Origin of the sequence: Methanococcoides methylutens, assembly GCF_000765475.1 — an archaeon.
GTDB lineage: Archaea > Halobacteriota > Methanosarcinia > Methanosarcinales > Methanosarcinaceae > Methanococcoides > Methanococcoides methylutens.
This window is the reverse complement of sequence record NZ_JRHO01000009.1, coordinates 1-230,686: the sequence shown is the minus strand read 5'-3', so window position 1 is coordinate 230,686 and position 230,686 is coordinate 1. Positions and strand designations below refer to the sequence as shown.

Annotated in this window: 232 protein-coding genes, 3 tRNA genes, 4 rRNA genes and 1 pseudogene (1 of these 240 cut by a window edge); 94 read left to right on the top strand and 146 right to left on the bottom strand. The window is 43.8% G+C overall.

Annotation, left to right across the window (positions count from 1 at the left end; translation table 11 throughout):
• Together LI82_RS03575 and LI82_RS12685 are read right to left on the bottom strand one after the other, a co-directional pair.
• Positions 1-493 carry the beginning of a GNAT family N-acetyltransferase gene (locus LI82_RS03575; protein ID WP_048193568.1) on the bottom strand. Its footprint begins 539 nt before the window's first position, so 493 of the gene's 1,032 nt are visible here — the first part of the coding sequence; it begins with the start codon at positions 491-493; its stop codon lies beyond the left edge, outside the window.
• A gap of 4 nt (positions 494-497) precedes the next feature.
• Complete coding sequence (locus LI82_RS12685; RefSeq protein ID WP_081955718.1) at positions 498-2,183, bottom strand: polysaccharide deacetylase family protein; 1,686 nt, start codon at positions 2,181-2,183, stop codon at positions 498-500.
• Between the two features lie 72 nt (positions 2,184-2,255).
• On the opposite strand from LI82_RS12685, the gene LI82_RS03560 reads away from it, so the two are divergent.
• Positions 2,256-2,762, top strand: coding sequence for a metal-dependent hydrolase (locus LI82_RS03560; RefSeq protein ID WP_048193567.1), 507 nt, complete (start codon positions 2,256-2,258; stop codon positions 2,760-2,762).
• Positions 2,763-2,796: 34 nt separating this feature from the next.
• Here the strand turns inward: LI82_RS03560 and LI82_RS03555 are convergent, their stop codons facing one another.
• Positions 2,797-4,338: a glycosyltransferase family 2 protein gene (locus LI82_RS03555; RefSeq protein WP_048193566.1), complete on the bottom strand. Its 1,542-nt coding sequence runs from the start codon at positions 4,336-4,338 to the stop codon at positions 2,797-2,799.
• Positions 4,339-4,708: 370 nt separating this feature from the next.
• Here LI82_RS03555 and LI82_RS03550 point away from each other — a divergent pair, with 370 nt between their 5' ends.
• Together LI82_RS03550 and LI82_RS03545 are read left to right on the top strand one after the other, a co-directional pair.
• The gene (locus LI82_RS03550) at positions 4,709-5,041 is read left to right on the top strand and encodes a hypothetical protein (protein WP_048193565.1); all 333 of its coding nucleotides are present in this window, start codon (positions 4,709-4,711) and stop codon (positions 5,039-5,041) included.
• On the top strand, positions 5,038-5,874 hold the full coding sequence (locus tag LI82_RS03545; RefSeq protein ID WP_048193564.1) for a TIM barrel protein: 837 nt from the start codon (positions 5,038-5,040) through the stop codon (positions 5,872-5,874). Before LI82_RS03550 ends, LI82_RS03545 begins: the two co-directional genes overlap by 4 nt.
• A gap of 62 nt (positions 5,875-5,936) precedes the next feature.
• Here the strand turns inward: LI82_RS03545 and LI82_RS03540 are convergent, their stop codons facing one another.
• Positions 5,937-6,506, bottom strand: a complete 570-nt coding sequence (locus tag LI82_RS03540; protein WP_048193563.1) for a GMP synthase subunit A — start codon at positions 6,504-6,506, stop codon at positions 5,937-5,939.
• 171 nt (positions 6,507-6,677) lie between these two features.
• On the opposite strand from LI82_RS03540, the gene LI82_RS03535 reads away from it, so the two are divergent.
• From LI82_RS03535 to LI82_RS03510, 6 genes are read left to right on the top strand one after another with little or no spacing between them, the layout of a single operon-like run.
• A complete protein-coding gene (locus tag LI82_RS03535) occupies positions 6,678-7,475 on the top strand; it encodes a 2-amino-3,7-dideoxy-D-threo-hept-6-ulosonate synthase (RefSeq protein ID WP_048193562.1) in 798 nt (265 codons plus the stop codon).
• A 22-nt stretch (positions 7,476-7,497) separates the two neighbouring features.
• Positions 7,498-8,640, top strand: coding sequence for a 3-dehydroquinate synthase II (locus LI82_RS03530; protein WP_048193561.1), 1,143 nt, complete (start codon positions 7,498-7,500; stop codon positions 8,638-8,640).
• Between the two features lie 3 nt (positions 8,641-8,643).
• On the top strand, positions 8,644-9,345 hold the full coding sequence (gene aroD, locus LI82_RS03525) for a type I 3-dehydroquinate dehydratase (RefSeq protein WP_048193560.1): 702 nt from the start codon (positions 8,644-8,646) through the stop codon (positions 9,343-9,345).
• Positions 9,342-10,154, top strand: a complete 813-nt coding sequence (locus LI82_RS03520) for a shikimate dehydrogenase (protein ID WP_048193559.1) — start codon at positions 9,342-9,344, stop codon at positions 10,152-10,154. The genes aroD and LI82_RS03520 overlap by 4 nt, the downstream gene beginning before the upstream one ends.
• Entirely contained in the window at positions 10,151-11,476 is a 1,326-nt protein-coding gene (locus tag LI82_RS03515; protein WP_048193558.1) for a prephenate dehydrogenase, read from the top strand. The genes LI82_RS03520 and LI82_RS03515 overlap by 4 nt, the downstream gene beginning before the upstream one ends.
• A 56-nt stretch (positions 11,477-11,532) precedes the next feature.
• Entirely contained in the window at positions 11,533-11,853 is a 321-nt protein-coding gene (locus tag LI82_RS03510) for a hypothetical protein (protein ID WP_236622654.1), read from the top strand.
• A 70-nt stretch (positions 11,854-11,923) separates the two neighbouring features.
• On the opposite strand, the gene tpiA is transcribed toward LI82_RS03510, so the two are convergent.
• Together tpiA and LI82_RS03500 are read right to left on the bottom strand one after the other, a co-directional pair.
• Positions 11,924-12,589 (bottom strand): triose-phosphate isomerase, encoded by a 666-nt coding sequence (tpiA, locus tag LI82_RS03505; RefSeq protein WP_048193557.1) that lies wholly within the window; start codon positions 12,587-12,589, stop codon positions 11,924-11,926.
• A 44-nt stretch (positions 12,590-12,633) separates the two neighbouring features.
• Positions 12,634-13,824 carry a bifunctional 5,6,7,8-tetrahydromethanopterin hydro-lyase/3-hexulose-6-phosphate synthase gene (locus tag LI82_RS03500; RefSeq protein WP_048193556.1) on the bottom strand — a complete coding sequence of 397 codons (1,191 nt, stop codon included), beginning with the start codon at positions 13,822-13,824 and terminating at the stop codon, positions 12,634-12,636.
• Positions 13,825-13,949: 125 nt separating this feature from the next.
• Here LI82_RS03500 and LI82_RS03495 point away from each other — a divergent pair, with 125 nt between their 5' ends.
• The gene (locus tag LI82_RS03495) at positions 13,950-14,750 is read left to right on the top strand and encodes a hypothetical protein (RefSeq protein WP_048193555.1); all 801 of its coding nucleotides are present in this window, start codon (positions 13,950-13,952) and stop codon (positions 14,748-14,750) included.
• Position 14,751: 1 nt separating this feature from the next.
• On the opposite strand, the gene LI82_RS03490 is transcribed toward LI82_RS03495, so the two are convergent.
• From LI82_RS03490 to LI82_RS03465, 6 genes are all read right to left on the bottom strand, one after another.
• On the bottom strand, positions 14,752-15,513 hold the full coding sequence (locus LI82_RS03490) for a tyrosine-protein kinase family protein (protein WP_048193554.1): 762 nt from the start codon (positions 15,511-15,513) through the stop codon (positions 14,752-14,754).
• 193 nt (positions 15,514-15,706) lie between these two features.
• Positions 15,707-16,054: a hypothetical protein gene (locus LI82_RS03485; protein ID WP_048193553.1), complete on the bottom strand. Its 348-nt coding sequence runs from the start codon at positions 16,052-16,054 to the stop codon at positions 15,707-15,709.
• A gap of 149 nt (positions 16,055-16,203) precedes the next feature.
• The gene (locus LI82_RS03480) at positions 16,204-17,850 is read right to left on the bottom strand and encodes a tRNA uridine(34) 5-carboxymethylaminomethyl modification radical SAM/GNAT enzyme Elp3 (protein WP_048193552.1); all 1,647 of its coding nucleotides are present in this window, start codon (positions 17,848-17,850) and stop codon (positions 16,204-16,206) included.
• 14 nt (positions 17,851-17,864) lie between these two features.
• Positions 17,865-18,890 (bottom strand): AAA family ATPase, encoded by a 1,026-nt coding sequence (locus LI82_RS03475; RefSeq protein ID WP_048193551.1) that lies wholly within the window; start codon positions 18,888-18,890, stop codon positions 17,865-17,867.
• A 24-nt stretch (positions 18,891-18,914) separates the two neighbouring features.
• Positions 18,915-20,609, bottom strand: coding sequence for a preprotein translocase subunit SecD (locus LI82_RS03470; protein ID WP_048193550.1), 1,695 nt, complete (start codon positions 20,607-20,609; stop codon positions 18,915-18,917).
• Entirely contained in the window at positions 20,606-21,508 is a 903-nt protein-coding gene (locus tag LI82_RS03465; RefSeq protein ID WP_048193549.1) for a protein translocase subunit SecF, read from the bottom strand. The genes LI82_RS03470 and LI82_RS03465 overlap by 4 nt, the downstream gene beginning before the upstream one ends.
• A 106-nt stretch (positions 21,509-21,614) precedes the next feature.
• Between LI82_RS03465 and LI82_RS03460 the strand changes: the two genes are divergently transcribed.
• On the top strand, positions 21,615-22,070 hold the full coding sequence (locus tag LI82_RS03460) for a deoxycytidylate deaminase (protein ID WP_048193548.1): 456 nt from the start codon (positions 21,615-21,617) through the stop codon (positions 22,068-22,070).
• Here LI82_RS03460 and LI82_RS03455 read toward each other — a convergent pair.
• From LI82_RS03455 to LI82_RS03445, 3 genes are all read right to left on the bottom strand, one after another.
• The gene (locus tag LI82_RS03455; protein WP_048193547.1) at positions 22,055-22,822 is read right to left on the bottom strand and encodes a coenzyme F420-0:L-glutamate ligase; all 768 of its coding nucleotides are present in this window, start codon (positions 22,820-22,822) and stop codon (positions 22,055-22,057) included. The genes LI82_RS03460 and LI82_RS03455 overlap by 16 nt on opposite strands.
• Positions 22,823-22,989: 167 nt before the next feature.
• The gene (locus LI82_RS03450) at positions 22,990-23,451 is read right to left on the bottom strand and encodes an Hsp20/alpha crystallin family protein (protein ID WP_048193546.1); all 462 of its coding nucleotides are present in this window, start codon (positions 23,449-23,451) and stop codon (positions 22,990-22,992) included.
• A gap of 90 nt (positions 23,452-23,541) precedes the next feature.
• Positions 23,542-24,747: a cofactor-independent phosphoglycerate mutase gene (locus LI82_RS03445; RefSeq protein ID WP_048193545.1), complete on the bottom strand. Its 1,206-nt coding sequence runs from the start codon at positions 24,745-24,747 to the stop codon at positions 23,542-23,544.
• 117 nt (positions 24,748-24,864) lie between these two features.
• Between LI82_RS03445 and LI82_RS03440 the strand changes: the two genes are divergently transcribed.
• The 4 genes from LI82_RS03440 to LI82_RS03425 all read left to right on the top strand — a co-directional run bounded on the left by LI82_RS03440 (position 24,865) and on the right by LI82_RS03425 (position 28,910).
• Positions 24,865-26,070, top strand: coding sequence for an S-layer protein domain-containing protein (locus LI82_RS03440; protein ID WP_048193544.1), 1,206 nt, complete (start codon positions 24,865-24,867; stop codon positions 26,068-26,070).
• Positions 26,071-26,211: 141 nt separating this feature from the next.
• Entirely contained in the window at positions 26,212-27,612 is a 1,401-nt protein-coding gene (locus LI82_RS03435; RefSeq protein ID WP_236622653.1) for an aspartate kinase, read from the top strand.
• 16 nt (positions 27,613-27,628) lie between these two features.
• Positions 27,629-28,630, top strand: a complete 1,002-nt coding sequence (purM, locus tag LI82_RS03430) for a phosphoribosylformylglycinamidine cyclo-ligase (protein WP_048193542.1) — start codon at positions 27,629-27,631, stop codon at positions 28,628-28,630.
• Position 28,631: 1 nt separating this feature from the next.
• Positions 28,632-28,910 (top strand): DUF1894 domain-containing protein, encoded by a 279-nt coding sequence (locus LI82_RS03425; protein WP_048193541.1) that lies wholly within the window; start codon positions 28,632-28,634, stop codon positions 28,908-28,910.
• Here the strand turns inward: LI82_RS03425 and LI82_RS03420 are convergent, their stop codons facing one another.
• The 5 genes from LI82_RS03420 to LI82_RS12995 all read right to left on the bottom strand — a co-directional run bounded on the left by LI82_RS03420 (position 28,911) and on the right by LI82_RS12995 (position 33,833).
• Positions 28,911-29,477: a hypothetical protein gene (locus tag LI82_RS03420; RefSeq protein WP_048193540.1), complete on the bottom strand. Its 567-nt coding sequence runs from the start codon at positions 29,475-29,477 to the stop codon at positions 28,911-28,913. It abuts the gene before it with no gap.
• A gap of 166 nt (positions 29,478-29,643) precedes the next feature.
• Positions 29,644-30,972: a type I glutamate--ammonia ligase gene (gene glnA, locus LI82_RS03415; protein ID WP_048193539.1), complete on the bottom strand. Its 1,329-nt coding sequence runs from the start codon at positions 30,970-30,972 to the stop codon at positions 29,644-29,646.
• A gap of 345 nt (positions 30,973-31,317) precedes the next feature.
• Entirely contained in the window at positions 31,318-32,046 is a 729-nt protein-coding gene (locus tag LI82_RS03410; protein WP_048193538.1) for an NAD(P)-binding domain-containing protein, read from the bottom strand.
• Between the two features lie 131 nt (positions 32,047-32,177).
• A complete protein-coding gene (locus LI82_RS03405) occupies positions 32,178-33,428 on the bottom strand; it encodes a Glu/Leu/Phe/Val family dehydrogenase (protein WP_048193537.1) in 1,251 nt (416 codons plus the stop codon).
• Positions 33,429-33,668: 240 nt separating this feature from the next.
• A complete protein-coding gene (locus LI82_RS12995; RefSeq protein WP_160174932.1) occupies positions 33,669-33,833 on the bottom strand; it encodes a hypothetical protein in 165 nt (54 codons plus the stop codon).
• 292 nt (positions 33,834-34,125) lie between these two features.
• On the opposite strand from LI82_RS12995, the gene LI82_RS03400 reads away from it, so the two are divergent.
• Genes LI82_RS03400 through LI82_RS03380 form a run of 5 tightly spaced genes read left to right on the top strand, consistent with a single transcriptional unit; the run spans position 34,126 to position 38,261 of the window.
• Positions 34,126-34,449, top strand: coding sequence for a DUF167 domain-containing protein (locus LI82_RS03400; protein ID WP_048193536.1), 324 nt, complete (start codon positions 34,126-34,128; stop codon positions 34,447-34,449).
• Positions 34,450-34,508: 59 nt separating this feature from the next.
• Entirely contained in the window at positions 34,509-35,132 is a 624-nt protein-coding gene (locus tag LI82_RS03395) for a YIP1 family protein (protein WP_048193535.1), read from the top strand.
• 1 nt (position 35,133) lies between these two features.
• A complete protein-coding gene (locus LI82_RS03390; protein ID WP_236622652.1) occupies positions 35,134-36,414 on the top strand; it encodes a COG1361 S-layer family protein in 1,281 nt (426 codons plus the stop codon).
• A gap of 10 nt (positions 36,415-36,424) precedes the next feature.
• On the top strand, positions 36,425-37,111 hold the full coding sequence (locus tag LI82_RS03385) for an ABC transporter ATP-binding protein (RefSeq protein ID WP_048193837.1): 687 nt from the start codon (positions 36,425-36,427) through the stop codon (positions 37,109-37,111).
• On the top strand, positions 37,098-38,261 hold the full coding sequence (locus tag LI82_RS03380) for an ABC transporter permease (RefSeq protein WP_048193534.1): 1,164 nt from the start codon (positions 37,098-37,100) through the stop codon (positions 38,259-38,261). The genes LI82_RS03385 and LI82_RS03380 overlap by 14 nt, the downstream gene beginning before the upstream one ends.
• Positions 38,262-38,338: 77 nt before the next feature.
• Here LI82_RS03380 and LI82_RS03375 read toward each other — a convergent pair whose 3' ends face one another.
• Both LI82_RS03375 and LI82_RS03370 read right to left on the bottom strand, forming a co-directional pair.
• Complete coding sequence (locus tag LI82_RS03375) at positions 38,339-38,653, bottom strand: LptM family lipoprotein (protein ID WP_048193533.1); 315 nt, start codon at positions 38,651-38,653, stop codon at positions 38,339-38,341.
• Positions 38,650-39,450, bottom strand: a complete 801-nt coding sequence (locus LI82_RS03370) for a hypothetical protein (RefSeq protein ID WP_048193532.1) — start codon at positions 39,448-39,450, stop codon at positions 38,650-38,652. The genes LI82_RS03375 and LI82_RS03370 overlap by 4 nt, the downstream gene beginning before the upstream one ends.
• Before the next feature lie 172 nt (positions 39,451-39,622).
• Between LI82_RS03370 and LI82_RS03365 the strand changes: the two genes are divergently transcribed.
• Positions 39,623-40,180 carry a YdeI/OmpD-associated family protein gene (locus LI82_RS03365; RefSeq protein WP_048193531.1) on the top strand — a complete coding sequence of 186 codons (558 nt, stop codon included), beginning with the start codon at positions 39,623-39,625 and terminating at the stop codon, positions 40,178-40,180.
• 37 nt (positions 40,181-40,217) lie between these two features.
• On the opposite strand, the gene LI82_RS03360 is transcribed toward LI82_RS03365, so the two are convergent.
• Positions 40,218-41,357: a class II fructose-bisphosphate aldolase gene (locus LI82_RS03360; RefSeq protein ID WP_048193530.1), complete on the bottom strand. Its 1,140-nt coding sequence runs from the start codon at positions 41,355-41,357 to the stop codon at positions 40,218-40,220.
• A 166-nt stretch (positions 41,358-41,523) separates the two neighbouring features.
• Here LI82_RS03360 and LI82_RS03355 point away from each other — a divergent pair, with 166 nt between their 5' ends.
• Positions 41,524-41,706, top strand: coding sequence for a hypothetical protein (locus LI82_RS03355; RefSeq protein ID WP_048193529.1), 183 nt, complete (start codon positions 41,524-41,526; stop codon positions 41,704-41,706).
• Positions 41,707-41,771: 65 nt separating this feature from the next.
• Here the strand turns inward: LI82_RS03355 and LI82_RS12990 are convergent, their stop codons facing one another.
• Positions 41,772-41,918: a hypothetical protein gene (locus tag LI82_RS12990; protein ID WP_160174931.1), complete on the bottom strand. Its 147-nt coding sequence runs from the start codon at positions 41,916-41,918 to the stop codon at positions 41,772-41,774.
• A gap of 189 nt (positions 41,919-42,107) precedes the next feature.
• Entirely contained in the window at positions 42,108-44,039 is a 1,932-nt protein-coding gene (locus LI82_RS03350; RefSeq protein ID WP_048193528.1) for a hydantoinase/oxoprolinase N-terminal domain-containing protein, read from the bottom strand.
• A gap of 570 nt (positions 44,040-44,609) precedes the next feature.
• On the opposite strand from LI82_RS03350, the gene LI82_RS03345 reads away from it, so the two are divergent.
• A complete protein-coding gene (locus LI82_RS03345) occupies positions 44,610-44,897 on the top strand; it encodes a hypothetical protein (RefSeq protein WP_048193527.1) in 288 nt (95 codons plus the stop codon).
• A 243-nt stretch (positions 44,898-45,140) separates the two neighbouring features.
• Positions 45,141-45,374, top strand: coding sequence for a hypothetical protein (locus tag LI82_RS03340; protein ID WP_048193526.1), 234 nt, complete (start codon positions 45,141-45,143; stop codon positions 45,372-45,374).
• Between the two features lie 19 nt (positions 45,375-45,393).
• Here the strand turns inward: LI82_RS03340 and LI82_RS03335 are convergent, their stop codons facing one another.
• From LI82_RS03335 to thsA, 7 genes are all read right to left on the bottom strand, one after another.
• Positions 45,394-46,518, bottom strand: coding sequence for an SO_0444 family Cu/Zn efflux transporter (locus tag LI82_RS03335; protein WP_048193525.1), 1,125 nt, complete (start codon positions 46,516-46,518; stop codon positions 45,394-45,396).
• Positions 46,515-46,871, bottom strand: coding sequence for an ArsR/SmtB family transcription factor (locus LI82_RS03330; protein ID WP_048193524.1), 357 nt, complete (start codon positions 46,869-46,871; stop codon positions 46,515-46,517). The genes LI82_RS03335 and LI82_RS03330 overlap by 4 nt, the downstream gene beginning before the upstream one ends.
• 18 nt (positions 46,872-46,889) lie before the next feature.
• On the bottom strand, positions 46,890-47,660 hold the full coding sequence (locus LI82_RS03325) for an energy-coupling factor transporter transmembrane component T family protein (RefSeq protein ID WP_048193523.1): 771 nt from the start codon (positions 47,658-47,660) through the stop codon (positions 46,890-46,892).
• Positions 47,661-48,485, bottom strand: a complete 825-nt coding sequence (locus LI82_RS03320; RefSeq protein WP_048193522.1) for an ATP-binding cassette domain-containing protein — start codon at positions 48,483-48,485, stop codon at positions 47,661-47,663.
• The gene (locus tag LI82_RS03315; RefSeq protein ID WP_048193521.1) at positions 48,470-49,279 is read right to left on the bottom strand and encodes an ATP-binding cassette domain-containing protein; all 810 of its coding nucleotides are present in this window, start codon (positions 49,277-49,279) and stop codon (positions 48,470-48,472) included. The genes LI82_RS03320 and LI82_RS03315 overlap by 16 nt, the downstream gene beginning before the upstream one ends.
• A gap of 48 nt (positions 49,280-49,327) precedes the next feature.
• Complete coding sequence (locus LI82_RS03310) at positions 49,328-49,885, bottom strand: biotin transporter BioY (RefSeq protein WP_048193520.1); 558 nt, start codon at positions 49,883-49,885, stop codon at positions 49,328-49,330.
• Between the two features lie 587 nt (positions 49,886-50,472).
• On the bottom strand, positions 50,473-52,119 hold the full coding sequence (gene thsA, locus LI82_RS03305; protein WP_048193519.1) for a thermosome subunit alpha: 1,647 nt from the start codon (positions 52,117-52,119) through the stop codon (positions 50,473-50,475).
• A 329-nt stretch (positions 52,120-52,448) separates the two neighbouring features.
• On the opposite strand from thsA, the gene LI82_RS03300 reads away from it, so the two are divergent.
• The 3 genes from LI82_RS03300 to LI82_RS03290 all read left to right on the top strand — a co-directional run bounded on the left by LI82_RS03300 (position 52,449) and on the right by LI82_RS03290 (position 54,037).
• On the top strand, positions 52,449-52,982 hold the full coding sequence (locus LI82_RS03300; protein WP_048193518.1) for a hypothetical protein: 534 nt from the start codon (positions 52,449-52,451) through the stop codon (positions 52,980-52,982).
• Positions 52,983-53,121: 139 nt separating this feature from the next.
• A complete protein-coding gene (locus tag LI82_RS03295; RefSeq protein WP_048193517.1) occupies positions 53,122-53,709 on the top strand; it encodes a hypothetical protein in 588 nt (195 codons plus the stop codon).
• 187 nt (positions 53,710-53,896) lie between these two features.
• Positions 53,897-54,037 carry a zinc ribbon-containing protein gene (locus tag LI82_RS03290; protein WP_081955717.1) on the top strand — a complete coding sequence of 47 codons (141 nt, stop codon included), beginning with the start codon at positions 53,897-53,899 and terminating at the stop codon, positions 54,035-54,037.
• Positions 54,038-54,921: 884 nt separating this feature from the next.
• Here the strand turns inward: LI82_RS03290 and LI82_RS03280 are convergent.
• A tRNA-Arg gene (locus tag LI82_RS03280) sits at positions 54,922-54,993 on the bottom strand.
• A 137-nt stretch (positions 54,994-55,130) separates the two neighbouring features.
• On the opposite strand from LI82_RS03280, the gene LI82_RS03275 reads away from it, so the two are divergent.
• On the top strand, positions 55,131-56,318 hold the full coding sequence (locus LI82_RS03275) for a redox-regulated ATPase YchF (RefSeq protein WP_048193514.1): 1,188 nt from the start codon (positions 55,131-55,133) through the stop codon (positions 56,316-56,318).
• 66 nt (positions 56,319-56,384) lie between these two features.
• Positions 56,385-57,044 (top strand): polyprenyl diphosphate synthase, encoded by a 660-nt coding sequence (gene uppS, locus LI82_RS03270; protein ID WP_048193513.1) that lies wholly within the window; start codon positions 56,385-56,387, stop codon positions 57,042-57,044.
• Positions 57,045-57,055: 11 nt separating this feature from the next.
• On the opposite strand, the gene rimI is transcribed toward uppS, so the two are convergent.
• Positions 57,056-57,481, bottom strand: a complete 426-nt coding sequence (gene rimI, locus LI82_RS03265) for a ribosomal protein S18-alanine N-acetyltransferase (RefSeq protein ID WP_048193512.1) — start codon at positions 57,479-57,481, stop codon at positions 57,056-57,058.
• Between the two features lie 90 nt (positions 57,482-57,571).
• On the opposite strand from rimI, the gene LI82_RS03260 reads away from it, so the two are divergent.
• The 3 genes from LI82_RS03260 to LI82_RS03250 all read left to right on the top strand — a co-directional run bounded on the left by LI82_RS03260 (position 57,572) and on the right by LI82_RS03250 (position 60,371).
• A complete protein-coding gene (locus tag LI82_RS03260) occupies positions 57,572-58,165 on the top strand; it encodes a DUF5817 domain-containing protein (RefSeq protein ID WP_048193511.1) in 594 nt (197 codons plus the stop codon).
• Positions 58,166-58,325: 160 nt separating this feature from the next.
• Positions 58,326-59,618: an ATP-binding protein gene (locus LI82_RS03255; protein WP_048193510.1), complete on the top strand. Its 1,293-nt coding sequence runs from the start codon at positions 58,326-58,328 to the stop codon at positions 59,616-59,618.
• Positions 59,619-59,624: 6 nt separating this feature from the next.
• The gene (locus LI82_RS03250) at positions 59,625-60,371 is read left to right on the top strand and encodes an MBL fold metallo-hydrolase (protein ID WP_048193509.1); all 747 of its coding nucleotides are present in this window, start codon (positions 59,625-59,627) and stop codon (positions 60,369-60,371) included.
• Positions 60,372-60,413: 42 nt separating this feature from the next.
• On the opposite strand, the gene LI82_RS03245 is transcribed toward LI82_RS03250, so the two are convergent.
• From LI82_RS03245 to LI82_RS03235, 3 genes are all read right to left on the bottom strand, one after another.
• On the bottom strand, positions 60,414-61,325 hold the full coding sequence (locus LI82_RS03245) for a DUF5803 family protein (RefSeq protein WP_048193508.1): 912 nt from the start codon (positions 61,323-61,325) through the stop codon (positions 60,414-60,416).
• A 109-nt stretch (positions 61,326-61,434) separates the two neighbouring features.
• Positions 61,435-63,351: a sodium:solute symporter family protein gene (locus tag LI82_RS03240; protein ID WP_048193507.1), complete on the bottom strand. Its 1,917-nt coding sequence runs from the start codon at positions 63,349-63,351 to the stop codon at positions 61,435-61,437.
• Between the two features lie 255 nt (positions 63,352-63,606).
• Positions 63,607-64,581 carry a radical SAM protein gene (locus LI82_RS03235; protein WP_048193506.1) on the bottom strand — a complete coding sequence of 325 codons (975 nt, stop codon included), beginning with the start codon at positions 64,579-64,581 and terminating at the stop codon, positions 63,607-63,609.
• A 327-nt stretch (positions 64,582-64,908) separates the two neighbouring features.
• Between LI82_RS03235 and LI82_RS03230 the strand changes: the two genes are divergently transcribed.
• Both LI82_RS03230 and LI82_RS03225 read left to right on the top strand, forming a co-directional pair.
• Positions 64,909-66,516, top strand: a complete 1,608-nt coding sequence (locus tag LI82_RS03230) for a DEAD/DEAH box helicase (protein WP_052402698.1) — start codon at positions 64,909-64,911, stop codon at positions 66,514-66,516.
• Between the two features lie 43 nt (positions 66,517-66,559).
• Positions 66,560-67,582 (top strand): DUF7544 domain-containing protein, encoded by a 1,023-nt coding sequence (locus LI82_RS03225; RefSeq protein ID WP_048193505.1) that lies wholly within the window; start codon positions 66,560-66,562, stop codon positions 67,580-67,582.
• A gap of 192 nt (positions 67,583-67,774) precedes the next feature.
• Here LI82_RS03225 and rpl12p read toward each other — a convergent pair whose 3' ends face one another.
• The 11 genes from rpl12p to LI82_RS03170 all read right to left on the bottom strand — a co-directional run bounded on the left by rpl12p (position 67,775) and on the right by LI82_RS03170 (position 77,008).
• On the bottom strand, positions 67,775-68,080 hold the full coding sequence (gene rpl12p, locus LI82_RS03220; RefSeq protein ID WP_048193504.1) for a 50S ribosomal protein P1: 306 nt from the start codon (positions 68,078-68,080) through the stop codon (positions 67,775-67,777).
• A gap of 46 nt (positions 68,081-68,126) precedes the next feature.
• Positions 68,127-69,152 carry a 50S ribosomal protein L10 gene (locus LI82_RS03215; RefSeq protein ID WP_048193503.1) on the bottom strand — a complete coding sequence of 342 codons (1,026 nt, stop codon included), beginning with the start codon at positions 69,150-69,152 and terminating at the stop codon, positions 68,127-68,129.
• A complete protein-coding gene (locus LI82_RS03210; RefSeq protein WP_048193502.1) occupies positions 69,149-69,790 on the bottom strand; it encodes a 50S ribosomal protein L1 in 642 nt (213 codons plus the stop codon). The genes LI82_RS03215 and LI82_RS03210 overlap by 4 nt, the downstream gene beginning before the upstream one ends.
• A 234-nt stretch (positions 69,791-70,024) precedes the next feature.
• The gene (locus tag LI82_RS03205) at positions 70,025-70,513 is read right to left on the bottom strand and encodes a 50S ribosomal protein L11 (protein ID WP_048193501.1); all 489 of its coding nucleotides are present in this window, start codon (positions 70,511-70,513) and stop codon (positions 70,025-70,027) included.
• 65 nt (positions 70,514-70,578) lie between these two features.
• Positions 70,579-71,037 (bottom strand): transcription elongation factor Spt5, encoded by a 459-nt coding sequence (locus LI82_RS03200; protein ID WP_048193500.1) that lies wholly within the window; start codon positions 71,035-71,037, stop codon positions 70,579-70,581.
• A gap of 4 nt (positions 71,038-71,041) precedes the next feature.
• Entirely contained in the window at positions 71,042-71,239 is a 198-nt protein-coding gene (locus LI82_RS03195; protein ID WP_048193499.1) for a protein translocase SEC61 complex subunit gamma, read from the bottom strand.
• A 200-nt stretch (positions 71,240-71,439) separates the two neighbouring features.
• Entirely contained in the window at positions 71,440-72,543 is a 1,104-nt protein-coding gene (gene ftsZ, locus LI82_RS03190; protein ID WP_048193498.1) for a cell division protein FtsZ, read from the bottom strand.
• 106 nt (positions 72,544-72,649) lie between these two features.
• Entirely contained in the window at positions 72,650-74,086 is a 1,437-nt protein-coding gene (locus tag LI82_RS12680) for a D-aminoacyl-tRNA deacylase (RefSeq protein ID WP_081955716.1), read from the bottom strand.
• 241 nt (positions 74,087-74,327) lie between these two features.
• Positions 74,328-74,693, bottom strand: a complete 366-nt coding sequence (locus LI82_RS03180) for a DsrE family protein (protein ID WP_048193497.1) — start codon at positions 74,691-74,693, stop codon at positions 74,328-74,330.
• Positions 74,694-74,789: 96 nt separating this feature from the next.
• The gene (locus LI82_RS03175) at positions 74,790-75,584 is read right to left on the bottom strand and encodes a class I SAM-dependent methyltransferase (protein WP_048193496.1); all 795 of its coding nucleotides are present in this window, start codon (positions 75,582-75,584) and stop codon (positions 74,790-74,792) included.
• Between the two features lie 59 nt (positions 75,585-75,643).
• Positions 75,644-77,008, bottom strand: coding sequence for an NAD-dependent succinate-semialdehyde dehydrogenase (locus tag LI82_RS03170; protein ID WP_048193834.1), 1,365 nt, complete (start codon positions 77,006-77,008; stop codon positions 75,644-75,646).
• 82 nt (positions 77,009-77,090) lie between these two features.
• Between LI82_RS03170 and LI82_RS03165 the strand changes: the two genes are divergently transcribed.
• Positions 77,091-78,017, top strand: a complete 927-nt coding sequence (locus LI82_RS03165; protein WP_048193495.1) for a ribose 1,5-bisphosphate isomerase — start codon at positions 77,091-77,093, stop codon at positions 78,015-78,017.
• A gap of 99 nt (positions 78,018-78,116) precedes the next feature.
• Here the strand turns inward: LI82_RS03165 and sppA are convergent, their stop codons facing one another.
• A complete protein-coding gene (gene sppA / locus LI82_RS03160; protein ID WP_048193494.1) occupies positions 78,117-79,343 on the bottom strand; it encodes a signal peptide peptidase SppA in 1,227 nt (408 codons plus the stop codon).
• A 130-nt stretch (positions 79,344-79,473) separates the two neighbouring features.
• Here sppA and metG point away from each other — a divergent pair, with 130 nt between their 5' ends.
• Positions 79,474-81,519, top strand: a complete 2,046-nt coding sequence (gene metG / locus LI82_RS03155) for a methionine--tRNA ligase (protein ID WP_048193493.1) — start codon at positions 79,474-79,476, stop codon at positions 81,517-81,519.
• 373 nt (positions 81,520-81,892) lie between these two features.
• Here the strand turns inward: metG and LI82_RS03150 are convergent, their stop codons facing one another.
• The 6 genes from LI82_RS03150 to LI82_RS03125 form a co-directional block, all read right to left on the bottom strand.
• The gene (locus LI82_RS03150; RefSeq protein ID WP_048193833.1) at positions 81,893-82,075 is read right to left on the bottom strand and encodes a hypothetical protein; all 183 of its coding nucleotides are present in this window, start codon (positions 82,073-82,075) and stop codon (positions 81,893-81,895) included.
• 386 nt (positions 82,076-82,461) lie between these two features.
• Positions 82,462-82,980, bottom strand: coding sequence for a class IV adenylate cyclase (gene cyaB / locus LI82_RS03145; protein ID WP_048193492.1), 519 nt, complete (start codon positions 82,978-82,980; stop codon positions 82,462-82,464).
• A 1-nt stretch (position 82,981) separates the two neighbouring features.
• Entirely contained in the window at positions 82,982-83,371 is a 390-nt protein-coding gene (locus LI82_RS03140) for a Zn-ribbon domain-containing OB-fold protein (RefSeq protein ID WP_048193491.1), read from the bottom strand.
• Positions 83,372-83,376: 5 nt separating this feature from the next.
• Complete coding sequence (locus tag LI82_RS03135) at positions 83,377-84,549, bottom strand: thiolase domain-containing protein (RefSeq protein ID WP_048193832.1); 1,173 nt, start codon at positions 84,547-84,549, stop codon at positions 83,377-83,379.
• Positions 84,550-84,560: 11 nt separating this feature from the next.
• Entirely contained in the window at positions 84,561-85,610 is a 1,050-nt protein-coding gene (locus LI82_RS03130) for a hydroxymethylglutaryl-CoA synthase (RefSeq protein WP_048193490.1), read from the bottom strand.
• 59 nt (positions 85,611-85,669) lie between these two features.
• The gene (locus LI82_RS03125) at positions 85,670-86,410 is read right to left on the bottom strand and encodes a helix-turn-helix domain-containing protein (RefSeq protein ID WP_048193489.1); all 741 of its coding nucleotides are present in this window, start codon (positions 86,408-86,410) and stop codon (positions 85,670-85,672) included.
• 122 nt (positions 86,411-86,532) lie between these two features.
• Here LI82_RS03125 and LI82_RS03120 point away from each other — a divergent pair, with 122 nt between their 5' ends.
• The 4 genes from LI82_RS03120 to LI82_RS03105 all read left to right on the top strand — a co-directional run bounded on the left by LI82_RS03120 (position 86,533) and on the right by LI82_RS03105 (position 92,077).
• Positions 86,533-87,354 (top strand): CRISPR-associated protein Cas4, encoded by an 822-nt coding sequence (locus LI82_RS03120; protein WP_048193488.1) that lies wholly within the window; start codon positions 86,533-86,535, stop codon positions 87,352-87,354.
• A 53-nt stretch (positions 87,355-87,407) separates the two neighbouring features.
• Entirely contained in the window at positions 87,408-89,309 is a 1,902-nt protein-coding gene (locus LI82_RS03115; protein WP_048193487.1) for a phosphoadenosine phosphosulfate reductase domain-containing protein, read from the top strand.
• A 76-nt stretch (positions 89,310-89,385) separates the two neighbouring features.
• Positions 89,386-91,002: a bifunctional phosphoribosylaminoimidazolecarboxamide formyltransferase/IMP cyclohydrolase gene (gene purH / locus LI82_RS03110; RefSeq protein WP_048193486.1), complete on the top strand. Its 1,617-nt coding sequence runs from the start codon at positions 89,386-89,388 to the stop codon at positions 91,000-91,002.
• A 283-nt stretch (positions 91,003-91,285) separates the two neighbouring features.
• Positions 91,286-92,077, top strand: coding sequence for a helix-turn-helix transcriptional regulator (locus LI82_RS03105; RefSeq protein WP_330217364.1), 792 nt, complete (start codon positions 91,286-91,288; stop codon positions 92,075-92,077).
• Here LI82_RS03105 and LI82_RS03100 read toward each other — a convergent pair.
• Positions 92,064-92,996 (bottom strand): UbiA family prenyltransferase, encoded by a 933-nt coding sequence (locus tag LI82_RS03100; RefSeq protein ID WP_048193485.1) that lies wholly within the window; start codon positions 92,994-92,996, stop codon positions 92,064-92,066. The two genes, LI82_RS03105 and LI82_RS03100, sit on opposite strands and share 14 nt — an antisense overlap.
• Positions 92,997-93,246: 250 nt before the next feature.
• Here LI82_RS03100 and LI82_RS03095 point away from each other — a divergent pair, with 250 nt between their 5' ends.
• Together LI82_RS03095 and LI82_RS03090 are read left to right on the top strand one after the other, a co-directional pair.
• Positions 93,247-93,780, top strand: coding sequence for a hypothetical protein (locus LI82_RS03095; RefSeq protein ID WP_048193484.1), 534 nt, complete (start codon positions 93,247-93,249; stop codon positions 93,778-93,780).
• Between the two features lie 62 nt (positions 93,781-93,842).
• A complete protein-coding gene (locus tag LI82_RS03090) occupies positions 93,843-95,198 on the top strand; it encodes an MATE family efflux transporter (protein ID WP_048193483.1) in 1,356 nt (451 codons plus the stop codon).
• Positions 95,199-95,258: 60 nt separating this feature from the next.
• Here LI82_RS03090 and LI82_RS03085 read toward each other — a convergent pair whose 3' ends face one another.
• A complete protein-coding gene (locus LI82_RS03085; protein ID WP_048193830.1) occupies positions 95,259-96,110 on the bottom strand; it encodes a class I SAM-dependent methyltransferase in 852 nt (283 codons plus the stop codon).
• Between the two features lie 219 nt (positions 96,111-96,329).
• Positions 96,330-97,322 carry an aspartate-semialdehyde dehydrogenase gene (locus LI82_RS03080; RefSeq protein WP_048193482.1) on the bottom strand — a complete coding sequence of 331 codons (993 nt, stop codon included), beginning with the start codon at positions 97,320-97,322 and terminating at the stop codon, positions 96,330-96,332.
• 257 nt (positions 97,323-97,579) lie between these two features.
• On the opposite strand from LI82_RS03080, the gene gpmI reads away from it, so the two are divergent.
• The gene (gene gpmI / locus LI82_RS03075; protein WP_048193481.1) at positions 97,580-99,130 is read left to right on the top strand and encodes a 2,3-bisphosphoglycerate-independent phosphoglycerate mutase; all 1,551 of its coding nucleotides are present in this window, start codon (positions 97,580-97,582) and stop codon (positions 99,128-99,130) included.
• Positions 99,131-99,192: 62 nt separating this feature from the next.
• On the opposite strand, the gene fen is transcribed toward gpmI, so the two are convergent.
• From fen to LI82_RS03060, 3 genes are all read right to left on the bottom strand, one after another.
• Complete coding sequence (fen, locus tag LI82_RS03070) at positions 99,193-100,209, bottom strand: flap endonuclease-1 (RefSeq protein ID WP_048193480.1); 1,017 nt, start codon at positions 100,207-100,209, stop codon at positions 99,193-99,195.
• 23 nt (positions 100,210-100,232) lie between these two features.
• Positions 100,233-100,547, bottom strand: a complete 315-nt coding sequence (locus tag LI82_RS03065) for a hypothetical protein (RefSeq protein WP_048193479.1) — start codon at positions 100,545-100,547, stop codon at positions 100,233-100,235.
• A 165-nt stretch (positions 100,548-100,712) separates the two neighbouring features.
• The gene (locus tag LI82_RS03060) at positions 100,713-101,039 is read right to left on the bottom strand and encodes a hypothetical protein (RefSeq protein ID WP_310742493.1); all 327 of its coding nucleotides are present in this window, start codon (positions 101,037-101,039) and stop codon (positions 100,713-100,715) included.
• A 130-nt stretch (positions 101,040-101,169) separates the two neighbouring features.
• Between LI82_RS03060 and LI82_RS03055 the strand changes: the two genes are divergently transcribed.
• On the top strand, positions 101,170-102,069 hold the full coding sequence (locus LI82_RS03055) for a presenilin family intramembrane aspartyl protease PSH (RefSeq protein WP_048193478.1): 900 nt from the start codon (positions 101,170-101,172) through the stop codon (positions 102,067-102,069).
• Positions 102,070-102,206: 137 nt separating this feature from the next.
• On the opposite strand, the gene LI82_RS03050 is transcribed toward LI82_RS03055, so the two are convergent.
• From LI82_RS03050 to LI82_RS03005, 10 genes are all read right to left on the bottom strand, one after another.
• The gene (locus LI82_RS03050) at positions 102,207-102,689 is read right to left on the bottom strand and encodes a carboxymuconolactone decarboxylase family protein (RefSeq protein ID WP_048193477.1); all 483 of its coding nucleotides are present in this window, start codon (positions 102,687-102,689) and stop codon (positions 102,207-102,209) included.
• A 26-nt stretch (positions 102,690-102,715) separates the two neighbouring features.
• On the bottom strand, positions 102,716-103,651 hold the full coding sequence (locus tag LI82_RS03045; RefSeq protein ID WP_048193476.1) for a methanogenesis marker 7 protein: 936 nt from the start codon (positions 103,649-103,651) through the stop codon (positions 102,716-102,718).
• Positions 103,635-104,246, bottom strand: a complete 612-nt coding sequence (locus LI82_RS03040; protein ID WP_048193475.1) for a methanogenesis marker 17 protein — start codon at positions 104,244-104,246, stop codon at positions 103,635-103,637. Before LI82_RS03040 ends, LI82_RS03045 begins: the two co-directional genes overlap by 17 nt.
• 5 nt (positions 104,247-104,251) lie before the next feature.
• On the bottom strand, positions 104,252-105,493 hold the full coding sequence (locus LI82_RS03035; protein ID WP_048193474.1) for a methanogenesis marker 15 protein: 1,242 nt from the start codon (positions 105,491-105,493) through the stop codon (positions 104,252-104,254).
• Positions 105,490-105,945, bottom strand: a complete 456-nt coding sequence (locus LI82_RS03030) for a methanogenesis marker 5 protein (RefSeq protein ID WP_048193473.1) — start codon at positions 105,943-105,945, stop codon at positions 105,490-105,492. The genes LI82_RS03035 and LI82_RS03030 overlap by 4 nt, the downstream gene beginning before the upstream one ends.
• 9 nt (positions 105,946-105,954) lie before the next feature.
• Positions 105,955-106,389 (bottom strand): methanogenesis marker 6 protein, encoded by a 435-nt coding sequence (locus LI82_RS03025; protein ID WP_048193828.1) that lies wholly within the window; start codon positions 106,387-106,389, stop codon positions 105,955-105,957.
• The gene (gene mmp3, locus LI82_RS03020) at positions 106,389-107,954 is read right to left on the bottom strand and encodes a methyl-coenzyme M reductase-associated protein Mmp3 (protein WP_048193827.1); all 1,566 of its coding nucleotides are present in this window, start codon (positions 107,952-107,954) and stop codon (positions 106,389-106,391) included. Before mmp3 ends, LI82_RS03025 begins: the two co-directional genes overlap by 1 nt.
• A 29-nt stretch (positions 107,955-107,983) precedes the next feature.
• Complete coding sequence (gene atwA / locus LI82_RS03015; RefSeq protein WP_048193472.1) at positions 107,984-109,600, bottom strand: methyl coenzyme M reductase system, component A2; 1,617 nt, start codon at positions 109,598-109,600, stop codon at positions 107,984-107,986.
• Between the two features lie 263 nt (positions 109,601-109,863).
• On the bottom strand, positions 109,864-110,664 hold the full coding sequence (locus LI82_RS03010; RefSeq protein WP_048193826.1) for an HAD family hydrolase: 801 nt from the start codon (positions 110,662-110,664) through the stop codon (positions 109,864-109,866).
• A gap of 62 nt (positions 110,665-110,726) precedes the next feature.
• Entirely contained in the window at positions 110,727-111,509 is a 783-nt protein-coding gene (locus LI82_RS03005; protein ID WP_048193471.1) for a thermonuclease family protein, read from the bottom strand.
• A 203-nt stretch (positions 111,510-111,712) separates the two neighbouring features.
• On the opposite strand from LI82_RS03005, the gene LI82_RS12375 reads away from it, so the two are divergent.
• From LI82_RS12375 to LI82_RS02940, 13 genes are all read left to right on the top strand, one after another.
• Entirely contained in the window at positions 111,713-112,741 is a 1,029-nt protein-coding gene (locus tag LI82_RS12375) for a response regulator (RefSeq protein WP_052402694.1), read from the top strand.
• Between the two features lie 3 nt (positions 112,742-112,744).
• Positions 112,745-113,137, top strand: a complete 393-nt coding sequence (locus tag LI82_RS12370; RefSeq protein ID WP_052402692.1) for a sensor histidine kinase — start codon at positions 112,745-112,747, stop codon at positions 113,135-113,137.
• A 33-nt stretch (positions 113,138-113,170) separates the two neighbouring features.
• On the top strand, positions 113,171-113,872 hold the full coding sequence (locus LI82_RS02990) for a M57 family metalloprotease (RefSeq protein WP_048193470.1): 702 nt from the start codon (positions 113,171-113,173) through the stop codon (positions 113,870-113,872).
• A gap of 325 nt (positions 113,873-114,197) precedes the next feature.
• Positions 114,198-114,581: a translation initiation factor IF-5A gene (locus LI82_RS02985; protein WP_048193469.1), complete on the top strand. Its 384-nt coding sequence runs from the start codon at positions 114,198-114,200 to the stop codon at positions 114,579-114,581.
• Between the two features lie 20 nt (positions 114,582-114,601).
• Positions 114,602-115,471, top strand: coding sequence for an agmatinase (gene speB, locus LI82_RS02980; protein ID WP_048193468.1), 870 nt, complete (start codon positions 114,602-114,604; stop codon positions 115,469-115,471).
• A 55-nt stretch (positions 115,472-115,526) separates the two neighbouring features.
• Positions 115,527-116,177 carry an HVO_0476 family zinc finger protein gene (locus LI82_RS02975; RefSeq protein ID WP_048193467.1) on the top strand — a complete coding sequence of 217 codons (651 nt, stop codon included), beginning with the start codon at positions 115,527-115,529 and terminating at the stop codon, positions 116,175-116,177.
• Positions 116,147-116,785, top strand: coding sequence for a protein-L-isoaspartate O-methyltransferase (locus LI82_RS02970; protein WP_048193466.1), 639 nt, complete (start codon positions 116,147-116,149; stop codon positions 116,783-116,785). The genes LI82_RS02975 and LI82_RS02970 overlap by 31 nt, the downstream gene beginning before the upstream one ends.
• A 130-nt stretch (positions 116,786-116,915) precedes the next feature.
• Positions 116,916-117,923: a phosphate uptake regulator PhoU gene (locus tag LI82_RS02965; protein ID WP_081955715.1), complete on the top strand. Its 1,008-nt coding sequence runs from the start codon at positions 116,916-116,918 to the stop codon at positions 117,921-117,923.
• Between the two features lie 124 nt (positions 117,924-118,047).
• A complete protein-coding gene (locus LI82_RS02960) occupies positions 118,048-118,683 on the top strand; it encodes an Era-like GTP-binding protein (protein ID WP_048193465.1) in 636 nt (211 codons plus the stop codon).
• Positions 118,684-118,688: 5 nt separating this feature from the next.
• Complete coding sequence (locus LI82_RS02955) at positions 118,689-119,048, top strand: DUF2073 domain-containing protein (protein WP_048193464.1); 360 nt, start codon at positions 118,689-118,691, stop codon at positions 119,046-119,048.
• Positions 119,049-119,063: 15 nt separating this feature from the next.
• Positions 119,064-119,549 (top strand): hypothetical protein, encoded by a 486-nt coding sequence (locus LI82_RS02950; protein ID WP_048193463.1) that lies wholly within the window; start codon positions 119,064-119,066, stop codon positions 119,547-119,549.
• Between the two features lie 45 nt (positions 119,550-119,594).
• Positions 119,595-120,206 (top strand): 6-phospho-3-hexuloisomerase, encoded by a 612-nt coding sequence (gene hxlB / locus LI82_RS02945; RefSeq protein ID WP_048193462.1) that lies wholly within the window; start codon positions 119,595-119,597, stop codon positions 120,204-120,206.
• Between the two features lie 12 nt (positions 120,207-120,218).
• Positions 120,219-121,331 carry a pyridoxal phosphate-dependent aminotransferase gene (locus tag LI82_RS02940; RefSeq protein ID WP_048193461.1) on the top strand — a complete coding sequence of 371 codons (1,113 nt, stop codon included), beginning with the start codon at positions 120,219-120,221 and terminating at the stop codon, positions 121,329-121,331.
• Here LI82_RS02940 and LI82_RS02935 read toward each other — a convergent pair whose 3' ends face one another.
• Positions 121,332-122,324 (bottom strand): NOG1 family protein, encoded by a 993-nt coding sequence (locus LI82_RS02935; RefSeq protein ID WP_201770291.1) that lies wholly within the window; start codon positions 122,322-122,324, stop codon positions 121,332-121,334. It abuts the gene before it with no gap.
• Positions 122,325-122,473: 149 nt separating this feature from the next.
• Here LI82_RS02935 and LI82_RS02930 point away from each other — a divergent pair, with 149 nt between their 5' ends.
• Complete coding sequence (locus LI82_RS02930; RefSeq protein WP_048193459.1) at positions 122,474-123,349, top strand: CBS domain-containing protein; 876 nt, start codon at positions 122,474-122,476, stop codon at positions 123,347-123,349.
• Between the two features lie 7 nt (positions 123,350-123,356).
• Here LI82_RS02930 and hisE read toward each other — a convergent pair whose 3' ends face one another.
• Entirely contained in the window at positions 123,357-123,656 is a 300-nt protein-coding gene (gene hisE, locus LI82_RS02925; RefSeq protein WP_048193458.1) for a phosphoribosyl-ATP diphosphatase, read from the bottom strand.
• 240 nt (positions 123,657-123,896) lie between these two features.
• On the opposite strand from hisE, the gene LI82_RS02920 reads away from it, so the two are divergent.
• Positions 123,897-124,301 (top strand): CBS domain-containing protein, encoded by a 405-nt coding sequence (locus tag LI82_RS02920; RefSeq protein ID WP_048193457.1) that lies wholly within the window; start codon positions 123,897-123,899, stop codon positions 124,299-124,301.
• Between the two features lie 189 nt (positions 124,302-124,490).
• On the opposite strand, the gene LI82_RS02915 is transcribed toward LI82_RS02920, so the two are convergent.
• The 3 genes from LI82_RS02915 to LI82_RS02905 are packed head-to-tail and all read right to left on the bottom strand — an operon-like array spanning position 124,491 to position 128,082.
• Positions 124,491-125,777 (bottom strand): 3-isopropylmalate dehydratase large subunit, encoded by a 1,287-nt coding sequence (locus LI82_RS02915; RefSeq protein ID WP_201770290.1) that lies wholly within the window; start codon positions 125,775-125,777, stop codon positions 124,491-124,493.
• A 54-nt stretch (positions 125,778-125,831) separates the two neighbouring features.
• Positions 125,832-126,602, bottom strand: coding sequence for a YkgJ family cysteine cluster protein (locus LI82_RS02910; protein WP_135607224.1), 771 nt, complete (start codon positions 126,600-126,602; stop codon positions 125,832-125,834).
• Between the two features lie 31 nt (positions 126,603-126,633).
• Positions 126,634-128,082, bottom strand: coding sequence for a DHH family phosphoesterase (locus LI82_RS02905; RefSeq protein WP_048193454.1), 1,449 nt, complete (start codon positions 128,080-128,082; stop codon positions 126,634-126,636).
• 197 nt (positions 128,083-128,279) lie between these two features.
• Between LI82_RS02905 and LI82_RS02900 the strand changes: the two genes are divergently transcribed.
• The 7 genes from LI82_RS02900 to LI82_RS02870 all read left to right on the top strand — a co-directional run bounded on the left by LI82_RS02900 (position 128,280) and on the right by LI82_RS02870 (position 133,435).
• Positions 128,280-129,725 carry a bifunctional ADP-dependent NAD(P)H-hydrate dehydratase/NAD(P)H-hydrate epimerase gene (locus tag LI82_RS02900; protein WP_048193453.1) on the top strand — a complete coding sequence of 482 codons (1,446 nt, stop codon included), beginning with the start codon at positions 128,280-128,282 and terminating at the stop codon, positions 129,723-129,725.
• 13 nt (positions 129,726-129,738) lie between these two features.
• Positions 129,739-129,918, top strand: coding sequence for a hypothetical protein (locus tag LI82_RS02895; RefSeq protein ID WP_048193452.1), 180 nt, complete (start codon positions 129,739-129,741; stop codon positions 129,916-129,918).
• 17 nt (positions 129,919-129,935) lie between these two features.
• The gene (gene moaC, locus LI82_RS02890; RefSeq protein WP_048193451.1) at positions 129,936-130,415 is read left to right on the top strand and encodes a cyclic pyranopterin monophosphate synthase MoaC; all 480 of its coding nucleotides are present in this window, start codon (positions 129,936-129,938) and stop codon (positions 130,413-130,415) included.
• A gap of 87 nt (positions 130,416-130,502) precedes the next feature.
• The gene (locus LI82_RS02885) at positions 130,503-131,351 is read left to right on the top strand and encodes a ribose-phosphate diphosphokinase (protein WP_048193450.1); all 849 of its coding nucleotides are present in this window, start codon (positions 130,503-130,505) and stop codon (positions 131,349-131,351) included.
• Between the two features lie 53 nt (positions 131,352-131,404).
• On the top strand, positions 131,405-131,875 hold the full coding sequence (locus LI82_RS02880) for a hypothetical protein (protein ID WP_135607223.1): 471 nt from the start codon (positions 131,405-131,407) through the stop codon (positions 131,873-131,875).
• Positions 131,876-132,012: 137 nt separating this feature from the next.
• Positions 132,013-132,657 (top strand): endonuclease III domain-containing protein, encoded by a 645-nt coding sequence (locus LI82_RS02875; RefSeq protein WP_048193448.1) that lies wholly within the window; start codon positions 132,013-132,015, stop codon positions 132,655-132,657.
• The gene (locus LI82_RS02870) at positions 132,650-133,435 is read left to right on the top strand and encodes a C15orf41 family protein (RefSeq protein ID WP_048193447.1); all 786 of its coding nucleotides are present in this window, start codon (positions 132,650-132,652) and stop codon (positions 133,433-133,435) included. The genes LI82_RS02875 and LI82_RS02870 overlap by 8 nt, the downstream gene beginning before the upstream one ends.
• A gap of 19 nt (positions 133,436-133,454) precedes the next feature.
• Here LI82_RS02870 and LI82_RS02865 read toward each other — a convergent pair whose 3' ends face one another.
• The 4 genes from LI82_RS02865 to LI82_RS02850 all read right to left on the bottom strand — a co-directional run bounded on the left by LI82_RS02865 (position 133,455) and on the right by LI82_RS02850 (position 137,033).
• Positions 133,455-133,676, bottom strand: a complete 222-nt coding sequence (locus LI82_RS02865) for a hypothetical protein (protein WP_048193446.1) — start codon at positions 133,674-133,676, stop codon at positions 133,455-133,457.
• Positions 133,677-133,752: 76 nt separating this feature from the next.
• The gene (gene feoB, locus LI82_RS02860) at positions 133,753-135,723 is read right to left on the bottom strand and encodes a ferrous iron transport protein B (RefSeq protein ID WP_330217363.1); all 1,971 of its coding nucleotides are present in this window, start codon (positions 135,721-135,723) and stop codon (positions 133,753-133,755) included.
• A complete protein-coding gene (locus tag LI82_RS02855) occupies positions 135,710-136,390 on the bottom strand; it encodes a metal-dependent transcriptional regulator (protein WP_048193445.1) in 681 nt (226 codons plus the stop codon). Before LI82_RS02855 ends, feoB begins: the two co-directional genes overlap by 14 nt.
• A gap of 100 nt (positions 136,391-136,490) precedes the next feature.
• On the bottom strand, positions 136,491-137,033 hold the full coding sequence (locus tag LI82_RS02850) for a pyruvoyl-dependent arginine decarboxylase (RefSeq protein ID WP_048193444.1): 543 nt from the start codon (positions 137,031-137,033) through the stop codon (positions 136,491-136,493).
• A 117-nt stretch (positions 137,034-137,150) separates the two neighbouring features.
• On the opposite strand from LI82_RS02850, the gene LI82_RS02845 reads away from it, so the two are divergent.
• The 4 genes from LI82_RS02845 (at position 137,151) to LI82_RS02830 (ending at position 141,676) form a co-directional block, all read left to right on the top strand.
• Complete coding sequence (locus LI82_RS02845) at positions 137,151-138,128, top strand: deoxyhypusine synthase family protein (protein ID WP_048193443.1); 978 nt, start codon at positions 137,151-137,153, stop codon at positions 138,126-138,128.
• Complete coding sequence (locus tag LI82_RS02840) at positions 138,125-139,177, top strand: decarboxylase (protein ID WP_048193442.1); 1,053 nt, start codon at positions 138,125-138,127, stop codon at positions 139,175-139,177. Before LI82_RS02845 ends, LI82_RS02840 begins: the two co-directional genes overlap by 4 nt.
• Before the next feature lie 236 nt (positions 139,178-139,413).
• Positions 139,414-141,006, top strand: coding sequence for a lysine--tRNA ligase (gene lysS / locus LI82_RS02835; protein ID WP_048193441.1), 1,593 nt, complete (start codon positions 139,414-139,416; stop codon positions 141,004-141,006).
• A gap of 4 nt (positions 141,007-141,010) precedes the next feature.
• The gene (locus tag LI82_RS02830; protein WP_048193440.1) at positions 141,011-141,676 is read left to right on the top strand and encodes a class I SAM-dependent methyltransferase; all 666 of its coding nucleotides are present in this window, start codon (positions 141,011-141,013) and stop codon (positions 141,674-141,676) included.
• Here the strand turns inward: LI82_RS02830 and LI82_RS02825 are convergent.
• The 3 genes from LI82_RS02825 to LI82_RS02815 are packed head-to-tail and all read right to left on the bottom strand — an operon-like array spanning position 141,650 to position 144,806.
• Complete coding sequence (locus tag LI82_RS02825) at positions 141,650-141,895, bottom strand: pro-sigmaK processing inhibitor BofA family protein (RefSeq protein ID WP_048193439.1); 246 nt, start codon at positions 141,893-141,895, stop codon at positions 141,650-141,652. The two genes, LI82_RS02830 and LI82_RS02825, sit on opposite strands and share 27 nt — an antisense overlap.
• Before the next feature lie 44 nt (positions 141,896-141,939).
• Positions 141,940-142,356, bottom strand: coding sequence for a nucleoside 2-deoxyribosyltransferase (locus tag LI82_RS02820; protein WP_048193438.1), 417 nt, complete (start codon positions 142,354-142,356; stop codon positions 141,940-141,942).
• Entirely contained in the window at positions 142,353-144,806 is a 2,454-nt protein-coding gene (locus tag LI82_RS02815) for a DUF3656 domain-containing U32 family peptidase (protein ID WP_081955713.1), read from the bottom strand. The genes LI82_RS02820 and LI82_RS02815 overlap by 4 nt, the downstream gene beginning before the upstream one ends.
• A gap of 264 nt (positions 144,807-145,070) precedes the next feature.
• Here LI82_RS02815 and LI82_RS12365 point away from each other — a divergent pair, with 264 nt between their 5' ends.
• The gene (locus tag LI82_RS12365; RefSeq protein ID WP_052402690.1) at positions 145,071-150,122 is read left to right on the top strand and encodes an S-layer protein domain-containing protein; all 5,052 of its coding nucleotides are present in this window, start codon (positions 145,071-145,073) and stop codon (positions 150,120-150,122) included.
• Positions 150,123-150,233: 111 nt separating this feature from the next.
• Here LI82_RS12365 and LI82_RS02805 read toward each other — a convergent pair whose 3' ends face one another.
• The gene (locus LI82_RS02805) at positions 150,234-150,521 is read right to left on the bottom strand and encodes a MazG nucleotide pyrophosphohydrolase domain-containing protein (RefSeq protein ID WP_048193437.1); all 288 of its coding nucleotides are present in this window, start codon (positions 150,519-150,521) and stop codon (positions 150,234-150,236) included.
• Positions 150,522-150,559: 38 nt separating this feature from the next.
• Positions 150,560-151,381, bottom strand: a complete 822-nt coding sequence (gene hisF, locus LI82_RS02800; protein ID WP_048193436.1) for an imidazole glycerol phosphate synthase subunit HisF — start codon at positions 151,379-151,381, stop codon at positions 150,560-150,562.
• 128 nt (positions 151,382-151,509) lie between these two features.
• On the opposite strand from hisF, the gene LI82_RS02795 reads away from it, so the two are divergent.
• Positions 151,510-153,282 carry a COG1361 family protein gene (locus LI82_RS02795; RefSeq protein ID WP_160174930.1) on the top strand — a complete coding sequence of 591 codons (1,773 nt, stop codon included), beginning with the start codon at positions 151,510-151,512 and terminating at the stop codon, positions 153,280-153,282.
• 96 nt (positions 153,283-153,378) lie between these two features.
• Entirely contained in the window at positions 153,379-153,663 is a 285-nt protein-coding gene (locus LI82_RS02790; RefSeq protein WP_236622651.1) for a hypothetical protein, read from the top strand.
• A gap of 58 nt (positions 153,664-153,721) precedes the next feature.
• Here the strand turns inward: LI82_RS02790 and LI82_RS02785 are convergent, their stop codons facing one another.
• The 21 genes from LI82_RS02785 to LI82_RS02690 form a co-directional block, all read right to left on the bottom strand.
• Positions 153,722-155,488, bottom strand: coding sequence for a ribosome biogenesis/translation initiation ATPase RLI (locus LI82_RS02785; RefSeq protein WP_048193433.1), 1,767 nt, complete (start codon positions 155,486-155,488; stop codon positions 153,722-153,724).
• A gap of 114 nt (positions 155,489-155,602) precedes the next feature.
• The gene (locus LI82_RS02780; RefSeq protein WP_081955712.1) at positions 155,603-155,992 is read right to left on the bottom strand and encodes an EMC6-like membrane protein; all 390 of its coding nucleotides are present in this window, start codon (positions 155,990-155,992) and stop codon (positions 155,603-155,605) included.
• A 110-nt stretch (positions 155,993-156,102) separates the two neighbouring features.
• Entirely contained in the window at positions 156,103-157,098 is a 996-nt protein-coding gene (locus LI82_RS02775) for an MBL fold metallo-hydrolase (protein WP_048193820.1), read from the bottom strand.
• Positions 157,099-157,235: 137 nt separating this feature from the next.
• Entirely contained in the window at positions 157,236-157,505 is a 270-nt protein-coding gene (locus LI82_RS02770) for a thioredoxin family protein (RefSeq protein WP_048193431.1), read from the bottom strand.
• A gap of 151 nt (positions 157,506-157,656) precedes the next feature.
• Positions 157,657-158,433 carry a coenzyme F420-0:L-glutamate ligase gene (cofE, locus tag LI82_RS02765; RefSeq protein WP_236622650.1) on the bottom strand — a complete coding sequence of 259 codons (777 nt, stop codon included), beginning with the start codon at positions 158,431-158,433 and terminating at the stop codon, positions 157,657-157,659.
• Position 158,434: 1 nt separating this feature from the next.
• Positions 158,435-159,682 carry a phosphomethylpyrimidine synthase ThiC gene (gene thiC, locus LI82_RS02760; RefSeq protein ID WP_048193430.1) on the bottom strand — a complete coding sequence of 416 codons (1,248 nt, stop codon included), beginning with the start codon at positions 159,680-159,682 and terminating at the stop codon, positions 158,435-158,437.
• A 32-nt stretch (positions 159,683-159,714) separates the two neighbouring features.
• Positions 159,715-160,596, bottom strand: a complete 882-nt coding sequence (locus LI82_RS02755; RefSeq protein ID WP_048193429.1) for a methylenetetrahydrofolate reductase — start codon at positions 160,594-160,596, stop codon at positions 159,715-159,717.
• A 60-nt stretch (positions 160,597-160,656) separates the two neighbouring features.
• Positions 160,657-160,839, bottom strand: a complete 183-nt coding sequence (locus LI82_RS02750; protein ID WP_048193428.1) for a hypothetical protein — start codon at positions 160,837-160,839, stop codon at positions 160,657-160,659.
• Between the two features lie 21 nt (positions 160,840-160,860).
• Positions 160,861-161,046 carry a hypothetical protein gene (locus tag LI82_RS02745; protein ID WP_048193427.1) on the bottom strand — a complete coding sequence of 62 codons (186 nt, stop codon included), beginning with the start codon at positions 161,044-161,046 and terminating at the stop codon, positions 160,861-160,863.
• Between the two features lie 532 nt (positions 161,047-161,578).
• The gene (locus LI82_RS02735; RefSeq protein ID WP_048193425.1) at positions 161,579-162,142 is read right to left on the bottom strand and encodes a hypothetical protein; all 564 of its coding nucleotides are present in this window, start codon (positions 162,140-162,142) and stop codon (positions 161,579-161,581) included.
• Between the two features lie 169 nt (positions 162,143-162,311).
• A complete protein-coding gene (locus LI82_RS02730) occupies positions 162,312-162,902 on the bottom strand; it encodes a hypothetical protein (RefSeq protein ID WP_052402686.1) in 591 nt (196 codons plus the stop codon).
• A gap of 58 nt (positions 162,903-162,960) precedes the next feature.
• The gene (locus LI82_RS13540; protein WP_269078506.1) at positions 162,961-163,089 is read right to left on the bottom strand and encodes a hypothetical protein; all 129 of its coding nucleotides are present in this window, start codon (positions 163,087-163,089) and stop codon (positions 162,961-162,963) included.
• Between the two features lie 2 nt (positions 163,090-163,091).
• The gene (locus LI82_RS02725; protein ID WP_135607222.1) at positions 163,092-163,934 is read right to left on the bottom strand and encodes a hypothetical protein; all 843 of its coding nucleotides are present in this window, start codon (positions 163,932-163,934) and stop codon (positions 163,092-163,094) included.
• A gap of 327 nt (positions 163,935-164,261) precedes the next feature.
• Entirely contained in the window at positions 164,262-165,101 is an 840-nt protein-coding gene (locus LI82_RS02720; protein WP_048193423.1) for a hypothetical protein, read from the bottom strand.
• Between the two features lie 75 nt (positions 165,102-165,176).
• The gene (locus LI82_RS12865) at positions 165,177-165,368 is read right to left on the bottom strand and encodes a hypothetical protein (protein WP_135607221.1); all 192 of its coding nucleotides are present in this window, start codon (positions 165,366-165,368) and stop codon (positions 165,177-165,179) included.
• Between the two features lie 279 nt (positions 165,369-165,647).
• Positions 165,648-166,631 (bottom strand): ABC transporter ATP-binding protein, encoded by a 984-nt coding sequence (locus LI82_RS02715; RefSeq protein ID WP_048193422.1) that lies wholly within the window; start codon positions 166,629-166,631, stop codon positions 165,648-165,650.
• A gap of 6 nt (positions 166,632-166,637) precedes the next feature.
• Positions 166,638-167,801, bottom strand: a complete 1,164-nt coding sequence (locus LI82_RS02710; protein WP_236622649.1) for a COG1470 family protein — start codon at positions 167,799-167,801, stop codon at positions 166,638-166,640.
• Positions 167,802-167,855: 54 nt separating this feature from the next.
• Positions 167,856-168,725 carry an ABC transporter permease gene (locus LI82_RS02705; RefSeq protein WP_048193420.1) on the bottom strand — a complete coding sequence of 290 codons (870 nt, stop codon included), beginning with the start codon at positions 168,723-168,725 and terminating at the stop codon, positions 167,856-167,858.
• 5 nt (positions 168,726-168,730) lie between these two features.
• A complete protein-coding gene (locus LI82_RS02700; protein ID WP_048193419.1) occupies positions 168,731-169,636 on the bottom strand; it encodes an ABC transporter permease in 906 nt (301 codons plus the stop codon).
• Positions 169,636-171,240, bottom strand: a complete 1,605-nt coding sequence (locus LI82_RS02695; RefSeq protein WP_048193418.1) for a TolB family protein — start codon at positions 171,238-171,240, stop codon at positions 169,636-169,638. The genes LI82_RS02700 and LI82_RS02695 overlap by 1 nt, the downstream gene beginning before the upstream one ends.
• A gap of 115 nt (positions 171,241-171,355) precedes the next feature.
• A complete protein-coding gene (locus LI82_RS02690; protein ID WP_081955737.1) occupies positions 171,356-171,757 on the bottom strand; it encodes a hypothetical protein in 402 nt (133 codons plus the stop codon).
• Between the two features lie 288 nt (positions 171,758-172,045).
• Between LI82_RS02690 and LI82_RS02685 the strand changes: the two genes are divergently transcribed.
• Both LI82_RS02685 and LI82_RS12360 read left to right on the top strand, forming a co-directional pair.
• A complete protein-coding gene (locus LI82_RS02685) occupies positions 172,046-172,468 on the top strand; it encodes a hypothetical protein (protein WP_048193416.1) in 423 nt (140 codons plus the stop codon).
• A 17-nt stretch (positions 172,469-172,485) separates the two neighbouring features.
• Positions 172,486-173,220 (top strand): winged helix-turn-helix transcriptional regulator, encoded by a 735-nt coding sequence (locus LI82_RS12360; protein WP_052402684.1) that lies wholly within the window; start codon positions 172,486-172,488, stop codon positions 173,218-173,220.
• A 181-nt stretch (positions 173,221-173,401) separates the two neighbouring features.
• Here LI82_RS12360 and LI82_RS02675 read toward each other — a convergent pair whose 3' ends face one another.
• From LI82_RS02675 to LI82_RS02640, 8 genes and pseudogenes are all read right to left on the bottom strand, one after another.
• Positions 173,402-174,127, bottom strand: coding sequence for a hypothetical protein (locus LI82_RS02675; RefSeq protein ID WP_052402682.1), 726 nt, complete (start codon positions 174,125-174,127; stop codon positions 173,402-173,404).
• Between the two features lie 129 nt (positions 174,128-174,256).
• Positions 174,257-175,348, bottom strand: a complete 1,092-nt coding sequence (locus tag LI82_RS12355; protein WP_052402680.1) for a S1 family peptidase — start codon at positions 175,346-175,348, stop codon at positions 174,257-174,259.
• Between the two features lie 333 nt (positions 175,349-175,681).
• Positions 175,682-176,296 (bottom strand): annotated as a pseudogene (locus tag LI82_RS02665) (methylenetetrahydrofolate reductase C-terminal domain-containing protein).
• Positions 176,297-176,303: 7 nt separating this feature from the next.
• Positions 176,304-177,536 (bottom strand): dihydropteroate synthase, encoded by a 1,233-nt coding sequence (gene folP / locus LI82_RS02660; RefSeq protein ID WP_048193415.1) that lies wholly within the window; start codon positions 177,534-177,536, stop codon positions 176,304-176,306.
• A 73-nt stretch (positions 177,537-177,609) separates the two neighbouring features.
• Entirely contained in the window at positions 177,610-178,470 is an 861-nt protein-coding gene (locus LI82_RS02655) for a bifunctional methylenetetrahydrofolate dehydrogenase/methenyltetrahydrofolate cyclohydrolase (RefSeq protein WP_048193414.1), read from the bottom strand.
• 24 nt (positions 178,471-178,494) lie between these two features.
• Complete coding sequence (gene glyA, locus LI82_RS02650) at positions 178,495-179,739, bottom strand: serine hydroxymethyltransferase (protein ID WP_048193413.1); 1,245 nt, start codon at positions 179,737-179,739, stop codon at positions 178,495-178,497.
• 46 nt (positions 179,740-179,785) lie between these two features.
• Positions 179,786-180,394, bottom strand: a complete 609-nt coding sequence (purN, locus tag LI82_RS02645) for a phosphoribosylglycinamide formyltransferase (RefSeq protein ID WP_048193412.1) — start codon at positions 180,392-180,394, stop codon at positions 179,786-179,788.
• Positions 180,395-180,514: 120 nt separating this feature from the next.
• The gene (locus LI82_RS02640; RefSeq protein ID WP_048193411.1) at positions 180,515-181,486 is read right to left on the bottom strand and encodes a transcriptional regulator; all 972 of its coding nucleotides are present in this window, start codon (positions 181,484-181,486) and stop codon (positions 180,515-180,517) included.
• A 73-nt stretch (positions 181,487-181,559) separates the two neighbouring features.
• Between LI82_RS02640 and LI82_RS02635 the strand changes: the two genes are divergently transcribed.
• On the top strand, positions 181,560-182,861 hold the full coding sequence (locus LI82_RS02635) for a tRNA(Ile)(2)-agmatinylcytidine synthase (RefSeq protein WP_048193410.1): 1,302 nt from the start codon (positions 181,560-181,562) through the stop codon (positions 182,859-182,861).
• 4 nt (positions 182,862-182,865) lie between these two features.
• On the opposite strand, the gene LI82_RS02630 is transcribed toward LI82_RS02635, so the two are convergent.
• On the bottom strand, positions 182,866-183,663 hold the full coding sequence (locus LI82_RS02630; protein ID WP_269078505.1) for an NAD+ synthase: 798 nt from the start codon (positions 183,661-183,663) through the stop codon (positions 182,866-182,868).
• 130 nt (positions 183,664-183,793) lie between these two features.
• Here LI82_RS02630 and LI82_RS02625 point away from each other — a divergent pair, with 130 nt between their 5' ends.
• The 3 genes from LI82_RS02625 to LI82_RS02615 all read left to right on the top strand — a co-directional run bounded on the left by LI82_RS02625 (position 183,794) and on the right by LI82_RS02615 (position 186,395).
• Positions 183,794-185,158, top strand: coding sequence for an ATPase domain-containing protein (locus LI82_RS02625; RefSeq protein ID WP_048193409.1), 1,365 nt, complete (start codon positions 183,794-183,796; stop codon positions 185,156-185,158).
• A gap of 71 nt (positions 185,159-185,229) precedes the next feature.
• Entirely contained in the window at positions 185,230-185,709 is a 480-nt protein-coding gene (locus LI82_RS02620) for an NOB1 family endonuclease (RefSeq protein ID WP_048193408.1), read from the top strand.
• Positions 185,710-185,783: 74 nt separating this feature from the next.
• Entirely contained in the window at positions 185,784-186,395 is a 612-nt protein-coding gene (locus LI82_RS02615) for an orotate phosphoribosyltransferase-like protein (RefSeq protein ID WP_048193407.1), read from the top strand.
• A gap of 77 nt (positions 186,396-186,472) precedes the next feature.
• On the opposite strand, the gene LI82_RS02610 is transcribed toward LI82_RS02615, so the two are convergent.
• Complete coding sequence (locus tag LI82_RS02610; protein ID WP_048193406.1) at positions 186,473-188,596, bottom strand: DHH family phosphoesterase; 2,124 nt, start codon at positions 188,594-188,596, stop codon at positions 186,473-186,475.
• 113 nt (positions 188,597-188,709) lie between these two features.
• Here LI82_RS02610 and LI82_RS02605 point away from each other — a divergent pair, with 113 nt between their 5' ends.
• Positions 188,710-189,468, top strand: coding sequence for a slipin family protein (locus tag LI82_RS02605; RefSeq protein WP_048193405.1), 759 nt, complete (start codon positions 188,710-188,712; stop codon positions 189,466-189,468).
• Positions 189,469-189,488: 20 nt separating this feature from the next.
• Positions 189,489-190,793: an NfeD family protein gene (locus LI82_RS02600; RefSeq protein WP_052402677.1), complete on the top strand. Its 1,305-nt coding sequence runs from the start codon at positions 189,489-189,491 to the stop codon at positions 190,791-190,793.
• Positions 190,794-190,823: 30 nt separating this feature from the next.
• On the opposite strand, the gene LI82_RS02595 is transcribed toward LI82_RS02600, so the two are convergent.
• Together LI82_RS02595 and hisH are read right to left on the bottom strand one after the other, a co-directional pair.
• Positions 190,824-192,146 carry an AIR synthase-related protein gene (locus tag LI82_RS02595; RefSeq protein WP_048193404.1) on the bottom strand — a complete coding sequence of 441 codons (1,323 nt, stop codon included), beginning with the start codon at positions 192,144-192,146 and terminating at the stop codon, positions 190,824-190,826.
• Positions 192,147-192,163: 17 nt separating this feature from the next.
• Positions 192,164-192,772, bottom strand: a complete 609-nt coding sequence (gene hisH, locus LI82_RS02590; RefSeq protein WP_048193403.1) for an imidazole glycerol phosphate synthase subunit HisH — start codon at positions 192,770-192,772, stop codon at positions 192,164-192,166.
• A gap of 346 nt (positions 192,773-193,118) precedes the next feature.
• Between hisH and LI82_RS02585 the strand changes: the two genes are divergently transcribed.
• Positions 193,119-193,526, top strand: coding sequence for a hypothetical protein (locus LI82_RS02585; RefSeq protein WP_236622648.1), 408 nt, complete (start codon positions 193,119-193,121; stop codon positions 193,524-193,526).
• A gap of 1,014 nt (positions 193,527-194,540) precedes the next feature.
• Here the strand turns inward: LI82_RS02585 and LI82_RS02580 are convergent.
• Positions 194,541-194,921 carry a GIY-YIG nuclease family protein gene (locus LI82_RS02580; protein WP_048193402.1) on the bottom strand — a complete coding sequence of 127 codons (381 nt, stop codon included), beginning with the start codon at positions 194,919-194,921 and terminating at the stop codon, positions 194,541-194,543.
• A 328-nt stretch (positions 194,922-195,249) separates the two neighbouring features.
• Positions 195,250-195,426, bottom strand: a complete 177-nt coding sequence (locus tag LI82_RS13185) for a hypothetical protein (protein WP_167879776.1) — start codon at positions 195,424-195,426, stop codon at positions 195,250-195,252.
• An 88-nt stretch (positions 195,427-195,514) separates the two neighbouring features.
• Between LI82_RS13185 and LI82_RS02575 the strand changes: the two genes are divergently transcribed.
• Positions 195,515-196,516: a BstXI family restriction endonuclease gene (locus LI82_RS02575; protein ID WP_048193401.1), complete on the top strand. Its 1,002-nt coding sequence runs from the start codon at positions 195,515-195,517 to the stop codon at positions 196,514-196,516.
• 39 nt (positions 196,517-196,555) lie between these two features.
• On the opposite strand, the gene LI82_RS02570 is transcribed toward LI82_RS02575, so the two are convergent.
• From LI82_RS02570 to LI82_RS02560, 3 genes are all read right to left on the bottom strand, one after another.
• On the bottom strand, positions 196,556-197,674 hold the full coding sequence (locus LI82_RS02570; RefSeq protein WP_201770289.1) for a site-specific DNA-methyltransferase: 1,119 nt from the start codon (positions 197,672-197,674) through the stop codon (positions 196,556-196,558).
• Between the two features lie 297 nt (positions 197,675-197,971).
• On the bottom strand, positions 197,972-198,604 hold the full coding sequence (locus tag LI82_RS02565; protein WP_048193400.1) for a recombinase family protein: 633 nt from the start codon (positions 198,602-198,604) through the stop codon (positions 197,972-197,974).
• A gap of 181 nt (positions 198,605-198,785) precedes the next feature.
• Positions 198,786-198,968 (bottom strand): hypothetical protein, encoded by a 183-nt coding sequence (locus LI82_RS02560; RefSeq protein WP_048193399.1) that lies wholly within the window; start codon positions 198,966-198,968, stop codon positions 198,786-198,788.
• 344 nt (positions 198,969-199,312) lie between these two features.
• Between LI82_RS02560 and LI82_RS02555 the strand changes: the two genes are divergently transcribed.
• The gene (locus LI82_RS02555; RefSeq protein WP_048193398.1) at positions 199,313-199,996 is read left to right on the top strand and encodes a hypothetical protein; all 684 of its coding nucleotides are present in this window, start codon (positions 199,313-199,315) and stop codon (positions 199,994-199,996) included.
• Between the two features lie 219 nt (positions 199,997-200,215).
• Here LI82_RS02555 and LI82_RS02550 read toward each other — a convergent pair whose 3' ends face one another.
• The 7 genes from LI82_RS02550 to LI82_RS02515 form a co-directional block, all read right to left on the bottom strand.
• The gene (locus tag LI82_RS02550) at positions 200,216-200,644 is read right to left on the bottom strand and encodes a hypothetical protein (RefSeq protein ID WP_048193397.1); all 429 of its coding nucleotides are present in this window, start codon (positions 200,642-200,644) and stop codon (positions 200,216-200,218) included.
• Between the two features lie 356 nt (positions 200,645-201,000).
• Positions 201,001-202,083 (bottom strand): MrcB family domain-containing protein, encoded by a 1,083-nt coding sequence (locus tag LI82_RS02540; RefSeq protein WP_052402675.1) that lies wholly within the window; start codon positions 202,081-202,083, stop codon positions 201,001-201,003.
• Positions 202,084-202,197: 114 nt separating this feature from the next.
• Positions 202,198-202,998 carry a hypothetical protein gene (locus LI82_RS02535; protein WP_135607220.1) on the bottom strand — a complete coding sequence of 267 codons (801 nt, stop codon included), beginning with the start codon at positions 202,996-202,998 and terminating at the stop codon, positions 202,198-202,200.
• An 825-nt stretch (positions 202,999-203,823) separates the two neighbouring features.
• A complete protein-coding gene (locus tag LI82_RS02530; RefSeq protein ID WP_048193394.1) occupies positions 203,824-205,350 on the bottom strand; it encodes a DUF3987 domain-containing protein in 1,527 nt (508 codons plus the stop codon).
• 9 nt (positions 205,351-205,359) lie between these two features.
• Entirely contained in the window at positions 205,360-205,620 is a 261-nt protein-coding gene (locus LI82_RS02525; protein ID WP_048193393.1) for a hypothetical protein, read from the bottom strand.
• 302 nt (positions 205,621-205,922) lie between these two features.
• Positions 205,923-206,147, bottom strand: a complete 225-nt coding sequence (locus LI82_RS02520) for an AbrB/MazE/SpoVT family DNA-binding domain-containing protein (RefSeq protein ID WP_048193392.1) — start codon at positions 206,145-206,147, stop codon at positions 205,923-205,925.
• Between the two features lie 541 nt (positions 206,148-206,688).
• Positions 206,689-207,045 carry a hypothetical protein gene (locus tag LI82_RS02515; RefSeq protein ID WP_048193391.1) on the bottom strand — a complete coding sequence of 119 codons (357 nt, stop codon included), beginning with the start codon at positions 207,043-207,045 and terminating at the stop codon, positions 206,689-206,691.
• A gap of 367 nt (positions 207,046-207,412) precedes the next feature.
• On the opposite strand from LI82_RS02515, the gene LI82_RS02510 reads away from it, so the two are divergent.
• On the top strand, positions 207,413-208,027 hold the full coding sequence (locus LI82_RS02510) for a DUF3800 domain-containing protein (RefSeq protein WP_081955710.1): 615 nt from the start codon (positions 207,413-207,415) through the stop codon (positions 208,025-208,027).
• 302 nt (positions 208,028-208,329) lie between these two features.
• Here LI82_RS02510 and LI82_RS02505 read toward each other — a convergent pair whose 3' ends face one another.
• Positions 208,330-209,607, bottom strand: coding sequence for a tyrosine-type recombinase/integrase (locus LI82_RS02505; protein ID WP_048193389.1), 1,278 nt, complete (start codon positions 209,605-209,607; stop codon positions 208,330-208,332).
• Between the two features lie 75 nt (positions 209,608-209,682).
• Between LI82_RS02505 and LI82_RS02500 the strand changes: the two genes are divergently transcribed.
• Positions 209,683-210,033, top strand: coding sequence for a carboxypeptidase regulatory-like domain-containing protein (locus LI82_RS02500; RefSeq protein WP_201770288.1), 351 nt, complete (start codon positions 209,683-209,685; stop codon positions 210,031-210,033).
• A gap of 24 nt (positions 210,034-210,057) precedes the next feature.
• Positions 210,058-210,504, top strand: coding sequence for a hypothetical protein (locus LI82_RS02495; RefSeq protein ID WP_048193388.1), 447 nt, complete (start codon positions 210,058-210,060; stop codon positions 210,502-210,504).
• Between the two features lie 45 nt (positions 210,505-210,549).
• Here LI82_RS02495 and LI82_RS02490 read toward each other — a convergent pair whose 3' ends face one another.
• The 4 genes from LI82_RS02490 to LI82_RS02475 form a co-directional block, all read right to left on the bottom strand.
• Positions 210,550-211,092: a hypothetical protein gene (locus LI82_RS02490; protein WP_048193387.1), complete on the bottom strand. Its 543-nt coding sequence runs from the start codon at positions 211,090-211,092 to the stop codon at positions 210,550-210,552.
• A gap of 5 nt (positions 211,093-211,097) precedes the next feature.
• Positions 211,098-212,393, bottom strand: a complete 1,296-nt coding sequence (locus tag LI82_RS02485) for a UDP-glucose dehydrogenase family protein (RefSeq protein WP_048193386.1) — start codon at positions 212,391-212,393, stop codon at positions 211,098-211,100.
• A gap of 89 nt (positions 212,394-212,482) precedes the next feature.
• A complete protein-coding gene (cbiQ, locus tag LI82_RS02480; protein WP_048193385.1) occupies positions 212,483-213,295 on the bottom strand; it encodes a cobalt ECF transporter T component CbiQ in 813 nt (270 codons plus the stop codon).
• A gap of 5 nt (positions 213,296-213,300) precedes the next feature.
• Positions 213,301-214,179 carry an energy-coupling factor ABC transporter ATP-binding protein gene (locus tag LI82_RS02475; RefSeq protein ID WP_048193384.1) on the bottom strand — a complete coding sequence of 293 codons (879 nt, stop codon included), beginning with the start codon at positions 214,177-214,179 and terminating at the stop codon, positions 213,301-213,303.
• Between the two features lie 284 nt (positions 214,180-214,463).
• On the opposite strand from LI82_RS02475, the gene cbiM reads away from it, so the two are divergent.
• Entirely contained in the window at positions 214,464-215,120 is a 657-nt protein-coding gene (gene cbiM / locus LI82_RS02470) for a cobalt transporter CbiM (RefSeq protein ID WP_048193383.1), read from the top strand.
• 11 nt (positions 215,121-215,131) lie between these two features.
• Positions 215,132-215,425: a PDGLE domain-containing protein gene (locus tag LI82_RS02465; protein ID WP_048193809.1), complete on the top strand. Its 294-nt coding sequence runs from the start codon at positions 215,132-215,134 to the stop codon at positions 215,423-215,425.
• A 59-nt stretch (positions 215,426-215,484) separates the two neighbouring features.
• Here LI82_RS02465 and LI82_RS02460 read toward each other — a convergent pair whose 3' ends face one another.
• Positions 215,485-217,341, bottom strand: a complete 1,857-nt coding sequence (locus LI82_RS02460; RefSeq protein ID WP_048193382.1) for a PINc/VapC family ATPase — start codon at positions 217,339-217,341, stop codon at positions 215,485-215,487.
• 116 nt (positions 217,342-217,457) lie between these two features.
• Positions 217,458-217,823: a phosphoribosyl-AMP cyclohydrolase gene (gene hisI / locus LI82_RS02455; protein WP_048193381.1), complete on the bottom strand. Its 366-nt coding sequence runs from the start codon at positions 217,821-217,823 to the stop codon at positions 217,458-217,460.
• Between the two features lie 124 nt (positions 217,824-217,947).
• On the opposite strand from hisI, the gene LI82_RS02450 reads away from it, so the two are divergent.
• The 5 genes from LI82_RS02450 to LI82_RS02430 all read left to right on the top strand — a co-directional run bounded on the left by LI82_RS02450 (position 217,948) and on the right by LI82_RS02430 (position 222,327).
• Positions 217,948-218,712 (top strand): RAD55 family ATPase, encoded by a 765-nt coding sequence (locus tag LI82_RS02450; protein WP_048193380.1) that lies wholly within the window; start codon positions 217,948-217,950, stop codon positions 218,710-218,712.
• 49 nt (positions 218,713-218,761) lie between these two features.
• Positions 218,762-219,982 (top strand): hypothetical protein, encoded by a 1,221-nt coding sequence (locus tag LI82_RS02445; protein ID WP_048193379.1) that lies wholly within the window; start codon positions 218,762-218,764, stop codon positions 219,980-219,982.
• Between the two features lie 103 nt (positions 219,983-220,085).
• On the top strand, positions 220,086-220,409 hold the full coding sequence (locus LI82_RS02440; RefSeq protein WP_048193378.1) for a HesB/IscA family protein: 324 nt from the start codon (positions 220,086-220,088) through the stop codon (positions 220,407-220,409).
• A gap of 59 nt (positions 220,410-220,468) precedes the next feature.
• Positions 220,469-220,819 (top strand): nascent polypeptide-associated complex protein, encoded by a 351-nt coding sequence (locus LI82_RS02435; RefSeq protein ID WP_048193377.1) that lies wholly within the window; start codon positions 220,469-220,471, stop codon positions 220,817-220,819.
• Between the two features lie 131 nt (positions 220,820-220,950).
• A complete protein-coding gene (locus tag LI82_RS02430) occupies positions 220,951-222,327 on the top strand; it encodes a sodium-dependent transporter (RefSeq protein ID WP_048193376.1) in 1,377 nt (458 codons plus the stop codon).
• A gap of 13 nt (positions 222,328-222,340) precedes the next feature.
• Here LI82_RS02430 and LI82_RS02425 read toward each other — a convergent pair whose 3' ends face one another.
• From LI82_RS02425 to LI82_RS02385, 9 genes are all read right to left on the bottom strand, one after another.
• The gene (locus tag LI82_RS02425; RefSeq protein WP_048193375.1) at positions 222,341-223,768 is read right to left on the bottom strand and encodes a dihydrolipoyl dehydrogenase; all 1,428 of its coding nucleotides are present in this window, start codon (positions 223,766-223,768) and stop codon (positions 222,341-222,343) included.
• Between the two features lie 65 nt (positions 223,769-223,833).
• A complete protein-coding gene (locus LI82_RS02420; RefSeq protein ID WP_048193374.1) occupies positions 223,834-224,709 on the bottom strand; it encodes a UbiA family prenyltransferase in 876 nt (291 codons plus the stop codon).
• 4 nt (positions 224,710-224,713) lie between these two features.
• The gene (locus LI82_RS02415; protein ID WP_048193373.1) at positions 224,714-225,088 is read right to left on the bottom strand and encodes a hypothetical protein; all 375 of its coding nucleotides are present in this window, start codon (positions 225,086-225,088) and stop codon (positions 224,714-224,716) included.
• 177 nt (positions 225,089-225,265) lie between these two features.
• Positions 225,266-225,387 (bottom strand): 5S ribosomal RNA (rrf, locus tag LI82_RS02410).
• A gap of 48 nt (positions 225,388-225,435) precedes the next feature.
• A tRNA-Cys gene (locus tag LI82_RS02405) sits at positions 225,436-225,507 on the bottom strand.
• A 195-nt stretch (positions 225,508-225,702) separates the two neighbouring features.
• Positions 225,703-225,824: ribosomal RNA gene (rrf, locus tag LI82_RS02400) — 5S ribosomal RNA — on the bottom strand.
• 67 nt (positions 225,825-225,891) lie between these two features.
• Positions 225,892-228,821 (bottom strand): 23S ribosomal RNA (locus tag LI82_RS02395).
• Between the two features lie 143 nt (positions 228,822-228,964).
• Positions 228,965-229,037: transfer RNA gene (locus tag LI82_RS02390), tRNA-Ala, on the bottom strand.
• Positions 229,038-229,149: 112 nt separating this feature from the next.
• A 16S ribosomal RNA gene (locus LI82_RS02385) occupies positions 229,150-230,626 on the bottom strand.
• The 16S, 23S and 5S rRNA genes sit together here with 2 tRNA genes alongside, the layout of an rRNA operon.
• Positions 230,627-230,686: the final 60 nt, after the last annotated feature.

Sequence of the window (230,686 nt, the reverse complement as noted above, 5' to 3'; positions counted from 1 at the left end):
TTAGCCCTTTTCTTATTCTATTTCTGACATTTCTGTTCATATTATTCCAGATGCATTCATGTCCTTTTGAAATGTCTAAAATAAAAGTAGAACAGTTTTTTGAACAACTCATATTTTCATGAGTATTGTTTTCATCCAAGCATCGAAATTCGCAATAATCCACATTCAACTTGTTCCCTAAATCAATTGCTTCATCAATTAATCTTTTCTCAATAATTTCATTATCAGCACAAACTCCGCCATAAGGAGCAAATGCAACAGATACAAAGCGTTTCCCAAAAAATAGATTGTTTGTATAGAACAGTGGAAAAATACCAGCTATTTCCCCCACTTCATTTTCAGCAAATAAATAATATGGTTTATGATTATAGGTATCTTGGATGGCGTTTTTCCATCCAGTTTGATGATAAAAAGTAGTGCTGCCATTTTTCATGACAAAATCATCCCACCTCATTTCATCTTTTAGTTTCAATTGTTTTATCTCAAAATCCATACAATTACCTCACTAAGTCTTTCAGGGGAATTTTATCAATATGTTCTAAATTTTTCAACACGTGGCGAATCCTTTTTTCAACAATATCCCCTTTTACTGCCCAATAGAATGGTCTTCCCCTCCCTACATCTGGGAATTTTTCATTAGAAATATCGATCGGGTGGAAATAAAATATTGTATGTCCTCTATTCAAACTCTGTTTTAGTCCTTTCAGGATGACCTGGCTACCCAAAAACCTTAGCATAGGACCGCCTGATGTTGGAATCTTTGCCCCTATATCATAATAAGACCATGGGAATTCAACGAAAGTTCTGTTTCCACCAGGCTCTAGACTACATGGAGCTGGATGGTAAGGTACAGACGAGACACCCCTCAAAGAAGAATCTGTTTTATTATAAAGGGAATTTACAGAGACTGACGAATCGTACTTGAATCCAATTCTTTCAAGTGAATCAAGCATTTCCCCTGTAACTACGGCATTTGGTGCACGGTATCCAATTACTTTTTTACCAGATACTTTTTCAAGTGTTTGCTTTGCCTCCAATGTTTCATCCTCAAATTCCTTAATGGTCATCAGAGGTTCTTTTGTCTTAGGATTGATCTTGCATGAATGATGAGCTCCATGGCATCCAATCTCATGACCCCTTTCGGAAATTGATTCAATTAAACCAGGGTAATGTTCTGCAACATCTGCAACAACAAAAAATGTGGCGGTTACATTAAATTCATCAAGAAGATCCAGTATTTTTTTTGTTGGTTCACTTAAATAATCGTACCTTTTCCCCCACCTTTCAAAGAAATCATCTACATTTTTGTAAACAGAAAAATCAGATCCGCAAACAGAAGGGATATGATACCAGTCTTCAATGTCTACTGTAATTGATATACTACGATTGTTCCTCTCATCCATGTGAAGATCCGCATCACCAAATCCCATCAAAACTTTTTTCCCAATATTAAATAATATATCCATTGAATAATATAGACTCCATTCAATAACACCTGAAGACCATCTTTCCGGATGTGCAACAATGTAAAAATTATCGAATTTATTCATTTTTATTAATTCAATAAGGTCATCGGTTGTATTGGCGATAAGATGTTCTTTTTTTCCGGGAATATAGTCTCTTATACCACTGCCAAAAAGCCAGGTCCTTCCTGTATCTGTAAAATAATTAAGGTCATCTTCAATCGACAAATATGCTTCACCGAGAATTCCAAAATCCTCAAAATTATAGAATTTCCATAGATCACGATTATCATATCTTGACAAAGGACTTCCATGCATGCAAATGGTTCTAACATCGGCGATATTTCTGAAATCGTCAAGATGGGATTGGAATATTTCAATTCCTTTAGCCGGGTCGCCATTTGCCTCACTTAATGTCTCATAGTGATAACCGATCTCATGACCCATATCCTGTATCTGTTTCATTATCCTAGGCTTGAAAACACTTTTGATCGATCTGAAATAGTATGTTGCCTTGATGCCAAATTCATGCTCGATAAGTGCAGTTTTCAGTGCATTTCCCGGCATCCGGTCAACATCATGACGCATCAGTATAAACCTAGCAGGATGCTTATTACTCATGTATTCTGCCATTGTAATCGTTGGATACGTTGAAACTATTGCCTCACAGAGAAGCCGAAACTTGTTGATCGTAAAATCGCAATCATCGATATTAAGCATCAGAAATTACCCCCACAACAGTCTTTTATTAAAGTAAAGTTTTTTAAATGTATAAATCCTACTAAAATCACAATGTTTATCCTTGGCCATATTGGAATAACTCTCGCCGTATTCTTCCTTGCAAGCCTTGCTATTCCTTCTCTCAAACGTCATCTTAATTACCGCTTCATTGCATTGGGAGCCCTGCTACCGGACCTTATAGACAAGCCCGTAGGCAGGATCTTTTTTGAAGATATTTTTGCAAGTGGAAGGATTTTTGCACACACTCTTGTTTTTGTTATTGTAATCCTGATTGCCGGATATGTTTATTTCAGGCAGCGAGGAGATTCCCGAATCCTGCTTGTGGCCGGAGCCAGTTTCCTGCATCTGCTGGAAGACCGGATGTGGATGACTCCACAGACATTCTTCTGGCCGGTCTTTGGGTGGGAATTTGCTCAGGGAAACTCTTATGGGAGCTTTCTGGAATATTTCATGAACATCGTGAAACATGTTTACAGTCCTGACTTTTCTTTTGGCCTGATTTCTGAAGTTATTGGCCTGTTAATTGTCCTGTTCATTGTGTACAAGCACAGGAACTGAACGAATCAATTTAGCCCTACAGCTGAATTCATTGTCAATAATCGCCATACAACCGGTTCTCGCCTCTCATATCTTTATCTGACTCCTGCATATCGAAAAGCATTGCGAAAAGCAGGAACTGAGTACCTGAAACAAGTATAAAAGCATCAAGTATTGGAAGATTTGAAGATACTGACCACTGCATTAGCCAGGCTATGAGTATTGCCATACCGAGCAGCACACCTACAGGAAGGAGGAACATGGAGAGTATGTAGAACAAGACGAGTGGATGGAAGTTGAGTATCATGTACTTCATCTTCAACCTCCAGAGGAACTTCTTGAACAGCATGAGCGACACCTTGCCGATGTACGGACCGTACTTGATCGTCGACTTCTCTTTTCCGTATCTGGCAGGCATGACCACATCAAGGGTCCGGAAACCAAATGCATTCAACCTTACAAGAATATGGTTACAGTAGCCGTAGTACGTGTAGATCTCATCCAAACCGATCTCTGCCAGTGCTTCCTTTGAGATGGCAGTATAGCCATTCTGAGGATCCATGATATTCCAGTATCCGCTTCCGATCTTTGTGATGAAAGTTAAAATCGAGTTGCCAAACAGGCGCAATCCGCTCATGCCCCCGCGGTACTCCTCACTGAACAGGCGGTTGCCTTTAGTATAATCAGCCCTACCCTCGATAATGGGTATAAGCAGCTTTGGAAGCTGGGCAGGATTCATCTGGTTATCCCCTGCCATTACCGCAACGACATCCACCTCTTCTTTCAGTGCCTGCTTGTAGCCATTGACAATTGCAGCACCCACACCTTTGTTGATCTCGTGGGTTATAACGAATATCCTGGGGTCATTCAATGCCTCAATGACCTTTGCAGTATTATCAGTGCTCGCATCATTTATCACATAGATCCGGTCGACGTAATGGGGAATGCCATCAACAGTAGCTTTTAAAAGCTTCTCCTCATTATACGCAGGAACTACCACACCTATGCGTTTGCTCGCCAGCAGTTCTCTCTTGACCGGATCGATTATCTTGATGGGCACCTCACGCACTTTAAAACCGGACTTGACAGCATCATCTATTAACTCCACCTCAATAGCATCATCACCCTTTGTGAAATTGAAAACATCGAGTGTTTTTGAAGAATACGCACGGAAACCACTGCTCATGAAAAACTTGTTCTTGTCTGTAGCCTTCGCATACTCGAAAGCAGTGTCAAAGCCAATGCCCGATGAAGTGACATAAGCACCATTCACAACATCCGCATCCCCAGAAAGCACAGGATTCAATATTGAAGGGATATCATCAGGATTGTGAAAACCATTCGCATAGATAGTCACAAGCACAGAGGGGTTTAGTTTTTTCGCTTCTTCAAAAGCTGTTGCCAATGCCGCAGACTTGCCAAGATTATCACCGTGCCTGATCACCTGCACACCCATGTTCTTAGCAATATAGGCTGTCGCATCGCTACTCCCGTCATCAACAAGAATGATCTTATCCACATAGAGCTTCGTTCTTTTAATGAGGTGCTTGATGTTAACCTCTTCATTGTATGCAGGAATGGCTGCCACAACATTCATTGGCACACCCCATATTCAATTTTAGTATTAAGTGCAAAGATGCACATAACCCACTACCTCCCAAAGTAAATATTAATAAATGATATTATATAAACGAGTAAGTTAACAGAACTGAACGGTTAGTAAAAATACAAAAATAGACAGCATCAAACTATCAATTATGAATAAACAGATCCTGTTAGAAGTATGCATATGCACATAAGCAGAAATACAAAAAAAGCGGAAGCAAATCTCCAAGTAATAAAGTTCGTATACACAGCAATTAACTTAATATCTTTTTTGTGAACTTTTAGATATTGCATCCATGCATCCACAAATACACGCCCTAAGAAGACATAATTTTATACCACCCCCCACATAATCAAACATCATGGGACGAGAATTTTCAGAAATGGATAAGAAGATCTTCAACAAGCTTGCACCGGAAAACGGCGGGACGCATATGTCCGAAATGGGACACCCATATCCGTTCATACTCCGACCGATATCTCACAAGATCGCAGAGGATGCTGATGACTTCAGGGAGAGGTTGGAGAGGCTGGACCCTGAGGAAGCGGAATACCTTGCAGGGCTTGCAATGGAGGGCAAGGAAGACATCCGATCCCTTGATGAAGATGATGTGGATTCATTCTTTGACATGGTGAGAGAGAAGGTCTCTGAGGAGCGGGAAAAGGAGCTTCGAATCAAACTGGGGATCTTATGAAAGAGCTGCTCTTCGGAACGGCAGGTACCCCGATCAGTACAAAGAAGAGGGGCAGCGTCGAAGGAATTCAGCGCATCCGTGAGCTTGGCTTGGGGTGCATGGAACTGGAATTCGTGCGCGGGGTGCGTATGAAGGAAAGTATGGCAGAAAGGGTAAGGGCAACGGCTGAAGAAGAGAGTGTGGCACTCAGCGTCCACGCACCCTATTATATCAATCTCAACTCCGCGGAGGAGGAGAAGATCGATGCCAGTATCGAGCGCATCTACCAATCAGCCCGCATCGGTGCACTCTGCGGCGCATCATCCATTGTATTCCATCCTGCCTACTACCACAAGCAAGACAGTGAAGTGGTAATGGAAAGGGTCAACGGGCTGCTTGGAAAGTTAGCATCACGGCTTAAGGACGAGGGCATCGACGCTGTGCTTCGCCCGGAGACCACCGGCAAACCGACACAGTTCGGCGATCTGGAGGAAACACTGATGATGGCTTCAGCCATCGAGGGAGTCATGCCCTGTATCGATTTCTCACATCTGCACGCACGAAGCAGTGGAGAGTTCAATACGTTTGAGGAGTTCCGGGACGTGCTCGGGAAGGTGGAGGAATACCTTGGCAGAGAAGGGCTTGAGGACATGCACTGCCACATTTCCGGCATCGCGTACGGGGATAAGGGAGAAAAGAACCACTTGGTACTCCGGGAATCAGATTACAATTATACTGACCTTATGGCAGCATTCCGGGAATTTAATGTGAAGGGGCTTGTGATATGCGAGAGTCCGAATCTGGAGGAGGATGCTTTGCTACTCCAGAATACATTCAGGAATGCTGAAATGTAAAAAAGAATTGAAAGGAAAGAGAGATTTAGCCCCTGCTTTGCGATAAGGCAAGAGTTCAGAATTCAATAGTTCTCACAAACCTCAAAGAAGTTCATGAAAAGCTCTTCGCCTTTATCGGTGTGAGCAACTTCAGGATGCCATTGCACTCCGTAGATCGGCCTTTCAGGGTGGCGCATTGCCTCGATCTCACACACGTCCGAGCGTGCAAGGTGCAGGAACCCTTCAGGAAGGACAGTGACCTCATCAGCATGGGAAGCCCATACGGATGTTCTCGGGCCAAGCCCTTTAAGGATGTCGTCCTCTTCCAGGACTTCTACATCGATCTCCGCATAGCCGCCGTACTCACCTGAACCGGTCTGGCCACCGAAGGTCCTGGCTATAAGCTGGTGTCCCAGGCAGATGCCCAGGATAGGTCTGTCGATACTCTCAACATATTCCTGACAAAGACCGACACGGTCCATTGAAGGACCACCGCTTAAGATGATGCCGTCCGGCTCTTCCTCAAGGATATCTTCCACAGAGGTCGTGTTCGCTACGATCTTCGTCTCCATGTCGAGATCGCGTACGGTTCTGTGAATAAGGTGACAGAACTGGCCATAATTATTGATAACAAGGATCTTTAACTCTCTCATGATGAAAATCACACCGGGTTGAGTCGATATTGCCAGTAATGATGAATCTATATATAAGACTATTCCAGATTTTAAGAAAGGGAGAAAATAACAAGGTTTAAATAGTTGTTTGTGCTACTATGTCACATACTAACACGATTTGACAAATAACGACAATAAGAGAGTGATAAAATGGCTGAAATAGGTAAAAGGATTCGAATTGAAAGGATCATGCACAGGGAAAGCAGAAATATGGTCATCATACCAATGGACCATGGGATCTCTGACGGACCCATTAGGGGAGTAATAGACATTGCAGACTCCATCAACAAGGTCGCTGAAGGCGGTGCAGATGCAGTTCTTATGCAGAAAGGAATGATCTACCACGGCCATCGCGGATACGGTCATGACGTCGGACTTATTGTCCACATGAGCGCATCAACATCCCTCGGACCTGACCCCAACGACAAGGTGCTTGTATGCAAGGTCGAGGAAGCCATGAAAATGGGCGCAGATGCAGTATCCATCCATGTGAACGTCGGTTCAGAAACAGAATCAGACCAGCTCAAGAAGCTCGGATACGTCGCAGAACAGTGTGATAAATGGGGAATCCCACTCCTTTCCATGATGTACCCAAGAGGCAAGAAGGTCACAGACCCACACGATCCGGAAATGGTCGCACACGCTGCCAGGGTCGGCGCAGAACTTGGTGCAGATATTATCAAGACTGTCTACACCGGAGATGTTGACAGCTTCAAGGATGTTGTAAAGGGATGTCCGGTACCTGTTGTGATCGCAGGTGGACCAAAGACAGAGACCGACGAGCAGTTCCTGGAAATGATCAACGGCGCCATGGAATCAGGAGCAAGAGGAGTTGCTATCGGCAGGAATGTATTCCAGCACCCTGACCCTATAAAGATGACACAGGCCATCACACAGATCGTCCACAAAGGCCGCAGTGTCGAGGAAGCACTACAAACACTTAAATGATGACGGCAAATGGCGTATACATATGAAAGACAAAACAATTTGGATCAAAGCCGATAAAGGTGACTGGGAAGATCACAAGGACAGGATAACCACCGGACTGGAATCCGGTGCTAACTACGTTCTGGTAAACGCTGGTGAAGTCGAAAAAGTGAGAGAACTTGGCGACATAAAGGTTGCTGCTTTTGCTAATGACGATAAGTCAGGCGCTGACGTTGTGGTCGTCGGAAAAGGAGGAGAAGGCGATGGTACAAGACCTCTGTCCCCTGACCCCATCGGATCCCTTGACATGAGCACAGCCATCCGCTTAAAGGAAAAAGGCCTCACCGTAGGCGCATATGTAGTCATACAGAACAAGGCATACGAGGAATTTGCAGCACAGATCGGGAAGGAATGCGATTTCCTAATCATCGTCGGTACCGACTGGAAGGTTATTCCTCTTGAGAACCTTATCGCAGGCCTCCAGGACAGCAATGTGCAGATCATTGCCGGTGTCCGGGATGCTGATGAAGCAAAGCTCGCCCTTGAGACCATGGAGCATGGTTCAGAAGGTGTCCTGCTTGACAGTGAAGATCCCAATGCCATCAAGGCCACTGTTACAGTAGCCGAGAGCTCAGGTGTGGAAGCACTGGAACTCGTCGCTGCAAAAGTCACAAAGGTCGAACCTGTTGGAATGGGTGACCGCGTTTGTGTCGATACATGCAACATGATGACACGCGGTGAGGGAATGCTCGTAGGTTCCCAGGCAAGCGGTATGTTCCTTGTCCACTCCGAATCCGAGGAAAGCCCGTACGTGGCATCCAGGCCTTTCAGGGTAAACGCAGGAGCAGTGCATGCATACGTGAAGGTCGGCGACAAGACCAGATACCTCTCAGAACTCAAATCCGGTGATGATGTCACTATCGTTGATGCAAAGGGCAACCAGCGTGCAGGCATCGTCGGCAGGGTCAAGATCGAAAGACGCCCGCTTATGCTTGTTGAAGCAGAGGTAGATGGCAACATAATTAAGAACATACTCCAGAATGCCGAAACCATCAAACTCGTAGACACAAACGGTGAACCTATCTCCATTGCCGAGCTTAAGCCCGGAGATGAAGTAATGGTAAACTACGAGGGAGGAGCACGCCACTTCGGCATGAAGGTTGAAGAGACCATCATCGAGAAATGAGACATGGTCAGCATAGGTAATTTCGATCTGGATAAGAGGGCAGCCATTGTTGCAGCTATCAACGAGGACCCTCTGACACAGGCAAAAGCTGCTGCAGACATGGGTGCTGACATCCTTGAGATACGGCTTGACCTGCTCGGGATAAACACCCCCGAAAATGCAGCAGATATTCTCAAAAAGCTTCGATCTGACACAGAACTTCCATGTATTGCAACCAATCGGTTACAAACTGAAGGAGGAAACTGGGAAGGCTCAGAAGAAGACAGGTTAAACTTGCTTGAAGAGATACTTGTATTAACAGATGCAATTGATGTAGAGCTCAGTGCAGACCAACATCTTCGGGACAAGCTTGTAAAAAAGGCAAAGGAAGAAGGCAAAACTGTCATCATATCCTCCCACGATTTTGAGAGCACACCTGACAAAACAACTATCAGGAATATCCTTGAACGTTCAAAACAGGCAGGAGCCGATATCGCAAAGCTCGCAGTGATGCCAAACAGCATGCAGGACGTCCTTGACCTGCTCGAGGTCACATTAAGTGAGGATAACGTCTGCACCATCGCAATGGGACAGCTTGGAAAGCACACCCGGATCGTAGGACCATTTTATGGTTCCAAACTTACCTATGCGAGCGTATCAAGCGCTGTAGCACCCGGACAGTTGAAAGTACAGGAACTTAAAATAGCACTGGAGATGCTTCAATGAAACAGGTATTCGGAGTTATGGGAGATCCGATAGCCCATTCCCTCTCACCCATAATGCACAATGCAGCCTTCGAAGCTCTTGGAATGGACTGCACATTCCATGCATTCAAAGTAAAGCAGCAGGATCTTGGTGATGCCTTAAAAGGCGCACAGGCCATGGGATTTGGAGGATTGAACCTCACCGTCCCGTTAAAAGAGACTGCCATCGGGATTATTGAGACCGATGACCTGGCTGCAAGGATAGGAGCTGTCAATACCATCGATTTTAAGGACGGAATCAAAGGTTACAACACAGATGGCCTCGGTGCGCAGAAGACACTGGAAGATGCCGGGGTCGACATTCAGGACAAGAACGTACTGATCCTCGGTGCCGGAGGCGCTGCCAGGGCAATAGCCTTCACGTTCACAGAAGCAGGCGCAAAGGTTAACATTGCCAACAGAACCCCCGAAAGGGCAATGACCCTTGCAGCAGAGATCGGAAATGTCAACGGCTTCGGGCTGGACGTACTGGGCAGGTGCCTGGAAGATACAGATATACTCATCAATACAACAACAGTTGGAATGGACCCCTGCATAGGCGACACCATCGTCACCGCTGACCAGATGCATTCCGGCCTCACCGTTTTTGACGTCGTTTACAATCCATTGAAGACAAAATTGCTCAGGGAAGCCGAGGCTGCCGGAGCAAATCCAGTCACAGGCATCATGATGCTGGTCTACCAGGGTGCAGAAGCATTCCGCATATGGACCGGCGTGAAACCTCCCGTAGACATTATGAAAAAGGCTGTAATGGAGGCCCTTAAATTATGAAGATGCTCATAATCGGCGGTACCGGAGGAATGGGGCAGTGGTTTACGAAGTTCTTCCTAAATCACGGTTATGAGGTTATCGTATGGGGAAGCAGTGGCAAGACCGAGATCGCAGAACAGATGGGAGTGGAATTCGCCACCGACCTTGACAGGGAGATCCGGGAAGCTGATATCGTTATCATTACCGTACCAATAGACATCACTACAAGAGTCATCAAAGAGACCGCTCCTAAAATGAAGCCGGGAAGCCTGATAATGGACCTTACATCCATCAAGGCGGAGCCCGTCAATGCAATGAGGAAATACGCTCCTGAAAGCGTGGAGATCCTGGGAACACACCCAATGTTCGGACCTTCCATTCCGACACTACAGGGACAGATAGTCATAATGAGCCCCACAAAAGGACGTTGTGACAAATGGTTCCCAATAGTGCACGACCTCTTCGAACAAAACGGTGCACATATTGAGATCATTGACCCGCAGGAGCATGACCAGTTCGTCTCCGTGGTCCAGGGTCTGACACATTTTGCATACATAACCATCGGGACAACGTTCAAGAGCCTTGATTTCGACGTGAACAAGTCACGCCGGTTCATGAGCCCTGTATATGAGATAATGGTGGATTTCGTTGGCAGGATACTGGGACAAAACCCATACCTGTACGCCCATATCCAGATGAAGAACGACCAGGTGCTCAAAGTTCATGAGGCATTCATCAACGAATGCAATGTACTCTCGAACATCGTCCGACAAGAGGACACCGAAGCCTTCTGCAAAAAGATGACAGAGGCAGCTGCCCATTTCAAGGACACTGCGTCTGCACTGCACAGATCGGACAAACTGATCAATGCAAAGATAGCCGAGTTCGAGGAAATGATAGCCTCCGTCGGAAAAGAAAGAGGACTTTTGCATAACTACTCCGGAGTTACTCATGTTGGCATCATCGAAAAAGTCACACCCCGGACAGTAACGCTATCAAAGGGAGACAGGACCGTATCACTTAGAACAGAGAATATCCGGTTGCTTAACGATGCAGAACTGAAAAAGTGGAAGATCGATAACCTCACACATCATGCCCGGGACATCTCGGTCCTGATACCTGTCGGAGCAGATCCACAGACCATCGAGAAGGTCATCGATTGTGATGAGAGGATAGTTTCTGTCAGCATCATTGACACATACTCAGGCATATCCGATGACAGGCTCAGTGTCACATACCGCATCAACATACTTGGAGACCTGCCTGCTGCAGAGGTGCAGAAAGACATCGAAGAACTCTTTGTCGGCCTTGGTTGCGGAATAAGGGGTCAGAACCCCATCTGATATTTATGCAATGAGAACAAATTTAATATTCCATTTAAACTGATCGCGGTGATCTTTTGAAAAAGACTGAAAATTTGCAAACTGCCAACATGCTTCCCGGAGGTATCGAAAAATACCTTCGATTCTACAAAATGGGACTTCTGATAATCTCCATTTTCGGTATATACCTGGGTATTTCAGGACTTTACCTTATTATTGTGGATAATAATTACATATCAGGCATCTCATTGTTCCTGGCAGCACTCCTGCTATCACCACCACCTATCGGAATATCCAACATGGTTGCACGCAACCTTCACCTGGAACTTACCATGGGAATTAAAGTAGGATTCTCATCACTGTTGTTATTGATCGGATGGTATTTCCTAGAAGGATAAATAATAAATTTAAAAAAAGAGATGCCATAAGGCATCACTTACTTCTTTTTACAATAATTCTATTAAGGTATCAGATCAGGCTTACAAGATCCTCAAGCGCAGCCTTTGGGTCTTTAGCCTTTACGATACCGGATGCCAGGAGAACTCCAACAGAACCGAGTTCCATTGCAGCCTTAAGGTCTTCTCCTTTTGAGATACCTGCACCGCAGAGCACCTTCACATCAGCATCGATACCCTCAACGGCAGTAACTGAACCTCTTACGACCTCAGGATCTGCTTTTGAAACAGGAATACCTGAACCGATAAGTTCCGGTGGTTCCACTGCAACGAAGTCAGGCCCCAGTGCTGCTGCTGCTGCTGTCGTAGCAATGTTATTGGTACACACTATCGTGCGAAGACCAATATCTTTTGCAGCGGTAATGGATGCTTCAATGTCCGCAAGGTTCAGGCGGCGCTCGGAGTGATTGATAAGTGTACCGACTGCACCGGCGTCCCTGACGCATCTTGCAAAAACATGACCTGTGAAACTTCCGGCACCAACACCATCAATATGCTGTGAGTACACCGGCACATCCACCTGTGATGCAACTCTGTAGACATCACAAAGCTGAGGTGCCACTGCGATCTCGATGCCACTTTCCTCGCCTACAGCCCTGCATGCCTCAGCGATCCTGACAGCACCTTCTCCGGTACCTTCAAGATAGGTCTTCAGATTCAATACGATCAATGGTTTCATTCATACCCCACCATAAAAAAGGGAACGTGCGAAGAAACGCACGCTTAGAAATCGGTCATTACTCTGAACTGGTCGATCTCAGGCTTGTTCAGGCCTTCAATGAACTGGTCAGCTGCCTGCTTGATGTCCTTGGAGTTGGTGATAGCCCTTCCAACAACGAGTATGTCAGCCCCTGCGCCAAGTGCAGCGGAGATAGTGTCAACGCGTACACCGCCTGCAACTGCTACAAGGATCTTCTTGTTGCGCTTCTCACCGATTGCCTTGATACCCTCGATACTGCCCCATGCGTGAGCAGTCTCTTCGATATCGATCGCACGGTGAAGTTCGACAACATCAGGAAGCTCGTCAAGCTGTTCAAGTACAGCTACAGGGTCTGGCTGGTTCAGTGTGTCCATGACAGCAGAGATACCGGTCTTGTGTGCTTCTGCGATAGCTTTGTTAAGTGTTGCAATAGGTGCAAGTGCGGAAACCACAATAGCATCTGCGGTTGCATCTGCGACCATACGTGCCTCAAGGTTACCTGTATCAAGTGTCTTAAGGTCAGCAACGATGAATGCGTCAGGTTTGATCTCACGCAGCTTGGTGATTACGTCCACACCATAGCGTTTGATAAGAGGTGTACCTGCTTCCAGGATAAGGTGGTCGCTCTTTGGAAGCTGCTTGACGACATTGCGGATAGCATCGATGTTTGGATTGTCAAGTGCAACCTGCAGGTATGGAGCATCCCAAAGCCTTGATACCTTGAATCCCATAATTGCGTGTGAGGACTTGTCCTTCTCTTCGAGCACAGTGTCGATGGATGGGAAATTGTCCAGTGCGCGCTTAAGAGCAAGTTTTGTAGCACCGTAGTTGTACCTGAAGATACGGTTGTAGTCAACAGCCTGTGGATGGATGAATACGCTTGCGATGATCACAAGGTCTTCAGCCTGGTCTTTCGGGACAATGCCTTCTTCCACTGCATCAGCAATAGCCTTAGCAACAGCTGCCTGAGCAGGACCAAATATCTGTGAGGCCTGGTCCATGTTCTTCACTGTCACTTTTGGAACGATCAGTGTAGATGGCTTTGTGGGTAAGTTCGGGCGGATGACGGAAAGAAGAGGAGTGTGACCTGCTGAAAGCTGGGTCATGCCTGTTGCGAACGCCTGTCCGACAGGTCCCTCCTTGTCCCCGATCATAAGATCGACGTGTGCGAGTTCTGGTGCCTCGCCAATTAGTGCTTCTCCAATAAACATCATAGTTATCAATCCGCTAAATTGCCATGACTATATATATCAGTTCTGATGAGATGAACTGTTGCAAATTCTAAAAAAGGCAGATGTTGCCTTAAAGTATTATATAATAATGAGAACAATAGAATATTGTGATCATTGATATATACAACCAGCTTATCAAAAAAAGGAACCTCACAGCATTGTATGTTCTTTCTGCCATAGTAATAACATACTTTGCAAGCTGGTTTCCCGATTTTGAGAACCTCATCGGCATAGAGGGAGCAAGGATAAGTTCGGTAGTATCTTTTGGTGCATTGAATGGAATGCTACTTGGCCCCTTTTGGGGAGTGATCGCATCCTTTACCGCTATTATGGGCCATACCTTAGTAAGAGGAGGAGGTAGCCCAGACACATTCCACCTACTTACCCCTTTCTTTGTGGCAATGTCCTCGGCGGTGGCCGGTCTTTGTATCACAAAGAGAGAAAAGGCTGCAATGGCAATTTTCGGGGTTCTTATACTGCTTTGGTACATCACACCCCTCGGAAGGACCGTATACTACTACCCGTGGTTCCACGTTATCACCCTTGGAGCCTTCCTCGTATTCAACTACAAATTAAAGGACAGGAAAGAGAACCTGTTCAAATTCATATTCCTGCTTCTTGCAGCACTTATGGCAATCCTGGCAGACCATCTTGCAGGCAGCATAAGTGCAGCAATACTCTTTGACCTGCCACCTCAGATGTTTGTATCGGTCATCACTATCTATCCTATCGAAAGGATGACACTTGCATTGGCAGCAGCTTCGATAATGTATCTGCTGATAATATCACTTCAGAACACGCTCATGGAATCGGACACATTCCATGAAAATATTCAAGATGCAAAAAAGGATGACATCCTGAACTATGTGAATGAAGTGAAGGATATGCTTGAAAAAGACAAAAAATGAGTTAATCACTTATGGAAAAGCACTCTTCGATGTTCTTAACAACTGTGAAAACAGCTTTTGAAAAAAGATTTTCCGGATCTGTGACCACCAATACTTCTGAATCGCCCCTCAGGGCAATATCACAAAGGCAGGGTATTGATGCCAGTAAAGGAACCTCCGAATTGGTCATACCGGATATTGAGATCGGATCCTTTTCATGGCACTTATTCATAATGACACCGTAATCTTTGTCAAGCGGGATATAAATACCATCAATTATCTGCTCCATATATTTCTGGTGAGACCTTTCAGGCCTAGTCACCATTATTACATAATCCGCTGCAGCTATTGCATTAACCGATGTGAAATCCACACCGGGACCTGTATCGATGATAAGCACATCTATTCCGGAAGAGAACAGATCATTCTTTATGCCCATGATGATCTTCAGGGCCTTTGACTGCCATTTACGATCCTTGCCCGAGATCTCACGAACTGCATCGATGTCAGGATTGCAATAGCCCACAGATAACTTGCCAGGTGCTACTGAGTCATCAACGACCTCAACGATCGCATCCATGATGCCACATTTACCATCAAGGACATCGTTCAGCCAGCAGTTAGAATCAGGAAACATATAATTAAAAACACTTGGAGCCTTAAGATCGGCATCAAGGAGACATACGCTCTTCCCTGTGGATGCATATGCAAATGCAAGGTTGATAGAAAAAGAGGTTTTACCTGAACCGCCTTTTGATGAATGTACCGCGATACTTTTTCCCATTTATATCCCCTATGAGCACATATTATTCTTATGAGATATGACGATAAACTTCTATATAATAGTATTTCATAGAAATTTTGCGTTTAAATCAAACATACTTGATTTGTATTGATATGAAATGATTATTGAGCAGTATTGCACATTAATATACATTACATATGAGTGCATAGATCTCCGGACAACATAAGAACAATTATTTGCCCAGACCTTCCCCTATACTAAAGTAAACTTTTCTGCCTGAACGATTTTTAACAACGTGTCCCATCCTCACAAGCTGATTCAGGTAATTGCTCTCTACAGCACGTTCCTTATGGGTTTTCTCTGCAAGGTCTTCAGCGGTTGCCGACCCCAGTTCAAAGAGAGCTGTTGCTGTCGCACGCAGATGATCAGGAAGTGTGAGCAGTGTCATTACATCCAGTACATCAAAGATACCGTCATCCGACTCTTTCACAGATGTACCCTGCATAAGGATACGATCCAGCTTCCCACTGATCTCCTTCAAAAGTTTCACGATCTCTTCGTTGGAATCATCAATGGCCATTTTGACATCACCGAGTAATTATTACAACATTCTTGGCCCTATCAGAATGATAGGCTTATAGTGGAATATACCAAACTATATTATAAATGTATTGAAGAGTTACAGAAATACAATATTTTTGACTTTCTTACAGATCTGCCGGACAAAGATCAAATTTCCTTTGACATATAAACACCATCACGATGATATCCGAACTTGCGATAGTACTCCCTTACACCGATCCCGCTGATAATAGAGATCTTCGAATAGCCTGCCTCCAAAGCCATTTTCTCTGCATTCTCAAGAAGTTCCGCACCATATCCGCGATGCTGCCAGTCAGTCCTGCTCGCATCCCTGCCCACAGGTACCATGGAGCCATAAACATGCAACTCCCTCACAAGGGCAGCATCCTGTAGCTCATCCCTGTGAGGAGAGTTCGGGAAACGCAACCTCAGGAAACCTATCAGGATATCGTTCGTCATATCTTCAAATGAGATGAAATGCTCTTTCCCGCCACAGGAGTCGTAGCTCTCTACTATGAGCTCAATGCTTTCCGGATCTGGTTCATTGCCCTTGAGGACATTGTGACCGACCTCTCTGCATCGGATACACCGGCACCTACCACCCCTCGCTTCCAGCCGCTCCTTTGCAAGCTGACGGATGTTGCTCTTTCTCACGCCTGCAATGATCTGAGGAGAAGGGATATCCCTCTGTATGCGCTGCATCCTCACCCATTTTGGCAGTATGGCCTTGATGTCTGCAAGAAGCTCCGTAGCAGCCTCATCGTCCAAAGCTTCATATTCACCCTTTAGCCACATCTCGTGGAGCTGTGTGCCCTCTGTGACAAGAGTGGGGTATATCTTCAGGTAATCAGGCATGAACCTGCTGTCCGTAAAAAGTTTCTTAAAGCCCCGAAGATCCCTTGCAGAATCCATTCCCGGAAGATGGGGCATCATATGGAAACCGACCTTAAGCGCACTATCCCGGAGGACCCGGTTGGACTCCACAGTCTCCTGCACCGTGTGCCCCCTCCTCATCCTCTCAAGCACAAAATCATATACACTCTGGACACCGATCTCGACCTTTGTGGCACCCAGTGCCAGCATACGGTCTACGTGCCCTAAATCCGTCCAGTCAGGACGAGTCTCAAAAGTAATACCCGTGTTCCTGATAGCTGCAATCTCATTGGCCTTTTGGACAGCCTCTACCGTCACATACGGCTGGGTCTTTCCGATAAGTTGCACATCATCACGCCACTCAGTCCCGGAAAAATCGTTCATCGCCTCAAGGCAACGCTTTGTGAACCATTCCTGATAATCAATAGCCCGGGCTGAAAATGTCCCGCCCATGACGATAAGCTCTGCTTTATCGACCTCATGCCCGATCTGCTTTAGCTGGGACAGACGACCTGAAACGATCCGATAGGGATCATACTCATGCTGCATGGCCCGCATTGTAGCCGGTTCCCTACCCATATAGCTCTGAGGAGAATTGAATGTAGAATTAGGGCCTCCCGGACATGGCACACAAACACCGTGAGGACAGGCACAGGGAGAGGTCATGGCAGCGATCACCGCAACACCTGAGATGGTACGGACCGGTTTGCGGCGAAGGGAATCACGTACCTTTTTTTGTTCCTCTTCAGTCCCCACCATTATCAGGTCCGGGTTCTTTGGAAGGGTGGAGAGCCTGAACTCCTTGCTGACAGCTTTTTTTGCCTCATTTAGTTCCAGATTACCAGATACCTTACCCTCAAGTACCATATCCAGCAACTTTCGGCATGCAGCCCTGAAATTTCCATCCTCTTGAGATGTCATGATAAATACCCGATTCAGTAGAGTTCCGTAACAAGTGATTCCAGATGGATCCTTGCGTTCGCGCTGTCGATGATCATTGCATCTGCATCTGCGATCCTGCGGACCGCTTTTGCGATCTCGTATTCAGCACGGTCCGATTTTACCACCACAGAATGTAACTGCTGCAGGACCTCGTCCCCGGTAAAACCTTCCTCAATGAGAAGAGTGTCGATCAGTTTCCTCGCTTTCACGAACTCATGATCAATAGCTGCAGAATGAAGTTCTGTCACGTTGTCAGAAACCTCGCAGAGAGATTCCTCGTATAGTAACTCACCTGTGATCTCTGCATCTGGCTTGCTCATATTAGCAAACTGAAGTGTCAGCAAAGCCTTTGAGACATTGCCACCTGCATAGTACATAAGGGCATCAAGACCATCCTCAGAAATGGAAATTTCCTCTTGTTCCGTAATTGAAATTATATACGACCTTAGCACCTCATCGGGAACATAAGTAAAGAATAGCTCCAGCCCTCTTGACCGCAGAGGGGATATCAGCTTTGAAGGCTGAGTAGTGGACAGGATGAACCTGCATGTGCGAGTATACTTTTCCATTATACGACGCAAGGCATGCTGTGCACTGGTATCCAGAGACTCAACACTGTCGATGAAGATTATCTTGAAATCCGCATCAATTGAACCCATCCCTGCAAATTCATTGATCACGGTCTTGAAGATGGAAATGACACTGGAGTAGATCTTCTTCGGGTCATCCGTCCCTATGATATGAGTGAAGCGCTTATCACGAACAAGATAGCGCTTTCCCTGATCAAAGAAATCGGAAGCATTGAAGTATGTGAAATTGTTCTCGTAGCTATCCCCGTACAGTTCACGTGCCAGAGCAAAGGCAGTTGAAGACTTGCCAGAGTTTACCGGACCGTGAAACACCAGATGGGGCAGATTGCCTGAACGGACAAGCTGGTCAAGGGCATTGAGGGAATTCTCATTGCCCAGAACATCCTTAAGCATCTCTGGTCGGTATTTAACAGTCCACATGTCCTTCATCATTAACACCTCTTAAGCAACAGATCACTCTGCTTCATCGAGAACTACCTTTATGACCTTACCATATACCGGCCTTGCGATAAGCACACCTATTAGCACACCGATGATGGTGGTAATGGCAAATCCTTTGAGTGCACCAAATCCCATGACGACCAATGGTGACATTGCAATGGTAGTTGTCGCAGCTGCTGCAAAGATTATAGCGAATGCTTTTGTGATCCTTTCAAGATATACTTTTGTGGAAGGGAGTTTGCCTTCGTAGAGCACCTCATCGGTAATGATCACAAGGTGATCGATACCGGTACCTATCGCAGCAATAATACCCGCGATAGCAGGGAGGTCAAGTTGCCAGTTGATCGTTGCTGCGACTCCAAGGATCATGATAAGTTCACAGATGGAGGTTCCCACCATTGGAAGCAGGATCTCTTTCTTGCCATATCTTCTAAACACGACCAGAGCCACTGCAAGAAGTGCAAAAAGCCCGGCAAATAAAGCCTGTTTCTTGAACTGGGCACCCAAAGCCGCATCCACCTGTCCGGAACCCATGAGGACCACGTTCACAGGTAACGCACCTGCACGCAGGTGTATCTGGAGCTCCTCTGCCTCTGACTTGCTTTCCTCATCAGGACCGCTTGAAGCTTCCCAGGAATAGATCGGGACCTCTGTGAGCCTTGTAGCTGCTGAATAACTTAACGGGGCACCATATATCTCATTGTCATCAAGATACATGTAGAGCCAGTGTGAGTTCGGATCGGTGGTCGCACCAGTCTCAATGGCGATCTTCTGCAGGGCAAGGGCACCTTCTTCATTAAGAGTGAAAGGAGTATGCCACTGGCCGTCGTGGAAGGTCACAACACCGACCTTCTCGATCGCATCACCATATAGTACATGGGCAGTCCCATTGTCCTGTGTCTGTACCCGGATCTCGAACTTACCGGGTTTTTCAACGATCTCCTTTGCGGTTGTAAGATCGGTCCCTGCAAAATCAATAAGGATGTAATCCTCACCCACGGTACGTACAGGTATGTCCTTAAGACCAAGTGAGTTCAGCTTGTCACTGAGAATATCACGGGTCAGGTCACGGGTCTCGGTCCTTACACCTTCACGGTATATCGAAGTGCCATCTGCTTCTGTCAGAATGGAACCGCCTACTGCATCCATCAGGACCTGAAGACCCTCCTGTGAGATCTCTTTACGGATCTCGTACTCAACAGAGTCACCAAGAGAGAGAGGAATAACCTCAGCATCAAGTGAATCGGAAAGATACTGGGTGATAAGCATCTGCTTGCTAGTATAAAGAATGATCTCGGAAGTGTTCCCCGAATAACTGACATCGGATTCACCGATACCTGCAAGGTCCATCTGGAGATCTGAAACATATACATCAGTTGTAAATACAACAGTACTGCCAACGGAAGAATAACCACTTCCTGTATGTCCTGTAACACTTTTCACATCAATGGATGAACCGATAACAGGTTCAATAATGGCAGGCACTGTCTGTGAAATATCAGCATCTAACTGGGCCACAGCACCCTGCAATCTGATCTGGAGCCATGAACCGCCTTCAAGGTCAAGTCCGTAATTGAGATCTGTAGTTGCACCCTCATCAGAGGAGTACCATGGATGTATCATGACAACTGAGAACAGTACCGCTGCTATCAGTAACCATACGCGAATATCGCTTTTCAGGCCTTTCTTTACTTCTTCTTCCCTCATGCCCTTCGCCCCCTTGGGTTGCTGCGGTTGACATGCCACCTCAGTATACCTGTGTTAAGCAGCCATGTGTTCATGATATCGGCAACCAGACCGAATATCAGTACAATGGATATATCGGAAAGCAGATTGACCTGGGAAGCTGACGATGTCACAAGGTATGAGAATGTGGATACGATATACATCACCACAAGAGCTGCAAGTGTTGTGGTGGTCATGGTAAGACCGGTATGCATTGCCCTTCCGATGTTCTCATTAACGGTACCTCTTCTCTTCAGCACACGTGTTGTCAGCAGTATATCACTGTCCACCGAGTAACCGATAAGCATCAACAAAGCTGCCACGGTACCAAGAGAAAGTTCAATTCCGACCACGTTCATGAAACCGACAGCTATAGCAATATCAGAGACTGCAGAAAGCACTACTGCGATAGATGGGACAGCGGTCCTGAAGATAAGGAACACGACTATCGCCATTCCGAGGAATGAAAGACCAATTGCTTTCAATGCCTGGGACTGAAGCTCTTTTCCGTATAGTGCACCGATCTGCTTGATCTCAACGTTCGAATACTTTGAAGTTATATCCTTTTCGAGCTCTTTCTGATCTTCACTGTCCATGGGACCAAACTGCAAAATAGCACGGTCTCCTGCTTTACGGGCATCATCCAATGAATAATCGGAATATGCCTGCTCGAGAACATCTGCGGTTTCCTGCGTCTCGAAAGCTATCATGGTACCACCCTCAAACTCAAGTCCGAGCTTTACAGGTGCACCTGTGCTTGAAAATACTACAACCGACACCAAAAGTGCGAGTGCCAGAACTACGAGAGGAATGGTGACAAGCTGTTTGTCATCACGCCCCCTTATGAATGAATCAAGATATTCGGTTAGGATTGATCCCATTTTTTGATGCTCCGTTATCAGAAAAGATATCAAATATCAATATCTGGTTTATGTCCAATTCATACACTACAACTTATATATACTACTTGCTGTTTTCTTTTCATACATGACTGAAAGACCATCAATTGATGAATATTTTCTGGAGATCGCAGAGGTGGTCTCAAAGCGTTCCACCTGTCTGAGAAACAAGGTAGGAGCTGTCATTGTCCGTGATAAAAGGATACTTTCGACCGGTTACAACGGTGCTCCCAGCAACATGGAACACTGCCTTGAGATCGGTTGTATCAGGCAGCAGAACAATATTGCATCCGGCACCAGGCATGAGAAATGCCGGGCAGTGCACGCAGAGCAAAATGCCATCATACAGGCAGCACTTCATGGGGTAGGGATAGGAGGAGCAACTGTATACTGTACACACCAGCCCTGCATACTGTGCGCAAAAATGATAATAAATTCCAACATAAAAAGGGTAGTCTTCAGCACAAAATACCCTGATACCGACACCCCGGAGTTCTTCGCTGCTGCCGGTGTCGAAATGGTGAACCTTCAGTCAGAGGACTGACGAAGGCACCTTAATCCTTTTCTTATTATATCCTCATTATCAGGACGGTACATCTCTTTTACACTCACATCGTCCTTCGTATGATATTCAAAACCACGCACTATCACCACAGGGATCCCCCCTGCAGCCTCGCCCATCAGCAGGTTTGCAGCCCCTGCGAGCTCATCCGCAACCGCTTCCTCAGTGATCTCAAGCTCTTTTCCAAAGAGGTCCTTCTCCCCCTGCCAGTTCCTGATAGGATGCATGTGATAGACACCAACTGCAACACCGGTCTGCCCTATCTTAAAAGCCCTTCCGTTGGTATCTGTAATTATCACGCTCACATCCCTGCCACAAAGATCGGCTATTCTCTTGCCTATACCCTTCGCAGAAGCATCTGGATCGTGTGGAAGTTCCAGAAGATAATCCGTATCCACATTGGAATCATCAATACCGGCATTGATACTCACATGCCCATTGAGGTTCTCCACAAGTAACAAAGGGAATTCAATTATCACATCAGAGCTTCTGTCGAGAACCAGCTGCACAAGAACAGGATCCTTGCCTAGTCTCTTTGCAATATTTATTGCACGCTGGGATGGCACCACATCACTTTTCTGCACCATTGCCCCTTCGGCCTTTGCTACAATAGTAGAAGCGATCACCACAGAATCATGGTCCTCAAGTTCCGCACGTTCACATATCATAGCCGCAAGGTCATCTCCCTTTTTGATAAGCGGCAAACCATCTATGGCAAACAGTTCCATCCTCAATATGATACCTCAGAAGGTGAAATGGCATCAAAAATAAATAATACTATCCATATAGACAGACTCGCGGCGATGATGAGAGTTACCCCGACCGAGCAAAATATGACGAAAAACTCTGACTGATGCCGCAAACAAACCAATGTTCGGGATTAAAAAAGAAGAATGATCGATCACTCGATCATGATCTTCGGCTTTTCTTCGATCTTTGCCTTTGGAAGTGTGATCGTCAGCACACCATTCTCAAGTTTTGCCTTCGCATCTTCATCAGTAACGTTCGATGGAAGGACAGCAGATCTTGAGAACCGACTATAGGTACGTTCCCTCTGAGTGTAACCTTCTTCCTCAGATTCACTTTCCTTTTTGCACTCTGCGCTGATCTCAATAATGTTGTCTCTCACACTCACATCGATGTCTTTCTTGTCAACACCTGGCAGATCAGTAGTAACGATGACATTGTCACCTTCTTCCCTGATATCCATCAGAGGAGCAATTGATCTTCCCTCAGGCCAACCTCCGAAAGGAGAAACCTCCCTGAATAACTGGTTGAGATGTTCCTGTGTCTGCCTTATCTCTTCAAATGGATCCCAGCGGGATAATCCAGAGGGACCCCTACGTGTTAAACCAAATTTCATTCATTTCCACTCCTAAAAATTTAAGCAACAGAATATATGACAAATACGCATAAAAAGGTAACGGATATAAAAAAATAATAAGCAGGAAGCTTATGCCTGCTTTGCCTTATCGATAAGCATCTGAACAATATCGCACCCTCGAACAATGCCAAGAGAACCTTCTTTCATGGAATCCTCATCAAATGTTTCCACACTGTCGGCCTCGTTCTCCAGAGTTGAATAAATGAGGAACGGGACAGGATCGGATGTATGGGTCCTGAGGACGAGAGGTGTCGGATGGTCCGGAAGTACGACTATCATGTAATCATCATCACCCTCTTTTGCAGCACGCAGAACGGTGCCTACGACCTTCTCATCGAAATCCTCGATCGCCTGTATCTTGGCACCCAGATCTCCCATGTGGCCTGCTTCATCAGGAGCTTCAACATGCACCACAACAATATCCCTATCCTTCAGGGATTCCATGGCATATTCCGCCTTACCAACATAATTGGTGTCAAGATACCCGGTTGCACCCGGAACATCGATAATGTCAAGACCGGCATATATGCCAAGACCCTTTATCAGGTCCACAGCCGAGATAACGGAACCTGTGAGACCGTAGAGCTCATCAAATGTCCGGAAGGAGGGTGCATAACCCTGACCCCAGAACCAGATGGCATTTGCAGGATTCTTGCCTTCCTTTCTTCTCTTTTCATTGACAGGATGATTCTCAAGTATTGATATCGACTCTTCGATCAGCCTGCACAGGACATCACTGCCATCTCCTTTTGGCATATGGACCATCCGTTCCCCGCCTATCACATCATGAGGTGGAGTACAGTCTGCCTTAGCACCAAGATCATTGGACGCAACAAGCAAATGCCTGTAACTTATACCCGGATAGAACCTCAGCTCATCGGTCCCAAGCTCACCATCAATGGTTTCCATAAGCTCCCGGGCTTCTTCGCTTGTTATGTGGCCTGCACTGTGATCTGCAATATGATCATCATTTATTGTGATAAGGTTGCACCTGAACGCAACATCGTTCTTCTCCAGTGGAATACCCATACTGGCAGCCTCAAGCGGAGCACGACCTGAATAATAGACATCAGGATCATAACCCATAACTGACATATTCGCAACATCACTTCCCGGAGGCAAGCCTTCAGGAACATTGATAGCAAGTCCGGCAAGACCATTTTTGGTCATGTAGTCCATGTTAGGAGTACTGGAACTCTGAAGAACCGTCTTACCGCCCAGCTCATCCATGGAAAAATCTGCCATTCCGTCGCCGATGAGAATAATATATTTCAATGATACACCTCTTTTTGTAATAAACACGAACCTTCAAATGAAGGTATCGACAAAACTATAAAGACAATATGCTCATTTCAACAATGTTTAAATGTGCTTCGTGAATGGTGAGGTTTAATGAAATATATATATTTTGTACTTCTAGCAATATTTGTCATGCTCTTTGCAGCAACACCGGCAGCATCCCTTGATCCGAGCGAACCGATAATACATTATTCAGATAGTGTGGCGGAACGAGACACAAAACTATCATTGGCCCAGGGATATACCCTTGAGATAGTTGATATAAATGAGGACAACGGGGATGTCTGGGTAGAAATACGCCACAATGGAAAAATTGTCGAAGATGGAGAAGGATCTGGAAAGGAAAACGATCCTTTTGAATACATACTGACCATTGAAGCAGAGGATAATGACGATGAGGATGAAGAATACCTTATCTTCCGGGTCACTCCAAAAGAACTCGTCACCAGTGGAACGGATACAGCTACAAAAATAAGAATAGAGCAATTCAGGGACCCTACAAGGGACATAAAGGATTTCCTGATATATGACCAATCGGATTCAGTGAACATAGGCGAGGAGATGGACCTGGAAGAAGGCTACACACTCTCAGCATCAGACCTTGATGTGGATGAAGAGACCATTACAGTAACACTGAAAAAGAACGATCATGTGGTAAAAGAAGTAAAGGAAATGGAACCAGGGGATATTTTCAGCTACTACAAGAACGTAGACGGAGAAATCCGTACGATCTTCATTGCAAATGTTTATGACTTTTTTGAAAGCAGTGAATCACACATACTATTCCTGAAAGAGATCTCACAAAGGGAAGATGTGGAAGTTGAGAGTAATGTTGAGATCAGCATCCAGGGATTATCAGGAAACGTTGTCAGAGAGGGTGAAAAAGCTATCATTTCCTACGAACTTGGAAATGATGCAGCCAAAGTAACGATATCTCTTGATGAGGACAGCATAGACGTCCGCAATGATGTGGATGCAGGAACCTACCAGACAATCACCGAAGAGCTGGATAAGGGAACTCATGAAGTGATGATTGAAACCGTTTCAACGGATGGCAGCATCTCTTCAAAAGAAACCTCATTCACAGTTGACGGAGAGAGTTCGACCGAGGATAATGTGTCCGAAGAGGAAATCTCCGTACCGGACCAGGTTGATGATATCATCCAGAATACCGAGAATACCAGCAGCGAATTTTCCGACTCAGTTGAAGACGTAACAAAGTCCACTGCATTCACATATATTGTAGTCGCCTTCCTTCTTGCACTTACCGCATTCTTCTTCAAGAGAGAGTTTAGCTGATCAACTCTTTCTTTTCATTTTCACAGAGAGAAAATAGATACATTGGTTCATCGTTCATAATCTTTATATTACACTGCCGTGTTTATAGCCACATTCCAAATCAAGCCTAATACAGAACGTGATCAGACTATGAGATATGTAATGAAATTTGGCGGTACATCCATTGCTGATGGGAAGAAGATACGTCATGTTGCACAGCTTTTGATCAGTTACAGAGATGCCGGAGATCAGGTAGTTGCCATAACTTCTGCCCTCGGAGGCGTTACTGACGGACTGCTCACCAACGCAGCTGAAGCATCACAAAAAGGGAAGGTAGCCCAGATAAAGGAGTTCATGACGGAACTTGCCAAAAAGCACTATGATGCTATTGGTCATGCAATTGATGATGAGAGGATCGCTGATGATGTTATCGAAACCATCGACAGCCGTATAGATGAACTTGAAAAAGCACTTATCGGAATCTGTTATCTCGGTGAGCTGACACCACGTTCCATTGATTACATCTCATCATACGGAGAACGTCTGGCAGTGCCGATCATAAGTGGAGCAATACGCTCACTTGGAACGGACTCAATGCCATTTACCGGCGGAGAAGCAGGCATTGTCACAACAAGTGATTACGGAAATGCCCAGCCACTTGAGAAAAGCTATGAGCAGGTGGAGAACAATATATCGACCCGGGTGGAAACCTCTATCCCCGTGATAACCGGTTTCATTGCAGAAGATAAGAAAGGCATCATCACAACCCTTGGACGCGGTGGTTCTGACTTTACGGCATCCATTGTAGGTGCTGCCATTCAGGCAGATGAGATCTGGCTCTGGAAAGAAGTACACGGCATTATGACAACTGACCCGAAGATAGTTCCCGAAGCATCATCTATTCCCCAGATATCTTACATCGAAGCAATGGAAATGTCATATTTCGGCGCCAAGGTACTTCATCCACGTGCTATAGAGCCTGCAATAAAACATGGCATACCGGTTCGTGTTAAGAATACCTTTGATATAAAATATCCAGGAACACTTGTCGTTGCAGACCAGACCCGAAAGGAAGATGTGGTAAAAGCAGTAACACTGATCAGGAATGTGGCTGCCGTCAACATATCAGGAGCCGGGATGGTAGGAGCTATCGGTACAGCAGCAAGGATCTTTTCCGCACTTGCAAAGGCCGGTGTCAATATAATTATGATCAGCCAGAGCTCATCCGAAGCCAACATGTCCCTTGTTGTTGATGATGCCCACCTCAAGAGTGCTGTAAAAGCATTGAAATCCGAGTTCAACAAAGATATTGTCAGGGAAGTGGCCTACGACAAAGATGTCTGTGTGGTCGCTGTGGTGGGTGCCGGAATGGACGGTATACCAGGCGTCGCAGGAAAAGTATTCGGAGCCCTTGGAAAGGGCAAGATCAACGTAATAATGATTAGCCAGGGTTCATCCCAGCACAACATCTCCTTCGCCATCAGTGAAAAGGATGCAGAGGAGGCAGTAAGAGTACTGCATAAGGAATTCGACCTCGGATCAAAGAAAACATCCGGACAATAAAAGGAGGCCTTCAAAGTTGAGTGATAAACATCTTACATACGCAGATTCCGGAGTGGATATCGAGAAAGAGGAATCCACTATCAAAGCACTGACAAGTGGAATGACATACAGACGCGAGGGCCTTGGCGCTCCGCTCACTGATATTGGCCACTATGCAGGACTCATCGAGTTCGGAGAGTATGCATTGGCAATGGCAACTGACGGCGTCGGTTCAAAGGTGCTCATTGCAAATGAAATGAAGCGCTGGAACACAGTTGGTATCGACTGTATCGCCATGAACGTAAACGACCTTCTGGCCATCGGTGCAGAACCGATCAGTTTTGTGGATTACCTTGCACTTGAAGAGCATACTGATGAATTCGCACGCCAGATCGGTGAAGGACTTACCCGGGGTGCAGAAATATCAAAGATGACCATCGTCGGCGGGGAAACAGCAACCCTTCCGGAAATCATAAATGGCTTCGACCTTGCAGGAACCTGCCTTGGAATGGTAAAGAAGAATGAGATCATAACCGGTGAAAAAGTGCAGCTTGGCGATGTCCTTGTAGGAATTCCAAGTAGCGGTGTTCACAGTAATGGCTACACCCTTGTAAGGAATATAGTCGACCAGTCAAAACACTCATATCACGACAACTTCCCGTACAACTCTGAGACCACCATTGGTGACGAACTACTGATACCAACCCGCATTTACATGGAAGTACTCGATGTAATAAAAGAATGTGACGTCCACGGACTTGCACATATTACCGGAAGCGGACTACTGAAGCTCAAAAGAGTTACCGATCTTGGATTTGATTTTACAGATCCTATCGAGCCAAATGACATCTTCAAGTTCCTTCAAGAAGAAGGAAATGTGGACGATCTTGAGATGTACCGTACTTTCAATATGGGAATGGGATTTTTGATAGTTCTTCCGGAAGCTGACGCTAAAAAGGCTGCAGAAATGACAGGAGGAAAGATTGTCGGAAAGATCGTCGAAAGCGGAATTCGTGTTGGTGACCTCGAGATAGTATAACATGGCATGCATCAACGACATACCCTATGAAATACTCCTGAAAGGAGCAACACCGCAGCAATGTGAGGACTTTGTCAAAAAGGAATGTGATGAGGTCTATCACGTTAAAGGTGGTTACAAGATACGAGGAGTGCTTCTCCGCGGCGGAGATTCCATTCCCATAGGAATCAAAGGAAATGATCTAATATTCCAGTTCATAAAACCCTGCAGCGGTCTTTTCATCCTGAGAATTCCGGATGCACAGGACGAGATCGAAAAGATACGCAATAAAATGAAATGATCAGATCTTTGATCGTCTTGCATTCTCCATAACGCAACCAAGAAAACCCGGGGAAGGGAACTCATGAACTGACGTGGCAATTATCATTCCACCCCCAACTTTTTTTACTACCATTACAGCCTGATCATCGTCATTTCTTAAGATGATATCACCGTCTGTTTCAGAGAAGTAACCGTCACACTCCACCATCTGACCAGGGTTCTCGACTATCCACTGTGCCTCATGCTCACCCACCCTGTGAAGATGTGTTTCCCCGTGTTTTTCTATGTACGTAAGCTGCATCGGTAACCAGCTGTGATCATATTTTGTGACAAGTGCTCCAAAGACAACAAGTGAACCACCGGCACTTACGAACTTCTCAAATGCCTTGCTGTTCCTTTCAATTCCCGGAAGTATCTTTGTATATGCTGAATTGGCAAACCCTGTTGGGACGATGACACATTTACATGCAGGAAGAAAAGGAGTGCCTATAGACGTAGAAAGAACACGCTGGCATTTCAGGCCATTTTCTTCAAACAGTTTTTCAAAAAGCAACGGATTATCCCAGATCAGCATCACATCTGTCATGAGAGGAACTAAACATTAAAGGCTCTTAAATTTTCCTGCCCGCAGGAGTGTAATAGATATCAATTACCCATTATACTGCAATAGAGATCCAGATCATAAATTGAAAAAGCGATAGCAAAAGAAATGAACACATAAAAAAGAAGAGAAAATGAGAGTTTAAGTACTCTCATATAGTGTTAAGATACCTTTCGACCTCCCAGTCGTGTACCTGAATACGATATGCATCCCAGTCAGCCCTTGCAAGCCTTAAGACGTTCTCGTGGACGTGCTCACCAAGAGCCTCACGCAGCAGATCGTCCTCAGCAAGGTAGTTTGCAGCGTCCTTGATGGTTGGTGGGAGCGTCTCTATGCCAAGATCCTGAAGACCCTTGTCGGAAAGTTCGAAGATGTTCTCTTCCCTGTTCTCTCCCGGATCGATCTTGTTCCTGATACCGTCCAGGCCTGCTGCGAGGATAGCAGCGAAGGTTATGTATGGGTTACATGATGGGTCAGGACTCCTGAGCTCCACACGAGTACCCTTGCCTCTTGCAGCCGGGATACGGATGAGAGAGCTTCTGTTGGCGCCTGACCATGCAATGTATACCGGTGCCTCGTAACCAGGTACGAGACGTTTGTAAGAGTTTACAAGTGGATTGGAAATAGCTGTAATAGCCTTTACGTGTTTAAGCAGACCGCCAATAAAGTAGCGTGCTTCGTCGCTGATCTGCATGTCACCCTCAGGATCGTAGAACGCATTTTCCCCGTTCTTTGAAAGGGAAATGTTCACGTGCATACCGGAACCGTTCTCACCAAAGATAGGCTTTGGCATGAAGGTTGCATGTAATCCATTGAGCTTTGCAATAGTACGGGTAACATACTTGAAGGTCATTACATCATCAGCAGTGGAAAGTGCACCGCCATACTTGAAATCGATCTCATGCTGACCGAAAGCGACCTCGTGGTGAGATGCCTCGATATCAAATCCAAGATCCAGGAGCGTCAGTACGATATCACGGCGTACATCCTCTGCAAGATCAGCAGGTGCAAACTCAAAGTACCTGCCGAAATCATGAGGTATTGTGGTTGCTTTGCCATTCTCCTTCTCGAAGAGGAAGAACTCAAGCTCAGGACCTACGTTAAGTGTAAAGCCCATATCCTCAGCTTCTTTCATAACTTTCTTGAGGACATATCTGGGATCTCCTGCAAAGGGAGTTCCATCAGGCAGATAGACATCACACACCATCCTTGCAACAACGCCCTTAGACTGGTTCCATGGAAGTATTGCAAATGAGGAGACATCGGGTTTCAGGACCATATCCGATTCATTGATACGGACAAAGCCTTCAACAGAAGAGCCGTCAAAGGAGATTCCCGAACCAAGAGCTTTTTCTACCTGTGTCACCGGGATCTCAACGTCTTTCACGACACCCTGAATGTCCGTGAACTGCAACCTGATAAACTTAACATTGTTTGCCTCAATGGCCTTGAGTACATCTTCTTTGGTATTAATATTCATTGAATCGCCCACATCAATGGATTGATTTGTGCCTAATTGCTTTAAAGATAATATGATATTATTGTTTAAAACCTACCTTTCATATATCATGTTTTTGGTAAAAATGGATATTTCTTTGATATAAAAATGGATAGATCCTTTGAAAATTAGTCTGTAAAAGGATAAGGTAAATGAAGGGAACTGGAGATCCCTGTTTGAGGGGATATTTCTTGAAATCCAATTATTTTGACGGACGGAATCTTTCAGTTTCCCTTATCAGAAGCCAATCTATAATTGACAGGAGTAGGATATATAGTCACTGGTAAAAACCATCAACTTTTACACCTAACCCCTGTTATGACCTATTTAAACAAAGCGAATGCCCACATCATGCATCTTGTTGCGTATGGCAATGTTTATCACCAGAGGTGTCAGTGACTCCACCATACCTGAGGTCTCAATAGGACCAATATCAAGAGGACGCATATTTGGGATCTCTCTTACAAGATCGAAGACTATTTTCTTGGAGTGCATGCAGTTTCCACAGACCGCGATATCATAATCAAGTTCAAGGTCAAGATCTGCAAGCTTCTTTGCAGGAACATTATGGAAAGCTGATACCAGCTCAATGCTTTGTGGCAAGAGACGTACCATTTCCTCGGCGGCACTGCCTGCAGCAGGAGTTGTATAACAGAAATAATCAGCATTGTATTCTGAATCCTTAGCATTAATGGTCACAGGACTATTGCTATGATCATCCTGCCGGATGTAACAGCGGTCCTTCTCCATAGGAACCACCACAGAAACTACGATCTGATCTTTCAGGACAGGAGTTATCAACTCAATGACAGATGGCACCTGCTCATAGCGTATTGCAAAGAGAATAATATCTGCACCCTCTGCTGCGGACTTATTGTCCGTTCCCTCGACAGTTGCATCAATACCCCTATCACGCAGGACCTGAGTATATTCAGCTGCAACGTCCATGGCTTTTTCTGCACTTCTGGAGCCTATTACCACATCATGTTTCGGACCCCAGCGTAAAGCAAATCCTTTACCAATATTACCAGTTCCACCAAGTATTGCGATCTTCATAACAATCCCATTAATCTTCCAAGTTAGTTATATCTGTTTTGACGAGTAGAAAAGCAATACGGGCAAAAAGAGAGGGGAAAAAACCCATCTCTTCAAGACCCAAAAGGTATTTTTGAATTCTTAAGCAATGCTTAGTACAACCATCCACGGTCTGACATTGCTTCAACAACACGGTTGATAGCGACAACGTATGCAGCGGTTCTCATCTCGATGTTGTATTCCTTGGATGCCTCGAGGACTGCGTGGTATGCGTTTGTCATCTTAGCATCGAGACGGTTGTGGACACGCTCTTCACTCCAGCGGTACATGTAGAAGTTCTGGACCATTTCGAAGTAGGACACAGTAACTCCGCCACCGTTACAGAGGAAGTCAGGGATCATGTGTATACCTTTCTTGAAGAGGATCTCATCTGCTTCAGGTGTTGTTGGACCGTTTGCAAGTTCTGCGATGATCTTTGCCTTGATCTTGTCTGCGTTCTCGTGTGTGATGACGTGCTCAAGAGCTGCTGGGACAAGTACATCGACATCAAGCTCAAGGAGGTCTTCGTTGGAGATTGGTTCTGTTCCTGCGAGGCCGACAACTGAACCGGTTTCCATCTTGTGGTCCTGTGCTGCCTGTGCGCTGAGACCATTCATGTTCACGACGCCGCCCCTGCTGTCACTGACAGCAACGACCTTACATCCGAAGAGCTCTTCACAGAGAGTGCCTGCGAAGTAACCTGCGTTACCATATCCCTGGATTGCTACTGTTGCGTCCTTGAGTTCGAGACCGATCTCTTTTGCTGCTTCACGGACTGCGTAGAGACCACCACGAGCTGTTGCGTCGCCACGACCGAGTGAACCACCAATGCTGAGTGGCTTACCGGTGATGACACCAGCCTGGTTCTTACCGGAGAACTTGGAGAACTCGTCCATCATCCATGCCATCATCTGTGGGTTGGTGTAGACATCCGGTGCAGGTACATCCTTGTCAGGACCTACGATCATTGAGATGCTTGAAATGAATTTCCTTGAAAGGCGCTCGAGTTCACCAGCGGACATTCCCTTAGGGTTGCAGATAACTCCACCCTTACCTCCACCGAGAGGGATGTCCATTACTGCACATTTCCAGGTCATCCATGCTGCAAGTGCCTTGACTGTGTCAACGGTCTCTTCTGGGTGGAAGCGGATACCACCTTTGGTTGGACCCTTTGCATCGTTGTACTGTACCCTGAATCCCTGGAAGACCTTGATGCTTCCGTCGTCCATGCGGACAGGAAGGGATACGTGCATTTCCCTCATTGGGTTTCTGAGGATCTCGTGGATACCTTCATCAAGCTCAAGTATATCTGCGCATTTCTTTAACTGCTTTCTTGCATTTTCAAATGGGTTCTGTTCTGCCATGTGATTTACCTCGCATTTAATTTTAGATAATAATTCTATTTTTTAAAAAAGCCATGGAAATTATATAGCCTTTTTTGTTAACACTTTATTGTGATCATCTCATTGGTAGTTATAAAGATGTTATCACCAGTGTGATGACTAGGCTAGCTATTACCGATATGAAGTATATAATTATTTTGGTACTGAATTACCTTCCAATTAATTAAGATAAGAGATGAAAACGAGAAGAAGAGAGATATATTATAAGAAATCCCTCTTTAAAATTGCCACCAACTCTTTCGAATTCGGCATTTTTTCTTTGACATTTCCGAAAACTATTTCAAGATCATAAGTCAGACGCATAAATCCTACTGACAGATCAATAGCATCCACCAATGCACAACTGACCCCCGGAACAAGATCCATACTGAGTTATTGCCACCACAATACGTCATCTTTATATTACACTACCATATAGTACTCCATGGCGCATTGTAAGGTCCTTGCACGAGAATATGGCAGAGCCTTTCTGTGAATGTACAGACAACCTCAATGCGGCACATACGATAATGCAACATACGCCTGACACGAGGGAAACCGGAAGGGACAGCGGGGATCCCAATAGGATGATCTTTCGGAGTTAGTGGGCCGGGCTACAGCATTATCGACATCTTCTCGATCATACCATATCCCATATAATTCAATAAAGGTCACAGACATGTCTTTTGAAAATTCACTAAAGGATAAAGGGGATAGTATTACCATTGATCTGGAAGTGACACCAGGCGCAAAAAAGTCCTGTTTTCCCGGTGGCTACAACCAATGGCGGGAGCGCATCGAAATAAAACTTACAGCCGCTGCCCAGAAAGGTAAGGCCAACAATGAGCTTATAGAGACCCTCGCAGACTTCTTTAACATAAACACTTCAAGCATCAGTATAAGGTCAGGTGCAAGAAGCACAAAAAAGACAATTGAGATAACCGACCTTGATTATAGTAAAGCAGCAGGGTTGCTCAGAGAGTGTTTCGAGAATATAAGTTGAAACTTGTCGAAATAACGAAGCCACCAATAATATATACAATGGTTCGTATATAAAAAAGAATGACGCTTACTCAAGTTCTTACAAATCCAAACGGCTTTTTTGCAGAAAAGATGAAGACCGAAGTGGAAATGAAAACCCCGCTTATGATCGTACTTCTCATTGCAGTCCTCGGCGCGATAAACGCCGTAATAATGACGCAAAAGATCATGGAAATATTGCCACCTGAAGCAGCAGCATTTGCAAGCATAGGGGCAATTGCAGGAGGAATCGGTGCATTTATAGGGGCGATCATTATGTGGGTCATTTATTCAGGAGTATTCTATGCGATCTCATCCATCCTGGGCGGAGAAGGAACGTTCAAGCGAGTACTCGAAGTTGTTGCCTACGGATTCATCCCATCCATTGCAAACAGTATCATAGGGACCATAGTAATGGCAACATCATTCTCAGTAGAGAACTTTGACATGCAGAACCCGGAACTTATGGAACAGGCAATGCTCAATGACCCCACCATGAAAATGTCAATGATAGTCGGGATCCTTTTCACATTATGGAGTGCTAACATCTGGATATTCGGACTTGTTCATGCAAGACACATGACCGTGAAGAACGCAGCTATATCCGTACTGGTGCCTGTAGGACTCTATGTATTATACACTGCAAGTAAATTCATAGGTGCATAAAGTGACACTAAAGGCCATTATAAGCATAACACTGGTGCTGCTTCTGGCATTTACTGCCCCTGCAGCAGCCGATACTGACATACGCCCAACCGTGGTCGTAGACTATTCCATGGAACCTGCGGTCCTGATGCCGGGAGATACCGGAACCATCACCATATCCATAGAAAATATGGCAAATGGAGAGATCTATGTACAGGAAGATGAGAAGACCTTTGACATGAACGCCTACATTGCCAGTATAGCACTTGGCGGTAACGACGATATCGAGATCCTCAATAAAGAGCATACGGATATCGGCCTTCTGGGACCCCGGGACACCATCAAGCTGGCATTCAACATACGTGCAAAGGAAACAGCAGAGAATGGCGTCCACTTCCTTACCATGGAACTTGTGGGTGGCAGTGACATGAACGATCTCAACTACAACATCCCAGTCAAGATCGATGGCAGGAACTTAAGGCTTATAATGGCAACAATGCCAACAACAGTGATGAACGAGATATCAACAATAGAACTGGATATCATCAACACAAGGCCAAATGATGTGAACAATGTCATAATCAAAGCCGAAGGAGAAAATGTTTCTTTTAATCCTGCAGAGGTCTTCGTGGGGACCATACCTGCAAGCGATAAGACCACAGTTGACATCACCCTCAACACCATGGCATCTTCAAGCGGAACGAAGAACATCTCGTTCACAGCCTCATTTTTCAATGGCGATAACTACCATGTTTCCGGAAATGAAGATACAGAAATAAACGTAGTAAGCCAGCCATCATTGATCTTCACCGGTATCGAAGTGACAAAGATTGGGAACAAGTATTCACTTATTGGAGATATCAATAATTTCGGTACGACCGATGCAAAGAACGTACTGGTGTCTATTGCCGAATCAGAAAATATCACACCTATGCAGCCTTATGCGAACTACTTCGTCGGCACACTGGAAGCAGATGATTTTAGCAGTTTCGAACTGTCTGCACGCATCCTGACCTCTGACGTCAAAGAAATACCCATCCTTATCGAATTCCGTGACACAGACAACGTATATTCATCTGTGACAGGCTATATTGATCTTGAAAGTGCTTCAGCCCCAGAAGGCGGGGAACAGGAAACCCCCCTATGGATGTGGGGAGTCATTGGAATCATAACCATTGCAGTTGCCGGAGTCATCGTCTATACCTGGAAGAAACGCGAGGTAGCAGAAGAGGAAGAAACGGACGATGAGGACGAAGACGGATTCGATGAAGACGAAGATGATGATGATGAAATCGAAGAATGATGGGGAACCTATGTCCGATCCGATAGTCCAGTTACAAAATGTCAGGAAGATCTATACCCTGGGAACAAGTGAGATACATGCACTCAACGGGGTCAACATATCCATTGAAAAAGGAGATTTTGTCACAATAATGGGATCATCCGGTTCAGGAAAATCCACACTTCTTAACATGGTAGGCTGTCTTGACACACCCACATCAGGTAAAGTCAAGATCAATGGAACGAATATAACCAAACTTGATGATGACAGGCTTACAGCCATCCGCAGGGACAATATAGGCTTCATTTTCCAGCAGTTCAACCTGATCCCAACCCTGACTGCGATCGAGAATGTTGAGATTCCCATGATATTCAGCAGGATCACACCAACCCTGCGAAAAAAGCGGGCCATGCATGCACTGGAACAGGCACAGCTCGATCCGGAATATGCATCCCATCGCCCGAACGAGCTATCTGGAGGACAGCAACAGAGAGTTGCCATTGCCCGTGCCCTTGCAAATGAGCCACCGATACTTCTTGCTGATGAGCCTACCGGAAACCTTGACTCTAAGACAGGGAAGAGTATAATGGAGTTGCTGGTCCGGCTAAATGAAGAAGGCACTACCTTGATCGTTGTCACCCACGACCATAAACTTACTGAATACTCCAATAAGACCATCGTACTAATGGACGGAGAGGTTTCCGATGATATCTATTGAAGATATACAGAGCAACATGTACCTGCAACTTGCAAAGAGAAATCTCAAGCGGCAGACCTTCCGGACAGTACTTGCAGCCATAGGCATAATCATTGGCGTCATTGCCATCTCATCCATGGGGATACTCGGGAACAGCCTGAAAATGTCGGTCACCGATTCATTCGGTGACATTGGAGACAAACTTCTCATATACCCTGCACCTGGAGAGGACGGAGTCACCGAAAAGCAGATCAGCCAAATGAAAAAGGTGCACGGCATAGATGCCATAATCCCTGCCTATTCAACAGGAGACCGGGTTGAATATAAGAACAGCTATACCTTTGGGTCCATCTATAGCATCGAACAAGAGGATCTGGAAAAACTGGTAGAAGTGGAAGACGGACAGTTCTTCAAATCCGGTTCTACGGATTGTGTAATAGGTGCCTCCATTGCCGAGACCCTTGACCTGAAGACCGGAGGCAAGATAGAGATAGGAGATTCAAGGCTCAGGGTAGTAGGTATCCTGAAAGAACGCGGGATGGGATTCGACATCAATGCCGATACAGGAGTATTCACATCGATCCAGATGTATGAAAAGATGTACCCTGAAGAGAGGGATGAATATGATTTTGTCGTCGTCCGGGCAGAAGAACTTGACCAGGTTGATGACATAAAAGAAGATATTGAAGATCTTCTGAACAGGAAAGAAGAAGTAATAACCGTTTTCGCGACCAATATCATCCTTGAGAGCATAAATGAAGCATTCAAGTCCATTTCCCTTTTCCTCATGGGGATAGGTTCGATCTCACTAATAGTAGCAGGTGTCAGCATATTGAACGTCATGCTCATGTCCACAATGGAACGCACCAAAGAGATCGGTGTGATGAAAGCAGTCGGAGCCTCACGAAAGGACGTGCTCACAATGTTCCTTCTGGAAGCCCTGCTTCTGGGAATTGCTGCAAGCCTTATCGGAGGTTTGTTTACAATCGGAGCAGGATATCTAATACTTTCACTGGTGGTAAAGAATACATCATACCTGTTCTCATTGTCAACATTACTCTACATACTTGAGGGAATCCTTTTCGGTGTTGCTACAAGCCTTATTGGCGGAATGTATCCTGCATGGAAAGCATCGAATATGAGACCACTCGATGCATTGCGTTACGAGTGAGAACAACCCAGAAAAGCAGAATTTTTTTCTATTAAAAATAGAGAGAAAGAGGATATATAAAGATAAAGAAAAGGTGGTCATTCCTCGGAAAGCCCACCCATATCTTCGAACTCGAGTCCTTCAAGTTCTTCTTTTAATCTGTCCAGGTCTTCCTGTGAGATAGAGGTAGTGTTATCAGACCCGTTTGAGGTATCCTCGCCCTCAGGGATGGTTTCTGCCAGACCATCGGCCACATTTTCAACTCCGTTTTCATCAATATCCTCTGAGACAGCTGTCGTATCCTCTACAACGACATCATCCATTTCTTCTTCAGGGACATCCCTATTTTGAGCACAACCACTAACAAGCAACATCGTAGCAATAATTAAGATCGCAAATATCATTCGTTTCATTTTATCAGTCCCCCCCTGACGATCATGCCATATGCCTCATTCAGGTATCCATGTGCTGATATCATATTTCCCCTGGCTATCCGGAGATAGTTGTTGCCGTTTGAGAACTTGATCAATGGCTGACCGGGAACACTCACCTGTTCGTATTCTTCTTCAGCATTGTCTATATTTGTCCTTGCATCCTCGATCTCGGCCTTTGCCAGATCCAGCTTTTCAATGACAAGGTCATTATTATCCATATCTTCGGCTGCCTCACGCAGTTTTGATTCATAGTCCTCAAGGGTATCTGCATGCTCGTTTGCTGTGTGTACCCACACAAACCCACTGTTCCTTGCAACATCGGAAACAAGCTCAAAATAGCTTCCGACCATTTTAAGGAAAACTGCACCCAACTGGAACCTGTTCTCCACACCATCGACATCTGCCCTTAGCTCATCAATCTTCACAAGATTGACATCGACATCTTCCTGAATGCTCTCCTTCAGATTAACAGGAATGTCAGGATTCTCGGCTACTTCAAGGTCTTTCCATATCAGCCATGCTTCAACTTCATCAAGTGCAGCATGCAATGCATCTTTACCGGTATCGATGACATTCTGGTTATTTTCCTCGGTCTTGTCTGCTGCCCATTCGATCTTGGCATCCCTGTGCTCAGACTGGGCTTCGACACTTGCCTGTTTTGCATCATGCCATGCCTGTTTTGCATCACTTGATGACAACGCACTTACAGCTATTGGCTGCAAGAGGAGCATAGCCAACACAAGCAATGCAATAAAAGATATTTTTTTTAGTTTCATGTCCGTTCTCCCGAATTACAGATGCCTTCATCAGCAATATAACATTTTGGAGCTTTTCTGAAGAACTTATGAAAAATAACGATCAAGATCAGAGTGAAGAATTGATCAGTGACTGATAAGGAACTGACAAACCGACAAATGATATAAGGGACTTCTATCAAAAATAAGACTCATGAACACTTTGCATGTGGAAACCCGGGAAGAATGGAGAAAATGGCTTGAAAAGCATAATTCCACTGAAAAGGACATCTGGCTGGTTCACTACAAGAAGCACACCGGCAAGCCCATACTCCAATATGATGATGCCGTTGAGGAAGCGATCTGTTTTGGCTGGATAGACACCCTTATTCGCAGGATCGATGAGGAAAGGTATGCCCAGAGATATACCCCTCGCACTGAGAGAAGTCAATGGTCGGAAACGAACAAGCAAAGGGCACGGAAAATGATAGAACTGGGCAAAATGACAGAGAAAGGTTTGCAGAAACTTGGCAATGCACTCAATGAAAAACCAGCGCAATCAAGGATAAAAGCAACTGATATTCCGGCAGATATGAAAGCAGCCTTAAAGGCAGATGAGCAGGCATGGAAGAATTTTTCAGCCTTCGCCCCGGGTTACAGAAGAAACTACATCGAATGGGTACTTGATGCTAAACGTGAGGAAACAAGGCTCAGAAGAATAGAAAGCGTTGTAGAAAGAGCACGTGAAAATAAAAAGCCAGGGATGATGTGACCAAATATCACTGGCCACATCCCTGAAATTAAAAACCTTAATTAAGTGAGTCCCTGACGATCTGGGCTGTACCCTCGCCTTTGAATGACTTAATGAACAGAAGGGTCTCAGCATAGCACATTGCGTCAATTGCAGCTTTTGTGTCATCGGACACAGAGTATATCCTGTCAAAGAACTGCTTGACTGCAAACTTGCTGAACTTGCCAAATATCTCAGTGTCGTTCTTACCAGGTGCTTTCTCCTTATAGGTCTCAATTGTCCAGTTACGGATATCCTGATAAAGTTCAGGTTCGTAGACCTTGAATATGTCCCAGACGATGTTCTGATAGAAAGTTGCCACATTTCCTTTGACGATATCGCCGTGAGGGAAATTGTTGTGGATCAGATCACGTGGAGTACCTGTAATACCGTGCTGTGCGATCCTCACGTCCAGGTTATTGTCCTTCAGTGCCTGTGCAACTGCAATTGTCTGATCGATGTCGATGGACACCTGTTCAATAAGATTACCACTGGCATCATAGGTATTTCCGTGTGCACTTCCATTGGCGATTGCCAAAAAGTGAGGGAAGACACCGTTCTCGTTCAATGCCTTGATGAATGTAACTGCCTCTTCCGGACTGGTAAGTACCCTTCCGTGCTCATCTTCCCTGCCAATCTCACCAACCTCTACTTCAAGACCATATCCCTTGTCCCCCATGTTCTCCTTGATGTGAAGACCGATCTTTGTGGTTGCATCGATATTGTCAGCAAGCTCTTCGCGCAGGTTCCCACCCTGGAAATTGAACAGATGAGATGCGTCAATTGCAAATGATGTGAATCCTGCATCGATCTGTCCGCTTACAAGGGCCTTTGTAGACTCGATGTCTTCATCATCCCCTTTCTTGATACCGATGTGATCAGCATGCAAAGCCCACATATCAAAACCGACTTCCTTTGCTGCCTCTCTTGCCATCCTTGAAAGGTCTGATGGCTTCAATCCGGCATATCCACCTTCAAGATTACACTCGGACCTTGCAAGCTCGAAGATAAGTGGGGCATCCATGTCCTTAGCAGCGCTCATAATGCCTTTCATGACAAGTGCTATCCTCGGGTTAGCGGTCATTATAATAGTGTCCTTGTCAAGCAGGCTCTTAAACATTAATGAACTTGGTATTGGCTCAAAATTATTATTGGTCATATTGGTACCTTCAAATTTCTTTCAGCTATTTTTGATACTTAATAGACGTTTCAATTCATAATCATTTCTATCCAAAATGAAATCGCCCCAATATGAAATAAAAATACCAAAAAAGATAAATACACAACATCTAATGTGATTAAGATAAAATGAGGGGGCTAAGCCAATGAAACATCTCCTGGAACTGGAAAATAAACTTTCAAACATGACAACTGACGAAATCTACAACTATGCAAAAGAGAACTATCCGGAAGAACCGAACATGTGGATGGGAAAGAAAAAGCTGGTAGTTCGCAGAATAGTCAATTATGAAAGGAACAAGATGAACATTGCAGAGACCACAGAGTGAACTAAGCTCTGCTCTTTTTGATATAGCTGATATAGCATACCTTCTTCAAAGGCCATTTGTAATACTCAGGAACCAGAGATAGTCTGGATCAACCTGACTATCACAAATTCATAGATCAAAATACTCAGTATCACAAATACCAGTATAGAGATCAGGCCCACTATCGGACAGGTTACCCTGTCACCTTTATTTTTCTTGTAACACAATTTCATCCAGCATACACCCCACACTGCACAGAGGAAATTATCATATAAAGATTGAACTTACAGCTATTTCAATTTTTATAAGAGAGTGGGAATTAAACCATTTGACGAAACAGAAAAATAGAAAATAGAAGCAGAAAAAGGAAAAGGAAAAGATAAAGACAAAAATGGGAAGAAAAAGGAGAAATGTTGTATTAATTAACACTCCTCTTCCACAAGACTGGCACCAACACCCATAACGCGTATTCTTGTTTCAAGTGGGTGATCCCAACCGTCAGGGATGATCTCTTCCTTCTCCACATCAACCTTTACATGTTCAGGATCCAGACCTGCATCGGCCATATACTGGATGATCGTTTCCCTTCCTGTCGTCGTGGCATATTCAAGAGCTTCTTCATACTCATAGAAATTCATTCGTCCTTTCTCAGAGAAAACATAGAATTCCCAATCTGGAGCTGCCATTGAAACAGGCCTGACAAGGAAATCCACCCTGCGAATACCTTTTGCTGCCAGCGCACCCGCTGCATTACCAACATTCGAGAATTCAGGGACCACTATATCCGCATCAAGTATTTCTTTGAGATTATCAAGATATGCAACCACCGGACCGCCTATCAGCACCACAGGCATCTCTACCTTGAACTTTGTAGGAGACTCGATGTCGAATATCTTACGGATCTCGTTCTTGGGCACACCCTCCAGGAAGAAGGACATGAGATCGGATGCCATGTTCTTGGCAAATTCCTGTTTTACAAAAGCAGCAAACTCCTGAGCATCCCTTTTGCACAGGGAACCAAGATACTTTGCACCTATTTGCGCTGCCTCGACAGTGTGTTCTTCATAATCACCAAGCACGTGCAATGCATCTGTAGGTGTAAAACCAATGGTCTGTATCAGGCGTTTCTGAATCAGAAGATCGATATGTTTAGCTGAAGGATACTTTTTCAGACGATACTTGATCTCCCTTAATGATGTAGGGGTCTCTGATATTGCGGCAAGTACCTCTTTTTCCATGTCGGTTATGTCGATCGGATCGTATCCGGTCCTGATGAAGAACTTGGTTGGCTGGAAATTCGTACCAAGCAATCCTTTAGAAGGCATGGGGTTCGTCTTAAGCTGCTCAAGGAATTCAGGATAAAGATCTGCAGCACGACAAAGTGGGATCACCCTCCTTGGTCCGATGTTGACGTGATTGTCCTTAACCCATACATCACTGTCACCCCCCATTGCAGAGGTCTCCATCTTGATGGCCTTGACCCTTGTCTTCCAGCCGCCCACGACAGCACCTGACTCACTCATGTCCGGAACACCGCCATTTATGACAGAAATATCAGTACTCGTCCCACCCACATCGATCACAGCACAGGTCTCGTTGCCGGTCAGGAAAGATGCACCCACAAGACTGCCCGCCGGGCCTGAGAAGATAGACTCGATCGGCTTTTCAAGGGCACTTCTGATACCAATGACAGAACCATCACATTTGAGCATGAAAACATTTGCATCCACTCCTTTGGAAACAATATACTGTTCCACAGTAGACATGAAATTCTCAGTGATAGGAATAAGCTGGGCATTAAAGAATGCAGTAACTGCCCTTTCGAAAGCTCCAAGGTCCTGTGAAAGCTCATGAGCACATACAACAGGAAGCCCCGTAGTTTCCTTGACGATCTCTTTTACCCTTAGTTCATGGTCATGATTACGAATACTAAAATAGGACGAAACCGCAAATGCTGCGACACGGTCTTTGATACCTGCTGCAAAGGCCTTTACAGCATCCTCATCCAGAGGTGATGCCTCTATACCATTATAGTTATGCCCACCATTTACCTGAGTAAAATGTTCAGTTGGAAGGTCCTTATTTACCTCATAATTTCCAACAAGGATCAGACCTACAGGAAAACCCGTGCCTTCCAAAATACTATTCGTGGAAAGTGTGGTTGAAACGGATACAACCTTAATGTCCTTGAGATATTCCTGATCGATTCCATCGATCGCATTTCTTATGCCCTCCAGAGGATCAGGATATGTTGTAAGTGCTTTGTTAGAAGCAATGATAACCTCATCCGAATCCCTCAGGAGTACTGCGTCTGTGTAAGTTCCACCTGCGTCTATACCAAGACTGTATTTCATCCAAAACAACTCCTTTATCTCATGAAATGAACAATTTGAATGCTGGCCTTTCAAACTGGCCTTTAACTAATCGATTAAAAAGGTGACCTATACATAAAGATATCGTATTTATTTATCACTGTTAACTTCTAAAAACGACATCAATCGACACATACATAATATAAATAATAAGAAAAAAGGTAATAAATAATTGAAACTTTCCATTTATAAAGATAGATGATCGGATTGGAAGTATGAACAAAAGGAAATCCAACAATGATGATCTTCAAATTTTAACATATTAGGACCATCCATCCAATCTTTCATCCAATATTCCATTCAGCCTTCCACCTATTCTCAGTTCTATAATTTCAAGGGCTTAAAATTGAAAATTACCAGGAAATTGGTGATCCCCTGCAGCTGATTCAACATAATTAGAAATGTCGAGGCAAGCGTTGAGAATTTCTCAATGAGATCAGTAAAGAATGAATCTTTAAATATATTAATTATTACTCGTGATGCATATATAACAATAAATGTATAGTTAAACATGAGGATATATCGTCAAGTCATGTGGTGGAAGTGACTCGAATGAAAAAAGATGATTTCTCATGGAAAAACAGCGAGATCGAGTATCCGGAAAGGTGCAGGAGAATAGTTCCCAAGCCAGTATTTGAAGAAAAAAAGTATCCGGAAAGGTTCGGAAAAATAATTGCAATCCCAATATATGAAGAAAAAAGGAATGCTGCCGAGGACCATACAATGACCAATGATCATAATGTACTCAGTGATGAAGAAATTGGTTATGGTATCATCGACACTTTCAAAGAGCGTATGCGAAACATGTTATCTGATCACAGGCACAATCAGAACCATTGAAAGAGATAACAGCATAGCATCATCTTCAACACACCCATTTCCATGGCACATACCATTCACCAACAAAAGTAGCAGTAATGGATCAATTTAAAAATATAAACTTATACTGCAAATTTTGCAATCAGATACATATAAGAATGGATATCTAAATATATTAAGTACTAATCGTGACTTATATATACCACCACCAACATAGTCAGACTTGAGGATATATCGTCAAGATGTGCGCTGGAAGTGACTCGAATGGAAAAACACGATTTCTCATGGAAGAACAACCACATAAAGTACCCTGAAAGTTTCGGTAAAATTGTTGCCATCCCAATATCTGAAGAAAAAGAGGATGCTGTCGATAATCACACAATGGTCAATAACCGTATGATTCTCGACGATAAAGAAGTAGGCGATGTTATCATCGACTCTTTCAAAGAGCGTATGCGAAACATGTTATCTGATCACAGGCACAATCAGAACCATTGAAACAGATAGCATTATAGCATTAGTTTTCAACACACTTTATTCTACTGTACATGCCATACACCAACAATGGTAGTAGCAATACTGCAAAAACGTTCTTTACTTCATCAGGCATGATCTCACTGGCACTTCCTGCTATTGAAAGTGCATCGGTGCCCAGACTTGAGTATATCTGATCGAGAACGAGTCCACTGATAACTGCACACAATGCTATTGATGCAAGATAAACTGCAGTGGTCCTTTTACCAAGGAATTTCAGTACCATGGTGATCGTGGCTGCGTTAGTAGCCGGTCCTGCAAGCAGGAACACGAATGCGGCACCTGGACTCATCCCTTTTAAGATAAGAACCGCTGCAAGTGGAGTGGAAGCAGTTGCACAGATGTAAAGTGGTATCCCCACAACAAGAGCAAGCAACATGGACCCAATTCCGCCACCAAGATAGCTGCCCACCATGTTCGCTGGTACGAAGTAAGAGATAATACCTGCAATTACGACTCCGATAATAAGCCAGAAACCGATATCCCCAAGTAGTTCAATGTAAGCGTACTTTATGCCAGCCCTCACTTTCCCCACAAAGTTCCCGGATTCTTTTTCAGGACCACCACATGAATCACATCCACAGGCGTCTGGCGTGGCAGAGGTCATTGGAAGCACCGCTAATGGTACTGAACTTTTAGATAGCGGAACCTTACCCGGCACTTCCTTTGAAAAGTTCAATATATTCTCGGTCACGCCCGCGACAACAGCAGTAGCAAATGTTGCCACCGGCCTGAAGACTGTCATTATTGGATCAAGAAGGGCATAGGTTATAGCAATGGAATCCACCCCTGTCTGAGGGGTCGAGATCAGGAATGAGAGAGTTGCACCTTTTGTAGCACCCCTGTTCCGAAGAGATAGTGCAGCAGGCACGACACCGCAGGAGCATAGTGGCAGAGGTACCCCTAAAATAGATGCGTTGAGAACAGACCTGAACTTTCCTGCAGAGCTGCCCAGATACTGCATTACTTTATCATCCGGAACGAAAACATGCAATAAACCTGCTATACCAAAGCCCAGCAACAGGTAAGGAGCAGCCTCGGCAAAGATATGCCATGACTCGATCAGTATACCTGAGAGTGCTTCTGCAATGGAAGCAACAACGCTCATAATTCACACCCCATGGCATGCTTGCGAGACAGATCAAGTAGCATTTTTACGTGCTCATCTGCAACTGAATAGACAACAAAACGACCCTTCTTTTTGGTCCTGACAAGGTCAAGCTGGCGAAGAGTGCGAAGATTGTGAGATATCGCTGACTGGCTCATCTTAAGCGCAAATTCAAGTTCACATACACACATTTCTTTTTCCAGCAAGAGATACATGATCTTCAGGCGGGGACCTGATTGAAGTGCATGGAAGATATTGGATACCCTCACTATTGCATCGTCTCCAGGAAGGTTGGATATAAGGGAGTTTATAGCATCCTTATCTACCAGTTCACATGTATGGGATGTTACCATGAAAATATGAACATGTGCTCATGCATATAAAATTAGCGCTGTTCCAAAAACTACGAAGACACAGATAAGAAGATCAGATGTTGCCATTTTCATTTCAAAGAGCGATGTGCGATAATTCCCCTGATAGCAACGGGACTCCATTGACAGTGCAATATCATCAGCCATACGCATTGAACCTCTCAAAGCAGGTATTGCCAGAGATAACATTCCAGATACAGGATGATGACCGTACTTCAACCCGCGAGACATCTGAGCATCCTTGATCTGCCCCACATACCACAGCAGATGTGGAACAAAATAAATTGCCAGTGACATCATTGTCGCCACTTCAAAAGAAGTGGTCCCCAATTTTCTTAAAGGAAGAGGACGAAGCAAGTGCTCTATCCCACTGGTTATCAAAGCCGGTCTTGTGGTGGAAGTTAGCAGGGAACCAAATAGGATCAACAGGATGAAACGACCGGCAACAACTGCCCCTTTTTCAAGGCCTTCGTATGTTGGTGAAAAGGCAAGAGAAAATATCGGATTTCCGTCTGTAAAGAACAGATGGATAAGAAAAATAAAACCAAAGAAGATGACCATTGGACGGAGGGATCGTATAGCCAGGGATATGCTCACGCCTGATATGTTTGTCAGCATCACAAAAAGAACTGCCAGAACGAACAGATGAGACAGCACGGAAACATTGAATATCAAAATACTCAGGCACATCACAGAGATTATCTTCGCCCGAGGGTCCATGTTGTGGAGAAAAGAGTTTCCCCCCACATAGGAGAAAAGTGGCCCTGCCATTTAGAGGACACTCCTTTTTTTTGCCCAGGCAGCATAGATCTCCTCAAAGGCGTGATCTACGGAAAAGATATCATCCTTCACATCAATACCGGATCTCTTCAATCCCCTCATAAGTTCTGTGACCTGTGGTACCGGCGAAGGCATAGATACAAGATATTCCGAAGGCGTTCCTTCAAATGCAACTTTTCCATCGTCCAGATAGATCAGCCTGTCCACAGCATCAAGTACGCCTTCCAGTTGATGAGATACAAGTACAATTCCGACACCATTCATTTTCAAAGAGTCCAGTATCCTGAAAAGATTAGCTTTTCCACTGCTGCTTAAGCCGGAAGTAGGTTCGTCCAGAACAATATAATCCGGAAATGAGGATAAGACACCTGCAAGAGCAACAAGGCGCATCTCACCACCACTCAAACTGAAAGGTGATCTTTCAAGTATTTCCTCAGCAAGACCTACCTCCCTTATAGCTTTATGAACACAACCATCAAGTTCATCCCCACTTACCCCGAAATTCTTCGGACCATACGCAATATCTTCAAAGATGGAATTGCAGAACAATTGCTTCGAAGGGTGCTGGAAAAGAATGCCTACTTTTTTACACACTTCTTTTTCAGAAGAAAGCAGACCATCAACGAGAACATTTCCGGAGTCCGGCACAAGGAGGCCATTTAGATGCTTTATCAAAGTAGTCTTACCGCATCCGACCTTACCAACAATTCCCACAGACTCGCTGCCATCGATGGAAAATGAGATGTCGCTAAGGACCTGACTCCCATTTTTTCCTTCCCCGTAAGAAAAGCACAGGCTCTTCACATCGATCGACATAGCTCCTCCATTAGAGCATTTGGATCCAGAGGCAGCACACCCTTATCCAGTATTCCGGAATCCTGAAGCCTGAACACGAGCTCCATGAGAGGAGGTATACGGCTTCCGGAATTGTAAAGTTCACGGAACACATCTGCAGGGGACCCATCAATGCTAATTGACCCACCCTCCATCACAATGACACGGTCTGATGCAAAAGCCTCTCCCATATGATGGGTCACATAGACAATGGTCTTCCCCATCCTGTTAAGCTCCAGTGCGATTTCCAGTACCTGAGACCGGGAGTCCTGGTCCAGCATTGATGTGACCTCATCGAACACAAGATATTCAGGCTCCATGGCCAGCACACCGGCAAGTGCTGTCTTTTGCAACTGTCCGCCACTTAAGTTCATCAACAGGTGTTCTTCAAAGCCTTCAAGACCTACATCAAGGATAGAATCAGAAACACGACTGCGGATCTCTTCACGCTCAAGTGCCAGGTTCTCCGGACCAAAAGCAACATCTTCTTCCACAGTAGCGCCCACAGACTGGGAATGAGGGTCCTGGAATACCATTCCGACCATCTGGCGAATCTTCCAAATATCCCCGGAACAGGAAGTCTGCATTCCACATACTGAGACAGTGCCTTGTGAAGGCTTAAGGAGCCCGTTCATGTGACGTACAAGAGTAGACTTTCCACTACCATTGTCACCTATTATCGTAGTGAACGTTCCCTTTTCTATCTGGAGGTCGATCCCGTTGAGTCCCAGGTAACCATCCGGATAGCTGTAACTTACTCCTTCAAACCTTATCATGGCTTATCGATCTACCGAGCTTGGTGTATTGAGCTATTGAATTTTTTATTATATCTTATAGCTGGTAGCAATATATGCAGCAACTACTATTTTTACAAGAGCCCCACCAATGAAAGGAAGAAAGCCTACAGTGATCGCCTGCATGAAGGACATATCTGCAACAAGCATCAGATGAGTCAGGCCGAAGGTATAGATCACAACTGACCCCACGAGAACATAGATCGCATTGAAAAGAACCTTTTCAGTCCTGTTCTTTTCAAAAAGGAATCCCACAACAAATGCTGCTGCGATAAAACCAATGATGTAACCACCTGTAGGACCAAGGATCACACCGAGACCTGAAGCACCGCCTGAAAATACCGGAAGGCCGGCAATTCCGAGCAGAGTATAAACTGTCATACTTATTGCACCCCATTTACTTCCCAGCATTGCACCTGCCAGCAGGACGAACACAACCTGAAGGGTGAACGGGATCGGGCCAAGCGGGATAGTGATGTAGGCCCCAATGGCAGTCAATGCCGCAAATAGGGACGCATAGACCATTTTTCTGATATCGGTCGCAGGAAGGGACGATGAGATAGAAGTATTTGTATTGTTGTTAACCATATTTTCTAACTGGTTTACGGTTGATAAATACTTTACCCTTAAAAAACGAGTATTCCAGGCGAACAATCTAGACAGGCATGCCAATGTCGTGTTTTAGTTTGTTAGAAAATTTCCACGATACCGAGGAAAGGAAATTGAAATGCTCAAAGGCAGAGAGGATGAAAGAAAACTAAAAATTACCAAAAATATCCATAATATCGTAGAACCACCACCAAGCAGAACCACAACCACACTTTCGTTTTTCAGACCGTACCACGAAATCGCGAATCGTAGTATGGTCATTGAAATATAATAGTACATTAATAGTATATGAACATATTGAATGAATTTAGAATGTCATGGTAATAATTATTATAATACAAATCTAAAAACAGATTCTGCTTTTAAAGAAGAACTATCATGACCAACACCAATGGACTGGAACCAGGACCATATTCCAACAGGGCATAACAAATCCTATAATATTTTCTTAGAATATTGTCCAAAAATTAAGAATCCTACATAGACAAAAGAAGATCAATAATAAAAAGAGAACTGTGTCGGGAAACCCGACACGAGTTAGTAATTAAGTAATTAAGGAATTGAACTCAGTATGCGGCGTCCATGTCCAGGTCAACATCAGGTATACCAGGTGTTGGACCCGGAGTTCCTGCTCCGCCACTTGATGCTACTATATCATCAATCCTGAGGATCATGACAGCAGCTTCGGTTGCAGCGTTGATAGCCTGTGTCTTGATACGAAGTGGTTCAATTACATCGTTCTCCCACATATCTACAACGTCGCCGGTGTAGACATTAAGACCTGCGTTCTTGTTGCCCTGCTCGTGCTGGGAACGTAGTTCGACCAATATGTCGATCGGGTCAAGACCTGCATTCTCTGCAAGTGTCTGTGGAATGACCTCAAGAGCTTCGGCAAATTTGCTGACTGCAAGCTGCTCCCTTCCCTTAAGAGTGGATGCGTACTCACTGAGCCTTAATGAGAGTTCGATCTCAGGTGAACTTCCACCCACTACGACCTTACCATCTTCAATAACAACTCCGACTACACGAATAGCATCGTGCATTGCGTGCTCAAGTTCAGCTACTACATGATCGGTTCCACCGTGAAGGAGTACTGTTACTGCCTTGTTGTTCTGGCATCCGGTCACATAGGTCATCTTTGCGCCTCTGACTTCCTTTTCCTCTACAAGGTCTGCAGTTCCTGTGTCCCCAGGTACGATCTCATCGAGGTCTTGGATAAGTGTGCCGCCGGTAACCTTGCTGAGCCTCTTAAGGTCGCTCTTCTTTACCCTTCTTACAGCGTAAATTCCAGCTTTCTCGATGTAGTACTGTGCCATATCATCGATACCTTTCTGGCAGAATACAACATTTGCACCGCTGTTGATTACCTTCTCAGCCATCTCCCTCATCATTTTCTCTTCCTGGTCCAGGAACATCTGCATCTGGTCAGGGGAGGTGATCTTGATCTCTGCATCCATTTCGGTCTTTCTGAACTCGATAGGGCAGGTTACGAGAAGGATCTTTGCATTCTCGACCATTTCAGGCATGTTTGGATGGGAGCGTTCCTTGTCGATAACAAGACCCTCCACAAGGTCAGAATCTGTGATACTACCACCTGCACGCTTTTCGACCTTGATATTGTCAGTGTCGACCACTAAGGAACCATCTTCCTCTTCGACTACGTATTTAACTGCATCAACAGTAAGCTTGGAGAGTTTTTCCTTGTATGCCTCAGCGCCCTTGCCTGTAATAGCAGTTGCTGCGATCTTCATGAGAGCTTCTGTGTCTTCAGGAGTTACGTCGATTGTGATGGTCTCAAGGATCTCACGGCATTTCATTGCAGCATGCCTGTAGCCTTCAGATATAATAGTTGGGTGAACGCCTTTGTCAATAAGCTCTTCTGCCTTTGCGAGAAGCTCACCTGAAAGGATGGCTGCGGAAGTTGTTCCGTCCCCGACTTCATCATCCTGTGTCTTGGACACTTCGACGATCATCTTAGCTGCTGGGTGCTGAATGTCCATTTCTTTCAGAATGGTAGCTCCATCGTTGGTTATGACGATGTCTCCCATAGAGTCCACAAGCATCTTGTCCATTCCCTTTGGACCAAGTGTTGTGCGAACTGAATTTGCAACGGCCTTTCCTGCAAGGATATTAATACTCTGAGCATCCCTGCCGCGGATACTTTGACTTCCATTTGGTACGATATTTAGCCCTCCTAAATAGCATTGATAAATTAATTTTAATTATTTTGAAATGCAGATTGGATTTACACATTATGTACTCAATCTGTTCGTTCTAGATGAATGAACTTCTATATAAGTATAACTGGTTGATAGCATAAAGTAGCTTAAATAAAAATACTTTTCCAAAGAGGTTAATATCTAAAGTTAGCAAACCGAATTTATCCTATCTTTAACATTCCTTCATATTTTGACGGAATAAGAGAATTGCAAGAATACACATTTTTGACAGATATAATAAGGAGAGTGGAAAGAAATAAACAAAGACCAATATAAGCAAATTTCCAAAAGAAGTTTATAACAAATCTTATCATATTTTAATTATGCTAGATGAATACACTAACATAATTACAGCTTTTGCAACCGTTGTTCTTGCTGGTATTACAATTTGGTATGCTGTTTCTACGCATATATTATTACAAGAATCAAGAAAGAATCAGCAGATAAATCTAATCAAAAGCCGTCTTGAAGATTATTACTTACCATTGTCGGCTTTTTTTGATTTGTGTGAAACTGATGAACATCTCAATGTGAATCAAAATAGCCTACCAAATACAATAACATTTGCTTCAGAAAAACTAGAGATATTTGACAATTTACACAAATATCAATATTTGGCTTCCACAAAACTAAAATCTAAAATAGGTGATTTTGTAGTTATGCTGCATGATCAACTTCCAGATGACTATGAACCAAAACAACGTGCCCGATATCCATATCATAATCAAGGGATGGAAGACAATGAAATTTTAACGATAGATAACAAAGATGATATCGTCTTGTTCATTGAGATGGAAAATATTGTGTTTGATGATAGCGATAAACTAGATGAAAAATTAAGTGAATTGATAGAATAAATTGTTCCTTCCTTTTATGCAAAATAGTTCAAGCCTTAACTAAATACAAATGCTACCTATCAAGACAATACTTCATAAAAATGAAGGAATAGGCAAATGAACGATAGTGCATATTTTGACTAAAATAAGGGTGGAAGCTATGAAAGAATTGAGACCAAATGATTCAGAAAAAGAGTTTTTGAATTTAGCATATAATCGATTTTATGATGTATTTGAGGAAATAATGGATGACTCTTTTTTTGAAAAAGATTCAAAACTTAGATTTTCTAGGATTAAAGATGGATTTGCAGTATATGCCGAATTATTAAACTACAAACCCATAAAGTGGGTAATTGAACATATTGAAAAATCTCGTCCACCTATGGAATCAGTAATTGGAAGTAAATTATTTAGATTTATTAGGAATGTTATTGCACATTTTCCATTTTATGATACTTGGGATGAATTATACATTACAAAATCTTTAATCAATTGGCAAAGAGAAGGTCAATTTATCGATAAATTCCTTTCAGATTTTCAAGGAAAGACAGAAGTAAAATATCGTTTCTGGGAACCAGATAAAAGTCGAATGACTTATTTAAGTATCAATTTCCCTCAAAAATATGATAATTCAAAAATATATATGAAAGATATTTTAACCGAAAAAGAAGGTGTCAAATTCTCCTTTATTTTAATGAAACAAATCTTAGATACTCAGGTTGAAAGTATTTCTCCACGTAATGAATAAATCTATCAAATCTTAACATTCCTAAATAATACGACAGACATTGAAGAATTACGAAAGTACAATAAATGTAGTTCAACAACTCATTTTAGATAAATTTATATAGTGGCGCATAACTCATAAACTTGAAAAGAACCTGTAACAGATACTTAAAAATATTTCTTAAACAGGTGTTTTTAGGAGTGAAAACATGGTATACAATACTGGAGAAAAACCGGGCAAGGGTACATATATATGTACAAATTGTGGTCAGGAAGTTGTACTGGATGATAATAGCGACAGACTCCCCCCATGTCCAAAATGTGGTAAAACCGAATATAGGAAGAATTGATAACTTTCTTAGGAGTTTGAAAGAGGAACAGAATTACTGAAACAATTTAAAGGATATTTCAATATCCTTTTTTTAATTTTAACATATCTTCATAAAAGCGATACAATCAGGAATTGCGAGAACACATATATATGATAGCATTAGATTCACCAAATGAAGTCCCAGTTGATGATGTCGTACTTAAACGAACTGCTAAATACATCTCACAACGTTCGAGGCCTCATCAAATTGCTTTGTGCTTACGTATGATGCACATTTCCTTTCCTGATGGAGTTCGTTTTAGTTTCGGAGGGATTAAAAAAATGTTTATTACATTGAAACTGATGGGATTTGATGTCGATGTCATCAATCTTACCTTTGCTGTATTTAAATCATATCGGGGGACTTGCAATTCATCTGTTTCAAAAGAGAGTTAGGATGTTTTCTCGATGTTAATGGAATCCGATTAATTTTCACATTCATTCATAAAATGTCATTAATAAGAATCCATATCATGGAGTCTTATTTTACTTCTTGTTCTCTTATTCTTTCCGGGATCGTCATAATTCAGGACATTTCTTCATTTTGACTTGTTTACCCTGATACTTCCACTACATCAGGTCGAAAAACATATAGCTATGTGGTACTGTTGATTGAAACAGTTATTAGTTCTAATGTTATCGATTTGTAAAAAGGTCTAAATATTCGGCGCTCACCTTCGGCAAAAAGAACGTTACTGAACTTGAAAATGAGTTATTCCATTCATCCGGTTAATCAGAAGACTGATGCGGCACTCCGGGTGTGAGATTAGCTTCATCATCGAAAATGCTCATAAAAAGAAGTCCACAAAGGTTAGTTAAGATCTAACCTTTGCAAAGCGTCCGGGTGTCAAACCCTAATTGGTACGTCCCGACCGAGAATCGAACTCGGGTCTAAGGCTCCGCAAGCCCCAAGGATATCCTCTACCCTACCAGGACACGTTGGACAGACTCCTAAATAACTTACTGCAATATAAATATTACTGGTCAGGAGAATATTTGATTTGATCGACATCATGCCAAATGGGAACTCATCATGAATAAAAGTTAAATGCTTCAAGGATGATGTGTAAAGCATGTCAATGACCATAGGCCTTGCAGGAAAACCAAATGCAGGTAAATCAACTTTTTTCAAGGCAGCTACCCTCGCAGATGTGGAGATCGCAAACTATCCGTTCACCACGATCAATGCTAACAGGGGTGTAACATACGTAAGGGTGGAGTGCCCATGTACGCAGAAAGATAAGCGATGTGGCAACTGCCAGGATGGGATCCGGTTCGTACCGATCGAAATGATAGATGTAGCCGGCCTTGTGCCTGATGCACACATGGGCCGTGGTCTGGGGAATGCTTTCCTTGATGAGCTCAGGCAGGCACAGGCAATAATTCATGTAATTGATGCAGCCGGAGCCACGGATATAGAAGGGAATCCTGTGGACATCGGGGAGCACGACCCCCTTGAGGACGTGGATTTCCTCAACCGTGAGATCACCATGTGGATGACTGGTATTCTCAAACGTAACTGGGAAAAGCTGTCACGGAAGATCAAAGCAGAGGGACTCAAAATGTCAGAGGTCATATCTGATCAGCTGATGGGTGCCGGAGTTAATGAATCACAGGCACACGAAGCACTTCTTTGCTGCGACATGCCAGGTGAATGCACTCAGTGGACAGATGAGGAAATGGTCAAGCTTTGTGATGCCATCCGTGCCATCAGCAAACCCACAATGATAGCTGCCAACAAGATCGATATCGCACCTGAGGAAAACGCCAAGAACCTCGATGATCTCGACCTTATAGTGGTACCCACCAGTGCTGCTGCAGAGCTTGCATTAAGATCAGCTGCAAAGAATGAGATCATAAACTACCTCCCGGGAGATGATGACTTTGAAATAGTCTCCGAGGACATAAATGATGCACAGAAAAAAGGCCTGGACAGCCTCAAGGACCTCATGGACAAGATCGGAACCGGCGGAGGCGGCATACAGGAGTGCATCAACAGGGCAGTCTTTGACCTTCTCGACCTGATCGTAGTATACCCGGTAGAAGATGAAGGAAAATGGTCTGACAAGAACGACAGGATGTTGCCTGACGCGTTCCTCATGAAGAAAGGGTCCACAGCCCACGACCTTGCCTACCGTGTACATAGTGATATCGGGGACAGATTCCTTTATGCAGTGGACGGGAAAACAAAAATGAGACTTGGAGAAAAGCACGAACTTGAAGATGGCGATGTTGTCAAGATCGTCTCTACAGCCAAATGATCACTGGCCAGTGACCATCATTCATTAAACATCATTTGAAAGAACAAACATTACAAGATGGCGTTTATGATAAGAACCCTATATGAAAGATATCTGCTCGACCAGGTGAACAATTCACCAGAGCAGATACCAGAACATATAACAATAATACTCTCAGGATCCGACCTGCTTGATCAGAAAGGCGAAGATAACTTCAGGTCTTTTATAACATGGTGCAAAAAGCTTGGCATCGCTACCATCAGTGCTTACATTGATGTACTGGATACAAAAGAAGAGATTCAGATCGAGATGACATCCATGCTTACGACAGGCATGCAGGAAATGTTAAGGTCACTTACAGATGATGTGGGATTTTTCATATACGATGAAAACGGAAACCTCAAAGAAAAACGTGAAGGAACTTCGCTCACGGTTCACATTTCAGTGGGATTCGGAGGAAGAGCAGAGATCACAAAAGCCATCAATTCGATCCTTTCAGATGTGAAGAATGGAAAGATACAACCAGAAGAGATCGATGAGAATGTCATTGAGAGTCACCTTCTGGTCCAGGAAGAGCCCGACCTGATCATACGTGCCGGTGGCAAGCACCTATCAGATTTCCTGCTCTGGCAATCCGCATACTCTGAGCTTTATTTTACAGATGTCAACTGGCACGACCTAAGGAAAATAGACCTGTTAAGAGTTATACGGGATTTCCAGAAGAGGCAGCGTCGCTTCGGGAAATGATCAACGAATGGTCAACATTCCAGATCCAGCTCCATTATAATGGCATTGTCATCCGGATAGTAATTTGGAATGACCCCTTTCATCTCAAACCCGTTCGAAAGATAGAATTTCTGAGCATCATTGTTCTTCTCCCTTACCTCCAGACGGATGAGAGGATACGAATTCTCCTTTGCAAGAATTATACACCCTTCGAGAAGAGCCGTTGCGACCCCCATTCTTCGATACTTTGGATGGGTTGCAATACTTGCCAGATGTGCAGCCCTTTTAATGACCACAAGAACAGCATATCCAAGAATAACACCTTCAGACTTCAGGACAATAAAACCAGGATAATATGCGTAGGACCGGAACACACTTGAAGACCATGGAGCGTCAAAGGAAAGATTCTCGATCTCTACGATCGAAGGAATATCCGATCTTGTAGCTACCCGTATCATGTGAGGGAGTTATGACATCATCGGTGATAAATTAAAGGCTATATCATTGCAGGGTGCTATACTTATACAAGACTGTACAACCAGTCAGTGATGCCAGTTTATTCAGTCATAGTGTGTCCAAAGTGCAGAAGATCAGCACAGCTGATAGAGCAGAAAGGAGCAAAGACAACAAGGTGCCAGCGATGCGGAGCTACATTGCAGACAAGGAAATTGAGGATATTCCACACAACAGATGTCCTTGAAGATGCCATTGCAGTACGCACTAAGCTGCAGGCAAAGATACTTGGAGAAGGATATGACACAATGTCGGACAGGAACACGTTCTCAACTTTTACATCCGACCCTACAGAAGAGGACACGAGCTTGAAGTTCCAGACAAAGGACCACAAAGCCAAACTCAACATGCTAAAAAGTTCCACACATCCAGCTGAAACAGACGATACTGCAATTCAAACACCTACAACATATACACCTGCCACAAAACGACCTAAAAAAAAGGACCCGGCAAGGACGATATTATCCATCCTTGAAAAAGCACAGAGTGAAATGCAGAGGGCCGAACTTCAAGACCATGCGCGCAGGCAGGAACTTGATGAGGAGATCTTTGAGAGAACACTGGAAAAACTGCTTCAGAAGGGAGACATCTATTTCCCAAAAAAAGGATATGTTAGAGTTGTCCCATGAAAGATAAGAGAGGGAACGCAACATTCGATCGGGGCCAAACACATAAATTATATCTAAAAGAACCACATAATCGTATGGTTCACTGAACTGCTCAGGAACATGAGCATACAAATCATTTATCAAATTGTTATCAAATTATTCCCATTATACAGGTAAGAACATGTCCGACACGACAACCCTTGACATTGTAGAACTTCTATTGACAGCAGAAATATACAACAAGTATCCGGAAATGGATGTTAATGATCTTCCAAAGGAAATCAGGAAGAACTACTGGAGCCGTGCGCAAAAAGGCGTCCCAAAACCCATCAGCGTTTCCCGATCGGACATAAAAAAGCTCTTTGGGATCGAGGAGATTAAAGGACAGGTATTCACCCTTCCTTTTTTGGATATCGATGAACTCACCTCAAAGATGAAATTCACATCCTTTGATGTTGCTGCTGACTGGTTCCAGAAGCAGGAAAATGCTTCTGAAAGGATAGATCTAAATCCAGCACTTGCATACTATTTTGAAGAAAAGAAGAATGTGACTGGGGCCAGCTATGAGAAAGCACGTGCTGCAACAAGACCTAAAGAGGTCGACAGGGAATGGATCGAGTCCCTTATCAGTGAGATCTCCGAAGAAGAGACAGGAGAGGACATGCTCAAACTGGTGCACATTATGGCCCCGGAGGACATTGTTCAACCTATGAGATACCTTGTTCTTTCAGAAGAGCAGAAAGAAGAGGTCGAAAAAATAGTAAAGGCCATTGAGTACAGAGATTATCTCAAACGCATCGGCCTGTATGATATCGGAAAGGTGCTCCTTGTAGGACCACCCGGAACCGGCAAGACCTCTGTGGCAAAGGCGATGTCAGAGCGTCTTTCGATACCATTTGTGGAAGTCAAGCTCTCCATGATAACAGACCAGTACCTTGGTGAAACAGCAAAGAACATCGACAGGGTATTCGCACTTGCCAAGCGCTTAAGCCCATGCATACTTTTCATAGATGAATTCGATTTCGTCGCCAAAACAAGGGCATCAGATGAACATGCAGCTTTAAAGAGAGCAGTCAATACCCTTCTCAAGGCCATTGATGAGATCAGCCTGACCAATGATGGCGTCCTTTTGATGGCCGCTACGAACCATCCCCGGATGCTGGACTCTGCAGCATGGAGAAGGTTCGATGAGATTATGGACTTCCCGCTTCCTGACGAGAAAATGAGGAAAGAGATCCTCGACATTGTCACCCTGGAAATAGAAGGCGAGTTCAACACGGAAGGAATTGCACCGCTCACCGAAGGATACTCTGGTTCAGACCTGCGTATGGTAATCCGCGAAAGTGTGCTCAATGCACTGGTTGAAGAGCGTACCAGCATAAATCAGCAGGACCTAACAGAAGCGGTGAACAGGTTCAACAAGCGCGCTCACATAAAATCCGATGAATATGTTGTCAATACCGGGGGTTTCTAAAACCCCATGAAGATAACACTCCTTGGAACAGGTGATGCACCCGGCACACCCATTATCGGCTGCGATTGTCGGACATGCACGGATGCCCGCAACGGAGGTAAAAGTAACCGCACACGTTTTTCAGTCCTTGTGGAATCCGATGAAGGCAGAGTTCTTATTGATACAAGCCCGGACATGAGACAACAGATGCTCAACAAGGGGATCCGGCATATTAACGGAGTCATCTGGACACATGGCCATTATGACCATTACACCGGTTTTGGCGAGTTCCACCGCGTTCAGAGCCATGTGGATGTCTACGGAGTGACCGAAACACTGGACTACATACTTGATTATGTCTCATTTTTAAAACCAAGGAGACATGACATCCACCCCGGCGAAACTTTTGATCTCATTGGACTTGAATTCACACTCTTCGAAGTGAATCACCCACCTGTGGAAAGAGCCATCGGCGTGATGATATGTGAAGGTGAAAAAAAGGTTGTCATCAGTGGTGATACTGATAACAACATACCGGAGAATAGCCTTGAACTTATTATGGAACCCGACCTATTCATAGTGGATGCCATAATACCCGATGATGTAGGATTCCATGTAAAGAAGCACATGGATGCAAAAGAAGCATTGGAAATGGCTGAAAATATCAGGGCAAAGGAGGTCGTTATGACACACCTGAGCCATTATTTTAAACCTCACAAAGAGGCATCCGAAACATACCCGTTAGGATATGACGGAATGGAATTTACATTCTGAGATAGGACCTACACCAGACCTCATTTATTTTCATTATTAATTTCAATTTTTCTTTTTCTGATCAAAGCCTTCTTCGATCAATTCACGCGTTTTCCGAAGTTTTCGTCTTGTTGAAAGGTAGTTTCCAAGGACTATAAGCACGCCTGCACCAAGGATACTTGTGCCTATCAGAAGCATACGTGGAGCGGATTCCTTATAGAACTTGACGATTATTGGTTTATATGGAAAATCTTCATCAGAGACCTCAACTTTCAGGAAATCCCTTGCCATTTCTGTAAATGAACCGGGCGTTGCACGCAGATTATACCACACAAGAACTTCCCTGTCGAGATCATCGAAGTATCTCTCTGCAGGTTCAGGGCTCACTTTTCCCACAAAGGGATTCCCCGTAGTATATCCTTCCGGCAAAACAAACCTCACAGCAGAATCATGGGCCGGGACATACATGAAATCCTGTCCACTGGGAGTTGCCAGATTGTAGGCCACAATGCCTGTGATGCTCTCATTGAACCTTATGTAGATGTGTTTTTGCCCGCGGAGAACCTCATCATCCATGGTGTAATTAAAAACCGGCACATCCTCTACTGAAGATGTTGAAAGTCGTTCAAATGTTTCAAAGGACGGTTCCGTATCATTTGAGCTACCTGCAAGGATCACAATATTTGAGATCGGTTCCTTGTTCGGGTTCAGCATATCTTCCAGAGGTATGACTTCAATAACAGAAGCGTTCACGATCATATGAACAACATTTGCAGACCCGTTATCTGCAAGATAGAACGTAGTCGTATTAACAAAACCACCATCGTCTGCAGGATCGTTAAAGACCTCCAGCTCATATATAGAAAGGTCAGCTGGTGCCACTTCTTCGTCCACAGGCACAAGCTCATCGATGCAGCCTGATGCCATTATCGCAAGGGCAAAGAGAAGTACTACTGTTATAATTTGTTTATTCATTGTACACATCACAAACAGTTTATCAAAAAAATAATGGGTCCCATTGGTAAAAAAGGTTATTGAAAAAAAAGAGATAGCACTCCCGAAGAACGGGAGTGAAACTTAAAAATTACTCGTTGTTTGCCATTATGAGGAGAACACCGGTCTCTTCAAGAGCAGCTGCAACCTCTTTGTATGCAATGAAAAGTTCCCTTTTTTGCATCTCAACAGAATCTACAGGTGGCTCGGACGCAAACCAGATATCTTTCTCGCTTTCACCACGTGTGATGGAAACACATGCAAGCATGTCAGCCTGGATCAACCTGTACACAGAATCAATGCCTGTTGGTGTGACCCATGCAGGATAGGATTCTTTTAGCTGGTCAACGAATTTAGTCCAGTTAACTGTTGCAGAGCCTTCAAGTCTCAAATGAAGGTGTGCACGCTCACCTGTGATCTGCGCATCGACATTGTTGAGGAATTTCTGGTACTCTGCACTCTTTTCATCCACTGTTTGTGCCTCGTGACTTGCCAGCTCTTCTGCTGCTTCCTTAAAGAATGGAGCAAGGTTGACAATGTGGGATGGCCTTGTCATAAATGAGACACCAAAGAATGCAATTCCGCTCAATGCCATTCCAACAATGACACCGTGGCTCATGAGGATCGGGTGTACAGTCTCAAGATATGACGGAGCCATAGGTGCGGTCATTGAAAGATCATAGACAGTGAAGGATATCTGTGCAATAGCACCAACAAGAAGAGCTGCCAATGCACCTTCCTTTGTAGCACGTTTCCAGTAAAGCCCGCCCATAAGAGGGAAGAAGTAAGATGCACTTGCAATGAAGGTTGCAATGTGAATTGCATCTATGATACTGTTAATGAAGAAGGAGCCCACAGTTGCTGCAGCGACCACGAAGAGGACACTGAGCCTGTTGATAGCAAGCATCTGCTTCATTGTTGCATCAGGTTTTACGAATCTCTGGTAGATATCACGTGAGATACATGATGCACCGGATGTAGCAAAGGTATCAGCACAGGACATTGAAGCTGCTGCAAGACCAATTGCACTAAGACCGATCACCAAAGGTGAGAAAGTACTGACTATGTAGGTCAGTAATGCAGGTTCTGCCTGAGCCATCCCCATTGGGAAACCTGCTGCTGCGATCTCCGGGTACAATGCATTCAATCCGATCGCAATAACTGCACATGCAGCAAATACGATAGTGATTAGAAGTGAACCAAGGACCAGACCATTCCTTGCGGAAGTTGAATCCTTAGCTGCCCATACCTTCTGCCATGGGTCCTGTTCAGTGATCCATCCAGGAACGATTGCAAAGACGAAGATCAGTACCATCGGCATACCGATGATGAACGGATTCCACCAATCACCAGGAACTCCGGAGAAAAGATCGGATGCTGTTGAAATACCAGCAACCGTAGAGGTAGCTGAATCAACTGCAAGGAATGCCATTACAATTGCAAATATGGAAAGGAACACGAACTGGACAACATCAGTCCAGACAACAGCGTGCAAACCACCAAGAGTAACATACACAGATACTGCAAGAGCAACAATTAAAGCTGCATATATCGGGTCAAGCCCATAGAATATCTCCAGTACAAGAGCAAATCCCTTGATGTCAGCAACTGCGAAAAGTATCATCACTATCGTGATAATAATTCCCACAGGAGCACGGAGTGCGGAACTGTACCTCTGCTCAAGAAGCTCTGCCTGTGTGATAGCAGGAAGGTGTTTGATCCTTTTCACGAATATAGCAATAATAAGCAATGCAAGAATGTTAGGTGCTACGAAACCCCATATGGAACCCATTCCAAGTAGCATGAAAAATCCTATTACGGCTAATATTCCACCAGCTGTCAGCCATGAAGCTGCCGATGAGAATCCAATCCCTATCATACCGATCTTACGACCGGCAAGCCAGAAATCAGTTACTGTTTTTTGTCTTTTTGTAAAGTACCAACCAACGCCGATCAGTCCACAAAGGTAGACTGCAAGCATTGCCATAAACAATTGATAACCATCCATGATTAAACCTCAAAATAATTTATTTCATTTATCAAAATGTATTTCTAAATTATTGAAATGAACCAAATAACATATTCCTATTAAAGAGTACTAAGGACATATTTGGTTTAATATATAAACTCTTTCAAAAATAAAAACGGTCTGACCTTTCCAAAATACATCAAATGAATGAAGAACATCATTTGAAAACAGGATGATATCTTCGACATTTTACATAATGAAATATCAGGATGAGATGGACATTATTCGAAAAGATCACATCCACTCATAATGCTGTATAACCTCGAGATTCAGATCATACATCAGGCTATTTTCAACATAACCAAAGAAGAAGCATCCTTCACAATTTTCTGTCAATTCCTTTTGACGAACTTTTGAGCTTTTCCACACATTGACGATACCGTCCTCCACATTACCTAAAGGCTCCCTGTGAATACGGCAGTTCTCAATAGAACCATCTGCAGTAACATCCAGTATCAGATCATTGACATGGCAATTATATCCCTTTTTCAGCTCTTTTATCATTTTTAGATAGGTAAGTGAATTTATAATTGGATAACCAGCCTTTTTCATCTCGATTATGCGATCGACCTTACATCGGTATTTTTCCATATCACGAATGCCCATATTGCCCCAGACATCCTCTTTGATCCCCCTGAACTCATACAAAGGCTCAAATGATATCTTCACATCGATGTCTTGTGCCAGCTGGATAAGTTCTTCGATGTCATCAAGGTTCTTACCACTGATAACGCAGTTCATCAACAGATGATTTTTCAGCTTGTCCCTGACAGCCATAATGGCATCCAGTATTATCTCAAAATCAATGCCACGTATCTCTTTGTAGCTTTTTGTCCCATCCACAGAAACAGAAAGATAATCAAGGTCATCAAGGTCATTTATCCTTTCTTTCAGCAATTTCCCGTTAGTTATCAGGGACGTGATCATGCCCAGTTTTTTAGCATACGCAAGGATCCGGGGCAGGTCTTCCCGAAGAAGAGGTTCGACCGTCCAGGCATTATAGGCCCCAATGCCGAAAGAGTGAGCATCATCAAGCATCCTGAAAATATCATCGAGGCTCATCTCATCCCCCGGCTTCTTCCAGTATTCACAAAAGCTACAGCTCATGTTACATTTCGAATTGACCGCGTGTGAGAGAACAAAAGGTCGCTTTCGTACTCTCATCTGCCAGATCGCACGTGCTGCGAGGGTGGGAGAAAATTTAGACATGGTTACTCTTTGATCGAATGCTCATAAAGGTGCACTATATCTTCCATCGGTATTGATAAAACTTAGCATTTGTCCGGTATATACTATACTACTATATTTTTGAAAGGATGTTTCCAAAGCTCCTTTTTTTGCTTCTTATAGGACAATGTTTATAAGCAGAAAGATTCATGAAAGGGCATCTGAAACGAAATCGGTTAAAAACCCCCATCATAATTAATATAAAAATGATTTCTAACAAGATTTCCGGTGGGGATTTGCCAAGAACGAGAGACAAAGATGTTGCTCTTCTTCTTTTAAGAATTAGATATATATTAACAGGTAATCATCATGGAATCATTTAAAAACCTAGGGATCGAAGAAGCGATCCTAAGATCAATCGAAGAAAAGAATTTTGAAGCCCCTACGGAGATTCAGTCAATGGCAATTCCTCTTATCCTTGAAGGAAAGGATATAATTGGAGGAGCAGCTACCGGATCCGGCAAAACACTCGCATTCGGATGTGGCATTATCCAGAAAATTGAGACTGGAAGGGGAATAAAGGCTCTGGTCCTTACCCCTACAAGGGAACTGGCAGAGCAGGTCCATAACTCACTGAAAGAGTTCTCCCGTCACAAGAGATTAAAAATTGCATCAATCTACGGTGGAGTTGCAATTGGCCCACAGATGAGGCAACTTGAAAAAGCAGATATTGTTGTTGCAACACCTGGCAGACTTCTTGACCATATTGGAAGAGGTACTATAGACCTGGACAATGTGGAAATGCTGGTCCTTGATGAAGCAGACAGAATGCTTGACATGGGATTCATCGATGATGTTGAAGATATCGTTAAAGAGTGTCCGGAAGAAAGACAAACTTTGCTTTTCTCAGCAACTGTTTCCAAGGACATAAAGTATCTCTCACGCAAGTACATGAACGAGCCCCAGAAAGTCTTTGCAAAAGCACATGTTGACCCTGAAAAGCTTGAACAGGTATATTATGATGTTCCAAAACCCATTAAATTCTCCCTGCTTGTCCACCTCCTGAAAAAAGAGAAGTCAGGATTAGTGATGGTTTTCTGTAACACACGAAGCAATGTAGACTTCGTCCAGAAGAACCTCAGGAAAAATGACATTGATGCGATCGCTATACATGGTGGTCACACTCAGGCAAAAAGAAAGAGCACACTCCACAAGTTCCATTCAAGTGAAGCACATGCACTTGTCTGTACAGATGTTGCTGCTCGTGGTCTGGACATTCCCCATGTATCACATGTCTACAATTATGACATCCCTGATGATGTTAATGAATATGTACACAGAATAGGCAGAACCGCAAGAGCAGGCAAGGAAGGAAAGGTCATCAACGTTTTGACAGACAGAGAGGCAGATGCTTTCCAAAAGCTCGTGAGGCACCACCGCAAGTTCACAATCACAAAGGAAGTTGTACCTGATGTTGAAAGGGTAGTCATAAAGGACGAGAAAGATAAACGTCATGACAGGAACAGCTTCAAAAAATCCGGTGGACGTCGCAGATCAGAAGGACGCGGAGGTCAAAAAAGGTCCGGAGGATATGGCGGATCTAAGCCAAAAAGTGATGAAGACTCCGGAAGATCAGAAGGTCGCGGAGGCCAAAAAAGGTCCGGAGGATATGGCGGATCTAAGCCGAAAAGTGGTGAAGGCTCAGGAAGATCAGAAGGTCGCGGAGGTCAAAAAAGGTCCGGAGGATATGGCGGATCTAAGCCGAAAAGTGGCGAAGGCTCAGGAAGATCAGAAGGACGCGGAGGTCAAAAAAGGTCCGGAGGATATGGCGGATCTAAGCCAAGAAGTGGCGAAGGCTCAGGAAGATCAGAAGGTCGCAGGGATTCAAAGAGATCAGAAGGATATAGCGGATCCAAAAAATCCGGCGCACGCACCGGATTTAAGAAGAGAACCGGAGTTAAAAGAAAGACAGAGTGACCTTATCGGTCACCTTTTTATATAAACATCATTAGTTCTTTTTATGGACTGGTTTGTAGTAAATGCAGTAGGCGAAGCTCTCAGAAGAACGAGACAATGCCTGCTGGAACCGTTCGATCTAAAAAAGTGGCTGAAACTTGCGATTATCGTCGCCTTAGCAGGCGGAGGAGGAAGTTCAGGCTACAACGGTTCAACACCCAACACAGGCAACAGTGACTTACCAGACCTCCCTTTTTCTTACATTCCAAATGGAAATGGATTCGTTGACCAGATAACATCCACCCCCGACCTGCCATTGATAATTGCAATTGTAGGATCTATCGGACTATTTATCCTGATATTGTGGTATATCTCATCAGTAATGGATTTTGTTTTTGTGGAATCCATCACAAAAAATGATGTTAGGTTATGGGAATCCTCTAAAAGATACATGAAGATGGGACTGAACCTTTTCATAATACGCTTTGTTCTGGCAATAGGTTTCTTTGCCATATTCATAATGGCAGCACTACCCCTGATCATTCAGATGATCAATGACCCAGCTACAAGTTTCATGCCCATGCTTATTGCAGGAGGAATGAGCCTTGTTGCAATCATATTGATAATATGGATATTTAGTACCATTATATACTCTTTTATCTACCTATGCGTCCCCATTGCGATGTATGATGAAATTGGGATAATTGAGGCCCTGGAAAAAGTAGTGGCAACATTCAGGCAGGACTGGAAACAGATGATAGCTTACTGGTTCGGAAGATTCATCCTCTGGACCGGAGGTGGGGTTGCATTCGGAATCATTATACTCCTCCTCATGTTGATGCCAGTATTGCTCTTCCTGTTAATTGATGGTATTATATACTTTGCACTTTCAGAGATCATTCAGCAGAGTATCATATGGCTGATCCTTGCGCCATTTGCAGCCATAGAAATAGCATTGTTGATACTTTTCTCAATAATGGGAATCATGCCATTGCATGTATTTATGAAATATCACATGCTGGTATTTCTTGAAAAATGGAGTAAGGATACCACAATCCCATTTTTTGAGCTTGCCGATGAGAATTAAGGATCATTGGGCAGCTACTTCAAAATAAGTTTATGATTGCCCATAAGGATCTATTCGATTTTTGACTACCGATAGTCCTGAGAGAGAGATCAAACAGTAAAACAAGACAGTCTAAGTATTTATAAATTGAACGTGAGTAAAGAAAAAAAGATTGGTGATACCCGCATGATGCGAGTATCGTTTTGAAAGAAATTATCCGAAGAGTGCTCCGAGACCAGCCATGCCGCTCTCTTCTTCTTCAGCTTTCTCTTCTTCTGCAGGAGCTTCTTCAGCTGCTGCTGGTGCCTCTGCTGCTGCAGGTGCTGCTGCTGCAGGTGCTGCGAATGCTGCGGTTGCCATTGCGTCTGCGATGTCAACATCTTCGAGTGCTGCGACAAGTGCCTTTGCACGTGCATCGTTAACGTCTACTCCAGCTGCAGTGAGTACTGCTGTAACTGCTTCTTCTGTAATGTCTTTCTCAGCGTTGTGTAGTAAAAGTGCTGCGTATATGTATTCCATTGTAAATCACCTTTTATGTTATTAATATTAATTTTTTAATAGTAGTTTATCCAAAGAGTGCTCCAAGACCAGCAGCCATGCCGCCCTCTTCTTCCTCTTCTTTTTCTTCTTCCTTCTCTTCAACGACTTCTTCAGCTGCAGATTCAACTGGTGCTGCTGATGCAGCTGCGCCAAGTGCCTCTTTCAGCTCATCGTCAACTGCGCCCTCATCCTTAGCGGATGCAGCGGATGCAACAGACATCATCTCGCCCTGTGCCTTACCAAGCAGGATATCCATGACATCCGGCTCGAATACCACAGCGTTGATAGCAACATTCTTTGATTCTGAAGCTGCTTTTGCAAGTAATGTGCTGATGTTTTCAGTTGTTGGGTACACTGCGTTGACAGACAGGTTGAATGCCTGCTGAGTAGCCTGTACGAAGTCTGCGAAGATCTGTTCCTCATCAATTGCGAGTACATCAGGAGTGAAGATCGATCCTTCTTCCATAACTGCCCTAAGATCAAGACCCACTTCAAGTGGATAGATCTCCAGCCTTGTAAGCATAGCTGCGAGCTTCTGGGATACGACCTCTCCGGCCTTTGCAACTGCCTTGGTTTCCTTGATGACGACCTTACCGCCGTCGATTGCAGCAGGAATTCCTGCAGCCTGCATATCGCCCAGTATAGGTCCTGGTGGGAAGCTTGTTGGACCTGCTTCCACAACAATATCATTAGGAGTGACCATTCCGCCTTTGATAGGGGAAGGACTCTTGCTCTTCTCAAGCAACTTGTAAAGTTTGAAAGGATTCTCTTCTGTGAATATCAGTGCAGTCTGAACCTCAACATAATCATCCATTTTCTTGATATCATCGGATGACTCATCAAGTGCTCTTCTTATGAGAGAGTTTCTGGACACCTTCAGGACAGCAACGTCCTTAAGGCTCCTTCTCATTGCCTGAAGCTGTTTTGCAGGAATGCCTCCAATACCCACAACACCTAATAATGGATATGATGTGACGAGATTTTTGATATCCTCGACCTCTTCTTTCTTCCATTTAGGGATATGTTCACTGTGGTGAAGTTCTGCCATCATACCAACCTCACAGATTTACCCATAGTAGTCGTAACATAGACCGATTTAAGGTTATGTTTACCTTTTTCGAGTGATTGCTCGACCCTGCTCAGAACTGTCTCGATGTTCTCTGCCAGCTTTTCGACATCCATGTCTCTGCGACCAATTGATACGTGGAACGTAAGTCTGTCTTTTGATCTTATACGAATAGAGTTCTTCGTACTGTTGATAAGATCTGCGACGTTCTTATCAGGTGTCAAAGGTACAGGCATCTTTCCACGAGGACCGAGAATTGCACCGAGGGTCTTACCTATCAGAGGCATGTACTGCACTTCTGAAATGAAGAAGTCGCACTCATTTGCAAGACTTCTTGCCTTGGATTTATCCTCGCCAAGTTCTTTGATATCCTCTTCGGTCAGAACATAGTCTGAACCAGCATCTTTAGCATTGAGTCCAACTTCACCCTTTGCGAAAACAGCGATCTTAAGGGATTTTCCAAGACCATTGGGAAGATTTATCTCTTCGTCCACACGGTTCTTGGGTTGACTCATATCGAGGTTCTTTAAGTTAATTGCCAGATCCACACTTTCAGAGAACTTACGTTCAGGGGACCCTTCGACTAACTCTTTTACTAGATTTAAAGTAGTCTCTTCTACCATTCTATTCCTCCCGTAGTTAATGAACAAATGTTCAGATACAGGGTCAGACCCCGTATCCGGCGGGCACACGAGATTGCATGCCAACCGATGCGACCGCTACGGCCTACTACGGTTAAAGTAAGGAGATTTTCATCTCAATTACGAGCACTTCAATAATGAAGCAATTATTTTAAACTTATCGGTCAGCCTGAGCGGCCGACCAGTTCATTTGATACTAAGATCAGAGATCGATCCTTAATTCCAAGCTTCTGCTGCAAGAGCTTCGTCAAACTTGCCCTCATCAACAGCTTTCTGGCATTCCCTTGGATCAAGACCTTCTACAGTAACGCCCATTGGCACACATGTACCCATGACCTCTTTAACTGCAGCCTTGAGGGAATAGGAAAGGATATCGTCTTTCTTCATGCGAGCGACCTTTGCAGCCTGTGCAATTGAAAGATCACCAACATTGACAGTACCGGATTCACCGGAGCCTTTCTCAATGTTCAGTTCCTTAAGGATCAATGCGGATGTTGGTGGAGTACCCACTTCGATCTCGACATTCTTGTCATCACCGACAATTACCTTAACAGGAACCTGCATTCCATTGTAATCTTTAGTTTTGTCATTGATCTTATCGATCACATCTTTGATATTTACACCAAGAGGTCCCAATGCTGGACCAAGTGGAGGGCCCGGATTTGCTTTACCTCCAGGAACCAAGGCTTCTACAACACTTGCCATTAAGATTCACCTTTTTAATTTTATAAATTTAGTTTTAGTTAATGAATATAATCATGCGGTACATATCAGGATTCTTCCTTCCTGAGTATCCGTACAGTATCACCACGTATAGTTATAGGTATTGGTACAACAGCATCGAACAACTCGACCGTTATTTCCTCGTGACCCTCATCAACACGCTTTACACGTGCCTTTTCGCCCTTGAAAGGACCGGAGGTTACCTCGATGATCGCACCTTCCACAATACCTGTGACGGTTGGTTTTGGTGTAAGGAAATGTTCGATCTCCGCTATACTGGACTGGCCTTTAACAACGGTCCTTGCATGAGGAACCGTCTGAATAGCCTGTTCTACAGCACCAGAATCTGACGATTCCAGAAGTACATACCCTTTAAGCTCATCCGGAGCAATTATAGCCCTTATGTCGAGATTATCCTTCCTGGCAACCTGAGCCAGCATCCCGGCAACTGAACGCTCTTGATTCGCAGTTGTCTTAACAACAAATATAGCGGCATCTTCACTCATAAAGTTACACCCACTTCGGCACTTCCGTCAGCAGTACATAGATAATGAAACCAACAAAACCTACTACCAAAATACCGGCACCTGCAACCTTAGAGATCATGAGGAACTCTTCCCTTGAAGGCTTCTTGGACAATTTCAATACCCTCAGGTATGACTTAAGGACTTGACCGACATTACGGTTTATCTTAGGCGCTTCAAACATATTACCTGCCAAACTTCTCACAACCAGTTTCAGTATATTACATATGATTGACCGGGGTTGACCAAATTAAGAGTACCAACACCTCGATCAGACTATAAATTCTAGGGGCGTTTAAATAACGTACTATATAAAATACCTTTCGATTGAACCCCACAAAAACAATTTGGTTCAAATTAGAAAGAGAAGGAGATAACTCCTTTTCATTTTACGAAATCAATGCCATATTTTCGAGTAACGTTCTGGGAACTTCCACTTCCATAGATCTGTGGAGATTTCACACCTGTTACAACAAGCATCGTGCGGACAGAGTGCTCAAGCTCAGGGTCCACCTGTGCTCCCCAGATCAACCTTGCATTTGGATCGATCCTGCTGTAGACTTCCTGTACAACGCTCTCTGCTTCTGCAATGGTCATATCCGGACCACCTACAACATTCACAAGAGCGGAAGTAGCACCGGAAATATCCACATCAAGAAGAGGACTTCTCAATGCTTTCTGGACAGATTCCACAGCCTTGTTCTCACCGTCAGCCTCACCAAGACCTATCATTGCTACGCCACCGTTCTGCATGACGGTCCTTACATCAGCAAAGTCGAGGTTTACAAGACCAGGTTTTGTAATAAGCTCTGTAATACCTTTCACAGCTCTCATCAAAACCTCATCAGAGACCTTAAAAGCAGCCTGTAATGGTAATCTTGGGACAACCTCAAGAAGCTTGTCATTAGGAACTACGATAACAGTGTCTGCAACATCCCTGAGCCTTTCAAGTCCTGCCTCGGCGTTTGTGCGCCTTACCTGACCTTCGACAGCGAATGGAAGAGTTACCACGGCAATTGTCAAAGCACCTGTATCACGTGCAGCCTCGGCAACAACCGGAGCGGAACCTGTACCGGTACCACCGCCAAGCCCTGCAGTAATGAACACCATATCAGTGCCATCTACGATCCCACGCACCTCATCAATGCTTTCAAGAGCAGCATCTTCGCCGATCTGCGGCAGACTACCAGCACCAAGACCTCTTGTCTTTTTCTTGCCGATAAGGATCTTGCTCTCGGTAGAAACATTCAAAAGATGTTGTGCATCCGTGTTTATTGCAACAAGTTCTGCGCCCTTGATGCCTTCCTGCGCCATGCGCTGAGCACTGTTTGAACCGCCGCCGCCGCAACCAATGACCTTGATGTTCGTCTGCAGATCTCTAAGCATCGCTTCGAGTTCCGCATTTATGTCATTCTGTTCCGGGACGCTGGAACGAATTTGTTTCTCTTCTACAGATCGTGCCAATGCCTCTTCTACTATGGATTTCATAACATATTCTCCACTATAGCAAAATGATCAAATGTATTATTGGAATTATACAATACTAATACCATACACATGATAGATATTTGTATTATACTTTACCATCTTTTATTCAAAAGATTGCGTTATTCAACACAACACTTTTTTTTGTCCTTTCGCGTACCATTTCTGGCCCGATAACCCTTCCATCTATTGTAACCGACCCACCATTGGCCAGTTTCCCAAACATGGGGCCCGGAGGAACTCCCATTTTTCGTGCGAGATCTGGGTTGAACCTATCATCCGTTATATGCAACACGTTTTCATCGAAAACGTATTCAGTATCATAACGTTCTTTTAGTATTTTAATGCATTCGTTTACCAAAAAGGCAAGGAAGTCCTCTGCATCCTGCTTCCAGAAAGTAAAGAACACATTTGAAACAGTTGCATCCTCCAATTCAAAATACACAATATTTGAGTTCTGAAGTACGTTCTTCAAAGCTGTAATATCCACTGATTTGGCCAGCTTGATAAGTTCAGGGTCCACCCTTATAGTTATGACAGATCTGCCATCTTTACCTGAGTCAGCCAGATCTGCCTCACCCAACCTTTTTCGAATACCTTCGGAGAACTTAACCCGACCCAATGGATCATGCTCCCTCACCTTATGCAGGAAGATTCTGAGATCATCCCAATGGACACCCCTCATCTCTTTGATGTCACTCTCCCGTAGCAGCTCAAGACCAAAGGAAGCCGCCAGATCGCTTACCTTCTTCCGGTCCCCCGATGACATCGATTTCCTGTCACAGTATACCAGATCGGCACCTGACCTCTCAACTGCCTGCCGGAACATACCCTCATCAACATACTGTAACTGGTAATTCGGGAAATTGTGCCCGAATGTCACATCAGAACTAAAAATAAGGTTAGTTTGCCTTGCAGCATAATGCCCACCCCCAAAACCAATTGCAACAGGACATTTTACCTGCTCCACAGCAAGGATAGCACGAGCAACGATATCACCAACAGCAGTATCGACCCATTCTAATTCAGAACTTCCGATCTCCGCATAAACCGAAGGAACGTTCAGATCTGAAGGACCATGATGTGTTGACTCCATAGAAACGTCATAGCCAATATCACCAACCATTTCAGACATTGACAGAAGAATAGAACGTAAAGCAAATGGAGCTGCTTTTGCCAGCTCACCCGGATTTCCACCAAAATCAGCAGATCCAGGGTTTCCCGTAAAATGAGAAGTAAGCAGCCGTCGCCCATCCGCACTCCTGTGCTTGGAAGCAAAGATAATAAGATCACATGGCAGACCTGCTTTCTTTAATTTCTCATCGATACCATCCTGATAGATATGATGCTCCTTGACTTCAACGATCCGGAAATTGCCACTCTCATAGACCTCAGCAACATCTTCGACCATAGCAGAGGAAATCTCCAGAGGCTTCCATTCCCTGAGCCTTAGTAAGTGATCCTTTATGTTCTGTCCTGCCATATCAACAGTGGAACAAATAATTATTATGTTTGTAGAACTTTCCTTATCGCTAGTTGTCTGCATAGTTATAGGACTCCGACCCAGGCTTGATACTCAAAATTAATATATGTATTCTCAGTTTTGTTCGAATCGACCAAAATACGAACCAAACCAAGAACATATGAAATAGTTCCAAATTATAATATATCCTTTCCGATTGGAACTATTGTGGCTGTTGAAAATATATAGACAGGTTGATGTGGAAGCCATAAATAGACAAATTCATGACATCGACGGGGAAAATGTCCAAAATTTCAGATATGACTCATAAAGTAATGATCAATTGCCCTTCCTCGCAGTATTCCAGGAACATCTCGGCTATCTCTTGCGACTCGATGAGCTCAATACCAGGGATAAGTTCCTCTCCTTTCAGTCCTATGATCGATGCTCCAAGTTTACAGCACTTGAATTGCACACCTATTTCCATGCATTCCCGGATCTTTTCATCGTAGGCAGGGGACCCACATTTGTCAGCCTTTCCAAGAATGACTCCCATGGGACCGAACAGGATGACCATCACATCAAGACCTTTTTTGCGATAGTAATTCGCAAACCTAAGGGTCTCCATGGGGCTGGTACTTTCATAGACCATATTCTTGAGCAGCAACAATACTTTCGTGACCTCTGTCATACATACACCATACTTGCGTCCTTCAGCGTTTTTGTTTGCAGAAACTAGAACAGCACAACTAATAACATTTACCGCAGATAACGATTGAAACAAGGATCATACCTTTACCATATCGAATACCCACCTGCTAACCCCCGGAGCAACATTCCCGCAACGTCGGTAACCGATCACATCAAGACCTATATCAGAATATTTCCCGATCAGATCTTCGATCTCCTCTCGAGTCTTGAACGTATAGAAGTGTAAATATCCACCACACCTTACAAGTGGAATTACATCCTCAAGGAAATTGTCCATGCCATAGGGAGTTGGAATTATTACCCTGTCAAACTTTGCATTCAGTATATTCCCAATAAATGATGCATCTGCAAGGAGATAACTGATGTTATCCCCTACATGATTTAATCTGATGTTCTCAGCCAGCCATTTACAAGCTGCCGGATTCTTCTCAAGAGCAATGACATTTGCACCCTTTGCTGCAGCAGGTATTGCAAACGGCCCGACCCCGCAGAAAGGAACCAGTACATCCTCCCCCTTTTGAACCTGGGAGGATACACGCTTTCTTTCAAATGCAAGCCTACCATTGAAAAAAACATCCTTCAGGTCCATCTTATACCTCATCCCAAACTCCGCATGAGTTGTTAACGAGCTATCCCCAAGTAAAAGTTCGAAACCTGCAACCCGATGGTCACCTTCCAGCTTTGTCACCTTGTTAAGGACACCACGGATATTGCCCCTCCTTGAAGCTACATACTCTGCAACAGAGAATTTATGACCATACAATTCAGGAGGTATCGATACAACTGCAACATCCCCGACAATATCAAAACGTTTGGGAATAAGATGACGTATGTCTTCAGGAAAGTCATCGAGATGCTCAAAGGAAGTCATTGGAAGGATCACCGCTTGTAATGGACCACGCCTTGTAAGATCTCATTAATCACAACTCATCAATACACTTTTGTGGACTTGATGTTCATGAACTCATAGAAGCCGAACCTTGAAAGCTCCCTTCCAATTCCACTCTTCTTCACGCCGCCAAATGGTAAATTTGCCTCGGGCCTGAAAAAGCAATTCACACCAACGACACCCGCCTGGACCTGGCATGCAAGTGAAGAGGCCTTTACCTCATCCCCGCTCCAGATACTGGCACCCAGGCCGAACTCAGTCGCATTGGCAATTCTCATGGCCTCCACCTCATCTTTAACTGCAATGATAGGAGCTATCGGACCAAATGTCTCATTTTTCATGACCTCCATATCAGGCGTCACATTAGAGAGGACAACAGGTGAGAAATAGTAACCTTCACCATCCATACTACCACCCCCAAGTTCCACTTTAGCACCCATTGAAACTGCTTCATTCACCTGTGCATCAAGCAGTCCTATCTGATCTTCACGCACCAGCGGACCAAGGTCTGTTTCAGGGTCCATCGGATCACCCAGTTTAAGTGCGCGGGTCTTTTCCACAAAGAGAGCTGTGAACTCATCTGCAATCGATTCAGTCACAATGAAGCGTTTGGATGAAATGCAGGTCTGGCCGGTATTGATAAAACGACCTGAAACGGCGACTTTTGCAGCCATTTCAATATCGGCATCCTCCAATACGATGAAAGGATCACTGCCCCCGAGCTCAAGAACACATTTCTTCATGTTCCTGCCCGCCGTTTCAGCCACTTTCTGACCTGAAGGAAGACCACCCGTAAATGACACCGCGGCAATTTCCGGCCTTGATATCAATGAGGAAGCCGTGGGCCCGTCTACAAGAAGCGTCTGGAACACACCTTTTGGAACCCCTGCCTTCTCAAATATCTCCTCGATCTTAAGAGCACATATCGGAACATAGCTGGAATGCTTCAAAACCATGGTATTTCCACCTGCAAGTACATGGGAAGCAGCACTCAGCACCTGCCAGAGAGGGAAATTCCAGGGTTTGATAGCAAGTATCGCCCCCATGGGCTCGAATGAAATGAAAGTTGAGGGGTCGTCATCCACAACGTCAGGCTCAAGAAGTGACTCAATATTGGAGGCAAAATAGTCGAACATGCTTGCACATTTCTCAACCTCAGGAAGCGACTGTTTTATGGGCTTGCCCATTTCTTTTGTAATGGTCTCTGCAAGGTCCTGTTTCTCCTTTCGAAGCATAACAGCGACTTCCTCAAGATAGACTGCCCTCTCTGCAGCAGCAAGTGCACTCCATTCAAGGAACGTTTCAGCGGACCTTTTCAGTATCGAATCTACCTCTTCAGGAGTATGGAATTCAAACCCACCATTGACCTTCCCATTTGCAGGATTCATTGAGACCATTGCGTTCATGGTGGCTAATTTATCCTGATTTGATATAAGTGAGGCGGATTTGACATCAATATATAAATGCATTAACTCCCAATGTATCTTTATGCAGCAATTACTTGACACCGCAGAAAAAATAAGGACAATGGAGATACGTGGAGCAGGAAGGATCGCCGAAGCTGCCTCTGCTGCACTTCGTGATTACGTACTGAACCTCAAAGTAACCAACATAAAGGATTTCAACAAAAAAGTGGATGAGGCAGCAAATATCCTTATCCAGACACGTCCGACTGCCGTATCCCTTCCAAATGCGGTGCAGATCACAAAACGTCACGTTTCCGATGATGTACCCGGAGCACGTGAAGAGATAATTCACAACGCAGACATATTCCTCAAACAGGCAGGAGAAGCTCTTGAAAAGATGGGGAAGATCGGTGCTAAAAGGATAAAGGACGGAGACGTCATAATGACACACTGCAATTCCCATGCAGCACTTTCTGTTATATCCACAGCCTTCAAGCAGGGCAAGGACATCTCGGTCATTGCAACCGAGTCACGCCCGAGAAGGCAAGGATTGCTTACCATAAGGGAACTGAACGATTACGGCATCCCCACAACATTGATAGTGGATTCTGCGGTCAGATATTCCATGAAGGAGGTAGACACCGTAATAGTTGGTGCTGATGCAATAACCGTTAATGGTGCCCTTGTAAACAAAGTAGGAACATCACAGCTGGCACATGCCGCACACGAAGCAAGAAAGAATGTCCTTAGCGTTGCTGAAACTTTCAAGTTCAGTCCGAACACGATACTTGGCGACATGATCGATATCGAAGAAAGGTCTGCAGATGAGGTCATTGATCAGGAAATCCTTGCAGAAATGCCAAATGTGAAGGTCAAAAACCCTGCATTCGACATAACACCTGCCGAATATATTGACATAATAATAACAGAAGTAGGAGCATTTCCCCCACAGATGGCTTACACCATCATCAAAGAGCATCTCGGATGGGAACTCACCAATATTGGATGATGCATTATCAATCAAAATAAAAAACTGAGTGATCGATAAGGCGACCACTTCTTTTTTTGCATATCCATAGATAACGACTAAAAGAAAATTGACCGCCAATCACTCGACGATCATTCCAACCGGACTTTCCTCATAATAACTTGCCAGTTGCTCCACAGTATTTGCTGAAAAGGTTTCCTCTGAGCCGAAAAGTATGCTCGAGAGGGATGGCCTGTTAATATAATAGACGGCAGGTTCACCTTCGATCCCGCCAAGTTCAGCAGCTGCATCAATAGCATCATACAGATTGCCAAAGTCATCGATCAGTCCTATCTCCTTTGCATCCGTGGCGATGTAGACACGACCATCGGCAATATCCTTAACCTCGCTCTTCGTCATGTTACGGTGCTCTGCAACACTTGTAATGAACAGGTCATAGACCTTAAGGACGACCGTATCGGCATACTCCTTCTCCTCGGAGGTCAGACCTCTCCAGTCGCCACCCATGTCCTTGAACTCACCGGATTTTGAGACATAGAAATCTATTCCTTCATTATCGTAATATTCCGACCGGTTCGTGTAAACGCCGATCACACCTATGCTCCCGGTTACCGTTGAAGGGTTTGCCAGTATAAGATCTGCTGGCGCGGAAATATAATAAGCTGCACTTGCAGCCGTATCCCCCATGGAAACAACAACAGGAATACCCCGAGCCTGCACTTTCTCTATTTCGGTGACGATCTCCTCCGCAGATGCCGGCGATCCGCCTCCGCTGTTCACCCTGAGGACAATGGCCTTAACACTATCATCGGCTGCAGCTTCACGAAGGCTGTTACAAACATCCTCAGATGTCGCATATCCAAAGCCTGAAGGGAGGTTGCCTGTAAGCATGGTCCCCTGGACATAGATCACTGCAACCCTGTCATCAGAAGTATAGATCTCGCCACCAAAGGACAGGTAAATAACTGCAAAACTTCCACCGATCACAAGCAGCAATGCGGCAAACAATGCAAGATATTGCCATTTATGGCTCTTTTTTGGAGCCGGTGGACTGATCGGTTTCTCTTTTGCTTCCTTTGGAGGTATTGTTGTCCTCTCTTCTTTAACCTCCACAGGAGGGTTATATGCTACGATATCTTCTTCCGGCGACTCAACTGAAGGTACGACAACCCTATCCGTCATAACACCGTCCTCATGAGCATTATCCAGGATCTCAGTATAGTCAGGTTCCGGAGTCATCTCAAATGCCCCCAGATCCGGCACCTCCTCAGTGGATTCTTCCAGGACTTCATCCAGAAGGTCTTCATTATCATCTTTTAAATTAAAAGGTTCTTCACTATTGGTCATCCAATACCTCTGATATATATTATAGATTGACCTGAACATTCAAAAAGCTTCTCTTGTTGATAATATAAGCGAAATATATTTTATTATTGTAGACCATGCAAAAGGAAACTAATGATAATGGAGATAAAAGATGTCCAAATTCCCATCCAATGAACCAGTCCTCGTAACATGTGGGCTGCCATATGCAAATGGAAAGGCACACGTCGGCCATTTGCGTACATATATCCCAGCGGATATATTCACAAGATCCCTCCGAAAGACAGGACAGGAGGTCACTTTTGTGTGTGGTTCCGATACGCATGGAACACCCATCGTCTTCAACGCGGAAGAGTTGAACACCACACCTAAAGAACTGATAAAGATATACCACAAGCATTTCGATGAAACTTTCAAGGAAATGGGCGTGATGTTCGATGCATTCGGCACGACAGATGATCAAACAAATCACGACCGCACCACTGACATTGTCAACAAGCTTATCGAAAACGATTATGTTTTCCCAAAGACCATCGAGATCGCATATTGTCCTTCATGTGACCGCTTCCTGCCTGACAGGTATGTGAAAGGAACATGCCCACACTGCAAGGAAGAGGCAAGGGGAGATGAGTGTGACCAGGGATGCGGAAAACATCTTGAACCGGGAGAACTCGAGAACCCTACATGCACCACATGCAACGGACCTGCTGAGTACAGGAGTCAGGAGCACTTTTTCTTCAAACTGTCCCAGTTTAAGGATTTCCTTATAGAGCACCTTGAAAAGCTCGGCGGAACCCTCAATGCAAGGAACTATGCCCTTGGATGGGTAAAACAGGAACTAACCGACTGGTGTATCACAAGAAACCTTGAATGGGGAGTGCGTTTCCCGGGACATGATGATCTTGTGGTCTATGTATGGGTGGATGCACCTATCGGATACATCGCATTCACCGAGGAATGGGCAGAAGCAAATAATGAGAGCTGGGAGAAGTTCTGGAAAGAAGATTCCCGTATCGTCCACTTCATCGGCGGAGATATCATATACCACCACTGCATCTTCTGGCCTGCTATGCTCAAGGGAGCCGGATACACCCAGCCCTGGGCAGTTGTTGCATCAGGAATGGTGAAGATAGAGGACAAGACGTTCTCAAAGAGCCGCGGATACGTCGTATGGGTCGGAGAAGACTATCTTGACCACGGATTCCACCCTGACCTGCTCCGTTACTACCTCGCAAGCTACACATCCCACACCAAGGAACTGAACTTCTCATGGGAAGTCTTCCAGGACAAGATCAATACTGAACTTGTAGGTGTTTTCGGAAACTTCCTGTACAGGACACTCCTGTTCACCCATAAGAACTTCAAGGAGATCCCTACAGGCGAGATAAAACAGGAGACCCTGGATGAGATCAATTCAACCATTGAAGCTGCAAATGAGGCAATGGAGAACTATGAGTTCAAGAAATATGCCGACACCGTAATGGCACTGGCATCATATGGAAACAGCTATTTCCAGGCCAACGAACCATGGAAGCTCATCAAAGAGAACAAGGAAGCATGCGGTGAAGTTGTTGCAAACTGCATACAGCTTGGAAAGGCACTGTGCCTGCTCTTTGAGCCGATCCTACCAGGCAAAATGGAAGATGCATGGAAGCAGGTCGGAATGACAACAGATGTGCATGCCGCAGGATATGCTGAAGCCACAGAACTTGTTAAGGCTGGTACCCCGCTTGAAAAACCATCCATCCTCTTTGAGAAGATAGAGGATGAAAAGACCGAGCAGATGGAGGCAATCGCATCTGCAAGAGTTAAGGAAGCCATTGCAAAAGAAAGTGGCAAGGAAGAAAAAGAAGAACCAAAGGAGATGAAAGAACTGATCACATTCGACGACTTTTCAAAGCTTGACCTGAGAATAGGAACCATCATTTCTGCTGAAGAGATTAAGAAATCCAAGAAACTGCTTAAACTGCAGGTCGACCTTGGCGAGGAAGAAACACGCCAGATCGTCGCCGGCATCAAGGAATCACACTCACCGGAAGAATTACCCGGCAAGCAGGTTCTTGTACTTACAAACCTCGCACCTGCAAAGCTTTGCGGCGTGGAGTCCAACGGCATGATACTTGCAGGGACAGATGAGGATGGAAAGGCTATCCTGCTGCAACCTGAGAAAGGAACCAATGCCGGAAACGGCATAATGTGATCATCCGATCACATTTGTAAAAGTAAGTGCAAGCATCAATTAAAACTGAACAAAAATACAAGTGAGAGATCAGATTCAATGATAAATTTAATTTGATCTCAAACCTGATTTAAAAAATGAGAGATGGCCTCCTTCTAACTACATCAAACATTTGGCTCTGCAGGAGTCTTTTTCTCTAAATTCAGCTAAGCTACTACAATTTTAATAATAAGAAGTCCCATATTTCTGTTTACAAAAAGGGATGTGAACTCCATGATACCAAAGAAAAAAGATGGAGAACTATAAGACAGTTAGGTCTGACTTTTTACATAGCCGATATACAGGCACATTATGCCAACCGGCAAAAAACAGAGATTTAGATTTAAAACCCTTATTAAATTTCCAACTTAATAACAATCCAGCAGACAAGATACCCAACAATAAAAAATACCATCAGTAAAATTTGGATTAAAAGATGATCATATACTATATTTTTAGCCACAACTCCACTAAGTACGTTCAAAGCAATGACTATAAAAACTGGAATTAAAATCCTTGACATCTTTTTCTTTTCCATGTTATCACCAAATAAAAAAAGCTGATCATAAATCAGCCTATACCAAATTCGAACACTATATACTACTTTTAACACTATCCATAACATCATTATATATATTTTATCTTCAGATGATCAAAATATTAAAAAGAAAGCTGAATTTGTAATTACTTTTTTAGTAACAGCATATAATGGATGAAATATAAATTCGATGAAAATATCTATGCCCGACTTAATTTAGCTGAAACAATATTTTCAATTCTGAAGAGAAAGTATGGAGAGAATCTGTGCAAAAGGTATAGAATTCAAGTAAAAAAAGTGAAGCTAAAGTTATTGATACGTAATCACAAAAGGAATGTCAAGATTATGTGTTTAACCGGATAAAGGATTTCCACACAACTCTCCTTTTAATTCTCCATCAGCATTTCAAGATAGGATGTCCTGATGGAATCCTCTTTTTTTATCCCGATGCTTTCAAGGAACTCGAACAATCTTTCCCTGTGAGAATCAATATCCGAATCTGCCACCAGTTCCACTTCTACGAACTCTCCAAGACCTTCCACTAAGTCAAGGCAGATGGTGATGTCACCATATCTGTAGATATCACGTGTTTTTTTCACAATTCCTGATTCAAAAAAACCAAGGGAGACAAGAATGCCCTTTGCTGCCATCCCATCCACAGAGGTTTCAAATTCCTCCCTTGTCTTGGAGACGCTGTCGAGCTTCCTGCCCTTGTAGGTCATGCGCGTGCCGCCGTTGACACTGCGCAATCTCAATGCTTCGTCAGTTTCTGCAAAATCACGATGAGGTGCATTGTAATACACATCAAGGTGATCTTCCGTGCGGACCTTGAGTGCGCCCATTTCCAGGATCCTGTCCCTGACAGGACCGTGGTCGGCACGCACCTTGATCTCGATCTCTATCATCTTATGCAGGGACGTACTTGGTTCCGTAATAGATCATACCATTGTCGCCGCTCTCACCGAGCTTCCTGAACACTGGCTTGACCTTCATACCAATACGTGCATCCTCAGGTTTGCAAACTATCTGGCTTGTGAACCTTGGACCCTCGTCCAGCTGGACGATACCAAGCACATACGGAGCCTGGTGTTCAAAACCTTCTGCTGCTGTGTGAATGACAGTATAGGTCACGATCTCACCGGGACCGGAGAACTTGTGTGACTCGATCTCACCGTCACGCCTGCACTTAGGGCATACGTTACGTGGAGGATAATAGTATGCATCACAGGTCTTGCAGTGCGTTCCAACCAGATTATACCTGTTTATCTGCTTTCTCCAGAATCTTGCTACAGACATTTAGATCACCTCTCCCTCGCTAAAATGTGTACAACTGCTGTCGCGCCGGAACCTCCGACGTTGTGAGTCATTCCTACCTCAGCACCGTCTACCTGACGTCCGCCAGCCTCGCCGCGCAATTGCTGTGTGACCTCCACGACCTGCTTGATGCCGGTAGCACCAACAGGATGACCACATGATTTCAGACCACCTGAAGTGTTCACAGCTATTTTTCCGCCAATTGCTGTTTCTCCCTCTTCGGTCATCTTTCCACCCTCACCTTTCTTTGCAAAGCCAAGGTCCTCGATAGCACATATCTCGGCAATGGTGAAACAGTCATGGACCTCAACAAGGTCAATGTCAGCTGGTGTCATCTTTGCCATCTCGAATGCACGCTTGCCTGCTGACACGGATGCATCCAGTGTTGTGATATCACGACGGTCATGCAGTGCAATGGTATCGCTTGCCTGTGCTGTTGCCTTAATATAGATAGGAGTGTCCGTGTACTCATGTGCGATATCCGCAGGAGCCAGAACAACTGCCGCAGCACCATCTGTTATCGGAGAGCAGTCGAATATGTGTAATGGATCTGCCACCATGATGGAGTTCAGTACACTGTCCACGGTTATAGGGCTCTTGTACTGTGCAATGGGGTTCATGGAACCATTCTTGTGGTTCTTGACCGCCACAGCTGCCATCTGTTCACTGGTTGTACCATACTGGTTCATGTGCATCCTTGCGATCATTGCATAAAGACCAGGGAACGTTGCACCCATTATGCCTTCCCACTCACGGTCTGCCGCTGCTGCCAGAGCTGAAGAAGCTGCTGTGGATGAAACATCGGTCATCTTTTCAACACCTGCTGCCATCACAATATCCTCATGGCCTGAAGCAACTGCCATCACGGCCTGCCTGAATGCAAGGCCACCTGAAGCACAGGCTGCTTCCACACGTGTTGAAGGAATATGAAGGTCCAATGACAGACCTGAATAATCAGCGATCAAAGCACCAATGTGCTCCTGTTCAACGAACTGACCACCACTCATATTACCGACATACATGCCATCCAGCCTGTCGCCGCTAACTCCGGAATCCTCAATAGCTCCAATACCTGCTTCCACAACGATATCCCTGAAGGAGCGTTCCCACATCTCACCGAACTTTGTGTTTTTTACACCAATAATTGCTACATCTCTCATATCAACACCCCTCATCCGAGCCTGATCTTTCCTTTATGCTTGGCATACATTGCATAGTCCATATAGATCGGATCTGCCAGCAGTCCTTCAACTGTAGGTGCTGCATCGCGTACCTCATCGATCTTATCGGTCACTCTGAAACTGAAGGCATCTCCGCCAGCTCCTGAACCGAATGCTGTTGCGAATATCCTGTCACCTGGTTTTGCCTGGTCAAGTGTTGCGGCAATACCCATCATACATGAACCGGAGTATGTGTTGCCCAGCCTCGGGACGACCAGACCGGGTTTGATCTGCTCTTTGCTGAATCCCAGCATCTTGGCCACCCTTGAAGGGAACTTACCATTTGGCTGGTGGAAAACAGCATTATCATAATCAGAAGGTGATGTACCCATCTTTTCCATCAGGCCATTTGCAGCACCGCTAACATGCTTGAAATATCCTGGCTCTCCGGTGAACCTTCCACCGTGTTCAGGATAAGGCATGCCCTCACGTCTCCAGAAATCAGGAGTGTCAGTAGTAAATGAGTAAGTATCCTCAATAACTGCCACCATCTCAGATTCCTTGCTACCGATGATGCAAGCGACACCACCTGCTGCTGCAGTGTATTCCAGTGCATCGCCAGGAGCTCCCTGGGAAACATCGGCACCAATGGCCATTCCAAGATCGACCATTCCACTGGAGACCAGACCCATACATGCCTGGATCGCAGCCGTACCTGCCTTACAGGCAAATTCAAAATCAGCTGCAGTCATAGCTGGTGTTGCCTCAATGGCCTCAGCCACAATAGTACTGGTAGGCTTTACAGCATAAGGGTGGCTTTCAGAACCCGTATAAACGGCTCCAATACGTTTGGGATCTATGTTGTTTCGTGCTACTGCGGACCTTGCAGCCTCCACTGCAATCGTAGCAGTGTCCTCATCCATGTCAGGTACTGATTTTTCATTTACCATCAGACCTGCACTGAGAATATCTGCGTCATCTCCCCATACACGGGCGATATCTTCTACTTTTATCCTGTATCTAGGAATATAAGCACCATACGAGACAATCCCTACACTCATTTTTATTCACCTTTTGATATATTAAAAGTTTTCAAGATGTATCTAAAAGAGATACTCTTTCACTCGATTATATGATACTGGCTGTACTTTTTCAGGACGTCCACCAGTTCATCAATATCCATTGTCGTTGCAAGAAGTGGTATTCGATCTATCTCTGCCATCTTCCTGGCCATCGGATCGACCTGATTACCCCTTATTCCGTGAATGACCACTGCACCGGGTTTCAAATTCGTTACGCGGATAGCCACCATTGGGGATTTTCCGGTAGAAACCTTTGTGAATATCATTGCACGCTCGGTACTCCAGCCATACAGCTTCTGGAACTCATGGGATGAAAGCTCAAGAATGGCCTTTTTACTGTCCACAACAGTGAAACCGTAAAGAGGCTTTTCAACTCCCTTGTTCACAACATCTGCTTCGATCAGGGTTGCAAGCTTTGCAAGCTGTATAGGATATGTATACTCATACGTAGCATACACTGCCTTGGCACCCGGATCCGTATAAAGCATCCCTTCATAGCTATGGATCTTCTGTCCGCCTTTGGAGGTGTCGATCTCCAAAAGTGCGTCTACGATCTTGCTTACAATAAGAGTACCGGGAGATTTCCTTCTGCCACTTTCATAATCACTTATCACAGAAGGAGATACACCAAGATAACCAGATAGGTCGGTTTGGGCAATATCAAAGTTCAATCGCCACTTCTTCAAAGCCTCTCCGGGCTTCTCAGATAAAGTGATCTCACCTGCCATCTTTTCAGCCAGACGCTGACGGATGTTCTCATGGGCCATATCTTCGGTCATGCTTCGTTAGTCAAGAGGATTAATCTGCATATATATTTAGCGAATGGGATTACGACAATTGACGAATAAAAATCCTTATGTTGTTCAAGTATTTATAAAATGCCGATAATGTCCTATAAATCATGCCCTTGATAAATCTCAAACTGCATGCAAATGTTTCTGAACTGACCCTGTACCTGAAGTGCCCCAGACAGGTCTACTATGCTTACCGAAACCATAAGCTTGCTCCGGAAATAACCCCAGAATACCTTGAGCACATGATGCTAAAGGAACTTTCCCTTGGATATCCGGATGCTATTGAGAGAACTACGGATGAAAAACAGAACATCCATGACGAACTTAACATCGAGATGGAACGTGTAAAAGCTGAGCTGGAATTAATATATTCTACCGAACTACGAGATCTGCCTTTAAAAGTACTGGAAACTGCTGAAAATATTGTTTCTGAGCAGATCGACAGCATTGCTGCGAACCTTACGGAATCTATCAGGAAACATGGCCGGGAAGAGATCATACAGAGGATCAGACCATATCGTACAGAGCCAGTGCTGCATTCTGACAAATTGAAGATGACCGGCATACCTTCTGCAATTATACAGTACAAGGAAAGAATGGTACCCCTTAGCATAAGAACAGGCAAATGCCCGGATTCCGGTGTTTGGGGAAATGACAGGATCCACATTGCAGCCATTGCAATGCTTCTCGAGGACAACTACGAGGATAGTGTCGAGCATGGTTTTGTGCAATACGCAAGACATGGGAATATCCGAAAAGTTAAGATCAGACCGGAAGACCGCCGACAGGTCCTGAAGATACGAAAGCGTGTTGACACTATAAAGGAAGGCATCCTACCTGAAAGGAAAGAAGGTCCCATCTGCAAATATTGCAATTTTACAAAATTCTGCACCACTACGAAGTCATCCCTTGCTTCCAAACTCTTTTGAGAAGGTTACAGCAGCCAAAACCTATTTATGCATTCTTCCAGTGACCATCTACGATGTCAAAACCTGTATATCTTGGAAAACTGCTTCTCCACTGGTGCAGTAATTGTAATGTGCCCGTACTTGGGAAGAAATGCAGTTGTGGAGAGAGCACTCAAAAGGTAGAGGTCACCCCTCCTGGAGATATACGTCCGGCATTCCAGTACGACATAGATAATATCAATGCTGTTTCAATGAAGCAGTTCAACGCACCGCTTATACCGGAAGGACATCTTGTTGTGATGAACAAGGCCCCATACGATGACAGGATGGAAGAGATCATAGTTGACGGGGAAGTTCTCGCAAGCATTCGTTTTGAGATCGAAAAACTCAAGTGGGTACTATTGCCAAGACTGCCCGGTGCAAGACGTCTTTTCGAAGGGAAGGACCTCAAAGACATGAGAGGATGGGTTGTACTGGACAGCGGAGCTGTGAATTTCATATTAAAGGGTGCAAGCGTACTTGCACCGGGAATCGTTGATGCCGACCCTGAGATACAGAATTCCGATGAAACGGTCGTACTTACCCCCGAAGGAGATATCATAGCTGCCGGTCGAGCACGCATGCCAGGTGCCGATATGCTGGAACACAAGCGTGGTGTCGGGGTCAAGACCCGCTGGAAAGGCAAACCTGAGAAACTGAACGTTCCTGAAGGTGGGCAGACCTGGAACGATGCCGTAGAGGCGAACTCGGAAATCCTCGATCGTTTTGAGGAGAAAGCACATTCATTTATCAAAAACGTGAATGAGACCGTTAAAAAACCGGTCACAGTCTCATATTCCGGTGGCAAGGACAGTCTTGCGGTACTACAACTGACAAGTGAATGCCTGGAAAATTATGATCTTCTCTTTGCAGATACCGGACTGGAATTCCCTGAAACCATAGAGAATGTAAAAGAGATCGAGAAATTATACAATAAACCACTCAGGACAAAAGATGCAAAGGAAGCATTCTGGGACAGCGTTGATAATTTCGGACCGCCATCTGTGGAAGCACGCTGGTGCTGCAAGGTATGTAAGCTCGGCCCCATCACACAGATAATCGAAGAGAACTACGAGAATGGATGTCTCACTTTTATCGGCCAGAGAAAGTATGAGTCAGATGCCCGGGCAAAGAGCGAACGTGTGTGGAAGAACCCATGGGTAGGGAACCAGGTGGGTGCATCCCCAATACAGGACTGGACCGCAATGCACGTCTGGCTTTATATTTTCAAGACCAAGGTACCATACAACGTGATGTATGAACGCGGTTTTGACAGGATCGGATGCTGGCTGTGCCCGTCCTCATCACTGGCAGACATTGTGCGTTTAAAGGAAACACACCCACAGATGGAAAAGAGACTTAATGACTACCTGCTGGAATATGCAGAACGTATGGGACTCTCAAAAGAATGGGTGGACCACGGATTATGGAGATGGCAAACCCTGCCGCCTGCCATTGCAGAAGTGGCAAAACAGAAAGGCATCAATATCATACCAAAGAGCGAAGTAAAGGGCAACCTGAACTTTGCTGTGACCTCCGGATACAGGCCATGTCGCGAAGGTGGAATGTCTGCAGAAGGTAGTTTTGGCATTGCACTTGATATGGAACTTATTGAAAGCACCGGACAGCTTCGTGCTGCCGGAAAGCCTGCTTATATTGAGGGGGTCGCTTCAGTACAACATGAGGATGACCGTGCACAGATATTTGCCTCGGGAACTATCACTGCAAGAGGTAATGACGAGAAAAGTGCACGCAAGTTCATGACCAATGTGGAAAGATCGGTCAGGCGTGCCCTGAAATGCATGGGTTGTGGCGTCTGTGTGGGAAAATGTCCAAACAACTCCATTACAGTCAAAGACGAGAAAGCTATCATTGGAAACAAATGTATCCACTGTGGCGCCTGTATTGATATTTGTCCGATCGTGAAATTTGGCTGATGAAACGGATCAATGTACCACATTGTCCAACCAGAACGTTTATACATAATATATAACAACATAATTTGGTGATTTTTTGGTAAAAAGAGCACTGCTGAGCGTCTCTGACAAAACTGGAATCGTAGAGTTTGCAAGAGGACTGGAGCAACTGAACATAGAGATCATATCGACCGGCGGAACTGCAAGGATGCTCCGTGATGCGGGTATTGAGACTACCGATGTCTCAGAAGTGACCGGATTCCCTGAAATGATGGGAGGCCGTGTAAAGACCTTGCATCCAAGGATACACGGCGGCCTTTTGTGCCTGAGAGAAGATGCCTCACACATGGGAGAGGCAGAGAAGGAATCCATAGAGCTTATCGACATGGTTGCAGTCAACCTTTATCCCTTTGAGATAACAGTATCAAAGGAAGGTGTTAACCTTGAAGAGGCGATCGAGAATATCGATATCGGTGGACCTACATTGTTACGTTCTGCCGCAAAGAACTATTCATCTGTCGCCGTAGTATGTGACCCCGATGATTATGGACACATTCTCAAGGAATTAAGATCATCCGGCGTTGTTTCTGACCAGACAAGAGAAACACTTGCAGTCAAGGCATTCCGCCACACTGCAGACTATGACAGCACAATTGACACATACCTGAGCAAAACGCTGCTTGGCGAGGATGTTCTACGCATGAACTTCACCGATGGCGTCAAACTGCGTTATGGTGAGAACTGGCACCAGGAAGCAACATTTTACAAGGACAAGGGAATTGAAGGACCTGCACTCTCAAATGCAAAACAACTGCATGGAAAGGAGCTTTCCTATAACAACTATGTTGATGCCGACAATGCACTCCAGACCATCAAAGAGGTAGGGAACAAGAAGCCAGCTGTTGCTATTGTCAAGCACAATAACCCCTGCGGACTTGCAACTGGAAATACCCTTACTGAAGCATTGCAGCATGCATGGGACGGCGACCCAATATCCGCCTTTGGCAGTATAATCTGTACGAACACCGTATTCGACATGGAATCCGCAGAATTCCTCAAAGGAAAGTTCGTCGAGATTATCCTGGCACCTGGATTCGAGCATGATGCACTGGAATACCTGAAGGAAAAAAGCGCAAACCTTCGCTTGCTTGAGCTCCCACAGTTCAATGAGAGTTTTGATACCGATAGCACATACAAGTATGTCATTGGAGGCATGCTGAAACAGCAAAGGAACATCGGCCTCTACGAGAAATGGGACTGTGTGACAGATGCACAATACCCTGAAGAGAAGCGGGAACTATCAGAGTTCTGTATCGCTGCCTGTAAGAGTACAAAGTCAAACTCTGTAACTCTGGCATATGAATACAGTGAAGGATGTTTCGTGATGCTCTCCATGGGTGCAGGACAACCAAACCGTGTTGATTCCATCCGCAAGCTTGCAACCACAAAAGCAAAAGAGAACCTTGAAAAGATCTATGAAAGGGAAAAGCCGGACATGTCCTTTGAAGAGTACTGGGAATCCATACTTTCCGAATGTGTCATGGCGTCAGATGCTTTCTTCCCATTCGACGACAGCATAATCCACGCTGACGAAAGCAACATCAGATATATCATATCCCCGGGCGGATCGATCAGGGATGACGAAGTCATAACTACCGCAAATCGCCTTAACATATCCATGGTTTTCACAGGAATGAGACACTTCCTGCACTGAAAGACCAAAAAGAATGTGTACATAACTACACATTCCCTTATTTTTTGTTTTTCTTTGAATTTTCTGGAGTTGGCTAGTCCAATATTGTTTCAATTACAGCTAATTGTATTTCAATAAAAATATTAGAATAATAGCTTATAAATAAGACATATCGGCACCATGTGACCTCATAATGATAAAACATACAAATTTCACATATGTGAACATATTCGCAAATCAGAACTATTTAAATAAGATTTCCTAAACTATATATACAATTGATACACAATCACCAATGGAGTTGATGGAACTGAAATCAACAGGGCTACTAAGCATTTTAACATTTTCTGAAAAACGAAAGGACCTCCTGTTCCTGTTAGAAAAAGGACCACGATCATTATCCCAGATAAGAGAACATTTTAATGTAACTTCTCCAGAGATATCGCCCCGATTGAAAGAAATGGAAGCTGCAAACTTTATCTACAAGGATGAAAAAGAGTATCATATAACCCCCATTGGCAGAGTTGCAACCAAATACCTGAGACCTCTGATCGATACACTTCACTCAATAGAGAAAAATGAGACTTTTTGGAAAGAACACATTCTGGAAGGCATTCCACAACATCTTCTTGACAGAATATGTGAACTTGGCGAGTGTTCCATCCATGAAGAAGGTCTTGAGAATATATACGATTCCCACAAGATATTCATGAATAGTATTGCCGAAGCAAAAGAGGTCTACGGAGTTTCATCAATATTCATACCTAGCTACCCGGAATTTTTCTCAAACCTTTCAAAGAACAGCGTACCCACGTCCCTTATATTAACAAGGAACGTCTTTGAAAAAGTGAAAAATGAGTACACCGAAATGATGCAGAGCTGTTTGGATTCAGAGGCAACAAAGCTTTACCTGATCGACAATGCGAAGGTTGCATTCGTCGCAACTGACAACTTCTTTTCCCTGTCCCTCTTTTTCAAGAATGGGAGCTATGACCCACAAAGAGATCTGGTCGGCACAGGAGATACCATTGCAAACTGGGGAAAGGAACTCTTTGAGCATTACAAAAAAGAGGCCAGGGAAATTACATCCCTGTAAATGCCTTTAATCCTACCATCACACTTGATTCACCGTCTACAACGAACAGGCGCTTGTGCATTCTGCCCTTTGACTCATTTTCCGTAGGCACTGTGAACCTACTTATGCAGATAAATCCTGCGATGAAACTGTAAACCAGAATGATAGGCTCATAGGCAATAGTCTCTGAAAGTATCAAAATTCCCAGAAGAGAATGGGAGAACAGATGCATGCCCAACAGGAGGTCACGGGTCCTCTGTGGTCCAAGACTCACAGGCAGGGTCTTGATACCAGCAAGAGCATCACCCTTTATGTCCTTGAAATCATAGACAGAGGAATTAACGAAAAGTTTGATCCCAAAGAAAAGGAAAACTGCGATCACAGGGAAAAGACTTTCAGCATACCAGCCTGCAATACCGGCAATGAAGGCACCCCATGTTGTACCCACAACAAGATTTTTTACTCCAAGACCACCTTTTAGTTTCAAATGGTATTTGCCGACCTTTATCCCTTTACTGTAAAGATAACCAGTAACAAGAGGAAGAAATGCGAGAAGTAATATTCCATCGAGGAACAGGAAATAAGCACCTGCTAAAAATGCAAGCAACGAAACGAAAAGTGCTACATCCCTTCTTGCACCTGTAAGCTCAGACCTGTTGACAGCATCCTCTTCAGAATCAAGCGCACGGTCCAGTGTATATACTGCATAGACGACCAATCCACCTGCAACACAGGAGAGAAGATTGAATTGCATCTGGAGCAGAAGGAAAGCAAGATATATCCTCAAAGCCCCTGAAATTGAAACCAGCGTGGAACTGTTCAACAGATGCAGGGTTGGCAATAGCCCGGAAATGTCCGGGAGAACAAAGCGATTGCTGCTATTGTTGTTGTTTTTTGGATAGCTCAACTGATTTGTGGAAATTACTGTTTTTTCAGCCATGAGTATAATAGTAGCGGACTTCCAGATATTATTAAAGTAAAATATGATTATACCATTAGACTAAATTAGACCACTCAACTAAGAAATAACTAAATCACTAATATATACCCTTGGAAAAATAACTACCAATTGTATTACACTATCCGGATGAAGTATCTGGAAAGGATCTGAAAGAGCAGAAAAACGAAGAGTTAGGGATGGTCGAATGAGTTATTGAATGACCAAATCCTGATAACTCAAGAGGCTGAAAATGAAAAACTATTGTCCTTCAATCCCGACAGAGATCACAAACTATACAGATAGAGATCAGCAGAGAACCACCATAACCTGCTACAAGGAATCCTCCAACCCGAAGAACATGTGGAAACTAAAGATGATGGATATACGATCCCGATCAAACAGTCCCTTTGAACCATCCGGAAACGTACTATTCGGACCCAATTCACATTACTGGACTGATACAAATGGCCTGAACATATACATCGGCTCCTGCGACACAAATGTGATCGGATATTCAAGAGAAGGGGTAAGCAAATTTATTTCGAACATATTTATACAGGAATTTCCAGAGATGGAATCTGCAAATGCCAGAACTTTTGGATATGATCTTGCAGATGAGATCAGCATCTTAGACCATATGGATCCCGGAAAGGACAGCCACAGAAAAATCAGGATCGGATGGTCATCCATGGCACTTGTTTTTTTCTACAATGAAATACAGACCAATGAGACCATACCCCTATTGATAGACGATCGATGCCACAATATCCATAAAAAGAGATAATACGGAACTGTTTTATAAGGTGTTTTCTTTCTCACCACCAAACCTTTTTGAGGAAAACACCAATGAACCCCAGAGCCCGAATGTTTGCAGAAGAAAGCATCTCAAAGGTCCTTTTCAAACTATCAGTGCCAGCAACCATAGGAATGGTAGTTCAAGGACTTTACAACCTCGTGGACACAATTTTTGTCGGAAGGGCACTGGGGGCTGAGAGTGTACAGGGAATAGCAGGTATTACAATAGCATTCCCGATCCAGATGATAATAATGGGAGTTGCACTTACAATTGGAATTGGAAGTGCATCCATAATATCGAGAAGCCTTGGTTCAAAAGACTACAAACGTGCTGATATTGCACTTGGGAATGCCATATCTGCAATACTGGCACTCAGCATACTTATCACAGTACTGGGAAGCATTTACATCATACCCCTTCTGAAACTGTTCGGTGCTACTGAGACAATCCTGCCATTCGCATTTGACTATACGAGAATAATATTGTATGGGACGATCGTTTTTGCATTCTCAATGACGGTCAATAATATCGTTCGCGCAGAAGGCAATGCAAAGGTTGCCATGCTGACAATGCTCATATCTGCCGGACTGAACATAATACTAGACCCGATATTCATCTTCGGACTTGATATGGGAATAGAAGGTGCTGCCATCGCAACAGTGATATCACAGGCTGTCAGCGCCATATATCTGGTCCATTATTTCAGAACTGGAATGAGCAGCCTGAACTTTCATGCAAGTAATCTCATCCCTCATTCCGATGTTTTCAGGGAGACAATTGCCATCGGAACATCCTCTTTTGCAAGAAGTGCATCAGGAAGCCTGATGATCATTGTAATAAACAATGCACTGGCGATCTACGGAGGAGATATACCCATAGCGGTCTTTGGTGTTGTCAACCGCCTTTTCATGTTCACATTTATGCCAATGATAGGCATAGTGCAGGGATTGCAGCCTATTGTAGGATTCAATTATGGTGCAAAGAACTTTGAGAGGGTCATTACTTCAACGTCGCTTGCCATAAAGGTCACCACCTTAATATCGATGGCAGGATTCCTGTTGCTGTTCCTTTTTCCCGCCCAGCTATTCAGTATCTTTACCACGGACCAGCAATTGATAGAGGCAGGCAAGTCTGCTACGCGCATCATGGTACTTGCATTGCCTTTCCTAGGGTTCCAGATAGTAGGAGCATCCATCTACCAGACACTTGGAAAAGCCAGATCTGCATTCATCCTTTCCATCAGTCGACAGGTGCTCTTCCTGATACCACTTGTATTGATACTACCACAATTTTTCCAGCTGGAAGGAATATGGATAGCTTTCCCGATATCCGATGGACTTTCATTCATTGTGACCTTTGTAATGCTGGCAAAGGAATACAGCGCTTTCAAGGGCACCATTGCATGATACAACGATGGAACAACTGAACATCAGCTAGTCCCATCGTCGTAATTATTTTCGTTATTGTTATTGCTGATAATTGTTGTTATCCCACCACATCCTGACCCGCATAGTATCACCAAGGTGCAGGATGGAACCATCTTCGTTCCGGGGCAGGACCGTACCCAGATATTCCCTCAGGATCCCCAGTTTTTCAGGAGTGTATGCCCTGTAGTGCGGTATGTAGTGTTTTACAGCCTCCTCCAGTGAAGAGAAGAACATACTTCGCTCTATCGGGAACACGTTCATGTTAGGATAGATGCCCATATCGTAGAGAACGTTGTACATTATGTTGCACTTGGGTGAGCTGTGATATTCCTCATTGTGAAGGGCAGGCCATATGGCACTATATTGTTCATCCCAGGAGGTTTCCCCTGCAAACCAGTAAATATAGACAGCCCCGCTGGAAACTGCCTGTATCTTTTCAAAGGCCTGCCTGATATCTGGAACGCTCAGCGAATAGGAAGCAATGACAACATCATAGTCATCACCCACCTCTTCGATATCGATGTCTTCCCAGCCTTTGTGTATGCATCGGATGTTGTCGATGTTCATCTCATCAATATTTTCCTGCAGAACGGACATCATACCATCAGAAGGTTCAACAGCAACAACTTCCCTGACACGCTTGGAGATGGGAATTGCAAGTGCCCCCGGTCCTGAGCCTATATCAAGGACCCGTGAATCCGGCTTAAGGTCGATCTCGCTTAGAGTATGCTCTATCCTGGCAGCGCCTTTGTCCCTGGACATTTCCCAGTACCTTCTGGCACTTTCTTTGGTTTCCCATATGTCCACCTTTTCCAATGACCCATCCACTTCATTATAGAGTCTCATCTGTTCTTTCCAAACTTCGTTCCAGTCGATGTCCCTGATATCCATAGACAAGAATATGGGAAGTTATCAAAAAAAGATTTTGCTCCATAAAAAGAGGAGAATATTCCAGAAAATGCAAATATTCAGAAGAGGACGAAACTTAGAAAAATGAGTATTAAGAACACAAGATTAAACCAAAAAAGGAAGAAAAGAACAGTAAGGAGAGTAAGAGGAAAGAGAACTACGTATGAGTTCCCTTAACCTTAGAAAATACAAGATCCTTTGTTAAAGTTTTTCAGCTATCTGCACAGCATTCAAAGCAGCGCCTTTGAGGATCTGGTCACCACATACGAAGAACTCTAGACCGTGGTCACCGAATACAAGGTTCTGCCTGATCCTGCCAACTTCCACATCATACTTTTTGGTGGCAGTCAGTGGCATCGGGTAAACGTTGTTCTCAATATCATCTTTTAGTTCAACGCCCTCGATTTCGCCCAATAATTTCTTTGCATCCCCAGGTGAGATCGCCTTTTCGGTCTCGATCACTATGCTTTCCCCATGTACTCTCATTGTAGGAATCCTTACACATGTGCAGCTGATAGCCATATCAGGTTCACCGAATATCTTTCTGGTTTCCCAGACGACCTTCATCTCCTCACGGGTGTAATCGTTGTCCTGGAAACTATCGATGTGCGGAATTGTGTTAAAGGCAATAGGATGAGCAAAGACCTCATTCTTGACCTCCTTGCCTTCCAGATAATTTCTGGTCTCCTCGGTCAGTTCGCTCATTCCTGCAGCTCCGGCCCCACTGGTAGCCTGATAGGTGCTGATGATGACCTTCTTCAGACCATACTCCTTGTGAAGGTTGTACAGAGGGATTGCTGCAATGGCAGTCGTGCAGTTAGGATTGGCGATGAGCTTAGAGTCCCCGATAGCATCAGTATTGATCTCAGGTACCACCAGAGGAACTTCATCATCATACCTGAAAGCACTGCTGTTGTCAACCACATAGCAGCCTGCATCTGTTGCCTTTTTGGCATTCTCCTTGCTCCAGCCTCCGCTGATCGCAAAAAATGCAATATCAAGCTGTGAATAATCTGCTGAACCGGCATTTTCAATAGTGATCTCACCAAAAGGTGTCTCGATGGTCTTGCCTGCACTTCTCTCTGATGCATAGAGCCTTAAGCTTTCTACAGGAAAGTTCCTGTCATGAAGAACTTCGACGATTTCCCTGCCCACTGCACCAGTAGCGCCCATAATTCCTATCTTGTAACTCATTTTTCTTCATCCATTAGTTGCTGAGAGTCCATGAAAACCCTGAGTTTCTTTATTAGCATCAAGTATTATGTGAAATTGTGTGAATATTGCTTTTGGAAATCTCAAATTTGCCCAAATTGATCAGCAATTCCACTTGTAAGTCCGGCTTCTGCTATATATCATACATATAGAAATAGCCTATCCTTGTTTTTACTGACATTATAGCAAATGAAAATAAAATCCGTGCATTTAATTATCATCAATACATTCTAACCCCCATGAAATTCACTAAAAGACCACTTCTTTTGATGATACTTGACGGCTGGGGATACTCACCGGAAGATAAAGGAAATGCCATCGCACTGGCTGATACCAGCAACCTTGATCGTTTGGTAGAGGAGTATCCAGATACGATACTCAGTGCTTCAGGAGAAGACGTTGGGCTTCCGGAAGGGCAGATGGGGAACTCTGAGGTAGGGCACCTGAACATAGGAGCAGGACGTGTTGTTTACCAGGACCTGACCCGCATTAACAGAGATATTGTGAACGGAGATTTCTTCAAAAACCCTGTGTTGCTGCAAGCTATCAATAATGCAAAGGAGAAAGGTTCAGCTCTTCATTTGATGGGACTTTTTTCTTATGGCGGAGTACACAGCCATATGGACCACATGCGTGCACTCATTGAGTTTGCGAAGAACAAAGGACTTGACAGGATCTACATACATGCATTCCTTGATGGTCGAGATGTTCCACCAAGAGCAGCTCTTGAGGACATGAAAGAGCACGTCAGGCTCTGCGAATCCACAGGGTGTGCAAAAACTGCGACAGTCGCTGGAAGATACTATGCAATGGACAGGGATAACCGCTGGGATCGTGTGCAGGCAGCATACGATGCTATCACCCAGGGAATTGGATTCCGGTCCAAAGACCCGATGTCCGCTGTTTCAGAAGGTTACGAAAGAAATGAGGATGATGAGTTCATCAAACCTACGGTGATTGTCGATGACAACGGAGAACCTGTTGCCACGATCAGAGATAATGATTCCGTGATATTCTTCAATTTCAGACCTGACCGTGCAAGAGAGCTTACATACGCCTTTGTAAACGACGATTTCGATAAATTCGAACGCAAGGTGCATCCTAAAGTTCACTACGTATGCATGTCCGAATATGATGAAAAACTGACAGTGCCCATTGCATTCCCATCAGAGGAACTTAAGAACACGCTCGGAGAGATCCTCAGCAAGGCAGGGATAAAGCAGTTGCGCATTGCAGAAACTGAAAAGTACGCCCATGTAACATTCTTCTTCAATGGAGGAGTGGAAAAACAGAACGAAGGCGAGGAAAGATGCATGATCCCATCGCCAAAGGTCGCTACCTATGACCTCAAGCCCGAAATGAGTGCATATGAGGTCACCGAGGAACTTATCGAAAGGATCGGATCAGATGCATATGACGTGATCATACTGAATCTGGCGAACATGGACATGGTAGGGCACACCGGAATAATGGAAGCTGCCATCAAAGCAGTGGAAGCAGTTGATGATTGTGTTGGAAAGATAGTTGACCGGGTCCTAGAAGCAGGAGGGGAAGCAATGATCATGGCTGACCATGGAAATGCAGAAAAGATGGTCGATCACTCCACAGAACAAGGACACGTCCACACTGCACATACAAGTAACCCGGTTCGCTTTGTGTATGTTACAAAGGACAAAGAAATTTCACTATCAAAAGGCAGGCTTTCGGATGTAGCACCTACCATCCTGAATATCATGCACATAGAACAGCCAGCCGAAATGACAGGTCACTCCCTGATAATAAAAGAATAATCAGAAATGCCGTAACTAAAAAAATAAGTGGAGAACTAACAAACCAGTCAGAAAGATTTTGATCAGAACCACTGGTCAAGGGTACTCTGTCCGCCACCCATGTTAGCTTCAAGGCGGTCGAGTACCTTATTTACCCTATCTTCTGAAAAATCGTGCTGTTTGCAAAGGAAATCAATGATCCCGGCCCGATCTGGTTTTTCCCATTTAAGTTCATAATCATCAGTTACCGGAGGGTTCATGAAGAAATCCTTTTTGGAATCAAGATCCTCGATCTCCTTTCCGATTTCGAACAGGACACCTTCGATACTACCGTGCTCTTTCACGAATTTAAGAGCCCTTTTCGGGCCGATGTTCTCAAGCCCCGGATTGTAGTCAGTCCCGATGCACATGGCGATATCGATTAGCTGTGAACGTGTCACACCAAGTTCTTCAAGGCTTTCCTCAAGAGAGATCATCTCCGGCTTCACGTCCACATAAAGGTTCTTGCGAGGAAGTTTCCTTTTACCTGTTATCGTCAGATTACGTACAACAGAAGGTGCTCCGAATAGCAGAGAGTCATAATCCTGCGAACCAATAAGATCAGCATCCCCCTTACGTACCATATAGGAAGCCTGCGCCTCTCCTTCAGAAGGTGCTTTCACATAGGGTATGCCCATTAGTTCCAGAAGTTTTATCGAATCCTCAATGATCTCCTTAGTGACCTTTGATGAAGCCTGAGCATACTTGTATGCTTCTTCCTCAAATCCCTGTGCTTTGGCATCTTCCCATTTTGCACTTGCAGCTTCACGTATCTCGTGACGTTTCTCAAGGGTACCGGATTTGAACTCAGGAGGTTTGCCATCAAAAACGAAAACAGGCTTTACACCGCTCTCAATGAGATTTGTGAACCTGTAAAGGATACCCGAAAGGTGGGATGTTACCTGCCCGCTTGAATCTTTCAGAGGAGTACCATCACGTTGCCTGATTATGCTCAAGAACTGGTAAAGTGTATTATAGGCATCAATAGCGACTACCTTGTTTGAAAGCTCAGCTATTTCAATAGTATGTTTCTGAAGCAGATCCCCAATATCCGTGCCCATGTTACCCGGTGATTGTAAAAAGGTCAGTTGTGTCCTGAAAAGTCCTCATTAACATCGATACGCACATCTATTACTGAATCGTCGTGTGCATTGATCTTGCCAACTTTAAGGATGTTCCCTACACGGTCGAGAACTGTTGTTTTAGTTACTTCCACCTGATGTACATCATCACCTTTACCGTTCTTATGTACAATCAATAACTCCTGACCACAAACAGGATTTTTTCCAACTTTAGAAACAAGGTTCTTTACAACCTGCTCAAATTCAGAGTATATAAGCACCTCTGAATATTTTCCAGCTTTCTTGATTATGCCTATCGGTTCTAAATTAATGCGCATATACGCTCCCCTATAACATAACAATCCAATAAATCTAGTACTATAATATAGTCCACATAATACTGCCACATTAATATGCTTTACGGCATCTGTCGACTATTGCAATAAATTTGCACTGATTTTGGATATCAATTTTAAACTATAAGAGAATAGAAAGATAGGAGATTAGCGATATGTTCTCCTATTCATTGTATCCATTGCTTCATCTACCACAGTGATAACTTCATTCATCTTCTTGTCCATTGAACTTTCAATGCTCTGCACGTTTATGCGAAGAGAACGTTCCTTCTCATCCAGCCTCTTTTCGATCTTTCGAAGCCTTATGTCCACAGAGAGGATCATAGCAGCCAATGCACCTACCATAACAATGGCAGATAATATGATCAGAGAGTTTGCAGGACTATATTTGAACCTACCCAGCCATTCATAGGTCAGCACAAAAGACGATACAACCATCACAAGTGAAAATACAATGTCCCGAGTATCCATCATTTTTACCTCATTTACAAATGCTTGCAGCAATATTTTGCTGATGATACGTATTATAATTCTTACATACTATTAAATACTGTGCAGATATTTAGAATTCCAGAGAAATTTTGATAGAAAGGGAGCATATATTGTGAGTTCTGAAAAAGACACATTCCGGGATTACATTCCAATGGTCGTAATGGCCGGATTGATACTGGTTGTACAGTCCTTAGCACTTTTCCTGGCATCCCCCATGGAAGACCTGGGAATGAGGGCTGTGGAAAATCCCGAATCTACAGCAAATTCATTGTATTATATCGGATTCATACTTGTATTCACGTTCCTTCTACTTATGGCTATCAAAAGGAACATGAAATGGGTCATACAGCTCACAATACTTCTTGCAGTAGCAGCAACCGTCTACTATGGATTCTATCCAATATTCTTCATCCTCGGATTAAACCCGGCGATGAGCAATGCAATTGCAATTCCAATGGCAATAGGCCTGACAGCACTGCTTTACAAGTTTCCTGAATGGTATGTCATCGACATCACAGGCATAATAATCGGAGCAGCTGCAAGTTCTATTTTTGGAATATCCTTCGGGATAGTCCCCGCCATAGTACTTCTGAGCCTGCTGGCAATATATGATGCCATTTCAGTCTACAAGACAAAACACATGATAGATCTTGCAGAAGGGGTCATGGACCTGAAACTGCCCATTCTGTTCGTCATCCCAAAGAAACTGAACTATTCATTCATAAAGGACAGTCTTAAAGCAGAAGGAGAAAGGGATGCATTCTTCATGGGCCTGGGCGATGCGGTCATGCCCACAGTTCTTGTTGTATCAGCAAATGTTTTCATCGAGCACACCGGATTTATCTCACAGCCTGCCCTTGGAGCAATGATAGGAACAATCATAGGGTTCTTTGCACTGAGCATCTTCGTCATGAAAGGAAAGCCACAGGCAGGACTGCCATTCCTAAATGGAGGAGTTATCCTTGGATACATTGCAGGCGCTCTGCTCTCAGGAACACCGATCCTGGGATGAAATCAAAAGATAAGAAATAGAACCATAAGATCAAAATTAAAAATAACGAAAAGTGATGCCAAATATCAAGTGGACATCACTCGTTTCTGTTAGGAATTGTTGAGACTCATTTTTTTGTTAGTGATCCATCATGAAGATCAATCTTCATTGTCGACCTTACATCCATTGCCGTTATTACCGGGAGCGATGTTACAGACATCACATTCCTCATCGCAGTCGGGCTTCGAACCATTGAACTCAAGATCAAGAGCTCTGGTACCTTCTGCAAGGACAGAAGCGTTGGACATTGCACCACCGATCAGGACAGCATCAAATATCTCTTCTTTTGTGAGACCTAGCCTGTGTGCCACACGGATGTGCATCTTCATACAGTGATCACAGCGAATTGCCGAAGAAACGCCGATACATATCAGTTCGATTGTCTTGGGATCAAGCCTTTCGAACTCCCTCATGATGGAATTGTCATACATCACTTTTGGTATCAGAAGGTCTGGCATATCCTTCATGAAGTTCAGTATATAGGGAACCTCCCCATACCTTTCCCTGACACCCTCCAATACCTCCGAAACTGCCTCATCAGGCTCTTTTTCCACGATCTCCCTGATCTTTTCGAAATCCATAATGATCCTCACTACTGCTAATATAATTAAATTATTGATCCTACCTCAGACCTGCGTTTGATCTTTATCAGAACATAGTTCTTCATCTTTGAAGGCATGATGTCCGCAATATCTGAAAGTTTGAAACCTTCATCAAACTCAATGTTACCAATAGCTTCATGGTACTCATCAAAAGGCAATTTGACCCTCATTCCATCGAGCTGAAGTGTAATTGGTGCGGGTGTCAGAACATCATGGATATCGGGAACCTGCTCCTGTACTTCCTTCATCAGCCTTGCAGGAAGCACAACAAGCGGATCTTTTGAGATCCTCTCCCTCTTGAGGTTTATCATCTCACCGACCTTTTCATTAAGTACATCCATTGCATCGAGTTCAGGACCTTTCCTCATCCTGTGGGCAACCCTTCCAATGCCTCCCACATACATGTCACATCCGGGAACATCCTCTGTTTTAAGGTCCGGGCCACCACTGACAATTATTGGAATGTCGATCCCTTCAAAGAGCTTTGGCTTCTTGTTGATGATACAATCCTTGAAAGTGCCGAAGGAGAACACTGCAACATCGTGCTCGTTGATAAGTCTCCTTTCATAGTCTGCCGAAAGTGCTACCCTTCTTCCCATTCCTCTTGCAAGACCTATCATGTTGGTGTTCGCACCTCCTCGACGCAGGAATTCTGCAACGTCACATGCTGAATGTGGAAGGTGATGCGAAGCAAGGGTAGGTGATACAACTGCGATCTCAGTACCTGTGAGAGGGGCAGAAGTAAGTTTCCCCAGCAATTTCTTGCAAAGTTCCTCCACAAGAGGAACATCTTTTTTCGGAATAAGCATTACAAGGGTTACTTCTGTGGAAGCAGGAGTCTTTTGTACAAGATAACCACCAAGGTCTTCCAGCAGTTCAAGTATGAGACTGTGTTTGTGAATACCGCCTTCATAGATATATGGTTCAAGCACTGCTGCCATTAAAATCATCTCCTGTCAGATCTTCAAGCATTACGCGGGCCTCATCTATCCATTCCTGTTGCATTGTATCCTCTGATGCCACAAATATGAACTTACCACCATCAAGAGAATGGTAACGTATCCTGAAACCCTCAGGAGTGGCACGTATTGCCATATCCGCAAGCCTTTCACGAAGGGACTTTTCCGGATCATCCACAACGATATCACCGATGGAATCTTCAGTTGCCTCCAGGTCATCAGAGATCACCTCGATCAGATTCCTCTGAGGCTGTATGACATTCGCCCTTCCAAATTGTGCCCATAGTTTTTCCAGGAATTGAGGGATAGTCTTCTCATCCGTTACAGTGATTACCACTTTTGATCCGGGCCTGTCGAGCTCGGTAGACGATATCTCCTTCGCCTTTATAGGAGGAAGACCACTACGAAGGACGATGGCCATCATGAACAGCGAGTCCTCGGGCCTTATCCTCACTTTTATCCTTCCAATGGTCCTTACAAAAGCAAGCTCAGAGATAATATCCTTCATTATGCTTTCGTATGCTTTTGCCTCAGAAGGCTCGGTAGTCTCTACAATGAATATCTCAAGGGGTTCCATGAAGATCACCCCTTTACAAAACCGGATGACAGAAGTGCTGCACCCACAGCACCGATAAGCTGTGAATGTGGAGGCACGAGTACATCGATCTTCAAGAGATCCCCAAGGGCCTTTGGAACACCTGCAATAAGAGAAGAACCGCCCACAAGGATGAGTGGTTCCTTGACTTCCACTTCCTGAAGCTGCTGTTCGAAGATCTGCTCGACCACACTGTGGCAGGCTGCAGCAGCTACATCCTCAGGGATCGAGCCTTTAGCAAGGGAGTTCACAAGGGACTGGATTCCGAAAACGATACAGTAACTGTTCATTTCCACGTTCTTTTCCATACCCCGCACAGCAAGCTCACCAAGTTCTGTGATCTCAACACCAAGACGCTTAGAGGTCATCTCAAGGAAGCGACCGGAAGCACCTGCACAGATACCACCCATTGTGAACATGCCAGGAATACCGTCCTGTACGGATATAGCCTTGTTGTCCATTCCGCCAATATCGATAACTGTTGCACTACCCTGTTGCTTGCCTGCAAGATAGACGGCACCTTTTGAGTTCACAGTGATCTCTTCCTGCACAAGATCAGCATTGAAATGCTCACCTATCAGGAAACGACCGTACCCGGTAGTACCTATTGCCTGGATGTCTTCCCTCTTCAATCCTGCCTGGTCCAGTGCCTGCTGCAGAGCAGTATCCGCACTTTCAAGGACCTTGATGGTCGGGACCCAGCCCTCACCAATGATCTCATCATCCTTCATTACAACTGCTTTAGTTGTGGTCGAACCGGAATCGATACCTGCGGTGATACCTACCTGATGTTCCCTGGCAAGTAAGTGCTTCCTTCTTGCAATGGTAGTAAGTGCTTCAAGACGGGTCAGCAAAGTTGCTGCCGTAGTACGTTCAGTAAATGAATAACTGATAACAGGAAGCCCTGAGTTCTGGAAGATATACCTGCGGATCTCATTCCTGACAATAGCAGCTTCTGCACAGCGGAAACATGATGTCACGAACACACCATCAACCTTGGCAACACCTTCTACCACTGCTTTTGCCCTTGCCATCATAAGTTTCAGGTCAGGACTTGCGACCTCAAGGCCGAACTCCATCCCTATCGTGTCAAGTGATGCGACATCCATCTCAGGGTAGACCAGCTTCGCATTCAGTCTGCTTGCAGCACTTTCCAGCTCTTTCTGAACACCTGCATACTCGCTTCCACAGGAAACAAGTGCTATCAATACCTGATCTTTTTCACTCATTCATCATCACTTCCTGTTGGCAGGGCTTTCAAAAACTCTGCTATATTGTACACGAAAGCCTTTCCTTCCTCTTCTGTATGAGGATATTGTATTTCAAGAACAGGAATGTCCTTCTCCCTTATGAGAAACTTCGTCAGCTCATTTGTACGTGCACATCCCATGCAGCCAAAGCTTATGGATGCATCACCGACAATAATTGCAGCTTCCGCAATATCGATCAGCGGACCAATGATAGACATCCTGCCCCTAACACCTGCCGGAACTTCCACAGCTGCATATTTCAGACCATGCTTTGGCCCCTCAGGAGTTATGTTCAAAGGAGGAGAATCCACACCTACAGTAGTGATCTTCTCGCGTATCTTCTCCATCATAGCAAGAGGCTCATGCCCGAATCTCTCGACCATGTCGGAAAGGATAAGGCTGTTTGTTGGATAAATGATAACTTTTGCCAAAATAACACCTCATAATTCTGAATCAATGATCTTTTTCAACTTCGATACATCCAGTTTTTGGGGAACTTCCTTTTCTTCAAGCGGCTCACCGGCATCATACTCGTCCAGTGCCCTGCCTATCATTGGAAGCATGCTAACCTCTTCCCTCAGGAAATGGAAACCAGGCCTTGGGCCTCCACCCCTTCCGGCACGACATCTTACTTCCGCACCTGGCTTAAAGCCCCTTTCCTTAACAAATATATGATTGCGGTCCATGGAGCGGAGGGTTTCCACAACCCTGTTAACAGCATCCCTGGGACCATTCACCATTGTCCCGAAACAGGTCTCTTTGATAGTGATGGCGTCCTCTGACTCATATACCTTCATGGCTGCATCCATTGGCAGGACGCTGTCAGAACTTATCACAACGATCTTGGTGATATTATCATCAATATCTTCAGCCATCATTGATCACTCTCTGTAGCTTCAATAACATACATTATATCCCCGTCCTTCATGCCCTTAAGTTTTTCAGGCTCAAGGATACGGCCTATGATATTCGTACTTGTGAACTTCTCACCTGTAGGACCGAACACGTCATCGTCCTCAAGCTTCACACCGACCATACCATGCCTCTTTGCTGCCTGGTTAGTAACACCAAGTTCACCTGCTGCTACCTTTCCCTGAGGAACGTTCTCGGGCAGGATCTCCTTGTATTTTTCAGCGGATTTCTCTGCCTTGAAGATGTAAGTATTCTCATACGTCATCATGATGGGCAGTGCACCAACCGGTTTGAACTGAAGATCGATAGCATGCCTGAAGAAATCAAGCGTCTTGGGAGCAAGTTCATCATAAAGTTTAACGCTCACAAGCTTTGAGTCCGGAACACCTACAACTTCCACCTTTCCTTCCTTCAGAACATCAATACTATGTGCAGGTTTCTGCTCAACGATAACAGCATCATCTTCAGTATAACCCTGCTTTACAAGCTCAATGCCAAGAGCTGTGAGCTTCCCTTCAGCTTCCTTAAAGGACAGGCCTAAGAGCCAGATAGGTTCAGGAGATGTCTTCACCATCAGCTTCTGGTCGGACTCTGCCATCTGGACAAGCTCGACTCCATGAGAAAGATGCCCTACAATAGAATGCATTATACTTGCAGGCCTGTCATCCTTAGCGATGAACACCTTTCCGGTTCCATAGCCCACGGTCCTGACCCATACTGAACCTTTTGTCCGGGGATCGAAATTCTCAAATTTGCACATCTCACCATGCAGTGAATGATCAGAAATAAAAGAACTTGAAACAAATTCCACATCAAAGGTACCATCGCGCGTCAATGCAAAGAAATGTTCTGCACCCTCAGGTGCTTCAGGATCGATCTCGACCCCTATGTAGGTGAATATCCTGGAACCTTCCTCGATGACCGTACTCAGGTCAGTGGTACACAAATGCTCTCCGGTCTCTTCCCATTCCAGAACCGGCTCAATGTCAATTATGCTGTCACCGCTACCAAGCTCGGACAGGATATTAATCCCGCTTACGACCTTACCAAAAATGCCATCTTCCGGAGTACCATATTCCGAAGAATGGTCCTCCAGTGCAATTATCATATGAGAGTTATCCGGATCAAGGCCACCTGCACCGAAAACAACATCATATTTGTTTAGTGATAATAAAGAATGAGTCGGCACAATATCAGCTTTGAAGGGACCAAATGCCAATGCATCCCTGGAATCCCAACGAACCTTTGTACCTTCATATTCATTAAAATGCTCTGCCCATACATCGGCAGATGCTGAATCGCCTTCCAGTTCTATCCTGAAGTCCCCTTTCGAGGTCTTCACGACATAATCTATTATAGCACCGCTTTTGCGACCTTCGTCCTTCTTAAGAATACCTATAGCAGTACCTTTCCTGTAAGGAGCCTGCGATGCTTTAATAGCATCCCCCAGAGTAGAACCCGGGGGCAATGCTACCTGATTATTATTGACCTCAACACTAATCTTACCGCTCAGGATTATCGCCTCCACTACATAATATAGGGAGCTCAATTTTAAACTTATGCTTCCTGAGCAACAAGTAAACGTTCTTCCTCGGTAAGCTGGGAAAGAACATCATTAGGTTCGCCAACAGCTACTATCTTAGCATCCCTCATTAGGGCAACGCGGTCACATGCTTCCTGCAGGAAATCCATGTCGTGTGAAACGATAACAAATGTATCACCCATCTCATCACGTGCCTTAAGAATGGACCTTGTAACCTCGATCTTAGTGATCGGGTCCATTGTACCAGTAGGTTCGTCCATCACAATGATGTTTGGCTCTTTCATAAGGATCTGTGCAAGAGCAACCCTGTGCCTCTCACCCTCACTTATGTCATCAGCCATCTTTGGCAGGATAGACTTTGCCTTCTCTTCAGAGAAACCAGTAGCAATCAATGTCTTTATTGCCTTGCGAACTGCAAGCTCGTAAGGAAGATCGATGCCTATAGACTCTGTCAGGTTATCAATAATGCTTCTGTGAGTGTAAAGTCCGTATTCCTGATGCAGGATACCCATGTATTTGGTAGCCCGACCCCTGTTGTCAGGACCCGGAGTTGTCATATCGATCCATTCATCCCCCACACGCACGCGAATATCTCCTTTTGTGGGTTGCACGATACCCATGAGGATCTCAGAGGTTGTTGTCTTCCCTGCACCACTGGTACCTGCAAGACCAAAGATCTCTCCTTCCTTTACTTCAAAGGAAACATCATTGACAGCATGTACGACACCCCTGGTAACAGAGATGTATTTCTTAACAAGGTTCTTTACATCGATAATAGGTTCACCAAGAACGATATTTTCGCTCTTTTCAATGTGTGACACCATCTTCATAAACTCAGTTGCAACCTCATGAGGATCACCCTCCATGACGACCTCACCATCGTCGAGGATGATGGCCTTGTCTGCAAGCTCCTCGATAACATCTGACCAGTGAGATGTAATTACCATGGTCATGTTGTAAGCTTTAACAGCCCTTTCGATGACATCGTGGACTACATCTGCAGTTCTTGGGTCAAGGGTACCTGTAGGTTCATCAGCAAGAAGCAGCATTGGGTTTCTTACAAGTTGTCTTGCAAGGACTACCCTCTGTTTTTCCCCACCGCTTAAGTCACGTGCAACATGCATCATACGATGGGACAATCGTACATCCTCAAGAAGCTCCATTGCCCTTGACATAGCATCATTACCAGTGTAACCGATTTCAGTAAGAGAATTCATGACGTTTGCAACTACCTGGTCATCACCATACAGTGCGAACGTACGCTGGAGCATGATTGCGATCCTTTTGGAAACGTTTTTGCGTTCGTGAGCATGAAGGGACAATGCAACAAAGTCCGCATCAAATGCTTTCATCACGTCACCCTTACAGTGACGGCATGTTTCACCTACCTTGCTTGGCGGATCGATATGATCACATTTATCACATCTTGCCAGATGATAGATGATCGAACCAGAGATATTCTCATATTCCTCGGCTCCCCTCAAAGCGTGCATCAGGATGGTCTTTCCTGCGCCGCTTCGACCCAAAATTCCAATGACCTCACCTTCATTGATGTTAAGATTGATGTTTTTCAGAACATTTACACCATCATAAGATATAGTCAGGTCTTTGACCTCAATGAACAATGACATTTGATTTCCTCCGATATGGTTGAGAGTAAGTACCTAATTATTATATTACATATTATGTTACTTAACAAATTTGGACAGTGTGATATAACCCACCAAATTATCGTTTCGTTTCTGACTAGAAATTATTAAGATTTTGTCCACTGTGGACATATCAGCATTACATAATGCAGTACATAAACATAACGCATTGCCATATCGCCGTTAACATTCAAAAGCAATGACTAACGAAGCAATACCACATTCAGACAACAGTAAAAATTGCATTAAAGAGAATCAACTATACCCAGAACTTCCCTGATATCCCTGATCACCACATCTGCAGATCTCTCCAGTTTTTCGGGGCGTTCATCCCCCTGTTGAAGGGTTACAACGCCAATGTCAGCAGCCCTCAAGGCAAGAATATCATTAAGACCATCACCAACCATCAAAACACGGTCATATTTCTCTTTCAGGTCAAGGACTATACGTGCCTTTTCACGAGTAGTGGCAATATCGTACACCCTTTCCATAGGTATATCGATGCATCCTGCAAGCTGCTTGAGATTTCGTCTGCTGTCACCTGATGCAATATAGACATCCACCCCGCGTGCTTTCAATTGATCGATGGTATCCTTAGTATCATGGAACATGCGACCTCCTGTACTCAGTACATATGGAATAGAGTGATCATTGCTGTCAACGATTATGCCTGCTGCCACATAGAATATTTTAGGGCAATGAACCTTCACCGCATCGACCACCTGAAGGATATCACCTATCTTAATATGGCTATCCTTAATTATATCATAAGCCTCGTCCAAAGAAAAAGGAATACTTGCACAACTTATATCGATAGCTACCCCATGACCTTCAATAAAATCAATAACGCGCATGTTGCGGTCAACACTAAGGATCACAGCCGGCTCTGTATGGAGCACTATCAGTGCACGACCCTTGCGCTGAGCTACAAGAGCAGTACTTTCCACACCTGTGATAGTTTTCCCGCTGTTAATATCCTTTGCCACACGATACATGTGTAACAGGGTTCCTGCACTATCGAAAACTACAGCTATGCTTTTTTTCATGTTGATATGATTCGACATAACCAATTATTAATTTTATGTTCTCAAAAAGAGAAGTGATCTTTTCAATCACTTACGATAACAATTTCAGAAGGGTTCTCAACAATTATCTCAGGACTGCCTTTGTATTCAATAACCTTCCCGGTCACCAGCACATGCTTGCCATCATAGTAAACCTCAGGACTCTGCAGGAACCTGTCCCAATCTTCCGACCAGATCACGACAGTAAAATAACCTTCATAAGGATCATGGAAATTGAGGTAAATAATACCATTCCCATCATGTTTTGTTGTGCGGACCACAGTGCCCTCGACAGTTACCGTCTGCCCCACATATCTTCCTGCATCAAGATAAGAGATAATAGTCTTTCCTACTTCCTGAGAGGCTGCCTCAGACCATAATCCTACACCCCTTTCCCTTGCATAGGATTCAGATCCCTCCAGTTGATCCTGATAATATGTATCAGGCTCATACGTTTTTGAAACCGCCAATCCCGAAAGCACCAGATCATTGTTCACCATACTACCATCAAGCCAGACATATCTTAACAGACGTCCGTATCGATCCGTATCGCTCACATCTGCTTCGAGTCTGACCGTCCTCCCAGGAAGATTGTCGATCATATACTGTTTTGCTTCATCATAATATGGCTCCCCTCTTTCAGGAGTGTCCACCCCTATAAGACGGACCTTCTCACCAGTAGATATGACAAAGGTATCGCCATCGATCACCTCTGTCACATTTGCAAAAGTAACAGTTAGCCCTGGAGCTGCCTCATCAGGACCAACACATCCTGATACTGAAAGGATGGAACTTAAGAGGAACAGACTCAAAATGATCTTACGCATAGGAAGAGGTTTTCATCAAGATATTTCAAGTTTCCTGCAAATACCAACGTGTCAAAAATAGAAAAAAAGAGATGATACTTTTCAGAAATATATGCATACCGAAAGATAATAGTTTACTATATATACAAGGTTAGCAAAGGAAACTTGTTACGTTAGTAAGTGTCCTTCAATAGAACAATTTTATCCACAGGAAGGTAACCAGATTGCAGAACCACGCTTTACCAAAAATACTGGTTGTCGATGATAATCAGAAGATCTTAGAACTGATGGAGGCATACCTGGCCTCTGACTACGAAGTACTAACTGCCTACAATGGAAAAGAAGGTCTTGACATCATTAAAAAAGAAGATATCGACCTTGCCCTGATAGACATTATGATGCCTGATATAGAAGGATACGAAGTTTGTAACATATTGAAAAATGATCCACACACCCGATTTATACCTGTAATAATAGTATCCGCCCTTTCAAACAGGAAAGATCGCATAAAAGGATTTGAAGCCGGTGCTGATGAGTTCCTGACAAAACCTGTTGATCAGCTGGAACTTAAAACACGGATCCGATCACTTCTGAAAATAAAGGAACTTAACGAGAAGAACGAATCTGAACGCAACCTTGCACGCAATTACCTGGACATTGCCGGAGTTATGATCACGGTTTTTGGTACTGACCGAAAGATCCAGCTCATGAATAAAAAAGGATGCGAGATAATCGGTTGCAGAGATGGTTCTTTGATCGGAGAAGACTTTTACGAAACACTGGTGCCCGAAAGATACAGAAAAGAGGGAATTGAACAATTCTACCGGTTTATCGGAGGGAAGACAGGAGGCTTAGAAAGCTTCGAAACCCCAATTCTGAGATTGGATGGCAAGGAGAGACAAATACAGTGGCATAACTCACTCCTGCATGGCAGAGAGGGAGAGATCATCGGAGTCTTGTGCTCAGGTGAAGACATAACCGACAGGAAAAGGGCTGAAGAGGCACTTATCAAAGCAGATGAGATACACGAGAAGGAGATACATCATCGGATCAAGAACAATCTTCAGGTAATTTCCAGTCTTCTTGACCTTGAATCATCCAAGTTCAGTGACCCCAATATTGTCAGTGCTTTCGAGAAAAGCAGGGATAGAGTCCATTCAATCGCAATTGCCAATGAGAGAATTTACCGTTCAAAAGAGATGGGAAAAGTCAATTTTTCCAATTATGTGCAGGATGTCGTAAACTACCTGTAGCACATGAACGAACACCAGATCGAGTTAATAGACATAAATATCGAATCAAAGGACATTTTCATGAACTTTGATACCGCAACGCATCTGGGGTTGATATTAAATGAGCTTATCATAAACAGTTTCAAATATGCATTCCCGGATGGAAGTGGCACCATCTCAATTCGTTTCCAGCAAATTGATGATCGTTTCACCCTTATAGTAGAAGATGATGGCACTGGATTCCCTGTAAAGGAAATATTAGCAACAGATACCCTTGGGCTGAAACTTGTAAATGAACTTGTAGAACAGATCCAGGGCGAGATCCATATTGATGGAAGTTCAGGCTCAAAGTATACGATCAACTTCCGGAATTTAGTCCCTTCCAAAAAAGACTTATCCTTTGAAAATAAACTCTAATGTAGCAAGCAACTTTGCAACGAATGAGAGATTATGAACACCAGGCAAATAATAATCATAGCACTGCTTATAATTGCACTTGTAATTCCGGGTTCCAGCCTGTTAGGTGAAAAGGAATATCCCAAATTCTTAGAAGAACCATGGGACCATTCACCAATTACAGTATATATAGATGAGCAGAACACACCCCCGCATTACAGCCCCTCATATCAACCCACGGTGATCAGGGCCCTGCAATACTGGGAAAAGGGTGGAAACGGAAAGCTTAGTTACAACCCTGTTTTTGAACTTGCTAATACTTCTGATGCAGACATCTACATAATGTGGGTGGAGAATATGGAAGAGGTCACCGGTGCAGAGGAGGGAGTTGCCGGTTTTTGCAGACCGATGATCGCTAATGGCCGATACGTCCACGCAGACATCGTACTGGAAGTAGGTGATTACAAAGGTTATTCCTGGCAACAATACGGTGATGACAATATGGAACAACTTGTCACTCATGAACTTGGTCATGCCCTTGGACTTGGCCACAGCAATGACATAAGGGACATTATGTACCCCACCTATGAGCAAAGGGAGAATCTGAACCCACTTCTTGTACAAACAACATATCCACTTATAGTCATAAGCATATTGATAGCCATTGGGATCTCCGGATATCTTGGAGTAGGCTGGTTACGATATCATAAAAGAAGGAAGCGACTTGAGAACGAACTTCTCAAAGAGATGAAGTGATCGTTTCGTTGTAAAATTGAGCAGAACAATTACCCGGAGATAAAAATGAAAGGAAAGCGTTTGAGGTCGTTCTGTCTGATTATTCCACTTCCGGGACTGGCATCAAAATGGAAAGCCTTCAAAAAGAAAGCTTGAACAACTTGGGCTTTTAAATGATAGCTGAAAAGAACGTTCAGAAGGACATTAATTTAAATAGTTTAGAAACCTCCACTCATTTGAAAGGCTTTATACGTTAACTTCTTATACAGAACGTAGAATTATAAGCACAGATTTATCCATTAATAAAAAACTTGACGCTTTTTTACGAGTGACAGGAGGATCATAAATGAAACAGCAGGTAGAGGTTAAAGAACTTAAAGAAGGTAAGTACGTACTTGAAGGTGATGAACCATGTGTGATCAAGAGCATCACAAAATCAAAACCAGGTAAGCATGGTTCCGCAAAGGCAAGAATCGAAGCAATTGGTATCTTCGACGGTCAGAAGCGTTCCATTATAAGCTCAGTTTCCGCCAAGACATACGTTCCAATCGTAGAACGTAAGACAGCACAGGTATTGTCCATTTCAGGAGATGTTGCTCAACTCATGGACATGGAAGATTACTCCACATTCGAACTATCCATCCCTGAACAGTTCAAGGATAGAGTTGCTGAAGGCGGAGATATCACATACCTTACATCCATGGGCAAAATGAAGATCGACCTTAGATAAACACCCTTTTAAGGGATAATATGTTCTACCGGCCTGGCATGATGGATGCACTGGCAGATCACGGATCTGCCGAGTATGTCCTTTTTGGAGTACCATTTGATCGTACATCCTCATTCCGTGCCGGGAGCAGATGGGCTCCGGATGCTATGCGGAGTGCCTCTGCAAATTTTGAAAGTTATAACTCTTTTTTTGATATTGATCTTGCTGAACTTCCCATATATGATGCAGGGAACTTCGAAGCAGGAGTTCTGGTCGAAGATGTGCTTAGTGAGCTCTATCTGGATGTCATCGGAATTACTGATGAAGGAAAAATACCCATAATGATGGGCGGAGAACACTCCCTTACCCTTCCATGTGTTAAAGCCTGTGCGAAAAACGCAGATGGGGAGTTTGGAGTTGTCGTACTGGATGCACATTTTGACCTTCGTGATGAATTTGAAGGTGTGAAGTACAACCATGCCTGCGTGTCAAGACATATACGTGACGAGGTCACTGATAATTATGTGACCATAGGGGTACGAAGTGGCCCAAAGGAAGAATGGGATTTTGCAAAAGATAACGATATCTGTTATTATACACCTGAGGATGTCGCTACCAAGGGACCCGAATTACTTGTTCAGGAAATAAAGGAATACCTTAACTGCGACAGCATCTACCTGTCACTGGACATGGATGCCCTCGATCCTGCATATGCACCTGCACTGGGAACACCGGAACCATTCGGCCTTAGTTCTGTGGAAGTACGGGATATCGTAAGAGGACTGGCCCCCATGTCAGTGGGTTTCGATGTGGTGGAGATCGCACCCGAATATGACAGCGGCCAAACTGCCATCCTTGGTACAAAACTTATCCGCGAATTCATTGCTGCACAAGCTGCTTCAATGAAGTGATATTTCTTCATGGTTAAGTTTATACACACCCCCAACAATCATATGGACAGAGACCATGACAGAGGAAATAATAGTAGTTTGCCCAATGTGTTCACCAAAGGATGCAGTGGGACATGATGTTTTAAGACCAGGACAGAACCCTGTAGTCCAATGCCACGAATGCGGAGCAGTGCATCCCGCTACAATCGAAGAAAAAAAGCCCGTTAAAGTTAAGGTTATCGTCAGCAAGGATGACGTTTCATTCACACTTCACACAGACATCGACGCCGGAGAAATGATATATATCGATGACGAACTTGTGGTAGATGATGAAGAAGCAGATGAGGTATACCCGATCATCGTCACTGCTATCGAATCAGGCGGTCGCCGGTTAGACCGGGAAGAGATAGAGAACATCGATGTCATCTGGGGACGTGCCACAGATGAAGTTACCACAAAAATATCAATAAAGGTCCGCAACGGATCAACATCTGTGGAAAAAAGAGTGCCGGGAGAATTCGAGTTCGTTGTAGGCCAGAACTACAATGCTGAAAGGAAGGATTTCCACATAACCAAGATCAAGATAAGGGATGGAGGATTCCAGTCCCGTAAAGGAGATCGGGTTCCTGCTAAGTATATCAAACGTATCTTTGCTACCGAAGCACATAAAAGAGGATGGGGAGAGGCAAAGACTTCATGGAGTTCGAAGAGAGAAGAAAGATACTGATAGATTCCCTGAAGATAAACGGGATCAGTGACAGAGTCCTTGACGCGATGATGCGCGTCCCAAGGCACCTTTTTATACCCGAGAGACTACAGGAGACCGCATATATGGACATGCCCCTCCCCATAGGGCATGACCAGACGATCTCGGCACCACACATGGTCGCGATCATGTGTGAACTGCTGGATATTTCCAGTGGAATGAAGATCCTGGAAGTTGGAAGTGGTTCGGGCTACAATGCTGCTATTATGGCAGAACTTGTAGGAGATGAAGGTCACATATATACAGTGGAACGCATACCCGAGCTGGCTTATTTTGCAGAGAAGAACCTCAAAAGAGCAGGATACAGGAATGTCACCGTTCTTCAGGATGACGGGTCCTGTGGCCTGGCCAAACATGCACCCTATGAACGTATCAGTGTGACCTCTGCAGCACCGGAAGTTCCACGACCACTTATTGATCAGCTGGCACCTGAAGGCATAATGGCGATCCCTGTAGGCAATGGTGAGCAGCAACTTGTCGTTGTGAAAAAAGATATGAAAGGCAAGGTCAGCTACAAGTCTTGGGGAGCTGTTATTTTTGTACCACTTATTGGGAAGTATGGATATTGAAGATCATATAGACAAACCATGCTTTTTGACAATATTTTTTATTAATCTAACCTAACTTTTCCTAAACATATATACACACGCCAAACTATATACCCATACATAGATTTATGACCTGAGATAGGCGGATTATATGGAAACTAGAAAAATACAGCAGACCGGCGGATCCACATATATTGTATCCCTTCCAAAGAAGTGGGCTGAACGTGCCGGAATTACAACTGGTTCACAGGTAACGCTCCAGCCACAGCAAGACGGAACCCTTAACATTGCAGCTGAGGGAAGTTCCAGGAACCCTAAAAAAAAGAATATTATTGATGTTAACGCATGCTTTGGAGACGAACTTGTAAGACTGCTGATAGCAGCATACCTATCGGGTCCTGACATGATCGAGATCAGAGCCAACCGAATACAGGCTGAGCAGAAGAAGATCATAAGGAACATCTGTTACAAGCTCATTGGGCCGGAGATCATCGAAGAGACCGCAAACTCTGTGCTGATCCAGGACCTTTTGAATCCCAACGAGGTTTCAATTAAAAAAAGTGTCAGGAGAATGTTCCTGATATCAAATTCAATGTTAAAGGATGCAATGCAGGCGCTGAAAACCCAGGACCATGACCTTGCTCTTGATGTTATCGAACGTGATGACGAAGTGGACAGGCTTTTCCTGCTTATTTCAAAACAGTTCAGGACAGTACTTCGGGGAAGCCGCCTTCCCGATACATCAGAGACCACAATTGATGAGTACCACGACCTGCGTCTTTCTGCAAGTTCACTGGAACGTATAGCAGACCACGCATTCAAGATAGCAAAGATAGCAGCCACACTTGACAGCCCGATACCGGCAGATACCATGGCACTCATCGAAAGCTCCAGCACCACTTCAAGGGATATGGTGGAAGATGCCATAGATGCATTATACAACCAGAACACTGATCTTGCCAACCAGGTGATATCAAAGGTCGATGGTACGAAAGCAAGGATAAATGAACTGAACGCATCACTTCTTGACCTTGATTCCCCTGAAGCGATTGTGGCGCTGGGGACCGTGGCAGACAGTATCGACAGAATAGGAGAGTACGGAGCAAATATTGCAGAATTTGCGATCAATCTGTCAATGGCAATTGTCCAGAGCAAATAATGGTCCAATGAGGTCAGGAAGGAACAGGACCAAATGAAAATTTAAGCGATTATTTATAAGGTATGAGTAATATCAAATCATCATAGATTTTAGTAGATATCACGATCTAACTCGGAGGAAATGGATGGGCGTAATAAGATCTTTTAAGAAAAATTTTTCAAACTTCTTCAAGAAGTTGTTTAACAAAAAGAATGCAAGGATAGGAATCTATGGCCCGCCTAATGCCGGGAAGACAACTCTTGCAAACAGGATAGTCAGGGACTGGACCGGTGATGCAATGGGTTCTGTTTCACACATTGCTCACGAAACACGCCGTGCAAGGCGTAGAGAAGGTGTGACCATACAGTCCAACGGCGGTTCCATCAGCCTGGATATCATTGACACCCCGGGTCTTGCTACCAAGATCGATTTCCATGAGTTCATGGAACAGGGAATGAATGAAGCAGAATCCAAGAGAAGAGCAAAGGAAGCTACCGAAGGTGTTATTGAAGCTGTGAAATGGCTGGAAAACCTTGACGGAGTTATCTTAGTGATGGATGCTACGGAAGACCCTTACACACAGGTCAATGTAACGGTCATAGGCAACATGGAAGCACGAAGCCTACCTCTGCTGATCGTTGCGAACAAGGTAGACCTGCCGGAGTCATCCCCATCCACAATAAGGGAAGCATTCCCACAGCACCCAATGGTAGCAATATCAGCCCTTGAAGGAAAGAACATAGAAACTTTCTATGACGAGATCGCTAAGAGGTTTGGGTGATCGCAATGCAGGGTATTCAAATGGATTTGGTCTCAGAGGACAGACTTGCAAAGATGCCACCTGTTGAGAAAATCAGATTTATTATAGACGAGGTAAAGAGTGGCAAGATCCTTGTTCTTGAGAAAGGACTTACTCCCGAAGAGGAAGCAACTCTTATCGAAATGACCATGACACAGATCCAGCCGGATGACTTTGCAGGCATTGAAATGGAAAGTTACCCTTCACAACCAGATAGCTCATTGATCGGAAAGCTGTTCAAGAAGAATGTAGTACGTACCCGGCTTACTGTGATTGGTCCTGCAAATAAGTTAAAAACACTGAAAAAGGATCGTGACATGATAAGTGCACTTGTGTCAAACAAATAACCGCGTGGTAAATTAATGAAAAACTCTTACGATAGATCCAGGGCCAACGTCCCGGTCCATTCCCTTTCATCCTATGAGATGGGAAGTGACGACGTGAATGTGGTCTGCACTTATGGTAAGATATCGGTATGGTTTGGCCGCCAGACACCTGATGTCGTAGTAGGCCAGACCCTTATTGCCATCTCAAAAGTAGATAAATCAGCAGTCTACGAAACCGAGCTTATTTGTGATTTTGATTCCATAACCAACTATGAAAGCAATGGATATGTGCTGGTATCATATGCTAAAGCAGATAATGGATATCGCGCCATGTTCAATGTGCCATTCCATAGCAACAAAGCACTGTTCCACCTGGCAGAGAATATTATCGAAGAACTGAAGACCGATGATGCTAATCTGGACATCTACTGGAACGGCGACGATTCGGATATTACCAAGCTTTCAGATGAATTCAGGAAGATAAAAGGCTGGAGCATAAAAGAGATTATATACAAAGAGTAAGGTAAGCGCTGATACTTGCCCTTAAATGCAGGAGGAATATAGTTAATGAAAGATATAATATCTTCAACAGAGTGCGAACATTTGATCTCATCCATCGAGCTTATGGCACATCATCTCGAAAGTGTAGCCGAAAGCATTGACAAAGAAGACATCCGACAGATGTTAACACAAATCATGGAAGCTGACAGCATCTTTGTCATGGGAGCAGGTCGTTCCGGTCTCGTGGGAAAAGCATTTGCAATGCGCCTGATGCACCTTGGCCTGCGATCCTATGTCGTCGGAGAATCAACTACTCCTGCAGTCCGTAAAGGAGATGCAGTAATTGCAATATCCGGATCAGGAGAAACAAGATCTATCTCAGACCTTGGCAGGATCACAAAAGATATCGGTGCAACCCTTATCACAGTAACATCAAACAAGGAGTCAACCCTTGGCAATCTTTCTGACATCGCCATGGAGATCAAAGGAAGAACAAAGGACGATACCGGAGGCTACCTCGAAAGGCATATGCGAGGAGAATATTCACACCTCACGCCACTTGGAACATCCTTTGAGATATCTTCACTCGTTTTCCTGGATGCAATGGTAGCAGAACTTATCTCCATTACCGGAGCTTCCGAGGACGATCTGAAATCACGTCACGCTAAACTTGAGTGAAGAGGACCTAACATGAGTTCCAAAGAATTTGCACAAAGGGTTCTCAATGTAGATATATCCGGCATCAGGAAGATGTTCGAAGCTGCCGGATCAGATGCTATCAACCTTGGCCTTGGCCAGCCCGATTTTGATACGCCTTCACACATAAGGCAGGCAGCCATCGATGCCATTAACGAGGGGTTTACAGGATATACCTACGGATCAGGCATTGTAGAATTAAGAGAGGCATTGAGCCGCAAGTTCGAACGGGACAATGGATTCGAGGTCAGCCCGGACGGCATCATAGTTACATCCGGAGCATCCGAGGCACTCGAGATAGCTCTTGCAACACTTGTCGACCCCGGTGACGAGGTCATGATCGCAGATCCCGGATTTGTATCATACAATGCACTAACGGGATTTATGGGAGGAAAAGTTGTCGGAGTTCCGCTCGGGGAAGACCTGACAATGAGACCGGAAGATGTTCTTGAGAGACTCACTCCGAAAACAAAAGCAATTATCGTTAACTCCCCATGTAACCCCACCGGCGGAGTACTTTCAAAGGCCGATATGAAGGCTTATGCAGATATTGCAGACGACCATAATGTAACTCTCATTTCTGACGAGGTCTATGAGTACTTCATCTATGAAGGAGAACACGTAAGCCCTGCACAGTTCACGGATAATGTGATCACCATCAATGCAGTTTCCAAAACATACTCCATGACCGGATGGCGTGTAGGGTATACTGCTGCCAATCAGGAATACACGGAACAGATGCTGAAAGTTCACCAGTACGTACAGGCCTGTGCCAACTCAATTGCACAAAAAGCTGCACTTGCAGCCATTACCGGACCACAGGAATCAGTATTTGAAATGCGTGACGAGTTCAAAAGACGCAGGGATGTACTTGTTAAAGGTCTCAATGAGCTTGGAATGGAATGTGAAACACCAAAAGGTGCATTTTACATGTTCCCAAAGGTGGATGACAGTGCAGAAGTTGCTACAAAATTGATATCAAACGGTGTTGTAGTAGTACCCGGAACTGCCTTTGGACAGAACGGAGACGGATATATAAGGATCTCTTATGCGACATCCATGGAGGATATCAACAGGGCACTTGAGATCATGAAAAAAGTGCTTTGATCAGTCAAAGAGAGACTGATCATCTTCAATTTCTTTTTTGTTCTCGTCGATCATTTCGACAAGCTTGTCTACAATGGAATCAATGTTCTCACCCGTAGCAGTAGACATTTTTACATCCACAAATTCAGGCATTTCAAACCTTGGGTGGTCAGATTTGTTTGCCACCACGTAGACCGGCAGTTCAAAGTTCTGGACAACTTCATCAAGCAAGCGCTTCTGGTCTTCTATCTCATACCCACAGGTCTCACTTGCATCGAGGATAAAGAGCACAACAGCATCCAGGTATTTTATAGCAGTTACTGCCTGCCTTTCAACATCATTTCGTTCAGCCATCGGCCTGTCCAGAAGACCAGGAGTATCAATCACCTGATAACGTTCAAGACCTCGCATGAAATGACCGATCAGAACACCTTTAGTTGTGAAAGGATAGGATGCAACTTCAGGACTTGCACCAGTGATCATTGAAACAAAGCTGGATTTTCCCACGTTCGGATAGCCAGCCACAACAATGGTAGGCTCATCACGCACATCAGGAAGCGTCCTCAGCAGATTGCGGGCCTCGTTCAGGAAAACGAGGTGTTTGCTGACAGTTGACATTATAGATCCCATACGTCCAAACGCCTCTTTACGTGTTGAAACAGGATCTTTGCTACTACGGATCTTACCAACATACTCCCTGGATATCTCATGGAGCTTGTTACTTGCCCAGTCAACCCCACCAAGGGCCTGACGAAGATCATCAACACCGACCACTATGTCAGCGAGCTCATAATAGAATTCAGGGAGGTCATCAAAATTCGGGAAACGCCTGACAATGTTCGACAGGTTATCAGAAAGAATGTTACCGGAGGTCATGATCATTGATTCATGCGCCCTCATGGCACTATCCTTGTCCCTTACGGTCTTGCCTGCTTTTGCACGCGTAGCTCTTCGAAATGCCTTGTCTATAAGTTCATCAGAAGTAGGGACAGTGTGAATCTTCTCAAATATCATAATTTTTACCTTTATATTCAGGCTGAAACTCTCGTAAGCTATATAGTTTTGTTCCTTGAGAGGTATTTTTCATTATCATCCATTTCAAATCCTACAACATGTATATATAGTTCTTTTGAGTAAGTTTATCGAAAGAAAACGGTGATCTCATGGAACTTACACCTATTCAAAAAGAGATAATTATCGAATTGATCAACCTTCAACGTCAGAAGGATTCAGCAGTAAAAGGCGAAGAGATCGCAGAGCTTATAGACAGGAATCCCGGTACCGTAAGGAACCAGATGCAATCACTCAAGATGCTGGGACTCGTCGAAGGTGTACCCGGTCCAAAAGGCGGTTATCGCGCCACAGGTGCAGCATATGAAGCACTGAATGTTACATCCATGGACAAGGAAGCCGAAGTTCCATTATACAGAAATGAGGATATGGTCAAGGGAGCTACTGTTGCAGAGATCAGTTTTACAACGGTAAGACATCCTGAAATGTGCAGCGGCAGACTAAAAGTGCTAGGAAATATAAAGGAATTCACCGGAGGAGACCTTGTTCAGGTAGGACCTACCCCGGTAAACCGCCTGATAGTAAGAGGAGAGGTAGTTGGACGAGATGATACAGAAAATCTGTTACTGTTCAAGATAACCGAAATGGTTTCACTGCCAAAGAAGTCAGTTAAGCATTATATAAAGAAAGATACGATCTCGGTCGATGCAAACGCAACTATTCAGGAAGCTGCACGCGTATTTATCAAAAATAAGATACATGGCGCTCCAGTAGAAGAGCATGGAAAGATAGTAGGCATAGCAACTTTCATGGATATCGGGGAAACTCTTGCAAGTGGCAAGATCAACCTCAAAGTAAAGGATATCATGACGAAGAGCATCATCACGATAGATGGCGAATCGTCCCTTAGTGATGCTGTGAAAATGTTCGATGATCACAACATCGGCAGACTAATTGTCACAGTTGAGGGAGTTCCAAAAGGAATGATCTCAAAAACAGACGTATTGCATGAACTGGTCGTATACTGATACGACCTTAATGCCTTCTCTTTTTCATTTCTTCAGAGATATCTTCAAGGCTTACACCTGTTGCCGCCAGCATGACAAGAAGATGGAACAAAAGGTCAGAAGTCTCGTAGATGATCTCTTTTTTGTCATTGTCCTTTACAGCAAGGATCGTTTCTGCAGTCTCTTCACCCACTTTCTCAAGGATCTTATTGATCCCTTTCCTGTGTTCAAGAAGAGAACAAACGTATGATCCCTCAACAGGATTGTTCTTGCGATCCATTATAACGTCAAATACTTCGTTCAGAACAGACATATCTGCATCAGCCATTGGGAAAACTCCATTATAAACATTTTTTTGTCGTAAATTTAATTATTAAACATTTTTCCGGAACCTAGGACCGGATAACTTAGCTATTGTGCTACTCCTTTAAAAAGGATTTCAATTACCCGATGCTTATTTATACCTAGTTCCTCAAAAATAAATATTGTAACAGTAACTATATGCTGTAGGTATCGAACGCTGAATACTAAACACTGAATATTCTGGAGATAATAAGGAGGAAGGGAATTGATAGCAGAAAACATGCAGGTCAAAGACGTTATGACAAGAGGAGTAGTAACGGTACCGATGGAATCAAATGCTGTTGAAATAGCCAGGACAATGGCAGATAATAATGTCTCTGCCATAGTGGCTATAGAAGAGAACGGTGAAACCTTTGGCGTCATATCTGATGTAGATATCCTACGCAAAATGAAGGACAAGAACTGGGAGATATCTTCAGTTGAAGACATTATGTCCGACTCAGTAGAAACGATAAGCCCATCCTCTACCGTTCATGATGCTGCAGACCTGATGGTGGACAAAAAAGTACACCGCCTGATCGTCATGTCCGAAGAGACCGTAGGTGCTTCCTACCGACCGATAGGAATACTCAGTGCAAGAGACATAATCAAACAGCTGTTCCAGAAATAACGGATCAGCTTTCTTTTTTAAGAAAATAATGATTCAAGGGATAAGAAGCAATATGACGTTGGCTTGTAATCCTACAAAATATGACGGAATCATGTTGGTTTATAATCCAACGTCTTGACTCAGTAATCAATATTCAAATATAGCTGTTTTGGTCACCAATTAAAAAAAATAAGAACTGAGAGATAGCTCTCAGATCTTTCTTGGATCAGTTATCTCGCCTGTAAGTGCAGATGCTGCAGCTGTTGCAGGTGAACTAAGATATACGAATGATTCCGGACTGCCTTCTCGTCCCTTGAAATTACGGTTGGAAGTAGCCAGACCGACCTCGCCATCACCGAGCAGACCAAAGGATCCACCCATGCATGGTCCACAGCATGGAGACTCGACCATTGCACCGGCTTCCATGAACTGCTCCACATATCCTGCACGCAGTACCTTCATGTATTCCGTCCTTGATGCAGGAATAATGAGCAGACGTACGCCTTTTGCAACTGGTTCATCACCCATCATCTCAGCCACGATCTTGATATCCTCAAAGCGACCGTTGGTACAGGAACCAACAAAGATCTGATCGAGCTTGGTACCTTCAACTTCGGTTACCGGCTTCACATTGTCAACATTGTGAGGACAGGCGACCTGTGGTTCAAGGTCAGATACATCGTAGTCATGGAACTCTGCATATTCTGCCTCATCATCAGATTTCCAGTATGGGTCCAGCTTGTAATCAGGGATACGTTCCTGGAGGTATGCCTCTGTTACCTTGTCCGGTTCGATGATGCCTGCTTTTCCACCCATCTCAATTGCCATATTGGAAACTGTCATACGTTCTGAGATCGAAAGATCCTCGATGGCGGAACCGGCATATTCAGCTGCCATGTACCTGGCACCCTCTGCACCGACATCGCCGATCAGGTGAAGGATGAGATCCTTGGAATAGACGTTTTTTGGAAGCTTTCCGTTAACCTCGAACCTGATCGTGTCAGGAACCTTGAACCAGAGCTTTCCGGATGCGAAAACTGCTGCCATATCGGTCGATCCGACACCGGTAGAGAAAGCACCAAGGGAACCATATGCACATGTGTGTGAGTCAGAACCCACGATAAGATCACCGGGTCTTACATGCCCCATCTCAGGCATGACCTGATGGCATACACCTTCATAAACGTCATAGTTCAGTATGTCCTGCTCCTTTGCAAATTTTCGGAGCATAATGTGGTTTGCAGATGCATGGAGAGAATCAGCAGGGACCTGATGGTCAAAAACGATCACGATCTTGCTTGGGTCCCAGACCTTTTTCTCTTCCTTGTCACGCATGATGTCGTAGAAACCCTCTACTGCGAGTGGTCCTGTGATGTCGTGGGTCATTGCACGATCGATGTTCGCAAGTACAAACTCTCCTGCTTTCACCGGTTTTCCTGAAGCTTTGGAGAAGATCTTCTCTGAGATCGTCATTGGATGATCATTACTATTGGCCATGGTAATCAGTGCAATTAAGGCATATCTTATAAATAAAACAATCGATGAACATGGTCACTTATATAATTTAAGTGAAAAGATGGACATTCCAGTACAATCATGAACAACAAAGACGAGATCCCCACCTGAAAGGATATTATTGAAAATATCGAGCGAGCCAGAAGAGGTTTGTATTTCCTCAAAATTTTCATAGAGCAGGATCGTATCTTTTATTTCTGTGACATACCTGTCGATCAGATCCCTTGCAAGAATAATGGAATCCTCATAAGAGATATCTTCCCCCAGTCCCTCACACTCAGAGGTATTCAACTCCCCATTGTCGATATAGAAAGGATAGGTCCTGCAAAGCATCGACCTGTTGGCATAAATACTGCATCGGTTGTGAACGTCACCTTCGCACAAGTCATCTTTGCACAGGTCATCTTCACCCCTGACCTCTCCGTCATATCCAAGAAAAAGGCAGTCTCCCGACTCCTTCCTTTTAAGCATCCAGCCAAAAGTGTTCAGCCGTCCTTTCGAATCGAGCTCGAACTCATGAAGATGTTCACGAACGGAAGATGAAGAGTACATATCCATCCCATCCGGAAGCATTGGAATAGCAGCATCTTTAGGACATGTCGAACACCCTTCCAGCATTTCCATATCCACAGATGTAAGAAAAACACGGTTGTCACCGCCGGATCTTTTACAACAGGTTCCACACATCCGACATGAGAAACCGATCTCACGTATCTGTGATGCAATATCTTCAATTAAAATTGAGCCGGCAGCTTCAAGCTCTTCCTGAAGGCCTTTGATCAAAGACTGCCGGTAATTAGAGAACATGGTCTGTTATTTGTAGTAGTTATCAGAAGACTTATTCTACGGTCTCATCAACACCTATCGCGTTGAGGAATTTCTTAACAACTGCTTCGTTGACAAGCCTCAAAAGTGTTTGACGGTCCTTTATATCGCTGAACACACCGAGTGGGATCTGTGCTCCTGCAGCATTTGAATGACCGCCTGCAGCTTCATCCCCAAATGCCTTCCTGAGTACTTCACCGAGGTTGACCCTGATATCATTGCTTCTGCCTGAAAGGAAGATCCTGTCTTCGGAAACCCCGAAAACGATGGACGTTGAAACACCTTCAAGATTAAGCAGATAATCAGATGCCTGCGGAAGTGTATCACGGTCACGAACCACGCCAACATTGCTCAGGAGATAACTGCCTATCACCTGCCTGTTAATAATGGCTTCACCAAGAATATCAAGTGTCTCAAGAGACATAGATGGCCTTTCAAGCTGGTCCAGTATCTCATGGTCAGCCAGAGGATAAAGGAATGCTGCTGCAGAAAGGTCGGCAGAGTCCGTATTCCTCCTGAAGTCCAGTGTGTCGGTCCTGATACCATAAAGCAGCGCCGTTGCAAGCTCACTTTCAATTTCAATATTGAGCTCCTGAAGGTACTTGGTAAGTATTGTGGCAGATGCTCCCACGTTCGGGCGAATGTCCACAAAATCAGCATCAAGCTCAAGCTCACCCAGAGGGTGGTGGTCAAGGACGATGCCAAGATGCGTACCCGAAGAGAGTATGTTATTAGCACCAGGCACAGCGCAATCCACCATTGCAATATCATCAAATTCAGAGATATTGTGTTCTTCCATCCTGTTAAGGTCAATACCAAGGAGGTTTACGAATGCTTTGTTCTCCTGATGACCTATCTCACCATGGTACAGGATAGATGATCTCACATCAAATGAATCCGCGATCTTTTGCAGTGCAAGAGCACTGGCAATTGCATCCGGATCAGGATTATCATGAACTACAATAGCAAGGTCTTTGCCGGAAATTCCTTTGAACCACTGGGACAATTTATTCCCACGACGCAGGGATTCTGCACGACCCAGAGACCTTGCGACCGATCTTGCAACCAGTCTTGAAGGCATTACAACAAGATCTGCACCGAGTCCGTCCATCTCCTGCATACTTATGACATCAGATGCCCTGGCAACGCAGTAAGTATCATCCAGTTCCAGACTGGCTATATTTTCAAGTGCCTTTTTGTTGGCCTCATTATCAGAACTCAGAACAAGTATTCCGGAAAGTTCCTTTGGATTTACATGCTGAAAAATATCAGGATCTGAAATATCACCTGCGAAGGCCTCATATGCCTCTTCACGCAGCGTTTCTACCTTTTGTGTGTCCCTGTCAATGATTATAAGGTCTTTATCGAGCTCACGAAGCTCCTTTGCAACAGCAAAACCGATACTTCCACTTCCAAGTATCAGATATGTTGGATTCAACCATTTCTTGACCGGAGCATCCATTTCTTTTAAAGCGGGTATTGTTATACCTCCTTGTAAGCTATAATTCTTTATCCAGTATTAAGGTTCTTTCGGTGAATAAATGTACAGGAATAAAAGGTCATCGGGAACAAGATCGAACTTATCCCTGATCTCATCCAAAATCAGTAACATTATTGATACATCTAAATACAATGCAAACTAAAGAATAATAGAGGAACATGAGGTCGATAACATCTTCGCGAATGCGGGCAATCGATGCCAACTGTGAATATCTTGGGCTCAAAGGACTGCAACTGATGGAAAATGCAGGAGCTGCCATTGCATGCGAAGTAAAGGAGCGTATCGGCAGTGGAAAGGTCCTCTTCATTGCAGGCAGGGGGAACAACGGAGGAGATGCGTTCGTTGCTGCGAGACATCTGGCATCAGATCCGAGAATAATGGTTTATGTCGTACTTGCAGGACATTCAACCCGCATAAGGACAGATGATGCAAGACATAACTTCAATATCCTCAAACACTGCAGTATTAAAGGGACCCTTGAACTCACTGATGCATCACAACTTCAGAAGACAGGATGGATCGAAGATTCCGATATTATTATAGATGCACTGCTTGGAACCGGGATCAGCGGAAAACTGAGAGAAACAGAATCCACCATGATCGATCTGATCAACGGATCAGGTAAACCGGTGATCGCAGTTGATGTGCCATCAGGCTTTGACCCCGATGGCGGAGAGATTGACAAAGCGGTGATCGCAGATATTACCCTCACTTTTCATGAAATGAAGGCAGGACTTACGACATCCCTTGCCGGTGAATATACTTCCGAGGTTAAAGTCGTGAATATCGGAGTATGTGAAGATGCAGAAAAATGCGTCGGAGCAGGGGACCTGAAAGTCCTTCTAAGGCGCCGTGCAGATAGTCACAAAGGCAATTCCGGCAGGATACTTATCGTTGGAGGAGGACCTTATTCAGGTGCACCAGCACTTGCAGCCATGGCAGCGTTGCGAACAGGTGCCGATATTGTTACAGTCGCTGCTCCTGCCAATGTTGCAGAAACTATTGCGTCATATTCCCCTAATATAATAGTAAGACCACTTTCATCAGACATCCTTTGTGAAGAGGATGTTGAAAAGATAGCCGAACTGATAACATCACATGATGTAGTGGTCATTGGAATGGGCCTTGGAAGAGCAGACAGGACAAAATCAGCGATCGCAAAGATAATACCTTTCTGTAAGAAAGTGATTGTGGATGCTGATGGACTTTACGGCATCGAACTGCCTGTCCCCAAAGATACAACAATGATCATCACGCCGCATGCCGGGGAATTCAGATCACTTGGAGGTAACGGGCCAGATGATGTACAGGCATTCTCCAAAGAGAATGGGCTGACCGTGCTTCTTAAGGGTAAGGAAGACACCATCAGCAACGGAGAAAGGGTTGCCATCAACAGCACCGGAAATGCAGGAATGACGGTAGGTGGCACTGGCGATGTGCTCGCAGGAATTACAGGAGCGCTCTTTGCGATAAGTTCTCCAATAGAAGCAGCATGTTGTGCAGCTTTTATCAATGGTGTAGCAGGGGACCTCGCATTTGAAGAAAAGGGCAATGGACTACTTGCTACTGATATTATAGACAGGATTACAGATGTTATGAAATAAAGGGAGTGGTAAAATGGATAAAAGCAGAAATATAACAGTAGATATTGAAAGGAACAGGGTACGCATAGTTGTCAGCCATGGAGAGGACGAAGAGATCGTGAAACTTTCAATCGCCGAGGCAAAGGATCTGCTTACAAAGGTGGGAGATGCTGTCGAGGACTATGATCAGAGAAAGCAGGTGCGTATCGACTAAGTGGAGAGAAGTATCAAATGCAGGAATTTAGCCATATAAAGAACGACCGTGCATACATGGTCGACATCAGCAACAAGGATATTGTGAGCAGGTATGCAACTGCTTCCGGAAGCATCAGTCTTACAGGCCCGACCATCGAGAGCATCAGAAGTGGAACCGTTGAGAAGGGAAATGTCCTTGCAACTGCAAGGACTGCTGCCATATTAGCGGTAAAGAGAGTACCTGAAATGATACCCATGTGCCACCAGATACCCATCACATCAGTTGATGTGGAATTCGAGGTTGGAAATTCGGACGTTACAGCTAATGTTGAGGTCAGGTCTGTGGGAAAGACCGGAGTTGAAATGGAAGCCCTTACAGGAGTTTCCATAGCACTTCTTACGATATGGGATATGGTCAAATCCGCTGAAAAGGATGATACAGGGAACTATCCTTCTACTGCTATCAAAGACATACATGTTGTAAAGAAAGTCAAGGAACAACTGACAAACCAATGACTTTTAATGGTTCAATGTAATAAAGGGGAATTATTGTTAATACCACTTTATCACTATCAATAAAATTATACTGGAGAGGCACATTCTTTGAAAATCATAGCAGGACCTGCATCACAGTTGCTCGCATCACGGGTTGCAAGAGAACTAAATATGGAACCGTCACTTTGTGAGTTCAACCGTTTCCCCGATGGAGAGGTTTACACAAGAGTACTTGAAGACATAACCGATGATGTCACGATCATCCAGAGCACACCAACTGATTCGGACCTTATTTCCCTGTTGCAGTTGATAGATGCATGCGAAGACGCACCTACCATCACGGTGGTAATACCCTACATGGGCTATGCCAGACAGGACAGGATATTCAAATCCGGAGAGGCCATCAGCGCACGTGCCATTGCCCGCACCATCAAAGCGGACAGGGTCATCACCGTAAATATTCACGAAAAGAGCGTACTTGAACATTTCAGTGCTGATTCTTTCGATCTTGATGCATCCCACCTTCTGGGTAACTACATCAGATCACTGAATCTTGAAAATCCATTGATCGTTTCCCCTGATGCCGGTGCTATTGCACTTGCAGAAAGTGCATCCGAAGATGTTGGCATCGAGTACGACTATCTTGAGAAGACAAGGCTTTCCGGAGATACGGTTACCATCAAGACAAAAAACATCGATGTTACAGGCAGAGATGTAATACTGATAGATGATATGATCGCAACCGGTGGGACCATGGCAGAATCAATCAAACTGTTACGTAGCCAGGGTGCAAAGGACGTGTACATCGCATGCGTACACCCGGTGCTCACCAAAAACGGTGTCCTGAGACTTTACAATGCAGGCGTACATGAGGTCATTGCGACCGACACGCTGGAAAAAGCACAAAGTCACATCAGTGTTGCACCCCTTATTGCAGATTTCCTGAAGAAATTATAAAAAGACAACAGACCCGGAGTGGTTTTTACATGGTGTTACCCGAAATATGCCCATTGGACAACGAATTAGAATGCAAGGGAAAGAACTGCCACCTATTCCATGTGGATTGGAGGACAGGCGAGGAGAACTGCACCATCGGATACAGTTCAACTCACAAACAAGGCAACCATTCAGACATCGTGTCCGACACCTATGCCGAAGAAACCCGCATGCGCCTTGGATATAAACCGGGACCATCTCCGGAAAGGAAATATGAAAGGGAACCTGTACAGCCCGTTGTCAGAGCTGAAAAAGAAGAAGAGAAAGAAGTTATCCCTTTCAAACCTGTGATCGAGGAAGAAGTTGTGATGGAAACCGAACATACAACGGTGATCCACTCACATGAAACAATTCTAGAAGAGCAGGAAACTGAAGTTCTTAATGATACTTTTGAAAAGGAAGATAATGCAGCAAAAAGCAAGCTTGACAAAATGATGAAGCTTGATAACCTTCCTGAAGATTATGAGAAGGAATTCTGGAATTGAAGTTTGCGAATAAATTAAACTCACATCGTATAGCAGAGAAGTAAATATTTTAATTTACTCTCAGCTTCTTTCTACTTTTTAATATTGTTTTAACCAAACGCCCATATTATATAATAAGAAAACATCTTTTAAGGTAGATGCAAAACGAATTGGTCAGTGACATCTACGAGACACTTCTCGGGATGATCGGGCATCTTCAATGGTGGCCGGCTGACACGCCTTTTGAGGTTGTTATCGGAACAATACTGACACAACAGACAAAATGGACAAATGTTGAGAAAGCAATAGATGCTCTCAAAAGGTCCGACCTCATAGAGCCTGAGAAACTGGCAAATGCAGATGTGGAATATATCGAAGAGCTTGTCCGATGTTGCGGTTTCTATCGCCAGAAAGCAAAACGGCTGAAAGACATTGCACAGTTCTTTACTACAGAAGGAATGAATAACATATTCCAGTTACCTACGGATGAGCTGAGGGAACTTATGCTTTCCTTAAATGGAGTGGGAAACGAAACTGCAGATAGTATTGTGCTTTATGCTGCAGATAAGCCAAAGTTCGTTATCGATGCCTACACCACCCGCATCATGAAATGTATCGGGATCGAAGGCAACTATATGCAACTTCAAAAGCTGTTCGAGACAGAACTTCCATCAGATGTACCACTATACAAGGAATACCATGCTTTGATAGTAGAATATGCCAAGAACTACTGTGGTAAGAAACAATGTGATGATTGCGTTCTCTTGCACAGCTTCAAAGACAAAGAGGTAAAGAATGGATAAAAGAACATACCTCCAGATATATGAAAATGTGAATGATCCGGAAAACATCGATGATCTGGCGCTGAAGTTCAATGAGCCTGCAGGAGTTATTGCTGCAATACTCAATCAAAAGATAGTATCTAAGGTCAAGAGGAAGATGCACAGTCTCCAGAGCAAGAGCAGGAACTACCTCTACTTATGGAACAAAGGCATAAGCATCATTGTACTGGCAAAAGACAACGAAGTTCCGGCTACTCTCATGGCTTCAGTGATCATCAAGGAGCTTGGCTACTCTAAGAAGTATGTTCTGAAACATCTCGATTCACTTGAAGATAAGCGCCTGGCAAGAGAGATAACCGAAGCGATAAATGAGGACCATTTCTTTTCTCCTGAAGCACATAAAGCCCAGTCTATCCGGGGCCAAATGGGAGAAGAAATTATTGAAAAATGGCTCAAATACAAGGAACTTGGTTTCAGCACCGAAGAGGACCTGAGGGAAATGGGAATGCAAAAGACCCCGGATTTCCTGCTGGATGAGCCGATCTACGTTGGTGATGTGGAAATTCTCTGGATCGAGAGCAAGGCGATGTTCGGGGATGAAAGAGAACATGCCCATTATCTTAAAAAACAGTTCCAGTACTACGAAAGGGATTATGGTACAGGAATGGTAATATATTGGTATGGCCACCTTGATAGCATCACAATGGATGGGAATATCATACGTGACCACAGTTTTTACAGGGATTCTACCCCTGAGATCAATATGGACATTGAAGAACTCTTAAATTCGAGCATTTAAGCCATATTATTTTCAAAACTCATTTTTTCTTCAGAGGTGCTATGATGCTCATTGTGTGAACATGGTAGATCTCTTCATCTTCATAAGCCACAGCTCCTTCTGTAATTGAACCATGGGTACCCATCACCTCAAGCATGCTACCTACCTCATCAAGGAAAGGTTCGCGCATATTGCTCATTTCAAAGATATCGATCAGAGCACTTATAGAGTTCTTTTGTGGTGTAGCTGTAATACGGGTCATTATAGTAAACTTTGTTTAGGTACTATTAATATCTGCCGAAATAGGAAATTGAGGACATTTTTACAAAAACATCCTTTCAAAGCATCATACCTGCCACATTGATCAGGAAACCTGCCAGCAGTGCCAGGGAAATAGTGAACATTGAGATAACAGCGGTATCTTTCCAGCCAAGTTCATGTTTTAGTATTGCAATGGTTGCAACACATGGGATGTAGATCGTTGTTATGACCGCGAAGGAGTACATCTGCAGCGGAGTCAGCACCTGGGCAAAGTTTGCAGTACCAGCAAGCACCGCCAGTATTTGCAATGCCATTTCCTTTCGGAGTATACCAAAGATAAGAGCAGTTGCTGCAAATGCAGGCAATCCAAATACGCCCACAGATACCGGCTCGACCGCATTCTGGAATGTGTCAAGTACACCTACCGCATCAAGCAACCCCAGCAAGGCACTGCCTGCCACCAGCAATGGGAACGCCACATAAACGAACTCGCGTACACGCAACCAGGTCTTCTGCAAAGTAGCCCTCTGATCAGGTCTGCGTAATGGTGCCATCTCCATTATCAGGCCGGTCTTTTCACCTGAAAGCCCTTTGCCAAGGACCCAGCCAGTACCGAAGATTATCACAAGTTCGAGTACATATATTGAAATTGCTGCCCAGTAACCCACGAAGGTTCCCACAAGTCCCAGGATGATCACGGTCCTTGCAGAACATGGCGTCAGTGCTATCAGTACCGATGCAATCCTTCTCTCACGCATGGTATTGAGAGCCCTTGTGGACATGATCGCAGGCACATTACATCCTAAGCCAAGGATCAATGGAATGACAGCCCTGCCATGGAGACCCACTTTGTGAGTCCAGTTATCCAGAAGGAAGGAAGCTCTTGTCAGGTATCCCGAATCCTCGAACAATGAGAGGATGATGTAGAACACTGCAATATACGGAATTGCGATGGCAAACCCGGCCTCAATTCCCAGAAGGGAATAGATAATAACGTTCCTGAAAATAGGAGATGAACCTGTAAGCATCCCCTCAACAGGGAAGATAAGGTAGGTTTCGAACAGGGAAACGATCCCCTCCTCAAGGAAACCACCCAGTGTAAAAACAACAAAGAACGTAATTAAAATAGCAATTATAAGACCTGTTATCCCCACATACTCAGAGGTCAGGATAGAATCGATCTTTTCCTTGAACGTGATCTTGTGCTCGACCTGCGTCGTAACCCGGTCAACAATGTATCCTGCTTCTCCATACAGGTCACGTGCAATGGTATCCGAGATCTGCATCCCGTGAGCTTTTTCGATATCTTCAGTAATGGATCCGGAAGTAGCAAGCAAAAGGTCGGCATCATGGGGACGGCAACTCAGTTTAACGAACTCTTCATCCCTTTCAAGCGCCCTGACCTTGATCCCATAACCGATCTCAGGGAAATCTGTGTCCAGTCTTTCAATAGCACGAAGAATGTGATTGTCATAATGTACCCTGCGTCTTTTCCCAGTTGAAATGTCCTCGTCAAGAGCTGAAAGAACAACATCATCAAGTCCAAGGCCTTTGGTAGCAACTGTTGGGATCACAGGAACTCCCAGATAATCTGAAAGCTTCTCAACATCTATCTCGATGCCCATCTCTTTTGCAGAATCCATCTGGTTTAAAGCCACTACCATTGGGATATCCAGTTCCAGAAGCTGTAATGTAAGGTAGAGGTTCCTTTCAAGTCGGGTAGCATCTACCACATTGATGATAACATCAGGATATTCCCTCAGAAGATATCTTTTTGAGACCTTCTCATCTTCCGTGGAAGCTCCCAGAGAGTATATTCCAGGCAGATCCACGACGTCCACTTTCTTGGAACCTGCATTGATGCTTCCATGTGTAAGTTCCACCGTGGTTCCCGGATAATTTGCAACGACCACACCAATGCCCGTAAGGCGTGAAAAGAAGGCACTTTTGCCCACGCTCGGATTGCCCACAAAGGCCATGGTCACATCATATTTGGAAGAAATAGACCTTTCAGCAACAGCCTCAGAACCGGATTTAATTTCTACCACTTCCGCGTGGATACCTCTTTCTTGCACCCAGACGTACAAAGATCTTCTTGGCGATCTCATTTCCAAGGGCTATCTCGGTTCCGCGTGTCAGTATAGAGGTCGAGCCCTGCTTCTGCTTGCGCTTGACATCTACATTTTCCCCGGCTATAAGCCCAAGGCATGTCAGCCTCTCTTTAGAAGAATCAGGCAAGGTCATCATGACCACAGTACCACTGTCCCCTTCCTTGAGATCGGACAATGCAACATAACTCTCTTTGAAAAGACAGCACTCATCCTCATCAACAGGATTGCAGTCAATGTTATTGCTTCCCATGAACCTGCACATGCTTTCCACAACAATGTCCGATACTGCATGTTCAAGACCGCATGCCTCGTTATGTGAGACCTCAGGGTCTACTTCCAGGACCTCCGAGAGGAACTTCTCGATCACATGATGCTTGCGCTTTAAGTTTTTTGCCTGCGATAGACCGGCATTTGTCAGCCGGACACCATGATAGGGTTGGTGATCAACAACGCCTTCATCGTTAAGTTTTTGCACCATTTCGGAAACTGCGGCCTGCGATACGCCAAGCTCATCAGCTATATCCTTGTTCTTAACAGAAAGTTCGCCGTTATTACTAAGTGAGAGTATCGTTTCAAGATATTCTTCAATGCGATCTGCAGTCATTTTCGTTCACACAATAATGTAATGAGTGGCTATAATCCATGATTTGGATATATAAATTTTGGTTCGGCATGCCGAAAATTATTCGGATTTTGCAACCATCTCAGATAACAAAGACCATTGCAACAACAACAGTAGTCCAGAGCCCATTCTCGTCCCCCTGGGCACACTGACAATAGTGCGTGGTATCAAATATGTGACCACTTGCCTTATAGACCTGCTCGCGCTCTTCCCATGCAGAATCTGCATCGAACTCAACTCCCAGTGTTGTAGCAAGCATGGTTGCTGCCAGATCCTCGGCATACATCCCTGCGGTCCTTTCATCCTCACCGAAGGAGTGATGCTCGGAGATGTAACCGTAGTCCTTGCTCTTGACAGGAACAGCATTCCCGATGGCTGCTGCTATCTGGCGCCTTGGTTCATTCGTCTGGTTCTTCGCCATGACGCAGTAAACGATCTGACCTGGCTTGAGATCAGCAAGACCATCTTCCTGTGAGACCACAGAACAATTTGGAGGCAATATGCTGGATACCGTCACCAGATTGAACTTCTCGATCCCACCGTCCCGTAATGCAAGCTCAAATGAAGCAAGCTTGTCCTTATGGACACCGGTACCTTTTACCACAAACGCTTTTTTAGGGATCATAGAGAGCCTATTAAAGAGAAAGATAAATATGTTTCGATAGACAGACTGCAAGAAAGCAGACCAACATTTATATATGATTTCGGGATTCCATCACCCCATACTTAACGGTGATCTTTAATGGTAAAAGTCAAAGACCTGAAATGGAAGCAGGATATGCGAGTGTCAGAGCTTGTCGATTCCTACGAACACATCGGATTCCAGAGCGTTGAGCTCCAGCGGGCATCCGAAGTAATAGTTAAGATGAAAAAGGATTCTGCAAAGGTATTCCTGACATTTACATCCAACATGGTCACCTCCGGTCTGAGAGGGTTCTTTGCCCAGCTTATCGAGCTTGGAATTGCCGATGTCATCGTTACCACTGTCGGCGGTCTTGAAGAGGACATAATGAAGGCCACCGGAGAGGATTTCCAGATAGGCTCGTTCCAGACAGATGATGTGGAACTGCATGAGAAAGGCATCAACCGTGTGGGAAACCTGCTTATCAAAAACGAGAGCTACATGAACTTCGAGAGCCTCATCGAGAGGATACTCAAACAACTTTACGAAAAACAAAAGCACTGGGCGGTTTCCGAGATGCTGCGTGAGATCGGGCTGATGCTCGATGACGAGAACTCGATCCTCTACCAGGCAGCAAAGAACAACGTACCGATATTCTGTCCGGCCATCACCGACGGAGCATTCGGTTTCCACTTATACCTGTTCCAGCAGGACCACCCTGATTTCATGGTGGATGTCGTGAAGGATTTCGGCAACATTTTATTCGCAAGCAGCTTCGACGACCGCAAGGGCGTCATCGCACTGGGTGGATCCATATCAAAACATCACGCCATCCTGAGCACACTCTTAAACGGAGGTGCCGAGTACGCAGTATATATGACAACTGCCCACCGCACCTCGGGAAGCATGTCCGGTGCCAACACCAACGAAGCAAAGTCATGGGGAAAGGTCAAGGACGAAAGCGATGTTGCCACCGTTATTGGAGATGTGAGCATCACATTCCCGCTTGCCATGATACATGCACTTGATGAGCTTGCAGAGGACGGTCTGCTGGAAAGCCTGAAAAAGAACAATGAGGACAGCGGAGTAAGCAAATGAGCAGCTCGACCGTCCCGTCCCCGAAATTCACATTATCAAAAAAAGTAGTTCTTGAGCAATACAACAAGGTCCGGGAAGTCGTGGACATCCCCGCCTTCAGCTCTAAGACAAACCCAAGGGTCAGCCCGATGATCGAGGAGAACACCGACGGGTTCCTTAGCGTACACATGATCAACGAACTCAAGCACGTAAGGGACATGTCAAGAGTACTTTTCCTTGCACAAGGCTGGACCTCCGAGATCGTAGAAGACCTCTATGAGAAAGGCATTCGCTCCTTTGCAGTTGACAATGAGTTCGACCTGGACGTCCTGCTCTCGACCATCGAACCCACCGACTGGAAGATCACACTTCTGCTCCGCCTGAAGCTCAAGGAACATTCCCTGAGGACCGAGAGATATTTCGTTTTCGGGATGACATCCGATGTCATCAATGAAAGGGTGACACAGCTTAAGGACGATCACCACATCGAACAGCTCGGAGTACATTTCCACAGGAAGACCCAGAACGTCAACGAATGGAAGATCCAGCAGGACATCGAGGACGTGCTGACAGAACAAACCCTTGAGGCCATCGACATCCTCAATATCGGAGGAGGGCTGCCATCAGAATATGCCAATACCAACGTCGATGTCATCGGAGGAATTTTCAGGCGCCTTACCGAGCTTCGGGAATGGCTTCATGAAAAAGATATTCAGCTTATGATAGAGCCGGGAAGGTTCATTTCAGCACCTGCCGGGAAGCTCATCACCTATATCACAGGCGTCTATGACAACAACATCATTGTGAACGCTTCCGTCTACAACAGTGACATGGATGCGATCCTCGTACCTGTGAAACTGAGAGTTGAAGGCGAGGTTGGCAACAATGCAGGCAAACCTTATGTCATCAAGGGATGCACACCATGTTCAATGGACCTTTTCAGGTATCGTGTGTACCTGAAGGATGAGCCGAAGATCGGTGATGAGATCGTGTTCATCAATGCAGGAGCTTACAATTTTACTTCGAACTTCTGCGACCTTGAAGAGATCCCTACAGAAATAATAGAATGATGATCAGCTTTTCAGAACCTTACTTGCTCAAATGATCATCTACGAATACAATTGTGACCACTGCGGTGGTCTACTATCCTTTTTTACACCAGCTTGCTGCATCGTGGCAGCAAGATCTTCGGCAAAAGGAAACATGTTATATATAAAAGAGAACATGCAGATATTCCTCAGATCCAAAGATAGATCATGAGATTTCAACACTTATACTGATCAGATAATACACATGGTGATAATCAATGGCAGAGATCAAACACTGGGCAGAAGTCGTTGCTGACGAAGCCCTGGAAAATGGGACAAAACACAGGATATCCACAGGGATCACACCTTCCGGCCACATACATATCGGAAACATGAGAGAGGTCGTTACCGCAGATGCAGCATACAGGACGCTTGTGGAAAAAGGTGCTGAGACCGATTTCATATACATGGCCGACAACTTCGACCCACTTCGAAAAGTCTATCCATTCCTTCCTGAAAGCTATGCAGAACATGTCGGAAAACCAATTTCCGAGATCCCCTGCCCATGCGGGGAATGTGAAAGCTACGCAGAGCACTTCCTCAAACCTTTCCTTGAAGGACTTGAGAAACTTGGCATCCACCCTAAGGTCTACCGTGCAGACCAGCTTTACAAGAGCGGCAGGTTTGTTGAAGCCATCAAGACAGCACTTATCAAAAGGGATGATATCGCAAAGATCCTCAAGGAAGTATCAGGAAAGGATGTTCTGCCTGAGTGGAGCCCGTTCAACCCGATCTGCCAGGAATGTAAAAAGATCAACACAGCTATCGTCACCGGATTCGATGCGGATGCAGAGACCGTTGACTACGATTGTTCATGTGGTCACAAGGGAACAGTACCAATGGCCGGTGGCGGAAAGCTCACCTGGCGTGTGGACTGGCCTGCAAAATGGAAGATGCTGGACGTGACAGTCGAACCATTCGGAAAGGACCATGCTTCAAGAGGCGGTTCCTATGACACAGGAAAGAGGATCGTTCGGGAGATATTCGACCACGAGCCACCACAGCCTATCGTCTATGAGTGGATCATGCTGGGACAGAAGGGTGCAATGTCATCATCAACCGGTGTAGTCGTCTCAATTTCCGACATGCTCAAGGTCGTGCCACCTGAGGTACTGCGCTACCTGATCATGCGCACAAAGCCTGAAAAACACATCAAGTTCGACCCCGCACAGCCACTGCTGACACTTGTGGACGAGTACGAACGTCTCAACGCAAAGGAAGATCTGGAAGGTCTCGACAAGCGTGTGCTGGAACTTTCACATGCAAAGGGCATCTGCCACACCGACATCCCGTTCAAGCACATGACCACCATCTCCCAGGTAGCACATGGCGACTTTGAGAAGATCATGAAGATCGTGGAACGTGCAGGATACGACACAACCAACGAGAAATGTATCAGGGAACTGACAAACAATGTCTCCAACTGGCTTGAGATGTATGCACCGCCATTCGCAAAGTTCAGCGTAAAGGATGAACTTCCTGAGCAGACCGCAACGCTCACTGATGTGCAGCAGGCATTCCTCGGAGCATTATCTGAGATCATTGAGGCCAGCGGCGAACTTACAGGTGAGGATTATCACAACCTTGTCTATTCCTCAAAGGAAGCAGGTTCTGACCTCCACCTTAAGATCGTTGAAAAGCTTGGCGTAGCCGAAGATGAGCTGGAGATCAATCCTAAGGAGATGTTCAAGGCGATCTACACTTCAGTGCTCGGCCAGCAGTCAGGACCTAAAGCAGGATGGTTCCTCTCATCCATCGACCAGGACTTCCTTGCAAAACGCTTCAGTGAAGCATCAACATACAGACCATAAGAGCATGACACAAGGGACGGCATCCCACACTCATTTCTCAGCATGGGACAGGGAATATTCCCATGTCAGATGGGGAGGGGCAGCACCGATCGAACCGATCCGTTCCCGTATCCCTGACGGATGCCGTATCCTTGATGCAGGCTCGGGGAAAGGTCGCCACCTTCTCCCCTTATCTAATTTTTACGATTGCACAGGCATCGATGTATCTCCCACAGCACTAAAAGCTTCAAGGGAATATCTTGCAAAACGAGAACGTGAAGCCCACCATGTCGTATCCTCAATAACAGACCTTCCTTTTGCAGACAACAGTTTTGAGGGGATCGTTTGTTTCGGAGTATTACAGCATCTCCTGGAAAGAGAACGTGAAAGGGCAGTCTCAGAATTCAGGCGAGTGCTGAAACCCGGAGGGACGATCTTCCTGGAGGTTTTCGGGACAAGGGATATGCGATACGGAGGGGATGCCATTGAAGATCACACGTTTGTACGCCAGAGTGGGATAATCTACCACTATTTTACAAAAGAAGAAGTTGAGCACCTATTCCGGGACTTCGGGATGCTGGACATCAATGATGTAATTACGGAAAAAAAGTTCAAGGGCGAGTCACACACCCGCCATATGGTCAACGGAACTATCCAGCTGGTATCAGAAGAAGATACCGAGATATGCTAAAAGCACTATCAGAACTGCTCCGACTACTCCTGTGAATGCACAGACCAGTATCACAACCCATGAAAAAGCAATATTCAGACCCAGTGCAAAGTTAGCGATCAGAAGGAGAATCACACCCAATACGGTGTTCACTACCATGTTCTTGACAGTCTTCAGCACCTTGTACAGAAGAAGAGCTATGATGATAGCCACCAGTACTACTATAATTTCCATTACCATGTTTATCTACTAAAAATAGATGTCAAAGATATTTAATCCTTACTTCAAAAAGATGCAAGGAATTCCCGAAGGATAACTTCGAGATCCTCATTACCAGAATAATCTTTCACAATGACGTTGCAATTGGTATTCCCCAGTATCATGGCAGAGACGTTGGCATCCGGTTTATGGACACAAAGTATCGGAATACCCTTTTTTATCGCCGAGCATACCTCATAGCCAACTCCAGTAGAAGCAAGACTTACCTCTGCGATCATGCATTCACTTTCCCTGAGAAAGCCCATGTCACGTTCGTAGATCTGGCTCTCGCTCATGAGGGACTCCGTCGCCTCGACCCCGTCGTGAGCCACATGCCAACTCAACACCTCGTGACCGTTACTGCGAAGATACCCGCAAATGAACTGGTATGTGGGAAGCATCTGCCTGCCCCCACGAATGGAGCCGGAAAGGAAGATCTTCATAGAACTCCCCTCATGTAATGGCCTGAAGTATAGCCATCAGTAATATCCTTGCATTTGCCAGCCTTCTTTTTACCGTCCAGAGCAACACGATAGCGTTGTGTGACCTTTTTCACCTTCAAGGCATCCATTGTCCTTGCCTCGATCCTCACCGCTGCCACACCTGCTTTGACAAGTTTACCAATGCTCTCGATCATGCACAGCTCTTTTGAGTTCAGCACATGCATCCTGCAGTCGTTGTCCATGATAATCGGGAAACAATACTCTTTCTCATCATAAAGCTCGAACTTTCCATCCTCGCACATGCGGGAACATCCTGCCCCTGTGCTGAACAGGTCACCGAGCATACAGTAACGTGATTCCATGACCTCCTGCCTTCCGTGAACAATGCACTCCACAGAGCCACATTGTGCGACATCCTCTACCTGGGACAATGACATTTCCGGGGACAATACCACCGAACCTGCACCAAGCTGCTTCATGGATGCATATGAATTCATATTGAACACATTCATCGGACTATCAGCGACCACATTCATACCTGCTTCTTTTGCAAGCCTGAATGTACCGTAGTTAGAGACCACTGCACCATCAAAACCAATCTCCTTTGCAAATTTGAGTGTTTCCTGCACATGCCCCATATCTTCATCCGATACGATCTTCGGGGTGTTCACGTAGATCTTTCGACCCTCACTTCTGCACTTCTCGAAGGCTTCCTTCATGTCCATAGGTTCGCGACCCCTGAAAACTTCCCCTCCGACATAGATGACATCAGCACCACCAGCAATAGCGCCCTCAAGTCTCCGGGAATCATCAACACTTACAACCAGCAAGGTCTTATCCGGATGCACTTCCTCACAGGCAACATCAGGAGCTTTACAGCTGTCTTTTGGGTTACGTCGCCCTTTTTCTATCCTTGCAGATTCCAGCTGTGAAACTGCCAGGTTCCTGATATCGTTAAGTGCCCTTATGGGGATGAACACATCTCCCGTAACATTCACATCCATGTCAAGTGGCTCAAAAACAGAATTGCCTAATTTTGAGAGCTGCTGGATGACCTGCTCTTGGGTTGTCGGTTTCTTCTGGGCGACCTCAACGACATAATCAGAATCCACAGACACCGCATTGCCATCAGCATCCACCATTTCCAGATGCAATACTGAACCTGCAGCGACCTCTGACCGGAGACTAACAGGCACTTTCCGAATAGGCTTTGGAGATGTGAATGTCTTTTTCAGCGAGTCCATTAAGGACCGGTCCATGGTCCTGTAGATAAAACACCCTGAACGAACCTTTTCAAAGAACGGGATCTCAACAACATCACCTTTTGTACCGGAATCAACTTCTTTGCCGTCCAGAACCATGCGCGTGATGTTCTCGCCTGCATTTTCCAGCCCCTCAGCACCGATACCGTCACCTAATTCCAGTTCGGTGGAAAGCTCTACTATGATACGCCTGTCATCGCTGTTGTAGCCCACAACAGTACCTGCGACCACACCACGATTGTATGGTTGTTCGCGGCTCATCATGCCTGTCCTTGATGTACCTTCAAGATAAACGTCAGTGAATTCCCTGTTGAAAAGCTGTTCAAGTACAAGGGACTCCTCAGGAGATACAAAATACGAATCCGGATCAGCCATGTAGCGATCGATCAGACGCCTGTATGTGCTCACGACACCTGCCACATATTCAGGCCTTTTCATCCTGCCTTCTATCTTGAAGGAATCCACACCTGCTTCGATCAGCTGTGGCAGCATTTCTGTTGTGTTGAGGTCTTTGGGACTCAATAGATAAGGCCCATCGGTATCGATCAGCTCACCGTCCTTTTCCAGTTCGTACATCTTCCTGCAGGGCTGGGCACAATGCCCACGATTACCACTCCTGCCTCCGATCATACTGCTAAGAAGACATTGGCCTGAATAGGAGATGCAAAGTGCTCCATGAACAAAGGTTTCGATCTCGATGTTGCTAGCCTGCTTTACTGTCTTTATCTCCTCAAGGGACATTTCCCTTGCAAGCACGACCCTTTTGACACCCAGTTCTTCGAGAAAACGTACGCCTTCACTATTATGAATGGTCATCTGGGTGCTTGCGTGTATCGGAAGTTCAGGAACGAGCTCTTTTGCAAGGGAAAGCAAACCGATATCCTGGACAATGACAGCATCTGCACCGTATTCGCTCAGGGAACACAGCATTTTCGCAGCTCTTCCGATCTCTTCATCCTTAACCAGAGTATTTACCGTAACAAAGACTCTGACACCGCGAAGATGTGCAATATCGATAGCTTCCTGTATCTCTTCAAGGGTGAAATTACCGGCATAAGCCCTTGCACCCAGGGTCTTCGCACCAAGATAGACAGCATCTGCGCCGTTTTCCACAGCAGCTACGAAAGATTCCCAGTTGCCTGCAGGAGCCAGAAGTTCAGGTTTTTTAATCATTGTATTAGCAGTCATGTCTGATGAAGTTCCAATAATAGTGACCTATATAATTGCTATCAAACAGCTGAACATATATAAGCATGATTCAACGTGGCAAAAGAAGAAAAAGTGAGAAAATCTCACTCATTTATTCACAACAATTTCTGCAGAATCAGGGAATTACTGAAAAATACAGATAAATGCTCAAAGGGTTATCCAACAATCATATACTTTGTCAAAAATTAACATGTTCCTGCAATTATGTATATAGTTAAATAATATAACTTGAAATTTCAGGACATGAATAAAATATTATTAGTATTATTATTTATAGTTATATTATCTACAAATGCAATTGCTGATGAAAATAACAATTCTGAATTTGATACCCTGCAGCAATACCATTACGATACTGACGGTGATAAACTATACACTTCACAGGATGAAGTCGTTACTAATTATCTTATAAATGATCAATCTGCTTCCAGCAAGGAAGAACTATTTACTGCAAAATACGGTGAAAATTGGCTAGTTTCAACAGACAAAGACTCAAACCTGCCAAATAGAATGATCGGAGGCAGCATAGAACTTCTTCCATCAGATCAGGAAAATTATCAATTCTCATCTACATCTTTTATTCAAACTGAACAGATAACAGAATCTCTGGTCAGGAACTTTATTCTTGAAAACGAACAGATATTCGGTCTTGAACCTTCTGAGATCGAGTTAGTAAAAGAAGATCATGACACATCCCTATATGAAAGAAAGAACGGAATTAGCAATATCGTATATCAGCAGTCATATGAGGGAATTCCTGTATACTCCTCAAGGGTAGGAATCACAGTTAATGATGGGAAGGTCGTAGCTGTGGATTCAAACAGCTTTCAGGACATAACAGCACCAACAAAACCCACAATTACCGAGGCAGAAGCACTTTCCATAATAAGTGATGATCTCGGGATCGAGGTCACAGGTCCTTCCATACCATTGAGTTCGATCTCACTCAGTGAAATGTCCGGAAAGTCCACCCCACAGACAAAAACTATCAAAACAAAGGACATATCACTGGTGATCTATCCGGTGGAGATAGAAGATGCCAATAAGTACCATCTTGTGTATATGGTCGATCTGTCTACCATTAAAGAGCCTTTAAGCTCATGGACATATTTTGTAGATGCAACCACCGGAAATGTATTGTACAAATATGATAAGATATTTTCATACAGCATTGAAGGCAACGTAACAGGAAGGATATATCAGGAATACCCCTCGCAGGATCCAGTTGATGTGCCTTTCTGGAACCAGACAATATCATTAATCATTGGAGATCCGAAGAGGGTGCTCTATTCAGGGCGTGGAGACTATCTGGAAAATTCTGCAATAACAATTGAACCCATTGACCTTACCGGTGCAGTCAATTCCAAACTTAATTTCAGCACAAAGTATGAGATTGAATACAATTATGATTATGCATATGTGATCATTTCAGAAGATGGGAATAATTTCACCAATCTTGCAAATTATACAGGATATCAGACCTCATGGACAGATAAATCCATAGACATATCAGACTGGGATGGGAAACAGGCATGGATCGGATTCTTGTATGATACTGATCTTGGTGTTTCTAAAAACGGATTTTATGCAGACAACATTACAGTGACCAGTGATAGTGGAATGGTGTTCTCAGATGATCTTGAGGATTTAAATGGGAACTGGAACCTAAGTGGATTCAGTGTTCAAGCTGAGACATTATCCTCTCCCTTAACAACCACCGACAAAAATGGATATTACAACATCACCAACCTGAGAGAGAACGCAACCATATATTCAGAACTTAGTGGTCCCTATGTGAAGGTTGTCAACGAGGATCAGGAAGATACGTACCTGGAATTCAACCTGACCTCACCAACATACAACTGGAACTGGGCTGATATGGATACATCCGACAAGAGAGAGGAGTCAACTGTTTTCTACCATGTCAATGTAATCCACGACTACTTCACAAAAGGCAGCCCCTTTGACATAAATTCCATGGACTACCAGACCATTGCAACCGTGGAGTATGGGTCATATAGTGGGAATGCAATGTCAGATGGGACGGACATATATTTCTATGGAGGGAACGAATACTATGAGTCTTTCGCCATCCTTAGCGATGTTGTATACCATGAGTACACACACTGCGTTGTCGATCATATCTATACAACATATCTGCCTTATAGGGATGAATCGGGTGCCCTCAATGAAGGATGGGCGGATTATTTTGGGTCTACGATCAACAATGATCCCATTAACTCAGAAGAATTCTGTGTTGGCGATACAGAAGGCATCACAAATCTCAATAACAACAATAAATATCCTTCTGATATCATGGGAGAGGTTCATTATGATGGCCTTATAGTATCAGGTGCCATGTGGGATATGAGGGAGGCTCTGGGTGCTGAACTTGCAGACGAACTGATAATCAGAGCCATGAAGCTCGAACCTCAGAACTTCCAGGAATTTCTTGAGGCTATATTGATAGTCGATGACAACAACGGAGACTTGAGCGATGGAACTCCACATATCAACGAGATAATCCAGTCTTTTTATGTAAACCACGGAATCTATACCCCAGTGTTCTTTGATACCTTATCAGATCATCTAATTTCAAATGGACAAATCGTTGAAGAAATGCATGAACTCAGGAGCCCCGTGTTTAGCGGCACTGACCTTGATGATATTATTGGTCAACAAGATACGGATTTCTTAGAACTGTCTGCAGTAGATTTCCCTGGATTCTACTATGATATTGATGATAATATATCAACAGAAACTTTGAGAATTTACGGCGGATCATTTGTCTCAGACAGGACAATTGGACAAGGAGGTCTTGTCTATACAACAACAATCCAAGAAGTCGAATTCATGGGTTATTCTAGTGAGTATCCATTGTTGATATTATTTGGTGAAGAGTATGTCCCATTGAATAATACACCAGATAAGCTTGCAAAACTGCTTGCGGACAACGACGATGCATATACCTTAAGAACCGGGCAGTTACTTGAACTTCAAGAGGGATATGCAATCACTCCAAGGCAGATTGATGTTGATGGTGAAAAGGTCTGGCTCGAGTTGACCAAGAATGGGACGTTCGTGGATGACACTATTATTAATGCAAGCTTTAGTCAACCTACGTCAGACAGGACCTGGTATTGCATGCAGGACATGTCTGGTGAGGAGGATGTTGTTACCTTGATGATCCATGTGAGTACAGTATATGGGCAGGATGATCCTTGTGTAATTTTGGGCGATATCTGGCAGATATCTGACCAGGTAACAGAAATTAATGCAGATGATAAATACGGTCAGATGGTCGTGTCTTCTGTCAATGATACTACTCTCACAATGGAACTTGATGAGGATATAGTTCTGGATGCCGGCAGTACTAATAATTTAATGGATAACTTTGAATTTCGGGTTGCAGACGATCCATCATTGAGGTTCTACTTAAAGAAGAAGCCAACTGAATCAGGTATCTATGAAGTACGTGGAACAGTCATTGATTCACCGTCTTCAGATAAAACTTATATCTGGAATGCAAATTCATTTGCTGGCTTCTGGTATGATCTTGATAATAATGCTACATCCGAAGTGCTGACTGTTCACGGAGTAGATAACATGGATAGAATGCTAGATGCTGATCCAGGAGAGCTTATCTATAATACTACCATAGTCCCGGGCATTCAACCACAATTCGACTTCAGGATGGAATCTGATCCATTAATGGATTTTACATATGAAAAGATTGGATTTTTGGGTGAACAGTATATTCCAATCACCAATGCATCTATCCTTACCAAACTTATAATCGATGATAATAGCATTAATATAATCGGAATTGGTGATTCACTAAATCTCGGAGAAGGGTATGTGGTCACTCCAAAGGAAATCGATGTTAATGGTGAAAAGGTCTGGCTCGAGTTGACCAGGAATGGTACGTTCGTTGATGACACAATTATTAATGCAAGTACTAATGCAACTACGTCAGATAAGACATGGTATTACGAGCAGGATATGCTAAATGAGAGTGATATTCTTACATTGATGCTCCATGTAGATGAGGTTAATCAGTCAGGCAATTTCATAATTATTGATGGTGTCTGGCAATTGTCTGAAGAAGTTATAGAAATTAATGTGGATGACAGATTTGGAAGGTTAGCAGTTTCTTCTGTTGATGACCAAACGATAACAATGGAGTTATCTGGATATCTATACTTATCAAGTGGCAAAAGCTTGTATCTAACAGAAAATATTGCATTGAGAATTGCAGACAATAGTTCAAATTTAAGATTTTATCCATTTACAGAATCCATCTATGTGAAACCAAACGTAGCGCCTATTGCAACAATTGGCCCGATTGCAATGGGTGGAAGCCCTGAAGGTGTGACAGTAATATTCAATGGATCCGGAACAGATTCAGATGGTACAATTGTAGCCTACAACTGGACATCCAGTCTTGACGGTCAGTTGAACACTTCTGCTAATTTCAGCACATCCAGTCTTTCAGTCGGTACACACACCATTTACTTCAGTGTACAGGATAACGATGGTGCATGGTCTGAAGAAGTGTCAACTGCGTTGAAAATTACTGATATTGGTGATAATAAATCCCCTGCTAGCAAATCCACTAGTAGCGGTGGCGGTGGTGGCGGTGCTACCGGTGAAGCTTTTGAGAACATTCTTGTGAAAGATGCTGCAGCTTCTAATGTTGTTGCAGGAGAGTTGTCCAGATACGAATTCAATGAAGAAAAATGCCACATCGGTTATGTTCAGTTTAAGGGAGTAGCCAATGCAGGTCAGATCAGCACACTTATTGAGGTCTTAAAAGATACTTCAAAGCTTGTAGATTCACAGGCTCCGGGCATCGTGTATCAGAACATGAACATCTGGGTCGGTAATGCTGCATTTGGTGATGATAAGATAGAAGATGCTGTCATAGGCTTCAGGGTAAGTAAGCAATGGCTCTCAGAAAATGGAATTGAGACATCTGCCATTTCATTATACCATTATAGTGAGGGAGAATGGACCCGGCTTTCTACAACCAGGGTCGATGAAGATGAGGGATATATTTACTTTGAGGCTAAAACCCCTGGCTTCTCACCATTTGCTATTGCAGCGGATATGGATGATAAACCTTTAACAGACAATACGGATCCAGCAGATGGAAAGCTCAGTACTGTTAATAATACTGAATCCTCAGGAGAGGAGCTTCCTGCAAGTGAAGCAAAAGGTATCCCAGGATTTACTATGCTCGCATCTGTGTTTATTTTGGAATTTGTCTGTCTGTTCCGGAAAAGGAAGAACTGAGATTCTTCCTTTATCTTCTTTATTTTTTAGATCTTTAAGCTATAATGAGACTTTTTGAACAAATCCGTAGAAATAAAAAATGGATGGAACCAAAAGACTCCATCTCAAAGATCAGTCAGTACAAATGCATGGGTTCTTTCCGCATGTAGGACAGACAAGCGGATACTTCTCCAGGAATGCTTCCTCGAGGTCGATATCAAAGAGGTTTGCCAAAGCGCCTATCCAGGCAAAACAATCTGCAAGCTCTTCCCTCAGGTTTTCCATGTCCTCCCTGCGAACTGCCTCTGCCAGTTCCCCGATCTCTTCGACCAGCCAGAGAGTGGTGGCAGCAGCTCCTCTACGTTTATCATTGTGTGCGTACAGATCGTACATCAGTTTCTGGAATTCTGAGATCTCCATATTGTCAGCTCCTTAAATGTTATCAGGATAAAATGCGATCAAAGCCTGACAGGTATGTCCTTTTTCTTCAGTGCTTCTTTCACATCACGCACAGTGAACTCCCCGAAGTGGAAGATACTTGCAGCAAGTCCGGCATCGGCCTTACCATCAATGAAACCTCCATACATGTGCTCAGGTTTCCCGACGCCACCAGAGGCGATGATAGGGATCTCCAGCTCTTCTGAAAGCTTCCTTGTGATAGGAATATCAAAACCATCATAGGTGCCGTCACGGTCCATACTTGTCAGCAGAATCTCGCCGGAGCCAAGCTCCTCGACCTTCTTCGCCCATTGGACAGCATCCAGGCCTGTGGGTTTGCGACCACCATAGATCACAACTTCATACCATACAGGAGTTCCATCCTCAAGCTCGAGAATTGTCTTGTCCTGATTGTTCTCAACATCCGGATTGCGTCTGCAGTCGATAGCTGTCACAATGCACTGGGACCCAAATATATCGGAAGCCTCTTTGATAAGCTGAGGGTTCTTTACCGCAGAAGTGTTGATGGATACCTTATCTGCACCTGCACGCAGTATCTGCCTGACATCCTCAACAGAATTTATCCCTCCACCGACTGTCAGGGGGATGAAGACCTCGTTAGCAGTACGCTCGATCACATCTATCATTGTTGAGCGGCCTTCATGGGATGCTGTAATGTCAAGGAAAACAAGTTCATCCGCACCCTGCTCATTGTAGCGTTTAGCAAGGTCCACAGGGTCACCTGCTTTTTTGAGATCTACGAACTCAACACCTTTGACAACGGTGCCACCTTCTGAATCAAGGGTGACATCAAGACACGGTATAATCCTCTTTGTAAGCATAGTTTAGGTAATGAATGTCCTCTAATTAAATGTTGTTGAAGGATGAGAGTATATGCTCAAAAGGACGTGCAACCATCGACACTCTGAACGGTATATTTAAACGCTATGAGCCACATAAAAAATGGCTAATGTATTTAAAGCGTATTGCTCTTGCAATCCTGATGGTCCTTTTTTTAACAGGCATATCCTCCGCTGCAGATGAATTCCAGTATGAGGAGATCTGGGTGCATCAGGGGGTCTTTGATCTTGCAACAGGAGACAGGGCATCCGCAGAGAAATACACCGTCAAGCTCCATGAGATCAATGAAGAGGAAGACGGTTTTTCCGCCACATTACTTCTATACGTTGACGGGGAATTCCAAAAGAGCTTCTTTGCAGATGATTCGCTTAATAATGAGTTCGTCCATGACAAGGACCTCACGGTAAGAACACTTTCAATTGACAGAACAAAGGTTACTCTCGAACTGTACCTTCACGAATACGAACTTGTCTGGATACCATCTGAGAGCCGGAAGCTCGCAGTCGAAGACACGACACAGGTAGACAATGCCATCATCAAATTGCTCAATGTGAGCGATACCATTGCCACAATAAAAGTTACAATTGATGGAAAAACGTATGTTGATGAGTACGAAACAAATGCCTACAAAAAGTATTCCGATGAAATACTGTTAAGGGTCAGATACATCGACAGGGACAGCAAGGAGATAAATTTACAGCCATACCAGCCTGGCGAACCGGACTTCAAAATAGAAATCAACGCCCTTGGAGATCAATATTCCCCGAACATGCCTGCTTCTTTTGAGATATACCTGAAGAACACAGGAACGATCCCTGCAAGGGGGATCACCGTCACAGCCTCTTCCAGCAGCGTACAACTTGATCCGGTAAGCTACGAGCTTGCAATGCTTGATACATTGAAAATTCACAAGATACCCGTCAATCTCACATTACCCGAAACACCGGAAAAAGAGAACATAGTGATCGATGTGAACGTTGACGGTTATGCCTATAAGGGAAACAACTACCAAAATTCCACCACAGCACAAACCATTGTGGAACCGTACATATCTATTGAAAAAACAATTGATACACATCTTCTAACAGAAGAGGACAAAACTAAAAGAAAGATCATCGTCGAGATGGTGGTCTACAACAATGCAAGTATTGGACATGAAGTTAACATACATGATCCGATACCTTCAACTTTCATGCCCATAGGAATTGAATCAGCGGACTGGACAGTATTCATTGGTGCCGGAAGATCAGAGAATATACGATACAAGGCATTGCCTACAGTCGCCGGGACATATGAACTGGGACCTGCAGTTGCAAGCTGGTACTCGCAAGGGGAAACTTATGACGTTGTATCGGATGGCGCTGCAGTGACCATCGATGTTGAAGGAGCATTACTCGAGGTCGAAAAAGATGTTAGCCTCAGTGATATTTACACAGGAGAAGAAGTCGACGTAACAGTAACTATCACAAACATCGGCTTGATCGATGTTGAAGTCTCTTTTACGGAGGAGATCCCCGCAGGATTCAAATTTATTAGCGGAGAGAAAGGCTGGGAAGGGCCACTTGAAGCAGGAGATGAAAAACGTCTCACCTATAAAGTGCTTGCACAGGAAGAAGGCATCATTGACCTGCCACCTACAATGGTTTCCTACACCGATGAAGATGATATTCAGGGCACATTCAGATCGAACGTTGAGAAGCTTTATGTTTACTCACTTGAACCAGCTGAAATAAACATGGAAAGTGAGAACATCAAAAACGATAATGAACCTCTCTCAAGAGGAGGACATGCCAGCTTCCTGTTATCCGCATTTGCCACGATAGCAGGTATACTTTCCATAGTCCCGCTTATTGCATATTTTTATATACGCAGGTCGCATTGAATAGCTGTAAAAGGTTGCAGTAAGCGCATAACATAAAAATTATCAGAAACTAAAGGAGGATCTGGAACGGACATTGTTGGAATAGGTACAGCAGTATTGGTATTCGCACTGTTCGCCGCTATTGTGCTTTATCTGCTTGTCAACTACTCTTCTTTAATGGCAGCCATCTCCCTGCTTTTACTTCCTTTAGTCACCATTGTTGCCATACCTGAAACAGCAAACGCATTTCTGGCATATGAACATGCAAGGCTTGCCGGAGGACTTGTGCCCATCAACAACTATCACCTGTTGCTGTTCGTCTGGTCCACCATCATAGGGATCATACTCTATACAGAGTTCCTTACGTGGTACCTTTCAAAGAACAAGAGACCGATAAAATAAGAAATTAATAAAAATAAAAGACTCAAATAAAAACTTAATAAAATAAGAGGATGAGCTTTCACTCATCCAACCTGTAGTAATATTCACCCTGTGCTTTCTGTTCCCTGTCCAGACGGGAACCCTGTTTGTTCACCCTTGGACGTGCTGTATCCTCATCCCTTCTGAATGTAATATTAAGGTCTGAAAGGAACTTGTTCATACCATCCTGCATGCTCGATGGACGATGTGCCTTACCGTAAACAGCAGGCTCACCTTCGAATACGATCAGCCTTTCGCTGAGCATGTCGATCATGTAGATGTCATGGTCTACAACCAGAGCGGTCTTACCGTTGTTCTCAGCAAATCTCTTAATGGCCTTTGTGGCAAGGGAACGCTGTTCCACATCAAGGTGTGCACTTGGCTCGTCAAGGATGTACAGGTCAGCATCCCTTGAGAGACATGCAGCAATGGCTACCCTCTGCAGCTCACCGCCACTGAGATCATTGAGCATTTTCTCGAAGAGAGGTTCAAGCTGGAGTGGCTTGACAACTTCTGCCTGATAGTAACTTGTATCGAACCTGCGGGTAATGCTCCTCAGGAACATCTGTACCTGCATCGTGTCTTCACCTTTGATATACTGTGGCTTGTAGGAGATGGAAACATCAATGTCCATCTCGCCCTCATCAGGCTCGATCTCCCCTGCAAGAATCTGGACAAAGGTGGATTTACCAATACCATTCGGACCTACGATACCGATAACTTCTCCCTGTTTAAGGGAGCCGGCATCTGTCTCCAGTGAGAAAGTATCACCGTATTTCTTGGAGAATGCACTGTAATCCACAAGTGAGGCAATATCTGTTTCCACACGTGGAGGGTGAACCTCGAAAGTAATAGCATCCGGACGGATACGGACGTTCTCTTCAGGAAGGAAACCCTTAAGGTACTGATTGATAGCTACACGCACGCCTTTCGGATGGGTCACTACACCGTACCCGCCAGGCACACCATAGGCTACCTGAACAACATCCGAAAGCATATCCAGTATAGCAAGATCGTGCTCCACAACAAGAACTGCCTTTTCGGCTGAGAGTTCCTGTATAAGCTTTGAAGAATTTATACGCTGATAGATATCCAGATATGGACTGATCTCATCAAAGAAGTAGAAGTCAGCATCCCTTGCGGCACAGGCTGCAATGGCAACCCTCTGCAGTTCACCACCACTGAGGTCTCCGATATTGCGGTTGATTATAGGAGCGAGATCAAGCCTTTCAACAAGCTCATCCAGTACACCACGCTCATCAGTACCTTCCAGAAGATCACGGGTCTTCCCATTGAAAGCCTTCGGGATCATATCCACATACTGTGGTTTCTGGGATACCTTGATCTTGCCATCGATGACATCCTTGAAATAATCATGCATGGCAGTCCCGGAATAGTGCTCCAGAACCTTATCCCAGTCGTTGTTATCGCCACCAAAATTAGGAACAACAGCTCCTGAAAGTATCTGGACGGAGGTACTTTTACCGATACCGTTAGGTCCGAGGATACCGGTAACCCTACCTACCTGAGGCGTGGGGAGTCCATACAGGGCAAATCCATTGGGACCATACCTGTGGGTCGGTTCGGTCAATGCTTCAGGCAGACCGATTATCATAATAGCATCAAAAGGACATTTGTTGATACAGATACCGCAACCTACACAGAGTTCCTCGGAGATGATGGCCTTGCCGTCGTCTCCAAAGACAATGGTCTCATCGCCGGTCCTGACCCTCGGACAGTATTTTTCACATTCGTGGCTGCATCGCCTTGGCTGGCATCTATCCTTGTTCAATATTGCAATTCGCATGGGACATCACTGAATTTATTTAATGAAGTGTATAAATTAATTAAATTAATCAAACTAATTGAACTGAGCTGAAATGACTGTGTAAATACAAAAAAAGCAGGATCATGGGCTGTGTCAGTTCAACAACAGCGTCCATGTCACAAGACAGAAGTCAATTACGATGAATTCTACGTAGAACCAGCCCTTGGGACCGAACTCCTTCGTGTCTATCTTGATAGCAGGATAGATAACACGCTGCGCATAATATGCCAGTACAGCAATGATGACCAATGCCGCATACCAGGGAGTTTCAGTGCCTGCACCGAACCTGTAGAAGGCACCAAATCCTGCGATCATACCAATGAATGCAGCGATGGCTGTCTTGACTATACCCTCTACATGGGCTGCCTTACGTTCCTCAGGTGTCTTTTCCTTGATTATCTTAGGCTTTGAGACGACAGGAGCGTCAGACTGATCTGCATTATCCTTTGTGCCACCTGACTTCTTTTTGCTTTCTTTTTTCAATTGGCTTCTTCTCCTGGGATAAATATGATAGGGTGTTATAAACATCAGAACATATATAAACGTTTATTCCTGAACCACAAAAATCATAACAACTTATAAATTTCACAAAATTAGAGGTTTTCGTTGCCAAGGATATTATCAACATCCTCAAGGCAAACAGCTCCCCTTCCAATACTGTTCAGGTAAGAAGCAAACTTTCCGGGGCGATCCCCGCCCGGATGGTACACCAATGTCATTTCGGGATCGACCTTCTCGACCATATCCACAAGACCGTTCGCGTCAAGATGGTCACTTATCTGGAGGGAGGGGTAATAATAGTCCTGCCTGCCCGTCATCACATATTTAGCCATGCTACGAGGTAGCTTCCCCAGATCCCACGGAGGGACGATGCAAACAACATCCTCATCAAACTCGCCCAATCCCACAAGCTCTCCGGGTTCATCCAGAAGCCTGTTTGAAAGAATTAGTGATTTTTCTTCCATGGCAATAGGACCATCATGCCCTATCTCACGCAAAAGCTCCACCGCACGCTGTGCCTTGCCAAAAGCATATGCTCCAAAGGCAACCTGTGGACTGGAATCCAGAGCACTCCTGAAGCCCTCCAGATCATCCTCAAAATGACATGATGGATCATCATGGTCACCATAATTTGCTTCGGTTATCAACAGGTCGCATTTGGGCAATGCGGAAGGATCTTTCACATCTCCTGTGACAAGTATCCGCGTTCCGACATCATTTTCCCAGTAAAATGCAACCGCTCCTGCAGTATGGCCTGTGGGATATGTCCGGACAGTTGTACCATTGACCTCTATGGATCCGCACATGTCAACTGTCCTGCCTTTGAACTTACGATCATGCCGGATCTCAAGCGCTACGGCGGTCTTATCGGCACAGACCGAAAGCTCAGAGAGCATGGCAGATTTCCCGTGATGATCAGAATGAGCATGAGTTATAAGATAAGCATCCGGTTGAGGTTGTTTTTTCGGGACACGTGTGGAATCAACTGAAAAAGTGCAAACCTTCCCATCTTCTGACCGGAAACTTACGGCAAGATGGGGCTTAAAAGTTCCTCGCGAATTCTTCTGGCGACATGCCAGAACACCCATATCTATCAGCCTGTCCAAGTGATACCTCAGTTTACGGGATATGTATCAAGGTATTTACATGTTGTCAGAATGAAGAACTTGAAAAGAATAAAAATAAAGGAAATGGGGGGAGGAAATAATGAAAGAAAAGGAAAAGCTCAGATGAGCTGGTTAAGCTCTGAGCGAAGTACATCAGCGCTTGTCACACCGGTGAAACGCTTGACCTCAGCACCATCCTTCTCAATGATAAGAGTTGGAACTGCACTGATACCGTATTTGCCTGCAAGGGCATTGTTCTGATCAACATCCACCATCTTGAATTCTACCTTGTCGCCCATCTCGCCTTCGAGCTCTTCAAGGATCGGTTTCTGCATCTGGCAAGGTCCGCACCATGTTGCGGTAAAGTCCAATACTACTACATTGCTCATTGATAATCACCTTTGGTTTTGTAAAAGTAAAAAGGGTATTGTATGCTTCACACAAAACCATGTTGTTATTCTATAAATAATTTTGGTCTACGGCAACAAATAAAGAGAATATTAATTAATGCCCCATATGAAAGATTTAATACCAAGCGACTTATTTCTGCTTTATATTGCTGTAATACATACACTCCTCAGGAGTGAAAATTGGCATTTCCTGAGAACCCTTGACCATCTTCACAGGTGCACCACGTATCAGGACGCACGGAATACATTCATCTGCTTCACCCATCAACAGCTGGGCAGCAGATACCAGATTATCTGCGACCGCCTTGCGTGTGATGTTAAGGGGTTTTCCGAACAGGTCCTTTGAACCTCTTGCATCTTCCACAGGAACGATACCTGATGTGCCCAGTGCCATACCCACGCACCCAAGGCGCAGGGGCTGTGTACGGCTGTCCCCGATTATCACTCCGAGATGACAGCAGCAGAATTCCTCCATACCGGCACGGATCTTAGCTGCGCTTTTCTGTGCGTTCTCAGGCAGGAGCACAACATGTCCCTCAGGTGCGTTGGAGCCGTCGATGCCGGCATTCGGGGAGAGGGTTCCCTTTGTGATGGTAAGGGCTGCTCCCGGAACACCGCCGATGATATCATCGCATTCACACAGAACAAGTTCCATTTCCCGGGAATCAACACAGTACTTGCCTGCAAGTTCTTCTGCCTCTTTGCTGGGAATGACCGTGGAAAGGTCCACCATCCTTCCTTCCGCTGTGGCTACCGCAGACTCTGCAAGCACCAGTACATCCCCGTCTCGCAGGAAGATCTCATTTTCGTTGAGTGATCCACATAGCATATTCACAATGTCATCGCCGGGCTTGATCAGGGGAGTGCGTACACCAATGATCTGCATAGAAGGAAGGTCAAAGCTCAATTCATACACCGCCGGATAAATAATCGGACATTATCTTGATAGCGCAGTATTCACCGCACATGGAACAGGGACCTGTCTGCGGGCACATTCCCTTTGGCTTATCAGGGTCAAGTGCAAGCTCCATCTGCCCGTCCCAGTCGAACTTCGCACGCCTGTCAGCAAGGAGCTTGTCCCTCTCGTCCAGACCGTATTTCATTGAATCGCCAATGTGCGCTGCGATTCTGAAAGCAATGAGCCCTTCCCTGACCTGTTCAGGTGTTGGAAGAGAAAGATGTTCAGCAGGAGTGATGTAGCAAAGATAATCTGCACCGTTGCCGCTGGCGATACTTGCACCCACGGCACCGGAGATGTGGTCATACCCCATACCGACATCCGTTGGCAGCGGACCTGCCACGAAAAGCGGGAATTCAGAAAGTGAACGGTGCGCTTTGATGTGCTCAGGAATGTCATTTGCCTGCACATGGCCTCCCATGCCTTCGATTATTACCTGCACACCTGCTTCATTTGCCTGTTTTGCAAGCTTTGCGTTCGTCTTGATCTCCATCATCTGAGGACTGTCGCAAAGGTCATGGACACAGCCACTTCGCATGGTGTTCCCCAGGGAGAGAACAACATCGTTCTTTTTCAGTATTGAAAGAACCTCATCGAAGTTCTCAAGATACGGGTTCTCGCAGTTTTCCTTGAGCATAAGCACGCTGGTAAAGGAACCGCCCTTTGAGACCATTCCCATTATACGCCCTGTGCCTTTCAATTTCTCAAGCATCTGCTTTTCCACAGAGTGAAGAACGACAGAACTTACACCTTCATCCACCTGCTTCCTGAGATAGGAGATCATGTCATCGCCGGTAGCTTCCTTCATACCGCATTCAACCACTGCCTGGTAGACAGGGACAGTGGTAATTGGCAGAGTTGTGTTGTCAAATACCATCTTCCTGATGGCAGAGATATCGCCGCCCATTGAGAGATCTGTGATAGTGTCTGCACCGTATTTCTCTGCGATCTTTACTTTTTCCAGCTCTGCTTCGGGATCAATGCTTGCTGAAGATGTTCCGAGATTAACGTTGATCTTCGTGGTCGCCCCTTTTCCGATCGCAACAGGCGGACAGCCTTCGCGAACCATCACAACAAGACTTCCATCAGCAACCCGTGCCAGTACAGTTTCCTCATCAATGGACTCAACTTTGGCCACATGTTCCATTTCCGGAGTCAGCGTGCCGTTCTTTGCGTATTCTACCTGTGTGGATCTCATGTTATTCTACTCTTAAATGTCGTTTTTATAAATTATTGTAAAGCGGAAATTCCTGCCATTTCAAGCAATTTGGATGTATTGGAATTGCCACCAATAGGCATCAGATGGACACCCCTACACATCTTACGCAACTCCCGGATGCTCTCTGCAGCGATCTCAAGCCCTTCCTGAACAGGGTCCTCAGCATCTTCCATGCGGGATATCATCTCATCACCAACCCTTATTCCGGGAATATTAGCATTCATGAAACGTGCCATTCCTGCTGAACGCAGCGGGATGATCCCTGCTATTACCGGCACATCCGGATGAGAGAACGAATCCATGAACTCGCCAAAAACTTCCACATCATAGACCGCCTGTGTCTGTATGAACTGTGCACCTGCATCGACCTTCTTCTGAAGTTTTATCATCTGCATCCTGCGTGCTGCATCCGTGTTGGAGACCGCACCTACAGTAAAAGACGGAGCACCTGCAAGCTCATTGCCTGCCATGTCATGCCCACCCATCATTTTGGTGATAACTGAGAGAAGCTGGACAGAATCAAGGTCATACACCGGCTTTGCACCCGCATGGTCGCCTTTGGTGGGATAATCCCCGGTCATCACACAGAGATTACTGATACCAAGGGCCGATGCCGCCAGGATATCGGACTGCAATGCCAGACGGTTCCGATCACGGCAGGTGAACTGTACTACCACCTCAAGACCGGCATCCATCAGTAATTTGCCCACGGCTACCGGGCTCATGCGCATTACCGCACGCTGGTTGTCCGTGATATTGATAGCATCCACCCATCCCCTGATAAGGTCTGCATCCTCAAGTACCGCCGAGATATCGATGCCCTTCGGAGGTGCCACCTCTGCGGTCACAATGAAGCGGTCTGAATTGAGCGCATCGTTGAAAGTTGATAGCATCGTGGGGTAAATATGTAGGTCTGGTTTTTAAATGCATCGCGATGGTGGGGATGGTCAGGTTCAACTTTTCCTTTTGACAAATTCCCGGATGATCGAGGAGAGAAAAACAAGGATTAAAGTTGTCCACAACAGGAGAGGACTAAACCCATCTTTTACCCATGTGAGGTAAGCGTTATAGAACGCTGCAACAAGTGCGGTGATAGCAAAAATACGTGACAGAGTGTTCATTGTTTTCAGATCCATATAATTCTCCATGTGTTTAATTCATTGTATTTTACCCGTTCTCCGAAAAATTCCTGCATACTCATAAAGTGCTCCACAAAGAAAAGCAAAACTTGAAACAACTAACGATCCGGCAAAATCGTCCAGTACATAGCGGGGCACCACATATATTCCTACAAAAAAAAGAGAGACTTGAATTAGCGATGCTATTACTTTGTTTCTTTTCATGCTATCACCGAATAAAATTATAGGTTAGATGATGATGTGTCCTATCTTTTGGACCATATTAAATGGTTAGAATTTAAGAAACTTAAGAGATTTTCTGAAGAATAAAATCATAACAGCTATCAAAACAATTATTACCAACCCAAAAAGGACACTACCAAAGATCTGTCCCGTAAGCATAAAGGACATGTCATATTTATTTGGATAAGAGTGCTCCACATAATAGTATAAAATTGTAACAAGTGATAGCAAGCCAAATAACAGACTTGCATAAGTGCAAGAAATATATTTTGCGATATGGATTCCTAACTCCTGAACTTCTTTTATCATATTTGCTCCAACTTAGATACATTTCGAATTAATTCAATATTGTAAACTGAATTTGTAATAAGTGGTACACAGTATAAATATTTACTGACCACATCATCAAACATATAAGGCGCTTGAATGAGAAAAATGGTGATTCGAACCTTCGTTTGTATCATGCCATTGCCTCTAAAAATAAACGGAAGTTAGTTGTATTTTGTAAATATAATTAGGATCTGGTAGTCTGCACCTGCATTCCAATCCTGATTCCAGTCTCACGTAAAACCTCTAGTACATTAGGTACGAATGCCGTTGCAGAATTGTTAGTCAAATTTGAATTCAACGAATGGGTAGATATTGCCCAACTTATGATGATTGCATCGCCTTTAACTCTTGCATTTTCAATTTCCGTATTTCCTGATGATGCCCCATTCATAGAAACATCTTCAATTCCACTAACCAAGAACATTCCTTCAGGAGCATTCGCATTTATGTCAGCAATTTCCTCAGGTGTTAGTGGCTTTTTAATCATATTTTTCTGTATTTTTTCTTCAAGTGCCTTTTTTCTTTCAATTGATTCTGGAGTTTCTCTTTCAAATTCAGCAAGCATATCATCAGGAAGTACCCATGTGCTGTTGCCAAAAACTACCATTACTTCGTCCGGTGTCAGGACTCTTCCTGGCAACTGCTCTTCAACAGACTCATTGCTTTGTTCTGCATCATCACCTGCAGCCAATGTGGGGCCCATCATGCCGACCACAACTAACAGTGCTAAAAATAGTTTTAATTTCATATTATTTGCCTCTTTTATTCACTTTACTCCAGAAATAAAGCCAATTTTTTAAATTCAAAATTGGCCCAAGCTGAGCCATGAATCTTCTGTAACCCAGGTTGTAATGGTGAAAATGTTATCAAAAAAAATATGTGATTCCCTTCTTGATTCAGAACTTATGAACAAACCTTTACTTTCCATTCCTTGCCGATAACAACAGCCCGATAATGAGCATTATTGAGGTAAAGCCTGGAGTTTGCTTGTTTGTATCGGTTTCTTCTTGTGTTGTTTCATTGCCTATGATCACAAGATTTCCATCTTCGTCGAAATGGGCTTCATTCCTAACTTTCTTAGCTTCCTCTTCCATCAAACCAGCCATCTTTGCCATGAAAGCATAATCAGTAACCATTATATCATCTGGATATCGATCCCAGACATCAATAAGTTTGTTCTTATACTCTACCTTCTCCTCATCAGAAAGATCCATGCCATCAATATAGTTTAGATAGACAACCCTGCTATCATTATTCGTTCCAGCATAAGCTAAGGCACTACCACCTCCCGGCATAGCTCTTACCACAGCAGGCAAGTTCTTTTGCAACTCAAGATAATCTTCCATTTCCTGAACAGCATCTTCCCCCAATCTCTCCCTGGTTTCTTCAAGTCTTAGTTGGGCAGCATCCTCAACAAAAGTCTCATTCTCACTAACTGCTGCGCTTGCAGATGATGTAAGACACATTACCAACATTATCGCAATTACCACGCCAATTAGCTTATTCATTTTCTAGCACTTCCTTGTCTTTCAAGTCACTATAAAACACATCCAAGTTTGCTTTCTTTCAACCGGAGGATACCAGTATTCTTTCATTTTTATAGGCTCCAACCCTTGAAACCCTAAACTTTACAATCCCACCCATTTTTGCCTTAAATTCATTGTATTTTCCCTGTTTAGCCCTGTTACTCATCATAATCAATCCAGTTTTTCCAGTATTTTTACCATGAAAAACGCCAAAACAAGAACACAGATAACTAATTTGATTCCCCGGGGAGATTTCGGCCATAGCATATCCATATTATAGAGTTTTTCTTCAGAAGGTGATGGAGATTCCTTGTATGCTTCAGGAAACACCTGTTTTATGTATTCACCATATGTAATATCAGTACCATACAACTTATTTGCAATCTCGAGCTTATCCTCGGACATTGTGTAACTTTCAGATGAAAACTGGCCTGAGCTATTGGAAATGAGTTCATCGTCAGCAATTGTATTTGCTTCTGCATTTTCCAGCCCCAGAACTTCATTGTTGTACCATGTTTCTGCCTTTTCGTGGATCCTTGATACGGACCTTTCATCGCCCGCAATTCCCACATAGTCACTTGTTATCCCTTCATCATTAATTCTAAAACAGTACGCTACAATGTGCCCACCTTCCGGAATCTGAGGTACCGAATACATTATAGAACTATATGAAGCTCCTTTCTCCGAAGTATTCACATAATAGCCATTGATAACATCATTTCTTGCTTCATTTAGTTCTGTTAGCGAGATCGGGTCTGAAAAATTACGTACCATATACACATATTTTGTGCCTTCATGTAAACGCACAATCCCATCATCCTGTGCTTCATCGGGTAGTTGATAATCCCATGTAGTATTGCCAAAAATTTCCATTACTTCATCCGGTGTCAGGACACTTCCTGGCAACTGCCCTTCAACAGAATCATTGCTTTGTTCTGCATTTCCTTCAATTGCCAACCCGGACCCGATCATGCCGATCACTAATAGTAATCCCAGAAATAGCTTTAGTTTCATGCAATATCCTCTTGAACCCATTGATCCGAAAACAAAGACGTACCCATAGGAGTAAAAAGTAAAACCTGAGAGAATACTCCGGTATTTGGATTGGTTGTCCCGTCAAGATTGCCAAATATCACAACGTCTTTGCAATGTCGTATTCTGTTCTAGGTACCAAGCAATATAAATATTTTATATCCATTTCATCAAATTGTTCTTTATTGGTGCTTTTGTGTTAATCCCAAATTATTACATTCTTTTCAATTTTAGTTAGCCAAAAAAGCATGCTTAAACAAGGATAGGGTATCCTAAGAACAGAATTAACATGTCCATAAGATGTGCAATTCAGAATGGATTCAGGCTTATCCATGAGTCTTCTGCAACCCAGGTTTTGATGGTGATAAATTTATCAACTACAATATGTAGTTCCCTTCCTGATTCAGAACTTATGAACATACCTTTACTTTTCCACTTAACTGAATTATAAAATTCTCCAAAAATCTTGCCACTTTGTGAGTGATCTTTATTTTCAGTAACCGACAACAGGATGCAATTTGTAAGTACATCTGAATTTCCCGTAACAAGCACATTGTCAGAACTATCAATGAAAAACAGTCCTTCAATGTGAACATCTTTATTCTTGTCCCCTTTGCAACCAATCTGGTCTTCCCAGCTTTCATGGGATATCTTAAGGGCACTTACAGTGAGAGAGGAAGAATTATCTGGATCGGGAAGGGGAATTTCAAGTTCATATAATTCTATTACTGTGCTCTCCATTAGCTTTCCGGTAGCCGAAAATTCTCTTGATCCAAGTGATTTCATCGCAAGGGTATTTATTTCCAGAACATTGGCTCTGTCATCAGCTATTATTTCAGTAATATTTCCCCCAGATTCAATAAGTATAATATTTGCTGCTCCAAAATGGCTTAAACCGATCACATTTTGAGGATCAATATGAATGGATGTGGAATCAATGACTGAATCGATATAACCGCTTGAAACAGAGTAACTACTCAAAGGAACCGGAAATTTATGGAAAGAAGTGTTAAATAGTTCTGAAAACCTGAACTCATTAGTTGAGTGATAAGGTTCCGCAGGTAAAGTTACTAAAGCTGATATCAGACTGAAGATCAGGATCAAGCTTATTGATATGATTATTAATTTTTTAGAAGATACCTCATACATTTGATCAAAACCTGAAGTTTATCCAAACATTCTTTCTAAAAGCAAGATCAGATTGACCTTAAACCGGATTTTAATTCACTTGTCGTTTGATCTTGAACTTAACAGATGGTCCAGTATCACCGTAATATTAGAGAATGCCAGCCCTTCTTTTCTCCTGTACCAGACCATGAATGAAACGTGGACAAACGTAACAAAGAAAGCCAGAATGAAAATTGATAAAGCGCTTATTGAAATAAGTCCGCCTTCATCGAGTACACAAATTCCCAAAAAGGATAAAGGGAGCACTGCTATTGAACGCCATAATTCTTCTTCCAGGATATAATCGATATAGAACCCTCCATGTAGGGGCTTCAGTTATTCCTTCAAAACTGACTGAACCAACTTATATATTTACGATGTTTGTTAGTCCTGATATCCGCTACATTATAAATGTTCTCTGTCCATTTCATCGAAGTGAAACTGAGCCACCAACAAGCAATTCAAGATTGCCATCATGAACTTAAAATCACCAGAGGATTTCAGATGAAATGTTCATAGAATTGGCATTCAGGACTTGATCAGTTTCAGGAATACCTTCTGCAGATCCATCCTGTCTTCCTCAAATCTGGACACTGTCCCGTCCATCAGTTTGACATTATTTGCAATTTCAGCACGCATCCCCGCATCCGCATGCACATATAACATACCATTCCTAGCATATGTTTCATGGACACCATCGATATCACTTAATTTACCAGCAACATCCTGAAGAGGGATATTCGAAATTTCAAGTATGTATTGTACTCCTTCCTTTTCCCTGACCATATCCCGGAGTTCTTCCACAGATCCCACTGCCAATAAGTTTCCCTTCTCTATCACTGCTATCCTGTTGCAGATCTCTTCCACCTCTGACATTGCATGGGAACTTAAGAAAATGGTCACATTCTTTTCCCTGCTAAGCTGTTTTATCAGGTCACGCATCATCTGTGCACCCTTTGGATCGATACCACTGGTCGGTTCATCCAGAAACAGGATATCCGGATCATTGATCAGGGCCTGGGCAAGTCCGAAACGTTTACGCATACCTGTTGAGAAGCCACCTGTTTTCTGGTCTATGGCACCGTTAAGTCCCACCATCTCCAGCAGTTCAACTATTCGTTTTTCCCTGACATCTTCTTTAATATCATACAACTTTGCATAAAACCTCAGATTCTGCCTGGCAGTGAGATTATCATAAAAGCCGGCAGGTTCCGGAAGTACACCCGTGACTTCACGGATATTGATAATTTCCCTGACAATGTCAAACCCCCCAACCCTGCCGGTACCGCTTGTGGGTTCCAGCAGGCCTATCAGCATCTTCATGGTTGTTGTCTTGCCTGCACCATTTGGGCCTACAAAACCAAAAACCTCGCCTTTTTTAACATTTAGTGTAAGTGAATCCACTGCCACGATCTCTTTTTGCTTTCCAAAACACTTGGTTAGCCCCTGAATATCTATTATATTTTCAGTACCAATTTGACCGGTATCGGATATATCCTTTAAATTTTCCATATGTACTTACCTCCTCCCAAATTTTGAAACAATAAAGATCAGCAAAAGCAGGGCTGCAATTACCATTCCGATACCAATAAAGCCACTACTGTTTGATTTAATCACAGAGACTTCCACCCGTTCATCTTCACTTTCCGCCTCATCGCTTACACCACGCATCAGTATCTCTTTTGTGTCAGGACTGGCATCTGCTCGCGCTTTAATTTCAACCGGTATCCCCCGGGACTCGCCCGGCTCCAGCTCATCTATGGCTCCAAAACTTCTTACCGAGGTGGTAACCCCGGAAACATCCTGCACTTTTAACTCGACGTTATTAAGGGTCCTATCTCCCATATTCCGCAGATTTACCACGACCTCTTCGGAGGAGCCGGGATTTAGCTCAATGCTTTTTGTGCCCGGGAATATGCTTAGCATTTTGTCCTCTTCTATTCCCCTGTTGATAGTGAGATCAAGTTGCTGGGAAACTCCAAGCCGGCTGTTTTCCAGAACTGCATTCAGAACAATGGGATAAGTCCCATCTGTTGCATTCAGGCAGGGACGGACCTTGACAATGAAAGTCTGTTCCTCATTCGCTGCTATACTTGTTTTTGTGATCCTGTACTTACCATTGTCTTCTTCCAGAAATTCAACATCCCATTCATCAGGTTTCTCAACAACGTTAATGTTGGCAGTCACACGATGATCATAATCATTCTCCAGCGTTACATAGAATTCCACAGGATCATTTGGCCTGGTCTCCAGACCCGGTACGTCCGAGTAAATATCAAGGTCCAGGATGGCCTCATTGTCAACGTTGACCACAAATTCATGTGATATGGTATCACCATCATCCGGCTTGAAATCCGCCCATATGGCATATGCACCATTTGGAGTGTCTATCGGCGGCCTGACCCTCAGTATGACCTCTTCGGGACTGTTTTTGTTCTCCGGGAAAGTCAAACAGCTAATCTGGTCACCGTCATCATAGAAACCTGCACTCCAGCCATCGTTTTTGTCCTTGATGGAAAGAGAACACCAGGCTTCATCGCTATTGTTGTGTCCCTTCTCAATTGTAATCGGAAATTCAACTGTATCCCCGGGCAGGACAACCTTGCCCGTTATGCCTGTCATTACCGCAATTGAAGACCAGTCCGCACTTGCAGTGGGGACTGTCAGTAAAATGATGAACATGAGGACAATCCCCGTTTTCCTGAGATGTTGTATTTTGTATACCATTTTATCACTTTACAAAGTAATATCCTTTCTGAGAAAGGTGATGAACGTTGCAATGAACAATACAATCGGGGTCACTATCAGCACTGCAATATTCATCCAGAATTCTTTTAAGCACTGTGTGAGGCTATATCCGGTATCGAAAATACCTCCTATGACCGGCTCACTGTTAAATCCACCAAAACTAAGATCCAATTCACCCAAAACCGCCTCAGCATAGTGATGTAGTGGGGACATGCTCAAGAGCTGCGTAATCAGTACACTTTCGTTCGATGTATCACCCGTCAATATGACAACAGCAACTTTGAGAACTCCACCAAACAAGATGCCGATAAAAAGCCATATAACAACGTTATAGGTCAGTGAATCGGTGCCATCCTTTACCATCGTTGAGATGAGAACTGCAATTCCCAAAAATATCGACACATAGAGAAATGTGAGAACGGTGAAAACAGCTATTCTAATCAGTTCCGTCTGTCCGACATCGGCTCCATAGAAGATCAGCAATGTTCCAATGGATACAAATACCGAAAACACGATGATGCCAGCCAAAACCATCATTGATCCAAGTAACTTCCCTGCGATTACATTATCCCTGAATAGCGGATGGGTCAATAGCACATTCAAAGATCCCGACTTCCGCTCTCTGACGACCGCATCAAACCCCAGCACAATGCCGATCAAGGGACAAAACAGGGATATCATTTTAACATTGATGCTGCTCAGAAGTACTGAACCTGCCTCATGCTTCATGGAGCCGTACATGTATGTAGAGGCAAATACTATCAGGGTATATGTTGCAAGCAACACCAAAAACCCGGAATCCCGGAGATGATCGGCAACTTCTTTCTGGGCGATCACAAATACGTTCCTGCTTTTCATTCAAATCACCCCATGTCCTTTGATATATCCTGACGTAAAAATGCCATAAATGCCATTATTGTTAAAAAGGCAGGAGTAACGATTAAAACAATAACATTTGGCCAGAGTTCATCCCACCACTGTTCCAGCGTATGTTCTGTATCAGAAATTCCTCTCACGTTTGGTTTCTCACTTGAAACACCTAACCAGCTGAAACTGGGCCTGCCACTTACCGTCATAGCATAATGGTGATTCGGAGATAATTTTTGAACAACCGCATTGACTTCTAAAAAATGATCGTTATTACTTAGATCCAGAGGTTTCTCCCCGGTTGCAATGGAAGAAGCTGTGGCTACAATCATACCAAATGCAATACAAAAAACAAGCCAGATAGCAATATTGTATATTAGTGACTTTGTTGCATTTTTTGTGATGATCGAACCAAGTATGCCAAGAGCCACGAAAATCGAGAGAAAGAGATATGTGAGAATTGCAAAAATCACAAATCTGTTTAGTATCAGAGAACTTAACTCGGCTCCTGATGTTACAAGCAGTGTCCCGAGAACAGTGATAGTTGATACAAATACTACCATCGCTAATGTCAACATTGCTCCCAGTGTTTTCCCCGTAATTATAGTATCCCTGTACAGCGGATGCGTAAGAAGCACATTCAAAGAACCGCTTTCACGCTCTTTACTCATCGCATCAAAACCAAGTGCTATCCCCATAAATGGCAGGAAGAGGGCAATAATTTGACCAATATCAAGGAATCTTCCACCGAATATATTACCTTCTGCCCCAATTCCAGCAATATAACTTTTCGAAAAAACAATTACTATGAACGTAAGGAGCAACGTTATGAACTTCGGACTCCATAAGTTATCTGCAAATTCTTTTTGTGCGATCACAAACACATTCCGATTTGTTTTCATTACTGATCCTTCCGTAATTTCTTCCAATTTGTACCGGCAAATGCAATTAGTACTCCTGTAACTGCAATAATCGCAGTAAATCCGGGAAGTTTAGAAGAAGTCTCCATTGTAGTGCTTACCCCAGAATGATCGTCCGTGTCATTATTGAGTATCACCACTTCGGTTACTGTACTGTTCACGTCATTTCCAGCAGTTGTTAGAGGAAGGGCCTGTTCATCCAACCCGAAAATATAATTATCCACAGCAATGAAGTGTCCGGATGGATCCAAACTGATCCCGGCAGAATTCTTTACTGGCAGCGATATAACCCGGGTATCGTGTGTACTGGTGTTCAGTACTGAGATCTCATTATCTTTGACGAATACCAGATCCGTACCTTTCCAGGCGTAATAGTTCACATTTTCGATCGTTAGTTTATCTGATCCAGTGAGCAGGAACAGATCATACGTTTCTATATAAGGAGGGAACCTAGAGCCGGAATTGGGAACGGATGCTAAAATATAACCATTCGGACCCACCATTCCATCAAGATCATGATCACCATCTATCAGTTTTTTCAGGTCTCCGGTCATTGAGAGTGAATACAGTGCATATGAGTCATCACCATCCCTTTTTTTAACAAGAAGCCTTTCACTGTCCGGATACCACTGTATCACCCTTGACGAACCCGAGTTAAAAGTTATAATTTTTGTAGGATGTTCCAAGCATTCAGCCAGAAGATAGACATTGTAACTAAAATCGCCCGACTCCTCCAAGCCTTTTGTCTTGCAGAAAATTATCTTTTTACTGTCAGGACTCCATTTTTCCCCATACATTATAAGCCGCTCTGCAGAAAAAATCGTATTAATTTCTCTGCTTTCAATATCCAAAGTAATAACATCGTGGTTATTTTTTAAAAATACAATTTTCTCGCCATTTGGAGACCATTCCATATCTTCTACATCTGCGGTGGCATCGCGCATTTCAAAGCTGAAATTCGTATTTTCATCCAAGTCATAAACGTTGATTTTTCCAGATACAATCGCAACTAGTTTATCTTCTGTTGGAGACCATTTTGGAGTCCATTCTGGACTACACAGAACACTTCCCGGATCATAATCTATTTTTTCAATCAGTTCGAGATTATTTGACATAACAAAAAGTTGAGCAGATTCTATCCTATGCATACTTCCTTCCAACAATTCCATATATGCAAAATAATCACCAGACTGACTCCATACCGGCGTTGTAACTATTTTCCCGTAGCTACCGGAAGTACATTCTCCCCACGCAATCCGTGTTATCCCGGAACCATCTGGATTTACTGAATACAGTGCGGATACACCGCCAAGCCGAGGGTTCCCTTTCGGGTATGCACTGACAAATGTATCGATCAGCATGCGATTACCGCCAGGGCTCCAGAGTACATCAAAAACAAGGGTGTTTCCGATATCAAGGCGGCTTGTGTCCACAAGACTTCTGATATCTTTTCCTGCGGTCTGATTCAGATCGGATACAAAGGTTGCATTTGTCTGTTTCAGACTGTCACTTGCAGAAACGGGTTGAAAAGATATGCAAACCACTGCAATGAACATCAATATTAATTTGATTTGTTTATTGAACATTTAATCCTCTCTGTTTTTGACATCTTTGCTTGTTTTATTATGGAATATAACGAGTAAAAAATTAGAAAAGATTGAGCAGACCCCAACCTCTTCGAAAAATCCCTGAGCGAACATATTAAATGTTCAGACCAGCGATGAACTTGTAGGAAAATTGACTGCCTGCATTGATTTCAATACGTGGTTTCGGATATGCCTGTAAATCTGCAGTGTGGTCATTATGTGAACTGCTAACCCATGCTTCAATGTCACTCGAACTGTCATCATATAGCTTCATCTCTCCACCATACTGTGCAAAATTGTAGTCCAGATCGATATAAGCATCATCACCATTGTTTACAGTAAATTGATACCAGTCATCTGCAGTGAAATCACCAGTCCATATATCAATATCTCCATCTGGAACACTAATCAATTCTGCACTGGAATACGATGAACCCCCGTCTGCTGAAGCCGTTCCAACAGCTATCAGCATGACCAGCATCGAAATTCCAATCTTTGCAATTGTGCTTGTTTTCATTCTTTCATTTACCTCATTCAATTTACTCCAGAGGCACAAGCAAGCAAGTTTTAAATATCTCAAAACCAACAATACCATGCCTCAGGGCTTGTGGAGTTCAAATACAGATGAAACGGATTGTTTGAACTCCATCAAACATCTTTATGATGTCTTATTTTCCTGAGTTGACTTTGTATAAATATAATCTGTCCATATCATCCAACTGTTCCTTTTCAGTTGGATGATATGGACACAAAACTTATATCCTATTTTTTTACAAGATGTTTTGTAAAATTTTGGAGGATATAGATGATCAGAAAAATTGGATTATTACTAATGGTAATGCTTATATCGGTATCTTTTGCCGCAGCTACCGCCAGTCAGGACAACGGATATACCATCGTTCCTGTCAAGTCAGACATTACGATCACGCCAAGATGGGTAACAAACACCATTACACAGGGAGAAACAGACTGGCATAGTAAACAAGTCAGTTCTTACACAACTTGCCTTCACATAGACCTGAACTGGGAAGACAGCAGCGATTCACTCAGGCTCAGAGTATATGACCCAGATAACCAGCATGTTGGAACATTCTATGACAGTTACGATGGCAGTATTGACGGAAGGATCAATATTGATATCAGAAACTCCAGCGGAATAGATCTTGGTACCTGGAGATGTGAGGTTTACGGATATAGTGTCAGTGGAACAGAAGACTATTATATCTGAAAATATTCTAATAACATATGAAGAAATTGTGGGCTTCACTCTTATTGACCATACTCGTTTGCATTCCCACTTTGGTCAGTGCGAGCGAGTATGAAATAGTCCCACACACCGGTCCTGAAAGGGGAATGTATCCTGGCGGTGGTTTTGACCGCACGTTATCCTTTTGGGAACTTCCATTTAAGCTTCAACTCATATACATCTCAGGACTGCTGGCGACTTCCGTAACTCTTTACAAGTTTCTGCCTTTATTGCTCGGAAGAGTAAGACAAAACTGCAAAAATCAAAATCGGGATGAAATTCTCGAATTTATAACAGCTAATCCCGGAACTACAAAATCCGAAATTGAAAGACAACTCAAATTGAACAGAGGTACTATCAGATACCATTTGAAAATGCTTCAGATTTACAACAAAGTAAAATGTGTAAGGAAAGGAAGATTGGTAATGGTTTTTAAGAATTCTTATAAACACACCGACTCAGAACAAAAAATTGAATTCTTCCTTCGAAATGACACAAAAAAATGCATTTTGATTTCCATTCTTCGTGAACCGGGAATAACAAATTGGGACCTAACTCAGAAATTTTGTCTGGACAAAAGTACAGTGCACTGGCATATTAGTGACATGAACAATGAAGGACTTGTAGATATTAAAAACGATGGGAAATACAAAAGATGCTTTATTAATCCGACAATAAAGACAGATATGGAAAGACTAATATCAGAATCAGAATCTGGCATTTCAGCTAGTTGATCATCAGGTGATTTCAGAATATGCCCCGGTATCAAAGAGAATGGAAGGTGATACCAGCCCTTCTTTTCTCCGGTACCAGATAAATGAAACGTGGGCAAACGTAACAAAGAACGCTGATGAATATTTCCATCACATCATCGTAATGTTCTTCTTGGTTTTAGAGATAGGATCACAAGACCTATCACTTTCTACCCCTTGCCGATAACAACAGTCCGATAATGAGCATTATTGAAGTGAAACCTGGTGTTTGCTTGTTTGTCCCGGGTTCTTCCTGTGTTGTTTCATTGTCTATGATCACAAGATTTCCATCTTCGTCGAAATATGCTTCATCTTTGGTATAGGTTATAACATTTCCATCATCATCTACCACCTTAATATCTTCATTACCTGGCGAAGGGGCAGCTGCGACTCCTTCATCCAGAATAACCCGTTCCCCCCATTCAAATATAACCGGCACTTCATTTATGCCTGCTTCCTGTTCAAAGTGCCTGTCTATCGTCTGATATATTTCATCAATTACGGACTCATTTACTTTTTCCGGGTTTTCTATGTCCATATCCACAGATAAATATCCGTTGATGCTGACCCCGTAACCTATTACCGCCCCTCCAAACTCAGCAAAAAAAGGGTCAAGTTCCCTATCCTTAGTATGGCCAAGCAGATCCGTCCATCTTATTTTTTCACTCTTCTCCTTAATTACAGGCATTGTCCCATAGGCAGCTATAAACGACGGATCACTTTTAGCTTCTTCAAAAATCTCCGGGCCATAGTCAGGTAAGGGCATATCTTCGCCCATATATTCAGAATTGCTCAATTCTCTATCCTCCGCACTTACAACAATTACTGATGAAATAGATAAGAACAATATGATTATTATGATTTTTCCAATTTTACTATTTTTGATCATTCCACATCCCCCAGAGGTATTTTATTTGTATATTGCAATATTTCTATGAGCTTTCTATAAACTTACTAACATTATAAAAATGCCAAACGATTACTAATCGTTTGGCTAAACTACGAAAAGCCTCATATTTCAGCTAGTCAAAGGAGTTACATCTAAATCCAACTCAACACCACTAATTGGTGAGAAATAGGTGTTTGTGTCAGTGCTGCCCCAGTGTACACCATGAATTATTACCTGATCCCCATACTTCGAAAATATAGGGGCACCGCTATCGCCGCCAGCTGAATCATAATCTGCACGGAATTGGTCATAAAGAGTTCCAAAATTGGGATGGGTTACACTAAAATATCTCTTATTAACATAACCGGATGTCAGACCAGTGGCTATTCCTGACTTGTAAACTTTGGACCCTAAGGAAGGATCATAATATGAGCGTACATCTCTAACATCATCCACGTCGGTATAATAAATGTTATCTTCGACATTACTTGCTTCCACCCATGCAGCATCTGCAAAATGACCTGTGAGATAATTGACTTCACCTACTTTTGTTGCAGTGGTAGGTTGATAAATGCTTGCACCAACACCACCTGCATTAAATGCTGCATGTCCGGAAATTACAAATCCTTTTGTACCACTACTGTCTTCTGCAGCAAATGAGAGCGTTGAGGGCGTACCAGTTGATCTTACTATCTGTATACCACCAATTAGGTTATTCCATATAGAAGTGCGTGAGTCAAGATACACTTTTTCTCCTTTTGTGAAAACTACTGGAACATCAAATATTTCTACTTTTTTTGCATTTGCATTTATTATGTTGTAGAATTTGTCAATCGTATATTTATCAACATCTTTTATTTCTTCATCAAACTCAACAAATATATATCCGCCATAGTCAACACCGAAGCCGATCAATGGTCCCCCATTTTCTTTCATGTAGGGATGAAGCTCTTTTCCCGAATTGTTAATGCACTCCCAAATTGTATCTAACCATTCCATCTTTTCTTTATCTTCTGTAATTACAGGTACGGTTCCTCGAGATTCGATCAACTTTGAATCTTCTTTTAGGGAATCAAATGTACTTGACCCATAATCCGGGAAATAATAATATTCTTCAAAAGATTCATCTTGGATGGAATCGGATGATACTGCCCATGCGAACCCAGTGAGCAAAATGCTTATAATCATTATGCCCAGGCTTATCTTTAGCATACTTTTCATTATATGTACCTCATTTATTTCTCCAGAGGCAAAGCTACGCTTATATAGTACAAACAGCAAAGTATAACCCTGCCTCAAGGCACGGGGCTTCAGTTATTCCGTCAAGACTGGCTGAACTCCCACTAACATCTTTACGATGTTGTATTCTATTCTAACTAAGTCACATTATAAATATAATCTGTCCACATCATCCAACTGAAAGAGAGCAGTTGAATACAAAAGACATCCTGTTTTTTAGAGGGAAGATATGTCAGAAATCAGGCAACTTCCCTACATCCAACCTTGAAGCCGACCAACAAAAAAGCATCTTTAATTACAGAAAGACCGGAAAACTCACTTCACCAGCCGATCCTTCGCATCCCGGACCTCTTCCAGCAGATCCAGACGACCGATCCTCTCAAGGCGCTCGTAGATCAGCTCCCAGGCACAATCCTTCTCGGGATCCACCTCACACTTGCCATCCATGGAACCACCGCAGGGACCGTTGAGAAGTTCCTTGGGGCACTGGGCTGTGGGACAGACGCCACCGAACTGGGCAATGGTGCACTGGCCGCACATGGCACATAGATGATGGATGACCTTATCCCCTGCCATGGCACCCAGGGAATCGGTGTTGTTGGCAGGATAGACATCCACATCCACAAAGCGTGCGATGTTGGAAGTACCGCTTCCGCATGCCATGACAAGCACTGCATCGGCATCCTTTATCTCAGGTGCAAGTTCCTAAAGGGCTTCGCATGAGCGAACACTGCATGCTGCCTTTGCAACAACTCCACCGATAACATTTACTCCGGCATCCTTAAGGTTGGATTTCATCTCCTCCACCTCAGGTTCTCCTCCCACATGCTGCTTGGCGGCGCATACGCTGCAGCCTACGATAAAGACGGACTCCTTGTCCGCCAGCATGTCAAGGATCTCGCTAAAGGGTTTGGAAGATGAGATTATCATGGTTCCCTCATATCTTGTTCATATAGGAGTATTCAATGTCAGATTCCTGTTTCAGTGCGTCTTTGATCATCTTTGATATCAGCGGAAGGTTCCTTGCCTGGCATTCGAGCTTATCGGCAAGTTTCCTGACCTGGAGCAATGTGCCCATTACAATGACATCGGTCTTCTCGGTCTCATGGGAAACAGCATCACGTTCAAGCGCTGCATCACCGCCGCGTGCCAGGATCTCCTGCTTGATGATCAGGGCCTCAGTTGTGGTTATGTTGCTGATCTTCAGCACACGGTTCACGGTCTTGCCTTTCATGATGGTGGAACCAGTGCCTGTCACACCAATATTCCGCATTGCAAGAGCCGCATCATCAGGATTTGCTATGTCCAGCACACTGACCTCGAAGCCGTTCTCTTCAACCATCGGCTGCCTGCTGCGTATGGCCCCTGCGATCTGCACAACGTCCAGAGTCTCTGCCACGTCGTGGGTTCGGATGATATGTGCACCCTTCTGGACAACGATAGCTGCTGCTGCCAGACTGCCGTAAAGGCGCTCGGTTGCAGGTTTGTTGAGCAGGTCCCCGATGAACGATTTGCGGGAGATGGCTGCAAGAAGTGGTTTTTCGAACACTTTCAGACGCTCAAACTGGTCGATGGTCTCAAGGTCGTACATCGGAAGTTTTTCAGGCACCCATTTGCCGATGGCAGGGTCCAGGATAAGCTGGTCAGTATCAATTCCACGTTCCTCGGAGCGTACAAGGATGTCGTCAAGGGAACGCATGATGGCATCCATTCCCAGCGGATCACCAGGAAGCTTTCCAGCTGCCATGACAACAGCCGGGCAGCCGTGGTCTGCAACCACATCCAGCATTCCGCCGTCTGTTGCAAACCCTGCAACGTCATTGACGACGTCAGCACCTTTTTCCAGCGCCTTCTCCGCAATGTCCGAGAACACAGTGTCCACTGAGATCACAGCATCCAAATTGTCCTTCAGTAGCTCAAGCGCAGGTAAAAGACGGTCGCATTCTTCCTGTTTTGTGATGGGATCGGCCAGCGGCCAGGTGGACCTTGCACCGAGGTCAATGATGGTAGCCCCATCGTTGACCATCTTATAAGCAACATCAAGAACGGAATCTGCGTCTACCACAGACCCCTTGTAAAAAGATTCACGGCTTAAGTTTATAACACCCATTAAGCGTACGGGGTGCTCATCACCTACTTTCAGGCCACATATGTCAACGTCAACAACCATTGTATAACCAGTGATTATGAGTTTTTATCAATTATATATAATACTGTTGAAAAGAAAAAAGTGCAGACTGCCTTTAAGCAGTCTTCTGTGCTGCCATCAGGACATGCTGCATGAGTATGGAAATGGTCACAGGACCAACTCCGCCTGGAACCGGGGTTACCAGGGCAGCTTTCTTGATGACGTTCTCAAAGTCAACGTCTCCGTAGACCTTACCGTTCTCCTCAGTGATACCAACATCAAAGATCACAGCGCCTTCCTTCACCATGTCTTCCTTGATGAGATGCTTCACGCCTGTGGCGACCACAAGGATGTCTGCTTCTTTCGTGAACTTTGAGGTGTCCTCGGTGAACACATGGCACACGGAAACAGTGGCGTTCCTGTTCACAAGCATTGCAGCCATGGGTTTTCCGACCACATTGCTGTGACCTACGATCACCGCATGTTTACCCTGTATGTCAATGTTGTATTCCTCAAGTGCACGGATTACACCCTTTGGGGTGCATGGTACAAGTTCCTCGATACCGATGAGAAGCTGGCCCATGTTGAAGGGGTGGAAACCGTCCGCATCCTTTGCAGGATCTATGGCATTCATTGCTTCCTGCTCATTGAGATGTGCGGGAAGCGGAAGCTGCAGGAGAATACCATGGATATCTTCCCTTGAGTTCAGTTTGCTAATAAGGTCAAGAAGTTCTTCCTGGGTCGTGGACTCAGGAAGCGGGTGATCCTCTGCATAAACGCCTACACGGTCACATGCTTTGTGTTTTAACCTCACATACATCTTTGATGCAGGGTCATCGCCTACAAGAATGGTAGCCAGTCCGGGAGTGATTCCTTTTTCACTCTTGAGCTTCTCAACTCCTTCCTTAACTTCAGCTTCCACTTTCTTTGCAACAGCTCTTCCATCAATGATCTTGTTCTGGTCCTCGTCAGACATTGCAGTTCACCTTCTAATTTCCGTTTATTTCAAGTGCTCGTAGATTGGGAAACGGCTGCAGAGTTCCTGTGCATCCGCATTGACTGCTTCAAGAACCTTGTCGTCATCCTTGTTGTTGAGGATGGTCTCGAAGAAATCAGCGATCTCTACCATCTCAGGCTCCTTCATTCCACGGGTTGTTGAAGCAGGTGTTCCTGCCCTCAGTCCGCTGGTGATGAATGGACCTCTGGTCTCGAATGGGATGGTGTTCTTGTTGATCACGATACCTGCCTTGCTCATGACGACCTCTGCATCCTTTCCGGTGATGTCGTACTTGTTGAGGTTGAGGAGCATAAGGTGGTTGTCAGTACCTTCAGACACGATATCAAAGCCTCTCTCCTGAAGTGCTGCACAAAGTGCCTTTGCATTCTTTATGGTCTGTTCCTGGTCCTTCTTGAAAGCCTCGCTCTGTGCTTCCTTGAATGCAACTGCCTTTGCAGCGATGATGTGCATAAGAGGGCCGCCCTGGATTCCCGGGAAAACTGCCTTATCGACCCCTTTTGCATACTCTTCCTTGCACATTACCATTCCACCCCTTGGACCACGGAGGGTCTTGTGTGTGGTAGTGGTCACAAAGTCAGCATGTGGGAATGGGTTTGGGTGAACACCGGCAGCGATCAGACCTGCGATGTGTGCAACATCTGCAAGCAGGTATGCCCCGACAGCATCTGCAATTTCCCTGAAGCGCTTGAAATCAATGGTCCTGGAGTATGCGGAAGCTCCTACAACGATCATCTGTGGCTTCTCTTCCTTTGCCATCTCCATGAGTGCATCGTAGTCAAGCATCTCGTTCTCTTTGGAAACACCATATGGTACGATGTTGTAGAGCTGGCCGGAGAAGCTTACAGGACTTCCGTGGGAGAGGTGACCCCCATGGGAAAGGTCCATTGACATGATCTTGTCGCCTGGCTTAAGCACTGAGAAGTAAACTGCCATATTTGCGCCTGAGCCGGAATGTGGCTGGACGTTCACATGTTCTGCATTAAAGATCTCCTTTGCTCTCTCGATAGCAAGGGTCTCTGCAATATCAACAAATTCACAACCACCATAATAACGCTTTCCGGAATAACCTTCTGCGTACTTGTTGGTCATAATGCAACCCTGTGCTTCCATGACCGCACGGCTTGTGTAGTTCTCTGAAGCAATAAGGTTCAGCTTGTAATCCTGGCGATTTGCCTCCAATTCCAATGCATTGGCAATTTCTGGGTCGATATCTGAGATATAAGACATAGTTTATCGTTCCTTTGATAGCTATCGTTTTAAATTGATCAATTGATTATAAGATAGATACGATCCTACCGTCCACCTTCAATCTGTCCTCTGCGAACAGTTTTACGGCCTCGGGGTAGATCTTATGCTCCTGTTCCAGGATGCGACCTGCAAGAGTGTCCTCGGTGTCCCCCTCAAGCACGGGAACACATCTCTGGAGGATTATTGGTCCGGTGTCCATACCCTCATCGACGAAATGCACTGTGCAGCCAGCGACCTTGACACCGTAATCAAATGCCTGTTTCTGTGCATGCAGGCCCATGAAGGATGGTAAAAGTGCGGGATGGATGTTCATCATACGGTTCTTATATGCTTCTATTACATCCCTGCCAATGATACGCATGTATCCTGCAAGGAGAACCAGCTGTATATCATATTTTGCAAGCGTCCTAAGAACCTCTTCCTCATAGCCCTTCTTTCCGCCAAATGCCGAAGGATCCACGAATACCGCATCAATACCGTTATCTTTAGCCCTCTCAAGTGCATAGGCATCCCCTTTATCACTGACAACCACTTTGATGGCAGCATCCGGAATATAGCCATTTTCAATGTTATCAATAATGGACTGCAGGTTCGAACCGCGTCCAGAGACAAGAACTGCAATATTGAGAGTCATTGCTCACCCATACGAGATTGCTATATATTAGAGTTTTGGGATTATATAAGCAGAAATATCCGGATCACGTTTTTTCAGAAAAAAACTAAAAAGCAATTTATGGAATAAAAGTGCGTCCGATCAGTTTTCCTTTCTGTGCCTTGCCCTCTCATTAATAAGGGTTTCAAGGTCGTCTGCATCGGATAATGAATTAAGTTCATCCCTCTCGATAAGAACTGTGTTCTCCACGGACTCATACCTGCTCTTACCTTCCACAATGAAAACAGATTGTGTCTGGATAACATCCGATATACTGCTCATGAGGTGGGCTCGCTTTAGCATTGCATTGCTGTATTCGCTAACACCTGTAAGGAAAGTACTGGAATAATCCTTGGATACCGCCTTAAATGGTGCCTGGTTCGTTGAAAGAACATCATAGCCCAGCGTATAGATCAGGTTGAGGATATTGTCATTTGGAGGAGTAGCCCTCTCTGGCTCTTCTTCTTTGGTACTTGCAGGTTCCAGTTCTTTCTCAAAGCTGCGCAGGATGTCAATGGACTTTGCAAGTGCAACATCAAGGATCTCCTCAAGATGCAATACAATGTCAATTGAAGCATCCATCTGCCCTTCTTCATATTTACTAATGGTACGGCGGGATACTCCAAGCTCGGAAGCGAGCGCTCCCAGTGACATAGAGATGTCCATTCTTGCGTTTTTCAGCACATCACCGTCGATGGACACATACAAACCGCCAGGTGCTGCAGATACAAGCGGGGGAACACTCTCCACAAAATAATCATAAAGCGTCTGGACATTCAACGCAGGTATATCATATCTCATATACACTACGCTATCCTCAAGCATCTGGTCACGTGTCTTTGCACCCACAAGTATCGGATAACCACCAAGGTACTCTGCCAGAGTTATCATTTCCCGGGCAGTCTCTTCGTTCAGACCGTCAATGTTGTATAAGACCTTACAGAATAGGAGCGTATTATCCTGACGTGCAGCGAGATCGAAGCTCCGAGGCCTGATATTGCATCGATTTGAAACCGTGAAATCAGCGCGTTCCAATACTTCAATGATCTGATGTATCAGAATATCCTTTGTCATTGCGATAAATGATTGATTGCACATCTATATAAAGGTATTTGTTAGTATATAAACGAACACGGAACAAGAGAACATGATCATAGCTATAGATGATACCGATTCCAGAGAGGGAATGTGCACTACATACCTGTGTGCAATGCTAATGGATGAGCTGAAAGAGTACGGCAATATCATAGACAGCCCGATACTCATACGCCTCAATCCCACAATACCCTACAAGACTCGTGGAAATGCATCTACAGCCTTTGAAATTGATACCAGGGAACCGGAAAAGGTCATGGAACATGTTATCTCAAGAGTTGAAGAGCTGGCAGAACTTCAAAGCGATATGACAAACCCGGGAATCGTGTTCATCCCCGAAGGAGAGCAGGAAAAGGCAAAGAAAGCACTCGGGAACTTCTTCATGCAGGCAGTACGTGAGGTACTGGAAATAGAGGATGCAAAGAACCTTATTTCAGAACTTGGCCTGCCATCAAAGGGATTAAAGAATGGAAGAGGCCTTATAGGTGCCCTTGCTGCCTGCGGTGCCATGCTAAATCCCGGATGGGATCACACTTATGAGTACCTTGCATACAGGGAAAAAAATGCATGGGGAACACCAAGGGAAGTTGATGAGGAAAGTGTAAGGAAAGCAGACCTGGAAACATATCCGGACACCTGGGATACTGTGGACTTTGCAAACGACCTTGTGGTCTGTATCCCGCATGCAGGAGACCCTGTGCTTTTCGGTATCCGTGGTAACAGCATCGATGTGGTAACAAGAACATCACAGATGATAAGCTCCGAACCTGTGGAACGACACATGGTATACCGGACAGACCAGGGAACAGACCTTCACCTTATACCTGTAGAAAAGATTTCGGACATCAGGGACCTCCATTCCTACACCATCGAAGTTACGGTGGCAACAGATCCGGAGACCATCAGAGGAGGACATACAATATTCTCCATCCGGGACGATTCAGGAGACGAGATGGACTGTGCTGCTTATGAGCCTACCAAGAACTTCAGGGAACTCGCCCGTAAGTTCATCCCGGGAGACAGGATTGTCTTCTCAGGTAGTGTCAAGAACAATACACTGAACATCGAAAAATTAAAGATAATATCCCTTGCAGAAAAATATGAATCCGTTAACCCTTCGTGCCCGGAATGTGGCAAAAATATGAAATCCGCAGGCAAAGGGCAGGGTTATCGCTGCAGGAAGTGTGGAACATCTGCAGACTGCGCTGAACTTGTTAAAGTGGAAAGAGACCTTGAAACAGGAATATATGAGGTCCCCCCATGCGCACGCAGGCATCTTGCAATGCCCCTTGTACGCTGTGTGAAAGAAAAAAAGGAAGGAGAAGAAGATGGGAAGATATTCCCATCAAGATGATATTTCAGTCTTCCCGAAGCTCATCGAGATCAGCTATCGGAGGACTTGTCCTTTTGTGCATATTGAGCCTTAAGCGCTTCATCAGTGAAGTTATGTCCGTCATGGGAACTCCAAGCCTTGCACTCACACGTTCCTGACCTTCACCTGCAAGGATAGGTTCAAGGACCTTGTCGATGGTCTCGTAGGGAACACCAAGGTCCTCCTCATCGGTCTGGCCTTCCCACAATCCTGCAGAAGGTGCCTTGTTGAGTATGCTTTCAGGCATATCAAGCATCTCTGACATTTCCCTGACCTCGGTCTTGTAAAGGTCACCAATGGGTTCAAGGTCAACACCGCCATCCCCGTATTTTGTGAAGTATCCCAGAAGGATCTCCGTCTTGTTACCGGTACCCATCACGACCCTGCCAAGCATATTGGCATAGTAGTAAAGTACAGACATCCTGATCCTTGCTTTCAGGTTACCATCAACAGGAGCTGTGGCTTCAGAGATGTCAGGCATCGTATCCTTGTAAGTAGCAAGGATGTCAGAGATATTAACGATCTTGAAGTCGATACCCAGCCTTTCTGCAACCTCTTTTGCATCATTTACTTCGGATCCGGGAGTAGCGTTCTCCGGCATATGGATACCCAATACATTCTCAGCACCCAGCGCTTCAACAGCAAGGTATGCCACCAGTGCTGAATCGATGCCACCGCTGATGCCTACAACAGCTCCGGAGATACCTGCTTCACCCAGCTTAGTCCCGATAAAATCCACAATAATGTCCTTCGCTTTTTCCATATCCATGCTATCAAGTTCCATTTGATGATATAATAGGAGCACTATTATGGCTAGCCCCATATTAAGATTTCACGTTCAGATACAATGTATGTAACATAACCTTTAATACAGTGGTCACAGAAATTGATATTAATATATTGTAGGTGCTATAATGAATCTGATGAGATCGGAGATACTGGGACTTGATAAGATCCTGAAGGGTGGATTCCCAAAACCTTCTGCCATACTTATCGCAGGTCCTGCCGGATCTGGAAAGACCACAATTGCAATGCAGTCTATTTTTACTGCTTCTGAGAAAAAGGAAGTATGCATGTATGTCACATCATTGAACGAACCTATTGCGATGGTCAACAACTTCATGTCAAAGCTCAGTTTTTACAATATATCCCTGCTGTCCACCGGCAACATGAACTACATACCCATCGGCACCGAGACACTTGACAAAGGCATCTATTCGTTCATGTGGAACCTCGAGGAATCCATCGAAAAGATAAAGCCGGATCGAATTGTCATTGACCCGATAACAGCTATTGGAAGCACTCTTGACAAGGAAGCGAAACGCAGGTTCTATTATGATCTTTTCCTGCGCATGAAAAAATGGGATGCTCTGGTAATTGCCACCGGGGAGTTCACAGAAGAAGAACTTATGACAAGCGACCTTAGCCATGTTTCCGACGGTGTCATCTACCTTTCCGACGATGAGGTCAACAAACGCCGGGTGCGCCACCTTGAGATACTTAAACTAAGAGGCCAGGGTTACAGGACCGGCAAACATCCATTTACAATAACAGATGAAGGCGTGATCCTCCACAAGCAGGAACTGCCTGAACCCGATATACCATATTCGACCACCCGCGTCTCAACAGGAGTTTCCGGGCTTGACAGTATGACAGAAGGAGGAGTTTTTGAAGGTTCCACAATGCTCATATCCGGCAGCTGTGGCACCGGTAAAACAACCATCGGAACCCAGTTCATTGCAGAGGGAGCAAACGCCGGTGAAAAAGGCATGATCGTTTCCTTTGTCGAATCCGATAAACAGACGATCAACAATGCAAGATCTATAGGACATGATATTAGCGGCCATATTGCCTCCGGACTCGTCAATGTCATTTACACCAACCCTTCAGACCTTGAAGCAGGAGAACATGCCATCAAACTCCGGTCAATGATAAAGGAAATGGACATAAAACGTATTTTTGTAGACGATATCCATGTTTTCAGCGACCTTATGACTCCTTTTGATGCGAAGGACCATATCAAGCTCCTTGCAGACATCTTCAGATCCAACGGTATCACATCAATGTTTGCACAAATAACTGATGTGAGCAAAACGATACGGGATTTCAATGACTATGGAATGGATTCATCTGTCCTCCTTTCCCTTAGAGAAGAGGAAGGACATACCGAAAAGACGATCTCAGTAATCAAAATGCGTGGAAGTGCACACGATACCGGCATCCGGCAATTCGAGGTCAGAAGTTCCGGAATTGACATCATATTGCCATCCTCCCAGTGAAGGGAAGGATGCATAGTTATAAGCCTGATGAGAAATATCAAAATATGAACACAGGCTTGGACTAAACAAATATGACATTCTATATTACAGACTCCGCAGTTTTTATCTATGGTTATGATGGCAACCCTTCAGAATTCATAACAGTACCTACTGTCAGGAATGAGATGAAGAGCCAGGAAGCCCTTATGCGATTTGAGATCGCCTGTGAGACAGGTACCCGGGTGGAACAGCCTGACCCTGACATCAGGAAAAAGGTGGTTTCGCTTGCCAAAGAGACGCGTGACGTCGAGGAGCTTTCGGATACGGACATCGATATCCTCGCAAAGGCATTTGAATATAAAGAGGACTCGATCCTGCTAACAGATGATTATGCTGTACAGAACGTCGCATCAGTTCTTGGTATTGAATTCAAGCCAATTGCACAGAAGAAGATACGTGATGTCCTTGTATGGGGAAAGAAGTGCACTGCATGCAGGCGTAAGTTCGATGAAGGTGAGGAATGCCCTGTTTGTGGGTCACCATTGAAAAAGGTCAGGAAAAGAAAACTATAACCGTAGATATGACCTATAACAAGGTGAAAGAAAGAGAATACAATATTTCTAATTGAGATTAAAGCTGGGATAATATGAACAATATAGAAGAAATGATCCAGAAAGCAGTTGAATTGCAAGCTAACGGCCTTGTCACAGGCCAGATAGCAAACGAGCTCAACGTATCCCGGGAAACCGTCACATGGCTTTTGACACGTTCAAAGAAGGACGTCGTTGCTCCTGCACCAAAGGACATATCCGTGAACTGGAGCAGCATCGGACAAAGTTCTTTCAGGCTCAAATGTGTATCACAGGCACTCTGTGATATGGTTGCAGAGTCACTTGAGAAGACCGATCAGTTAGCTGACGTCGTGATAGGGATCGGGCTTAGCGGAATACCTATCGCTACAATAATGTCAGAAGAACTCGGACTTGAATTCGGTATTTTCCACGACTATGATGACCAGAAAGAAAAAAGTCGTCAGAGAGGTATCTTTAGCAGGAACTTCGCTGATGTAAGAGGAAAGAACTGCATAATCGTAGATGACGTTGTCTCATCGGGTGCTACTATCACAGATGTGGTGGAACAACTTCGCGAAGTAGATGCGAATCCTGTTGCCATAGCTGTAATTCTGGACAAGATGAACTCAGATTCAATAGCCAATGTGCCAATGAGCTCACTGGTACGTATCACACGTGTAGACTGAAAGGGGAATATTCCCCTTTTGATCCTTTAGAAAAACTTTTTTTAGATTTTTTTTAAATAATTAATGAGGGAGAGGTTTCACTCCACTCCCACAGAACCGATCTTTTCTACCAGTTTGGAAAGCACCTCAGAACGCATCCCTTCTACGAACTTGATACTTCCAACCACAAGGTGTCCGCCACCGTTAACACCGGCACCCACGATCTCCTCATGAAGCTCGCGTACCATCTGCGGGATGTTCATAAGAACACCTTTTGAGCGGATCACAGCAAAGTCAGGGCCGTATCCGATAGTGATGACCGGACGTCCTTCAAGTTTCTGGCACATGCGGTCATGCACTTCACCTGAGGTCTTGCCTGGTGCAGGGAAAGTGAACTTATGTGCATAGTTCTCAACGTCCAGGACGTTCAGGACTGCACCGTTTGGCAGGTCCTGGGATTTGACGTTAGGCATGCATGCAGTCAACTGCTCATCGATCATGGCATTTGCCTGTTCACAGAGCAAGTTCACGATCTTCTTATGCCTGGTCTTATCACCAAGGTCCATGAGGTCATCCACAATGCCTTTTCCACTACTGAACTTGAGCCAGTATGCTTCAAAGTCAAGTGCCAGTGCAATGTCCTTGAGGTCTTTCTGGGAATACTTGTCAGCAACCAGCTGTTTATAAGCCTCTGCTTCACCTGCTTCAGAGCGGTCCCCTGTCGCAGCAATTGCAGGCAGGTGTTTGATCTCATCCGTCACATCAGGATTTATCATACGTGCAACTTCTGTTGCAAGCATTCCAGCGGTCATTCCGAAATCCCCGCCAACATGTGCAGGGTTCACGTGACCGAGCAGGTATTGGTCAACGATCTCATCCGGATGATGGTGATCCACGACAACCATGTCGATACCATAGACCTGTGCCTGTCTCATGGCTGGTACATCCTCTTCTGTGGAACCATTGTCCACCATGACAACCAGTGGAAGTTTCTGCCCATGTCTGGCAGCATCTTCGAGTGCATAGGATATATCCTTGGTAACATCCGGCATTTCGTAGAATGGTGCTTTGGATGGTGCACGCTTGTAATAATGATATTCTGCATCAGATCCGTTTATCTCCCTGATCATCGGAAGGATAGCCCTCTCGATGGCTACTGCTGCGGTCATTCCGTCGGCATCAGCATGATGGCGAAGAAGGATCGGCTTTGACCTCATTATAGCCTTCTTGATCTCCTTGGTCACCTGGCGCATTGCAGGCCTGAGCTTTTCAAGGATCTCGCTTTCTACAAGGAATTCGATCTCTGAAGGTTCCGCTCTTTTGTCAAGCACTTCATCGATCCTCTTCTTGACAGCCTCCTCCTTTGCACCGGTGAGACGTTTCATGCTCTTTACCTCTACCTGAAGCCTGTCAGCACGGGACGTTACCTCCCCCGTACCGGTTATTATCATATCGGCATCGATCTCCGGATAAGCACGCTCTCCTGCTCGCTCAAAGGCGGCACAGGAAATGAGACCTTCCTCATCAGATATTGTAAATATAGTAGGGCCACCGGTCTGTTTGACCTGTATGACCTCACCCTCTACCTTGATAAGTTTACCAATGAACTTATCGAGCTCTATGGACTTCCTGATAGGTATTTCCTTTTCAACTTCCACGATGTTGAAATCCTTGACCTGCCTTGGGATCAGGTCCATCTTACCATCGCGGCGAACTTCCTTAACTTCAACGACAACAGTAGCTCCTGCCTCAAGAGGAGTACTAAGATTGCTCGAGTGTATCAGACCGCGAAGGTTGGAATTCAGATCTACGAAAACACCGAAGTTCGCAAGGTTGTTCACAGTAGCACGGTACATCTTCCCGACTTCAAGCTCATCCTGATTACAGGAATTATCCAGCACATGAACGATATCTATCTTACCACAGGTACTGCAAGCTTCCTTTCCATTGATCGGACCATCGATGGATTTTCCGCAAATATCACATTTATAGAAGGCACCTTTGCCATTGCATGCCGTGCATGTTTTTCTTACTTCGATTTCCCCGCTTCCACCGCATTTCGGGCAAACTGAACCATCTTTCAAAAAACTGTTCACGTCCTTTTGTGAAAGGCTCATGAGGTTAACAGACTTTGATTTTCCCGCGCCTTTACATTCAGGACATTTCTCAGTGGAGAGAACTTCATATCCTTTTCCTCCACATTCAGTACACTCTTCTCTCATTGTATCAAGTCTTAATTGTTTATGTTAGATTTAATGTCTTTGCTTATACGAAGACTGCCACAAGCAATAGTTTTTTATGATAACTTCTTCCATATAAATTGGGGGAGGTTACCATGATAGAAGAATACATAATACCTATACTTGTAATTGGAGTTATCATCTTAACTCAAGCGCTCAAAATGGTCAAAGAATACGAGCGAGTCGTTATTTTTAGATTGGGACGACTTAGCGGAGTAAAGGGACCAGGACTTTTCCTTATCATCCCTATCATCGATACAGTGATGAAGGTTGATCTGCGAGTTGTAACTATTGACGTTCCAAAACAGGCAGTCATCACAAAAGATAATGTTACTGTGGCTGTTGATGCTGTTATTTACTATAAGGTTCTCAAACCTGATGCTGCAATCACAGAGGTAGAGAACTTCAAGTTCGCAACATCCATGCTTTCCCAGACAACCCTCAGGGATGTTATCGGGCAGATTGAACTTGACCAGCTCCTATCAGAACGTGAGACCATCAATAAGGACATACAGGAGTTGCTCGACATTTCCACAGACCCATGGGGAATCAAGGTCACGGGAGTCACTCTGAGAGATGTGAGCATCGATGATACCATGCTTCGTGCAATTGCAAAGCAGGCAGAAGCCGAAAGGGAAAAGCGTTCACGCATAATTCTTGCGGAGGGTGAGTTCATGGCTGCACAAAAGATGAAAGATGCTGCACAGCTCTACCAGGACATACCTGTAGCTCTCAAACTAAGGGAACTGCAGACCATTGCCGAAGTTGCACGTGAAAAGAACCTCGTGGTAGTAACAAATTCAACGGAGATCGGAGAGATCGCTGCACTTTCCACCGCATTCGGTAAGAAATAAAACCTTAAGAAGGTGATAAAATGTTGAAAAAGCCATCACCTCTTATTCCTTTTTTATTTTTAGCATTGATATTATTATTGCTGAGCCCTGCCTGTGCTTCCGCAGAAGATAAAGTTCTAGTACTGGAACTATCCGATTCGATCACACCGGTATCTGATGACCTTGTAGTTGATGCACTTTTGGTAGCAGAACAGGAAGGATATGAAGCACTTGTTATAACCCTCAACACCCCCGGAGGCGGGGTCGATGAAACGCTCAGGATCATTGAAGCCATAGACCAGTCAGAAGTTCCAGTTATCGGATACGTCTACCCCGGCGGAACAAAAGCGTGGTCTGCAGGAACACTGATCCTTCTTGGAACTGATGTTGCTGCAATGGCACCCTTTACGGTCATTGGTTCTGCACAGCCGGTCACTGTTTCCACAGGAGGGGTCGAACCTGTGGAAGATGACAAGATAGTGAACGCCCTTGTGGCACTTGCAAAAGAGAAGGCAAATCAGCACGGACGTAATGAGACCGCAGCTGAGAAGTTCATTACCGAGAACCTCAACCTCAATGCCGAGGAAGCACTGGAAACAGGAGTCATCGAATATGTTGCCACAGATGTTGAAGACCTACTTGAACAGGTGGATGGGGAGACAATAAAGAGTAAGGAGCTGAACACCAGCGGTGCTACCATTGATACGTATGTTCCAAACCTCAGGCTGAGCTTTATGAATATAATCTCAGATCCTGTGATATCATCACTACTGATAATGCTTGGAATATACGGCATCGTTATCGGAATTTCAAACCCTGGAGCAGGAGCTGAGATATTTGGTGTCGTAGCTATCTCGCTGGGACTTATAGGAACAGGTTTTGATGTGAATATCGCAGCAATATTCCTGATAATCCTGGGGGTGATACTATTCGTTCTCGAATTGCAGGCGCCGGGAGTTGGTATATTCGGAATATCGGGACTGATATGTTTGATAGCAGGAAGTATTTTCCTGGTACCCACAGATTTCCCGCGCTGGTATACACCTGCAGACGTTCAGCAGACAATGATCATTGCGATCGTTACACCTACGATAGTAATGGGATTGCTGTTCGTATTCGTGTTTTACAAAGTGCTGGAGGTCAGGCATCGCAAACCGGTCATCGGTGAAGAACCCACAGGTGACCTTGCCGAAGCTCTCGATAAGATCGATGCCGGTTCGAAAGGATTTGTAAGATACAAGGGAGAATACTGGAAAGCAAGATCAGAAGACGATCTGGAAGAAGGTGATACTGTAATGATCACCGACAAAAAAGGACCGCTCCTCTTTGTGAAAAAGAGCGAGTGACCAAAAGAAGTGTTTTAGGGGAGTGAAACCTCACTTCCCTTTTATCATTTCTATAACTTTTCTTTTCTTATCAATGGCTTCATTTGCAGCATTATCCACTGCACGCTTCATCTCTTCAAAGTCCCTTGGCTCTGTATCCCCGATCATCTTCTTGATTGGAGTGTAAGCCGATTCCCTGAAGCGCGGGGTGAAATCACACATTTTTCCATCGATGTTTATCTCTGCACCGCTGCCTTCGACAACCTCTCCGATGATGTCGATCTCAACGCCTGCATCCCTGACGGTCTTCATGATATCGTCTGCATATTCCCTCGGTGCGATAACGAGCAATGCATCAAGTGATACGCCAAGGTAGTCTATCTCCAGCTTTTCCAGCATGTCGAGAACTTTCGGATTGACAAGCGGACGCATCTTTGCTTCATCGAAGACAAGCTTGACACCGGCAGTTCGTGAGATCTCTTTTGCATCGCCACGGATACCACCGTTGGTCACATCTGTCATTGCATGCACATGCTTTGTCAGGCCGGATGCGATCAGTGCATCACATGCCTCGAGGAACTTGATGTTGATGGTCTCATCAACCACATCGTGCATCTCATAATAAAGCGCTGCAGTGGAAACTGTCCCACCGCCTGCACCCTCGCTCATAAGGATGACATCTCCAACCTGCGTCTGAATGCGGGCTGTAAGGTCTGTAGCTGTACCAACTGCACCAACACCACCGGTCATACGCTCACCGATATCCATATCGCCGCCGATACGGAGAGTGCTACCCGTTACAAGAGGGATGCCTGTAAGTTCGGACACCGTGGTAATTCCCGCAATATGGTCAAAGATCTTGGCAACATCGCCATCATCGGCAACGTGGATGTCGGACAGGAGTGCCACAGGTCGGGAACCCATCACATACACATCACGAAGGGATGCACGGGCTACGTGGAAACCTGCAAGGAAAGGAAAATCGCTAAGACGGGAGTGTATCCCATCAATTGTAATAATTATATACCCATTCCCGGTCTCGTTCAGGATAGCGCCTGAATCGTCAAGATGGGATGTATCGACCGCTGCACTGGTCTTTCCGATGACCTCTGCGAGCTTCTCATGTGCGTAGAAATCCCCCAGTCCACGGGAACCGACGCCAAATTCACCCATGCTCACGCCGGAGACAGTGGAGGTCAGTACATCGCCTTCGACATTAAGTGTGGCCTTTGCCTCTACAATAGCTGCTTTTGCAAGTGACCTGGCGTGTTCAGGCGTTGTGTCCTTTATCTCAAGTATACGTTCTGTCAGTTTGTCCTCAAGTTCAGGATCATTCTTTCGAAGTCCTTTTCTTGCATAGCCTTCTATATCCATTAGATCACTCCGGAGTATCAGCACATGCCTACAAAATTCTCAAGCATCTTCAGGCCGATATCACCACTTTTTTCAGGATGGAACTGTGTTCCGATAACGTTGCCTGTGGAATTGACGACCGATGCAGCGAATTTCACACCATAATCACATGAAGCGAGAGTGTGGGCAGCATCAGTATCCACATAATATGAATGTACAAAATAAACGAATGCACCATCTTCTATTCCCTCATAGAGAGGATGGTCCTGCTCGATGGAAAGAGCGTTCCAGCCCATGTGCGGGACCTTCAGTTCGCTGTGTGGGAAGCGGAGAACCTTGCCGGGAACAAGATCAAGCCCATCATTGAGCCCTCCTTCTTCTGAATGGCTCATGAGCATCTGCTGCCCTAAGCAAATACCAAGGACCGGTTTTCCAGAAGCCACGTAACTGTGTATGCCATCAAGGAAAGGAACGATGTTCTTCATCGCATCGGAAAAAGCCCCGACGCCCGGAAGAATGACACCATCTGCACTTTCAAGGTCTGCAGGGTCCTTTGATATGGTCACTTCCGCACCTGCGTGTTCCAGCCCTTTCTGGACACTACGGAGGTTGCCAAGCCCATAATCAATTATCACTATCTTTTTCATGGGAAGTACAGTACGGTTTTGGTACATCAATCTAACGAGATGATGGAGGATATGATATAATTATTGATGGGATTCCAAAAGAATCACGATATGCAATATTAGTTTTACTTTTAAAGCCGCTTTGTCCGAAAAATAGGGTATTTATCGGACAATGACCCGAATATTCGGACAAAAGCATGAATTTTCGGACAAAGAGCTTATGGACATAATGCATATATACTATGCAAAATAATTTTACGGTATCACATATAATCATGTGAAGTGGGGTCCAAACTAAGTAACTAATCAAAAATAGGGAGTGTTTGCAATTAAAAGTAATAAATCAATAATTATATCATTAAGCATTTTGTTACTAATCAATTTATCTTTTGGATGTATTGACCAAGACTCAACTAAAAATTCATCTATGCAATCAAGTAATAATACATCAATAAATTTAGATATTAATTATTCCGAAATTAAACTCCTGCCACCATATAATGAATCAAAACCTGAATGGCTCAAAACAAATGAATCCAATATAGCTAGAATTGCACTCAAGGATATTCGAGTTCAGCAAATGATTCAAGAAGGAGGGACAATCATAGGAGTAACTTATTCCTGCCATCCAACTTATGAAGGATATGACGGAATCGGATGTGCTCCTGCCTTAAAAATTAAATCTAAGTCTGAAAATGAGATAGTAGATTTCTTAGTTGATGAAGAGAAGGAAGTAGTAGCTGAAACCGTTACAGAAATTACATCTAGTAACTAATACTTTTCTTTTTTTTCTTTTTTATACATATGAGAATTGCGATTAACTGCTTATTTTTAAAGCAAATTTTGTTGGCTGATTTTTTAAGCATTCCTCTCTATCTTCAGCGGCTTGCTATTATTCATTGAGATACTTTCAACTTTATAGTTAAAATTAGGAAAATCTATTTTTGGAGAGATTATAATCCTAGTCTAATAGATGGACACTAGATTGGTTATAAAATGTCTAAACACATTATTCGGTCAATAACATGAATTTCCAGTCAAAATCACTATTTTTCAGTCAATGTGATAATTGTGTATTTATCGGACAAAGTCATGAATATTCGGACAAAGCGTTTTAAAGCATCGACTAATGTTAAAGATTGAATACCAGACAAAAATCCCCAGAAATAGTGATTACTGGGAAAGCACTTTGAAAATACATTTTCATAAAATTATTGGTGAGAATCAAATTATAGATAACGTTCCAATTGCCTTGCTAACTCCCGGGCCTCCTCCGATGTGACGATAATTGTTTCGCGATCAGTGGATATCTCGATCATATCCTCTTCGTATTCATAAACCATTACCATAACATAAGATAGGTTAAAACGTTATAAAACGTTTTTTATTTTAGTATTGAAGTGATCTGACGAGGCATAGAGATCAAATAATACAATGTACCCCATATAATTATTAAGACAATTATAAAAAATCGAGATATTTATATCTCATTTTCACCTTTGCATCACCGCCTGAAAAGGCACAGGTACAATAGGTGATATAATGAAAAACGCGAGAAGAATCTTTAATGATGAAAGAGCGATAGAGCTACCCATCAATATTGTAGTTATGCTTGTCGTCGGAATGGTCGCACTTGCAGCGCTGATAGCAATAAGCTAAACTTAAGAGGAGGAATAACACATTTTTACTATAATACAACATACATATCGATTAGGCATTATATGAAAATTGTGCTATCAAACAATAGTTTAAAAAAAATTCCATAGGATATTGTTTCCTATGGCATCCATCATTTCCCACGCGGGATCTGATTATTGCACACAGGTGCACAACCGAATTTATTCACAAAATCCAATATCATATTACTTTCCCACCTTTCAAGGTTTGAGCTTGGGTCCATAGGCTTAAAATAAACGTTGATATTGTGATAAGCCCTATACTGCGCGAAACCATGATTTTCCCCCCTAGTTTCATGCTCCCTAAGTCTGCTACCGATATCCTCCGACTGACCGATGTAAATGATATTACTCATTCCAAAAGGATAGGGAATCCCCCAGTTTCGTTCTCTTACAGTTACAATGTAAATTCCCGGCATTCCTGATATCTTATTATAAATCGCACTATTCCAATCGATTGGACCTTTGAGATATCCATACATTCTCTTTGGCATAATTTACCTTCTTGCTTCGTATTTTCAAGATGAATTTATAATATACATTTAATCTTAGTGTGTACATTTATAAGGAGTTTTGTGTAAAAAGTATATTTACTTTAATTTTGATAGGTAATACTTTTATTTTGAAAGAAAAAAAGATTCTATTTATAAAATATGGTATTGTCAAGCTTAAATAAAAAATTTAATATTCGAATACCAATACTATGAGAAACGTGACCCCATGCATGTCTGATTTTAACAGTTTTTCCCAATTGCAATCATTTGGGATATTGGTTACATCATTTCTTCTATAATGTATAGGCATCACCTTTATAGAACCAGATTATTGCTTATAGACTAAACTATACGTTAAGATTATGTTTTCACCTATTTTCGATTTTTCTACAGTAAAAATATCTCCTTCTTTTATATTTGCATCTTCTACAATTTTAACAGGAATTGTTAAATCTAATGATTTTGTCCCCTGTCTTGATCTTGCTTTCACAGTTATTTTCTTCATCTGGTCGTAATTTAAGTCATATACATTTAATACTTAATGTACATTATGTACACAAAAAAACTTACATATTATATGAATTATATTGCACATGTCTACTAAAAGCAATGACAAATCTACAAAAATTGCAATTCCAAAATTACCTCAAATGATTAAAGGGAAAATTTATAAAACTGGGCAAACTAGAGGTGCAGATGATGACGTCATATATCAAAATCGTGTTTTGCGCAACAATACTGTTTTAATTCCATTTTCCATGTGGAAAAATGGTTTAACTTTCCCAAATAAAGGAGATTTTGAAAACGGTTTTATTGTCCTCATATCTCCTGAAGAATACTTTACCATCATAAAAATGGGAAATGAATTAAATGATTATGATTTGATAATTGGTGAAAATGCACTTGTTTTTTATGTAACCCGAGAACAATGGCAAAATTATAATCCAGACAAATTAGGTTGGATTCCTGCACAAAAACGCAATTCTCCATTGGAAGGACAATATGTTGCACGTGTCGCTGCAACAACTTCAATAAATAATGGGGAAAAGATTAATAGGGGATTTAATGGGACTTCTTCAAAAGGAGCAGGAATACGAGTTTATGAGTATGCGAGCAAAGAAACAATTAATCTGTGTTCTCTACAACTCGAAGCTCTATTCTGGCATTGTTCTGATTCTTTTGAAATTACAATAAAGTATGGCATGACTGAAGAAGACGCTTTAAAACGTAGAAAATTTATAATCGATTCTGCTGAAGAAGCAGGATTATTGGACTATGAACTTCTTTTTAATTCGCGAATGATTGATAAAGACCAGGATACGATCTGCCCTTTGTGTTTAGAAAAATTGAGTTCTGAAGGATTTTTTACTAGAATGAAACAAGCTGAAGGCCGTGAAGTTCATGATCTTACTGTAACAGAACTAAATTTATTCCATATCGATGAACTAAAAATAAATGAGTACAATCATCATCCCTACAATTTAGGATGGGGACACCATCATTGTAATGTTGTAGTAAAAGACATGGGAATAAGTGAAACAATAAATTGGATGAAGCGTATTATTGAAACTAATAAACAATGGGAATCATCATAAATGGTTTGTCAAATCTCCATACCTGCTTAATTGAAGTCTTCAATGTTTTTTGTTGAAGATCTCAATGTTTTTTTGTGATATGCCTACCCATTTTGGATCAATTTCAATTGCAACTGCTAATCTATTATGGTTTAAAGATGCAATGGCAGCATTACCGGAACCAGAAAAACAATCTAAGACGATATCACCTTCATATGTTGTTGTTTTTATTGCATATTCTAGTAGCTCTATTGGTTTCTCAGCTGGATGTTTGTTTTTATAGGGGCGTACTGATGGAAAATCCCACACATCTGTAAATTGGCAAGACCCGTTGGTCTTAAATGGACGGATTAAATCTTCGTAATAAGGCACATTATTTATATTTTCACTTGTAAGAAGGGCATTACTGATTTTTTCATATTGTTCACTAGATGGTGTATTTCTTCCAGCTTCCCAATTAGATGCCGCACCACCATGATTTACACGTCCATAGGTTCCTGTTTTTTCACACAACAGTTTCATTGTGAAACCTGCTTTTTTCCTCAAATCGCGCAATACATTCCCAAAATACGATCGAAAAAGATTGCCTTCATATGCAGGTTCTGCAAAAATAACACGTTCACTATGTGGATACCATTGGCGTAATGCCTCTTTTTTCATTTTTTGTTTCCAGCCATCAAACCCAGGGTCATTTGGTTTTGACCACACTATCTGATTCAGTATGTTAAATTTTTTAGACAACTCTACTTCTAATCTAGCGGCAAGCTTTGATGAACAAAAACAGAATAAAGATCCATTTGGCTTTAAAATTCTGTGCCATTCTTTTGAATATTTTGATAACCATTCTATATATTCAGAATCGTTTTTGAACGCTTTGTCCCCATGTATATTATCCTTCTTTGTAGAATGGTACGGTGGATCAGTTAATATCAATGAAACACTATGATCTGGTAACGATTGTAATAATTCTAATGAATCTCCTTCTGCCAAAAGGACGTCTTGGGTTGATACTTTCAGATGACCAGAAAGATTATCTCTGATGCTTTCAAAGTCCTTTTGTCGAGATAATATCACTTCTTTATTAATTGATTCATCACTTGTTTCTAGTAAGATGTTATTTGTTATACCAGCATTTTTTTGATTGTTTTTCATACTCATTCCGCCAATAAATTCTACCATCCCCTATATATCATATTCTCATGGACTTTGTTAAATTATGGGGTCTGTTTGAAACCTAGTTTATTATAAAAGGTTAAAAACATCATATCATGATAGTTTGTTTTTACCAAGAGTAGATGAAGCATTAGGTACTTCCACTATGTGAGAAATGATGATACATTGATTTGTTAACAAAATAAATCATTCTACCTTTATCCACCAATAAATTGCATTTCCTTTTTTGCTGTCTGCTATGATAGTTCTGAACGTTTTGCAATCGTTTTTAAAATTAGAATCAACAGTATCCTCCCTAATTTATCACTCCGATGCTCTATTAACTTTCTCTATCCGGTCTTGTTCTTCCCAGACATCCCTGTACTTGTACAATGTACTGGCCGGAACATTCATCACCCTTGAGATCTCGGACCATGTCAGACCCTTATCCCTGTACTTCATGACCTCTTTTTTGTTCGGCTCTTTGGTGGGTCTTCCCCATGTTTTCTTCTCCTTCCTGTGCCGTTCTATGCCCACCTTTATCCGTTCCCTCATTATCCTCTTCTCATTCTCTGCAACCCATCCAAAGATCGAAATCAAAAGCTTCCTGTAATGAGGATCACCTGCTGTGGACCAGGCCTCGCTGGGGCTCAAGGAGACCACTCTGACGCCTTTATCTTCGAATTCCATAATCAGGTTAAGGGTATCAATAAAAGTCCTCCCAAGCCTCGAGATTTCGAATAGATAGATCGTGTCCACATCATGAGACTCGATATACTTCAAGAGCTTCTTGAATCCAGGTCTCTCGGGAGCCGGGACGCTCCCACTGATACCCCCGTCAAAGAATATTTGCTCCGCAGGGATGCCTTTGTTTTTGAGTTGGACAATCTGGGTGTCGATGTTCTGATCCTTCGTACTTGTCCTTGCATATCCAACTGAATTTTCTGAAGATTCCATCAAACATATTTTGTGTAACACATCTTTTATAAACTCATTCTCATTGTTTTATGAAACCAAATAGACATGTATTGTGGAATATGAAAATAGATAAAAATGAGCCATCTGAATTTGAGCTGAAAAAATTAACCCCTTGGTATGAACATCAAGGGGAATTTTTATAAAATGTCTGTTTTTGAAATCAATCTTCATAGCTAGCAGAACGGAAATGGATTGAATGCATATTTATATACTCTTCAGCATTACCATTTTGATCATAAGCTATAATTTTCCAGTTTTCATCGTCAATAATACCATTTACGTAAGTGTTGACTATTTCTCCTTCAATTAAAGGATTTATCGTTGTTATTTTCACTCTTTTCATATATTTCACCTCCTATTAATTTCCTTATTCATTAAGGACTTACGATATATATTTTAGCATCATATAATCATTATCAAAAGTCATTACAACAAACATTCCTATGGAGGTCATATGACCAAAGACTTACGAGAATCGCCTTGATTAAGCTTTTTTTGGTGGAGGTATGTCACAATTGCATTGATTGTCGTGCCTGTGAGGAGATGAGACACCGGCGGGGATTTAGGAGAGAAAATAGATTGTTGTGAGGGGGGAGCATGTGCTATTTTGCAGTAATCTAAGATAACTTTATAATGTTATGGATATATCATGATGATTGTTCTCGACTTATTATTGGAGGGTGTATCATGGTACTGGAATTGTTAAATGAATATAATTCAGCTTTAACGTTATTCTTTTCGTTTGTCGTTGCAGCTTCTACTGTTGTCTATGCTATTCTAACATGGAGATTGGTTTCTGAAACTAGAAAAACAAGAGAAGCGCAGATAAAGCCACACGTTTCTGTTTCTTTTGAACAATCCAATGCATCGGGATCACCCGGCCTTCTTGATATGGTTATGGAAAATCTCGGAGAAGGGCCTGCATATGACTTGCAATTTGAAGTAACCCCTGACTTTGAGATGGATACAGTAAAATTATCGGAAGTTGGGTTTATTAAAAACGGATTACGTTACTTAGGTCCATCCCAAAAAATCAGGTTTTTTTTAACAAGTTTGTATGAAAACTATGAACAAAAAAAGGATAATCCTTTTGAAATAATCGTTACTTACAAAGACGGACTAGAAAAAAAACATTCGGAATTATACGTGATTGATTTTTCACAGTTTTCGGGAATTGGTATACTTGGAACACCTCCATTAATCAGAATAGCCGACTCTCTTGAGATAATAGTGAAAGATCTTAGTAAATTATCATCAAAATCCCAAAAGTTCAATGTCATTACACAACCGATAGAGGATTTTCGGGAAGAGGAACACGAGCGTCGTGAGCGTCAAAAAGCAATGCTTGCCGAGTGTAAGAAAAAAAAATAACAGGGAATGTAGTCTGCTCTCCTTATTCACCCCATCATTTTTATTGCAAGCAAATAACCAAAAAGTGTGTTAACATTATAAACTCCCCGCAATGCAATTAACAATCTTATTCTAAAAAACGCTATAATGCAATCTAAAATATCATCACCAATATATAATCCATTAATGGATTTTGTCTCCAAGTACATGATGAAATTGAACAAATAGAGGAATCAAAACTCAAGACTCCTCATAATATTCCTCATCTCTTAGTTTTGGGAGTTTATTACCCTCTATAAGCTCAATTTCATTTCCCAATGATTGTAGTAATCCTTCCTCTGTCCACAAGGATGCACCATAATATCCTTTTTCAGTTCCAATCTTTTTTGCATTAGAAACTACTTTTGTAATCGGAATCAACAAACCCATTTTCTCTGCATTTTCGTGCATAAGAGAGCCAGCAATTAATTTTCTTCCAGTTTTCTCTTCTATTTTTCTCCCCAAATCTCGTAGCATCCCGTTATAAGACCAATTATTTGGCCCATGTGCCCTTTTTTTTAAACCTTCTTCCCATGTAATATCACAAAGTTTCGTAATTTTCTTTAACATTTTGTTATTCTTAATGATCTCAAGCATCACTTCTCCAGATTTTTGATTATCGCCGTACATAATACCTCAACCACATTTCCGATTTTATTGACCTATACTTGTTATTAATATATGAAACATGAATTTATTTGAATCAGTTCCTTATTATCTTTAAGGATTTTAACTCAATTAATCCAATTAACTTCATTACCTTTTTCAAAAAACACTTGAAACGAGGAATAATCCTCACCTCTTTTTCTGTCTCCTTAAGGATTACTTTGAGTCCAAGATCTTCATCTATGACAAACATATGCTCTGAGACCAACGAGAATCGTTTAGATAACGATTTTTTGATGGAGTTATGTCCTTGCATGGAATGAGTCAAAAATCGCATAAATTGGCTTATTTACAATGAAAAAGAAGATAGTATCACAAAATCATTTGTAATACCCGAATAAATCTTCCAAAGAAATTTCTATCCCATAATCTTTGAGATCATCTTTCCTTTCAACATATAATGCCTTTATACTATCTTCTTTTTCAGCTACTGATGCATGATGTAATCGCCTATGACAGTTCGGACAGAGAGAAACAATATTGCCGGGGACATCTAAACTATTTTTGAATTCATCTTGATTCCCCATAGGAATTAAGTGATGAGCTTCAACAAAATTATCATCAGTTATGGAGGAAGTAAATGTTTTATGTTCACTATCGATCTCACAAAGATAGTTTGACTTTTCCAAGCTTTCTTTTGCAATTTTTGGGTTTCTAATCCACACTTCCTTTCCATGCTTTATTGTTGATTTAGACCTTTTTTGAGGCTCTTTGGGAGTAATTGAAGGAGTTGCCTCAATAACTTCGCTCTGGTACTCTTCATCTTCAATATCGTCGACATCATCACCTTTCAATAAGCGGTCAACGATGTCTTCAAAGCTCCTACTTCCAACTATTCCCGTTAATTCCCTATACACACCAATTAAATTTCGGAGATCGTTGGCTAATTGAAGATCGTCCGGTACATATTCTTTTGAATAAAATTTGCCACAAATGTGTCCTAATTGATAGCCAACTGCAAACTTTTTGTCACTCTTTAAATCGATTTCATCAAATGAAAAATCAGCTAATGATGATTTTAATGAATCTTTAAACCCAGCTGCAACTGTTCTAATATGTTCCCTTGCTTCTTTATCACCATATGTTCTTGCATAATAAGTCCATCCTTGGTTAAGTGATAGATAAAAACCTGACATGTCAGCTCTAAAGAGATATACTATGTAGTACCCTTTTTCTGCACTTGTGGTTATGTTTTTATCAAACACTCCAATCCAAGGTATTTCAGCCCAATTACCCTTTCCAGGAGAACCATCTACTTTGTATTTCGAGACATCGATAAGTGCTTTTTTTTCGACAGACTCTTTTGCATTGTTCCTTATGTGTTTCGCGAGATAATTATCTTTGAAAGGCATCTCTTTCTCGATTAAGTAATTGCCCATTATATTTCGAAAAGACTCTTGCATAAATTTCACCTGGTTAGCCAATATGGCAAAATATATTAAAAAGCCATCGATAATTTTGAAACAGTATGTTACATACAAATAGGTTGCTACAATAACTCACCATTTTTAGAAAAATCACTTGGAGGGAGGGACGATCCTCACCTCTTTTTCTGGCTCCTCAGGTATGCACTTCGCATCCAATATCTTCGTTGCAGGGACCTCTTTGGAGACCACATATAATCCGTCTGGACGCCTCTGGAGGAAGAAAACACACTCTTCTATCTCATTGGCTTTCAACTTTCTTATGAGCCTTTTCTGGACCATTTTGGAGGCTGTCCTTTTGTCATATATGACAATCTCTCCACCTTTGAGTTTGTTCTTCGCAAGTTCAGACATGCTACTAGAGCCGATGAATCTGTAAGGATAATGCCAAACCTCGGGAAAATCGAAGAACTTTTTTCGGAGCTGTTTTTCCAAATATCTCTCCATTACATGATACCGATCCTCATTTGTTTGGAGTTTTTTGTGGGGTTTTGGAAATTTTTCCTCCACAAATGTTCCTCTCCGTGAAGCAAGTATTCTCCGAAGCTTTTGATTTTCCTCCATTACTTTCCGTTCCCTACTCGAAATTCCTCCGTTAACAACATTTTTCCCCACATCGACCCCTTCGTCCTCCAAGATCTGATCTCTCACAGTAACAGGAATTCGCTTTGTGAGGGTCTTATAAATGGTCTCTGCATGGTCTGGATGCTCCGAAGCTATCCTCGCGATAAAACTCGGGTCCTGAAGGAGAACTCCAATTTCTTCCTCGACCTTCCTGTCGATAAATCCCCCCAATTTTTTGTAGAAATTCTCTCTGTAGATGAATGGATTTGCAGCGTGTTCCCTTCCTTTAGTGGTAAGTTCATATCTATACGGCTTCCCACCTACTTTCATTAGGTATCCGTATTTACAATAACGATGAAGACTTGTACGCAAGGACCCGTAGTCTACCTGTGGTAACACTTTCCTAAGGTCTCCACACGTATGGGCTCCAGCTAGCACAGCATTCAAAATCGCTCCCTTAACCAAACAGTCGGAAGTTGGGGAAGAGATATTTGTATTGTGACCAGTACGAGTGGGTCTATTGATGTTGTTTTTGTCGATTCCTTGTTCCCAACCTTTGCCAGGAACTCCATTGATATTGGATGGGGATATTTTGTCCATTTGCTTCACCAATACTTAGAGGTCGCTTGATGCTGATTTTTTGGTGGGAGAGTTGTTAACATATATGGAGTGACGGAGTTTTGTTGGAGCTGTTAATATTATACTGTTAACATTATAGGGGAAGGTGGTAAAATGCTTTAAAGTTTATCCTAAAAGGTGCAAAGCAGCATCAATAGACACTATACCCTTCGGCAATATCGATGGTTTGGAGGTGATTTTGGAGATTTTAGTGGAAAATTGAGATTATATTTTCCGGGATTACCGATAATTGTTCAAGACATAATCAAAAAAACTGAAAAATCCCCAAGTTCCCCAAGTTCACCGAGTTCCCTAATTCACTCAGAAAATAAAAAGTAAGATAATTTGGTGAATTTACTTCATAGTTACATAGACGCGTGCTTGCAAGATTGATTTTGTAAGATAATATGGGAATTTGGAGAACTTGGGGAACTCGGTGAACTGGGTGAATTTACAAAAAAAAGAATCATAAATCAGCTTATCATAAAAACTGCTGATTCATGACATGATTTGTTCAATCGATTGGAAAGTTCCTCATTAGTCCATCAGTGCAAGAATCTTGTCAAAGCCTTTCAGTTGGGGTTCAGTCAATGCACCTTTCGGAATATATCGTATGGATTCAGTAGAATCTTGATCTGCACGAAGCTTTGACAGAACGCTATCATCATCATTGATTAGAAGATAGCTTTGAGCACCTGTTTCTTCAGAGACATACTTTTTGATAGTCTCTGATTCAATTAATGTTTCGATGACTTCTGAAAAATCATTGCTTTTGATTTTCACAGCTCTCAAAAGGTAAGAATGGCCACAAGAACCACCCTTATCCCTTAATTTTTTTAGAACCTTCTCGATTTGATTGAATTTTTCATCTTCTTCGAGCCTTTCGATTACGTAGATACAGGAAGGTAAAAAGTAAGTACCAACCAAATTGATTGCGACTTCAATTGATTTTTTTGTTATGGTATCAGAAATTGGCGTTTTCCCTATTTCGATAAGCATTGCAATCTTAAGGACATAATCACTTGCCCTTCCCAATGCTGAACTGTAAATATCGTTCTCAAATTTATCGGCTTCCGTCTCCCATTTTCGTGTTGTGGATTGATAAAGTGCCAGTGCATCATCATTAAATGCCATTTCAGTAGTTCCTAAATTATTTAAGATTTGATAAATGGCATTTCCATGCTTAATTACAACTGCTTGATTATTAACATCTTCATCAGTCTCCATGTCAATATCCATATATGGCTTTTGATAAGTAGGTACAGCATATAGAGTTCTGTAGCCATACCCACATTCAAAATCCATGATATTCATGACATTACAATATCTTCTCGTTGTTGTCGCATAATACGAGTTAATGTAGGGGTCAGTAACAGTAAATTCGGTCGGACCACCTGTTTTGCTACCGGATAATATTTTCTTAGTACCTACCCCATCATAATATTTGCACAATTCGTCAAATATACCTTCATTGTACTTTTTATGATATTTAGCCATCAAACCAGATGATTCATCGGAAATCAAATTTTGGTGTGAATTTAATGCTAATGATTCTATTAATCCCTCAACTGACTGTGCATCATCAGTAAGCTTCGTGCCTGTGACTCTTTCGTATATCTCCCTGCATTTCTTAACAGCTGTACTTTTGCGGCTTGTTGTCGATTTTCCAAGAATTTGAACAAAAATATTGGCTTTGATTGTCCCTTGCTTCGTCTTAAGAACTATTTTTCCGTCGTACCAAGCCGCCAGAAGCCACAATGCACTGCACACATTATATTCGTAGTAGGCATCTGTCAAGCCCTTTACCCATCTGGTGTAGACATTTATGAAATGGTCGGCAGGTAAGATTTTGGAAAGGTCAGGCATTCTTAGGTCAAGATCCTTCCATTTGTTCCGGGCCACTCCTTCTTTGCTAAGTATGAGGGCTCCTAAATCTTTAGGGTCAATAAAAATATTGAACATGCAATAGAGGCAGGAAAACAAAAAAGTGGTTTCATCATCGGAAGCCACTTTATTGTGATCTGTATATTTCCTTTCAAGTTCAGATTGATTAAATTTAGTCATAGAATAACCTCATGACTGACCCGTACCTTCAAATAAACAAAATTTCGAAATTGACTGGATATCAGTGTATGGAATGATATCGTCAGTTTCATCTGTGGAATTTTCAGCGTTCTTGATGGACGATTCCAAGGCTTCGAGATTCTGATGGTCTATACCAAATTGTTCGTTCTTTGTTTGTTCAAATGAAGACAAAGTAGTCTGGATACTCGTAGTCATTCGATTTCTACTGTAACAGCCACATGTGGCATTCTGTAATTTAAGATAGGTCATATTATAACCTCATTAATATAAATTTTCAATTAATTGTAATTGCTTTAATTTTGTAGTTCGGCGTCTGGTTATGCTTCTACTGATTGAGCTATCTCACGAACTAATTTAGCAAGCCCACAACGCAAGGTATCTCCGCGAGATTCCCATATATCTAGCAGTTCGGATTGTGTTTTCACGAGGAAAACTGAATAGGACTTTAGGTCCATTCCATCAACATTGCCCATTCCAAACCACCTCTTCGAAGTTAAGGGGGAAACTCTTTAAATATGAGAAAATTAGTTTTCTTTTTGTTGAAAACATGTTTATTTACTCCTTGGGGGATTAAATGAATTTGTTCTCATATGTTTCTCAGTCCCCTGCTCGTCCAAAAGTCCGGGGATTGGAGAAACAACGAGTTTCCCTTTTTCAATCGTAATCGCTACTTTTCCACCCGGGTTAATCCCAGCATTTGCTGCTAGGGCAGGTGGAAGGCAGATTCTTAAAACGCCCATTTGAGCGCCACTTACAGTTCTTATATTTTTCAACATAGTTTCTCCGGTTGTATTTTTCTTGTCAACTGAGTTGACATTTTTCTGTTCTCACAAAGCTTCTCATAGACCTTTTTAATGATTTCGATGAGATCTGTAAAAAGTATCCAGAAAAGAACTCAGAAGGCATCATTAATAAAATATTTTACAGCGATGGAAATGATTGTGGAAAAATGTGGGGATGCCTATCTATTTTAAGGAACAAAGGAATTTGAAAGTTCAAAAAAGTAGAAATTAATTCTCTTCCTATCATAAGGAATGATGTACGACAGTGCCTATTGACTGTGTTTTCTATTTTTGTAACAATTTTGCAAAATAAGAATTTATAGTATTCTTTTTCATCATTATGCGGCATGTTTTTCAACATAAACTATTAGGTACACGGTAAGAAGTGATTAAATGTTAGACTTATGTGAGTCTATGGTAAGTAGTTGATTTACCATTGAATGTCATTAGGCTAATGGTGAGTAGGTGGCTCAACCTCTATGAGATGAGTTCAGGAAAGCCAAATTGTAAGAATGTCATTAGTTTTTTCAGAGTTTCAATATCGATATCCATAGTCGGAGTATTCGTTCATTTTTCTTACTTTGTAGACTCCATATGCTACCAACAAAGAGAATGATGATATAAATACTGTGATCCAATCCCATGTGATTCCTGGGGGTATAACATTTATTGATATGAATGGAACTGGATTCGCAGCATTTATTGCAATTTCTATTCCTTCTGTAATTCCAGATTGTAGCACTTTAACGTTGTGTGAGATATCGTTAGTATAAACGCTGGGTAAAAGATACTTGCTCTTGTATGCTAAAAGAATTAAAAATGCTTTCAAACTCATGAATATTGCAAATGCGAATGTTGCATCTGAGTAAAACACCTTCAATACTTTGAACATAAATGGTGAATGAAACTCAATGCATATATCTTTTCACTGTTTTGCTCATGGAGCGTTTATGCACTTATTTATAATGTACGTAGATGTTCGGATGGAATATAATCTATATTTATAATCATTTTTAAAGATAAAATTAATCCGGATCGATGTAAAGCATCATCTTTTTGTGAAAAACCAAAACCTTGATATTAATTGCACTTCTTTTGATTGCTGGGTGCTGCATTTCACACTCAGTACTACATTTCAGGTATTGGACAAGGCACACTACGCTCTTAGTATTTGTCAGGTAACCTAGACACTCTTACTTCCTAAAGTATACGTAAAAATAAGTTTATATTGTATTTATTCATTTAGAAGCGTGATTGGAATGGTTAGCTACATGTTTATTGATGAAAGCGGAGATCTTGGATCGAAATCTAAATATCTAATTTTATCAGCTCTTGTAGTTAAATCTCCAGACAAGCTTGATCGAATAATTAAGAATATGCGAAGGAACAAATTCAAAAAACAGTTGAAGAATGCCAATGAAATTAAGGCTAATAGTTCCAGTCCAGAACTTGTTAAACATATGTTAAGTAAGCTCAATGGAGTTGATGATGCACAAGCATTTTTTGTAAATCTCAACAAAGAAAAATGCTACAGCTCATTTCTGAAAGGAAATAAACACAAAATGTATAATTTTGCTGCTGGAAAATTAGCAACTAATATAAATTTAGATGAGGGCAAAGTCATTGTTAGGATTGATAAGTCAAAAGGGAAACAAGTTCTAAGGGATGACTTCAATCACTATTTCGAAGAGCGCTTAATGGAGAATTCATCATTAGAAACTGTTGAAATTCATCATAGCAACTCACATTCATGGGGTGGATTACAGTTTGCTGATGTGTTGGCATGGTCAGCATTCCAAAAAATAGAGCGTTGTAATGGTGAGTATATTGATGTGTTAAAAATAGGATCAGAAGCCTACGAGGTGTGGTCCTGATGGTTTACAGTACCAGTAAGGACTCTTTATCGTGCATCTCAAGTTACACTGCCTTACTGGTTTTACCCGTGTAATTCTTGCTATGTTTTTTAAGAATATAAATTATGCGGTATAATACAACACAATACAACATGATACAACATAATGTTGTAGATGTTTCTTAATTTTATGGGGTATTACTTGCAATACTAATAGTTTTAACTCTTACATTACCACGATGGGAGTAAGAGTTCTAAAGCCTCTCTAATTTTATAACCCATCTGCCATAAGTGTCTGATATTCGTTAAAGAATAAGATTTTAATTAGGTCTGCATTATTTTATTTAGGAATTCGGGGTTTTCTCTTAATTTGTTCAGAAGAGTGGTGAAAATCTCATTATCCTTCGCTTGTTCTTCAATTTTCGTATCCTGTTCTGCAAGTCTTGCTTTCATATTTTCCATTTCAGAACGTTCGAGGACTGCTTTGGCAACTTCGCCACTTAATTTTTCATTTTCTTCTACTATCTTTTGAAATTCAGGTGATTCAGCAATAACATTTTCCTTCTGAACAAGCAGGTGTGGCATATATTTGCGGTATGTACCTTTCATTTTATCAATATCATTCGGCTTAAAATAAGCATCATCAACTCTACTTAATGAGTGCCCCATCCAATATTCTACCATCGTATTGTTGCATCCAATACTTTTTAAGGTGGTACTGAACAGTTTTCTCATGTTATGAGAACGAATAAGATGACGATTTCTGTTAGTAGATCCCTTTCCAAGCCTGATGTTGATGGAACTGTACATTTTGCCCAGACCTTTTTCTGCATCAAAACGACGTAATTCTTCATCGCCAGTTTCAAGAAACTTACCACTAATGACCTTGCATATGAAAAGATAACCATTGTCATCATTAATACGCTGTTTCAAAGCAGCATTTTTCCTTGAAGCATCATGAAATTTAATTTCACGATTGCGCCATTCCAGATAATCCCCTACCGCTTCACTTGCTTCAGGCGTTAAAAAAGTAACGAAATCAACACCTGTTTTCCCTCTTCGGAGCTTCAGTGTTGTTATTTTGGTATCCTCATCGTAACCATCTTTGAAATCACAAATTTTCAGATTTGTAATTTCGTTAGCTGAAAGTCCAGAAGACAATCCGACAAGAATAATGGCCTTTTCCCTGATGTCACAATGCTTTAAAGCTTCACGGACATCATCTATTGTTGGTATTTTAAGATTTTCGGGTGACGGTTTAGCTCGTTTACTATTACGAACAATATCAGGAATAGGAATATCAAAAAATGTGTAAAAACTCTTAACAGCCGCAACATATGCGCGCACACTGTTATCGACAACATTCCCCTTTAAATGTTCTTTGAAACCAATTAAGTAGCCTTTTATAGAACGCTTTCTTGGTAGAACACCATTTTGGATATCTGATTCAGCTTCGTCGATTAATTGAATGGGGGTTTTGCCTGTATATTCAGTGTAATGTTGCATACCCAAAATATAATTTATTCGAGTACGTGGTGCTAAATTTCTTCCCATAAACCATTCATTTATGTATTCATCTTTTTCTAATTCTGATTTTTTCATTTTTTACCGCCATTTATGTATTATTCCTCCTCTTAATATATACTTATAGCAATTATCCCGCCACCCACAAAGAACATGGCCGTGAACATCGATGAAGCAGGCCTTCAGGGAACTGTCCCGAGTGCAGGAAACACAATTGTGGTGGATGCAGTAACCGCACAGAACCCATTGACAATCGTAGTCAAGATCACGGCTACAGACCCTGACGGAAATCCGGTCCGTAACGCGAACGCGGTCTTGCGAGGTCTTGGTGGCGTGGCAAGCAATACCACTGACATCAACGGTGAGACCACACTAATTACAACCGCTGCACAGGTAGAAATGGGTGCTAACCAGAACGAAGGTACAATGGACCTTACCATTGCAGCCGATGGTTTCTACGATTACGAGAAGAAAGATGCAGTGATGGTCATCAAGACAAAATGACCTCACATTCTTTTTTAAAAAAATATGCCAGATAAGAACATCATTCAGGATGAAAGAGCAGCCATAGGACTGCCAATACGCATGGTGGTCCTGACGATAATCGGGATGATCGGCTTTGCAGTGATCGTATCAGCCATAGTCAACGCACCCACTGCACCCAGGCCCATGTATGCAACTTCTAATGTAACGAGCATAACGCTGCCAGAAGAGAGCGGCAATACAGGTCTTCTTGAGATCACCGTTTCCAATTTTGACGGAGAGCCCATTAGCAGATGTAATGTTGTACTGAGAGACCCTTCCGGAACCGTTGCTGCCGGTGGTCTGACCGATAGCTCAGGCCAGGTACAGATGCAACTTATGAACATCTCGCTTCCGATCGGGAAACGCGAGGGTTACATAACCATCAAGACAATGGCTGATGGCTATCTTGAAAATAATGACGAGCACTTTGTGAAAGTTATCCGTGGATGAACAGTGCTCGATCAATTCGTTAGTTGTTAGCTAACTATTCAACAATCAATCAGTTTTCCTGTTGACCACATAGAACTTGATGAGAACAGCAATAGCAAGAACTAATCCTAACCCCAGTGAAAAGTAAGGGGAGCGGAGAATATCCCACCTGCCTACAAAGATCAGACCGCCTGTAAGAAGCAGGAGTGCCGCCCCCATGATACCTGAAAGCTCCACAGGCATCCTGATAGAGCCGATGCTTATCCTGTTGCGATCCTCTATGCGCATGAGTTTCTCATCCTGCGATGCAAGTGATGCTTCAAGCTTGTCGGACAGCTTATCAATATCCACTCGAAGTGAACCTTCCACCAGTGACCGTAGCTCTTCAACTTCCACTTTTAACTTGTCAATGCTCTCAATTGCAGATCGGACATCGCCGGAAACCGGCGGTTGCTGTGTCTCAAATACAGTACCTGCAACATCCTCAGCAGGAACTTCGACAGACAGACGTCTTTCAACCGCACGAAGCCGCTTCTCAAGGCTCCTGACACTCTGGTCAAAGGACTCGATCCTCCCACGGACGTCCTCTTTTGTAGTACCCCCACTCATAGAACTCACCAGCAGAGACCTTCGTAAACAATATCCTCTTCAAGCTTTTCCGGGTCGATCATCTTCCTGCCATCGATCACTAACTTGTTCTTCATGCCGGCAAATTCGGAATCGAGTTCCCTGAACTGATCCCATTCGGTCATGATCAGGCATGCAATTGCGCCTTTTAGTGCCTCTGCAGGACTATCACAGTACCTTATATTTTCGATCAATACCTTCATGTTGTCCGTTGCCATCGGGTCATATGCAGTCACATCGGCTCCAAGCTCCAGAAGTTTTCTTATAACAGGTATGGAACGTGATTCACGTATGTCATCCGTTTCGTTCTTGAAGGCCAGGCCCAGAACAGCCACTTTTTTACCTTTTACATCGCCTGCATGCTTTTCAAGAAGCTCCAACATCTGCAACGGCTGTAGCTCGTTCACTTCGATAACGGATTCAAGAAGAGATGGATAATAATCGATTTCCTTTGCTTTACCAATGAGTGCACGCACATCCTTTGGGAAGCAGGAACCACCAAAGCCGGCACCTGAGTTCAGGAAATACTCGGAGATACGGAAATCCGCACCTACAGCATTCATTACCTCATACGTATCTATCCCCAGACGCTTGCAGATATTGCCGACCTCATTGGAGAACGAGATCTTTGTGGCAAGGAAGGAATTGTTCACATACTTGATCATCTCAGCAGTACTTGGAGTGGTTTTTGTGACCTCGCAATCCAGATCGCGATATAGCTCCGCAACAAGAGCTCCGGTTCTTTCATCAATACTACCAACAACGATCTTATCGGGATGCATGAAATCATAAACAGCCTTGCCTTCCCTCAGGAACTCAGGATTCATGGCAACACCGAAGTCCTTGCCTGCTACCTTACCTGAATGTTCCTCAAGTAAACGAAGGACTATCTCCTCGGTAGTTTGTGGAACTACTGTGCTTTTTACGACCACGATGTGGAAACCATTCTTTTTCGCCATTGCCATTCCAAGGCTCTTGCAGGCAGCACCTACAATGGACAGGTCGATATTGCCATGCTCGTTGGAGGGAGTACCCACACAGATAAATGAGACATCCGTATTCTGTATAGCATAATCATAATCAGATGTTGCTATGAGGTTCTTCTCCGCATGTTTTTTCATCAACTCCCCAAGGCCTTCCTCCCAGATCGGAGGAAATCCGTCATTGATCATTTGAACCTTCTTTTCGTCAATATCGATGCAGATGACCTCGTGTCCAAGTTCTGCAAAACACGCAGCTGTAACTGAACCAACATAACCGGATCCAACAATAGATACCTTCATAAAAATCACTCCTGTTTAATAAAGTTGTAAAGGATGTATATTATAATAATGGTTTTGCACCATACAGGGCCCTTCCCATGGCCCTTCATTCATAGAAAAGCATGAACTGCTAAAATCAATCCAACGGTAAAAAGACCGAAAATTGCATCCTTTACCTGAAGTTTTGATTTGTGGAAATAAAGATTATTGTGATCGTTCCCATATCCCCTGCAGAGCATTCCCACATATGTTCTTTCACCCTGTTCATAGGACTGCACGAAAAGCGAACTTATAGTGTTCCCTATCTGCTCCAGGATCCACTTTCTGGGGACATCCTTGTTCCATACATCGAACAGGCGGGATTTTTGTGCTACACGTATCCTTTTGAGAACACTCCAGAACACGAAGAGATACCTTACCATCATTGTAAGAAGAAGAGTGAACTCCCTGGGGACACCCAGCCTTCTTGCAGAAACTACGAGATCGTTCATTTTCATTGTAGATGATAATACAATAACAGAGGTCACACATACAATGAACCTTGCCATCAGGGTCAGGCCAAAATCCAGACCTTCGTAGGTCATGGTAAGACCAAAGGGAAATGACATAGGGTAAACTGTGAACGTTTCGATGAAAGGCTGCCTGATAAAAGGCTGGAAAATAGCAAGTCCTAAACCAAATGGAATCACTGCGAGGATCCTTGCCATTACGTAAAAGAGGTTCAAGTTCCCGATGATCATCAATAGGACCAGATAGCTCTCAAGAAAAAGCAACTTGATGAAGTTCGAATCATCCAGCCTTGGAAGAGCTGCTACATAAAAGACGATGCTGATCAAGGCTATTATCTTGATGCGGCCATCCAGCCTGTGAACAGGGCTGTCCTTATAGGATTCCCTTTCGATCTCAGTCAATCCTATACCCATGAGGCTTACTCCGCTGAGTCCTGCATTTTGTTCTGTATTCTGCCCTGATCAAGTACACGGATGATCTCATCCCTTGCATCTGTCGGAGCGATCTGGATCTGGGCATCAATGCCCTCTTTCTGCAAAAGCTCAAATACCTCTGCTATCCTCGGCATACGCAGATGGGCTTTCTGTATCAGATTGTGATCCCTAAATATTTCCTTTGGAGTACCTGTTGCCAGTATCTTCCCATGGTCGAGGATACAGATCCTGTCAGCAAATGCCGGAATGATGTCAACATCATGTGTTGAAAGCACAACGGTCATATTGAGATCCCTGTTCATCCTGTCAATTATATCCATTACCTGAGCAGCGTTTATTGGATCAAGTCCTGCTGTAGGTTCATCGAGTACTACGACCTCAGGACGCATGGCAAGCACTCCTGCAATAGCGACAAGCTTTTTCTGGCCACCACTTAAATGATGAGGGGCACGTTTTTCAAATCCTTTCAGATTCACAAGTTCAAGTGAGGTCCTTATCCTCTCTTCAACCTCATCTTCCGGCAGTCCCATGTTCATCGGACCAAAGGCCACATCTTCCTCCACAGTAGGAGAGAATACCTGATCATCGGGATTCTGAAAGACGATACCGACCGTTTGACGTGCTTTACGGATGGTCTTCTTAGAGATCGTATCTCCCTTGATAGCAACCTCACCGGAAGAAGGTGACAGTATGCCATTAAGATGTTTGAAAAGTGTTGACTTGCCTGCACCATTCGCTCCAAGAATAGCTATCTTCTCACCTGCATTGATGGTCAGATCAATGTTCTCAAGTGCCTTTGAATCGCTACTGGAATATTTGTAAGAAAGGTTCTTCAATTCGATAATAGGGTTTTCACGAGCCATGTTGATCTCATCTGCTACTTATCATGCATTACCGGTGCTAAGTGACAGGAAGAAGATATATTATTATTAATAAATTATGCCACAATCTTCATACTCTGTTTATTGATCTCATTACGAAAAGATTCAAGCCTTTGAGGTCTGACACCTGATTTACAGGACCATCCACCTTTTGAATTCCGTTAAACTTATATATATTATTGCAGTTTTTTTGGTAATAAGAAATTATAATTACGTAATACTAAATAATACAAAATTATATATATTCATAAAAAGGAGGAAATATAATGCATATACCAGATTCGTTTATGCCGCTATCCCAGGCACTAATTTACTGGGCAATAGCCCTTCCGTTTATCTTTATGTCCTTCAGATGGGCACGAAAAGATATGGATGATATGAAGATACCAATACTTGCAGCATTATCTGCAGGAATATTTGCAATTCAGGCGCTCAACATACCCATTGGAATGGGTACCAGTGGCCATATGGTCGGAGCTGCACTTGTAGCAATAATCTTTGGAAGCCCTTTTGCCGGAGTGCTTGTACTGACGCTTGTACTTCTGGTTCAGGGGATCGTGTTCGCTGACGGTGGAATTACTGTAATGGGTGCCAACATTCTGAACATGGGAGTTATCTCAGGTTTTGTAGGTTACTACTCTTTCGTTGCACTGAGAAGCAAAAACATTGACATTAAGATATCAGCATTCTTCGGTGCATGGTTAGGGCTTTTCATATCCTCTATCGCAACAGCGATCGAGATGAGCATCGCAGGTACATTCCCACTCGTACCAGGGCTGGTGGCAATGGGAACATTCCACTTTGTAATAGGCATCATCGGAGAAGGACTGATCACTGCAATTGCGATAGCAGCGATCGCGAAAGCACGTCCTGATCTTGTGGACAGCAAGATCACAGAAGATTCAAAGGAGGCATTATTGTGACGAGCCAGAACATGAAATTATTGTACGCAGGACTGGCAATAGCACTCCTGATATCAGTACTTGCACCATACCTTGCATCTTCAGATCCTGATGGTCTGGAAAGTGCTGCAGAAAGTGTGATCGATGAAGAAAGATTTGCAGAACTTGAAGAAGCAGACCCTGCAATCGATTCCCCTATGCCGGACTATTCAATTGAAGGAAAGGGCAAACTCGGCGAGATCGTTGCTATTTCAGCAGGCACCATTGGGATCCTTGTCATAAGCTTTGGGCTTGCAAAGGTGCTGAAATCAAACAGATCTAACTAAAAATTAGAAAACAGATATTACTAAAGGAGGAAATATTTCCTCCTCTAACTTTTTTTACATCAAATGATCTTCACAAGGATCGGTTCACCATCATCCACAGCATCCATTATACTGTGAGCAATTGCAGAATTACTCCGGACCTTGACATCGCCATGGCGACCAACTGTTGCAGTGAAAAGGTAATTTTCACCTGCATAGATCTCGACATCCTGTGAAGCTATTTCAGGAACGTTCAGGATCACATGCTTCTTTGTGTGCTCGACAGTAGGACGATAGGAACTTCCGGAGAATCTGTTCTTATCAGCACCCTTGCCCTTGCGACCTTGCTCTTTAAGTTCACGCACATCAATGTGGACACCTACGATCCTCTCGATCTCATCTACCACTGCACCACTTTTACCGATCACCTTCGAGATCTCCTTCTCGAAAACCTTTACAACAGCATTTGTGTCGGAGGTCATCTCCACTTCAACAGGACCGCTGGTATAACGCTGGACAACGTCCTTGATCTCGCCTTCCGCAAGAGACCAGACAGGTTTCCTGCTTTCTGTTGAAGTTGATACTGGCATAACAACGATCTGCTCACCGAAGGTATATATCTCAAATTCAGGTTTTGATGTCTCAAAATCAGAAACAACAATTACCGGTCTTGCAAGATCAGCTTCCATCATTCCAGATGGCACCTTTACAGTGAACTCAAGGGTCTGGACCTGGGCTACCTCACCCTTGTCAATAAAGATGACAGTATCAACAACCTGTGGAATAACACCAAGCTCCACCCTACCGATGAGCCTCTGCACAGCATCGATGGCACGGTTGGCATGCACAACACCGATCATGCCGACACCCGCAAGTCTCATGTCCGCAAATATCTCGAAATCACGGGTCTTTCGCACTTCATCATAGATAGTGTAATCAGGCCTTACAAGCAACAGCACATCTGCGGTCTTTTCCATGCTTCCTTCAAGAGGAGCATATTGTGTGATCTCTCTGGGAACCTGCAGGTCCCTTGGAGATTCCATTGTCTTTACAACATAATTGTGTTCATGCAGAAAAGTGGCAACTCCTGCTCCGAATGTGGATTTACCCGCTCCCGGAGGACCTGATACCAGAATTCCACGCTGTCCAAGTATCCTCTCCTTGAGCTTGTCACCCAGACGGTACTCATCCAGCTTTACCGATGCCACAGGACGTACTGCTGTGATCTCCACATCATCCGAAAATGGAGGATTCGAGATAGCTATTCGCATATCGCGTATCTGCAGTACGGTAGCACCGTTTAAAGACATCTCAATGAAGGACTCCGGATCAGCCCTTGCTCTTTCAAGAAGCTCGCGGGTGATCTCTTTCAACTCACCTGAAGTGGATGGAGTATCCCTTATTTCTACAAATTCCACATTCCTGATGGAACCACGTTTGCCCATTGGAATGACCTTGTTCTTCAGATGCACGGACATTGTATCATCAGTGAAGAAATCCTCAATATGCAAAGTAATGAACTCAGCTTTTTTCGGAGGAAGGTATTCCACGTCCATCCCCTTTGCCACTGCAACGTCATACTGAACCCTGTCCCCTGTCACAAAAGTAGCGTCCAGCTCTTCAGCAGATGAACGGATTATAGCATCCACTGCACCCTCTTTAGCATACTTTCTCTCTTCTATGGTCGGCCGTTCACCTGTAAAAGATATATCGATAAGACCCTCTGTTGCCAATTCTTGCAGTTTTTTCAGCTCATCCAGACCTTTATTACCGATCTCAAGACCACGATTTGCCTGGGATTCCAGTTCTGCCACCATGGCCTCGGGAATGAATATTTCAGCCCCCTCATAGTCCCCTACAAGAATCATTTCGGATACAAGACCATCAATAATTACACTTGTATCAGGAACTATCCTTGTTATCTCATTGTTTTCCATAAACAGAACTATCGTTCAAAACTATTTAATATAACTGACGGAAAAAAAGAGATGATCAGAAAAGGGAAAGAAAAGAGAACAAAAAATAGTCCCTTAGAATCTCAGTTTCAAAAATATCAGTAGACCTCATCGGGGTTAAACACCTTCTCACCAACAACATTACCCTCGATATTTCGGTAGAAGCATGAACGATAGCCTGTGTGGCATGCGCCGCCTTCCTGTTCGACCTTCATTACGATGGCGTCCATATCGCAATCTATAAGCATCTCGTGTACTGTCTGCATGTGCCCGGAACTTTCGCCTTTTTTCCACAGTTCTTGCCTGCTACGACTCCAGTAGTGAGCAATGCCAGTCTCAATGGTAAGTTTAAGAGCCTCCTCGTTCATGTAGGCAAACATGAGAACTTCGCCAGTTTTATTGTCCTGTGCAATGGCTGCGATAAGCCCATTGTCATCATATTTGAGATTGTCAAGCTCTATCATATTAATCAGTTAATGAATATACTATAACTATAAAAACTAAGAGGAATCAATATGTAATGATAATAATATGGTGTATAGAAACTTTATTAGCATATTTTTTTGCATATGATATCAAGGTGAAAGAATGGATTATAGTTTCGATGGAAGAGGGGGATACAGGGTACCGACTGGCTTGCTAGGACTTGACGTTCAGCTTGGAGGAGGAGTCCCTCCGGGAACAACTATATTGATACTTGCAGAACCCGGTGCAAGTTCAGAGCTATTTGCACAACAGTTCGTATATGGTGGTCTGACGAACAATGAAGAAGTTTACTATTTCTCTGCTGAACATCCGGTTCAGGAAATAATTGAGGATATGAGGACCTTCGGATGGGATGTTGAGCAATATGTCGAAGACGGAAAAATGGACTTCGTTGATGCCTATAACTTAAGGTTCTGCAATATTCTGCCCAAAAGTATTACATGCAACCTCTCTGCCAAGGATTTCCTAAAACAGAACACTGATACGATGAACCAGCTTAAGTCTGCTACCTCTAAAGAGAGGCAAGGGCAGTACAGAGGGGTCATCGATTCCATATCATATTTCCTGAGATCCTACGATATGAAATCTGTTACGGAAGCTATCGAATTTATCTCCTCTATCGGAAAGCTCACTAATGCTGTACAACTCATCCTTATGACCGGCGGAACACATGACCCGCAAGTGGAAAATGGACTCAAGAGCATTTGTGATGGGGTTATTGAATTCCGCATGAAAGAACGTGGAAGCGAGATAGAGAGAACTATATTGATACGTAAGATGAGAGGAATGATACCTCCTGACAAGACCATATCATATAATATAACTCAAAAAGGCATTGAACTGGAAACTACGACCAGAGTTCTCTGATCTTTGTAGCGAGGACATTCAGATTTGAATAACAAAATGGTTGATGAGAATGAAAGAAAAACTTGCTGAACTCCTGACAAACATATTCACAACTTCCGGACATAGTGTTTCAGAATCTGACACTGTGGACCTGATCGTAGAGAAAAACGACCACCGAACCTATATTTTACTTACCAGTCAGCCAGATCCTGCACAGATCAAAAACTTTGCAGACCAGATCAATGACGGAGTGGGACTATATGTCACCATGCAGAAAATGGAGCCGGAGCTCTACGATTATGCAACACATGTGGGCCTTATCACATGGGATCGTGACGAACTCTCCCTCCAGATAGGAAAAGCTGTCATCGCCGACCTTGAAGGCAATGCTACCGATCTACAGCTTGTGGCTTACGATGTAGACAGTAATGCTATGATATCAGATCAGCATGCATCCAGATCTACTGGATTCTCAGGAAGCTTTGAAGTAAGCTCCGAGATATCAAGTCCTTCAACAGAGTCTTCCACGCCGTCTGCTCCACAGATGCCCACACAGGAAGAACAGGATGGTTTCAACATCTGGGCAACTTCACCTGAGATGCAGCAGGCAGACACAGTTGGAAGGTATCAGGAAACTGAACGATCATATATGGAAGCACCTGTGACAGCCACACCAGAGCCACAGCAGTCATTATGGAAAGCTCCGACCCCAGTTCCACAACCAGTTCCATCAACACTTGATCTTCACACTGCACCTATAAAATTGGAAAAGGAAAGGGCTGCAGCAATGGCAAAATCCGAGATAGGGATCCCTGAGAATATTGTTCTCAAGTTCGTACCTTTCTGGAATTATGCCTATGCTGTCAAAGCAGAGCACAGGTTCAAGAACAAGGTCATTGATATTTCCGGCCAGGGACAGGGTTGTCTTAATGCCCTCAACGGCAATAAGGAAGAGTTAGAACTGCACCAGGTAAATGACCGTGTGACACTTCCTGATGATAACTATGAGATCAAGAGCAAGATGATCGACCAGAAGGAAGCGGAAAGCACGCTAATATCGAACATTATCGAAGAATACACAAAGGATGTGCGTTTCAACAATGTCGTTGGAGAGGCAATGATCTCCGAACACAAGATGTTCAAACCATCAATGGATGATATCAGGTTCAAGATCGACCTTGTCTATGTGCCTATATGGGAAGTAAAAGGTGCAAGGAACTCAGTGGAGATCAACGCATATACACAGGAAATACTGACCAATCCTGTAGATGATGATGTAGAGTTCATGTGAATGAACGTTCGTAACTAACCGAACATATATATACGAAAACTGTATATAGAGACCAACGCATTTATTGGCTTTAGAAAGTTACCAAAAAATGGAGTGACAAAGAATGATCGAAATTACAGACGTTGCTGCAACCGAATTGAAAGCATTGCTTGAGGCTGAGGACAAACAGGACCATGCATTGAGAATATTTGTTGCAGGTATGGGATGCAGCGGTATCCAGTATGGAATGGCACTCGACAACGAGATCAGTGATGAAGATATCACAGTCGAAAGCAAGGAGATCAAGGTTGTTATGGGCTCAGATATCAGCGAACAGCTGGACAAGGCAACCATCGATTACATTGATACAGAAGGTGGCAAAGGTTTCATCATAGACAACCCAGCAGCAGCAAGCGGATGCAGCAGCTGCGGTGGCAGTTGCCATTAAGAACAAGATATTTAATTGAGTAATACCATCCTACGCGGTAATAACTAAAAGGTGATCAAATGATTCCAGGCATGGGCGGACGGGGCATGAACCCGAAAAAGGTCAAACAGATGATGAAACAGATGGGCATCAACATCGATGAGATAGAAGATGTGGAACAGGTCATCATAAGAACCGCAGACAAGGATATAGTATTTAACGATGCAAGTGTCAGCATAATGAATGCACAGGGAGTTGATACCTATCAGGTAACAGGTACCCCTGTGGATATGCCACGTGAGGTCGTCATCCCTGAAGATGATGTAAGGCTTGTGGCAGAGCAGACCGGTGCAAGCGAAGAAGCTGCGCTTGGTGCTCTCAAAGATGCTAACGGTGATCTTGCAGAAGCTATTCTTGCTCTTTCCTCATGAACCCATAACGGGTTCCTGCTTTTTTTATTGTTTTTTCAAACGAGACATTATTTAGAGATTTTATAGATTTATATTTATACAGTGCATGATGTATAGTTATCCCGTTGACATTAATATGAAAAGGGATAAAGATGAAAGACGATATAGCGGATACCAGCCGTGAGCAATTAGCTACAAGAATCGGGTTCTTGCTTGTTTCTGCGGGATGTGCCATAGGTCTTGGAAACATCTGGCGTTTCCCATTCATTGCAGGAAAATACGGAGGTGCTGCCTTTGTTATCGTCTATCTTGCATTTCTCCTAATTCTCGGATTGCCTATATTGATAATGGAATTTGCCACCGGAAGAGCTGGAAGGCAAAATATCGCAGGATCCTTGCGTAAGCTCCAACCAGAAGGGAAAAGATGGCACCTATTCGGATATATCGCCATCATAGGAAATGTTATCCTGCTTATGTTCTACACTACCGTTGCAGGATGGGGATTTGCATATTTCTACTACATGGTCAAAGGTAGTTTTGTTTACCTCGAACCCTCGGAAATAGGGCTTTTCTTTGACCTGTTCATGGGCCGGACCACGGAAATGATAACGTGGATGGCATTGGTAGTTGGTCTTGGGATCCTTATATGTTCAGCAGGACTACAAAAGGGGGTTGAAAGGGCTGGCAAGTTCATGATGTCAGGACTATTCTTTATTCTGCTAGTGCTTGTAATTCGTTCTGTGACCCTTCCCGGTGCTGCTGAAGGGATCAGCTTTTATCTTGAACCGGATTTTTCGGTCTTAAGCTGGAAGGCGATCTATGCAGCCATGACCCAGGCATTCTTCACTTTGAGCGTAGGGGTCGGGGGGATGACCATCTTCGGGAGCTATATCAACAGAGATCATTCACTTACAGGCGAATCTCTAAGGATCACATTCCTGGATACATCCATAGCACTCATGGCAGGACTTATGATATTTCCGGCATGTTCTGCTTTCGGGGTTGATGTAGGCTCAGGTCCCGGACTCCTCTTTGTGACATTACCGAACGTTTTCAATCAAATGCCTGCAGGTATTTTGTGGGGAACTCTCTTCTTCCTGTTCCTTGCCTTTGCTTCAATGTCAACTGTAATGGGTATCTCGGAAAATGTAATAGCTTTTTCAATGGATGAATGGGGATGGAAAAGAAAAAAGGCATCAATTATAAGCGGAATTGCGATATTCGTTTTATCAATACCATGTTGCCTTGGATTCGGACCATTGAGCTGGTATCAGCCTTTTGGCGAAGGTACATCAATCCTAGATCTGGAAGATTTCATATTTACTAACAATATCCTTCCATTAGGTGCACTTACGCTGGTACTGTTCTGCAGTTATAGTTTCGGATGGGGATGGAACAATTTCATTCGGGAGACAGATTCCGGAAAGGGGTTGAAGTTCCCAAAGCAGACAAGAACATATATAAAATACGTTCTTCCGCTTATCATAATCTTTATACTTGTCAGAGGATGGATAGGAACAATATCATAAAAGAGAAAAGAGGTCAGTATTCAAGTTCAAGGGACTTCAATACTGAGTGATATTCCTCAACAGGCATCCTTGAGTAAAATGCACGTTTTACAACCTCGCTCAGGGATGGATGGATATCCATTCCATGAACAATAGGACCTACATTTGCGCCAGGAGTGTTCATAAGAGTTATCACCTGATGGATGAGAACAGATGCCTGTGGTCCTATGATGTGAGCACCAAGCAGAATGTTAGTAGAGTTATCCAGTATAACCTTGACAAAGTAATCCTCAAGGGCCATAGCAACTCCTTTTCCGGTATCCTCGAACCTCTGGAAACCGATGGAGATGTTATCTTTCCCATAGTGTTCAATAGCCTCTGCTTCCCCCATTCCGACCCCGGCGACCTCAGGATAGGAAAAGATGGCATGTGGCACTGCATGGTAATCAACTTCCACATCACCATTTAGAACGGAGTTCTGGTAGGCGACCGTAGACTCATAATTGCCAACATGCTTGAATAGATATTTACCATTGGCATCTCCAAAGGCCCAGACATTTGAGCAACTTGTTTCCATATGGTCGTTTACCTTTATCCAGCCCCTATCATCAGTCTCAATATTTCCTTTTTCAGGATGGAGGATATCAGTATTCGGACTTCTTCCGGTGGCTACAAGGATCTCATCGGCTAATATCTCGACCTGTTCGCCTGTCTGCCTGTCCTTTGCAATGATCTTCTTCCGGTTGCCAGATGCCTGAACTTCAGCAACTTCGTGATTGGTGATTATAGAAATGTGACCTTCTATTTTCCTTCTTGCAAGTTCACTTATCTCGGGTTCTTCCTGAGCAATAATTCTGGGACTGCGACCTATTATGGTTACATCAGAGCCCATGGAAGAGAAGAAATGACCGTATTCAGCAGCTATGTAACCGCCCCCGATGATTGCAAGACTTTCCGGTAATGACGTTAGGTCCAGAACTGTGTCACTTGTAAGATAAACAACATCTTCCAGGCCTTTGACCGGTGGGATCATAGGTCTTGAACCTATGCTCAGGTAGATCATCTTTGAAGTGATCGTCTCGTCCCCAACTTTAAGTACATATGGTTCAATGAATTCTACAGTGTCCTGGTAGTAATCCATATTTGGACTGGATGAGAGCCCGCTGTGGATCATCTCAATGTCCTTACCTATAGAAGAACGCATCCTTTCCATAATAAAATTGAAATCTATGCTTTTGATCTCAGCATCAATTCCAAATTCCTGAGATCTTCCAATTTCCCTTACAAGTTCTGCAGGATAGAGCAGCATCTTGGATGGGATGCAACCCCTTGTAAGACAGATTCCTCCGGGATTGTCCTTGTCGATGACCGCTACTTTCATCCCCGGGTTCTCTTGCATCATCAAACCAACATAGTTCATCCCTGAACCGCTGCCTATCACTATAAGATCATATTCTTTCATTTGCACACCCCAAAATTACGTATAAGAGATATTATGCCTGTTTCATTATTATACATGATGCTTTTTCAGATAAGGAATCCTATCAGGTAGACCAGTGAACCGATTTGCATCAGTGCTATCGTTCTTGACCTCAATTTCAATACATTGTTCTTTGAATGGTCGCGTATCAAAGACCTGGAAATTAATAAATAAACAACTGCTACCGGCAGTATCAACAATAGGAATAATTTGTCATGGACAAGGTTAGGATGCAGGTTCACGAAATAGGGAAGAGGATCAAGTATAAAGACAACTGAGAAGATCACAGAAGAGATTATGGCTGCAGAACGTGGAGAAATGCGCCATGCTATTGTCTGTACACGGTGTTGCATATCTCCTTCCATATCAGAAATATCTGCCATGATCTCAAAAACGATGCCTACCAGAAATGCCATTAAGATGTAGAACTGCACCAGTGGTTCTACTACAGTATCCACTACAATGGTTCCGAAAATAATGGTCGCCATGAAACAATAAGCCATGGATATGTTCTTCAGCAGGAGAACTTTTTTCATATGGCTGCTGTAGAATATAGACAGCAGGATATTGAAGCCTATGAACAAGGAAACAAATTCACCCAGCTTCAACGATATTAAAAATGCCAGGAGCATGCAACCCACAGCTACCTGAAGTGCAACGTTGCGTGATATTGCACCTGTAACAATAGGTCGGTCCTTCCTGTTGTTTGCAATGTCTACAAGGTGGTCAAAGTAATCGTTTATGGAAAAGGAACCCATGAACAGGAAAATGGAGATCACTGCTGCTGTCGCATATTCAGTTCCATTTCCAAAAAATTCCATTGACAGGATGCCTGAAAGGATAACGGAGAACATGCCAAGAAAGGAGTTTCCAAACCTTGTCAAAGCTAAGAATGCCTGAAGTTTCTCAGTAAAAGAGACCATGGGATCAATTTCCTGCAATGAACTTCAGTTTGTCATTGACAAGAGCTTTTAGATCTTCAAGGTCGCTGCAATTATTCATTTCATCAGATGTGATCAGCAGATTGAGCCTTTTGTCCTTCTCAAGATAGGCACAGGGGAATGAAGCTCCCGGATAATTGTATTTTTTATCAAACTCATCCTTGTGCAGAAAAAACACAGGAATGGGAAGATCATCCACAAAGGACCTCCATTCACTTTTCATGCCTGCATTACCATAGGTAATAGCACAGAGATTACATCCGTAGCTCGATGGGGATACAATTTTATGAAAATAATCTTTCATTTCATTGACCAGGCCACTGTCTGCATTGTATATGAAAACTATTGAAACTTTACTCATAGAAACCCCCGATATCCCTAACATTAAGAATTTAGGACTCAATCGGATATAACATTATTTCATATGTGTATAGCAATTCGAATTTTCAAAATTGTGATCATGAATAAAAACATATCAGAACAGCAAACCCAAAGCTAGTGAGTTAAGATCAGTTAAAGAAGAAGGGAAATAGAGTGAGCACAGCAGCGATGCAGATTTCCCGAGGACTCTCGTACCTCAGTACAGTAAGCAACGTGGGCAGGCTTATCTTCTGTGTTCGGAATGGGAACAGGAGTTGCCCTGCCGCTATGGCCGCCGTACTCTAACTCTTATTAATGAATTAGATATTACTTTTGTTAACGGATGAAAGCCAAGGTCCGGATTCGAACCGGAATGGAATCGCTCTGCAGGCGATTGCGTAGCCGCTCCGCCACCTTGGCATTTGAACGAATCCTAGTAGGTAATACAGACATATAAGCCTTTACATTCCGACAATGGGGGCACAAGTCTGATGATCAGTTACCAGCTCAGTACTAACTTTAAGCAAAGCTCAAGTACTGTTGAATACTAGAAAAAAGATAAAGTTACAACTCATGAGTTGTAGCAGATAGAAGAAAAGTTAAGGTAAAGAGTGAGCATAGCAGCGACGCAGATTTCCCGAGGACTCTCGTACCTCAGTACAGTAAGCAACGTGGGCAGGCTTATCTTCTGTGTTCGGAATGGGAACAGGAGTGGCCCTGCCGCTATGGCCGCCATACTCATCTCTAATACTGGAAATGATCATGTTATTATATTACATATCAGATTTCGCCTGGACAAAGCAAAACGGATGAGGCACAGATATTAGTGGCCGCGGACTGAACACCTCGTTGCCTTGGTGCGTACATCCCGACTCTATCAATCCGGTCTTTTACCGGAATCCTTAACGTAGTCTCTTTTTAGGTCAGATTTCGAGCTTAGATGCATTCAGCTCTTATTCCTTAGCGCGTAGCTGCTCGGCAGTGCCTTGTCAGACAACCGATCGACCAGTGGCGCCGTTGCTCTGTTCCTCTCGTACTAAAAGCAACTTACCCTCAGACTACAGACACCTCTAGTAGATAGTAACCGACCTGTCTCACGACGGTCTAAACCCAGCTCACGATCTCCTTTAATAGGCGAACAACCTCACCCTTGGCTGCTGCTGCACAGCCAGGATGGAAAGAACCGACATCGAGGTAGCAAGCTGCCGGGTCGATATGTGCTCTTGCCGGCAACGACTCAATTATCCCCGGGGTAACTTTTCTGTCATCTTTAGCCCGCACCAAGCGGGACATAAAGGTTCGCTAGAACCGACTTTCGTCTCGTGATCCGCTACTGTGCCGAATCACGTCAGGCTAACTTATGCTCTTGCACTCTTCAGTAGGTTTCCGACCCACTTGAGTTAACCATTGCGCGCCCTTGATATCTTTTCAAGGGCGTCCCGCCCCAGGCAAACTGCCCACCTATCGGGGTCCTCCTCTCGGAGTAAGGGGCGTAACTTTGGAAGGGTAGTGTCCCAATTGCGACTCCACCGATGCTGGCGCACCGGCTTCGACGTCTCCTACCTACACTGTACATCCAAAATCACACCCCAGCGACAGGCTGCAGTAAAGCTCCACGGGGTCTTCACTTCCCCCTAGAGGTCTCTAGACTCTGCACTAGAATGTAAGCTTCACCGGACTCTGGCTAGGGACAGTAGAACTCTCATTGATCCATTCATGCAAGTCGCCAATTAAGCGACAAGGTACTACGCTACCTTAAGAGGGTCATAGTTACCCCCGCTGTTTACAGGCCCTTCTTTCCGTTGAACCGAAGTTTCAGGTACCTGCACTGAGCAGGATTCAGAGATCGTACTAGCCCTTACGGGTTTGCGATCTCCTATGTTGATATTAGACAGTTAGAGTTCTCTGGTCACTGCGACCTGCCGTCTACACGGCAGGCACTCCTTCTCCCGAAGTTACGGAGCCAATTTGCCGAATTCCCTTAGCCAAATTATTCCGACACGCCTTAGCCTTTTCAGCTAGGGGCACCTGTGTCAGATCTCGGTACGGACATTTAACTCCCTTTTCACGGGTTCCAGGGTGAAGCTGACTTTCGCCATAACATATTCGTCTGCTTCTCGCCATTACGGCTCTCCACAGAGTTCGATGCTTAGACGGCGCGACGGCGCCGCTCAGCCTGCCCCGAAACGTCAGTTTTATTGTTAAATGGTACAGGAATATTAACCTGTTTCCCTTTTGATGTACTCGAATTACGGTACAACTTAGGACCGACTAACCCTCGGCTGACGATCATTGCCGAGGAAACCTAGCCCCTTCGGCGGTCAGGATTCTCACCTGACTATGCTGCTACTATTACCAGGATTTTCGTTTCCGCTCGGTCCACAGGACTTCACAGCCCTGCTTCTGCCCAAACGCAACGCCTTCCTACAAGATTACCTTTCGGTACTCCGTGGTATCGGTGGTCGACTTGAGCCCCGTCCATTTTCGGGGCCCCAAACCTCGACTGGTGGGCTGTTACGCACTCTTTAAAGGATAGCTGCTTCTAAGCTAACCTTCCAGCTGTCTAGGGCTTAGGACGCCCTTTAGTATTAACACTTAGTCGACACTTAGGGACCTTAACCACGGGCTGGGTTGTCTCCCTTACGGACTACAAGCTTACCCCAGTAGCCCGGACTCCAACCTTCTACGACGACGGTGGGTTCGGAGTTTGACAAGCGGCTGAGGGATTTCTCCCCCGGGACCACCAATCAGTGCTCTACTCCACCGACTATCTCCAGTTAGGTCATGCTGCGACATGTTTTGGAAGGAACCAGCTGATGCCGGGTTAGATTAGCCTTTCACTCCGAGACGCAGGTCACACGAATGATTTGCAGATCAATACCGCTTGCGGTCCTCCACGTAGCTTTCGCCACGCTTCAACCTGCCCACGCCTAGATCACCCGGCTTCGGGTCGTAACTTAGTGACTCCACGCACTTGTATACGCCGCACCTCACCCCGTGAGGGGTTGCGTGCTTGTTGCTTTCGCTTCGGCTTCCCAGATAAAAGGTTAGCCATCGCCACTTAGATACACTCCCTGGCCCGTTCTTCAAAACGTATGATATGACATCGGCATTAGAACTCGTACTACAACCTCGCGGTTGATTCCTTCGAACTAAAGATCCTTTCATGCCATATCGCTCCATCACCATCAGGTTTCAGGCACTTTTAACCTCCCTTTTGGGGGTACTTTTCAGTTTTCGGTCACCCTACTACTTCGCTATCGGTCTCAAGACGTATTTAGTTTTGGAAGTTGGTGCCTCCCAAATTCCCGCGTGATTTCCAACACACGGTACTCAGGAACATTTCCAGTTCCTCTTTTCTTTGCTTACGTGACTTTCACACTCTACGGTCTAACGTTCCAGAAAAGTTCAGCTAAGAAAAGGTCGGAACCTTAGAAAGTTCCTACAACACCACATCTCCCTCACATTACTGGAGGGATTCAGTTTGAACTTTGCCGGGTTCATTCGCCATTACTAACGGCATCTCTTCGATTTCTCTTCCTGCCCCTACTAAGATGTTTCAATTCGGGGCGTTCCCGATCATGACTGATCAGCACAAATGTGCTAAGAGGTCTCATTAGGAAATCTCAGGTTCATAGATTCCATGCGTCTACCCTGAGCTTATCGCAGCTTGGCACGTCCTTCATCAGCGCTTGAGCCGAGCCATCCACCTGACGGCATAATTACCAGAGTCCATCTCACTTTGTCCAGTGAGCGTCTGATATGTAATATATACATGATCTCATAGTGCCCAATATCGGGGAAAGGGCACATCCATCCTTCCCAAGCAACATTACTTGCTCGGTGCACTTGATGATTGTGAATCGTAATGATCCAATGGACTTGCTGGGATTCGAACCCAGGGCCTTCGCCTTGCAAAGGCGACGATCTTCCAACTGATCTACAAGCCCTCGCTCGCATTTTCTCCAGCGAAATCTTATTTCATTGAAGTGGTTTGTTGAAAGTGGCAGTTTATCGATTTCTGACTGATAGCGGTGATCCGCTTTGTGCGGATCGTTGCTTAGGAGGTGATCCAGCCGCAGATTCCCCTACGGCTACCTTGTTACGACTTAACCCCCCTTGCGAAATTTAGGTTCGAACACGGCACAAAATCCGTGCCCTCACCCATACCTCACTCGGGTGGTTTGACGGGCGGTGTGTGCAAGGAGCAGGGACGTATTCACCGCGCTATGTTGAAACGCGATTACTACGGATTCCAGCTTCACGAGGACGAGTTACAGTCCTCGATTCGAACTACGGCTGGGTTTAGGAGATTACCATCACCTTTCGGTGTAGGAACCCATTGTCCCAGCCATTGTAGCCCGCGTGTAGCCCGGGAGATTCGGGGCATACTGACCTACCGTAGCCCGCACCTTCCTCTGGTTTAGCACCAGCGGTCCCCACAGAGTACCCATCATCCCGAAGGACATGCTGGCAACAGTGGGCACGGGTCTCGCTCGTTGCCTGACTTAACAGGATGCTTCACAGTACGAACTGACGACGGCCATGCACCTCCTCTCAGCGATTCAGGTAAAGTCTTTAGCTTGACCTACATCTTGCTGTCGCCCCCGGTGAGTTTTCCGGCGTTGAGTCCAATTAAACCGCAGGCTCCACCCGTTGTAGTGCTCCCCCGCCAATTCCTTTAAGTTTCAGCCTTGCGGCCGTACTTCCCAGGTGGTTCGCTTCACGGCTTCCCTACGGCACCAGAAACGGTCGCACCGTCCCTGACACCTAGCGAACATCGTTTACGGCTGGGACTACCCGGGTATCTAATCCGGTTCGTGCCCCCAGCTTTCGTCCCTCACCGTCGGACCCGTTCTGGTAAGACGCCTTCGCCACTGGTGGTCCCACAGGGATTACAAGATTTCACTCCTACCCCTGTAGTACCTCTTACCTCTCCCGGTCCCAAGTCTGACAGTATTCCCCGGAAGCCTAACAGTTGAGCTGTCAGATTTCCCGAAGAACTGATCAAACCGGCTACGGACCCTTTAGACCCAATAAAAATGATTACCACTCGGGCCGCCGGTGTTACCGCGGCGGCTGGCACCGGTCTTGCCCGGCCCTTGCTAACACATGCCGTTTACACATGTGGACAGCCAACATAATATGCTGGCACTCGGTATCCCCTTATCGCGGTTTCCCGCATTGTAAAGTTTTCGCGCCTGCTGCGCCCCGTAGGGCCTGGATTCATGTCTCAGAATCCATCTCTGGGCTCTTGCTCTCACAACCCATATCCGTCGTAGGCTAGTAGGTACCTTACACCCACTACTACCTGATAGACCGCAGATCCATCCTTAGGCAACCGAAGTCTTTGAACCAAAAAGCATTCCAGCATCAATGGTTTATTCGGAATTATCTCCAGTTTCCCGGAGTTATGCCGAACCTAAGGGCAGGTTATCCACGTGTTACTGAGCAGTTCGCTATGTTCACGAAGAACATTTAACTCGCATGGCTTAGTCGAATACCGATAGCAGTAACCTCTGGCAGGATCAACCAGAGTTATTTGTTAAAGCACACAAAATTTGGAAGTTAACTAAGAATTGTCGGAAAAGAACTCTTT

Excerpts from the sequence above, each read along its gene's own strand:
- LI82_RS12685 (WP_081955718.1), bottom strand. The coding sequence starts at position 2,183 with ATGCTTAATATCGATGATTGCGATTTTACGATCAACAAGTTTCGGCTT.
- LI82_RS03560 (WP_048193567.1), top strand. The coding sequence starts at position 2,256 with ATGTTTATCCTTGGCCATATTGGAATAACTCTCGCCGTATTCTTCCTT.
- LI82_RS03555 (WP_048193566.1), bottom strand. The coding sequence starts at position 4,338 with ATGAATGTTGTGGCAGCCATTCCTGCATACAATGAAGAGGTTAACATC.
- LI82_RS03550 (WP_048193565.1), top strand. The coding sequence starts at position 4,709 with ATGGGACGAGAATTTTCAGAAATGGATAAGAAGATCTTCAACAAGCTT.
- LI82_RS03545 (WP_048193564.1), top strand. The coding sequence starts at position 5,038 with ATGAAAGAGCTGCTCTTCGGAACGGCAGGTACCCCGATCAGTACAAAG.
- LI82_RS03540 (WP_048193563.1), bottom strand. The coding sequence starts at position 6,506 with ATGAGAGAGTTAAAGATCCTTGTTATCAATAATTATGGCCAGTTCTGT.
- LI82_RS03535 (WP_048193562.1), top strand. The coding sequence starts at position 6,678 with ATGGCTGAAATAGGTAAAAGGATTCGAATTGAAAGGATCATGCACAGG.
- LI82_RS03530 (WP_048193561.1), top strand. The coding sequence starts at position 7,498 with ATGAAAGACAAAACAATTTGGATCAAAGCCGATAAAGGTGACTGGGAA.
- aroD (WP_048193560.1), top strand. The coding sequence starts at position 8,644 with ATGGTCAGCATAGGTAATTTCGATCTGGATAAGAGGGCAGCCATTGTT.
- LI82_RS03520 (WP_048193559.1), top strand. The coding sequence starts at position 9,342 with ATGAAACAGGTATTCGGAGTTATGGGAGATCCGATAGCCCATTCCCTC.
- LI82_RS03515 (WP_048193558.1), top strand. The coding sequence starts at position 10,151 with ATGAAGATGCTCATAATCGGCGGTACCGGAGGAATGGGGCAGTGGTTT.
- tpiA (WP_048193557.1), bottom strand. The coding sequence starts at position 12,589 with ATGAAACCATTGATCGTATTGAATCTGAAGACCTATCTTGAAGGTACC.
- LI82_RS03500 (WP_048193556.1), bottom strand. The coding sequence starts at position 13,824 with ATGATGTTTATTGGAGAAGCACTAATTGGCGAGGCACCAGAACTCGCA.
- LI82_RS03490 (WP_048193554.1), bottom strand. The coding sequence starts at position 15,513 with ATGGGAAAAAGTATCGCGGTACATTCATCAAAAGGCGGTTCAGGTAAA.
- LI82_RS03485 (WP_048193553.1), bottom strand. The coding sequence starts at position 16,054 with ATGGCCATTGATGATTCCAACGAAGAGATCGTGAAACTTTTGAAGGAG.
- LI82_RS03480 (WP_048193552.1), bottom strand. The coding sequence starts at position 17,850 with ATGACATCTCAAGAGGATGGAAATTTCAGGGCTGCATGCCGAAAGTTG.
- LI82_RS03475 (WP_048193551.1), bottom strand. The coding sequence starts at position 18,890 with ATGAAGGACATGTGGACTGTTAAATACCGACCAGAGATGCTTAAGGAT.
- LI82_RS03470 (WP_048193550.1), bottom strand. The coding sequence starts at position 20,609 with ATGAGGGAAGAAGAAGTAAAGAAAGGCCTGAAAAGCGATATTCGCGTA.
- LI82_RS03465 (WP_048193549.1), bottom strand. The coding sequence starts at position 21,508 with ATGGGATCAATCCTAACCGAATATCTTGATTCATTCATAAGGGGGCGT.
- LI82_RS03460 (WP_048193548.1), top strand. The coding sequence starts at position 21,615 with ATGACTGAAAGACCATCAATTGATGAATATTTTCTGGAGATCGCAGAG.
- LI82_RS03450 (WP_048193546.1), bottom strand. The coding sequence starts at position 23,451 with ATGAAATTTGGTTTAACACGTAGGGGTCCCTCTGGATTATCCCGCTGG.
- LI82_RS03440 (WP_048193544.1), top strand. The coding sequence starts at position 24,865 with ATGAAATATATATATTTTGTACTTCTAGCAATATTTGTCATGCTCTTT.
- LI82_RS03435 (WP_236622653.1), top strand. The coding sequence starts at position 26,212 with ATGAAATTTGGCGGTACATCCATTGCTGATGGGAAGAAGATACGTCAT.
- LI82_RS03425 (WP_048193541.1), top strand. The coding sequence starts at position 28,632 with ATGGCATGCATCAACGACATACCCTATGAAATACTCCTGAAAGGAGCA.
- LI82_RS03420 (WP_048193540.1), bottom strand. The coding sequence starts at position 29,477 with ATGACAGATGTGATGCTGATCTGGGATAATCCGTTGCTTTTTGAAAAA.
- glnA (WP_048193539.1), bottom strand. The coding sequence starts at position 30,972 with ATGAATATTAATACCAAAGAAGATGTACTCAAGGCCATTGAGGCAAAC.
- LI82_RS03410 (WP_048193538.1), bottom strand. The coding sequence starts at position 32,046 with ATGAAGATCGCAATACTTGGTGGAACTGGTAATATTGGTAAAGGATTT.
- LI82_RS03405 (WP_048193537.1), bottom strand. The coding sequence starts at position 33,428 with ATGGCAGAACAGAACCCATTTGAAAATGCAAGAAAGCAGTTAAAGAAA.
- LI82_RS12995 (WP_160174932.1), bottom strand. The coding sequence starts at position 33,833 with ATGGATCTTGTTCCGGGGGTCAGTTGTGCATTGGTGGATGCTATTGAT.
- LI82_RS03400 (WP_048193536.1), top strand. The coding sequence starts at position 34,126 with ATGTCTTTTGAAAATTCACTAAAGGATAAAGGGGATAGTATTACCATT.
- LI82_RS03395 (WP_048193535.1), top strand. The coding sequence starts at position 34,509 with ATGACGCTTACTCAAGTTCTTACAAATCCAAACGGCTTTTTTGCAGAA.
- LI82_RS03385 (WP_048193837.1), top strand. The coding sequence starts at position 36,425 with ATGTCCGATCCGATAGTCCAGTTACAAAATGTCAGGAAGATCTATACC.
- LI82_RS03380 (WP_048193534.1), top strand. The coding sequence starts at position 37,098 with ATGATATCTATTGAAGATATACAGAGCAACATGTACCTGCAACTTGCA.
- LI82_RS03375 (WP_048193533.1), bottom strand. The coding sequence starts at position 38,653 with ATGAAACGAATGATATTTGCGATCTTAATTATTGCTACGATGTTGCTT.
- LI82_RS03370 (WP_048193532.1), bottom strand. The coding sequence starts at position 39,450 with ATGAAACTAAAAAAAATATCTTTTATTGCATTGCTTGTGTTGGCTATG.
- LI82_RS03365 (WP_048193531.1), top strand. The coding sequence starts at position 39,623 with ATGAACACTTTGCATGTGGAAACCCGGGAAGAATGGAGAAAATGGCTT.
- LI82_RS03360 (WP_048193530.1), bottom strand. The coding sequence starts at position 41,357 with ATGACCAATAATAATTTTGAGCCAATACCAAGTTCATTAATGTTTAAG.
- LI82_RS03355 (WP_048193529.1), top strand. The coding sequence starts at position 41,524 with ATGAAACATCTCCTGGAACTGGAAAATAAACTTTCAAACATGACAACT.
- LI82_RS12990 (WP_160174931.1), bottom strand. The coding sequence starts at position 41,918 with ATGAAATTGTGTTACAAGAAAAATAAAGGTGACAGGGTAACCTGTCCG.
- LI82_RS03350 (WP_048193528.1), bottom strand. The coding sequence starts at position 44,039 with ATGAAATACAGTCTTGGTATAGACGCAGGTGGAACTTACACAGACGCA.
- LI82_RS03345 (WP_048193527.1), top strand. The coding sequence starts at position 44,610 with ATGAAAAAAGATGATTTCTCATGGAAAAACAGCGAGATCGAGTATCCG.
- LI82_RS03340 (WP_048193526.1), top strand. The coding sequence starts at position 45,141 with ATGGAAAAACACGATTTCTCATGGAAGAACAACCACATAAAGTACCCT.
- LI82_RS03335 (WP_048193525.1), bottom strand. The coding sequence starts at position 46,518 with ATGAGCGTTGTTGCTTCCATTGCAGAAGCACTCTCAGGTATACTGATC.
- LI82_RS03330 (WP_048193524.1), bottom strand. The coding sequence starts at position 46,871 with ATGGTAACATCCCATACATGTGAACTGGTAGATAAGGATGCTATAAAC.
- LI82_RS03325 (WP_048193523.1), bottom strand. The coding sequence starts at position 47,660 with ATGGCAGGGCCACTTTTCTCCTATGTGGGGGGAAACTCTTTTCTCCAC.
- LI82_RS03320 (WP_048193522.1), bottom strand. The coding sequence starts at position 48,485 with ATGTCGATCGATGTGAAGAGCCTGTGCTTTTCTTACGGGGAAGGAAAA.
- LI82_RS03315 (WP_048193521.1), bottom strand. The coding sequence starts at position 49,279 with ATGATAAGGTTTGAAGGAGTAAGTTACAGCTATCCGGATGGTTACCTG.
- LI82_RS03310 (WP_048193520.1), bottom strand. The coding sequence starts at position 49,885 with ATGGTTAACAACAATACAAATACTTCTATCTCATCGTCCCTTCCTGCG.
- LI82_RS03300 (WP_048193518.1), top strand. The coding sequence starts at position 52,449 with ATGCTAGATGAATACACTAACATAATTACAGCTTTTGCAACCGTTGTT.
- LI82_RS03295 (WP_048193517.1), top strand. The coding sequence starts at position 53,122 with ATGAAAGAATTGAGACCAAATGATTCAGAAAAAGAGTTTTTGAATTTA.
- LI82_RS03290 (WP_081955717.1), top strand. The coding sequence starts at position 53,897 with ATGGTATACAATACTGGAGAAAAACCGGGCAAGGGTACATATATATGT.
- LI82_RS03275 (WP_048193514.1), top strand. The coding sequence starts at position 55,131 with ATGTCAATGACCATAGGCCTTGCAGGAAAACCAAATGCAGGTAAATCA.
- uppS (WP_048193513.1), top strand. The coding sequence starts at position 56,385 with ATGATAAGAACCCTATATGAAAGATATCTGCTCGACCAGGTGAACAAT.
- rimI (WP_048193512.1), bottom strand. The coding sequence starts at position 57,481 with ATGATACGGGTAGCTACAAGATCGGATATTCCTTCGATCGTAGAGATC.
- LI82_RS03260 (WP_048193511.1), top strand. The coding sequence starts at position 57,572 with ATGCCAGTTTATTCAGTCATAGTGTGTCCAAAGTGCAGAAGATCAGCA.
- LI82_RS03255 (WP_048193510.1), top strand. The coding sequence starts at position 58,326 with ATGTCCGACACGACAACCCTTGACATTGTAGAACTTCTATTGACAGCA.
- LI82_RS03250 (WP_048193509.1), top strand. The coding sequence starts at position 59,625 with ATGAAGATAACACTCCTTGGAACAGGTGATGCACCCGGCACACCCATT.
- LI82_RS03245 (WP_048193508.1), bottom strand. The coding sequence starts at position 61,325 with ATGAATAAACAAATTATAACAGTAGTACTTCTCTTTGCCCTTGCGATA.
- LI82_RS03240 (WP_048193507.1), bottom strand. The coding sequence starts at position 63,351 with ATGGATGGTTATCAATTGTTTATGGCAATGCTTGCAGTCTACCTTTGT.
- LI82_RS03235 (WP_048193506.1), bottom strand. The coding sequence starts at position 64,581 with ATGTCTAAATTTTCTCCCACCCTCGCAGCACGTGCGATCTGGCAGATG.
- LI82_RS03230 (WP_052402698.1), top strand. The coding sequence starts at position 64,909 with ATGGAATCATTTAAAAACCTAGGGATCGAAGAAGCGATCCTAAGATCA.
- LI82_RS03225 (WP_048193505.1), top strand. The coding sequence starts at position 66,560 with ATGGACTGGTTTGTAGTAAATGCAGTAGGCGAAGCTCTCAGAAGAACG.
- rpl12p (WP_048193504.1), bottom strand. The coding sequence starts at position 68,080 with ATGGAATACATATACGCAGCACTTTTACTACACAACGCTGAGAAAGAC.
- LI82_RS03215 (WP_048193503.1), bottom strand. The coding sequence starts at position 69,152 with ATGATGGCAGAACTTCACCACAGTGAACATATCCCTAAATGGAAGAAA.
- LI82_RS03210 (WP_048193502.1), bottom strand. The coding sequence starts at position 69,790 with ATGGTAGAAGAGACTACTTTAAATCTAGTAAAAGAGTTAGTCGAAGGG.
- LI82_RS03205 (WP_048193501.1), bottom strand. The coding sequence starts at position 70,513 with ATGGCAAGTGTTGTAGAAGCCTTGGTTCCTGGAGGTAAAGCAAATCCG.
- LI82_RS03200 (WP_048193500.1), bottom strand. The coding sequence starts at position 71,037 with ATGAGTGAAGATGCCGCTATATTTGTTGTTAAGACAACTGCGAATCAA.
- LI82_RS03195 (WP_048193499.1), bottom strand. The coding sequence starts at position 71,239 with ATGTTTGAAGCGCCTAAGATAAACCGTAATGTCGGTCAAGTCCTTAAG.
- ftsZ (WP_048193498.1), bottom strand. The coding sequence starts at position 72,543 with ATGAAATCCATAGTAGAAGAGGCATTGGCACGATCTGTAGAAGAGAAA.
- LI82_RS12680 (WP_081955716.1), bottom strand. The coding sequence starts at position 74,086 with ATGCAGACAACTAGCGATAAGGAAAGTTCTACAAACATAATAATTATT.
- LI82_RS03180 (WP_048193497.1), bottom strand. The coding sequence starts at position 74,693 with ATGACAGAGGTCACGAAAGTATTGTTGCTGCTCAAGAATATGGTCTAT.
- LI82_RS03175 (WP_048193496.1), bottom strand. The coding sequence starts at position 75,584 with ATGACTTCCTTTGAGCATCTCGATGACTTTCCTGAAGACATACGTCAT.
- LI82_RS03170 (WP_048193834.1), bottom strand. The coding sequence starts at position 77,008 with ATGAACGCAATGGTCTCAATGAATCCTGCAAATGGGAAGGTCAATGGT.
- LI82_RS03165 (WP_048193495.1), top strand. The coding sequence starts at position 77,091 with ATGCAGCAATTACTTGACACCGCAGAAAAAATAAGGACAATGGAGATA.
- sppA (WP_048193494.1), bottom strand. The coding sequence starts at position 79,343 with ATGACCAATAGTGAAGAACCTTTTAATTTAAAAGATGATAATGAAGAC.
- metG (WP_048193493.1), top strand. The coding sequence starts at position 79,474 with ATGTCCAAATTCCCATCCAATGAACCAGTCCTCGTAACATGTGGGCTG.
- LI82_RS03150 (WP_048193833.1), bottom strand. The coding sequence starts at position 82,075 with ATGGAAAAGAAAAAGATGTCAAGGATTTTAATTCCAGTTTTTATAGTC.
- cyaB (WP_048193492.1), bottom strand. The coding sequence starts at position 82,980 with ATGATAGAGATCGAGATCAAGGTGCGTGCCGACCACGGTCCTGTCAGG.
- LI82_RS03140 (WP_048193491.1), bottom strand. The coding sequence starts at position 83,371 with ATGTCTGTAGCAAGATTCTGGAGAAAGCAGATAAACAGGTATAATCTG.
- LI82_RS03135 (WP_048193832.1), bottom strand. The coding sequence starts at position 84,549 with ATGAGAGATGTAGCAATTATTGGTGTAAAAAACACAAAGTTCGGTGAG.
- LI82_RS03130 (WP_048193490.1), bottom strand. The coding sequence starts at position 85,610 with ATGAGTGTAGGGATTGTCTCGTATGGTGCTTATATTCCTAGATACAGG.
- LI82_RS03125 (WP_048193489.1), bottom strand. The coding sequence starts at position 86,410 with ATGACCGAAGATATGGCCCATGAGAACATCCGTCAGCGTCTGGCTGAA.
- LI82_RS03120 (WP_048193488.1), top strand. The coding sequence starts at position 86,533 with ATGCCCTTGATAAATCTCAAACTGCATGCAAATGTTTCTGAACTGACC.
- LI82_RS03115 (WP_048193487.1), top strand. The coding sequence starts at position 87,408 with ATGTCAAAACCTGTATATCTTGGAAAACTGCTTCTCCACTGGTGCAGT.
- LI82_RS03105 (WP_330217364.1), top strand. The coding sequence starts at position 91,286 with ATGGAACTGAAATCAACAGGGCTACTAAGCATTTTAACATTTTCTGAA.
- LI82_RS03100 (WP_048193485.1), bottom strand. The coding sequence starts at position 92,996 with ATGGCTGAAAAAACAGTAATTTCCACAAATCAGTTGAGCTATCCAAAA.
- LI82_RS03095 (WP_048193484.1), top strand. The coding sequence starts at position 93,247 with ATGAAAAACTATTGTCCTTCAATCCCGACAGAGATCACAAACTATACA.
- LI82_RS03090 (WP_048193483.1), top strand. The coding sequence starts at position 93,843 with ATGAACCCCAGAGCCCGAATGTTTGCAGAAGAAAGCATCTCAAAGGTC.
- LI82_RS03085 (WP_048193830.1), bottom strand. The coding sequence starts at position 96,110 with ATGGATATCAGGGACATCGACTGGAACGAAGTTTGGAAAGAACAGATG.
- LI82_RS03080 (WP_048193482.1), bottom strand. The coding sequence starts at position 97,322 with ATGAGTTACAAGATAGGAATTATGGGCGCTACTGGTGCAGTGGGCAGG.
- gpmI (WP_048193481.1), top strand. The coding sequence starts at position 97,580 with ATGAAATTCACTAAAAGACCACTTCTTTTGATGATACTTGACGGCTGG.
- fen (WP_048193480.1), bottom strand. The coding sequence starts at position 100,209 with ATGGGCACGGATATTGGGGATCTGCTTCAGAAACATACTATTGAAATA.
- LI82_RS03065 (WP_048193479.1), bottom strand. The coding sequence starts at position 100,547 with ATGCGCATTAATTTAGAACCGATAGGCATAATCAAGAAAGCTGGAAAA.
- LI82_RS03060 (WP_310742493.1), bottom strand. The coding sequence starts at position 101,039 with ATGATGGATACTCGGGACATTGTATTTTCACTTGTGATGGTTGTATCG.
- LI82_RS03050 (WP_048193477.1), bottom strand. The coding sequence starts at position 102,689 with ATGGATTTCGAAAAGATCAGGGAGATCGTGGAAAAAGAGCCTGATGAG.
- LI82_RS03045 (WP_048193476.1), bottom strand. The coding sequence starts at position 103,651 with ATGGCAGCAGTGCTTGAACCATATATCTATGAAGGCGGTATTCACAAA.
- LI82_RS03040 (WP_048193475.1), bottom strand. The coding sequence starts at position 104,246 with ATGGAACCCCTTGAGATATTCATTGTAGAGACTACCGAGCCTTCTGAG.
- LI82_RS03035 (WP_048193474.1), bottom strand. The coding sequence starts at position 105,493 with ATGAGTGAAAAAGATCAGGTATTGATAGCACTTGTTTCCTGTGGAAGC.
- LI82_RS03025 (WP_048193828.1), bottom strand. The coding sequence starts at position 106,389 with ATGGCTGAAGATATTGATGATAATATCACCAAGATCGTTGTGATAAGT.
- atwA (WP_048193472.1), bottom strand. The coding sequence starts at position 109,600 with ATGTCATTGTTCATTGAGGTCAAAGACCTGACTATATCTTATGATGGT.
- LI82_RS03010 (WP_048193826.1), bottom strand. The coding sequence starts at position 110,664 with ATGAAAAAAAGCATAGCTGTAGTTTTCGATAGTGCAGGAACCCTGTTA.
- LI82_RS03005 (WP_048193471.1), bottom strand. The coding sequence starts at position 111,509 with ATGCGTAAGATCATTTTGAGTCTGTTCCTCTTAAGTTCCATCCTTTCA.
- LI82_RS12370 (WP_052402692.1), top strand. The coding sequence starts at position 112,745 with ATGAACGAACACCAGATCGAGTTAATAGACATAAATATCGAATCAAAG.
- LI82_RS02990 (WP_048193470.1), top strand. The coding sequence starts at position 113,171 with ATGAACACCAGGCAAATAATAATCATAGCACTGCTTATAATTGCACTT.
- LI82_RS02985 (WP_048193469.1), top strand. The coding sequence starts at position 114,198 with ATGAAACAGCAGGTAGAGGTTAAAGAACTTAAAGAAGGTAAGTACGTA.
- speB (WP_048193468.1), top strand. The coding sequence starts at position 114,602 with ATGTTCTACCGGCCTGGCATGATGGATGCACTGGCAGATCACGGATCT.
- LI82_RS02975 (WP_048193467.1), top strand. The coding sequence starts at position 115,527 with ATGACAGAGGAAATAATAGTAGTTTGCCCAATGTGTTCACCAAAGGAT.
- LI82_RS02970 (WP_048193466.1), top strand. The coding sequence starts at position 116,147 with ATGGAGTTCGAAGAGAGAAGAAAGATACTGATAGATTCCCTGAAGATA.
- LI82_RS02965 (WP_081955715.1), top strand. The coding sequence starts at position 116,916 with ATGGAAACTAGAAAAATACAGCAGACCGGCGGATCCACATATATTGTA.
- LI82_RS02960 (WP_048193465.1), top strand. The coding sequence starts at position 118,048 with ATGGGCGTAATAAGATCTTTTAAGAAAAATTTTTCAAACTTCTTCAAG.
- LI82_RS02955 (WP_048193464.1), top strand. The coding sequence starts at position 118,689 with ATGCAGGGTATTCAAATGGATTTGGTCTCAGAGGACAGACTTGCAAAG.
- LI82_RS02950 (WP_048193463.1), top strand. The coding sequence starts at position 119,064 with ATGAAAAACTCTTACGATAGATCCAGGGCCAACGTCCCGGTCCATTCC.
- hxlB (WP_048193462.1), top strand. The coding sequence starts at position 119,595 with ATGAAAGATATAATATCTTCAACAGAGTGCGAACATTTGATCTCATCC.
- LI82_RS02940 (WP_048193461.1), top strand. The coding sequence starts at position 120,219 with ATGAGTTCCAAAGAATTTGCACAAAGGGTTCTCAATGTAGATATATCC.
- LI82_RS02935 (WP_201770291.1), bottom strand. The coding sequence starts at position 122,324 with ATGATATTTGAGAAGATTCACACTGTCCCTACTTCTGATGAACTTATA.
- LI82_RS02930 (WP_048193459.1), top strand. The coding sequence starts at position 122,474 with ATGGAACTTACACCTATTCAAAAAGAGATAATTATCGAATTGATCAAC.
- hisE (WP_048193458.1), bottom strand. The coding sequence starts at position 123,656 with ATGGCTGATGCAGATATGTCTGTTCTGAACGAAGTATTTGACGTTATA.
- LI82_RS02915 (WP_201770290.1), bottom strand. The coding sequence starts at position 125,777 with ATGGCCAATAGTAATGATCATCCAATGACGATCTCAGAGAAGATCTTC.
- LI82_RS02910 (WP_135607224.1), bottom strand. The coding sequence starts at position 126,602 with ATGTTCTCTAATTACCGGCAGTCTTTGATCAAAGGCCTTCAGGAAGAG.
- LI82_RS02905 (WP_048193454.1), bottom strand. The coding sequence starts at position 128,082 with ATGGATGCTCCGGTCAAGAAATGGTTGAATCCAACATATCTGATACTT.
- LI82_RS02900 (WP_048193453.1), top strand. The coding sequence starts at position 128,280 with ATGAGGTCGATAACATCTTCGCGAATGCGGGCAATCGATGCCAACTGT.
- LI82_RS02895 (WP_048193452.1), top strand. The coding sequence starts at position 129,739 with ATGGATAAAAGCAGAAATATAACAGTAGATATTGAAAGGAACAGGGTA.
- moaC (WP_048193451.1), top strand. The coding sequence starts at position 129,936 with ATGCAGGAATTTAGCCATATAAAGAACGACCGTGCATACATGGTCGAC.
- LI82_RS02875 (WP_048193448.1), top strand. The coding sequence starts at position 132,013 with ATGCAAAACGAATTGGTCAGTGACATCTACGAGACACTTCTCGGGATG.
- LI82_RS02870 (WP_048193447.1), top strand. The coding sequence starts at position 132,650 with ATGGATAAAAGAACATACCTCCAGATATATGAAAATGTGAATGATCCG.
- LI82_RS02865 (WP_048193446.1), bottom strand. The coding sequence starts at position 133,676 with ATGACCCGTATTACAGCTACACCACAAAAGAACTCTATAAGTGCTCTG.
- LI82_RS02855 (WP_048193445.1), bottom strand. The coding sequence starts at position 136,390 with ATGACTGCAGATCGCATTGAAGAATATCTTGAAACGATACTCTCACTT.
- LI82_RS02850 (WP_048193444.1), bottom strand. The coding sequence starts at position 137,033 with ATGATCCCTAAAAAAGCGTTTGTGGTAAAAGGTACCGGTGTCCATAAG.
- LI82_RS02845 (WP_048193443.1), top strand. The coding sequence starts at position 137,151 with ATGGTAAAAGTCAAAGACCTGAAATGGAAGCAGGATATGCGAGTGTCA.
- LI82_RS02840 (WP_048193442.1), top strand. The coding sequence starts at position 138,125 with ATGAGCAGCTCGACCGTCCCGTCCCCGAAATTCACATTATCAAAAAAA.
- lysS (WP_048193441.1), top strand. The coding sequence starts at position 139,414 with ATGGCAGAGATCAAACACTGGGCAGAAGTCGTTGCTGACGAAGCCCTG.
- LI82_RS02830 (WP_048193440.1), top strand. The coding sequence starts at position 141,011 with ATGACACAAGGGACGGCATCCCACACTCATTTCTCAGCATGGGACAGG.
- LI82_RS02825 (WP_048193439.1), bottom strand. The coding sequence starts at position 141,895 with ATGGTAATGGAAATTATAGTAGTACTGGTGGCTATCATCATAGCTCTT.
- LI82_RS02820 (WP_048193438.1), bottom strand. The coding sequence starts at position 142,356 with ATGAAGATCTTCCTTTCCGGCTCCATTCGTGGGGGCAGGCAGATGCTT.
- LI82_RS02815 (WP_081955713.1), bottom strand. The coding sequence starts at position 144,806 with ATGACTGCTAATACAATGATTAAAAAACCTGAACTTCTGGCTCCTGCA.
- LI82_RS12365 (WP_052402690.1), top strand. The coding sequence starts at position 145,071 with ATGAATAAAATATTATTAGTATTATTATTTATAGTTATATTATCTACA.
- LI82_RS02805 (WP_048193437.1), bottom strand. The coding sequence starts at position 150,521 with ATGGAGATCTCAGAATTCCAGAAACTGATGTACGATCTGTACGCACAC.
- hisF (WP_048193436.1), bottom strand. The coding sequence starts at position 151,381 with ATGCTTACAAAGAGGATTATACCGTGTCTTGATGTCACCCTTGATTCA.
- LI82_RS02795 (WP_160174930.1), top strand. The coding sequence starts at position 151,510 with ATGTATTTAAAGCGTATTGCTCTTGCAATCCTGATGGTCCTTTTTTTA.
- LI82_RS02785 (WP_048193433.1), bottom strand. The coding sequence starts at position 155,488 with ATGCGAATTGCAATATTGAACAAGGATAGATGCCAGCCAAGGCGATGC.
- LI82_RS02775 (WP_048193820.1), bottom strand. The coding sequence starts at position 157,098 with ATGGGTGTTCTGGCATGTCGCCAGAAGAATTCGCGAGGAACTTTTAAG.
- LI82_RS02770 (WP_048193431.1), bottom strand. The coding sequence starts at position 157,505 with ATGAGCAATGTAGTAGTATTGGACTTTACCGCAACATGGTGCGGACCT.
- thiC (WP_048193430.1), bottom strand. The coding sequence starts at position 159,682 with ATGAGATCCACACAGGTAGAATACGCAAAGAACGGCACGCTGACTCCG.
- LI82_RS02755 (WP_048193429.1), bottom strand. The coding sequence starts at position 160,596 with ATGCTATCAACTTTCAACGATGCGCTCAATTCAGACCGCTTCATTGTG.
- LI82_RS02750 (WP_048193428.1), bottom strand. The coding sequence starts at position 160,839 with ATGGATCTGAAAACAATGAACACTCTGTCACGTATTTTTGCTATCACC.
- LI82_RS02745 (WP_048193427.1), bottom strand. The coding sequence starts at position 161,046 with ATGAAAAGAAACAAAGTAATAGCATCGCTAATTCAAGTCTCTCTTTTT.
- LI82_RS02735 (WP_048193425.1), bottom strand. The coding sequence starts at position 162,142 with ATGAAATTAAAACTATTTTTAGCACTGTTAGTTGTGGTCGGCATGATG.
- LI82_RS02730 (WP_052402686.1), bottom strand. The coding sequence starts at position 162,902 with ATGAATAAGCTAATTGGCGTGGTAATTGCGATAATGTTGGTAATGTGT.
- LI82_RS13540 (WP_269078506.1), bottom strand. The coding sequence starts at position 163,089 with ATGATGAGTAACAGGGCTAAACAGGGAAAATACAATGAATTTAAGGCA.
- LI82_RS02725 (WP_135607222.1), bottom strand. The coding sequence starts at position 163,934 with ATGAAACTAAAGCTATTTCTGGGATTACTATTAGTGATCGGCATGATC.
- LI82_RS02720 (WP_048193423.1), bottom strand. The coding sequence starts at position 165,101 with ATGTATGAGGTATCTTCTAAAAAATTAATAATCATATCAATAAGCTTG.
- LI82_RS02715 (WP_048193422.1), bottom strand. The coding sequence starts at position 166,631 with ATGGAAAATTTAAAGGATATATCCGATACCGGTCAAATTGGTACTGAA.
- LI82_RS02710 (WP_236622649.1), bottom strand. The coding sequence starts at position 167,801 with ATGTTCATCATTTTACTGACAGTCCCCACTGCAAGTGCGGACTGGTCT.
- LI82_RS02705 (WP_048193420.1), bottom strand. The coding sequence starts at position 168,725 with ATGAAAAGCAGGAACGTATTTGTGATCGCCCAGAAAGAAGTTGCCGAT.
- LI82_RS02700 (WP_048193419.1), bottom strand. The coding sequence starts at position 169,636 with ATGAAAACAAATCGGAATGTGTTTGTGATCGCACAAAAAGAATTTGCA.
- LI82_RS02695 (WP_048193418.1), bottom strand. The coding sequence starts at position 171,240 with ATGTTCAATAAACAAATCAAATTAATATTGATGTTCATTGCAGTGGTT.
- LI82_RS02690 (WP_081955737.1), bottom strand. The coding sequence starts at position 171,757 with ATGAAAACAAGCACAATTGCAAAGATTGGAATTTCGATGCTGGTCATG.
- LI82_RS02685 (WP_048193416.1), top strand. The coding sequence starts at position 172,046 with ATGATCAGAAAAATTGGATTATTACTAATGGTAATGCTTATATCGGTA.
- LI82_RS12360 (WP_052402684.1), top strand. The coding sequence starts at position 172,486 with ATGAAGAAATTGTGGGCTTCACTCTTATTGACCATACTCGTTTGCATT.
- LI82_RS02675 (WP_052402682.1), bottom strand. The coding sequence starts at position 174,127 with ATGATCAAAAATAGTAAAATTGGAAAAATCATAATAATCATATTGTTC.
- LI82_RS12355 (WP_052402680.1), bottom strand. The coding sequence starts at position 175,348 with ATGAAAAGTATGCTAAAGATAAGCCTGGGCATAATGATTATAAGCATT.
- folP (WP_048193415.1), bottom strand. The coding sequence starts at position 177,536 with ATGGTTGTTGACGTTGACATATGTGGCCTGAAAGTAGGTGATGAGCAC.
- LI82_RS02655 (WP_048193414.1), bottom strand. The coding sequence starts at position 178,470 with ATGTCTGACGAGGACCAGAACAAGATCATTGATGGAAGAGCTGTTGCA.
- glyA (WP_048193413.1), bottom strand. The coding sequence starts at position 179,739 with ATGTCTTATATCTCAGATATCGACCCAGAAATTGCCAATGCATTGGAA.
- purN (WP_048193412.1), bottom strand. The coding sequence starts at position 180,394 with ATGACTCTCAATATTGCAGTTCTTGTCTCTGGACGCGGTTCGAACCTG.
- LI82_RS02640 (WP_048193411.1), bottom strand. The coding sequence starts at position 181,486 with ATGACAAAGGATATTCTGATACATCAGATCATTGAAGTATTGGAACGC.
- LI82_RS02635 (WP_048193410.1), top strand. The coding sequence starts at position 181,560 with ATGATCATAGCTATAGATGATACCGATTCCAGAGAGGGAATGTGCACT.
- LI82_RS02630 (WP_269078505.1), bottom strand. The coding sequence starts at position 183,663 with ATGGAACTTGATAGCATGGATATGGAAAAAGCGAAGGACATTATTGTG.
- LI82_RS02625 (WP_048193409.1), top strand. The coding sequence starts at position 183,794 with ATGAATCTGATGAGATCGGAGATACTGGGACTTGATAAGATCCTGAAG.
- LI82_RS02620 (WP_048193408.1), top strand. The coding sequence starts at position 185,230 with ATGACATTCTATATTACAGACTCCGCAGTTTTTATCTATGGTTATGAT.
- LI82_RS02615 (WP_048193407.1), top strand. The coding sequence starts at position 185,784 with ATGAACAATATAGAAGAAATGATCCAGAAAGCAGTTGAATTGCAAGCT.
- LI82_RS02610 (WP_048193406.1), bottom strand. The coding sequence starts at position 188,596 with ATGAGAGAAGAGTGTACTGAATGTGGAGGAAAAGGATATGAAGTTCTC.
- LI82_RS02605 (WP_048193405.1), top strand. The coding sequence starts at position 188,710 with ATGATAGAAGAATACATAATACCTATACTTGTAATTGGAGTTATCATC.
- LI82_RS02600 (WP_052402677.1), top strand. The coding sequence starts at position 189,489 with ATGTTGAAAAAGCCATCACCTCTTATTCCTTTTTTATTTTTAGCATTG.
- LI82_RS02595 (WP_048193404.1), bottom strand. The coding sequence starts at position 192,146 with ATGGATATAGAAGGCTATGCAAGAAAAGGACTTCGAAAGAATGATCCT.
- hisH (WP_048193403.1), bottom strand. The coding sequence starts at position 192,772 with ATGAAAAAGATAGTGATAATTGATTATGGGCTTGGCAACCTCCGTAGT.
- LI82_RS02580 (WP_048193402.1), bottom strand. The coding sequence starts at position 194,921 with ATGCCAAAGAGAATGTATGGATATCTCAAAGGTCCAATCGATTGGAAT.
- LI82_RS13185 (WP_167879776.1), bottom strand. The coding sequence starts at position 195,426 with ATGAAGAAAATAACTGTGAAAGCAAGATCAAGACAGGGGACAAAATCA.
- LI82_RS02575 (WP_048193401.1), top strand. The coding sequence starts at position 195,515 with ATGTCTACTAAAAGCAATGACAAATCTACAAAAATTGCAATTCCAAAA.
- LI82_RS02570 (WP_201770289.1), bottom strand. The coding sequence starts at position 197,674 with ATGGTAGAATTTATTGGCGGAATGAGTATGAAAAACAATCAAAAAAAT.
- LI82_RS02565 (WP_048193400.1), bottom strand. The coding sequence starts at position 198,604 with ATGGAATCTTCAGAAAATTCAGTTGGATATGCAAGGACAAGTACGAAG.
- LI82_RS02560 (WP_048193399.1), bottom strand. The coding sequence starts at position 198,968 with ATGAAAAGAGTGAAAATAACAACGATAAATCCTTTAATTGAAGGAGAA.
- LI82_RS02555 (WP_048193398.1), top strand. The coding sequence starts at position 199,313 with ATGGTACTGGAATTGTTAAATGAATATAATTCAGCTTTAACGTTATTC.
- LI82_RS02550 (WP_048193397.1), bottom strand. The coding sequence starts at position 200,644 with ATGTACGGCGATAATCAAAAATCTGGAGAAGTGATGCTTGAGATCATT.
- LI82_RS02540 (WP_052402675.1), bottom strand. The coding sequence starts at position 202,083 with ATGCAAGAGTCTTTTCGAAATATAATGGGCAATTACTTAATCGAGAAA.
- LI82_RS02535 (WP_135607220.1), bottom strand. The coding sequence starts at position 202,998 with ATGAAAGTAGGTGGGAAGCCGTATAGATATGAACTTACCACTAAAGGA.
- LI82_RS02530 (WP_048193394.1), bottom strand. The coding sequence starts at position 205,350 with ATGACTAAATTTAATCAATCTGAACTTGAAAGGAAATATACAGATCAC.
- LI82_RS02525 (WP_048193393.1), bottom strand. The coding sequence starts at position 205,620 with ATGACCTATCTTAAATTACAGAATGCCACATGTGGCTGTTACAGTAGA.
- LI82_RS02520 (WP_048193392.1), bottom strand. The coding sequence starts at position 206,147 with ATGTTGAAAAATATAAGAACTGTAAGTGGCGCTCAAATGGGCGTTTTA.
- LI82_RS02515 (WP_048193391.1), bottom strand. The coding sequence starts at position 207,045 with ATGTTCAAAGTATTGAAGGTGTTTTACTCAGATGCAACATTCGCATTT.
- LI82_RS02510 (WP_081955710.1), top strand. The coding sequence starts at position 207,413 with ATGGTTAGCTACATGTTTATTGATGAAAGCGGAGATCTTGGATCGAAA.
- LI82_RS02505 (WP_048193389.1), bottom strand. The coding sequence starts at position 209,607 with ATGAAAAAATCAGAATTAGAAAAAGATGAATACATAAATGAATGGTTT.
- LI82_RS02500 (WP_201770288.1), top strand. The coding sequence starts at position 209,683 with ATGGCCGTGAACATCGATGAAGCAGGCCTTCAGGGAACTGTCCCGAGT.
- LI82_RS02495 (WP_048193388.1), top strand. The coding sequence starts at position 210,058 with ATGCCAGATAAGAACATCATTCAGGATGAAAGAGCAGCCATAGGACTG.
- LI82_RS02490 (WP_048193387.1), bottom strand. The coding sequence starts at position 211,092 with ATGAGTGGGGGTACTACAAAAGAGGACGTCCGTGGGAGGATCGAGTCC.
- LI82_RS02485 (WP_048193386.1), bottom strand. The coding sequence starts at position 212,393 with ATGAAGGTATCTATTGTTGGATCCGGTTATGTTGGTTCAGTTACAGCT.
- cbiQ (WP_048193385.1), bottom strand. The coding sequence starts at position 213,295 with ATGGGTATAGGATTGACTGAGATCGAAAGGGAATCCTATAAGGACAGC.
- LI82_RS02475 (WP_048193384.1), bottom strand. The coding sequence starts at position 214,179 with ATGGCTCGTGAAAACCCTATTATCGAATTGAAGAACCTTTCTTACAAA.
- cbiM (WP_048193383.1), top strand. The coding sequence starts at position 214,464 with ATGCATATACCAGATTCGTTTATGCCGCTATCCCAGGCACTAATTTAC.
- LI82_RS02465 (WP_048193809.1), top strand. The coding sequence starts at position 215,132 with ATGAAATTATTGTACGCAGGACTGGCAATAGCACTCCTGATATCAGTA.
- LI82_RS02460 (WP_048193382.1), bottom strand. The coding sequence starts at position 217,341 with ATGGAAAACAATGAGATAACAAGGATAGTTCCTGATACAAGTGTAATT.
- hisI (WP_048193381.1), bottom strand. The coding sequence starts at position 217,823 with ATGATAGAGCTTGACAATCTCAAATATGATGACAATGGGCTTATCGCA.
- LI82_RS02450 (WP_048193380.1), top strand. The coding sequence starts at position 217,948 with ATGGATTATAGTTTCGATGGAAGAGGGGGATACAGGGTACCGACTGGC.
- LI82_RS02445 (WP_048193379.1), top strand. The coding sequence starts at position 218,762 with ATGAAAGAAAAACTTGCTGAACTCCTGACAAACATATTCACAACTTCC.
- LI82_RS02440 (WP_048193378.1), top strand. The coding sequence starts at position 220,086 with ATGATCGAAATTACAGACGTTGCTGCAACCGAATTGAAAGCATTGCTT.
- LI82_RS02435 (WP_048193377.1), top strand. The coding sequence starts at position 220,469 with ATGATTCCAGGCATGGGCGGACGGGGCATGAACCCGAAAAAGGTCAAA.
- LI82_RS02430 (WP_048193376.1), top strand. The coding sequence starts at position 220,951 with ATGAAAGACGATATAGCGGATACCAGCCGTGAGCAATTAGCTACAAGA.
- LI82_RS02425 (WP_048193375.1), bottom strand. The coding sequence starts at position 223,768 with ATGAAAGAATATGATCTTATAGTGATAGGCAGCGGTTCAGGGATGAAC.
- LI82_RS02420 (WP_048193374.1), bottom strand. The coding sequence starts at position 224,709 with ATGGTCTCTTTTACTGAGAAACTTCAGGCATTCTTAGCTTTGACAAGG.
- LI82_RS02415 (WP_048193373.1), bottom strand. The coding sequence starts at position 225,088 with ATGAGTAAAGTTTCAATAGTTTTCATATACAATGCAGACAGTGGCCTG.